At 54.9% G+C, this 189388-nt stretch carries 164 protein-coding genes, 8 tRNA genes, 3 rRNA genes, 5 pseudogenes and 1 CRISPR repeat array; of the genes and pseudogenes, 124 read left to right on the top strand and 56 right to left on the bottom strand.

The window, feature by feature from the left end; all coding sequences use genetic code 11:
- The 4 genes and pseudogenes from P3C52_RS07075 to P3C52_RS07060 all read right to left on the bottom strand — a co-directional run.
- Positions 1-687, bottom strand: a 687-nt coding sequence (locus P3C52_RS07075; RefSeq protein ID WP_275554454.1) for an exo-alpha-sialidase, incomplete at its 3' end; no start/stop codon positions are given.
- 1 nt (position 688) lies between these two features.
- Positions 689-2098: a sodium:solute symporter family protein gene (locus tag P3C52_RS07070; RefSeq protein ID WP_275554453.1), complete on the bottom strand. Its 1410-nt coding sequence runs from the start codon at positions 2096-2098 to the stop codon at positions 689-691.
- An 81-nt stretch (positions 2099-2179) separates the two neighbouring features.
- A complete protein-coding gene (locus P3C52_RS07065; protein WP_275554452.1) occupies positions 2180-3064 on the bottom strand; it encodes a dihydrodipicolinate synthase family protein in 885 nt (294 codons plus the stop codon).
- A gap of 23 nt (positions 3065-3087) precedes the next feature.
- Positions 3088-4225 (bottom strand): annotated as a pseudogene (locus P3C52_RS07060) (iron-containing alcohol dehydrogenase).
- A 209-nt stretch (positions 4226-4434) separates the two neighbouring features.
- Here P3C52_RS07060 and P3C52_RS07055 point away from each other — a divergent pair.
- Genes P3C52_RS07055 through P3C52_RS07040 form a run of 4 tightly spaced genes read left to right on the top strand, consistent with a single transcriptional unit; the run spans position 4435 to position 8362 of the window.
- Complete coding sequence (locus P3C52_RS07055; RefSeq protein WP_275554463.1) at positions 4435-5349, top strand: 2-keto-3-deoxygluconate permease 1; 915 nt, start codon at positions 4435-4437, stop codon at positions 5347-5349.
- 9 nt (positions 5350-5358) lie between these two features.
- The gene (locus tag P3C52_RS07050; protein ID WP_275554451.1) at positions 5359-6618 is read left to right on the top strand and encodes a four-carbon acid sugar kinase family protein; all 1260 of its coding nucleotides are present in this window, start codon (positions 5359-5361) and stop codon (positions 6616-6618) included.
- 16 nt (positions 6619-6634) lie between these two features.
- Positions 6635-7591, top strand: a complete 957-nt coding sequence (locus P3C52_RS07045; protein ID WP_275554462.1) for a D-threonate 4-phosphate dehydrogenase — start codon at positions 6635-6637, stop codon at positions 7589-7591.
- 6 nt (positions 7592-7597) lie between these two features.
- Positions 7598-8362, top strand: coding sequence for a DeoR/GlpR family DNA-binding transcription regulator (locus P3C52_RS07040; protein ID WP_275554450.1), 765 nt, complete (start codon positions 7598-7600; stop codon positions 8360-8362).
- A 40-nt stretch (positions 8363-8402) separates the two neighbouring features.
- Here P3C52_RS07040 and speD read toward each other — a convergent pair whose 3' ends face one another.
- From speD to P3C52_RS07025, 3 genes are all read right to left on the bottom strand, one after another.
- Positions 8403-9212: an adenosylmethionine decarboxylase gene (gene speD / locus P3C52_RS07035; protein WP_275554449.1), complete on the bottom strand. Its 810-nt coding sequence runs from the start codon at positions 9210-9212 to the stop codon at positions 8403-8405.
- A 14-nt stretch (positions 9213-9226) separates the two neighbouring features.
- Positions 9227-10093, bottom strand: a complete 867-nt coding sequence (speE, locus tag P3C52_RS07030; protein ID WP_275554448.1) for a polyamine aminopropyltransferase — start codon at positions 10091-10093, stop codon at positions 9227-9229.
- A 107-nt stretch (positions 10094-10200) separates the two neighbouring features.
- A complete protein-coding gene (locus P3C52_RS07025) occupies positions 10201-10548 on the bottom strand; it encodes a YacC family pilotin-like protein (RefSeq protein WP_275554447.1) in 348 nt (115 codons plus the stop codon).
- A 191-nt stretch (positions 10549-10739) separates the two neighbouring features.
- Between P3C52_RS07025 and cueO the strand changes: the two genes are divergently transcribed.
- On the top strand, positions 10740-12353 hold the full coding sequence (gene cueO, locus P3C52_RS07020; RefSeq protein WP_275554446.1) for a multicopper oxidase CueO: 1614 nt from the start codon (positions 10740-10742) through the stop codon (positions 12351-12353).
- A 216-nt stretch (positions 12354-12569) separates the two neighbouring features.
- Positions 12570-12721: a CRISPR direct-repeat array (repeat unit 29 nt; unit sequence AGTTCACTGCCGTACAGGCAGCTTAGAAA).
- A gap of 1126 nt (positions 12722-13847) precedes the next feature.
- Here cueO and P3C52_RS07015 read toward each other — a convergent pair.
- Positions 13848-15131 carry a cystathionine gamma-synthase family protein gene (locus P3C52_RS07015; protein WP_275554445.1) on the bottom strand — a complete coding sequence of 428 codons (1284 nt, stop codon included), beginning with the start codon at positions 15129-15131 and terminating at the stop codon, positions 13848-13850.
- A 248-nt stretch (positions 15132-15379) separates the two neighbouring features.
- Here P3C52_RS07015 and hpt point away from each other — a divergent pair, with 248 nt between their 5' ends.
- Complete coding sequence (hpt, locus tag P3C52_RS07010; protein WP_275554444.1) at positions 15380-15916, top strand: hypoxanthine phosphoribosyltransferase; 537 nt, start codon at positions 15380-15382, stop codon at positions 15914-15916.
- A 79-nt stretch (positions 15917-15995) separates the two neighbouring features.
- On the opposite strand, the gene can is transcribed toward hpt, so the two are convergent.
- Positions 15996-16658: a carbonate dehydratase gene (gene can, locus P3C52_RS07005; RefSeq protein ID WP_275554443.1), complete on the bottom strand. Its 663-nt coding sequence runs from the start codon at positions 16656-16658 to the stop codon at positions 15996-15998.
- A gap of 113 nt (positions 16659-16771) precedes the next feature.
- Here can and P3C52_RS07000 point away from each other — a divergent pair, with 113 nt between their 5' ends.
- The 5 genes from P3C52_RS07000 (at position 16772) to P3C52_RS06980 (ending at position 20383) form a co-directional block, all read left to right on the top strand.
- Positions 16772-17698 carry an ABC transporter ATP-binding protein gene (locus P3C52_RS07000; protein ID WP_275554442.1) on the top strand — a complete coding sequence of 309 codons (927 nt, stop codon included), beginning with the start codon at positions 16772-16774 and terminating at the stop codon, positions 17696-17698.
- Positions 17695-18465, top strand: coding sequence for an ABC transporter permease (locus P3C52_RS06995; RefSeq protein WP_275554441.1), 771 nt, complete (start codon positions 17695-17697; stop codon positions 18463-18465). Before P3C52_RS07000 ends, P3C52_RS06995 begins: the two co-directional genes overlap by 4 nt.
- 180 nt (positions 18466-18645) lie before the next feature.
- Positions 18646-19188 (top strand): TetR family transcriptional regulator, encoded by a 543-nt coding sequence (locus P3C52_RS06990; protein ID WP_275554440.1) that lies wholly within the window; start codon positions 18646-18648, stop codon positions 19186-19188.
- A gap of 43 nt (positions 19189-19231) precedes the next feature.
- Positions 19232-19786, top strand: coding sequence for a sugar O-acetyltransferase (locus P3C52_RS06985; RefSeq protein WP_275554439.1), 555 nt, complete (start codon positions 19232-19234; stop codon positions 19784-19786).
- Between the two features lie 24 nt (positions 19787-19810).
- Positions 19811-20383, top strand: a complete 573-nt coding sequence (locus tag P3C52_RS06980) for a DUF1349 domain-containing protein (protein WP_275554438.1) — start codon at positions 19811-19813, stop codon at positions 20381-20383.
- A gap of 94 nt (positions 20384-20477) precedes the next feature.
- Here the strand turns inward: P3C52_RS06980 and panD are convergent, their stop codons facing one another.
- The 9 genes from panD to thpR form a co-directional block, all read right to left on the bottom strand.
- Positions 20478-20858, bottom strand: a complete 381-nt coding sequence (panD, locus tag P3C52_RS06975; protein ID WP_038628123.1) for an aspartate 1-decarboxylase — start codon at positions 20856-20858, stop codon at positions 20478-20480.
- A 69-nt stretch (positions 20859-20927) separates the two neighbouring features.
- Positions 20928-21782, bottom strand: coding sequence for a pantoate--beta-alanine ligase (panC, locus tag P3C52_RS06970; protein WP_275554437.1), 855 nt, complete (start codon positions 21780-21782; stop codon positions 20928-20930).
- A 14-nt stretch (positions 21783-21796) separates the two neighbouring features.
- Positions 21797-22591, bottom strand: coding sequence for a 3-methyl-2-oxobutanoate hydroxymethyltransferase (panB, locus tag P3C52_RS06965; protein ID WP_275554436.1), 795 nt, complete (start codon positions 22589-22591; stop codon positions 21797-21799).
- A gap of 105 nt (positions 22592-22696) precedes the next feature.
- On the bottom strand, positions 22697-23176 hold the full coding sequence (folK, locus tag P3C52_RS06960) for a 2-amino-4-hydroxy-6-hydroxymethyldihydropteridine diphosphokinase (protein ID WP_275554435.1): 480 nt from the start codon (positions 23174-23176) through the stop codon (positions 22697-22699).
- On the bottom strand, positions 23173-24579 hold the full coding sequence (pcnB, locus tag P3C52_RS06955) for a polynucleotide adenylyltransferase PcnB (RefSeq protein ID WP_275554461.1): 1407 nt from the start codon (positions 24577-24579) through the stop codon (positions 23173-23175). Before pcnB ends, folK begins: the two co-directional genes overlap by 4 nt.
- Before the next feature lie 37 nt (positions 24580-24616).
- Positions 24617-25540 carry a tRNA glutamyl-Q(34) synthetase GluQRS gene (gene gluQRS / locus P3C52_RS06950; RefSeq protein ID WP_275554434.1) on the bottom strand — a complete coding sequence of 308 codons (924 nt, stop codon included), beginning with the start codon at positions 25538-25540 and terminating at the stop codon, positions 24617-24619.
- A 63-nt stretch (positions 25541-25603) separates the two neighbouring features.
- Positions 25604-26059: an RNA polymerase-binding protein DksA gene (gene dksA, locus P3C52_RS06945; protein WP_013507920.1), complete on the bottom strand. Its 456-nt coding sequence runs from the start codon at positions 26057-26059 to the stop codon at positions 25604-25606.
- A 176-nt stretch (positions 26060-26235) separates the two neighbouring features.
- Positions 26236-26940, bottom strand: a complete 705-nt coding sequence (gene sfsA / locus P3C52_RS06940) for a DNA/RNA nuclease SfsA (protein ID WP_275554433.1) — start codon at positions 26938-26940, stop codon at positions 26236-26238.
- A complete protein-coding gene (gene thpR, locus P3C52_RS06935; RefSeq protein WP_275554432.1) occupies positions 26937-27470 on the bottom strand; it encodes an RNA 2',3'-cyclic phosphodiesterase in 534 nt (177 codons plus the stop codon). The genes sfsA and thpR overlap by 4 nt, the downstream gene beginning before the upstream one ends.
- 123 nt (positions 27471-27593) lie before the next feature.
- Here thpR and hrpB point away from each other — a divergent pair, with 123 nt between their 5' ends.
- The 6 genes and pseudogenes from hrpB (at position 27594) to fhuB (ending at position 38850) form a co-directional block, all read left to right on the top strand.
- Positions 27594-30035, top strand: a complete 2442-nt coding sequence (hrpB, locus tag P3C52_RS06930) for an ATP-dependent helicase HrpB (RefSeq protein ID WP_275554431.1) — start codon at positions 27594-27596, stop codon at positions 30033-30035.
- 97 nt (positions 30036-30132) lie between these two features.
- Positions 30133-32661: pseudogene (mrcB, locus tag P3C52_RS06925) on the top strand (bifunctional glycosyl transferase/transpeptidase).
- 303 nt (positions 32662-32964) lie between these two features.
- A complete protein-coding gene (gene fhuA, locus P3C52_RS06920; protein WP_275554430.1) occupies positions 32965-35133 on the top strand; it encodes a ferrichrome porin FhuA in 2169 nt (722 codons plus the stop codon).
- A gap of 49 nt (positions 35134-35182) precedes the next feature.
- Positions 35183-35977 (top strand): Fe3+-hydroxamate ABC transporter ATP-binding protein FhuC, encoded by a 795-nt coding sequence (gene fhuC / locus P3C52_RS06915; RefSeq protein ID WP_275554429.1) that lies wholly within the window; start codon positions 35183-35185, stop codon positions 35975-35977.
- A gap of 15 nt (positions 35978-35992) precedes the next feature.
- Positions 35993-36868, top strand: coding sequence for a Fe(3+)-hydroxamate ABC transporter substrate-binding protein FhuD (gene fhuD, locus P3C52_RS06910; protein ID WP_275554428.1), 876 nt, complete (start codon positions 35993-35995; stop codon positions 36866-36868).
- Positions 36868-38850 (top strand): Fe(3+)-hydroxamate ABC transporter permease FhuB, encoded by a 1983-nt coding sequence (gene fhuB, locus P3C52_RS06905; RefSeq protein WP_275554460.1) that lies wholly within the window; start codon positions 36868-36870, stop codon positions 38848-38850. Before fhuD ends, fhuB begins: the two co-directional genes overlap by 1 nt.
- A 45-nt stretch (positions 38851-38895) precedes the next feature.
- Here fhuB and hemL read toward each other — a convergent pair whose 3' ends face one another.
- Complete coding sequence (gene hemL, locus P3C52_RS06900) at positions 38896-40176, bottom strand: glutamate-1-semialdehyde 2,1-aminomutase (RefSeq protein ID WP_275554427.1); 1281 nt, start codon at positions 40174-40176, stop codon at positions 38896-38898.
- Positions 40177-40337: 161 nt separating this feature from the next.
- Between hemL and clcA the strand changes: the two genes are divergently transcribed.
- Positions 40338-41756, top strand: a complete 1419-nt coding sequence (gene clcA, locus P3C52_RS06895; RefSeq protein ID WP_275554426.1) for a H(+)/Cl(-) exchange transporter ClcA — start codon at positions 40338-40340, stop codon at positions 41754-41756.
- Positions 41757-41834: 78 nt separating this feature from the next.
- Positions 41835-42182: an iron-sulfur cluster insertion protein ErpA gene (gene erpA, locus P3C52_RS06890; RefSeq protein ID WP_275554425.1), complete on the top strand. Its 348-nt coding sequence runs from the start codon at positions 41835-41837 to the stop codon at positions 42180-42182.
- Between the two features lie 43 nt (positions 42183-42225).
- Here the strand turns inward: erpA and P3C52_RS06885 are convergent, their stop codons facing one another.
- The 3 genes from P3C52_RS06885 to mtnN form a co-directional block, all read right to left on the bottom strand.
- A complete protein-coding gene (locus tag P3C52_RS06885; protein ID WP_275554424.1) occupies positions 42226-42480 on the bottom strand; it encodes a hypothetical protein in 255 nt (84 codons plus the stop codon).
- Positions 42481-42574: 94 nt separating this feature from the next.
- Positions 42575-43381: a vitamin B12 ABC transporter substrate-binding protein BtuF gene (gene btuF / locus P3C52_RS06880; protein ID WP_275554423.1), complete on the bottom strand. Its 807-nt coding sequence runs from the start codon at positions 43379-43381 to the stop codon at positions 42575-42577.
- Entirely contained in the window at positions 43374-44072 is a 699-nt protein-coding gene (gene mtnN, locus P3C52_RS06875; RefSeq protein WP_275554422.1) for a 5'-methylthioadenosine/S-adenosylhomocysteine nucleosidase, read from the bottom strand. The genes btuF and mtnN overlap by 8 nt, the downstream gene beginning before the upstream one ends.
- Positions 44073-44177: 105 nt before the next feature.
- On the opposite strand from mtnN, the gene dgt reads away from it, so the two are divergent.
- The 3 genes from dgt to P3C52_RS06860 all read left to right on the top strand — a co-directional run bounded on the left by dgt (position 44178) and on the right by P3C52_RS06860 (position 48676).
- Positions 44178-45668, top strand: a complete 1491-nt coding sequence (dgt, locus tag P3C52_RS06870; RefSeq protein WP_275554421.1) for a dGTPase — start codon at positions 44178-44180, stop codon at positions 45666-45668.
- Positions 45669-45818: 150 nt separating this feature from the next.
- A complete protein-coding gene (gene degP / locus P3C52_RS06865) occupies positions 45819-47243 on the top strand; it encodes a serine endoprotease DegP (RefSeq protein ID WP_275554420.1) in 1425 nt (474 codons plus the stop codon).
- A gap of 275 nt (positions 47244-47518) precedes the next feature.
- Positions 47519-48676, top strand: a complete 1158-nt coding sequence (locus P3C52_RS06860; protein ID WP_275554419.1) for a CdaR family transcriptional regulator — start codon at positions 47519-47521, stop codon at positions 48674-48676.
- A gap of 60 nt (positions 48677-48736) precedes the next feature.
- Here the strand turns inward: P3C52_RS06860 and P3C52_RS06855 are convergent, their stop codons facing one another.
- The 4 genes from P3C52_RS06855 to map form a co-directional block, all read right to left on the bottom strand.
- Positions 48737-49132 carry a DUF3461 family protein gene (locus P3C52_RS06855; RefSeq protein ID WP_275554418.1) on the bottom strand — a complete coding sequence of 132 codons (396 nt, stop codon included), beginning with the start codon at positions 49130-49132 and terminating at the stop codon, positions 48737-48739.
- Positions 49133-49490: 358 nt separating this feature from the next.
- Positions 49491-50318, bottom strand: a complete 828-nt coding sequence (gene dapD / locus P3C52_RS06850) for a 2,3,4,5-tetrahydropyridine-2,6-dicarboxylate N-succinyltransferase (protein ID WP_275554417.1) — start codon at positions 50316-50318, stop codon at positions 49491-49493.
- A 93-nt stretch (positions 50319-50411) separates the two neighbouring features.
- Positions 50412-53066, bottom strand: a complete 2655-nt coding sequence (glnD, locus tag P3C52_RS06845) for a bifunctional uridylyltransferase/uridylyl-removing protein GlnD (RefSeq protein WP_275554416.1) — start codon at positions 53064-53066, stop codon at positions 50412-50414.
- A gap of 82 nt (positions 53067-53148) precedes the next feature.
- Positions 53149-53943 (bottom strand): type I methionyl aminopeptidase, encoded by a 795-nt coding sequence (gene map / locus P3C52_RS06840; protein WP_275554415.1) that lies wholly within the window; start codon positions 53941-53943, stop codon positions 53149-53151.
- 365 nt (positions 53944-54308) lie between these two features.
- On the opposite strand from map, the gene rpsB reads away from it, so the two are divergent.
- The 21 genes and pseudogenes from rpsB (at position 54309) to P3C52_RS06735 (ending at position 78591) form a co-directional block, all read left to right on the top strand.
- Positions 54309-55034 carry a 30S ribosomal protein S2 gene (gene rpsB, locus P3C52_RS06835; protein WP_275554414.1) on the top strand — a complete coding sequence of 242 codons (726 nt, stop codon included), beginning with the start codon at positions 54309-54311 and terminating at the stop codon, positions 55032-55034.
- Between the two features lie 251 nt (positions 55035-55285).
- On the top strand, positions 55286-56137 hold the full coding sequence (gene tsf / locus P3C52_RS06830; RefSeq protein ID WP_275554413.1) for a translation elongation factor Ts: 852 nt from the start codon (positions 55286-55288) through the stop codon (positions 56135-56137).
- 153 nt (positions 56138-56290) lie between these two features.
- On the top strand, positions 56291-57016 hold the full coding sequence (pyrH, locus tag P3C52_RS06825) for a UMP kinase (protein WP_275554412.1): 726 nt from the start codon (positions 56291-56293) through the stop codon (positions 57014-57016).
- A 141-nt stretch (positions 57017-57157) separates the two neighbouring features.
- Positions 57158-57715, top strand: a complete 558-nt coding sequence (gene frr, locus P3C52_RS06820) for a ribosome recycling factor (RefSeq protein ID WP_103059952.1) — start codon at positions 57158-57160, stop codon at positions 57713-57715.
- Between the two features lie 137 nt (positions 57716-57852).
- Positions 57853-59055 carry a 1-deoxy-D-xylulose-5-phosphate reductoisomerase gene (gene ispC / locus P3C52_RS06815; protein ID WP_275554411.1) on the top strand — a complete coding sequence of 401 codons (1203 nt, stop codon included), beginning with the start codon at positions 57853-57855 and terminating at the stop codon, positions 59053-59055.
- A 188-nt stretch (positions 59056-59243) separates the two neighbouring features.
- Positions 59244-59996, top strand: a complete 753-nt coding sequence (gene ispU / locus P3C52_RS06810; RefSeq protein ID WP_275554410.1) for a (2E,6E)-farnesyl-diphosphate-specific ditrans,polycis-undecaprenyl-diphosphate synthase — start codon at positions 59244-59246, stop codon at positions 59994-59996.
- Positions 59997-60014: 18 nt separating this feature from the next.
- Positions 60015-60870, top strand: a pseudogene (gene cdsA / locus P3C52_RS06805) (phosphatidate cytidylyltransferase).
- Positions 60871-60882: 12 nt separating this feature from the next.
- The gene (rseP, locus tag P3C52_RS06800; RefSeq protein ID WP_275554409.1) at positions 60883-62223 is read left to right on the top strand and encodes a sigma E protease regulator RseP; all 1341 of its coding nucleotides are present in this window, start codon (positions 60883-60885) and stop codon (positions 62221-62223) included.
- A 52-nt stretch (positions 62224-62275) separates the two neighbouring features.
- The gene (bamA, locus tag P3C52_RS06795) at positions 62276-64681 is read left to right on the top strand and encodes an outer membrane protein assembly factor BamA (protein ID WP_275554408.1); all 2406 of its coding nucleotides are present in this window, start codon (positions 62276-62278) and stop codon (positions 64679-64681) included.
- Between the two features lie 127 nt (positions 64682-64808).
- A complete protein-coding gene (gene skp, locus P3C52_RS06790) occupies positions 64809-65306 on the top strand; it encodes a molecular chaperone Skp (RefSeq protein ID WP_275554407.1) in 498 nt (165 codons plus the stop codon).
- 3 nt (positions 65307-65309) lie between these two features.
- Positions 65310-66335 (top strand): UDP-3-O-(3-hydroxymyristoyl)glucosamine N-acyltransferase, encoded by a 1026-nt coding sequence (gene lpxD, locus P3C52_RS06785; protein ID WP_275554406.1) that lies wholly within the window; start codon positions 65310-65312, stop codon positions 66333-66335.
- 156 nt (positions 66336-66491) lie between these two features.
- The gene (gene fabZ / locus P3C52_RS06780) at positions 66492-66947 is read left to right on the top strand and encodes a 3-hydroxyacyl-ACP dehydratase FabZ (RefSeq protein ID WP_038628041.1); all 456 of its coding nucleotides are present in this window, start codon (positions 66492-66494) and stop codon (positions 66945-66947) included.
- Positions 66948-66950: 3 nt separating this feature from the next.
- The gene (gene lpxA, locus P3C52_RS06775) at positions 66951-67739 is read left to right on the top strand and encodes an acyl-ACP--UDP-N-acetylglucosamine O-acyltransferase (RefSeq protein ID WP_275554405.1); all 789 of its coding nucleotides are present in this window, start codon (positions 66951-66953) and stop codon (positions 67737-67739) included.
- Positions 67740-67742: 3 nt separating this feature from the next.
- Complete coding sequence (gene lpxB, locus P3C52_RS06770; protein ID WP_275554404.1) at positions 67743-68891, top strand: lipid-A-disaccharide synthase; 1149 nt, start codon at positions 67743-67745, stop codon at positions 68889-68891.
- On the top strand, positions 68884-69507 hold the full coding sequence (rnhB, locus tag P3C52_RS06765; protein WP_275554403.1) for a ribonuclease HII: 624 nt from the start codon (positions 68884-68886) through the stop codon (positions 69505-69507). Before lpxB ends, rnhB begins: the two co-directional genes overlap by 8 nt.
- A gap of 31 nt (positions 69508-69538) precedes the next feature.
- Positions 69539-73021, top strand: coding sequence for a DNA polymerase III subunit alpha (dnaE, locus tag P3C52_RS06760; protein ID WP_275554402.1), 3483 nt, complete (start codon positions 69539-69541; stop codon positions 73019-73021).
- A gap of 12 nt (positions 73022-73033) precedes the next feature.
- Complete coding sequence (gene accA, locus P3C52_RS06755; protein WP_275554401.1) at positions 73034-73993, top strand: acetyl-CoA carboxylase carboxyl transferase subunit alpha; 960 nt, start codon at positions 73034-73036, stop codon at positions 73991-73993.
- A gap of 273 nt (positions 73994-74266) precedes the next feature.
- A complete protein-coding gene (locus P3C52_RS06750) occupies positions 74267-76426 on the top strand; it encodes a lysine decarboxylase LdcC (RefSeq protein WP_275554400.1) in 2160 nt (719 codons plus the stop codon).
- A gap of 76 nt (positions 76427-76502) precedes the next feature.
- Positions 76503-76892 (top strand): VOC family protein, encoded by a 390-nt coding sequence (locus P3C52_RS06745; protein WP_275554399.1) that lies wholly within the window; start codon positions 76503-76505, stop codon positions 76890-76892.
- Between the two features lie 78 nt (positions 76893-76970).
- Positions 76971-78281, top strand: coding sequence for a tRNA lysidine(34) synthetase TilS (tilS, locus tag P3C52_RS06740; RefSeq protein WP_275554398.1), 1311 nt, complete (start codon positions 76971-76973; stop codon positions 78279-78281).
- Between the two features lies 1 nt (position 78282).
- On the top strand, positions 78283-78591 hold the full coding sequence (locus P3C52_RS06735; protein WP_275554397.1) for a cytochrome c: 309 nt from the start codon (positions 78283-78285) through the stop codon (positions 78589-78591).
- Between the two features lie 31 nt (positions 78592-78622).
- Here P3C52_RS06735 and rof read toward each other — a convergent pair whose 3' ends face one another.
- Together rof and P3C52_RS06725 are read right to left on the bottom strand one after the other, a co-directional pair.
- Entirely contained in the window at positions 78623-78886 is a 264-nt protein-coding gene (rof, locus tag P3C52_RS06730; RefSeq protein ID WP_275554396.1) for a Rho-binding antiterminator, read from the bottom strand.
- Positions 78873-79073 carry a YaeP family protein gene (locus tag P3C52_RS06725; RefSeq protein WP_275554459.1) on the bottom strand — a complete coding sequence of 67 codons (201 nt, stop codon included), beginning with the start codon at positions 79071-79073 and terminating at the stop codon, positions 78873-78875. The genes rof and P3C52_RS06725 overlap by 14 nt, the downstream gene beginning before the upstream one ends.
- Before the next feature lie 196 nt (positions 79074-79269).
- Between P3C52_RS06725 and arfB the strand changes: the two genes are divergently transcribed.
- Positions 79270-79680: an alternative ribosome rescue aminoacyl-tRNA hydrolase ArfB gene (arfB, locus tag P3C52_RS06720; protein WP_275554395.1), complete on the top strand. Its 411-nt coding sequence runs from the start codon at positions 79270-79272 to the stop codon at positions 79678-79680.
- A gap of 48 nt (positions 79681-79728) precedes the next feature.
- On the opposite strand, the gene proS is transcribed toward arfB, so the two are convergent.
- The 6 genes from proS to metN all read right to left on the bottom strand — a co-directional run bounded on the left by proS (position 79729) and on the right by metN (position 85395).
- A complete protein-coding gene (proS, locus tag P3C52_RS06715) occupies positions 79729-81450 on the bottom strand; it encodes a proline--tRNA ligase (RefSeq protein ID WP_275554394.1) in 1722 nt (573 codons plus the stop codon).
- Positions 81451-81555: 105 nt separating this feature from the next.
- Positions 81556-82263 (bottom strand): tRNA (N6-threonylcarbamoyladenosine(37)-N6)-methyltransferase TrmO, encoded by a 708-nt coding sequence (gene tsaA, locus P3C52_RS06710; RefSeq protein WP_275554393.1) that lies wholly within the window; start codon positions 82261-82263, stop codon positions 81556-81558.
- Complete coding sequence (rcsF, locus tag P3C52_RS06705) at positions 82260-82664, bottom strand: Rcs stress response system protein RcsF (protein WP_275554392.1); 405 nt, start codon at positions 82662-82664, stop codon at positions 82260-82262. The genes tsaA and rcsF overlap by 4 nt, the downstream gene beginning before the upstream one ends.
- Before the next feature lie 205 nt (positions 82665-82869).
- Positions 82870-83685: a MetQ/NlpA family lipoprotein gene (locus P3C52_RS06700; protein WP_275554391.1), complete on the bottom strand. Its 816-nt coding sequence runs from the start codon at positions 83683-83685 to the stop codon at positions 82870-82872.
- 32 nt (positions 83686-83717) lie between these two features.
- Positions 83718-84371: a methionine ABC transporter permease MetI gene (locus P3C52_RS06695; protein ID WP_275554390.1), complete on the bottom strand. Its 654-nt coding sequence runs from the start codon at positions 84369-84371 to the stop codon at positions 83718-83720.
- The gene (gene metN, locus P3C52_RS06690) at positions 84364-85395 is read right to left on the bottom strand and encodes a methionine ABC transporter ATP-binding protein MetN (RefSeq protein ID WP_275554389.1); all 1032 of its coding nucleotides are present in this window, start codon (positions 85393-85395) and stop codon (positions 84364-84366) included. The genes P3C52_RS06695 and metN overlap by 8 nt, the downstream gene beginning before the upstream one ends.
- A gap of 194 nt (positions 85396-85589) precedes the next feature.
- On the opposite strand from metN, the gene gmhB reads away from it, so the two are divergent.
- The 8 genes from gmhB to P3C52_RS06650 all read left to right on the top strand — a co-directional run bounded on the left by gmhB (position 85590) and on the right by P3C52_RS06650 (position 91930).
- Positions 85590-86150, top strand: a complete 561-nt coding sequence (gene gmhB, locus P3C52_RS06685; protein ID WP_275554388.1) for a D-glycero-beta-D-manno-heptose 1,7-bisphosphate 7-phosphatase — start codon at positions 85590-85592, stop codon at positions 86148-86150.
- Positions 86151-86529: 379 nt separating this feature from the next.
- Positions 86530-88071 (top strand): 16S ribosomal RNA (locus P3C52_RS06680).
- A gap of 71 nt (positions 88072-88142) precedes the next feature.
- Positions 88143-88219: transfer RNA gene (locus P3C52_RS06675), tRNA-Ile, on the top strand.
- 113 nt (positions 88220-88332) lie between these two features.
- Positions 88333-88408 (top strand) — tRNA-Ala (locus tag P3C52_RS06670).
- Between the two features lie 177 nt (positions 88409-88585).
- Positions 88586-91488 (top strand): 23S ribosomal RNA (locus P3C52_RS06665).
- Between the two features lie 92 nt (positions 91489-91580).
- A 5S ribosomal RNA gene (gene rrf / locus P3C52_RS06660) occupies positions 91581-91696 on the top strand.
- The 16S, 23S and 5S rRNA genes sit together here with 4 tRNA genes alongside, the layout of an rRNA operon.
- Positions 91697-91769: 73 nt before the next feature.
- A tRNA-Asp gene (locus P3C52_RS06655) sits at positions 91770-91846 on the top strand.
- A gap of 8 nt (positions 91847-91854) precedes the next feature.
- Positions 91855-91930, top strand: a tRNA-Trp gene (locus P3C52_RS06650).
- 131 nt (positions 91931-92061) lie between these two features.
- Here the strand turns inward: P3C52_RS06650 and hdfR are convergent.
- The gene (gene hdfR, locus P3C52_RS06645; RefSeq protein ID WP_275554387.1) at positions 92062-92889 is read right to left on the bottom strand and encodes an HTH-type transcriptional regulator HdfR; all 828 of its coding nucleotides are present in this window, start codon (positions 92887-92889) and stop codon (positions 92062-92064) included.
- 121 nt (positions 92890-93010) lie between these two features.
- Between hdfR and P3C52_RS06640 the strand changes: the two genes are divergently transcribed.
- Positions 93011-93349: a DUF413 domain-containing protein gene (locus P3C52_RS06640; RefSeq protein ID WP_275554386.1), complete on the top strand. Its 339-nt coding sequence runs from the start codon at positions 93011-93013 to the stop codon at positions 93347-93349.
- Between the two features lie 61 nt (positions 93350-93410).
- On the opposite strand, the gene P3C52_RS06635 is transcribed toward P3C52_RS06640, so the two are convergent.
- The gene (locus tag P3C52_RS06635) at positions 93411-94931 is read right to left on the bottom strand and encodes a YifB family Mg chelatase-like AAA ATPase (protein WP_275554385.1); all 1521 of its coding nucleotides are present in this window, start codon (positions 94929-94931) and stop codon (positions 93411-93413) included.
- Positions 94932-95269: 338 nt separating this feature from the next.
- On the opposite strand from P3C52_RS06635, the gene ilvL reads away from it, so the two are divergent.
- The 6 genes from ilvL to ilvA all read left to right on the top strand — a co-directional run bounded on the left by ilvL (position 95270) and on the right by ilvA (position 101825).
- Positions 95270-95368: an ilv operon leader peptide gene (gene ilvL / locus P3C52_RS06630; RefSeq protein ID WP_071883719.1), complete on the top strand. Its 99-nt coding sequence runs from the start codon at positions 95270-95272 to the stop codon at positions 95366-95368.
- A gap of 149 nt (positions 95369-95517) precedes the next feature.
- Positions 95518-97164, top strand: a complete 1647-nt coding sequence (gene ilvG / locus P3C52_RS06625; protein WP_275554384.1) for an acetolactate synthase 2 catalytic subunit — start codon at positions 95518-95520, stop codon at positions 97162-97164.
- A complete protein-coding gene (gene ilvM / locus P3C52_RS06620; RefSeq protein ID WP_275554383.1) occupies positions 97161-97418 on the top strand; it encodes an acetolactate synthase 2 small subunit in 258 nt (85 codons plus the stop codon). Before ilvG ends, ilvM begins: the two co-directional genes overlap by 4 nt.
- Positions 97419-97436: 18 nt before the next feature.
- On the top strand, positions 97437-98366 hold the full coding sequence (gene ilvE / locus P3C52_RS06615) for a branched-chain-amino-acid transaminase (RefSeq protein WP_275554382.1): 930 nt from the start codon (positions 97437-97439) through the stop codon (positions 98364-98366).
- Positions 98367-98427: 61 nt separating this feature from the next.
- Positions 98428-100278 (top strand): dihydroxy-acid dehydratase, encoded by a 1851-nt coding sequence (gene ilvD / locus P3C52_RS06610; protein ID WP_275554381.1) that lies wholly within the window; start codon positions 98428-98430, stop codon positions 100276-100278.
- Positions 100279-100280: 2 nt separating this feature from the next.
- On the top strand, positions 100281-101825 hold the full coding sequence (ilvA, locus tag P3C52_RS06605; protein WP_275554380.1) for a threonine ammonia-lyase, biosynthetic: 1545 nt from the start codon (positions 100281-100283) through the stop codon (positions 101823-101825).
- Here the strand turns inward: ilvA and ilvY are convergent, their stop codons facing one another.
- Positions 101826-102707: an HTH-type transcriptional activator IlvY gene (gene ilvY / locus P3C52_RS06600; RefSeq protein ID WP_275554379.1), complete on the bottom strand. Its 882-nt coding sequence runs from the start codon at positions 102705-102707 to the stop codon at positions 101826-101828.
- Between the two features lie 163 nt (positions 102708-102870).
- On the opposite strand from ilvY, the gene ilvC reads away from it, so the two are divergent.
- Positions 102871-104346 (top strand): ketol-acid reductoisomerase, encoded by a 1476-nt coding sequence (ilvC, locus tag P3C52_RS06595; RefSeq protein ID WP_275554378.1) that lies wholly within the window; start codon positions 102871-102873, stop codon positions 104344-104346.
- A gap of 188 nt (positions 104347-104534) precedes the next feature.
- On the opposite strand, the gene ppiC is transcribed toward ilvC, so the two are convergent.
- Positions 104535-104816 (bottom strand): peptidylprolyl isomerase PpiC, encoded by a 282-nt coding sequence (gene ppiC, locus P3C52_RS06590; RefSeq protein ID WP_038628993.1) that lies wholly within the window; start codon positions 104814-104816, stop codon positions 104535-104537.
- A gap of 83 nt (positions 104817-104899) precedes the next feature.
- On the opposite strand from ppiC, the gene rep reads away from it, so the two are divergent.
- A complete protein-coding gene (gene rep, locus P3C52_RS06585; protein WP_275554377.1) occupies positions 104900-106924 on the top strand; it encodes a DNA helicase Rep in 2025 nt (674 codons plus the stop codon).
- Positions 106925-106963: 39 nt separating this feature from the next.
- Here the strand turns inward: rep and gppA are convergent, their stop codons facing one another.
- Both gppA and rhlB read right to left on the bottom strand, forming a co-directional pair.
- Complete coding sequence (gppA, locus tag P3C52_RS06580) at positions 106964-108448, bottom strand: guanosine-5'-triphosphate,3'-diphosphate diphosphatase (RefSeq protein ID WP_275554376.1); 1485 nt, start codon at positions 108446-108448, stop codon at positions 106964-106966.
- A 7-nt stretch (positions 108449-108455) separates the two neighbouring features.
- Positions 108456-109748, bottom strand: a complete 1293-nt coding sequence (gene rhlB, locus P3C52_RS06575) for an ATP-dependent RNA helicase RhlB (RefSeq protein ID WP_275554375.1) — start codon at positions 109746-109748, stop codon at positions 108456-108458.
- Between the two features lie 117 nt (positions 109749-109865).
- On the opposite strand from rhlB, the gene trxA reads away from it, so the two are divergent.
- The 18 genes from trxA to P3C52_RS06485 all read left to right on the top strand — a co-directional run bounded on the left by trxA (position 109866) and on the right by P3C52_RS06485 (position 125529).
- Complete coding sequence (trxA, locus tag P3C52_RS06570; protein WP_275554374.1) at positions 109866-110198, top strand: thioredoxin TrxA; 333 nt, start codon at positions 109866-109868, stop codon at positions 110196-110198.
- Between the two features lie 335 nt (positions 110199-110533).
- Positions 110534-111793 carry a transcription termination factor Rho gene (gene rho / locus P3C52_RS06565; protein ID WP_275554373.1) on the top strand — a complete coding sequence of 420 codons (1260 nt, stop codon included), beginning with the start codon at positions 110534-110536 and terminating at the stop codon, positions 111791-111793.
- A gap of 291 nt (positions 111794-112084) precedes the next feature.
- A complete protein-coding gene (gene wecA, locus P3C52_RS06560; RefSeq protein ID WP_275554458.1) occupies positions 112085-113167 on the top strand; it encodes a UDP-N-acetylglucosamine--undecaprenyl-phosphate N-acetylglucosaminephosphotransferase in 1083 nt (360 codons plus the stop codon).
- Positions 113168-113194: 27 nt separating this feature from the next.
- Positions 113195-114226, top strand: a complete 1032-nt coding sequence (gene wzzE, locus P3C52_RS06555; RefSeq protein WP_275554372.1) for an ECA polysaccharide chain length modulation protein — start codon at positions 113195-113197, stop codon at positions 114224-114226.
- 57 nt (positions 114227-114283) lie between these two features.
- Positions 114284-115414 (top strand): UDP-N-acetylglucosamine 2-epimerase (non-hydrolyzing), encoded by a 1131-nt coding sequence (gene wecB, locus P3C52_RS06550; RefSeq protein WP_275554371.1) that lies wholly within the window; start codon positions 114284-114286, stop codon positions 115412-115414.
- Positions 115411-116670, top strand: coding sequence for a UDP-N-acetyl-D-mannosamine dehydrogenase (gene wecC, locus P3C52_RS06545; protein WP_275554370.1), 1260 nt, complete (start codon positions 115411-115413; stop codon positions 116668-116670). Before wecB ends, wecC begins: the two co-directional genes overlap by 4 nt.
- On the top strand, positions 116667-117737 hold the full coding sequence (gene rffG, locus P3C52_RS06540; RefSeq protein WP_275554369.1) for a dTDP-glucose 4,6-dehydratase: 1071 nt from the start codon (positions 116667-116669) through the stop codon (positions 117735-117737). The genes wecC and rffG overlap by 4 nt, the downstream gene beginning before the upstream one ends.
- Positions 117738-117748: 11 nt before the next feature.
- Positions 117749-118630 (top strand): glucose-1-phosphate thymidylyltransferase RfbA, encoded by an 882-nt coding sequence (gene rfbA / locus P3C52_RS06535; protein WP_275554368.1) that lies wholly within the window; start codon positions 117749-117751, stop codon positions 118628-118630.
- A complete protein-coding gene (gene rffC, locus P3C52_RS06530; protein ID WP_275554367.1) occupies positions 118608-119300 on the top strand; it encodes a dTDP-4-amino-4,6-dideoxy-D-galactose acyltransferase in 693 nt (230 codons plus the stop codon). The genes rfbA and rffC overlap by 23 nt, the downstream gene beginning before the upstream one ends.
- 4 nt (positions 119301-119304) lie before the next feature.
- Positions 119305-120435: a dTDP-4-amino-4,6-dideoxygalactose transaminase gene (rffA, locus tag P3C52_RS06525; protein WP_275554366.1), complete on the top strand. Its 1131-nt coding sequence runs from the start codon at positions 119305-119307 to the stop codon at positions 120433-120435.
- A gap of 1 nt (position 120436) precedes the next feature.
- Positions 120437-121687 (top strand): lipid III flippase WzxE, encoded by a 1251-nt coding sequence (gene wzxE / locus P3C52_RS06520; protein ID WP_275554365.1) that lies wholly within the window; start codon positions 120437-120439, stop codon positions 121685-121687.
- On the top strand, positions 121684-122757 hold the full coding sequence (locus P3C52_RS06515) for a TDP-N-acetylfucosamine:lipid II N-acetylfucosaminyltransferase (RefSeq protein ID WP_275554364.1): 1074 nt from the start codon (positions 121684-121686) through the stop codon (positions 122755-122757). The genes wzxE and P3C52_RS06515 overlap by 4 nt, the downstream gene beginning before the upstream one ends.
- A complete protein-coding gene (gene wzyE, locus P3C52_RS06510) occupies positions 122754-124118 on the top strand; it encodes an ECA oligosaccharide polymerase (protein WP_275554363.1) in 1365 nt (454 codons plus the stop codon). The genes P3C52_RS06515 and wzyE overlap by 4 nt, the downstream gene beginning before the upstream one ends.
- A gap of 1 nt (position 124119) precedes the next feature.
- Positions 124120-124848 (top strand): lipopolysaccharide N-acetylmannosaminouronosyltransferase, encoded by a 729-nt coding sequence (gene wecG, locus P3C52_RS06505; protein WP_275554362.1) that lies wholly within the window; start codon positions 124120-124122, stop codon positions 124846-124848.
- A gap of 252 nt (positions 124849-125100) precedes the next feature.
- Positions 125101-125177, top strand: a tRNA-Arg gene (locus P3C52_RS06500).
- A gap of 59 nt (positions 125178-125236) precedes the next feature.
- Positions 125237-125312, top strand: a tRNA-His gene (locus P3C52_RS06495).
- A gap of 16 nt (positions 125313-125328) precedes the next feature.
- Positions 125329-125415 (top strand) — tRNA-Leu (locus P3C52_RS06490).
- A gap of 37 nt (positions 125416-125452) precedes the next feature.
- A tRNA-Pro gene (locus P3C52_RS06485) sits at positions 125453-125529 on the top strand.
- Between the two features lie 37 nt (positions 125530-125566).
- Here the strand turns inward: P3C52_RS06485 and P3C52_RS06480 are convergent.
- The 5 genes from P3C52_RS06480 to hemC all read right to left on the bottom strand — a co-directional run bounded on the left by P3C52_RS06480 (position 125567) and on the right by hemC (position 130570).
- Positions 125567-125698, bottom strand: coding sequence for a hypothetical protein (locus tag P3C52_RS06480; protein WP_275554361.1), 132 nt, complete (start codon positions 125696-125698; stop codon positions 125567-125569).
- Positions 125699-126538: 840 nt separating this feature from the next.
- The gene (gene hemY, locus P3C52_RS06475; protein ID WP_275554360.1) at positions 126539-127729 is read right to left on the bottom strand and encodes a protoheme IX biogenesis protein HemY; all 1191 of its coding nucleotides are present in this window, start codon (positions 127727-127729) and stop codon (positions 126539-126541) included.
- Positions 127730-127731: 2 nt separating this feature from the next.
- Positions 127732-128868, bottom strand: a complete 1137-nt coding sequence (hemX, locus tag P3C52_RS06470; RefSeq protein WP_275554359.1) for a uroporphyrinogen-III C-methyltransferase — start codon at positions 128866-128868, stop codon at positions 127732-127734.
- Positions 128869-128891: 23 nt separating this feature from the next.
- Entirely contained in the window at positions 128892-129632 is a 741-nt protein-coding gene (hemD, locus tag P3C52_RS06465; protein ID WP_275554358.1) for a uroporphyrinogen-III synthase, read from the bottom strand.
- Positions 129629-130570 carry a hydroxymethylbilane synthase gene (hemC, locus tag P3C52_RS06460; protein WP_275554357.1) on the bottom strand — a complete coding sequence of 314 codons (942 nt, stop codon included), beginning with the start codon at positions 130568-130570 and terminating at the stop codon, positions 129629-129631. The genes hemD and hemC overlap by 4 nt, the downstream gene beginning before the upstream one ends.
- A 289-nt stretch (positions 130571-130859) precedes the next feature.
- Here hemC and P3C52_RS06455 point away from each other — a divergent pair, with 289 nt between their 5' ends.
- The 6 genes from P3C52_RS06455 to P3C52_RS06430 all read left to right on the top strand — a co-directional run bounded on the left by P3C52_RS06455 (position 130860) and on the right by P3C52_RS06430 (position 136850).
- Positions 130860-133418: a class I adenylate cyclase gene (locus P3C52_RS06455; protein ID WP_275554356.1), complete on the top strand. Its 2559-nt coding sequence runs from the start codon at positions 130860-130862 to the stop codon at positions 133416-133418.
- Between the two features lie 183 nt (positions 133419-133601).
- Positions 133602-134282 carry a hypothetical protein gene (locus P3C52_RS06450; protein WP_275554355.1) on the top strand — a complete coding sequence of 227 codons (681 nt, stop codon included), beginning with the start codon at positions 133602-133604 and terminating at the stop codon, positions 134280-134282.
- 100 nt (positions 134283-134382) lie between these two features.
- Positions 134383-134706 (top strand): hypothetical protein, encoded by a 324-nt coding sequence (locus P3C52_RS06445; RefSeq protein ID WP_275554354.1) that lies wholly within the window; start codon positions 134383-134385, stop codon positions 134704-134706.
- A 95-nt stretch (positions 134707-134801) separates the two neighbouring features.
- Positions 134802-135221 carry a hypothetical protein gene (locus P3C52_RS06440; protein WP_275554353.1) on the top strand — a complete coding sequence of 140 codons (420 nt, stop codon included), beginning with the start codon at positions 134802-134804 and terminating at the stop codon, positions 135219-135221.
- Positions 135222-135529: 308 nt separating this feature from the next.
- The gene (locus tag P3C52_RS06435) at positions 135530-136633 is read left to right on the top strand and encodes a DUF6883 domain-containing protein (RefSeq protein WP_275554352.1); all 1104 of its coding nucleotides are present in this window, start codon (positions 135530-135532) and stop codon (positions 136631-136633) included.
- A gap of 10 nt (positions 136634-136643) precedes the next feature.
- A complete protein-coding gene (locus P3C52_RS06430) occupies positions 136644-136850 on the top strand; it encodes a DUF4926 domain-containing protein (protein ID WP_275554351.1) in 207 nt (68 codons plus the stop codon).
- A 95-nt stretch (positions 136851-136945) separates the two neighbouring features.
- Here the strand turns inward: P3C52_RS06430 and cyaY are convergent, their stop codons facing one another.
- The gene (gene cyaY, locus P3C52_RS06425) at positions 136946-137266 is read right to left on the bottom strand and encodes an iron donor protein CyaY (protein ID WP_275554350.1); all 321 of its coding nucleotides are present in this window, start codon (positions 137264-137266) and stop codon (positions 136946-136948) included.
- Positions 137267-137433: 167 nt separating this feature from the next.
- On the opposite strand from cyaY, the gene P3C52_RS06420 reads away from it, so the two are divergent.
- The 8 genes from P3C52_RS06420 to P3C52_RS06385 all read left to right on the top strand — a co-directional run bounded on the left by P3C52_RS06420 (position 137434) and on the right by P3C52_RS06385 (position 145521).
- A complete protein-coding gene (locus P3C52_RS06420; protein ID WP_275554349.1) occupies positions 137434-137646 on the top strand; it encodes a lipoprotein in 213 nt (70 codons plus the stop codon).
- A gap of 29 nt (positions 137647-137675) precedes the next feature.
- A complete protein-coding gene (dapF, locus tag P3C52_RS06415; RefSeq protein WP_275554457.1) occupies positions 137676-138500 on the top strand; it encodes a diaminopimelate epimerase in 825 nt (274 codons plus the stop codon).
- Positions 138497-139198 carry a DUF484 domain-containing protein gene (locus P3C52_RS06410; RefSeq protein ID WP_275554348.1) on the top strand — a complete coding sequence of 234 codons (702 nt, stop codon included), beginning with the start codon at positions 138497-138499 and terminating at the stop codon, positions 139196-139198. The genes dapF and P3C52_RS06410 overlap by 4 nt, the downstream gene beginning before the upstream one ends.
- Positions 139195-140103, top strand: coding sequence for a tyrosine recombinase XerC (xerC, locus tag P3C52_RS06405; protein ID WP_275554347.1), 909 nt, complete (start codon positions 139195-139197; stop codon positions 140101-140103). Before P3C52_RS06410 ends, xerC begins: the two co-directional genes overlap by 4 nt.
- On the top strand, positions 140103-140819 hold the full coding sequence (gene yigB / locus P3C52_RS06400; protein ID WP_275554346.1) for a 5-amino-6-(5-phospho-D-ribitylamino)uracil phosphatase YigB: 717 nt from the start codon (positions 140103-140105) through the stop codon (positions 140817-140819). Before xerC ends, yigB begins: the two co-directional genes overlap by 1 nt.
- Before the next feature lie 58 nt (positions 140820-140877).
- A complete protein-coding gene (gene uvrD / locus P3C52_RS06395) occupies positions 140878-143040 on the top strand; it encodes a DNA helicase II (protein WP_275554456.1) in 2163 nt (720 codons plus the stop codon).
- 383 nt (positions 143041-143423) lie between these two features.
- Positions 143424-144377 (top strand): magnesium/cobalt transporter CorA, encoded by a 954-nt coding sequence (gene corA / locus P3C52_RS06390; protein WP_275554345.1) that lies wholly within the window; start codon positions 143424-143426, stop codon positions 144375-144377.
- Between the two features lie 97 nt (positions 144378-144474).
- On the top strand, positions 144475-145521 hold the full coding sequence (locus P3C52_RS06385; protein WP_275554344.1) for an AbrB family transcriptional regulator: 1047 nt from the start codon (positions 144475-144477) through the stop codon (positions 145519-145521).
- On the opposite strand, the gene rarD is transcribed toward P3C52_RS06385, so the two are convergent.
- Complete coding sequence (gene rarD, locus P3C52_RS06380) at positions 145501-146400, bottom strand: EamA family transporter RarD (protein ID WP_275554343.1); 900 nt, start codon at positions 146398-146400, stop codon at positions 145501-145503. The two genes, P3C52_RS06385 and rarD, sit on opposite strands and share 21 nt — an antisense overlap.
- A 58-nt stretch (positions 146401-146458) precedes the next feature.
- Entirely contained in the window at positions 146459-146929 is a 471-nt protein-coding gene (locus tag P3C52_RS06375) for a thioesterase family protein (protein WP_275554342.1), read from the bottom strand.
- Positions 146930-147118: 189 nt separating this feature from the next.
- Between P3C52_RS06375 and pldA the strand changes: the two genes are divergently transcribed.
- The 3 genes from pldA (at position 147119) to rhtC (ending at position 150686) form a co-directional block, all read left to right on the top strand.
- Entirely contained in the window at positions 147119-147997 is an 879-nt protein-coding gene (gene pldA, locus P3C52_RS06370; protein WP_275554341.1) for a phospholipase A, read from the top strand.
- Positions 147998-148091: 94 nt separating this feature from the next.
- Positions 148092-149918 (top strand): ATP-dependent DNA helicase RecQ, encoded by a 1827-nt coding sequence (gene recQ / locus P3C52_RS06365; RefSeq protein ID WP_275554340.1) that lies wholly within the window; start codon positions 148092-148094, stop codon positions 149916-149918.
- A gap of 138 nt (positions 149919-150056) precedes the next feature.
- Positions 150057-150686, top strand: a complete 630-nt coding sequence (rhtC, locus tag P3C52_RS06360) for a threonine export protein RhtC (protein ID WP_275554339.1) — start codon at positions 150057-150059, stop codon at positions 150684-150686.
- Positions 150687-150923: 237 nt separating this feature from the next.
- On the opposite strand, the gene rhtB is transcribed toward rhtC, so the two are convergent.
- Complete coding sequence (rhtB, locus tag P3C52_RS06355; RefSeq protein WP_275554338.1) at positions 150924-151547, bottom strand: homoserine/homoserine lactone efflux protein; 624 nt, start codon at positions 151545-151547, stop codon at positions 150924-150926.
- Between the two features lie 100 nt (positions 151548-151647).
- Between rhtB and pldB the strand changes: the two genes are divergently transcribed.
- The 11 genes and pseudogenes from pldB to P3C52_RS06300 all read left to right on the top strand — a co-directional run bounded on the left by pldB (position 151648) and on the right by P3C52_RS06300 (position 161499).
- Positions 151648-152640 carry a lysophospholipase L2 gene (gene pldB / locus P3C52_RS06350; RefSeq protein WP_275554337.1) on the top strand — a complete coding sequence of 331 codons (993 nt, stop codon included), beginning with the start codon at positions 151648-151650 and terminating at the stop codon, positions 152638-152640.
- A 48-nt stretch (positions 152641-152688) separates the two neighbouring features.
- Positions 152689-153489 (top strand): sugar/pyridoxal phosphate phosphatase YigL, encoded by an 801-nt coding sequence (yigL, locus tag P3C52_RS06345; RefSeq protein WP_275554336.1) that lies wholly within the window; start codon positions 152689-152691, stop codon positions 153487-153489.
- 273 nt (positions 153490-153762) lie between these two features.
- Positions 153763-155064 (top strand): annotated as a pseudogene (locus P3C52_RS06340) (ShlB/FhaC/HecB family hemolysin secretion/activation protein); the annotation flags it as partial.
- A gap of 111 nt (positions 155065-155175) precedes the next feature.
- Positions 155176-155832, top strand: coding sequence for a filamentous hemagglutinin N-terminal domain-containing protein (locus P3C52_RS06335; protein ID WP_275554335.1), 657 nt, complete (start codon positions 155176-155178; stop codon positions 155830-155832).
- A gap of 124 nt (positions 155833-155956) precedes the next feature.
- A complete protein-coding gene (locus P3C52_RS06330) occupies positions 155957-157735 on the top strand; it encodes a VENN motif pre-toxin domain-containing protein (protein WP_275554334.1) in 1779 nt (592 codons plus the stop codon).
- Between the two features lie 12 nt (positions 157736-157747).
- A complete protein-coding gene (locus P3C52_RS06325; RefSeq protein WP_275554333.1) occupies positions 157748-158119 on the top strand; it encodes a hypothetical protein in 372 nt (123 codons plus the stop codon).
- 101 nt (positions 158120-158220) lie between these two features.
- Entirely contained in the window at positions 158221-158997 is a 777-nt protein-coding gene (locus tag P3C52_RS06320) for a hypothetical protein (RefSeq protein ID WP_275554332.1), read from the top strand.
- Positions 158997-159227, top strand: coding sequence for a hypothetical protein (locus P3C52_RS06315; RefSeq protein ID WP_275554331.1), 231 nt, complete (start codon positions 158997-158999; stop codon positions 159225-159227). The genes P3C52_RS06320 and P3C52_RS06315 overlap by 1 nt, the downstream gene beginning before the upstream one ends.
- A 140-nt stretch (positions 159228-159367) precedes the next feature.
- Positions 159368-160084, top strand: a complete 717-nt coding sequence (locus tag P3C52_RS06310) for a DNA/RNA non-specific endonuclease (RefSeq protein WP_275554455.1) — start codon at positions 159368-159370, stop codon at positions 160082-160084.
- Positions 160085-160112: 28 nt separating this feature from the next.
- Positions 160113-160810 (top strand): IS1 family transposase gene (locus tag P3C52_RS06305; RefSeq protein ID WP_094106546.1). Its coding sequence is split into 2 segments (ribosomal slippage): positions 160113-160362 and positions 160362-160810, totalling 699 coding nucleotides; the frame shifts between segments, so codons are not numbered across the junction.
- A 122-nt stretch (positions 160811-160932) separates the two neighbouring features.
- Entirely contained in the window at positions 160933-161499 is a 567-nt protein-coding gene (locus P3C52_RS06300; protein WP_275554330.1) for an Ail/Lom family outer membrane beta-barrel protein, read from the top strand.
- 68 nt (positions 161500-161567) lie between these two features.
- Here the strand turns inward: P3C52_RS06300 and glpQ are convergent, their stop codons facing one another.
- Complete coding sequence (glpQ, locus tag P3C52_RS06295) at positions 161568-162623, bottom strand: glycerophosphodiester phosphodiesterase (RefSeq protein WP_275554329.1); 1056 nt, start codon at positions 162621-162623, stop codon at positions 161568-161570.
- The gene (gene glpT / locus P3C52_RS06290) at positions 162620-163975 is read right to left on the bottom strand and encodes a glycerol-3-phosphate transporter (RefSeq protein ID WP_275554328.1); all 1356 of its coding nucleotides are present in this window, start codon (positions 163973-163975) and stop codon (positions 162620-162622) included. The genes glpQ and glpT overlap by 4 nt, the downstream gene beginning before the upstream one ends.
- A gap of 373 nt (positions 163976-164348) precedes the next feature.
- Between glpT and P3C52_RS06285 the strand changes: the two genes are divergently transcribed.
- On the top strand, positions 164349-165194 hold the full coding sequence (locus P3C52_RS06285) for a carboxylate/amino acid/amine transporter (RefSeq protein ID WP_275554327.1): 846 nt from the start codon (positions 164349-164351) through the stop codon (positions 165192-165194).
- Positions 165195-165702: 508 nt separating this feature from the next.
- Here the strand turns inward: P3C52_RS06285 and metR are convergent.
- The gene (gene metR, locus P3C52_RS06280; RefSeq protein ID WP_275554326.1) at positions 165703-166626 is read right to left on the bottom strand and encodes an HTH-type transcriptional regulator MetR; all 924 of its coding nucleotides are present in this window, start codon (positions 166624-166626) and stop codon (positions 165703-165705) included.
- 234 nt (positions 166627-166860) lie between these two features.
- On the opposite strand from metR, the gene metE reads away from it, so the two are divergent.
- Positions 166861-169131, top strand: coding sequence for a 5-methyltetrahydropteroyltriglutamate--homocysteine S-methyltransferase (gene metE, locus P3C52_RS06275; protein WP_275554325.1), 2271 nt, complete (start codon positions 166861-166863; stop codon positions 169129-169131).
- Between the two features lie 53 nt (positions 169132-169184).
- Here metE and P3C52_RS06270 read toward each other — a convergent pair whose 3' ends face one another.
- Positions 169185-170021: a dienelactone hydrolase family protein gene (locus P3C52_RS06270; RefSeq protein WP_275554324.1), complete on the bottom strand. Its 837-nt coding sequence runs from the start codon at positions 170019-170021 to the stop codon at positions 169185-169187.
- Between the two features lie 278 nt (positions 170022-170299).
- Between P3C52_RS06270 and udp the strand changes: the two genes are divergently transcribed.
- The 9 genes and pseudogenes from udp to tatD all read left to right on the top strand — a co-directional run bounded on the left by udp (position 170300) and on the right by tatD (position 178373).
- Positions 170300-171064, top strand: a complete 765-nt coding sequence (udp, locus tag P3C52_RS06265; protein ID WP_275554323.1) for a uridine phosphorylase — start codon at positions 170300-170302, stop codon at positions 171062-171064.
- A 146-nt stretch (positions 171065-171210) separates the two neighbouring features.
- Positions 171211-172752, top strand: a complete 1542-nt coding sequence (rmuC, locus tag P3C52_RS06260) for a DNA recombination protein RmuC (RefSeq protein ID WP_275554322.1) — start codon at positions 171211-171213, stop codon at positions 172750-172752.
- 79 nt (positions 172753-172831) lie between these two features.
- A complete protein-coding gene (gene ubiE / locus P3C52_RS06255; protein WP_275554321.1) occupies positions 172832-173587 on the top strand; it encodes a bifunctional demethylmenaquinone methyltransferase/2-methoxy-6-polyprenyl-1,4-benzoquinol methylase UbiE in 756 nt (251 codons plus the stop codon).
- Positions 173588-173599: 12 nt separating this feature from the next.
- Positions 173600-174205 carry an SCP2 domain-containing protein gene (locus tag P3C52_RS06250; protein ID WP_275554320.1) on the top strand — a complete coding sequence of 202 codons (606 nt, stop codon included), beginning with the start codon at positions 173600-173602 and terminating at the stop codon, positions 174203-174205.
- A pseudogene (ubiB, locus tag P3C52_RS06245) lies at positions 174202-175836 on the top strand (ubiquinone biosynthesis regulatory protein kinase UbiB). Before P3C52_RS06250 ends, ubiB begins: the two are co-directional and overlap by 4 nt.
- A 124-nt stretch (positions 175837-175960) precedes the next feature.
- On the top strand, positions 175961-176212 hold the full coding sequence (gene tatA / locus P3C52_RS06240; protein ID WP_275554319.1) for a Sec-independent protein translocase subunit TatA: 252 nt from the start codon (positions 175961-175963) through the stop codon (positions 176210-176212).
- A gap of 3 nt (positions 176213-176215) precedes the next feature.
- Positions 176216-176764, top strand: coding sequence for a Sec-independent protein translocase protein TatB (gene tatB / locus P3C52_RS06235; protein WP_275554318.1), 549 nt, complete (start codon positions 176216-176218; stop codon positions 176762-176764).
- Positions 176754-177512: a Sec-independent protein translocase subunit TatC gene (gene tatC, locus P3C52_RS06230; RefSeq protein ID WP_275554317.1), complete on the top strand. Its 759-nt coding sequence runs from the start codon at positions 176754-176756 to the stop codon at positions 177510-177512. Before tatB ends, tatC begins: the two co-directional genes overlap by 11 nt.
- A gap of 81 nt (positions 177513-177593) precedes the next feature.
- Positions 177594-178373 (top strand): 3'-5' ssDNA/RNA exonuclease TatD, encoded by a 780-nt coding sequence (tatD, locus tag P3C52_RS06225; RefSeq protein WP_275554316.1) that lies wholly within the window; start codon positions 177594-177596, stop codon positions 178371-178373.
- A 25-nt stretch (positions 178374-178398) separates the two neighbouring features.
- Here the strand turns inward: tatD and rfaH are convergent, their stop codons facing one another.
- Positions 178399-178887 (bottom strand): transcription/translation regulatory transformer protein RfaH, encoded by a 489-nt coding sequence (rfaH, locus tag P3C52_RS06220; RefSeq protein ID WP_275554315.1) that lies wholly within the window; start codon positions 178885-178887, stop codon positions 178399-178401.
- 345 nt (positions 178888-179232) lie between these two features.
- On the opposite strand from rfaH, the gene ubiD reads away from it, so the two are divergent.
- Both ubiD and fre read left to right on the top strand, forming a co-directional pair.
- Positions 179233-180717, top strand: a complete 1485-nt coding sequence (gene ubiD / locus P3C52_RS06215) for a 4-hydroxy-3-polyprenylbenzoate decarboxylase (protein ID WP_275554314.1) — start codon at positions 179233-179235, stop codon at positions 180715-180717.
- Positions 180718-180748: 31 nt separating this feature from the next.
- Positions 180749-181450 (top strand): NAD(P)H-flavin reductase, encoded by a 702-nt coding sequence (fre, locus tag P3C52_RS06210; RefSeq protein ID WP_275554313.1) that lies wholly within the window; start codon positions 180749-180751, stop codon positions 181448-181450.
- Between the two features lie 99 nt (positions 181451-181549).
- Here fre and fadA read toward each other — a convergent pair whose 3' ends face one another.
- Positions 181550-182713, bottom strand: coding sequence for an acetyl-CoA C-acyltransferase FadA (gene fadA / locus P3C52_RS06205; protein ID WP_275554312.1), 1164 nt, complete (start codon positions 182711-182713; stop codon positions 181550-181552).
- Positions 182714-182724: 11 nt separating this feature from the next.
- The gene (gene fadB / locus P3C52_RS06200) at positions 182725-184911 is read right to left on the bottom strand and encodes a fatty acid oxidation complex subunit alpha FadB (RefSeq protein WP_275554311.1); all 2187 of its coding nucleotides are present in this window, start codon (positions 184909-184911) and stop codon (positions 182725-182727) included.
- A 186-nt stretch (positions 184912-185097) separates the two neighbouring features.
- On the opposite strand from fadB, the gene pepQ reads away from it, so the two are divergent.
- From pepQ to hemG, 4 genes are read left to right on the top strand one after another with little or no spacing between them, the layout of a single operon-like run.
- Positions 185098-186429, top strand: a complete 1332-nt coding sequence (pepQ, locus tag P3C52_RS06195) for a Xaa-Pro dipeptidase (protein WP_275554310.1) — start codon at positions 185098-185100, stop codon at positions 186427-186429.
- Positions 186429-187046: an IMPACT family protein gene (locus tag P3C52_RS06190; RefSeq protein WP_275554309.1), complete on the top strand. Its 618-nt coding sequence runs from the start codon at positions 186429-186431 to the stop codon at positions 187044-187046. Before pepQ ends, P3C52_RS06190 begins: the two co-directional genes overlap by 1 nt.
- 24 nt (positions 187047-187070) lie before the next feature.
- Entirely contained in the window at positions 187071-188522 is a 1452-nt protein-coding gene (gene trkH / locus P3C52_RS06185) for a Trk system potassium transporter TrkH (RefSeq protein ID WP_275554308.1), read from the top strand.
- A 15-nt stretch (positions 188523-188537) separates the two neighbouring features.
- Entirely contained in the window at positions 188538-189074 is a 537-nt protein-coding gene (gene hemG, locus P3C52_RS06180; RefSeq protein ID WP_275554307.1) for a menaquinone-dependent protoporphyrinogen IX dehydrogenase, read from the top strand.
- Positions 189075-189388: the final 314 nt, after the last annotated feature.

Here is a 189388-nt window from a genome sequence, read left to right as displayed (position 1 = left end):
ACAACGGCCTGAGCTGGCAGGATGTTCCGGTGCCCGACAGCACCGGCTGCGATAGAGCGCCAGCAGCGTGCCATCCTTCAGGAGCGTAATATTCATATGTACGCAGCCGGTGCTGTCGGGCACCGGAACATCCTGCCAGCTCAGGCCGTTGTCGCGTGACACCTTTACCGCGCTGATATCATTATTGCCGACCCATTTTTCACCGGGCTGTGTCTGGCAATAGAACACCGGCAGCAGCCACTCGCCGCTCGGCAGCACCACGATGGGCTGGCGGATAAAGGTGCCGGGTTTATCTAACAGCGTCTTAATCTCGCCCCAGCTTTCGCCCATATCATGTGACTGGCGATAGCGCACAATCGCCGTATCCTGATTGTCTGATTTCTGCGCCGTCCACAGCAGCCACAGTACATTATCCGGCGCCAGAAACAGCACCGGGTTTTGCTCGGAGCGGCTGGGATCGTCGGAAAGTTTTTGAGCTGCCGACCATTGACGGCTGCCGTTACTCAGTCGCGAGCAGTAGACAGAAATATCGGCAATACCTTCCTGCGTGCCGCCAAACCAGACGCAGAGCAGATCGCCGTTCGGCAGCGGCAGCAGATTAGCGGCATGATTCTGCGGGCAGGGAGATGGCAGCATTGCCGTCTCGATCTCGTCGTTTAAAGAAAGGGTTAGGGTTGTTTGCGTCATCTCAGGCTCCACTTTTCTGCATATTGGTTTTTGTCACTGGCCGTTTTTGTGGGATCAAATGATCCAGCGCCATAATCACCGCTGGCGTAATCAGGGCGATATACATATTGTTGATGCCGAACGGATCGCCCAGCAGATACCAAATCGAGGTCACGACGCAGGCACCGATCAGTCCGGCATTAGCGCCGCGCGCGCTTTTGAAAAAGGGCAGATAGAAAGCCATCATCGCAACCACGGAAATCGAAAGGCGAATGGCGCGGGTAAAGAATGAGAGCTTCAGGACTTCCGGCACGAACAGCACGAAAATCAGCGGCAGGAAGCCGATCGCCAGCGACAGCCAGCGCGTCATTTTAAATTCGCGCTCCGGAGTCGGATTTCGCATCGGCACATAGAAATCTTTTACAATCAGCGAGGCGATAGCCAACGCAACGGTACTGACGCTGACAAAGATCGAGGCGACCAGCGATGTCGTGACCAGACCCGCCAGCCATGGGCTCATATCCTGCAGAAAAACCGGCAGCGCGTAGAGGCTGTTGATATTGGGATGCAGGAACTTCGCCGCGACGCCGATAATCGCGATGGCGATAGCAATCGGCAGGCAGAACAGAAAAGCGACCCAGGTGGCGCGTTTCGCCGAGGCGGCGTCTTTGGTGGAGGAGATCGCCTGAATCACAAACTGGGTGCAGAAGATAGAACCGATGGTACCGATCAGCCAGGCGACAATGGTACTGGCGCCGATGTGTCCGTCCCAGGTCCAGTAAAAGTCCGGCATCTGCTGCACCATTGGCGAAATGCCACCGCTCATATGCAGCGCCACGCCCAGAATCACCAGAATGCCGAAATATTTCATGCCGCTGTGCAGCAGCGTCACCCAGGCCATGCCTTTCATGCCGCCAAAAGCGAAATAGAAGGTGCTGACGATGGCGGTAATAAAGGCGGCGACTGGCAGATTGACCTTCAGCACGGTAGAAATGGCCGCCGCGCCGCTGACATAGTTGCCCACGTTTACCAGCAGCAGCGCGTAAATCATAATAATGGAGATAATATTTTTAGTTGAATTGCCGTACTTCTCGGCAATGGCGCCGGAAATGGTGATTTTGCCGGTGTTATAAATGCGCTTCACCAGCAGCAGGCCGAACAGCGGAAAGCCGATCGCCGCGCCAATCACCGACCATGAGGCGGCGAAGCCATCCTCAAAGGCGGCCTGCGCGGTGCCGATAGTGGATTTCGCGCCGATATATTCCGACATCAGCATTACGCCGACGATAAAGGCCGGCATCGCGCGCGAGCCTTCCATAAAATCGCCGGAGCTTTTGCTTCGCAGCCGCCAGGTCATCCAGGTAGTAAACAGGATATAGGCGACCACGATTCCAATAATGATCAGCGTATCTACAGCAGTAAATTCTTTCATTATGGCCTCTCTCAGACGTAATAATCCCTGGGGCCGTATGGCCCCTTTTTTTAACGTAATCAGGCAGAAATAGTGTTTTAGTTATTGCAGGTATTGATTCACGATCTGGCGGATGCGCTGCTCGTCGTCGGCGCTGAAGCGCACCGCGTAGCGGCTTTCGCCCACATCGTGACCCATCAGCGCCAGCGCCTTTTTCACCGTGGCGGGCGAGAAAGCGACGCTGTAAAGATCGGTTCGTAGCCCGGTGACGTTTTCCTGCGCCAGTCGCGATGCCTCAATATCGCGTAGCTGGTAAGCGCGCCAGATAGCGTTAATTTCCTGCGGCGCGACATTCGCCAACCCGGAAATACACGCCGTACAGCCGTCAACGAAGCCCTGATGAATCAACGAGTCCGGCCCGTTCAGCACGGCGAAGTTGTCCATGTCCCGCGTTGCCTGCAGAAAACCGCTCAGGCTGTCATAGCTGCCCGCGCTGTCTTTAATGCCGATAATATTGGGATGCGCCGCCAGCGTGCGCACCGTCTCCGGCTGGAGCGTATTGCCGGTGCGCGCCGGAATGTTGTAGAGAAACAACGGAACCTCCAGCGCATCCGCCACCGTGCGGTAATGCCAGATCAGCTCCTCCTGTTTAAGCGGCACAAACCAGGGCGTAATTACCGAGACCGCGTCCACGCCAAGTTGCGCCACCTGCTTGCCCAGCCGGATAGTTTCCCGGGTGGAGATCTCGCCGATATGCGCCACTACCGGCGCGCGGTCTGCCGTTTCATCGAGGCAGGTTTCAATCACCGCCAGCTTTTCCTGCTCGTTCAGTACAAAAAACTCGCCGTTGGTGCCGCCGCAAAAAATACCGTTGCCCGCCTGGAGCTGACGGCGCACCTGCTGACGCTGGGCCGTCGGGTTAAATGCGCCCTGAGTGTCAAAAGTGGTGACAATCGCGGTAAGTACGCCTTCAATTTTCTGCTTCATAACTACCTCGTAATAGGTTCCGATCAGGCCGGAAAGAGCGTTTGATAAATATCCCGGACCATGTCGGCGTTAACCTTAGTGGGCACGTTTTTAATCAGGCGCTGAACGTCCAGCGCCGATTCCACCAACTGCGGCAACTGATCGGCGGCAATGCCCAGCTCATTCAGGCTGGCGGGCAATTTCAGGCGCTGTACCAGCGCGGCGAAATAGTCCACCAGCGCGTGAGATTTTTCTTCTTCGCTTAAGGCAGGGTTGGTGTCGGGCAGCAGGTCATAGGCCTGGGCAAATTTGCTGACTGCCGCCGGACGTATCGCACGCATACAGGGCGCCAACAGAATGGCGTTAGCTACCCCGTGCGGCAGGTGATATTTGCCACCCAGCGGATAGGAAAGGGCATGAACCAAATGGGTTCCGGCATGGGCGATGGCCGCGCCGCCGTAATAAGAGGCCCACAGCATATCGAGGCGCGCACAGAGGTTTTGCGGTTCGGCGACGCTGGTTTCCAGACTGGCGAACAGCTTTTTCAGGCCAATCAGCGCATAGTTATCGCTGACCGGATTGGCCACCGTCGCGGTAAAACATTCAATCAGGTGACACAGCGTGTCAATGCCGGTTGACGAGGCGATATGCGACGGCATGCTGGTGGTTAGTTCCGGTATCAGCGCCACGTAATCCGGCAGCATCGCCGGCGAGATAATGCCGACCTTGGTCTCCTTTTCCGGGATCGCCAGAATCGCGTTTGGCGTTGCCTCGAACCGGTTCCGGCCGTTGTCGGGATTAGCAGGGAGGGCAGGCGCGCCGTGGGTTTTTCCCCGGCCAGCAGCGCATCAAGCGTCGGCGCCGCAGCGCGACACAGTACCGACAGCAGTTTCGCCACATCCAGCACGCTGCCTCCGCCGATGCCAATCACCATCTCTATCTGGCGTCCACCCGGCTTTCCAGTTGAGTCATGACGTCGTGCTGGCTCGGCTCCGGCGGCACATCGTCCAGCACGATCAGCGTTTCAGCCTGTGTACGCAGTTGGTCAACCAGCGCCGTGACGGCGGGAATGGCGATAACATTCTTATCGGTTACCAGCAGCAGGCTGCGCCGGTTCTGAATGACATAACCAATGTCATTGAGCGCCTGAAAGCCGCTGAGAAGGGTGCTGTTGATATTCATAAGGTTTGCCTTTTCCCCTTGTTACGCCGGAAAAGCGGAAGCAGTTGATTGAACTTGATCATTTTCTCAGTGCGGTCACCTTCTCGCCGCCCCCGTTTTATAGGACATATCGCTTTTGATTAATTTGAGGTTGCTCATATTTAATCAATTGTGATTGAATATAATCAATCGACGTAAAACGGAGGGGACGTGATGAGAATCAAACAGGAATAGAAAAAATACCTGGCGGCATGATGGTGCTGCCGCTGGCGCTGGGCGCGACGCTGAATACCTTCTTTCCGCAGGCGCTACAGATAGGCGGCTTTACCTCCGCGCTGTTTAAAGATGGCGCGGCGGCGTTGATCGGCGCGTTTCTGCTCTGCATGGGCGCCGGCATCAGCGTGAAGGCGGCGCCGCGCGCGCTGTTGCAGGGCGGCGCCATTACCCTGACCAAGCTGCTGGTGGCCGTGGCGCTGGGGCTGGGCGTTCAGCTTCTGTGCGGCCCTGACGGCATCTGGGGATTAAGCGGCTTGGCGATTATTTCCGCCATGAGTAACTCTAACGGCGGGCTGTATGCCGCGCTGGCCGGCGAGTTCGGCGATGAGCGCGACGTAGGCGCCATCTCTGTCCTGTCGCTGAATGACGGCCCGTTTTTCACCATGATCGCCCTGGGCGCCGCCGGCATGGCGAACATTCCGCTGATGGCGCTGGTCGCCATCCTGATCCCGCTGATAGTCGGCATGTTGCTGGGCAATCTGGACAGCGAAATGCGCGCTTTCCTGACCCGTGGCGGCCCGTTGCTGATCCCTTTCTTCGCCTTTGCGCTGGGCGCCGGCATCCATCTGGAGATGCTGTTACAGGGCGGCGTGGCGGGCATCGGTCTGGGCGTTATCACCACGCTGATTGGCGGTTTCTTTACTATTCGCGTCGATAGGCTGGTCGGCGGCACGGGCATTGCCGGCGCCGCCGCCGCCAGTACCGCCGGCAATGCGGTAGCGACGCCGCTCGCTATCGCGCAGGCCGATCCGTCACTGGCCGGGGTGGCTTCAGCCGCCGCGCCGCTTATCGCCGCGTCGGTGATCACCACGGCGATCCTCACCCCGCTGTTAACTTCCTGGGTTGCAAAGCGCAACGCAGCGAATTAAGGAGACGTTATGAAAATGGTTGTCATCGCCGATGACTTTACCGGCGCCAACGATACCGGCGTTCAGTTGGCGAAAAAAGGCGCGCACACCGAAGTGATGCTTTCAGCGCAGCAGCCGCCGTCGCGCCGCGCCGATGTGCTGGTGATCAACACCGAAAGCCGCGCGCTTGATGCGGCGGCGGCGGCGCAGGCGGTACAGGAGGCGCTGGCGCCGTGGCGTCAGAAAGATTTGCTGATCTACAAGAAAATCGACTCCACCTTTCGCGGCAATATCGGCGCGGAAATCGAGGCGGCGCTGCTGGCCAGCGGCAGAGATCTGGCGCTGGTCGCCGCCGCCATTCCCGGCGCGGGCCGCACCACCTTACACGGCGAATGCCTGGTGGATCAGACGCCGCTGGCGCAAACCGAATACGCCAGCGATCCGCGCACGCCGATTGTCGCGTCGCGTATTCAACAGATTGTGGCGCAGCAGAGCCGGCTGCCGGTAACCGAAATCCCGCTGGCGACGGTGCGCGGCGGCGCGTTGTCCGCGCAGTTGCGCCGCTGCCGGCAGCAGACGCCCGTTATTGTGGTGATCGACGCGCTTACCGAAGGGGATCTGGCCGTGATTGCCGAAGCGGCGCTGGCGCTGGAGGCGCCTCCGCTACTGGTCGGCGCCGCCGGGCTCGCTGCCGCGCTGCCTGCCAGCGCCTGCGTTGCCGCGCGGCAGAGCCTGCCGGTGCTGACCATCGCCGGCTCAATGAGCGAGGCGACGCGGCGTCAGGTTGAGCTGGCGCTGCGCAACCGGCGCGCGCAGGCGGTGGAGGCGGATGCGGCGCAGTTGCTGCGCGACGAGGCATCTGTCGACCTGCTGGCAAAGCAGGCGAGCGCGCTGCTCGCCGACGGGCGTCACTGCATTGTACGCACCAGCCGCAGCATGGACGATCGCCGCCAGGTCGATGCGCTGTGTCAGCAATTTCAGTGCAGCCGCGCGGAACTGGGCGAACGGCTGAGCCGGCGCCTCGGCGAACTGACGCTGGCGATTACCGAACGCGCGCGTATCGGCGGGCTGTTTCTTACCGGCGGCGATACCGCTATCGCGGTGGCGCAGGCGCTGGGCGCGCAGGGCTACCGCATTCAGCAGGAGGCGGCGCCCTGTATTCCCTGCGGCTGCTTTATCAACAGCGATCTTGATGATTTGCCGGTGATTACCAAAGCCGGCGGTTTTGGTTCTGAGAACGCGCTTTGCGACGCGCTTTCGTTTATTGAGGAGATGTACTGTGACCACTAAGACCATTGCCGTAACCATGGGCGATCCGGCGGGAATTGGCCCGGAGATCATTATTAAAGCGCTGACGGAAGGGGAGTTAAACGGCGCGCCGGCAATTGTGGTGGGGTGTCTTGAGACCTTCAGGCGCATTATGGCGCAGAGCCAGTTGCCAGCGGTTGCGCTGCGCAGCATTGAGACGGCGTCCCAGGCGCGCTTTGCGCCGGGAACCATTAACGTGCTGGATGAGCCGCTGGCCGATCCGCAGGCACTAGTACCGGGCAAAGTGCAGGCACAGGCGGGCGATCTCGCTTATCGCTGCGTGAAGCGCGCTGCCGAACTGGCGCTGGCGGGTGAGGTTCATGCCATTGCCACCGCGCCGCTGAATAAAGAGGCGCTGCACGCTGCGGGCCATCTCTATCCGGGTCATACCGAGCTGCTGGCACAGCTGACCAACAGTAAAGATTACGCCATGGTGTTGTTTACCGACCGGCTGAAAGTGATCCACGTGACGACGCATATCGCGCTGCGTAAATTTCTCGATACCCTGAATCAGCCGCGCGTAGAAACGGTGATCGGCATGGCGGATACCTTCCTGCGGCGCGTTGGCAATACGCATCCGCGTATTGCGGTGGCTGGCGTTAATCCACACGCTGGCGAGAATGGCCTGTTCGGCGATGAAGAAATTACTATCGTTGGTCCGGCGATCAAAGCGATGCAGGCGAAAGGTATCGACGCTTACGGCCCTTGTCCGCCCGATACCGTTTATCTGCAATGTTATGAAGGCCAGTACGATATGGTGGTCGCGATGTATCACGATCAGGGCCATATTCCACTTAAGCTGCTGGGCTTTTATGACGGGGTCAATATTACGGCGGGCCTGCCGTTTATTCGCACTTCGGCAGACCACGGCACCGCCTTTGATATTGCCTGGACAGGTAAAGCGAAGTCTGAGAGCATGGCCGTCTCGATTCAACTTGCGATGCAACTTGCATAGGGAAAGATGAAAGGACAAAGTCGCCTCGACCAGATTATGGATTACCTGAAGGGCCATAATCTGGTTACTGTTGATCAACTGGTGACGGCCATCTCCGCCTCGCCCGCCACTATCCGCCGCGATCTGATCAAGCTGGATCGTGAAGGGGTAATCAGCCGGACGCATGGCGGCGTAACGTTAAACCGTTTTATTCCTGAACAGCCCACGACTTCAGAAAAGATCCAGCGCAACCTGGTAGAGAAGCAGGCAATCGCCCGTGAAGCCGCTGCGTTGGTTAAAGCTGGTGATGCGGTGGTGCTGGATGCGGGCACTACCATGCTGGAGCTGGCGCGTCAGCTTACCCATCTGCCGCTGCGGGTGATCACCGCCGATCTGCATATTGCGCTGTTTCTTTCCGGCTTTCGGCAAATTGAAGTGACGATTATCGGCGGGCGTATTGATGATTCCAGCCAGTCGTGCATTGGTGAACATGGTCGTCGCCTGTTGCGCACGATTCATCCTGATATCGCTTTTGTCAGCTGTAACTCCTGGAGCCTGGAAAAGGGGATTACGACGCCAACGGAAGAGAAAGCGGGGCTGAAGCAGGATCTGCTGATTAATGCGCGTCGGCGCGTATTGCTGGCTGATAGCAGCAAATATGGTTCCTGGTCGCTCTTTTGCGTGACGCCTTTACAGGCGCTGACGGAGGTCATTACCGATGGCAGGCTTAGTGAAGAAGCGCAGGCGCAGCTAAGAGAACAGCATTTTCAACTGATGCTGGCCAACCCCTGAACGAAACGGGGCGGTAAATCCGCCCCGGCAAAGCAACGCTTTACTGCGTTTTCAGGCCAATTCCAGGAATATTGCGGCCATAGTAGATTTCACGCATTTCCTTCCACAACAGATCGGTAATCCGCTTATGTTCCTGCGGACTCAGATCTTCCGGTCGGGTGTTAAACAGGTAATGTTTGAGATCGAACTCTTTCAGCAACATCTTGGTATGAAAGATGTTTTCCTGATAAACGTTCACATCGACCATGTCATACATCGCCTTCATATCTTCCGACATAAAGTTTTGTATTGAGTTGATCTCATGATCGATAAAGTGCTTCACGCCGTTTACATCACGGGTAAAACCGCGCACGCGATAATCGACGGTAACGATGTCAGATTCCAGCTGATGGATTAGATAGTTAAGCGCCTTCAGCGGTGAAATAACGCCGCAGGTGGAGACTTCAATATCGGCGCGGAAGGTGCAGAGCCCGCCTTCGGGATGACTTTCCGGGTAGGTATGGACGCAAATATGACTTTTATCGAGGTGGGCGACCACCGAACCCGGCAGCGGGCCTGGATGCTCCGAATTATCGATATCTTTCGGATCGATCGGCTCTTCGCTGACCAGAATGGTGACGCTGGCGCCCTGCGGTTCATAATCCTGACGCGCAATATTCAGCACGTTGGCACCGATAATCGAGCAGGTCTCGGTCAGGATTTCAGTCAGGCGGTTGGCATTATATTGCTCATCGATATAGGCAATATAGCCGTCGCGCTCGGCCTCACTGTTCGCATAGCAAATGTCGTAGATACAAAAACTCAGGCTTTTCGTCAGGTTGTTGAAGCCATGTAGTTTCAGCTTTTGCAATTTAGTTCACCCCCTTATAAATGCCCGGTTGACAGCGCATTCATCAGATATTGCGGCAGAGCGAAGCTGCCCGTATGGATTGCCGGATTGTAGTAACGGCAGTTAAGGCCTGCGGACGCAAAACGCGCCTGCAATGTCGCGACGTCAAGCTGACGCAGCGCCGGATTATCACTGGCCCAGGCAAAAGTCATAATGCCGCCGTAATAGGTCGGAATCGCCGCCTGATAAAAACTGACATCGCTAAAATAATGGCCCAGCTTGCGATGACTGGTGACCGCTTCGTCCTGTTGCAGGAAGCAGACGCCATTCTGTGCCACAAAGATGCCATTTTCATTAAGGCAGCGTTTACAGCCTGCGTAGAACTCGGAGGTAAACAGGCTTTCGCCCGGTCCCACCGGATCGGTGCAGTCGGAAATGATCACATCGAACTTTTCGCTGGTCTGCGTGACGAAATTAACGCCATCGTCAATTACCAGACGGAAGCGCGGATCGTCATAGGCGCCAGCGCTGTGGTTCGGCAGATACTGACGGCAAAATTCGACCACGCCTGCGTCGATTTCTACCATTGTGATCTGCTCAAGCCCGGCGTGACGGCTCACTTCACGCAGCATGCCGCCGTCGCCGCCACCGATGATTAACACCTTTTTGGCGTTGCCGTGGGCGAGCAGCGGAACATGGGTCAGCATTTCGTGATAGATGAACTCATCGCGCTCGGTGGTTTGCACCACGCCATCCAGCGCCATGACGCGACCGAAGGCCGCATTTTCGAAGATAATCAGATCCTGATGCTCGGTTTTTTCCCGGTAGAGAACCTTATCTACCGTAAAATATTGTCCGAAGCCGGCATGAAGCGTTTCATACCAAATTTCATTTTGGGCCATGGTGGGGCTCTCCTCAGAATAGCCATGAAAATTGGGCGGCACATCATAGCTAACTCTGCCGGGGGTTGCACGGTCAAATTAGCAGCAGGAGAGCGCAGGGCGGGAGATTATTTTACGTAAGCCAGCAGGCTGAGTGAATCACGCGCCAGCGACTTACATTTTTTATCGTTCGAAACAGCAATTCCGCTTAGATCACGATAGCTCTCTTCACCTAATACTTTCATGTTGTAGCTGGCGTAGTTGCTTAAATCCCAACGGTTTTGCTGGGCGAAAAACACCAACGCCTTGCGAATCTGGGCATCAGGCAGATCCTGATAGCCGCAATCATTTTTCAGATAGACAAATACCGCGGTTAAATCCGCCAGGTCTTCCGCTTCCGACTCGCTAAGCGCGAAGCTGGTGGAGGAGAAGCCAAGAAGCCCCGACAGCAGCAGGACTTTGATGCCTTTCTTCATAATCATTCTCTAAAAATTGCAATCATCTGACGTTAGCACAGTTATCAATGGGCTTCAGGCCATTTTTACGCTTTGTTGCCGTTTGTGCTAAAAACCGGTTGATTCTGTGGTGCGCGCTCAGGCACATGACTTGACTTTGCCGTTGGGGCAGGGTTTAGGATAACGCCCCCATTGCGATAAAGGATGCCGTTATGCAGCGCCGTGACTTTCTTAAATTGACCGCCGCGTTAAGCGCGGCGGGACTGTTGCCCTTCTGGAATAGCCGGGCGCTGGCGGCCGGTCGTCCGGCGCTGCCGATCCCCGATTTGTTGACGCCAGATATTCATGGCGCGGTGCGTTTGATTGCTCAGCCGGGCGTTAGCCACTGGAACGGCAAGGCGGTAAACAGTTGGGGATATAACGGTGCGCTGCTCGGTCCGGCGATTGAGATGACGCGCGGGAAAACGCTACGCGTACAGATTGATAATCGTCTGCCGCAGGCGACCACGGTTCACTGGCACGGTCTGGAAGTGCCGGGCGAGGTGGACGGCGGCCCGCAGGCGGAGATCGCGCCTGGTGCCCGGCGCACCGTCGGCATTACGCCCGATCAGCCTGCGGCGACCTGCTGGTTCCATCCACATCAGCATGGTAAAACCGGCTATCAGGTGGCGCAGGGGCTGGCTGGCCTGGTGATCTTGCGCGACGAGGCGTCAGAGAAGCTGCTGCTGCCGAAGCAGTGGGGCGTAGATGATATTCCGGTCATTTTGCAGGATAAGCAGCTGACGCCGGACGGCAGCAAAATTGATTATCAACTGGACGTTATGCGCGCCGCAGTAGGCTGGTTTGGCGATTTAATGCTGACCAACGGCGTGCCTTATCCGCAGCAGGCGGTGCCGCGCGGTTGGCTGCGTTTGCGGCTGTTAAATGGCTGCAATGCGCGTTCACTGAATCTGGCCGCCAGCGATGGCCGACCGCTGTATGTGATCGCCAGCGATGGCGGCCTGCTGTCCGAGCCGGTAAAAGTCGAGACGCTGCTGATGCTGCCTGGCGAACGTTTTGAGGTGTTGGTGAATACTGGCGACGGCAAAGCGTTTGATCTGTTAACGCTGCCGGTAAATCAGATGGGCATGACGCTGGCACCGTTTGATGCGCCGTTGCCGCTGCTGCATATTTTGCCGCTGCGGGTGATGGCCAGCGGCACGCTGCCGGATAAGCTGGTGGATCTACCGCCGCTGCCCGCCAGTGACAATCTGCCGACGCGCTGGCTTCAACTGATGATGGATCCAGAGCTGGATCGGTTAGGAATGCTGGCGCTGCAACAGCGTTATGGCAAACAGGCGATGGCCGGACATGCCATGCCGCAGGGCACAGGCGGGCATGCGCAACATTTGGATACAGCACAAGATCACGCGATGGCGGAGATGCCACATCAGAACCATGCAGGCGCAACGATGTCGCCGCAGGCTGCTGCCGGTTACGATTTCCATAAAGGAAATAAAATCAACGGCATGGCGTTTGATATGAATAAGCCGATGTTTGCGGTGAAGCAGGGGCAGCTGGAGAAGTGGACAATTTCCGGCGAAGGCGATGCGATGCTGCATCCATTCCATATTCACGGTACACAGTTTCGCATTCTTTCTGAAAACGGTAAGCCGCCAGCGCCGCATCGGCAGGGCTGGAAGGATACGGTTCATGTAGAAGGCTGGCGCAGCGAAGTACTGGTGCGCTTTAACCATAAAGCCAGTGCGCAGCAAGCGTATATGGCGCACTGTCATCTGCTGGAACATGAAGATACCGGGATGATGTTGGGCTTTACCGTCGAATAGCGGCTACCGGTTTGCTGACGCTTGCTCGCTATATAAGGCCCGCTTAGTAAAGAGAAAATAAGCGGGCTGCAATAGCTAAAGCGGTAAAACCCTTTTTTCAGTTGTCGTTATAAGTTATTGATTTATCGATATGGAAAAGAGGGCCGGTAAAAAAGGGTTTTGAAGCATAGTTCAGGTAAAAGGTTTTACGTCCAATAAGTTAGCCTTTATTATCTACAGTTCACTGCCGTACAGGCAGCTTAGAAACCTGGAGTTCTGGAGGCTATAGCCATAATCTTAGTTCACTGCCGTACAGGCAGCTTAGAAAGGATTCGTTTTTGTGGGCATAGAGCCAGGCTAGTTCACTGCCGTACAGGCAGCTTAGAAAGATCACGCGCACTTGATCATGGAACTGATCGCGGTTTACTGCCGCACTGGCAGGTAAAGACAACCTAATCTGTATAGCCTGGGCGATAAGTCAGTTAAATTTTAATAAGACGTGTTATCAATATAATCAAACAAATTAATTATGGATTTATCTAACATAAAATATTATTTATTATTCTGCCAATCTAATTTTTTGCTTTTAAGATTCTCTTAATTATAACTGTTCATTTAACGGCGTGGCTATATTTATCGTAAAGCTAAAAATGCTGTGTTTTGAAGGCTTATATTAGCGAATCCACTATTTTTATAAAGTCACTTTGCTGGTGATAACAATAGAATGAATTGCGCTCAATAATAATGGCGAGTAGTATTGCTGCGGGTGCTTGAGGCTTTCTGCCTTAAGCATAACAAAGGCAGAAAGAGAAAAGCCCCAAGTGACTATAAAACAACTTGAGGCCCATCTTTATGCTTCGACAACATAAAGGTAGCCTCTTACGTGCCGAAAGGCAAGGAGAAGCAACCATGAAGCAGCAAAAGGCGATCCTGATCGCCGCCATCATTTTTAAAAGCCTTTGCATTACCGACAGCAATATTCATAACGGAATGACTATCATGGCGCCTTCAATAACGGTATAAATAAAACTTGCGCTAATTAAACCGTCTGGTTACCTCTGTAATGAAATCATAATTAAAGAAGTGATTTTAATGAGCAGAAAAAAAGGAATGCCTTTTTAATCTCTTATCTGTTGTCTTACTATATTGTTTTGCACAACTCTCTCCACCTTGCGGCGCCCTGCCAGCGAGGCATTGATATTTTCTCAGCATTATTAATCTTCTTTGGCGTAAAAAAAGCCTGTTATTTATTAGTAGATTTTTACCATTGGTATAAAGGTAATAATGAAAATATTAAAGGGGGAATAAATTAAAAAATATAATTTATGAATCAGTGATTTTATCAGGTAATAGCAAGGGCTACGTCTGAAACGTAGCCCTTTAATCGTTAAAAAATTGTTTATAGCCTGAAAGATTCATTTCTGCATTTCTGCATTTCTGCATTTCTGCATTTCTGCATTTCTGCATTTCTGCATTTCTGCATTTCTGCATTTCTGCATTTCTGCATTTCTGCGCTTATGCTTTTTCCAGCGCCAGCCGTAAATCCTCAATCAGATCATCGCTGTTCTCAATACCGATCGATAAACGGATTGTCGCTTCGCCAATACCGATTCGTTGTCGCACTTCCGCAGGCACGCCGGAATGCGTTGTGCTGGCCGGATGGCTGGCAAGCGATTCGGTTCCACCCAGGCTTACCGCCAGCTTAAATAGCTGGAGCATATTCAGGAAACGGAACGCTGCTTCCTGTCCGCCGCGAATATCAAACGAAAAAGTGGAGCCAGCGCCGCTGCTCTGCGCCTGAAAGGTTTTACCGGCGGCGGAAGCAGTATCAAGAAACGACAAATAGTGCAGCTTCTCAAGCTTCGGATGATCACGTAAAAAAGTCGCGACCGCTTCGGCGTTACTGTTGGCCTTTTCCATACGCAGCGACAGCGTCTCCAGCGAACGGCCCAGCATCCAGCTGGAATGCGGATCGAGCTGCGTGCCAATCGCGCTACGCAGGGCGCGCACCTGGTTCATTAATGCCTTGCTGCCCATTGCCGCGCCGGCAATCAGATCAGAATGTCCGCCTACATATTTCGTCAGGGAGTAAAGCGAAATATCGGCGCCGTGTTCCAGCGGGCGTTGAAACAGCGGGCCGAGCAGCGTGTTATCGCAGGCAATAATCGGGCGATGCCCTTGCTGTTCGCCAATTTGCTCCGCCACGCGGCGGATCAGCGCAATGTCTACCAGGCTGTTGGTCGGATTGGCGGGCGTTTCAATTAAAATCAGCGCCACACGTCCGCTCGCCGCTGCGCGGCTGGCCGCTTCCTGCACCTTCGCTTCATCAAGCCCGTCGCTAAAGCCAATCGCCGTTACGTCAAGGTTATGAAAGGTTTTGCTCAGCAGCGTTTCTGTGCCGCCGTATAGCGGCTGCGAATGTAAAATCACGTCGCCCGGACGCACAAAGGTCAGCAGCGTAGTTGAAATCGCCGACATCCCGGAGGAGAACAGCACGCTGCTTTCCGCGCGCTCATAGACGGCCAGCCGATCCTCAACGATTTCACTGTTGGGATGATTAAAGCGGGAATAGACCAGCCCGCCGGCGCGACCTTCTGGCGGCTCGCGCCGACCAGAAACATAATCAAAAAAGTCGCGACCATCTTCGGCGCTGTTAAATACAAAGGTGGAGGTTAAAAATACCGGCGGCTTAACGGCGCCTTCTGATAACGCGGGATCGTAACCGTAGTTAAGCATCTGCGTTTCCGGCTGCAGCGCGCGATTGCCGACATGGGTTTTTTTACTTGAAGTAGCGCTCATTATTTCTCCTGGCGAAAAGCCATCTGGCACTAATGAATTGAGCTTACGCTACCATAGTGATCCAGACGCTGATAAATGACTTAACGTTCTAACTTTAAAACTAAATGCATGATTAAATACGGAATAATGGACGTTTAGCAGTCCATATGTCTGGTTGGTGCATAACGCGGCGGCAGTGATGCCAGGATATTTAGCGGGCAAAATGTGGTAGACTTCGCTGCTTTCGACAGATGACGAAGCCTGAAGCTATGAAACACACCGTAGAAGTTATGATCTCCGAAGTGGAGATTCGCAATCGTATCGCCGAACTGGGTCAGCAAATCACCGAGCATTACCGCGACAGCGGTAGCGATATGGTGTTGGTCGGCCTGCTGCGCGGCTCTTTTATGTTTATGGCCGATCTGTGCCGTACCATTAACGTCTCCCACGAAGTCGATTTTATGACCGCTTCCAGCTATGGCAGCGGCATGTCCAGCACGCGCGATGTAAAAATCCTGAAAGATCTTGATGAAGACATTCGCGGTAAAGATGTGCTGATCGTGGAAGATATTATCGACTCCGGTAATACGCTGAGCAAAGTGCGGGAAATTCTGCGCCTGCGCGAGCCGAAATCGCTGGCGATCTGTACGCTGCTGGATAAGCCGTCACGCCGCGAAGTACAGGTGAATGTGGAATATGTCGGTTTCTCTATTCCTGATGAGTTCGTTGTCGGCTACGGCATTGACTATGCACAGCGCTATCGTCATCTGCCTTACATCGGCAAAGTGGTAATGCTGGAAGAGTAATTTGCGCGATTGTGCTGCCTGCGACAGCACAATCGATTAAAGATCGCCGTTACGGGAAAGGCTATGATGCCGCCGCTGATTAGCGATGGCCTTCAGGGTGATTAAGCAGGTTAGCAATACCGTGACGGTAACGCTGTTCAAGCAGCTCACGGTTGGTAGCGGTGACTTCCAGGTCGCGCAGGCAGCCATCATGGATGCCGTAAACCCAGCCGTGAATCATGACTTTCTGTCCGCGTTTCCATGCTGATTGCAGAATGGTCGAGTGGCCCAGGTTATAGACCTGCTCCATAACGTTGATTTCACAAAGCTTATCAAAGCGTTTCTCCGGCGGCAGTTCGCCGAGTAACGAGCTATGCTTGTACCACAAATCACGGATATGCAGCAGCCAGTTGTTGATCAGGCCCAGTTCCGGGTTTTCCACCGCCGCCTGTACGCCGCCGCATCCGTAGTGTCCACAAATGATGATATGTTCCACCTCCAGCACTTCTACCGCGTATTGCACCACGGAAAGGCAGTTGAGGTCGGTATGGATCACCAGGTTCGCTACGTTACGGTGAACAAACAGTTCGCCAGGCTCAAGGCCGGTCAGACGCTCAGCCGGAACGCGGCTGTCGGAGCAGCCAATCCACAGGAAGCGCGGTTTTTGCGCCAGTGCAAGGCGCTCAAAAAAGCCGGGATCTTCTTTAACCAGCAGTTTGGACCATTCACGGTTGTTGCTGATGAGTCTTTCGATTTCTTTCATAATGGTTATCAGTCTGTAACAAGCAGGAATTCGTTGCCGTACTATAGGATAAGATCTGGCAATTTTAAACGGTAAAAAATAACAGCTAACAAAACAGGGTAAGCAACTTCGCTATGACGTATGCACTGGAACTTGAAAAGCTCACCAAGACCTATCCCGGCGGCGTGCAAGCGCTAAAAGGGATCGATCTATCGGTAGAGGCGGGCGATTTTTACGCTTTGCTGGGGCCGAACGGCGCAGGCAAATCAACCACCATCGGCATTATCAGTTCGCTGGTTAACAAAAGCGACGGCCGGGTTCGCGTCTTTGGTTATGACCTGCAAAAAGATGTGGTCAACGCCAAGCGCCAGCTGGGGCTGGTACCGCAGGAATTTAACTTTAACCCCTTTGAAACCGTATTACAGATTGTGGTTAATCAGGCAGGCTATTACGGCGTTGAACGGCGCGAGGCGATGCAGCGCGCGGAAAAATATCTTACCCAGCTCGACTTGTGGAACAAGCGCAACGAGCGGGCGCGCATGCTCTCCGGCGGTATGAAGCGCCGTCTGATGATTGCACGTGCGCTGATGCACGAACCGAAGCTGCTGATCCTTGATGAGCCGACCGCAGGCGTCGATATTGAACTGCGTCGCTCCATGTGGACCTTCCTGAAAGAGCTGAATGCGCAGGGCACCACCATCATTCTTACCACGCACTATCTGGAAGAAGCGGAGATGCTCTGCCGCAATATCGGCATTATTCAAAGCGGCGAGCTGGTGGAAAACACCTCGATGAAAGGGTTGTTGTCAAAGCTGAAGTCGGAAACCTTTATTCTCGATCTGGCGGCGAAAAGTCCGCTGCCGAAGCTGGAAGGTTTTCAGTACCGGCTGCTGGATACCTCGACGCTGGAAGTTGAGGTGATGCGCGAGCAGGGGCTGAACAGCGTCTTTAGCCAACTCAGCGCGCAGGGCGTGCAGGTTCTCAGTATGCGTAATAAGGCGAATCGCCTGGAAGAGCTGTTTGTTAGTCTGGTGCAGGGAAAAACGGGAGGTCGCGCATGACGCATTTATACTGGGTTGCGCTAAAAAGCATTTGGGCCAAAGAGATTAACCGTTTCGCCCGCATCTGGATCCAGACGCTGGTGCCGCCGGTAATCACCATGACGCTCTATTTTATTATTTTCGGCAACCTGATCGGCTCGCGCATCGGCGACATGCATGGCTTCAGCTATATGCAATTTATCGTGCCGGGCCTGATTATGATGGCGGTGATCACCAACGCCTATGCCAATGTCGCTTCCTCTTTCTTTAGCGCCAAATTCCAGCGCAATATTGAAGAGCTGCTGGTGGCGCCGGTGCCGACCCATATCGTTATCGCTGGCTACGTCGGTGGTGGCGTGGCGCGCGGGATTTGCGTAGGGATTCTGGTTACGGCGGTCTCGCTGTGTTTTGTGCCGTTCCATGTGCATTCCTGGCTGATGGTGGCGGTAACGCTGCTGCTGACGGCGATTATGTTTTCACTGGCGGGCCTGCTGAACGCGGTTTTCGCGCGTACTTTTGACGACATCAGCCTGATTCCAACCTTTGTGCTGACGCCGTTAACCTATCTCGGCGGCGTCTTTTATTCGCTGACGCTGCTGCCGCCGTTCTGGCAGGCGGTATCGAAGCTGAATCCGGTGGTCTATATGATCAGCGGCTTCCGCTACGGCTTCCTCGGCATTAACGACGTGCCGCTGGTGTTTACGCTCTCGGTGCTTATCGCCTTTATCGTGGTGTTTTATATTCTTGCCTGGATGCTGATCCAGCGTGGGCGCGGCTTGCGCACCTGATTAACCTCAGGCTGTCAGCCCCTTATCGCCTCTATCCCGTTAACGCGCTCTCTGGAGCGCGTTTTTTTTTGCCTCTTCTTCAGCAGAAAGCTGCAATAAGCCTCGCAATTTGAAATAGTACATTTGTACAATTTCACCCTTTATGCCAGGCTGTCAGCAATGAAAAATAAAGGCGAACACATGGCAGAGAGAAGCTGGCGTCAGGATCCGCTGCGGCGCGAACGCATCGCGGAAGCCGCCCTGGAAGTGATTGTAAAATATGGTGTTGCCGGCACCACCTATCGCAAAGTCGCGGCGCAAGCTGCCGTGCCGCTTGGCGCGGTCAGTTACTATTTCACCAGCCTGGACGCGCTGCTTTTTGCCGCGTTTAACCAGCTTTCACTGCACATTTCCGATCGCTTTTCGGCGCTTATTGCGCAGGCCGACACGCAGCAGGAAGCGATCGACGCGGTGGTGGCGATTATTTTCGGCAATGCCACCTCATCGTCGCGCACTTTATTGCTGAGCTATGAGCTTTACGCATTCGCCAGCCGTCATCCGCCGTTGCAACCGGTGATGCTGGAATGGATGACGCGCAGCCGCAGCGCGCTGGAGCGCCATTTTTCTCCGGCGGCGGCGGTAGCCATCGATGCGTTTATTGAAGGCATGATGATCCATCGTTCAGTGATGCCGGTGGCGCCTGAACAGGTAGCGAATGCCATCCGACAGCTGGCCAGTCTGTAATACCCGCCTGGCTGGCCTCGCAATCTGGTGAAATGGAGGGAAGATGACGGAAGCAGAAAAAGCGTTGGCAGGGCTGCTCTACGATGCCAATTACGATCCGGCGCTTATCGCCGAGCGCGGCGAAGTGAAATATCGGCTGCAAATCTATAACAACACCGATCCGCGCGAGTTAGCGCAGCGGGAGACGCAAATCAAAGCGCTGCTGGGGAAAACCGGCAAACAAATTTTGATTGAACAGCCGTTCTACTGCGACTACGGGCGCAACATTGAAGTTGGCGAAAACTTTTACGCCAACGTCAATCTGGTGATCCTCGACTGCGGTAAGGTCACGATCGGCGATAACGTGTTTATCGCGCCCTGCGTTGGCATCCATACTGCCGGGCATCCGCTGGACGTGAAGCAACGTAATCAGGGGCTGGAATATGCGCGTCCGGTCACTATCGGCAATAACGTCTGGATTGGCGCGGGCGTGCAAATATTGCCTGGCGTCTCCATCGGCGACAACAGCGTCATCGGCGCCGGCAGCGTGGTAACAAAAAGCGTGCCGGAGAATGTGGTGGCGGCGGGTAATCCGTGCCGGATATTAAAGACGCTTTAACCACTCTTATCAAAGAGGTGCGCTATGTCGCCGTTTCACTGGATTAACCCGCCCGCCATCTGGCGCGAAGCAAATCAACAGCTCTCCGTGGTCACTGACCAGGGCACCGATTTCTGGCGCGAAACCTGGTACGGCTTTACCCGCTTCAGCGGTCACTTTTATGGCCGCGAGACAGAAGGGGACTTTACCTTTCAGGCGCGTATTCGCGCCAATTTCCATACGCTGTACGATCAGGCGGGCATCATGCTGCTGGCCGATGAACAGCACTGGCTCAAGGCGGGGATTGAATATAACGACGGTCAGCCCGCTATCGGCAGCGTACTGACGCAGGGCGGCTCCGACTGGGCCACCGGCCCGTTTAACGGCGACGCGCGCGATTTCTGGATGCGCCTGACCCGACGCGGCGATGCGCTGCGGCTGCAATACTCGGCCGACGGCGAGACCTGGCCGCTGCTGCGCCTGTGCCGCTTCGTCGCGGCGCAACCCTGTCGGGTCGGCGTCATGTGCTGCACGCCAGAGCGCGCCGGACTGGAGGTTAACTTCAGCGAAATAAGCCTGACGCCGCCGAATGGCAAGGCGCTGCATGATTTAAGTTAACGGCGCAAAGCGAAGGGAAAGCGTATCAAGCGACAAGGGAACCGCGGCGGGCCTGGAGCAAAAAGCGGCGGGACAAGGCTGTCCCGCCAGAAAATCAGGCTACCTGTACCGGTACGGCTTTTGCCAGGCGTTTCATCTGATTATCACCTTCGAAATAGGCGACTTTTGGCTGCCACTGTCGCGCTTCTTCATCCGGCATCTGCACATAGGAACAGATAATCAAAATATCGCCTTCGCAGGCGCAGCGGGCGGCTGCGCCGTTGACGGAGATAATTTTCGAACCGCGTTCAGCCGCAATGGCGTAGGTCGAAAAACGCTGACCGTTGGTGACGTTATAAATATCGATCGCCTCGTACTGAAGAATGCCGGAAGCGTCGAGGAAGTCCTGGTCGATGGCGCAGGAACCTTCGTAATGCAAGTCAGCCTGAGTAACCTTCACCCGATGCAGCTTGCCTTGCAGCATAGTGCGTACCATATCTTTGTTACCTTGTTCTGCAACGACTCAAAAGATGAGCGACAGTATTCATGGATCGCTGACGCTTGTCTACTGGGTCAAATCAACCGTCTGATTATCGATCAGGCGGGCTTTTCCCAGCCAGGCGGCCATCAAAATAACTGCTTGTTTACTTTCCACATTTAGCGGCAGCAACGTTTCGGCATCGCAAATAGCCAGGCCGTCGGGCGTTAATCCTTTATCGCGCAGCTCCGCTTCGGCGCTTTCGATAATCTCTTCCACGTGACGCTCGCCGTTGGCCAGCTTATCGGCCATTACTTTCATTACCTGGCTCAGCCCTGGCGCCAGTTTGCGCTCCTCGGCGGTCAGATAGCCGTTGCGCGAGCTGAGCGCCAGGCCATCTTTCGCGCGCACCGTCGGCACGCCGACAATATCGATGTCGTAACCCATATCGGCGACCATCTTGCGGATCAGCGCTAACTGCTGATAATCCTTTTCGCCAAAGCAGGCGAGATCGGGCTGCACCAGGTTAAACAGTTTGCTGACGATGGTGGAGACGCCGCGGAAATGGCCGGGACGGCTGGCGCCTTCCAGCAGCGACGAGAGACCGGGCACTTCCACAAAGGTCTGCGTATCCAGACCTTGCGGATAAACGTCGGCAGGCGCTGGCGCAAAGACCAAATCGACGCTGCGGCGATTCAGTTTCTCGCAATCTTCCTGTAGCGTGCGTGGATAGCGCGCCAGATCGTCGGCGCGGTCGAACTGCATCGGGTTAACGAAGATGCTGACCACCACAATATCGGCGCGCTCGCGGGCTTCATCCACCAGCGTCATATGACCTTCATGCAGGTTGCCCATGGTCGGCACCAGCGCGATACGTTTACCTTCCTGACGCCAGCGCCGGATTTCACGGCGCAGCATCGGCAGCGTTTCGATAATCAACACGGACTTTCTCCTGTTCACTGGAAACTATGCTCGGCGGCGGGGTAGCTTGCCTCTTCCACTTCCTGAATATACTGGCGCACGGCGGCACGAATATCACCGGTTTCGGCAAGGAAATTTTTGGCAAATTTAGGAATATGGCCGCCGGTAATGCCAAAGGCGTCGTGCATTACCAGAATCTGACCGTCGGTGACGTTGCCCGCGCCGATGCCGATAACCGGAATGTTCAGCGCTTCGGTAACGCGCTGTGCCAGTGCGACCGGCACGCACTCCAAAACCATCAACTGCGCGCCGGCGGCTTCCAGCGCCAGCGCGTCGGCAAGCAGGCGCTCGGCGCTGTCGCTGTCGCGCCCTTGTACTTTATAGCCGCCAAAAATATTAACCGACTGCGGCGTTAAGCCCAGATGGCCGCAAACCGGCACGGCGCGCTCGGTCAGCATGCGCACGGTTTCCACCAGCCAGGCGCCGCCTTCCAGCTTCACCATATTGGCGCCCGCGCGCATCAGCTGGCCCGCACTATCGAACGTCTGCTGCGGCGTGGCGTAACTCATAAACGGCAGATCGGCGAGCAGCAGGGAATGCGGCGCGCCGCGGCGAACCGCTGCGGTGTGGTAAGCGATATCCTCTACCGTGACCGGCAGCGTAGATTCATGGCCCTGAACCGTCATACCCAGCGAATCGCCCACCAGCATCACCTGAATGCCTTCGTCGGCAAACAGACGGGCAAAGCTAAAGTCATAGGCGGTAATCGAGGCGAATTTTTTCCCTGCCTGCTTCAACTGACGCAGGTGCGAAATGGTAGTAGGCTTCATGGCGTTCTCAACGTCTGATTTCTGGTTGGCGCAGTGTAAATGATCGGGACGTTCAGAGAAATGGCTTATCGCAGCGGCAGCATTCTGAGAAGAACGCCGCCGGATTTACCAGGGAAGAATAGCGCTGCAGTCAAGCTGGCGGGCAATATCAGCGAGATAGCGGCCATCGGGCAACCGGGCCTGTGGCGCGAGTTCCAGCAGTGGCACCAGCATAAAGGCGCGGTTCAGCATATCGTAATGGGGCACCGTCAGGCGTGCGGTGTTCAGCACCTGTTCGCCGAACAGCATAATATCCAGATCCAGCGTGCGCGGTCCCCAGCGTTCCGCTTTGCGCACGCGCCCCTGTTCCAGCTCAATACGTTGGGTATGATCGAGCAGCGCCTCCGGCGTCAGCTGCGTATCCAGCGCGACGGCGGCGTTAAGATAATCGGGCTGATCGGGCGGGCCGTAAGGCGGCGTACGATAAAAAGAGGAAACCGCCACCCGCTGCGTTTGCGGAATGGCGTTAAGCGCATCAAGCGCATTACGCACCTGATGCAGCGGATCGGCCAGATTACTACCTAAGGCAAGGTAAACGCGGTTCATGCGTTGCTGCTGTTCTCACGACGCGGCGCGGCCGGGCGCTTGCGCGGACGACGCTGACGGCGCCGCGGCGCCGGATCGTCGCCAAGATTTCTCAGCATATGATTCTGCTGCGGCGGCGCGGCGGCCTGGAATTCGCCCCACCAGTTCGCCAGACGCTGCAGCTCTGGGTTGTTTTCCACTTCGGCGCGCAGCGCCAGCAGATCGTAAGCGGCGCGGAATTTTGGATGCTCCATCAGCTTAAGCGCCCGCTTGCCGTGACGACGCGACATGCGCAACTGTAGCTGCCAGATATCGCGCACCAGCGTGGTGATGCGTTTCGGAATCGCCAGCGAACGGCAGGCTTCATCCAGTACGTCATTCATCGCCAGCGCGAATGCGTCGTAGTAGGCGAGGCCGCTTTCCTGCGCGATACGCTGCGCATTCTCCAGTTGCGGATACCAGAACATCGCAGCGAACAGGAAGGCCGGATTGACCCGCATCTGATTATGAATGCGGGTATCGGTATTTTTCAGCACTTGCGCCAGCATCCGTTCCATCTGGCTGTCGCTGTGTTCGGTAAAGCCACGACTCAGGATCGGGAACAGCGGCTGGAACAGCTGGTATTCGCGCAGTAACAAATAGGTTTTGTAACCGTAGCCCGCCTGCAGCAGCTTCAGCGCTTCCTCAAACAGGCGCGCCGGGGGAATATCGTTTAACAACGTGGCGAGGCGCGGGATCGGCTCTGCGGTGGTTTCCGCAATGGTCATATCCAGCTTGGCGGCAAAGCGCACCACACGCAGCATCCTGACCGGATCTTCGCGATAGCGCGTTTCAGGATCGCCGATCAGGCGGATAATGCCCTGCTGCAAATCCTGCAGGCCGCCGACGTAATCGCGTACGGTAAAATCGGCGACGCTGTAATAGAGGCTGTTGATGGTGAGATCGCGGCGCTGGGCGTCATCTTCGATGGTGCCGAAAATGTTGTCGCGCAGCAGCATGCCGTTCTGGCCGCGCTGGGCGTTAGCATCTTCTTCTGCCTGATGGTGCCCACGAAACGTGGCGACTTCGATCACTTCCGGGCCGAACATCACATGAGCCAGACGGAAACGACGGCCAACCAGACGGCAGTTGCGGAACAACTTACGCATCTGTTCCGGCGTTGCGTTGGTGGTCACATCAAAATCTTTCGGCGCTTTACCCAGCAGCAGGTCACGGACACCACCGCCCACCAGATAAGCCTCATAGCCTGCTTTATTCAGGCGATAAAGGACTTTAAGGGCGTTTTCGCTAATGTCTTTGCGCGAGATGTTGTGACTTTCACGAGGGATGACGGTCATCTGCACGTCGTCTTCCTCAACCTCTGCCGGCACCGCGTCTTCACGACTCAGAACTTTACGGCAAAAATTAGCTACTCGGGTAAAAATAGGACACCTCGATAATGACGATAATTCGGTGGTAAAATCAGCGGCTAATCATAGCCTGTTGCGAACCATTTGAGAATGGTGTTGTCGTTTCAATGGCTGCCAGCGCGTTATCGCGCGGCATTTTTGCCAAATCCCACTCGGCAACGGCCTGCGCTAACAGCTCTGTTGTAGTGATATCCTGCCAGTTTTCCGGCGTGCTTTGCCCCAGAAAACGCAGCGCCTGTATCAGCACTGGACGCGGATCGCCGTTCGGCAGCGCGGGCGCATGATTCTGCTTTGAGAGCTTATTGCCGTCGTGGTTAAGCACCAGCGGCAGATGCAGGTAGGCGGGTTCTTGCCAGCCCAGCTGGCGCCAGAGCGCGATTTGGCGCACCGTCGGCGCGATCAAATCCGCGCCGCGCACAATTTCCGTTACGCCCTGAAAGTGATCGTCAACCACCACCGCCAGGTTATAGGCAAACAGCCCGTCGCGGCGATGGATAATAAAATCCTCTTCCGCCAGCGCTTTATCAACGCGCACGTCGCCGCGCAAAAGATCGTGAAACTGATACACCGGTTCGCGCTGACGCAGACGCAGCGCCGCCTGCTGCGGCCCCAGATGCAAATCGCGACAGTGGCCATCATAAAAACCGCCAAGCTGCTGGATTCGGCTGCGGGTACAGGTGCAGTAATAGCTTTGCCGATGCTCGCGCAGCCAGGCCAGCGCTTCGCGGTAGGCTTCATGACGCTGCGACTGCCACAGCACATCGCCGTCCCAATAGAGGCCGTAATGTTCCAGCTGAGACAGAATGGTATTGGCAGCGCCGGGAACTTCACGCGGCGGATCGATATCTTCGATGCGCACCAGCCAGCGGCCGCCCTGCGCGCGGGCATGCAGCCAGCTGCCAAGCGCGGCAATTAGCGAGCCGAAGTGAAGTTCACCAGAAGGGGAGGGAGCAAAACGTCCGATACAGGGAGACATAACCGCTTTCACGCAATAACAGCGGGACGGGAAGAACCCGCGCCCGCTGCATGTCACGTGCCGTTAGCCGGCCATCTGTTTTTCGCGGATTTCCGCCAGCGTTTTACAATCGATGCAAAGATCGGCGGTTGGACGCGCTTCAAGGCGACGGATACCGATTTCAACGCCACAGGATTCACAGTAGCCGAAATCGTCGTCTTCTACCTTTTTCAGGGTCTTCTCGATCTTTTTGATCAGTTTACGCTCGCGATCGCGGTTACGCAGTTCAAGGCTGAACTCTTCTTCCTGGGCGGCACGGTCGACCGGATCCGGGAAGTTCGCTGCTTCGTCCTGCATATGAGATACCGTACGATCTACTTCATCCCTGAGTTGATTACGCCACGCTTCGAGAATCTTCCTGAAGTGCGACAGCTGGGCTTCGTTCATATACTCTTCGCCCGGCTTCTCCTGGTACGGCTCCACCCCAGCGATGGCGAGAATACTCAGGGACGATGTTTTACGGTTTTGCCCTTCTTGCATGTTGTTTCTCCTGGATAACACGCACTATCGATCCCCAGTGGGGAAAAAAACAGGCCGCTATAAATAACAGAAGCAGTCAAGGTTGGCAATTATTCCTGAACATGCCTTGACAAGCCTGTGAGGAACAGCGTATTTAGCGCGACGCTACTTTCTATCACAGCAAATCGCACTAAATATTACAACGCCAGGTTTATCTGCTGATTCAGCCACATGCCTGCCGGTGATAACTGCGCCTTATAACAGAGGATTTCCACCCCGCTCTGTTGTGCCTGTGCCAGTTGTTCTGCGTAACGTGCGTCGATATGACGCGCGGGGGAAACGTCCTCAATCCCCGAGTGCAAAACAGTAAATAACATAACCGCGCGTTCGCCCCGTTGAGCGATGCTGGCCAGTTCGCGCAGGTGCTTTTGGCCGCGCACGGTCACCGCATCCGGAAAGTACCCTTTACCCTGCTGTAACAGCGTTACGGATTTCACTTCAATATAGCACTCAGGCCTGTTATGCGCCTGAAGCAGAAAATCGATACGGCTACGTTCTGCACCGTATTTCACTTCAGCACGCAGATTCTCGTAACCAGATAATTCCGTAATCGCATTGACCGCCAGCGCCTCGCGCACCAGCTGGTTCGCGCGCAGGGTATTAACGCAGATGATATGACCATCCTGCGTCTCGGTGAGTTCCCAGCTGTGGGGATATTTGCGCGTCAGGCTGGCGGAAGTGGAGTACCAGACGGTATCACCAGGCGTAGCGCAACCGGTCATCGCGCCGGTATTGGCGCAGTGCAGGGTAAAGGTCTCGCCATCCGGCGTTACCACATCGGCCAGAAAGCGTTTGTAGCGGCTTATCAGGCGCGCCGGACGCAGCGCTGGTTCAAATTTCATTCATTCTCCTGTAGCGGCCAGCTTTGCAGCGCGCGATAGCGGGTTCGTCCCTGCGTAAATACCGACTGATATAAAGAAAAATGGTCGACGGTAAATTGCCAGTGAAAATTGCGCGGCGGCAGGGCAACCGGACGGGTGGCGTTACGCAGCAGCGTGATATGCGGATGGAACGGCTGCGGGCTTTGATAACAGCCGCTGCGCGCTGCCTGAGATCGCAGCATCTCCGCCAGCTGCAGCAGACCGCGCGGTGCCTGACGACAGCCGAGCCAGACCACGCCGGGACGCGGCCAGTGGCCTGCGTCGTCCAGGTCGAGCGTGAACGGGCGCTGACGAATACGTCCGGCCAGCCGCTGTAGCCCCTGCGCCTTCTCATCGCTGATTTCGCCCAGGAATGCCAGCGTAATATGCAGGCTGGCGGCGACAACCGGACGGCCAGCATCTTCAGGAAACTGTTCGGCGCGCCAGCGGACCAGCTGCTGTTGTAAGGACGCCGGGAGTCCGATGCCGAAAAAAAGACGGCCTGCGCTCATAAATTGCCTCCGGTAAACCGTGTCCGGTACAGATAAGGAGCGGTCAAAACGCGCTCCGGTAAACAACATCGGGGAATGCTACAATGCGCACCATTATAAAACCAATGCTGGACGGAGTTTCGTTTGAGTGAGTTACCGGTAAGCGCCGTGCTGCCTGAAGTGCTGGCGGCGTTAAAACAGGCGCCGCAGGTCTTACTGGCCGCCCCGACAGGAGCAGGGAAATCGACCTGGCTGCCGCTGCAATTGTTACGTCAGGGCGCTATTGTCGGACGCATCATTATGCTGGAGCCACGCCGCCTGGCGGCGCGCAACGTCGCGCAACGTCTGGCTGAGCAGCTCGGCGAAGAGCCGGGCGCGACGGTCGGCTATCGTATGCGCGGCGAGAGCCGCGTCGGGCCGACAACCCGGCTGGAAGTGGTGACCGAAGGGATTTTGACGCGCATGCTGCAGCAGGATCCAATGCTGGACGGCGTCGGGCTGGTGATCCTCGATGAATTTCACGAGCGTAGCTTACAGGCGGATCTGGCGCTGGCGCTGCTGCTGGATGTGCAGCAGGGGCTGCGTGACGATCTGCGCCTGCTGATCATGTCCGCCACGCTGGACAATGCGCGCTTAAGCGCGCGTCTGCCCAACGCGCCGCTGATTGTCTCGGAAGGGCGCAGTTTTCCGGTCGAGCGCCGTTACGCCAGCCTGCCAGCCCAGCTTCGCTTTGATGAGGCGGTAGCGCGGGAAGTGGCGCAGCTGCTGCGCGACGAGAGCGGATCGCTGCTGCTGTTTCTGCCCGGCGTGGCTGAAATTGAGCGGGTAAAAAATCAGCTGGCACAGCGCGTCGGTGACGATGTTGAACTCTGTCCCTTGTACGGCGCTCTGCCGCTGGCGGCGCAGCGGCGTGCCATTTTGCCGGCGCCGGCGGGCAAGCGGAAAGTGGTGCTGGCGACCAATATTGCCGAAACCAGTTTAACCATCGACGGCATCCGTCTGGTGGTGGATAGCGCGCTGGAACGTTCGGCGCGTTTCGATGCGCGCAGCGGCATTACGCGGCTGCAAACCCAGCGCATCAGCCAGGCGTCGATGACGCAGCGCGCCGGACGCGCCGGTCGTTTGTCGCCCGGCATCTGCCTGCATTTAATCAGTCGTGAACAGGCGGAACGCGCCGCCGCTCAGGGCGAACCGGAAATTTTGCAAAGCGATCTGAGCGCGCTGTGGCTCGAGCTGCTGCAGTGGGGCTGCCAGGATGCGGCGCAGCTGACGTGGATCGACGCGCCGCCCGCGCCCGCGCTGCTGGCGGCGCAAAAGCTGCTGCGCACATTAGGCGCGATTGGCGAAAACGGCCAGCTGACCAGTAAAGGACGCATGATGGCGAAACTGGGCAGCGAGCCGCGCCTGGCCGCGCTGCTCACCGCCGCCGAAGATGCGCAGGCGCAGGCAACCGCCGCCCGGCTGGTGGCCATGCTGGAGGAACCGCCGCGGCAGGGCAGCCGTAACCTGCTCGATCATCTGTTTACGGCGCATGCCGGCTGGCAACAGCGCTCGCGTCAGCTGCTAAAGCGCCTGAACAGCCAGGGCGGACAGCCCGACGGTGCGCTGGCACCGATGCTGTTAGCGCAGGCTTTTCCCGATCGTCTGGCGCGGCGGCGCGGCGAAAGCGGGCGCTACCAGCTGGCTGGCGGCCCCGGCGCGATGCTCGATCACGATGATGGCCTGACGCGTCATGAGTGGCTGATCGCGCCGCTGCTGTTACAGGGCGATGCGCAGGCTGAAGCGCGTATTTTGCTGGCGCTGCCGGTAGAGATTATGGCGCTGCAGCGCGATTGTCCGGCGCTGGTACGCAGCGAAACCGATATTGAATGGGATGAGGTGAAAGGCACGCTGCGCGCCTGGCAGCGCGATAAAATCGGCGTGCTGGCGCTGAAATCGCAGCCGCTGGCGAAGCCGGATACTGAAGTGCTGCATCCGGCAATGCTGCGCTGGATCCGGGAAAAAGGGCTGGCGGTGCTAAACTGGACGCCGGAGGCGCAGCAGCTGCGTCTGCGTCTTCAGTGCGCCGCGCAGTGGCTGCCGGAAGAAAAATGGCCGGTGATGGATGATGACGCGCTGCTTGCCACGCTGGAGAGCTGGCTGTTGCCGGAAATGAATGGCGTGCGCGATATGAGAGGGCTGCGTCAAATCAGCCTTGTCAGCGCATTATTACATTTGCTGACATGGTCACAGCGTCAGCGGCTGGATAGTGCGTTACCAACTCACTACACTGTGCCGACCGGCAGCCGACTGCCGATTCGTTACGATAGTGAAAAGCCGCCCGCGCTGGCGGTACGTCTGCAAGAGATGTTCGGCGAGGCGCAAAACCCAGCCATTGCGGAAGGGCGCGTGGCGCTGGTGCTGGAGCTGTTATCGCCCGCGCAGCGACCGTTGCAGATTACGCGCGATCTGGCGGCGTTTTGGCAGGGTGCATATCCGCAAGTGCAAAAAGAGATGAAAGGGCGTTATCCAAAACATGCCTGGCCTGATGACCCGGCCAACGCCTTACCGACGCGCCGTACCAAAAAGTATGCGCCGCCGCAGTAAGCAACGCTGCTTTCAGAGGGTTCTGCTTTTCGAATTGATGCAGTAAGAACAGAGTAACCGGCCTTGTGAACGGGCCATCCCTGGAGAAATGAAACGAATGTCTGGGAACGATCGCGAACCTATCGGGCGCAAAGGGAAACAGCCTAAACCGCCACGTCAAACCGGTGGACAGGGACGCCGCAGGGAAGAATATAACGACGAACAGAATGATGATTACTAGGAGGAAAGACCGGTGCCACGTAAAGGAAAAGGGCGGCCGCCGCGCAGCAAAAAAAGAAAATGGCTGGGATGGCTAATTAAGCTATTTATTGTCGGCGTGGTGGTAATGGCCGCCTACGGCGTTTACCTCGATTCAGAAATCCGCAGCCGCATCGACGGCAAAGTCTGGCAGCTGCCCGCGGCGGTTTATGGTCGTATGGTCAACCTTGAGCCGGGCATGGCCTATAACAAAAAAGAGATGATCGCGCTGCTGGAAGGCACGCAGTACCGCCAGGTTACGCGCATGACGCGTCCGGGCGAGTTTACCGTGCAGGCGAACAGCATCGAAATGATCCGGCGTCCGTTTGATTTTCCCGACAGTAAAGAAGGGCAGATTCGCGCACGTCTGACTTTTAGTGACGGCACGCTGAATGAAATCAAAAACCTCGATAACGGACGTGATTTCGGCTTCTTCCGTCTCGATCCGCGTCTGATCACTATGCTGCAGTCGCCTAACGGCGAGCAGCGCCTGTTTGTGCCGCGCGCCGGTTTCCCCGATCTGCTGGTTGATACACTGATCGCCACCGAAGACCGCCATTTTTACGAGCATGATGGCATCAGTTTTTACTCCATTGGCCGCGCTTTCCTGGCGAACCTGACCGCCGGTCGTGCGGTGCAGGGCGGCAGTACGCTGACGCAACAGCTGGTGAAAAACCTGTTCCTCACCAACAAGCGCTCACTGTGGCGTAAAGCTAATGAAGCCTATATGGCGCTGATTATGGATGCGCGCTACAGCAAAGATCGCATCCTGGAGCTTTATCTGAACGAGGTTTACCTCGGTCAGGCGGGCAACGATCAGATCCGTGGCTTCCCGCTGGCGAGTCTCTATTACTTTGGTCGTCCGGTGGAAGAGCTGAGCCTCGATCAGCAGGCGCTGCTGGTCGGCATGGTAAAAGGCGCGTCGCTCTATAACCCGTGGCGTAATCCGAAGCTGGCACTGGAGCGCCGCAACCTGGTATTGCGCCTGTTGCAGCAGCAAAAAGTTATCGATCAGGAGCTGTATGACATGCTGAGCGCCCGACCGCTCGGCGTGCAGCCGAAAGGCGGCGTCATTACGCCGCAGCCAGCCTTTATGCAGATGGTGCGTGGCGAGCTGCAGGCGAAGATGGGCGATAAAATCAAAGATCTTTCCGGCGTGAAGATCTTCACCACGCTCGATCCGGTTTCGCAGGACGCGGCGGAAAAGGCGGTGGAAGAGGGTATTCCAACGCTGAAAAAACAGCGTGGCCTGAAAGATCTGGAAACCGCGATGGTGATTGTCGACCGCTTCAGCGGTGAAGTACGTGCCATGGTCGGCGGTGCCGATCCGCAGTTTGCCGGTTACAACCGCGCAATGCAGGCGCGCCGCTCTATCGGCTCGCTGGCCAAGCCCGCCACTTACCTGACGGCGCTGTCGCAGCCGGATACCTATCGCCTGAATACCTGGATTGCCGATGAGCCGATTGCGCTTAAGCAGCCGAACGGCCAGGTCTGGAAACCGCAGAACGACGATCATCGCTTTAGCGGAAAAGTGATGCTGGTGGATGCGCTGACCAACTCAATGAACGTGCCAACGGTAAACCTGGGCATGACGCTGGGGCTGGATAACGTGGTAAACACCTGGGTTAAGCTGGGCCTGCCGAAAGATCAGCTGCATCCGGTGCCTGCGATGCTGCTGGGCGCGCTGAACCTGACGCCGATTGAAGTGGCGCAGGCGTTCCAGTCGATCGCCAGCGGCGGTAACCGCGCACCGCTTTCCGCCGTGCGTTCGGTGATTGCGGAAGATGGCAGCGTGCTGTATCAGAGCTTCCCGCAGGCGGAACGTGTCGAGCCGGCGCAGGCGGCCTACCTGACGCTCTATACCATGCAGCAGGTGGCGGCGCGCGGTACGGCGCGGGCGCTGGGCGCGAAATATCCTAATGCGCATCTGGCGGGTAAGACCGGTACCACCAACAATCAGGTCGATAGCTGGTTTGCCGGTGTGGATGGCAAAGAGGTCGCCATTACCTGGGTTGGCCGCGATAACAACCAGCCGACGAAGCTGTACGGTTCATCCGGCGCGATGCAGCTCTATCGCCGCTATCTGGAGAACCAGTCGCCGATGCCGCTGATGCTGACGCCGCCGGAAGATATTGCCTCGATGGCGGTTGATTCAGCCGGTAACTTTGTTTGCGACGGCAGCAGCGGCTGGCGTACGCTGCCGGTCTGGACCACCGATGCCAACGCGCTGTGCCAGCAGCAGATGCAACAGCAGCAAATGCAGCAACAGCAGATGCAGCAGCAGATGGAGCAACAGCAACAGCAGCAGGCTCCCCAGCAGCAACAGCAACAGAAGCAGGAAAGCGACGGCGTTGCCGGTTGGATCAAAGATATGTTCGGTGGTAATTAAGGAAATTACCGAACGGCAGACAAAAACGGGCGCATCTGGATGCGCCCGTTTTTTGATCTGACTCATAGCACGCTTCTTCCCGCTCTAAAGCTCGCCCGCGCTCTGCGTCCAGGCCCTGATTACCGCTTGCAGATCTCAGTTTGTTTCGCATATTATCCACCCACAACAATAAGCATACGAATAATTATCGTTTGCATTTCATTTTCATCGTCTTTCCCGTTTTCCACTCAGAGAAAAATCATGGCTAATGCGCGTAGTAAAATTCTTGCTGGGTCTGCTTCGGCGGGCTTATTAAAACGACCTATGGCAGTGCTGGTGGCCTTAACGCTGGCAGGCGGCGGTTCTGCCTTTGCCGCCGAGCAAACGCTGGTGGTGGATGGCACCGTTGATGCTCCGCAGGAAAGCGCCTGGGGCCCGGCGCCGACGATTGCCGCTAAGCACAGCGCAACCGGCACTAAAACCGATACGCCTCTCGAAAAGAACCCGCAGTCCGTTTCCGTGGTGACGCGCCAGGAGATGGATATTCATCAGCCGGCATCGGTAAAAGAAGCGCTGGGCTATACGCCGGGCGTGACAGTTTCCAGCCGCGGGGCGTCCAACACCTATGATTTCGTTATTATTCGCGGCTTCTCAGGCGTGGGTCTGAACCAGAACAACTATCTGGACGGCCTGAAGATGCAGGGCGACTTCTATAATGACGCGGTCATCGATCCCTATATGCTGGAGCGCGTTGAGCTGATGCGCGGCCCGACGTCGGTGCTGTACGGTAAGAGCAACCCCGGCGGGATCATTTCGATGGTCAGCAAACGTCCAACCACCGAAACGCTGCGTGAAGTCCAGTTTAAAATGGGCACCGACAGCCTGTTCCAGACCGGCTTTGACTTTAGCGATGCGCTGGATGACAACGGTGAATTTTCTTATCGTCTGACCGGTATTGCACGCTCGGGCAATGAACAGCAGACCAACGCGGAACAGCAACGCTACGCCATCGCGCCTTCTTTCAGCTGGCGTCCTGATGATAAAACGAATTTTACCTTCCTCTCTTATTTCCAGAACGAACCGGAAACCGGTTATTACGGCTGGCTGCCGAAAGAGGGAACGGTGCAGCCGCTGCCAAACGGCGGTCATCTGCCAACCAGCTTTAACGAAGGCGCCAGCAACAATACCTATTCGCGCAACCAGAAAATGGTCGGTTATAGCTTTGAGCATGGCTTTAACGACACCTTTACCGTGCGTCAGAACCTGCGTTTCTCTGAAATGAAAACCGCGCAGAAAAGCGCTTACGGTACCGGGCTGTGTAACAACAGCATGAATGGTTTCAACGTCTACTGTCAGTCGCTTTCTGCTGCCGAACGGAGCCATTATCTGGGACGCGGCACAATTGTCGATCACGAGCGTTTGCAGAACTTCAGCGTTGATACGCAACTGCAAAGTAAATTTGCGACCGGCGACGTGAACCACACGCTGTTAACCGGCGTGGACTTTATGCGTATGCGCAACGACATCAGCGCGTTGTACGGTAATGCGCCATCGCTCGATCTGAATAATCTGCCATCCATGACCGACGTTGATTTCGGTGAAGCCGTGCCTTACCAGATGAATGAGAGTCGGCAGACTGGTATTTACGTTCAGGATCAGGCGGAATGGGATAAGTGGGTCTTTACCTTCGGTGGACGCTACGACTGGTCTAAGCAGGCGACCACCGTACGCAGCGACAACGGCTACATTGCACGTAACGACCATCAGTTCACCTGGCGCGGCGGCATAAACTATCTGTTTGATAACGGCATCAGCCCGTACTTCAGCTACAGCCAGTCTTTCGAACCGAACGCTTTCAGCCTCTACAGCACGCCGCGTGTAGCCTATGCGCCTTCGAAAGGCGAGCAGTATGAAGCGGGCGTGAAATATGTGCCGAAAGATATGCCGGTGGTGCTTACCGGTGCGGTGTATCAGTTAACCAAAACGCATAACCTGATGGCCGACCCAAATAACGCGCTTAATCAGGTTCCGGCCGGGGAAATTCGCTCCCGCGGTGTCGAGCTGGAAGCGAAAGCCGCGGTGAATGCCAACATTAACCTGACCGCCTCTTACACTTATACCGATGCGGAGTACACCAAAGACACCACCATGAAAGGCAACACGCCTGTGCAGGTGCCAAAACATATGGCTTCCCTGTGGGGCGACTACACCTTTAACGACGGCCCGTTAAGCGGCCTGACGCTGGGCACCGGCGGCCGCTTTATCGGTTCCAGCTACGGCGATCCGGCCAATACCTTTAAGGTCGGCAGCGCGGCCGTTATGGACGCAGTAGTAAAATACGATCTGACGCGCTTTAATATGCCGGGTTCCAGCATTGCGGTTAATGTGAATAACCTGCTGGATCGCGAATATGTTGCCAGCTGTTTTGAAACCTACGGCTGTTTCTGGGGCGCTGAACGTCAGGTGGTTGCTACCGCGACATTCCGCTTCTAAATCCATCCGGGCGCGGCTTCGGCTGCGCCCGCCACCGTTGAAGATACTCATGTCACATCAGCTGTCACAGGAAACCACCTTCACGCTTGATCAAGTCAGTTTTCACGTGCCCGGACGTACCCTGCTGCATCCTCTTTCTCTGACGTTCCCCGCTGGAAAGGTCACCGGCCTCATCGGCCATAACGGCTCCGGCAAATCCACACTGCTGAAAATGTTAGGTCGCCATCAGCCAGCCAGCGCAGGCCGCGTGCTGCTGAACGATAAACCAATCGGGGAATGGAACAGCAAAGCCTTTGCGCGCCAGGTGGCCTATCTGCCGCAGCAATTACCGGCGGCGGAAGGCATGACGGTGCGCGAGCTGGTGGCGGTAGGACGCTATCCCTGGCACGGCGCGCTGGGCCGCTATGGCGAAGAAGATCGCGCACGCGTTGAAGAGGCGATCGCGCTGGTCGGGCTGAAACCTTTTGCTCAGCGGCTGGTGGACAGCCTGTCCGGCGGCGAGCGTCAGCGCGCCTGGCTGGCGATGCTGGTGGCGCAAAACAGCCGCTGTCTGCTGCTGGATGAGCCGACCTCGGCGCTGGATATCGCCCATCAGGTCGACGTGCTGGCGCTGATCCAGCGTCTCAGTCAACAGCGCGGACTGACGGTGATTGCCGTGCTGCACGATATCAATATGGCGGCGCGCTATTGTGATTCGCTGGTGGCGCTGCGCGCAGGTGAAATGATCGCCCAGGGCTCGCCCGCAGAAATTATGCGCAGCGACGTGCTGGAGCGCATATATAACATTCCCATGGGCATTCTGCCGCATCCGCAGGGCGGCGCGCCGGTCAGCTTTGTTTACTAAGACAAGGATGTGATGATGTTGCCGATTACACGTCGCCGCCTGCTTGCTGCCATGGCGCTCTCTCCGCTGCTCTGGCAGCAAAGCCTGCGCGCCGGGACGCTGGATGCACAGCGTATTGTCGCGCTGGAATGGCTGCCGATTGAATTAATGATGGCGCTGGACGTGGTGCCGATGGGCGCCGCCGAGCTGTTTAACTACCGTGACTGGGTCGGCAAGCCGGAATTGCCCGCCAGCGTCATTGATGTCGGACTGCGTACCGAACCCAACCTTGAGCTGTTAACGCAGCTGAAACCCTCTCTGATTCTTTACTCCAGCGGTTACGGCCCGTCGCCAACGGTTTTGTCGCGCATTGCGCCCAGCCAGGGCTTCGCTTTTAACAACGGCGACGGCAAACCGCTGACGGCGGCAGGCGTATCGCTGATGCAGCTGGCGCAGCGCATCGGCAAAGTGCCGCAGGCGCAGGCGCACCTTCAGATGTTTGATGATTTTATCGCTGATATGCGCGCCCGCTTAGCGCCGCGCGCCGCGCGGCCGCTGCTGGTGATGTCGCTGATCGATAACCGGCACGCCATTGTGTTCGGCAAAGGCAGTCTGTTTCTGGAAGTGATGGAGCGTCTCGGCCTGCAAAATGCCTGGCAGGGCGAAACGAATTTCTGGGGCAGTGCGGTGATCGGTATTGAGCGGCTGGCGACCATTCACCATGCGGATGCTATCTGCCTGAGTCACGGCGACGAGACGCTGATGCAGCAGATCGCCGCGACCGAACTCTGGCAATCGCTGCCTTTTGTGCGCGCCCGGCGTTTTACCCGCGTGCCGACCGTCTGGTTTTATGGCGCGACACTGTCGGCCATGGAATTTTGCCGCATTCTCGCCAGCGTACAGGAGGCATGATGCACAGGCGTATCGCTTTTCCGGTTACGCTTATCAGCGCGCTGTTGCTCTGCGCGCTGGCGCTAACCGGCCTCAATTTTTCCCATCATCTGCCGCAGGCGCAATGGCTGAACGCCCTGTGGCAGCCGGATCGCAATAATATCGATCAGATGGTGTTTCACTTTAGCCTGCTGCCGCGCCTGACGGTGGCGCTGCTGGCTGGCGCCGGACTCGGTCTGGTTGGTGTGCTGTTCCAGCAGGTGTTGCGTAATCCGCTGGCGGAGCCGACCACGCTGGGCGTGGCGAGCGGCGCTCAACTCGGTATTACGGTGGCGACGCTCTGGGCGCTACCGGGCGGTTTACTGACACAGCAGATCGCCGCGATGACGGGCGCGGTCTTGATTGGCCTGCTGGTTTTCGGCATCGCCTGGGGTAAACGCCTTTCGCCGGTCACGCTGATCCTCGCCGGACTGGTGATGAGCCTCTACTGCGGTGCGGTTAACCAGATCTTCGCTATCTTCAATCACGATCAGTTACAGAACCTGTTTTTGTGGAGTACCGGCTCGCTGAGTCAGCAGGACTGGAGCAACGTCACCTTTTTGCTGCCGCGTCTGCTTTTGGGATTCGTGCTGGCGCTGCTGTTGCGCAGGCCGTTGACTGTGCTGGGGCTGGATGACGGCGTGGCGAAAAACCTCGGTATGGCGCTGTCGCTGGTGCGGCTGGCGGCGCTGGGGCTGGCTATCATTCTGAGCGGGATGCTGGTTAACGCGGTCGGCATTGTCGCCTTTATCGCGCTTTTCTCGCCGCTGATGGCGAAGCTGCTTGGCGCGCGCCGTCTGGTAAGCCGAATGCTGCTGGCGCCGTTGCTGGGCGCGCTGCTGCTCTGGCTGGCGGATCAGTGCGTCATCTGGCTGACCGACTACTGGCGCGAAGTCTCTACCGGCACCTTAACTGCGCTGGTCGGCGCGCCGATTCTGCTGTGGCTGCTGCCACGGCTGCGTACCGGCGCGGTGCCGCCGCCGCTCAGCCAGGGCGACCACGTTCCCGCTGAGCGCCAGCATGTGCTGCTGTGGGTGCTGGCGGCGCTGGGCGTGCTGTTGCTGTTGGCGGTCACCGCGCTCTCTTTAGGGCGCGATGCGCACGGCTGGCTGTGGGCGAGCGGCGATCTCTGGCACCAGCTACAGCCCTGGCGCGCGCCGCGCATGACGGCGGCGCTGGCGGCGGGCGTCATGCTTGGCGTAGCGGGCAGTTTAATCCAGCGCTTAACCGGCAACCCGATGGCCAGCCCCGAAGTGCTGGGCATCAGCTCCGGCGCGGCCTGTGGCGTGGTCCTGATGCTGTTTCTGGTGCCGGGCGATGCCTTTGTCTGGCTGCTGCCTGCTGGCAGCCTGGGCGCGGCGGTGACGCTGCTGCTGATTATGCTGGTCTCCGGGCGCGGCGGCTTCTCGCCGGAACGGATGCTGTTGGCGGGTATGGCGTTCAGCACCGCGTTCACCACCTTACTGGCGATGCTGCTGGCCAGCGGCGATCCGCGCATGGCGCAGCTGCTGAGCTGGGTATCCGGCTCGACCTACGGTGTTGATGCGCCGCAGGCGCTGCGTACCGCGCTGGTCGCCGTGGTGTTGGTGGCTATCGCGCCGCTGGCCAGCCGCTGGCTAACCATTTTGCCGCTGGGCGGCGCCACGGCGCGCTCCATCGGCCTGGCGCTGACGCCGGTCCGCCTCACTCTGCTACTACTGGCCGCCGCGCTGACCGCCGCCGCGACGTTGACGATAGGGCCGCTGAGCTTTATTGGCCTGATGGCGCCGCATATGGCGCGTATGCTGGGATTCCGGCGCGCGCTGCCGCAGCTGGCGGTCTCGGCGCTGCTGGGCGGCGGTCTGATGATTGTCGCCGACTGGTGCGGCAGAATGGCGGCGTTTCCGAACCAGATCCCGGCAGGGCTGCTGGCAACCTTTATCGGCGCGCCTTACTTCGTCTGGCTGCTGCGCAGGGTGAAATAAAAACGGGCGCCTCAGGGCGCCCGTTCATTAGGTTAACGACGCTGATTACAGGCGCGCAAAGCAGCGGCGCGCCGCATCGACGGTGCGTTGAATATCTTCCGCACTGTGCGCCAGCGACATAAAGCCCGCCTCAAACGCCGACGGCGCCAGGTAAACGCCTTCTTCCAGCATCAGATGGAAGAAGTGCTTAAAGCGCTCGGTATCGCAGCGCGTCACGTCGTCATAACAGGTGACTTCCGCCGCATCGGTAAAGAACAGGCCAAACATCCCGCCGACGTGGTTGACCACCAACGGAATATTTTCCGCCTGCGCCGCGGCGCGTAAACCCTGCGCCAGCTGCGTGGTCAGTTCGGTCAGCATGGCATGGGTGCCCGGCTGGGCGATTTGCGTCAGGCAGGCGTAACCGGCCGCCATCGCGATCGGGTTGCCGGAAAGCGTGCCCGCCTGATAGACCGGGCCGGTTGGCGCCAGCGCTTCCATCACATCGCGACGGCCGCCAAAGGCACCGACCGGCATGCCGCCGCCGATGATTTTGCCCAGGCAGGTGAGATCCGGCGTTACGCCGTAATGCGCCTGCGCGCCGCCCAGCGCCACGCGGAAGCCGGTCATTACCTCATCGATAATTAGCAGTGCGTTGAACTCGTCGCACAACGCGCGCAGGCCCGGCAGGAAGTCCGGCTGCGGCGGAATGCAGTTCATATTGCCCGCGACCGGTTCAACGATAATGCAGGCGATTTCATGAGGATATTGTTCGAACGCGGCGCGCACTGACGCCAGATCGTTATAGGTGCAGGTCAGCGTGTGCTTCGCGAAGTCCGCCGGAACGCCGGGCGAGTTCGGCTGTCCCAGCGTCAGCGCGCCGGAGCCCGCTTTCACCAACAGGCAGTCGGCGTGTCCGTGGTAGCAGCCTTCAAACTTGATGATTTTGTCGCGACCGGTGAATCCGCGCGCCAGACGAATGGCGCTCATGGTCGCTTCGGTGCCGGAGTTCACCATGCGCACCATTTCCATCGACGGCACCAGATCGCAGACCAGCTCCGCCATTTTCACTTCCATTTCGGTCGGCGCGCCGAAGCTCAGGCCGCGCTCCGCCGCCTCGATTACCGCGCTGCGGATCGCCGGATGGTTGTGGCCCAGCACCATCGGCCCCCAGGAACCGACATAATCGATATAGGCTTTGCCGTCAGCATCGTACAGCCAGGCGCCATCGGCCCGCTCAATAAACAAGGGGACGCCGCCGACGCCGGTAAAAGCGCGTACCGGCGAGTTCACGCCGCCGGGAATGGAACGCTGCGCCTGGTGATACAGGTTTTCGGACTTACTCATGAATCGGCTCCTGAATTGGGGAAAAACCTCTGCATTCTACGGGAACTTAGGGGCGCGTTGAAAGGCGCGCACGATGATAGTTACGCCGTACGGCAATTTTTGCCCCTGCGTGCGGTGCGGCGTATCATACGCAACTTCATTAACTTTCCGATGTGAGCGTTATGAACCAATCTCCCACTTCCACAGAGCAACTGCATGTGGTGCCTCTGCGTCGTACCGATTTTCTACGAATGCTGCTGCGACGCGATAAAACGCCGGTAGCGATTTTGATTGTTGCCGGGATTGTCGGCACGCTGGCCGGACTGGTTGGCGTCGCCTTTGAAAAAGCGGTTACGGCGGTACAGGCCTGGCGCGTAGGCGTGGTCGCCAGCACCGGCGATCACCTGTGGCTGGCGTTTCCGCTGGCTTTTTTACTGTCCACCGCGCTGGCGACCGTTGGCTACTGGCTGGTACGCCGCTTCGCGCCGGAGGCGGGCGGTTCCGGTATTCCTGAAATTGAAGGGGCACTGGAAGAGCTGCGTCCGGTGCGCTGGTGGCGTGTCATTCCGGTGAAATTTTTTGGCGGCATGGGCACGCTCGGCGCAGGCATGGTGCTGGGCAGGGAAGGGCCGACCGTCCAGCTGGGCGGCAACGTCGGGCGCATGGTGCTGGATCTGTTTCGCATGCGCAGCGCCGAAGCGCGCCACTCGCTGCTGGCGACCGGCGCTGCCGCTGGCCTCTCCGCCGCCTTTAACGCGCCGCTGGCCGGCATCCTGTTTATTATCGAAGAGATGCGCTTGCAGTTTCGCTACAGCCTGATTTCGATAAAGGCGGTATTTATCGGCGTGATTATGTCGAGCGTGGTGTTCCGGTATTTTAACGGGGAACATGCGGTGATCGCCGTGGGCAAGCTTGCCGGGGCGCCGATAAATACGCTGTGGCTCTATCTGCTGTTGGGGATGTTGTTTGGCGTGGTGGGCGTGCTGTTTAATCGCCTGATTTTTATCACTCAGGACTTTTTTCAGCGGCTGCACGGCGGCGTGATGAAAAAAGCGCTGATTATCGGCGCGCTGCTCGGCGGGCTGTGCGGCATTCTGGCGGTAATCGAACCGGAGGCGGCGGGCGGCGGGTTTAGCCTGATTCCTGTCGCCGCAGCGGGACATTACACCGTCGGCATGCTGCTGTTTATTTTTATCGCGCGCGTAATAACTACGCTGCTGTGCTTTGGCTCAGGCGCGCCGGGCGGCATCTTTGCTCCGATGCTGGCGCTCGGCACGCTGTTAGGCACCGCTTTCGGCATGGCCAGCGCTGCGCTGCTGCCTTCGCTAACTCTCGAGCCCGGCACGTTCGCCATCGCCGGAATGGGCGCGCTGTTTGCCGCCTCGGTGCGCGCGCCGTTAACCGGCATCGTATTGGTGCTGGAGATGACCGATAACTATCAGCTGATTTTGCCGATGATTATTACCTGTCTCGGCGCCACGCTGTTGGCGCAGTTCCTCGGCGGTAAGCCGCTCTACTCCTCGCTGCTGGCGCGCACGCTGGCGAAACAGCAGGCGCAGGATGAGACGCAAAAGGCACAGAGTGCGAGGGCGAATACTTGATTGCTGTACCAGGCTATTAGATAATATTGACAAGCGCGGCTATTTCTGGCCACACCTGTTTAATTGCGGAGTGTTTCAATGAGTGATGATGTAGCAGCACTGCCGCTGCAATTTACCGAGGCGGCAGCCAGTAAGGTGAAAACCCTGATCGCTGATGAGGATAATCCCGATCTGAAACTGCGGGTTTATATTACCGGCGGCGGTTGCAGTGGTTTCCAGTACGGTTTCACCTTCGATGATAAAATCAACGACGGCGATATGACCATTGAAAAATCAGGCGTTTCGCTGGTGGTCGATCCGATGAGCCTGCAATATCTGGTCGGCGGCGCGGTAGATTATACCGAAGGGCTGGAAGGCTCACGTTTTATCGTCACTAACCCGAACGCAAAAACCACCTGCGGCTGCGGCTCCTCTTTCAGCATCTGATAGTTGAACGTGCTTTACGTCCGGTAAAGCACGTTAATTTCACCTACCATTCCACCGTGATCAAACGCGTTTCCTGTTTGAGCGTCGCCTCTTGCTCCAGTGTCGATAACGTTACTTTCGGTTCTGTAGAAGGCTGCTGTGCGCAGCTAATAGCGGGCGAGCTGTGCGACGTTACGGATTCTCCGTCAACCTGGCATTGCTTATAAATAGTCAGCCTGACGTCTATGCTGCCGGAGATCGTGGCGGCGCAGGTCGTTCCCGCCATTAATAGCCCGCAGGCTAAAATAATGGCTTTCATGATCTTTCCCGGTGTAAAAAGCGCAAAGCGCGCTAAAAAATGACAAAGCGATTGTCGGTCGTACAATAAATCATCGGCAGAAGCGCGTGGATCTTTACTCAGCGTGCGAAGAATTAAGCGCCCGGCACAGTTTTTCCGCCGCCAGAATGCTGCGCGGGCCGGGGCGGCTCAGCCAGTCTTCTGGAATAGCGATCACTGTCGCCTTTAACTGCGGCTGCCAAAAATGCACAACCTGTGCGGCGGATTTGCTGTCGCCAGGCACCACAATCACTTCTGGATGGCGTGCCAGCACCTGCTCGCGGCTGACCTGCGGCCAGGGCGCGGCGCTGTTCGCAAAAATATTGTCGCCGCCGCACAGCGTCAGCAGCTGATTTTGTAAGGTTGCGCGCGAGGCGGTAAACAATGGCTGAAGGCCAAATTGCAGAAAGACGTTGTGACGGGGTTTGCCGGCATATTGCTTTCGCAGCGCGTCAAAGCGCGCCGCCAGCGCATCTGCCGCATGATGCGCCCGCTGGGGATCGGGGCTCCACTGCGCCAGCTGATGCAGCGAGGCAATGATGTTTTCAATCGACGCGGGATCCAGCCAGAGAACCTGAATGCCCAACGCCTGTAGCTGATCGACCTGCCGCTGCGGCGAGCCGCCACGCCACGCCAGCACCAAATCAGGTTTGAGCGCCAGAATGCGCTCCACCTTCATTCCCTGCCAGTTCGCCACCTGCTCCAGCTGTTTTGCTTCAGGCGGGTAATCTGACCAGGCGCTGACCGCCACCGGCGTAATGCCGGCGGCGAAAGCGAGTTCGGTTAAATGGGGGGCCAGCGTAATAACACGCGGTGCGGCTGCCGCCAGTGTCAGGCTGGAAAACAGCCACAGCGCCAGCAGCACCGACCAACGTTTAGCCATGCGCCAGCTGGCCGAGCAGGGTTTCCACCAACAGTGAGGACTGCTTAGCCGCAACGCTGAGGAACTCGTCAAAGCTCAGGTGCGATTCCTGATCCGCTACGTCGGAAATCGCGCGAATCACTACAAATGGCGTGGCGAACTGATGACAAACGTGACCGATAGCGGTGGCTTCCATTTCTACAGCAATCGCCTGTGGGAAGGTGGTGCGAATACGCGCCAGCGGCTCGGCGCCGTTGATAAAGGCGTCGCCGCTGACCACCAGGCCGCGCACCGCATGCAGGTTCAGCTGACTAATGCAGCGCTCGGCGGCGGTAATCAGTTTGTCGTCAGCCGGGAACGCAGCCGGGCAGCCTGCCATCTGGCCTGGCTCATAGCCAAACGCGGTAACGTCGGCATCGTGGTAGCGCACTTCGTCGGAGACCACAATATCGCCCACTTTCAGTGAAGCCGCGAGGCCACCTGCCGAACCGGTGTTAATAATAAAATCGGGGCGGCAGCGTTCCAGCAGCAGCGCGGTGCCCATCGCAGCAGAAACTTTACCGATGCCCGATTTCAGCAACGCGACTTCGACGCCATTCAGGGTGCCGGTATAAATTTCGCAGCCTGCAATAGAAAGGGTCTGACGGTTTTCGATTTTATCGCGCAGCAGTGTGACTTCCTGCTCCATTGCGCCAATAATGCCTGCTTTCATAGAGTTGCTCGCTAAGTAATTAAAGTGGAATTCCGCGTTTAAAGTGTTGCATAGTCTATCACAAGCCCGCAGCGAGGTGTTTTCAGGCAGAAACAAGGGGAAACGATGGAGAAGATTAATTTTCGGCAGCGAATCAGCTTTCAGCGGCCGTGGAACAGTCGGGAAGCACCGCAGGGCGAATATGCCATCACCCGCCATTTTGAAAGCGATCGCGGACGGATTATTAATTCCGCCGCCATTCGTCGTCTGCAACAGAAAACCCAGGTTTTTCCGCTGGAGCGCAACGCCGCCGTGCGCTCACGCCTGACCCATTCGCTGGAAGTGCAGCAAACCGGACGTTATATCGCGAAAGAGATCCTGGAAACGCTGAAAACCCGCGGCGGTCTGGAACAGTATGGTTTACAAGAGCTGTCCGGCGCCTTTGAAAGCCTGGTTGAGATGGCCTGCCTGCTTCACGATGTGGGGAATCCGCCTTTCGGTCACTTTGGCGAAGCCGCCATTAATGACTGGTTTGATGACTGTTTGCCCGCCGAGCTGGTGGACCCACTGGTTGCCGGCGTAGAGGGCGATGCGCAGCGCGCTGATTTCTATCGACTGAATGCGATGATCCGCCAGGACCTTTGCCATTTTGAGGGCAACGCGCAGGCGATTCGTCTGGTACACACGCTGCTGCAATTAAATCTGACCTATTGTCAGGTCGCCTGTATCCTGAAATATACCGCGCCCGCCTGGTGGCAGGGCGAAAAGCCCACGCAGTTCACCACATTAATGAAAAAACCGGGCTTTTATCTCTCTGAGCAACAATATATTGCCGATCTGCGGGCGGCTACGCAGCTGCAGGAGCATCACCGTTTTCCGTTAACCTGGATCATGGAAGCGGCAGATGACATTTCTTACTGTATCGCCGACCTTGATGACGCCGTGGAAAAGGCGATTTTTAACGTTGATACGCTCTATGGCTATCTGGAGAAGCTGTGGGGGCCGGTGCGCCCCGGCGACGCCTTTAGCCGCACCATCGGCTACGCCTGGCGCGAGGCGAACGGTAAAAAGATTCGCGGCCGAAGCGATCAGTTTTTTATGTCGCTGCGTGTCAGCGTCCAAAATGTGCTGGTCAGCCACGCCGTTAATCGTTTTATTGATAATCTCAGCGCGATATTTAACGGCGACTTTAATCATGCCTTGCTGGAGGATGAAGGCGAAGAGGGAAGGTTGCTGGCATTATTTAAAACCGTAGCGCGTCGCCATGTATTTAATCATTCGGAAGTTGAACAGCTGGAATTACAGGGTTATCGGGTAATAAAAGGGCTGCTGGATATTTATCAGCCGCTGCTAGAGCTTAATTATGAAGCCTTTACCACACTGATGACCGAAGATTATCTCGCCGGACATCCTATCGAAACCCGCTTATTTCATAAGCTTTCCGGCAAGCATCGACGTGCTTATCAGCAGCATATGCGTACGGTTAAAATCGAGCATAAATACCAGCGGCTGTTATGGGAGCGTTATTATCGTGCCCGTTTGATTCAGGACTATATTAGTGGAATGACCGATCTTTATGCGTGGGATGAATACCGGCGTTTAATGGCGGTTGAATAATGAGGATATAAAAGAAGTTTTGTAAAGATGAAGAATATTTTTTTACTTTTGCCAAAAAGTTACTGATGAACTTTGCGGTAAAAATTTAATCTCATCCAACACGGCCATAGTGAATGGTCAGCTTCATTGATCCAATACGAGTACAGACGAATGAAAAAAACAGCTCTTGTATTAAGCGCGTTGGCCCTTAGCCTGGGAATGGCAATGAGCCCAACGTACGTTATGGCGGCTGAAACAGCCTCCTCTTCTACTCAGCAATTACCCAGCCTGGCGCCGATGCTGGAAAAAGTGATGCCTTCGGTGGTCAGCATTAATGTTGAAGGCAGCACCACGGCAAAAACGCCGCGCCTGCCGCCGCAATTCCAACAGTTCTTTGGCGATAATTCACCGTTCTGTCAGGATGGATCACCTTTCCAGAATTCGCCAATGTGTCAGGGCGCCGCCCCTAATGGCGCTGCGCCACAGCAGAAATTCCGCGCGTTGGGTTCCGGCGTGGTGATCAATGCGGAAAAAGGTTATGTCGTTACCAATAACCATGTGGTTGATAACGCCACCAAAATCCAAGTACAGCTTAGCGATGGCCGTCGTTATGACGCCAAAGTTATTGGTAAAGATCCGCGCTCTGATATTGCGCTGATTCAGTTACAGGATTTTAAAAACCTGACCGCCATTAAAATTGCCGATTCCGACAGTTTGCGCGTTGGTGATTATACCGTCGCCATCGGCAACCCGTATGGTCTGGGCGAAACCGTGACCTCCGGCATCGTTTCCGCGCTGGGCCGCAGCGGGCTGAACGTGGAAAACTACGAAAACTTTATTCAGACTGACGCAGCGATTAACCGTGGTAACTCTGGCGGCGCGCTGGTGAACCTGAACGGCGAGCTGATCGGGATTAATACCGCGATCCTGGCACCGGATGGCGGCAATATCGGCATCGGCTTTGCAATCCCCAGCAATATGGTGAAAAACCTGACCGCGCAGATGGTGGAATATGGCCAGGTGAAACGTGGCGAGCTGGGCATTATGGGCACCGAGCTGAATTCCGAACTGGCGAAAGCGATGAAGGTGGACGCGCAGCGCGGCGCGTTTGTCAGCCAGGTAATGCCAAAATCGTCCGCCGCTAAAGCGGGCATCAAGGCGGGCGACGTAATCACCTCACTGAATAAGAAACAAATTTCCAGCTTTGCCGCCCTGCGTGCTGAAGTCGGATCGCTACCGGTCGGCACCAAGCTGGAGCTGGGCCTGCTGCGCGACGGCAAACCGATGACGGTAACGGTGGAGTTACAGCAAAGCTCTCAGGATAAGGTTGATTCTTCTACCATCTATACCGGTATTGAAGGCGCCGGATTGAGCAATGCGGTCGTTAACGGTCAGAAAGGCGTGCGCGTGGATAGCGTGAAGCCTGGCAGCGCCGCGGCACGTATCGGCCTGAAAAAAGACGATTTGATTCTGGGCGTTAACCAGCAGCCGGTTACTAACCTGGGCGAGCTGCGTAAAATCCTGGATACTAAACCTTCCGTACTGGCGCTGAATATTAAGCGCGGCGACAGCAGCATTTATCTGCTAATGCAGTAAAGCGTTACGCATAAAACGATGTAAGTTTAGCGGCCCGGCAGCCATGTTGCCGGGCCGTTTTTTTATGAGCTTTGATGATGGAAGCCGATGAGCAACGATCGCGTCGCGCTCCAGGGAAATTGCTATCCGCTGTTTGCTTATTCATCTTGTTGCTGAGTTGCTTTGTGATTCCTGCCGCAAATTTACCAGACGAGACGGTGCTTTGTGCAATTGCACAATGCTTCGTTTAGGGGACCGACGTATGCTGCTTTATCGTGCCGGAACAGGAGTAAATCATGGCTAACTATCACCTTGATGCGCGTTTGGCTCAGGATATCGTGGCGCGTACCATGAAAATTATCGACAGCAATGTCAATGTGATGGATGCGCGTGGCCGGATTATCGGCAGCGGCGATCGCGAACGCATTGGTGAACTGCACGAAGGTGCGCTGTTGGCGCTATCGCAGGCGCGCGTAGTGGATATTGACGAAGCCGTGGCGCGTCATCTGCACGGCGTCCGGCCAGGTATAAATTTACCGCTGCGTATTGCCGGTGACATTGTTGGCGTTATCGGGCTTACCGGCGATCCCGTTTCACTGCGGCAGTATGGCGAGCTGGTCTGCATGACGGCGGAAATGATGCTGGAGCAGGCGCGGCTGTTGCATATGCTGGCACAGGATAGCCGTCTGCGTGAAGAGCTGGTGCTGAACCTGATTCGCAGCGAGACCTTGTCGCCAGCGCTAATGGAATGGGCGCAGCGGTTAGGCATCGATCTGAATCAGCCGCGCGTGGTGGCGGTGGTTGAAGTGGACAGCGGGCAGCTGGGCGTCGACAGTGCGATGGCCGAGCTTCAGCAGCTACAGACGCTGTTAACCACGCCGGAGCGCGATAATCTGATCGCTATCGTCTCGCTGACGGAAATGGTGGTGCTGAAGCCAGCGCTCAATGCGCATGGTCGTTACGATCAGGATGAGCATCGTCGGCGCGTTGAACTGCTGTTAGGACGAATGAAAGAGAGCGGGCATCTGCGTATTCGCATTGCGCTGGGGAATTATTTTACCGGTGCGGGTAGTATTGCGCGTTCTTACCGTACGGCGCGTACCACCATGAGCGTAGGCAAACAGCGGATGCCGGATCAGCGCAGCTTTTTTTATCAGGATCTGGTACTGCCCGTGCTGTTGGATAGTCTGCGCGGCGGCTGGCAGGCTAATGAGCTGTCGCGTCCGCTGGCGAAGCTCAAGGCGATGGATAATAACGGGCTGCTGCGGCGTACGCTGATTGCCTGGTTCAGTAATAATGTGCAGCCTTCGGCAACGGCGCGGGCGCTGTTTATTCATCGGAATACGCTGGAGTACCGACTGAATCGTATTTCTGAGCTAACGGGGCTTAATCTGAGTCATTTTGACGATCGGCTGCTGCTGTATGTAGCGCTGCAGCTGGATGAGCAGCCTTAAGAGAATACGCCGCATCGCGGCGTATTTAAGGGGAATAAAACGTTCCGGCGCGTTGTCCGCTTATGAGCGGCTGTTGCGCGTCAGCTTATCCAGATCGGATTCAATTTCAGCGATTTTGTTGGAAACCACGCTTTCCAGATGACGCAGGTCGTCAAGGATTTTGCGTTTCAAATCGATCTCGACCTGATCGCGCTTGCAGATCTGATCCAGTTCATCAATTACATAGCGCAGGTTCGGGCTGATCTCCTGCACTTCCTTATAGCCCTGGCCAAGGCTGTCGGCCACCACGGTTTTACGCTGACGCGGATATTTGAACTTGACGCTTTTGGCAAAAAACTCGCCTTTGTCTTTACGGAAGTAAATTTTCAGAATGTCATTATTCGCTTCCTGACGCAGACTGTAGCGATCGATCTCTTCCGGGTTGGAAATGCCCAGGCTTTTTAAATTGTCATACATGGCGATGTTTCCTGTGAACGAGAAATTAGGGCGCTGCAACACCTTATTTCGACCCTGACGCTGTATGGGCATCCTGCTGAAACAGCAGAAAGGGCCTGTCATCACTGTAGACATAAACGACGACTTTCGGGACATTGCGCCGCAGAAATGGCTGACGGGAATTATCGCCTGCATAAAAAATAAACGCACCATTAATTTGCGCAGGCGCTAAAACCGGCAAATCATGGAAAAGCAGAAGCAGAAGCAGAAGCAGAAGCAGAAGCAGAAGCAGAAGCAGAAGCAGAAGCAGAAGCAGAAGCAGAAGCAGAAGCAGAAGCAGGTTTTGCCCTGCCGGAATGGCAGGGCAGGGCGTCAGGCATTATTCATCAATGGTGCGCAGCAGCTCATTGATGCCAACCTTGCCGCGGGTTTTCGCATCAACTTTCTTCACGATAACCGCGCAGTAGAGGCTGTAAGCGCCATCTTTTGACGGCAGGTTACCGGAAACCACGACAGAACCCGCCGGAACGCGACCGTAATGAATTTCGCCGGTTTCACGGTCGTAAATCTTGGTGCTTTGACCAATATAAACGCCCATGGAAATTACCGAACCTTCTTCCACAATCACGCCTTCCACGATTTCAGAACGCGCACCGATAAAGCAGTTGTCTTCGATGATAGTTGGGTTCGCCTGGAGCGGCTCCAGTACGCCGCCGATGCCAACGCCGCCGGACAGGTGGACGTTTTTACCGATTTGGGCGCAGGAACCGACGGTTGCCCAGGTATCGACCATCGAACCTTCATCAACCCAGGCGCCGATATTCACATAAGAAGGCATCAGAACGGTATTGCGGGCGATAAACGCACCCTGACGAACTGCCGCTGGCGGCACCACGCGGAAACCCTCTTTCTTAAAGCGCGCTTCATCATAAGCGGCAAATTTCATCGGCACTTTGTCGTAAAAACGGCTTTCTGCGCCTTCGATTACCTGATTGTCATTGATACGAAAAGAGAGCAGAACCGCTTTTTTCAGCCACTGGTGCGTAACCCACTGACCATCAATCTTTTCGGCTACGCGCAGGGCGCCGCTGTCCAGCAGAGAAATAACCTGCTCAACCGCTTCGCGAGTGGCGGCATCAACGCTGGCAGGCGTAATATCGGCACGGCGCTCAAACGCGCTCTCAATGACACTCTGTAACTGTTGCATTTGCATTTTCATCCTGGTTTATCGTCTTCACCGTCGGGCAACGTCGCTGCTGTCCCGATACGCTGGTGAACGACGGTGTTAAAAAAATCGGAGTCACACTTTATCGTTTGGATCCAGGGCCTCTGTCAACCGTTGTTGCAGCTTCTGCCGCAATTTGGCATTCAGCGCCCGGCGCTCGTCATCCGCAAGGATGAACAGATCTTCGACCCGTTCGCCGATGGTGCTGATGCGCGCGCCGTGTAACGAAATGCCCAAATCGGCAAAGACTTCACCTACCTGCGCCAGCAGACCGGGACGGTCGAGCGCAATCAGCTCCAGCCAGGTACGCCGCTCATTAAAAGAGGGCAGAAAGCGCACTTCCGTATCGACGTTAAAGTGTTTGAGTTTGGCTGACTGACGGCGCGTGCGCGGCGGCGTCCAGCTGGTTTGCGTAATCGCCTGGTTCAGCGCCTGAATAATCATCTGATGCCGATCCGGCGACAGCGGACTGCCGTCCGGCTCCAGCACGATAAAGGTATCCATCGCCATGCCGTCACGGCTGGTAAAGATCTGCGCGTCATGAACGCTAAGATTACGACGATCCAGCTCGCCCGCCACGGCGGCAAACAGATAAGGCCGATCAGGGCTCCAGATAAAAATCTCCGTGCCGCCGCGCGTGGCCTGCGGGCTGACCAGCACCAGCGGCTGGGTCAGATCGTGGTTCATCAGATGACGGGCGTGCCAGGCGAGCTGATTGGGCGTATGACGCAGAAAATAGTCGGCGCGGCAACGGCTCCAGATCTGATGCAGCGCCTCTTCATTAATATTATCCATCCGCAACAGCGCCAGCGCCTGCAGGCGATGATGGCGTACGCGTTCGCGCAGGTCAGGGGAGTTCTCCATTCCGCGCCGCAGCTGTTTCTCTGTGGCGAAGAAAAGCTCGCGTAACAGACTCTGTTTCCAGCTGTTCCATAAGGTTTCGTTGGTGGCGCAAATATCTGCCACCGTCAGGCAAACCAGATAACGCAGACGGTTTTCATTCTGCATCACCTCGGCAAACTGCTGGATTACGGTGGGATCCTGGATATCGCGACGCTGAGCGGTCACCGACATCAGCAGGTGGTAGCGCACCAGCCAGGCGACCAGCTGCGCCTCGCGCGAGTTCAGACCGTGCAGCTCGGCAAAGTCCAGCACATCCTGCGCGCCCAGAATCGAGTGGTCGCCGCCGCGCCCTTTGGCGATATCATGAAACAGCGCCGCCAGCAGCAGCAGCTCCGGGTGAGGCAGGCGCGGCCACAGCTCTACGCAGAGCGGATGACGCGGGCGCGTCTCCTCACTGGCGAAGCTCTCCAGCTTTTGTAAAACGCGAATCGTATGTTCATCCACCGTATAGGCATGAAACAGATCGAACTGCATCTGGCCGACAATTTTGCTCCACTGCGGCATATAAGCGGACAGCACGCTGTGGCGATGCATCGGCACCAGCGCCCGGCTAACGGCGCCCGGATGGCGCAAAATAGCGCGAAAATAGCGTCTCGCTTCCGGCAGGGTGCAGAGCGGCTGCTTTAATGTCCGGCGTGCGTGACGTAGCTGGCGCAGCGTGGAGGAGTAAATACCTTTGATGTTTTCATTACGCACCATGACCCAAAACATGCGCATAATCGCTTCTGGCTGGCGGCTAAATAGCGCATCATCACGTAAGTCGATCAGGCTGCCGCGCAGCTGGAAATCGTCATCAAGCGGCTGCGGTCTTTCGGTAACGTCCAGCGCCAGGATCGCGTCGTCAAACAGCTGGAGCAGCATCTGGTTGAGTTCGCCGATGCGCCGGGTAACGCGGAAGAAGTCTTTCATCATCTGCTCGACCGGTTCGTTACCTTCACCCTGATAATTCAGGCGTTGCGCGACCGTTAGCTGTCGATCGAACAGCAGACGATTATCGTAGCGCGGTAAAGTAAGATGCAGGGCGAAACGGATGCGCCAGAGAAATTCCTGACATTCGTTAAGTTCATTGCGTTCCGCCTCGGTGAGAAAGCCGAAGCCCACCATTTCATCCAGCGAGGTGGCGCCAAAGTGGCGGCGCGCCACCCACAGCAGCGTATGAATATCGCGCAGGCCGCCGGGGCTGCTTTTAATATCGGGCTCCAGATTATAGCTGGTGCCGTGATAGCGCTGATGGCGCTCCTGCTGTTCGCTGATTTTGGCCGCGTAAAAACGCGCGGAGGGCCAGAAGCCATCGCTGAAAATATGTTTTTGCAGTTCAAGGAACAGCGCGACGTCGCCAACCAGCATACGCGATTCAATCAGGTTGGTGGCAACAGTCAAATCGGAAAGCCCTTCCAGCAGGCACTCTTCCAGCGTGCGCACGCTGTGGCCGACCTCCAGCTTAAGATCCCAAAGTAGCGTCAGCAGTTCGCTGGCCTGCTGTGCGGCCCGATCGTCCAGCGGTTTGCGGCTAAGGATAAGCAGATCAATATCGGAAAGCGGATGCAGCTCGCCGCGCCCGTAGCCGCCGACCGCCACCAGCGCGATCTCGCTATGCGCTTCAAAACCGTAAAAGCGCCACAGACGCCGCAGCAAACCGTCAATAAACAGCGTGCGGGCATCGATCAGCGCTTCGACATCTTCTCCGGCGTCAAAGGCCGCGGCAAGGCATTGCTGGAAACGATCGAGACGCTGCTTTAACGGCTCTCGCGTCAGCTCGGTATCGTCCCAGCCTGCCGCTGAATCGACTAGGCCATTAATTACTTCATCGGTCACGCCATTGCTCATTGAGAAGTTGCTCCGCTTTCGCCATAAAAAAAGCCGACGGCGAGTCGGCTTTCGTTACATTTCGTCAGGCAGGAAGTAGCCCTCAGGCTTCGTTTACCAGCACTGCCGGAATGGTGTCATCTTTACGCAAGGTGAGAATTTCACAGCCGTTGTCGGTCACCACAATAGTATGCTCATACTGCGCGGACAAGCTGCGATCTTTGGTTTTTACCGTCCAGCCATCTTTCATGCTGCGGATGTGATAATCACCAGCGTTTACCATCGGTTCAATGGTAAAGGTCATGCCTGCCTGCAGCACCACGCCGCCGTCGTCCGCATCATAATGCAGCACCTGCGGCTCTTCATGGAAGCCTTTGCCGATGCCGTGTCCGCAATATTCACGTACCACGGAGAAGTCCTGCGCTTCGACAAACTTCTGAATTTCGCGGCCCAGAGTACGCAGGCGGATGCCCGGCTTCACCAGGCGCAGCGCCAGATAAAGGCTTTCCTGTGTAATGCGGCACAGGCGCTCGCCCTGAATGGTCGGTTTGCCGACGATGTACATTTTCGACGTGTCACCGTGATACTCATCTTTAATGACCGTGACGTCGATATTGACGATGTCGCCATCTTTTAGCAGTTTGTCGTCGCTGGGAATGCCGTGACACACCACATCATTGACCGAAATGCAGACCGATTTCGGAAAACCGTGGTAGCCGAGGCTGGCGGAGACGGCGTGCTGTGTATTAACGATATAGTCGTTGCAAATGCGATCGAGTTCGCCGGTGGAGACGCCCGGCTTCACATAAGGTTCGATCATCTCCAGCACCTCGGCGGCCAGACGTCCCGCCACGCGCATTTTTTCGATTTCTTCAGGGGTTTTAATTGAAATTGCCATGAATTTTATCCGCAGTTGTCGTCATTTTCGACAATAATAGAGCAAGTGGTGCCATGTTAGCAGGTCAGCCAGTGGGCTGCCACTGAGCGTTAACCAACGGCTGGCGGTTATTGTAATCATTACGGAAAGTGAGCAGCGGCATTAAATGCGCTGAGAAACGACGCGAACTATTATTGGCGTCAAATAGTGCTTTATGGTATAAAGCGCGCCGACGATTCCATGTAAGGCCGAAAGCCCTGCTGGAATCGCATAAATCTCCCGTGTAAATAACACACACATATCGGCACATGCGCCGGGGTGCCTTTCGAGGTCGGTCGCATGGGATATGTGGAGGCCCAACCCCAACTTTATCTACAGAGGTAATCATGGCAACTGTTTCCATGCGCGACATGCTCAAGGCTGGTGTTCACTTCGGTCACCAGACCCGTTACTGGAACCCGAAAATGAAGCCGTTCATCTTCGGTGCGCGTAACAAAGTTCACATCATCAACCTTGAGAAAACGGTACCGATGTTCAACGACGCTCTGGCGGAACTGAACAAAATCGCTTCCCGTAAAGGTAAGATCCTGTTTGTCGGTACTAAGCGCGCTGCCAGCGAAGCAATCAAAGAGTCTGCTCTGAGCTGCGACCAGTTCTTCGTAAACCACCGCTGGCTGGGTGGTATGCTGACTAACTGGAAAACTGTTCGTCAGTCCATCAAGCGTCTGAAAGATCTGGAAACTCAGTCTCAGGACGGCACTTTCGACAAACTGACCAAGAAAGAGGCGCTGATGCGCACTCGTGAACTGGCTAAGCTGGAAAACAGCCTGGGCGGTATCAAAGACATGGGCGGTCTGCCGGATGCACTGTTTGTGATCGATGCTGACCACGAACACATCGCAATCAAAGAAGCAAACAACCTGGGTATCCCGGTATTTGCTATCGTTGATACCAACTCCGATCCGGATGGCGTTGATTTCGTTATCCCGGGTAACGACGATGCGATCCGTGCTGTAAGCCTGTACCTGACTGCTGTAGCGACCACCATCCGTGAAGGCCGTTCTCAGGATCTGGCTGAGCAGGCAGAAGAAGCTTCTTTAGAGAACGCTTAATAAGGTTTGCTCTGTACAGAGCCCTTATCATTCAGATGTGATCTGTAAGGGGCCGCTTGTGGCCCCTTTATTTTTTTAACCGCAGCCGGTCAGGCGGTGCCGAATCTGGCTGCGAAGCACTCCTGCGAACAGGGCTGTGGGTCCGCTGAAGGTTAAGCGGGCAAGCAGGCTGGTCGCCCTGGCAAAGCCGTGGCGGCTGTTTCCCGCACCAGCGGGAGAACCGCAGGCAACAGACAACTGAGGAAGAGAGAATGGCTGATATTACCGCTGCTCTGGTAAAAGAACTGCGCGAGCGTACTGGCGCTGGCATGATGGAATGTAAAAAAGCGCTGGTTGAAGCGAATGGCGACATCGAGCTGGCGATTGACAACATGCGTAAGTCTGGTCAGGCGAAAGCAGCGAAGAAATCTGGTCGCGTTGCTGCTGAAGGTGTGATCCTGGCTGAAGTTGCTGGCAACACCGGCGTGATCGTTGAGCTGAACTGCGAAACTGACTTCGTTGCTAAAGATGCTGGCTTCCTGGCATTTGGTAAAGAAGTTATCGCTGCCGCGACCGCTGAGCGTATCGCTGACATCGACGTGCTGAAAGCGAAATTCGAAGATCAGCGTACTGCGCTGGTGGCGAAAATCGGTGAAAACATCAACATCCGTCGTGTTGCTATCCTGGAAGGCGACGTGATTGGTTCTTACCTGCACGGCGCACGTATCGGCGTTCTGGTTTCTGCTACCGGCGCTGACGAAGAGCTGGTTAAGCACGTTGCGATGCACGTTGCGGCGAGCAAGCCTGAATACGTGAAACCGGAAGACGTACCGGCTGACGTGGTTGAGCGCGAGCATCAGATCCAGCTGGACATCGCTATGCAGTCTGGCAAACCGCGCGAAATCGCGGAGAAAATGGTTCAGGGTCGTATGAACAAGTTCACCGGTGAAGTTTCTCTGACCGGTCAGCAGTTCGTGATGGATCCGAGCAAAACCGTTGGTCAGCTGCTGAAAGAGAAAAACGCTGACGTGGTTAACTTCATCCGCTTCGAAGTGGGCGAAGGCATTGAGAAAGTTGAAAGCGACTTCGCTGCAGAAGTTGCGGCCATGTCCAAGCAGTCTTAATGGTCCCAAAAGAACCGCCAATCGGCGGTTCTTTTTTGTCTGAGATCTTCAGCATTTTTCAGTCTCATCCCAATAGCAATCCTTACCCGCTAAGCGGATGATAGATCGGATTTAACTCCTCATTTTCATGATAGCTTCCAGGAAAAAATGACCATGGCTACCAATGCAAAACCTGTTTATCAACGTATCCTGCTAAAACTCAGTGGCGAAGCGCTGCAGGGCGCCGAAGGTTTCGGCATCGACGCAAGCGTACTCGATCGCATGGCTCAGGAAATTAAAGAGCTGGTAGAGCTGGGTATTCAGGTTGGCGTCGTTATTGGTGGGGGTAACCTGTTCCGCGGCGCCGGTCTGGCCCAGGCGGGCATGAACCGCGTTGTCGGCGACCATATGGGCATGCTGGCGACCGTCATGAACGGCCTGGCGATGCGTGATGCGCTGCACCGCGCCTATGTGAACGCGCGTTTGATGTCTGCTATCCCGCTTAACGGTGTGTGCGACAACTACAGCTGGGCGGAAGCCATCAGCCTGCTGCGCAATAATCGCGTGGTTATTTTCTCCGCCGGTACCGGCAATCCATTCTTTACCACGGACTCCGCCGCCTGCCTGCGCGGTATCGACATTGAAGCTGACGTGGTGCTGAAAGCGACCAAAGTTGACGGCGTTTATTCTGCCGATCCGGTGAAAACGCCAGATGCCACGCTGTACGATCAGCTATCCTATCAGGAAGTGCTGGAGCGTGAGCTGAAAGTGATGGATTTGGCGGCCTTTACCCTGGCGCGCGATCATCAGCTGCCGATTCGTGTTTTCAATATGAATAAGCCGGGCGCGCTGCGTCGTGTCGTGATGGGTGAAAAAGAAGGCACCCTGATTACGCATTAATATCCGTCACGGCGTAAAATAAGGTATATTCTGTTGGCGCGGCGTAAACAGGCGGCGCGCACCGTTCAGGATTATCGACGAATTTTACCGTTTCCTGACACGCTCGCTGTGGCAGGTCAAACAGAATCCAAGGGTTACAACGTGATTAACGACATCAAAAAAGATGCCGACACGCGCATGGAAAAATGCGTTGAGGCGTTCAAAAATAACATCGGCAAAGTACGCACTGGCCGCGCATCACCAGCGCTTCTCGACGGTATCGTAGTAGAATATTACGGTACGCCGACTCCGCTGCGCCAGCTGGCCAACGTTACCGTCGAAGACTCACGCACGCTGAAGATCAACGTTTTTGACCGCTCCCTGAGTCAGGCCGTTGAAAAAGCGATTATGTCATCCGATCTCGGCCTCAACCCGAGTTCAGCTGGCACAGATATTCGCGTGCCGCTGCCTGCGCTGACGGAAGAACGTCGTAAAGACCTGATCAAGGTTGTGCGCGGCGAAGCCGAGCAGGGTCGCGTTTCCGTGCGTAACGTGCGTCGCGACGCCAACGACAAAATCAAAGCGCTGCTGAAAGATAAAGCGATCGGCGAAGATGAAGAGCGCCGCGCGCAGGATGAAATCCAGAAAATGACCGACGCGTATATCAAGAAAGTTGATGCCGCGCTGGCTGAAAAAGAAACGGAGCTGATGGACTTCTGATTCCATCCGGCCTCTGTAAAACGCCGTCCGCAGCGTAGTGTTACGCTGTTTGACGGCGTTTTGCTTTGTCACACATTGTTGGCGCACTGGCGCATTCTCTGTAGCGCCGTGTCCAAATTCCCACACAGAGCGGCCTCATGAAGCAATTAACCATTCTCGGCTCCACCGGTTCGATTGGCACTAATACGCTGGCGGTGGTGCAGGCAAATCCCCATCTGTACGCGGTAAAAGCACTGGTTGCAGGCTTTAACGTCGAGTTAATGGCCGAGCAGTGTCTGCGTTTCCGTCCGGCGTTTGCCGCCATGGCGGATGATGTCAGTGCTGGCCTGCTGCGCCAGCGTTTAAGCGCGCTGGGCGTTAATACCGAGGTCATGGCCGGAGAAGAGGCTGCCTGTCAGCTGGCCGCGCTGGATGACGTTGATCAGGTTATGGCGGCGATAGTCGGCGCGGCGGGCCTGTTGCCGACGCTTTCAGCCATTCGCGCCGGTAAAACGGTACTGCTGGCAAATAAAGAATCGCTTGTCACGTGCGGCCGTTTATTTATGGAGGCGGTAAGCGCCAGCGGCGCGCGATTGCTGCCCGTCGATAGCGAGCATAATGCGATTTTTCAGAGTTTGCCTGCTTCCATCCAGCAACAGTTAGGATACGCTAACCTGCAGGAAAACGGCATTGAGTCGATTATCCTTACGGGATCAGGTGGACCGTTTCGTGACACGCCGCTCTCTGCCCTGGCAACGGTTACGCCGGAGCAGGCCTGCGCGCATCCGAACTGGTCGATGGGGCGAAAAATCTCCGTTGACTCCGCCACTATGATGAATAAAGGCCTGGAATACATTGAAGCCCGCTGGCTGTTTAATGCGACCGATGCGCAGATGGAAGTGATTTTGCATCCGCAGTCGGTTATTCACTCTATGGTGCGTTACCGCGATGGCAGCGTACTGGCACAGCTGGGTTCCCCCGATATGCGGACGCCGATCGCGCATACGATGGCCTGGCCGCAGCGTGTAGAAGCTGGCGTAACGCCGCTCGATTTCACCCGCATGAAGGCGTTAACCTTCGCCGAACCCGATTTTAATCGTTATCCCTGCCTGAAGCTGGCAATGGAAGCGTGTGAACAGGGGCAGGCGGCAACCACCGCGCTTAATGCGGCAAATGAAATTGCGGTTGCAGCGTTTTTGAACGCGCAGATTCGCTTTACCGATATTGCCGCGCTTAATGCCGCAGTATTGGCATCGCTTCATCATGCCGAACCAGAGAGCGTGGAAGCGGTACTGGCCATTGATAGCGAGTCGCGACGTGCCGCGCAGGCGCTGTTGCCGCGTTTCGCCAAAGCCGGTTAATTCACGGATTTGCGTGGTCGCTATTTGTGAGCCTGGGATGAAACTGGTATAGTCCCCGGCTCCCGTTTCGCATTTACACACAGCCAAAGCGGTGAACAGAGCCGTGGTCGTCACGGCTTTTTTACAGCCGCACGGGAAATGTATTCAGAAGCCGCTGTATTTCTGATGAAAGGAAATGAATACGCGTTATGTCGTCCGAAACTCAAATAACAACCGATGACCAGCAGCGGACAGGCCCGCGCCATGTGGCCATCATCATGGATGGCAACGGCCGCTGGGCGAAAAATCAGGGTAAACTCCGTGTTTCTGGTCATAAAGCGGGAGTGAAATCGGTGCGTCGCGCCGTAAGCTTTGCCGTTAGTCATAAACTGGAAGCACTCACGCTTTATGCCTTTAGTAGCGAGAACTGGTCCCGTCCGGCGCAGGAAGTGGTGGCGCTGATGGAGCTGTTTGTCTGGGCGCTGGATAGCGAAGTAAAAAGCCTGCACAAACACAATGTTCGGTTAAGAATTATTGGCGATATTAGCCGTTTTAATTCACGCTTACAGGAGCGCATTCGTCGCGCTGAGGAACTTACTCAACAAAATAATGGATTAACTCTCAACATTGCCGCGAATTATGGCGGCCGTTGGGATATTATTCACGGCGTAAAAAAGATAGCCGAGCAGGTGCAGGAAGGATTGCTCCGTCCTGACCAGATCGAAGAAACTACGCTGTCCGGATTTCTCTGTATGCACGATTTGGCACCGGTGGATCTGGTAATAAGGACCGGGGGAGAGCATCGCATCAGTAACTTCCTGCTGTGGCAAATCGCCTATGCGGAATTTTATTTTACCGATGTTCTCTGGCCTGATTTTGACGAACAAGTTTTTGAAGGTGCAATGAATGCTTTCTCACATCGTGAGCGTCGATTTGGCGGCGCAGCACCTGGCGGCGCCTGAGCGCCCTGGGGGTAACCTTTGCTGAAGTCACGTCTGATTACAGCGTTCATTTTGATCCCTCTGGTGATCGCTGCGCTTTTCTGGTTACCGCCATCTGGATTCGCGATTACCACGCTGGTGGTATGTATGCTGGCCGCCTGGGAATGGGGTCAGTTCGCTGGCTTTACCTCCCGTCTTCAACGCATCTGGCTGGCCGTGTTTTGCGGCCTGCTGCTTGCCGTTATGCTGTTTACGCTTCCGCCTTATCAACATGCCATTCAGTTACCGCAAATCGGCGGATCGCTTTGGGCTGCACTGACATGGTGGATCGTCGCCTTGCTGCTGGTGCTGTTCTATCCGGGCTCTGCTGGCTTCTGGCGCCATTCGCGCGTGCTGCGGTTATTCTTCGGCGTATTAACTATCGTGCCTTTTTTCTGCGGCATGGTTGCGCTGCGCCAGTATCACTATGAGAGCGATCACTTCGCCGGCGCCTGGTGGCTGCTGTATGTGATGATTCTGGTCTGGGGCGCGGATTCCGGCGCCTATATGTTTGGTCGCCTGTTCGGCAAACATAAGCTGGCGCCGAAGGTTTCTCCGGGTAAAACCTGGGAAGGTTTTTTCGGCGGTTTGCTTACTTCAGCTATCATCGCCTGGCTGTTCGGCCTGTGGGCACCGCTGAGCGTAACGCCGAGCGTACTGCTGGTTTGCTCGGTAAGCTGCGCTCGCTTCCGTACTCGGCGATCTTACTGAAAGCATGTTCAAACGTGAAGCCGGAATTAAAGACAGCGGAAACCTGATCCCCGGCCACGGCGGCATTCTCGATCGTATCGATAGCCTGACTGCTGCGGTACCGGTTTTCGCCTGTCTGCTGCTGCTGGTGTTCAGGACGCTGTAAGGACAAGACGTTATGCTGAGCTTTATCTGGAGTCTTGCTGCCTTTATCGTTGCGCTGGGCGTACTGATTACTGTTCATGAGTTTGGTCATTTTTGGGTAGCGCGTCGCTGCGGCATTAAAGTAGAGCGTTTTTCCGTGGGATTTGGTAAAGCGCTCTGGCGCCGTCGCGATCGGCTTGGCACCGAATATGTTATCGCGCTTATTCCGCTTGGCGGCTACGTCAAAATGCTGGATGAACGCGTTGAAAGCGTGCCGCCGGAGCTGCGTCATCAATCCTTCAACAACAAAACGGTATGGCAACGCGCCGCGGTGATTGCCGCCGGTCCGATTGCTAATTTCCTGTTTGCTATCTTTGCTTACTGGCTGGTCTTTATTCACGGCGTCCCTGGCGTGCGTCCGGTGACGGGCGAAATCCTGAACGGCTCGGTGGCTGCAGAGGCGCAAATTTTGCCCGGTATGGAACTTAAAGCCGTTGACGGTATCGAAACGCCTGACTGGGATGCTGTGCGTATGGCGCTGGTGGGGAAAATCGGCGATGCCGAAGTGACCTTAAGTCTGGCGCCGTTTGGCTCATCGCAGCGGGTGGAAAAACGGGTCGATCTGCGTAACTGGCATTTCGAACCGGATAAGCAAGATCCGGTTGTCGCATTAGGTATTGAACCGCGTGGCCCTGAGATTGAAACGGTTCTGGCGCAGGTGCAGGCAAATTCGCCCGCCAGCGCGGCAGGTTTGCAAGCAGGTGACAGGATCGTTAAAGTCGATGGTCAGCCGCTGGCAGACTGGCGAGGTTTTGTTAACCTTGTGCGGGAAAGTCCGAATAAGGCGATTGCCGTGGATGTTGAACGCCAGGGTGAGACCGTCAGCCTGACGCTGACGCCAGCCGCAAAAGGGACTGAAGGATTTGCCGGCGTCGTACCGCGCGTGCTGCCGCTGCCGGAAGAGTATAAAACGGTACGCCAGTATGGTCCGTTCGCTGCAATTGGCGAGGCCGGGGAGAAAACCTGGCAGTTAATGAAGCTGACGGTTGGCATGCTTGGCAAACTGGTCACCGGCGATGTTAAGCTGAACAATCTGAGCGGGCCGATTTCTATCGCGCAAGGCGCCGGGATGTCAGCGGAATACGGGATGATTTATTATCTGATGTTTCTCGCACTTATTAGCGTAAACCTCGGTATTATTAATCTCTTCCCGTTACCGGTATTAGATGGTGGGCATCTGCTTTTCCTGGCGATTGAAAAAATCAAAGGGAAACCGGTGTCTGAGCGAGTTCAGGACTTCAGTTATCGCATCGGCTCAATTTTGCTGGTGCTGTTAATGGGGCTTGCACTATTCAATGATTTCTCTCGCCTGTGATGACCGGAACGTTGTCCAGGCTGGGACGTGTTAGGAAGAACGCATAACAACGATGGCGATGAAAAAGTTGCTCATAGCGTCGCTGCTGTTTAGCAGCGCCACCGTTTACGGTGCAGACGGGTTCGTAGTGAAGGACATCCATTTCGAAGGACTTCAGCGAGTTGCTGTCGGTGCGGCTCTGCTCAGCATGCCGGTACGTGTCGGTGATATGGTAGATGATGAAGATATCAGTAATACCATTCGCGCCCTGTTTGCTACCGGAAACTTCGAAGATGTTCAGATTCTGCGCGACGGCACCACGCTGATCGTTCAGGTGAAAGAGCGTCCCACCATTGCCAGCATCACTTTCTCCGGTAATAAAGCGGTGAAAGATGACATGCTTAAACAGAATCTTGAAGCCTCCGGCGTGCGCGTCGGCGAAGCGCTGGATCGCACCACCATCTCCAGCATCGAAAAAGGGCTGGAAGATTTCTACTACAGCGTCGGTAAATATAGCGCCAGCGTTAAAGCTGTAGTTACGCCGTTGCCGCGCAACCGCGTCGATCTGAAGCTGGTCTTCACCGAAGGCGTTTCTGCCAAGATTCAGCAGATCAACGTAGTAGGTAACAAAGCCTTTAGCTCCGATGAGCTGATCTCGCGCTTCCAGCTGCGTGATGAAGTGCCGTGGTGGAACCTGGTCGGCGATCGCAAATATCAGAAACAGAAACTGGCGGGCGATTTGGAAACGCTGCGCAGCTTCTATCTCGATCGCGGCTACGCGCGTTTCAATATCGATTCCACCCAGGTCAGCCTGACGCCGGATAAAAAAGGTATCTATATCACCATCAACATTAACGAAGGCGAGCAATATAAGCTTTCTGGCGTGGTGGTGAATGGCAGCATGGCCGGGCATTCCGCTGAGATTGAAAGTCTGGCGAAGGTTGAACCGGGCGAGCTGTATAACGGCACTAAAGTCACCAAAATGGAAGACAACATCAAACAGCTGTTGGGCCGTTATGGTTACGCTTATCCGCGCGTGGTAACGCAGCCGGAAATCAACGATGCCGATAAGACGGTTAAACTGCATGTGAATGTCGATGCCGGTAACCGTTACTACGTACGTAAAGTCCGTTTTGAAGGTAACGATACTTCAAAAGATTCCGTCCTGCGCCGTGAAATGCGTCAGATGGAAGGCGCCTGGCTGGGCAGCAATCTGGTTGAGCAGGGTAAAGAGCGTCTGAACCGTACCGGCTATTTCGAGACGGTAGATGTCGATACGCAACGCGTACCAGGCACGCCGGATCAGGTAGATGTCGTTTATAAGGTGAAAGAGCGTAATACCGGTACCTTTAACTTTGGTATTGGTTACGGCACCGAGAGCGGCGTAAGTTTCCAGGTCGGCGTAACCCAAGATAACTGGCTGGGTACCGGTAATACCGTTGGCATCAGCGGCACCAAAAACGACTATCAGACCTACGCGGAATTCTCGCTGACCGATCCGTACTTCACCGTTGACGGCGTCAGCCTCGGTGGTCGTATTTTCTATAACGACTTTAAAGCAGATGACGCTGACCTTTCTGACTATACCAACAAGAGTTATGGTCTGGACGGCACGCTGGGCTTCCCGGTTAATGAAAATAACACGCTGCGCGTCGGCCTTGGCTATGTGCATAACGACCTGTCGAATATGCAGCCGCAGGTGGCCATGTGGCGTTATCTGGAGTCGGTTGGTCAGCATCCGGATATTTCAGGTAAAAGTGAATATTCTGCGGATGATTTCACCTTCAACTATGGCTGGACGTATAACAACCTGGACCGTGGTTTCTTCCCCACTGCCGGTAACCGTACCAATCTGAACGGTAAAGTGACTATTCCGGGCTCAGACAATAGCTTCTATAAAGTCACGCTGGATACCCAGCAGTATATGCCGATTAACGACGATCATACCTGGGTTCTGTTAGGTCGTGGTCGCGTAGGTTATGGCGATGGTCTGAGTGGCAAAGAGCTGCCGTTCTATGAGAACTTCTATGCCGGCGGCTCCAGTACGGTACGCGGCTTCCGCTCCAATAACATTGGTCCGAAAGCGGCTTACCTGAATGACGATTCTTCTACCTGTTCCGGTAGCCAGAATCTGTGTAAATCGGATGATGCGGTGGGCGGTAACGCCATGGCCGTGGCCAGCCTTGAGCTGATCACCCCAACGCCGTTTATCAGCGAGAAATATTCCAACTCGGTGCGCACCTCGCTGTTTGTCGATGCCGGTACCGTTTGGGATACCAATTGGGAAAATACGGCAGACTCGCGCGCTGCAGGCATTCCTGACTACAGCGATCCGGGCAACATTCGTATTTCCAGCGGTATTGCGCTGCAGTGGATGTCGCCTCTGGGTCCGCTGGTCTTCTCGTATGCCCAGCCGGTTAAGAAATATGATGGAGATAAAGCGGAGCAGTTCCAGTTTAATATTGGTAAAACCTGGTAATGTCCGCTTCAGGGAAGCATAGCTGTTAAGTATCGCACTGTTCGTTGGCCCGTAAGCTTCGCCTGCGGGCCGATGTTGCAGGCAAAACTGTGTCTTTGACACAAACGTTGATGGTAAGGAGTTAATAGTGAAAAAGTTGTTGTGTGCCGCAGGTCTGGGTCTCGCTTTAGCGGTTTCCGCAGGCGCTCAGGCTGCTGATAAAATTGCCGTGGTAAACGTGTCCAGCATTTTCCAACAGTTACCGCAACGTGCCTCTGTTGCGAAGCAGCTGGAAAATGAATTTAAAGGCCGCGCTACCGAGTTGCAGAGCCAGGAACGCGATCTGCAGGCAAAAATGCAGCGCCTGCAACGTGATGGCTCGACCATGAAGGCCAGCGAACGTAGCCGCATGGAAAAAGACATCATGTCTCAGCGCGAAGCGTTCTCTTCAAAAGCGCAGGCTTTTGAGCAGGACAACCGCCGTCGCCAGATGGAAGAACGTAATAAACTGCTGAGCCGTATCCAGGACGCAGTGAAAAAAGTTGCTGATAACGATGGCTACGATGTGGTTATCGATGCTAACGCGGTAGCTTACGCTTCTAATGCGAAAGACATCACGGCTGACGTTCTGAAACAGGTTAAATAATCAATGTCCTCAATTCGACTGGCTGATTTAGCCCAGCAGTTGGATGCAGAATTGCACGGAGATGGCGATATCGCCATCTCCGGCATTGCTTCTATGCAATCCGCCCAAAATGGTCAAATCACTTTTCTTGCCAACAGCCGCTACCGTGAGCAGCTCGCCGAATGCCAGGCATCTGCCGTGGTGCTGACGGAAGCCGATCTGTCGTGGTGCCATAGCGCCGCGCTGGTGGTGAAAAACCCTTACCTGACCTACGCGCGTATGGCGCAGCTGCTTGATACCACGCCGCAACCCGCGCAAAACATCGCGCCGAGCGCGGTCATTGATGCCAGCGCTACGCTGGGCAGCAACGTTTCTGTTGGCGCGAATGCCGTTATTGAGTCGGGCGTGGTGCTTGGCGATAATGTCGTGATCGGCGCTGGCTGCTTCGTAGGTAAAAACACGCACATCGGTGCCGGAACGCGCCTGTGGGCCAACGTAACGGTTTACCATGAAATTCGTATTGGTCAGCAGTGTCTGATTCAGTCCGGCACGGTCATCGGCGCTGATGGTTTTGGTTATGCCAACGATCGTGGCAACTGGGTGAAAATTCCCCAGCTTGGCTCGGTGATTATTGGCGATCGCGTTGAAATCGGCGCCTGTACCACCATCGATCGCGGTGCGCTGGATAACACTCAGATTGGTAATGGTGTTATCATTGATAACCAGTGCCAGATTGCACATAACGTAGTGATTGGCGACAATACGGCCGTTGCTGGCGGTGTGATCATGGCGGGTAGCCTGAAAATCGGTCGTTACTGTATGATCGGTGGCGCCAGCGTTATTAACGGACACATGGAAATCTGTGACAAAGTGACCGTTACCGGAATGGGAATGGTGATGCGTCCCATCACGGAACCTGGGGTATACTCTTCGGGCATTCCGTTGCAACCAAATAAAACCTGGCGTAAAACCGCAGCGCTGGTGATGAATATCGATGAAATGAGCAAGCGCTTAAAAGCCATCGAGCGTAAAGTCGGCAAAGACGACTAAACGCGCATCCCATCTCTGTCCGGCTTTCATAAATAAAACATGCTAAGCAGGGAAGCCAGGCGCCACATAAACGAATTTGCGGCCTGCCGACGATCGTCCGATCGGTGCAGGCCGTGTTATTGATGCCATCAGAATTTTTAGGACAGGAAGAGTATTTTGACTACTGAAACTCATACTCTGAATATTGAAGAGATTTTAGAACTGCTGCCGCACCGTTATCCGTTTTTACTGGTCGATCGTGTCCTGGAGTTCGAAGAACACAAATATCTGCGAGCGGTAAAAAACGTCTCGGTTAACGAACCGTTTTTCCAGGGACATTTCCCTGGTAAACCGATTTTCCCGGGCGTACTGATTCTGGAAGCGATGGCGCAGGCCACGGGTATTCTGGCGTTTAAAAGCGTGGGCAAACTTGAGCCGGGCGAGCTTTACTATTTTGCCGGGATTGATGAAGCGCGCTTCAAGCGTCCGGTTGTACCGGGCGACCAGATGATTATGGAAGTAACCTTCGAGAAAACGCGTCGTGGTTTGACGCGCTTTAAGGGCGTTGCTACCGTAGACGGCAAGATTGTCTGTGAAGCGACCATGATGTGTGCCCGTAGCCGGGAGGCATAATACGTGATTGATGCAACCGCCGTAATTCATCCTAGTTCCATCGTCGAAGAGGGCGCCATCATTGGTGCCCGTGTCAACATCGGCCCATTCTGTTACATCGGCGCGAATGTTGAAATCGGTGAAGGTACCGTTCTGAAATCCCATGTGGTAGTGAACGGTCATACCCGCATCGGTAAAGACAACATTATTACCCAGTTTGCCTCGATCGGTGAGGTAAACCAGGACCTGAAATATGCTGGTGAGCCGACCCGCGTTGAGATTGGCGATCGTAACAGCATCCGCGAAAGCGTGACTATTCACCGTGGTACGGTGCAGGGCGGCGGCGTAACCCGCATCGGCAGCGATAACCTGCTGATGGTTAACGCGCATATCGCCCATGACTGTATTATTGGCAATCGCTGTATTTTTGCTAATAACGCGACGCTGGGCGGCCATGTCACGGTGGATGATTTTGCCATTATCGGCGGCATGACGGCGGTTCATCAGTTTTGCATCATCGGCGCGCACGTGATGGTGGGCGGCTGTTCCGGCGTGGCGCAGGATGTGCCGCCTTACGTTATCGCGCAGGGTAACCACGCGACGCCGTTCGGCATCAATATCGAAGGCCTGAAACGTCGCGGCTTCAGTAAAGAAGCGCTACACGCGATCCGTAATGCCTACAAACTGTTATACCGCAGTGGCAAAACGCTGGATGAAGTGAAGCCGGAAATCGAAGCGCTGGCGCAGCAGCATGCTGAAGTTAAGCCGTTTTATGATTTCTTTGCCCGCTCAACGCGAGGTCTGATTCGTTAACTCATGGCTGCTCGTCCCTTAACGATTGCCCTTGTCGCCGGAGAAACCTCCGGCGATATTCTTGGTGCCGGTTTAATTCGTGCGCTCAAAGCCAAACACCCTGACGCCCGCTTCGTCGGCGTGGCGGGCCCGCGTATGCTGGCGGAAGGTTGCGAAAGCTGGTACGACATGGAAGAGCTGGCGGTGATGGGCATCGTTGAGGTGCTGGAGCGCCTGCCGCGCCTGTTAAAAATCCGTCGCGATTTAACCCGCCGTTTCACTGAACTTAAGCCCGATGTCTTTGTTGGCATTGATGCGCCCGATTTTAATATCACTTTGGAAGGCCGTCTGAAGCAGAGCGGGATCCGCACTATTCATTACGTCAGTCCGTCGGTCTGGGCGTGGCGACAAAAGCGCGTATTTAAAATTGGCCGCGCGACCGATCTGGTGCTGGCCTTCCTGCCGTTTGAAAAAGCTTTTTACGATCGCTTTGATGTTCCCTGTCGTTTTATTGGACATACTATGGCGGACGCCATGCCGCTCCAGCCTGATAAGGCGGCGGCGCGGCGTGAACTTGGCATCGCTGAAGAGGCGCTGTGCCTTGCGCTGTTGCCCGGTTCGCGTTCGGCCGAAGTGGAAATGCTTAGTGCTGATTTTCTGAAAACGGCCCAGCGACTGCGCGAGAAATGGCCGCAGCTGGAAATTGTCGTACCGCTGGTTAACGCTAAACGGCGCGAACAGTTTGAACAGATCAAAGCGGCGACGGCGCCGGAGCTGCCGGTACATCTGCTGGATGGCAAAGGGCGCGAGGCGATGATCGCCAGCGATGCGGCGTTGCTTGCCTCCGGCACGGCGGCGCTGGAATGTATGCTGGCGAAATGTCCGATGGTGGTCGGCTATCGCATGAAGCCCTTTACCTTCTGGCTGGCGCAGCGGCTGGTCAAAACCCAATACGTGTCGCTGCCCAATTTACTGGCCGGACGTGAACTGGTGCCTGAACTGTTACAGGACGACTGCCAGCCCGATCGGCTGGCTGCCGCGCTGGAACCGTTGCTGGCACAGGGCGCAACGCGCGAACGTCTGCTGGCAACCTTTACTGAATTACACCAGCAAATTCGCTGGAATGCCGATGAACAAGCGGCGCAGGCCGTACTGGAGTTGGCGAATGGCTGAATTTATTTATCCCAACGCGCGTTTAATCGCGGGCGTTGATGAAGTCGGACGCGGGCCGCTGGTCGGCGCGGTGGTGACGGCGGCGGTGATCCTCGATCCTGCGCGTCCCATCGTAGGTCTGGCGGATTCTAAAAAGCTGAGCGAAAAACGTCGGCTGGCCTTGTTTGATGAAATCCGCGAGAAAGCGCTGGCCTGGAGTCTGGGGCGCGCCGAGCCGGAAGAGATAGATCAACTGAATATTCTGCACGCCACTATGCTGGCGATGCAACGCGCGGTGGCAGGCCTGGCCATTGCGCCTGATTATGTGCTGATTGACGGCAACCGTTGCCCGGCGCTGCCAATGCCGTCGATGGCGGTCGTAAAAGGCGACAGCCTGGTCGCGGAAATCAGCGCCGCGTCGATTATCGCGAAAGTCACGCGTGACCGCGAAATGGCGGAGCTGGATGCGGTTTTTCCGCAATACGGCTTTGCGCAGCATAAAGGTTATCCCACCGCGCAACATCTGGCGATGTTGACAGAGCATGGCGCCACGCCGCACCATCGTCGTAGTTTTGCGCCGGTGCGCAATGCGCTACTGGACCTCGAAGTCAGTCTCACCACTGAACGCGCGCGCTAAGCGCGTTTTCAGCTGCTAACCGGAAAGAAAGATGGCCGAACCACGTTTTATTCATCTGCGTATCCACAGCGATTATTCAATGATCGATGGACTGGCGAAGACCGGCCCGCTGGTGAAAAAAGCGGCGGCGCTTGGGATGCCCGCCATGGCGATTACCGACTTTACTAACCTGTGCGGGTTGGTGAAGTTTTACGGTACGGCGCATGGCGCAGGCATTAAGCCGATTATTGGCGCCGATTTTTTGGTCGCCAGCGAGCTGATGGGCGATGAGCTGACACAGATCACCGTGCTGGCGATGAATAACACCGGTTACCAGAATCTGACGCTGCTTATTTCCCGCGCCTATCAGCGCGGTTACGGCCCGGAAGGCCCGACTATCGATCGCGACTGGCTGGCTGACCTGCAGGAAGGGCTGATTCTGCTCTCCGGCGGACGGCGCGGCGACGTGGGACGCAGCCTGCTGCGCGGTAATCAGGCGCTGGTCGCCCAGTGTCTTGCCTTTTATCAGCAGCACTTCCCCGATCGCTACTATCTGGAGCTGATTCGCACCGGTCGCCCGGACGAAGAGAGCTATCTGCATGCCGCCGTCGAACTGGCGATTGCCGAAGGCATTCCTGTGGTCGCCACTAACGAAGTCTGCTTTATTAATGAGGACGACTTCGACGCCCATGAAATCCGCGTCGCCATTCATGACGGCTACACGCTGGACGATCCTAAACGCCCGCGCAACTACAGCCCGCAGCAGTATATGCGCAGCGCTGAAGAGATGTGCGAACTGTTTTCCGATATCCCGGAAGCGCTGGAAAACAGCGTAGAGATCGCCCGTCGCTGTAACGTTACCGTGCGCCTTGGCGAATATTTCCTGCCGCAGTTCCCGACCGGCACGATGACCACCGAAGACTTCCTGGTGAAACGCTCGCGCGAAGGTCTGGAAGAACGCCTTGAGTTTCTCTTTCCCGATCCTGAGGTTCGGGCGCAGAAGCGACCAGAATATGATGAACGTCTGGAAATTGAGCTTAACGTTATCAACCAGATGGGTTTTCCCGGCTACTTTCTGATCGTAATGGAATTTATCCAGTGGTCGAAGGACAACGGCATTCCGGTTGGTCCGGGCCGTGGTTCAGGGGCCGGTTCGCTGGTGGCCTACGCGCTAAAAATCACCGATCTCGATCCGCTGGAATTTGACCTGCTGTTTGAACGCTTTCTGAACCCGGAACGTGTTTCCATGCCCGACTTCGACGTCGATTTCTGTATGGAAAAGCGCGACCAGGTGATTGAACACGTTGCCGATATGTACGGACGTGATGCGGTTTCTCAGATCATCACTTTCGGCACCATGGCGGCGAAAGCGGTTATCCGCGATGTAGGCCGCGTGCTGGGCCATCCGTACGGTTTCGTCGATCGTATCTCCAAGCTGGTGCCGCCCGATCCGGGCATGACGCTGGAAAAAGCCTTTGCCGCCGAGCCGCAGCTGCCGGAAATCTATGAGGCGGATGAAGAGGTCAGGGCGCTGATTGATATGGCGCGCAAGCTGGAAGGCGTCACGCGTAACGCTGGCAAGCACGCCGGTGGGGTGGTGATCGCGCCGACGAAAATTACCGATTTCGCTCCGCTTTACTGTGATGAACACGGTAATCATCCAGTCACCCAATTTGATAAAAACGACGTGGAATATGCCGGGCTGGTGAAGTTTGACTTCCTCGGCCTGCGTACGCTGACAATTATCAACTGGGCGCTGGAGATGATTAACGCGCGCCGGGCGAAACAGGGCGAACCACCAATCGATATTGCCGCGATCCCGCTGGAAGATAAAAAAAGTTTTGATATGCTGCAGCGCGCGGAAACCACGGCGGTGTTCCAGCTTGAATCGCGCGGTATGAAAGATCTGATCAAGCGTCTGAAGCCGGACTGCTTTGAAGATATGATCGCGCTGGTAGCGCTGTTCCGTCCTGGTCCGCTGCAGTCGGGCATGGTGGATAACTTTATCGACCGTAAGCACGGTCGTGAAGCGATCTCCTATCCTGATATTCAGTGGCAGCATGAGTCGCTGAAGCCGGTACTGGAGCCGACCTACGGCATTATCCTGTATCAGGAACAGGTGATGCAGATTGCCCAGGTGCTGGCGGGCTATACGCTCGGCGGCGCAGATATGCTGCGTCGCGCCATGGGTAAGAAAAAGCCGGAAGAGATGGCCAAGCAGCGCTCGGTGTTTAAAGAGGGCGCGGAAAGCATGGGCATCGACGGCGAGCTGTCGATGAAAATCTTCGACCTGGTGGAAAAATTCGCCGGTTACGGCTTCAATAAATCACACTCCGCCGCTTATGCGCTGGTTTCTTACCAGACGCTGTGGCTGAAAGCGCACTATCCGGCCGAGTTTATGGCGGCGGTAATGACCGCCGATATGGACAACACCGAGAAAGTGGTCGGCCTGGTGGATGAGTGCTGGCGCATGGGGCTGAAAGTGCTGCCGCCGGATATTAACTCCGGCCTCTATCAGTTCCACGTTAACGACGACGGTGAGATCGTTTATGGCATCGGTGCGATCAAAGGCGTCGGCGAAGGCCCGATCGAAGCGATCATTGAAGCGCGTAATAAAGATGGCTATTTCCGCGAGTTGTTCGATCTTTGCGCGCGCACCGATCCGAAAAAGATCAACCGTCGGGTGATGGAAAAACTGATTATGTCCGGCGCGTTCGATCGCCTTGGGCCGCACCGCGCCGCGCTGATGAATGCGCTGGGCGATGCCCTGAAGGCGGCGGATCAGCATGCGAAAGCGGAAGCGATTGGCCAGGCGGATATGTTTGGCGTGCTGGCGGAAGAGCCGGAGCAGGTAGAGCAGTCCTACGCCAGTATTACGCCGTGGCCGGAGCAGGTCCAGCTGGATGGCGAGCGTGAAACGCTGGGGCTCTATCTGACCGGCCATCCGATTAATCAGTATCTGAAAGAAATTGAACGCTACGTCGGCGGCGTGCGCCTGAAAGACATGCACCCGACCGAGCGCGGTAAAATTACGACCGCAGCCGGTTTGGTGGTGGCGGCCCGCGTAATGGTCACTAAACGCGGTAACCGTATTGGCATCTGCACCCTGGACGATCGTTCCGGTCGTCTGGAAGTGATGTTGTTCACAGATGCGCTTGATAAATACCAGCATTTGCTGGAAAAAGACCGTATCCTGATCGTCAGCGGACAGGTCAGCTTTGATGACTTTAGCGGCGGCCTTAAAATGACCACTCGCGAAATTATGGATATTGACGAAGCGCGTGAAAAATACGCGCGCGGACTTGCTATCTCGCTGACGGACAGGCAAATTGATGACCAGCTTTTAAACCGTCTCCGTCAGTCTCTGGAACCCCATCGTTCGGGGACAATTCCGGTACATCTCTACTATCAGAGAGCGGATGCGCGGGCTAAGTTGCGTTTCGGCGCAGCCTGGCGCGTATCTCCCTGCGATCGTTTGCTGAATGACCTGCGATCGCTGATAGGATCGGAGCAGGTGGAACTGGAGTTTGACTAAAACAGGAACATTATGAGTCTTAATTACCTGGATTTTGAACAGCCAATTGCAGAACTGGAGGCGAAAATCGACTCCCTTAAGTCGGTTGGCCGTCAGGATGAAAAACACGATATTAATCTGGATGAAGAAATTCAGCGCCTGCGCGAAAAAAGCGTGGAGCTGACCCGTAAAATCTTCTCGGATTTGGGCGCATGGCAGATTGCGCAGCTGGCGCGTCATCCGCTGCGTCCTTACACGCTGGACTATGTCCGTAACGTGTTTACTGACTTTGATGAACTGGCTGGCGACCGCGCCTATGCGGACGATAAAGCGATTGTCGGTGGTATTGCGCGTCTGGACGGGCGCCCGGTTATGATCATCGGCCATCAGAAAGGCCGTGAAACCAAAGAGAAAATTCGCCGTAACTTCGGGATGCCGGCACCGGAAGGTTATCGCAAAGCGCTGCGCCTGATGGAGATGGCCGAGCGTTTCAAAATGCCGATTATTACCTTTATCGATACGCCGGGTGCTTATCCGGGCGTGGGCGCGGAAGAGCGCGGTCAGTCTGAGGCTATTGCACGCAACCTGCGTGAAATGTCCGGCCTGAAAGTCCCGGTCATCTGCACCGTTATCGGTGAAGGCGGATCCGGCGGCGCGCTGGCGATCGGCGTCGGCGATAAGGTCAATATGCTGCAGTACAGCACCTATTCGGTGATTTCACCGGAAGGCTGCGCCTCTATTCTGTGGAAAAGCGCAGACAAAGCGCCGCTGGCGGCGGAAGCGATGGGCATTATTGCACCGCGTCTGAAAGAGCTTGAGCTGATTGATTCTATCGTACCGGAACCGCTGGGCGGCGCGCATCGCGATCCGCAGGCCATCGCTGCTTCGCTGAAAGCGCAGCTGCTGGCTGACCTGGCCGATCTGGACGTGCTGAATACGGAAGAGTTGCTCAATCGTCGTTATCAACGTCTGATGAGCTACGGCTACGCCTGATTCTTTTCGGGCGATAAGAAGGCGGCCTCTGGCCGCCTTTTTTACGTTTGCGACAAGACGATTTTTCGCAATAATCAGCGAGATGTACGCCAGCAAGCAGGGCGCGGAAAGAGGCCTCGCCTCCGGCGTACTAATGCGCCAACCGAAACCGTTCACGATCGCAGTTAAGTTTCACTGTACCTGTCCAGACCTGCTATCCGGCGGGTCTGTTCCAACCCCGCCGACGCTATCCGCTATGCTTATTCTTTATCGCTCATCACCAGGAGGTGCGAATTGAATATTATTGCGATAATGGGACCGCATAACGCTTTTTATAAAGACGAACCGATCCGTCAGCTGCATCAGGCATTAATCAGTCAGGGCTTTGACCTGATCTATCCAAAAGACGCCAACGACTTAGTTAAGCTTATTGAGCATAATCCGCGTATTTGCGGGGTGATTTTTGACTGGGATGAATACAGTCTCGATTTATGCAGCGAAATCAATCAGCTTAATGAATACTTGCCGCTCTACGCCTTTATTAACACCCATTCAACCATGGACATCAGCATCAATGAGATGCGCATGGCGCTGTGGTTCTTTGAGTATGCGCTTGGCGTAGAAGAAGATATTGCGCAGCGTATCCGGCAATACACTGATGAATATATCGACAACATCACGCCGCCATTAACCAGAGCGCTGTTTACCTATGTGAAGGAAGGAAAATATACCTTCTGCACGCCCGGCCATATGGCGGGCACGGCTTTCCAGAAAAGCCCGGTTGGCACGCTGTTTTATGATTTTTATGGGCCAAACACCCTTAAGGCCGACACCTCGATTTCGGTAACGGAACTCGGTTCGCTGCTTGACCATACCGGCCCGCACCTGGAGGCAGAGGAGTATATTGCCCGAACTTTTGGCGCTGAGCAGAGCTATATGGTGACCAACGGCACCTCAACTTCCAATAAAATCGTCGGTATGTACGCCGCAGCGGCGGGCAGTACGGTACTTATCGACCGCAACTGCCATAAATCGCTGACGCATCTGTTGATGATGAGCGATATCGTGCCGATCTGGTTAAAGCCGACGCGCAATGCGCTGGGCATTCTCGGCGGCATTCCCAAGCGTGAGTTTACCCGCGAAAGCATTGCGCTAAAGGTGGCGCAAACGGAACACGCTGGCTGGCCGGTCCATGCGGTGATCACCAACTCAACCTATGATGGCCTGCTATATAACACCCGCTATATCAAAGAAACGCTGGATGTCCCTTCGATTCATTTTGATTCCGCGTGGGTGCCCTATACCAATTTTCATCCCATCTATGCCGGTAAAAGCGGTATGAGCGGTGAGCGCACGCCCGGCAAAGTTATTTATGAAACGCAGTCAACGCATAAACTGCTGGCAGCCTTCTCACAGGCTTCGCTGATTCACATTAAAGGCGACTACGACGAACAGACCTTTAATGAAGCCTATATGATGCACACCACCACGTCGCCCAACTATTCTATTGTCGCTTCGATCGAGACGGCGGCGGCGATGCTACGCGGCAATCCTGGACGACGGCTGATTAACCGTTCCGTTGAGCGCGCGCTGCATTTCCGTCGGGAAATACAGCGTCTGCGCGAAGAGTCCGATAGCTGGTTTTTCGATATCTGGCAGCCGGACGGCATTGATGAAGCGGAATGCTGGCCGATTCAGCCGGGCGAAGAGGACTGGCACGGCTTTATCGATGCGGATCGCGATCATATGTATCTCGATCCGATCAAGGTCACCATCTTAACGCCGGGCATGAGCGAGCAGGGCGAAATGGCGGAAGAAGGGATCCCGGCGGCGCTGGTGGCGAAGTTTCTCGATGAGCGCGGGATTGTGGTCGAGAAAACCGGGCCCTATAACCTGCTGTTCCTGTTCAGTATCGGCATTGATAAAACCCGTGCGATGGGGCTGCTGCGCGGCCTGCTGGATTTCAAACGCGCTTACGATCTTAATCTGCGCGTTAAAAATATCCTGCCGGATCTCTACGCTGAAGATCCCGATTTCTATCGCAACATGCGTATCCAGACGCTGGCGCAGGGCATCCATCAGCTGATCCGCCAGCACGATCTGCCGCGCCTGATGCTGAAAGCGTTTGATGTTCTGCCGGAAATGAAAATGACGCCGCATCGGGCATTTCAGCTGCAGGTAAAAGGGCAGGTGGAAACGGTCGAGATTGATCAGATGATCGGACGCGTGTCGGCCAATATGATTCTGCCTTATCCGCCGGGTGTGCCGTTGGTGATGCCGGGTGAGATGATTACCGAGTCCAGCCGACCTGTTCTCGATTTCCTGCTGATGCTGTGTGCGATTGGCCGACATTATCCCGGTTTCGAAACTGATATTCATGGCGCCAAACTCACCGAGGATGGACGTTATCTGGTGCGTGTCCTCAAACAGGAAGAGCCCGTTTCCGAGCGGTAAATTACAGATTTTACCGTCTTGCCTCAGCAGCCTCGAATGCGTAGGGTGCTGCGGTAAGTGTTAACAGGGAGAAATTATGCTGGGTATTAAACAGGTTCATCATATTGCGATTATCGCCAGCGATTACGAGCGGAGTAAGACGTTTTACTGCGATATTCTCGGCTTTACGCTGCAGCAGGAAATTTATCGACAAGAACGTGACTCCTGGAAAGGGGATCTGGCGTTAAACGGACAGTATCTGATTGAACTGTTCTCTTTTCCAACGCCGCCGGCTCGCGTCAGCCATCCGGAAGCGTGCGGTTTGCGTCACCTGGCGTTTTCAGTGGATGACATCGATCGCGCCTGCGAGTTTCTGCGCGAAAAGGGCGTAACCTGCGAGCCGGTGCGCATTGATTCGCTGACGGGCAAGCGTTTCACCTTCTTCAACGATCCTGATAATCTGCCGCTTGAACTGTACCAGGCGTAAATTTGCCGCCTGCAGGTTATCGGGAGTAACATAGCCGTTTTGCGAATCCTGTTCTTATTTCCTGAAACGGCTTTTTTCATGACGCAGCTTGCACAACTTGAACAGCAGCTGGCCGGTGAACAGCGCCTGCTGGTGGCATTCAGCGGCGGGCTGGATTCTACGGTACTTCTGCATCAGCTGACGCTTTTGCGTCAGCAACATCCTCAGCTACAGCTGCGCGCTATACATATTCATCATGGACTCAGTCCACATGCCGATCGTTGGGCGGAACACTGCCGTGCCCTTTGCGACGCGTGGCGGGTGGCGCTGGAGATTGTAGCCATCAAGGTCGATGGCCGTGACGAGGGGATTGAAGGTGCGGCGCGCGCCGGACGTTATCAGGCGTTTCGGCAACATCTGCAGCCTGGCGAGGCGTTGGTGACGGCGCAGCATCTTGACGACCAGAGCGAAACCTTGCTGCTGGCATTAAAACGCGGCAGCGGGCCCGCCGGGCTGGCCGCCATGCCGACCAGCCTGATGCTGGGCGAACATCGCCTGTTGCGGCCGCTGCTCTCCTGCCGTCGCGCGGCGCTGGAACGCTGGGCGAGGGAACATCAGCTGCGCTGGATTGAGGATGAGAGCAATCAGGATATTCGCTATGACCGCAACTTTCTGCGTCAACGGGTATTGCCGCTGCTGAACGATCGCTGGCCGCACTTTGCCGATGCCGTCGCCCGTAGTGCGGCGCTGTGCGGTGAACAGGAGCAACTGCTGGATGAACTGCTGGCGGAATCACTCTCGCTGTTGATGCAGCCAGACGGCGCCTTGCGTATCGACAGCTTTCCCGGCATGAGCGAAGCCCGGCGCGCGGCGCTGCTGCGGCGCTGGATTGCGGCCTGCGGTGGAAAAATGCCATCGCGCGATGCGCTTAATCGTCTGTGGCAGGAAGTTATTTGCGCCAGAGAAGATGCCGCGCCGCGGTTACAGCTGGGGGATCATGAAGTGCGCCGTTATCGTCAGGCGCTTTACTGGCTGCCGCTGAGGCCATCGGTTCGTGAACAGGTGCTGGACTGGCCCGATCCCGCTCAGATACTTTATCTGCCGCACGGATTAGGACGGCTGGTACGGGCGCAGAGCGGGACGGAAATACGTCCGCCTCATGCAGATGAGCGCGTAACGGTGCGCTTTCAGGCGCACGGCAGCGTGGCCATCGTCGGACGCAACGGGCATCGGCCTGTTAAAAAACTCTGGCAGGAATTTGGCGTACCGCCCTGGCGTCGTGAAAGCACGCCGATGATTTTTTATAATGAAACGCTGGTAGCGGCGCTGGAGACTTTTGTCTGTCGTGAAGGTTGCGCCGCCGCGGGAAATGCCTGGCGTATCGCCTGGCATCGTGAAAGGGAGAAGTAAAATGAAAGTCCTGTTGATGCTAATGCTGGCATCTTTTATGACGCCTGCGCTGGCAGCGGGCAATGCCGAAGCGGGCCAGCAAAAAGCCGCCGCCTGTAACGCCTGCCACGGCGCGACGGGCAAAGCCTCCGTAACGCTTTATCCTAACCTTGCCGGGCAAAATGCTGATTATCTGCAGCATGCGCTTCAGGCTTATAAAAAAGGCGAGCGCAGCGGCGGACAGGCTGAGGTAATGAAAGCGTTTGTTAGCGGCTTAAGCGATGAGGATATGGCGGATTTGGCAGCGTATTATCAGGGGCTAAAGCCCTGACGGCAAAGGGCGGGCAAGCCCGCCCGGCAGGTTAATCTGATTCGCTAACGACAACGGTACCCAGTTCCGGGTGGCTAAAGCTGGCGATATGGTCAAGACGCAGCTCGCGGACATCGCCCGCCAGGTCAACAACCAAATACTCTACGTTTTTACGTGTAATCATATCCTGGGCTTTCGCCTTAAGCTGCTCGCCGTTTTTCAGTTCAAGAACCAGCGACCACTTTTTTTGGCAGGCGAGTTCCAGACTATCGTAATCGTCGCAATTGATCGGTTTATAGGCTTCATTCGTCAACATAGTCGCTCACCAATAAGTTTGCAGCAGCATAAGCCGCCTGTTCCCTGACGGAAGAGTCTAGCGCCGGGTTAGCCGCTATCTCGTTCAGTGTTTTTAACGCGCAACCTATGGCGTCGGGCACGTATCCCAGTTCGCCGCCGCCGATTTCGGCGTACTTCTGACGAACTAAATCACAATATTTCTGCACATGCACCTCCTTCCAGAGCATAAATCTCTGACTCCAGCGACTATAACATAGCCCTTTGCGGGAAATCAGCCGTCGACAGCGTTTTATCCGAAGACAATAATGGGTGACCAGGCCACACTCTACGCTATTGGCAATGGCAGACAGGCAACCCATATCAATGAATGCCCCGGAGATGGGTGATTAACGGTAAACTTTTATGATTGTACTTTCACGTAACGTAACCATCAGCGATGCGGAGCTGGAGATCAGTGCCATCCGTGCGCAGGGCGCTGGCGGCCAGCACGTTAACAAAAGCTCGACGGCGATTCATCTACGCTTCGATATTCGCGCGTCGTCGCTGCCCGATTTCTATAAAGAGCGGCTGCTGAGCGCCAGCCATCATCTGATCACTGCGGATGGTATGGTGATTATCAAGTCGCAGGAATATCGTAGTCAGGAGATGAATCGCGAGGCAGCGCTAAAGCGGCTGGAGAACCTGATCCGGGAATTAACAGTGGTGGAAAAACCCCGCCGCGCTACGCGTCCTACGCTGGCGTCAAAACGGCGCAGACTGGAAGGAAAAGCACAGCGCAGCACCACCAAAGCGCTACGAGGCAAAGTATTGTAGCCAATAAAAAAGCCACCCTACGGGTGGCTTTATCAGTTTTGCAACGGCTTAGCCCTGAATTGCGTCGACCAGGAAATCCACAATCTGATCGCGTTTGATCATCTGCTTCTCACCGGCACGACGCGCTTTATATTCGATTTCGTCGTTGTCCAGGTTGCGATCGCCCAGCACGATGGTATGAGGAATACCGATCAGTTCCATATCGGCAAACATCACGCCCGGACGCTCTTTACGGTCATCCAGCAGCACTTCAATGCCTTTAGCGCGCAGCGTAGCGTACAGCTCTTCCGCCAGCTCTTTCACGCGGAAAGATTTGTGCATATTCATCGGCAGGATTGCGACCTGGAACGGGGCCAGCGCCGCAGGCCAGACGATTCCGCGCTCGTCATGGTTCTGTTCAATAGCGGCCGCCACAACGCGCGTAATGCCGATACCGTAACAGCCCATGGTTAATGTCTGGTTACGGCCATCTTCGCCCTGAACCGCGGCTTTCATCGCTTCAGAATATTTGGTGCCCAGCTGGAAAATATGACCGACCTCGATACCACGCTTAATCAGCAGCGTACCTTTGCCATCCGGGCTCGGATCGCCTTCTACTACATTACGCAGGTCGGCAACCTGCAACGGCTCAGCCAGATCGCGGCCCCAGTTAATGCCGGTAAAGTGTTTACCGTCAATATTGGCGCCAGCGCTGAAGTCGCTCATTTTCGCCACGGTACGATCGGCAATCACTGGCAGCGGCAAACCAACCGGACCCAGTGAACCTGGACCTGCACCTACGGCGGCGCGAATCTCTTCTTCCGTAGCGAAGACCAGCGGCGCCGCGACAATATCAACTTTTTCCGCTTTGATTTCGTTCAGCTCATGATCGCCGCGCACCAGCAGCGCAACCAGCTGGTGGCCGCTCTCTTCGCTCGCTTTCACAATCAGCGTTTTAACGGTTTTATCAACCGGTAGATTAAACTGGCTCACCAGCTCGGCGATGGTTTTGGCGTTCGGCGTATCGATCTGCACTAGCGGCTGCGAAGGAGCAGGGCGCTCACCAGCCGGCGCAACGGCCTCCGCCAGCTCGATATTGGCGGCGTAATCGGATTCGGTAGAGAAAACGATGTCATCTTCGCCGCTCTGCGCCAGTACCTGGAACTCATGGGAGGCGCTGCCGCCGATAGAACCGGTATCCGCCTGTACCGGACGGAAATCGAGGCCCATGCGGCTAAAGCTTTGGCTGTAGGCGCGATACATCGCTTCGTAGGTTTCCTGTAAGGATTCCTGTGAAGTATGGAAAGAGTAAGCATCTTTCATAATAAATTCGCGTGAACGCATCACGCCGAAACGCGGGCGTACTTCATCACGGAATTTAGTCTGGATCTGGAACAGATTCAGCGGTAACTGTTTATAAGAACTCAGCTCATTGCGCACCAGATCGGTGATCACCTCTTCATGCGTTGGGCCCAGCACGAAAGGACGATCGCCACGGTCAACCAGACGCAGCAGTTCCGGGCCATACTGCTCCCAGCGACCGCTCTCCTGCCACAGATCGGCGGGCTGCACGACCGGCATAGAGATTTCAATCGCGCCGGCGTTAGTCATCTCTTCACGTACGATGTTTTCAACTTTTTTGAGTACGCGTAAGCCCGTCGGCAGCCAGGTATAAAGACCTGAAGCCAGTTTACGAATCATCCCGGCACGCAGCATCAGCTGGTGGCTGATGACTTCGGCATCGGAGGGCGTCTCCTTAAGCGTGGAGAGCAGATATTGAGTAGTACGCATCTGTAAGATTCCAGTTTGGACGGAAAATAGTCAAAGGATGACCTGAAAATACTGGCGGCTAGTGTACCAGCGTGTGATGCACCTCAAAAGAGAGGGGAGAACAAATTAGCGCGGATCGAGCGCCAGCACTTCGGTGCCTTCAGCGGTAACGCGCCAGCGCACGTTAAAATCCAGTAGCCAGACGGCGTATTCGCGCTCCGGCTCCTCGCCTTTGCGGTAGGCCGGACGCGGATCCTGCGCCAGCACCTGGCTGATAAATCGCGCCAGCTGCGGATAACGCTGCTGATGGCGTGCCAGCTGTTGCTGCGCCAGTTCAGAAAAGCGTACCGGCATCTCGGCCGCCGGCGCGTTTTGCGCAAAACCGGCGCGCGCCTGCGGGATCGCTTCGGCAAACGGCAAGTAGGGCTTAATATCCACGATCGGCGTGCCGTCAACCAGATCAAGGCTGCCCAGATCCAGAATCACCTGGCCTTTTTCACAGCGAATGGTTTTCAGCTCAACCAGCGACATGCCGATGGGATTCGGGCGAAAAGTCGAGCGGGTCGCGAAAACGCCCATACGCGCATTGCCGCCGAGCCGTGGCGGACGCACGGTGGGACGCCAGCCGCCATCCATGGTTTGATGAAACACAAACAGCAGCCAGAGATGGCTGAAGGCATCCAGACCACGTACCGCTTCCTGCTGATTATAAGGAGGAAGCAAATGTAGCTCGCCGCCGCCATCCTCAATCAGACCGGGCTGGCGTGGCACGGCAAACTTCTCTTTCCAGGGGGATTTGATGACGCCAATCTGTGCGAAGGAAAAGTGATTCATTTACCGGATACTTTTAACGCGGTGCCCTGGCAGATAGCCTGGCGATAGCAACCTTTGCTTTCATTAACGATTTCACATTTATGCAGCAGTACCGCGTTGGCTTTCATATAAGAAGCGCGGATCTGCATACGTTTACGGGCCGTGTTGATATTCGGCGGGGAATCCTGTCGATTGGTCTGGCAATCTTCGCCGGATACTTCGCCTAAATCGCGGAAAGGATTACTCAACAGCTCAGTCGTATCGGTGTAGAGCTTAACCGGCGTTGGGCGTACGGCGGGACGAGGGTGCGATTCGGTATTGGTCGGCCTGGTTTCGGGCGCGGTAATCGGCTTATAAGGTTTATGCAGTAAAGAGCATCCTGTCAGCGAAAGCGCCAACAAACAAAGCGGTAACGCGCGCATTAAACTATCCTCGTTTGTCAAAAGTGGCGTTATTGAAGCAAGCAATCCGTGAAATGACAAGTTGTGATAACTTTTGCTGAACAATAAAAGGCGGCCCGACTGGCTGTCCGGTAAGCAAGAGTTGCTTATTGCCGGTGAGCCAGCGGGCCGCCCTGGAGTGATGCATTACTACATTTCCACAGCGGCTGAATTAGCCGTGCCGGGATTACCAGCCTTTAACCGCACCGCCGTTAAAGATTTTATTCGCGGCTTCCGCAACTTCATCAGACTGATAAGCCTGAACGAATTTCTTCACATTTTCCGCATCTTTATTGTCTTCGCGTGCCACGATAATGTTGACGTAAGGCGAGTCTTTATCTTCGACAAAGATGCCGTCTTTCGCTGGCGTCATGCCAATCTGGCTGGCATAGGTCGTATTGATTACCGCCAGTGCGATCTGATCGTCATCCAGAGAACGCGGAAGCTGCGGCGCTTCCAGTTCAACAATTTTCAGTTTCTTCGGGTTATCGATAATATCCAGCGAGGTCGGCAGCAGACCAACGCCATCTTTCAGTTTGATAAGACCCACTTTTTGCAGCAGCAGCAGCGAGCGACCGAGATTAGTCGGATCGTTAGGAATAGCGACCTGAGCGCCTTCCTGCAGTTCGTCCAGCGATTTGATCTTTTTCGAATAACCGGCAATCGGGTAAACGAAAGTATTGCCGACGGCAACCAGCTTATAGCCGCGATCTTTAACCTGTCCGTCCAGGTAAGGCTGATGCTGGAAGGCGTTAACGTCGATATCGCCCTTACTTAACGCTTCGTTAGGCAGCACGTAATCGTTAAAGGTGACCAGTTCAACGTCGAGGCCATATTTATCTTTCGCGACTTTCTGCGCCACTTCAGCAACCTGCTGCTCAGCGCCGACAATCACACCGACTTTGATATGGTTCGGATCTTTCTCTTCCTGACCACATCCTGCCAGCGCCATAGCGCCCAGCAGCGCTCCCACAGCGGCAATCTTTTTAAACGTAAAAGACATATCCCTTCCTTAATCGAGAGTATTGATGTTGCTTATTTATGTGTGACAGCTCGAACGATGCGGTCACCACAGAACTGAATGAGATAGACCAGCACAACCAGCAGAACCAGAACGGTGTTCATTACCGTGGCGTTATAGCCAATGTAACCGTACTGATAGCCAATTTGTCCCAGACCGCCAGCGCCAACGGCACCGCCCATGGCGGAATAGCCAACCAGCGTAATCAACGTAATAGTGGCCGCATTTACTAAACCGGGCAAGGCTTCCGGCAGCAGAACCTTACGGATGATCTGCATTGGCGTGGCGCCCATCGCGCGGGAGGCTTCAATCAGTCCGCCAGGCAGCTCCAGCAGGGCGTTTTCCACCATACGCGCAATAAAAGGCGCCGCGCCAACGGTTAACGGCACGATGGCCGCCTGCAAACCGATTGAGGTACCTACAATGGCGCGAGTAAACGGGATCATCCAGACCAGCAGAATAATAAAGGGAATCGAGCGGAAAATATTAACCAGCGCCGACAGTACCCGATAAAGCGTGCTATTCGCTATGATCTGGCCGGGACGCGTAATATAAAGCAGCACGCCGACCGGCAGGCCCAGCACAAAACCGAAAAAGCCAGAGACAAAGGTCATTATCAGCGTTTCCCAAATGCCGCGGCCAAGTAACCACATCATTGCTTCAGACATAACCTAATACCTCTACTTTTACATGGTGCTGCTGCAAATACTCAATTGCGTTTTTGGTTTCTTGATTGTCGCCGTGCATTTCCGCCAGCATAATGCCGAACTTAACGCCGCCAGCGTAATCCATCTGGGCGCTGATAATATTATTGTTGACGTTGAAGCGACGTGCCGTTTCGGACAGCAGCGGGGCATCAACAGACTGACCGGTAAATTCCAGCCGTAACAGCGGAACGCTGTTGGCTGTCGGCTGCGCCGATAAACGCTGCTGGTAATCGTCAGGAATATCCAAATGCAGCGTGGACTGAATAAACTGCTGCGCCAGAGGCGTTTTAGGATGAGAAAAGACTTCGCTGACGCTGTCTTTTTCAATCAGCTGGCCATTGCTGATCACCGCAACCTGATCGCAAATGCGCTTCACCACGTCCATTTCATGCGTAATCAGCAGAATGGTAATGCCCAGGCGGCGGTTAATATCTTTCAGCAGTTCCAGAATGGCACGCGTCGTGGCAGGATCGAGCGCGCTGGTGGCTTCGTCGCACAGCAGCACTTTCGGGTTGCTGGCCAGTGCGCGGGCAATGGCGACGCGCTGCTTTTGTCCGCCGGAAAGGTTGGCGGGCCAGGCATCATGTTTATCACCTAAACCGACTAAATCGAGCAGCTCGCTCACGCGCGCTTTAATCGCGGCGCGCGGCATATTGTCCAGCTCAAGCGGTAAGGCAACGTTGCCAAAAACGGTGCGGGAGTTAAGCAGATTAAAATGCTGAAAAATCATGCCGATTTGACGACGTGCCAGCGTCAGCTGACCTGCTGACAGCGCCGTCAGCTCTTGCCCGTCAACCAGCACGCTGCCGGAGGTCGGGCGCTCCAGCAGGTTGACGCAACGAATCAACGTACTTTTACCGGCGCCTGAAGCACCGATTACGCCATAAATTTGCCCGGCAGGTACGTGCAGGCTTACGTCAGACAACGCGGTAATGGTACGCGCTCCCTGCTTAAAGACTTTTGTAATATTGGAAAGTTTTATCATTGATTTATTAGTTATCTGTTGCGATGAAATTGTCCGTGGTGTGTATCTCTTTTACCTGTACAAGCCGGCAAAATTTGAAATGGATGTTAAGGCATCCAGACGTCTAAATCAATCGGAGAGATTCAATCTGCCATTCTCTCTTTTATTACAATCATGCGATACTGCCCGACAAATATGGCAGCAGGAGTAACTACGTGACGGCTAAGGTTCCGGCGATTTTTCTCGATCGCGATGGTACGGTGAATGTGGATCATGGCTATGTCCATGAGATTGATGATTTTCAGTTTATTGACGGCGTCATTGAGGCGATGCAGGAACTGAAAAAAATGGGCTATGCGCTGGTGCTGGTAACGAATCAGTCCGGTATTGCGCGCGGCATGTTTAGCGAAGATCAGTTTATGCAACTCACCGAGTGGATGGACTGGTCGCTGGCTGACAGAGAAGTGGATCTGGATGGCATCTATTATTGCCCGCATCATCCAGAGGCGGCGGTAGAAGCGTATCGCCAGACGTGCGAATGCCGGAAGCCGCAGCCGGGTATGCTGCTCAGCGCGATGAAACACCTGAATATCGATATGGCTGCTTCTTATATGGTTGGCGATAAGATTGATGATGTGCTGGCGGGTAAAGCGGCAGGCGTCGGTACGACAGTCCTGGTTCGTAGCGGTAAAGCGGTAACGGAAGAAGGCGAAAAAGCAGCTGATTGGGTGCTGGATAGCCTCGCAGAGCTGCCGAAACGGATAAAACAGCGTTAAAAACAGGCGTTCTGCGCGAAATTTCGACGAACAGCAAAAAAGTTGAAATTAGCACTTGTCAGGCCGGAAGAACTCCCTATAATGCGCCTCCATCGACACGGCACAACGGCTTACGCCACGCGGTGTTGAGCGGTTCAGCGAAGTCTGAATCGCCGGAGAAAAACTTCTGAAAAAAGAGGTTGACTCTGAAAGAGGAAAGCGTAATATACGCCACCTCGCGACAACGGCACGAAGCGCCGGTCGCACCGCTCTTTAACAATTTATCAGACAATCTGTGTGGGCACTCACGGACGGGATACGCAAAAAAATCTTGCAGTATCAAGTCTTGAAGAGTGAACACGTAATTCATTACGACGTTTTTCTTTTAGCATCAGACTTTTAATTGAAGAGTTTGATCATGGCTCAGATTGAACGCTGGCGGCAGGCCTAACACATGCAAGTCGAACGGTAACAGGAGGCAGCTTGCTGCTTCGCTGACGAGTGGCGGACGGGTGAGTAATGTCTGGGGATCTGCCCGATGGAGGGGGATAACCACTGGAAACGGTGGCTAATACCGCATAACGTCGCAAGACCAAAGTGGGGGACCTTCGGGCCTCACACCATCGGATGAACCCAGATGGGATTAGCTAGTAGGTGGGGTAACGGCTCACCTAGGCGACGATCCCTAGCTGGTCTGAGAGGATGACCAGCCACACTGGAACTGAGACACGGTCCAGACTCCTACGGGAGGCAGCAGTGGGGAATATTGCACAATGGGCGCAAGCCTGATGCAGCCATGCCGCGTGTATGAAGAAGGCCTTCGGGTTGTAAAGTACTTTCAGCGGGGAGGAAGGGATGGAGCTTAATACGCTCTGTCATTGACGTTACCCGCAGAAGAAGCACCGGCTAACTCCGTGCCAGCAGCCGCGGTAATACGGAGGGTGCAAGCGTTAATCGGAATTACTGGGCGTAAAGCGCACGCAGGCGGTCTGTCAAGTCGGATGTGAAATCCCCGGGCTCAACCCGGGAACTGCATCCGAAACTGGCAGGCTTGAGTCTCGTAGAGGGGGGTAGAATTCCAGGTGTAGCGGTGAAATGCGTAGAGATCTGGAGGAATACCGGTGGCGAAGGCGGCCCCCTGGACGAAGACTGACGCTCAGGTGCGAAAGCGTGGGGAGCAAACAGGATTAGATACCCTGGTAGTCCACGCCGTAAACGATGTCGACTTGGAGGCTGTGAGCTTGACTCGTGGCTTCCGGAGCTAACGCGTTAAGTCGACCGCCTGGGGAGTACGGCCGCAAGGTTAAAACTCAAATGAATTGACGGGGGCCCGCACAAGCGGTGGAGCATGTGGTTTAATTCGATGCAACGCGAAGAACCTTACCTGGTCTTGACATCCACAGAACTTGCCAGAGATGGCTTGGTGCCTTCGGGAACTGTGAGACAGGTGCTGCATGGCTGTCGTCAGCTCGTGTTGTGAAATGTTGGGTTAAGTCCCGCAACGAGCGCAACCCTTATCCTTTGTTGCCAGCGGTCCGGCCGGGAACTCAAAGGAGACTGCCGGTGATAAACCGGAGGAAGGTGGGGATGACGTCAAGTCATCATGGCCCTTACGACCAGGGCTACACACGTGCTACAATGGCGCATACAAAGAGAAGCGACCTCGCGAGAGCAAGCGGACCTCATAAAGTGCGTCGTAGTCCGGATTGGAGTCTGCAACTCGACTCCATGAAGTCGGAATCGCTAGTAATCGTGGATCAGAATGCCACGGTGAATACGTTCCCGGGCCTTGTACACACCGCCCGTCACACCATGGGAGTGGGTTGCAAAAGAAGTAGGTAGCTTAACCTTCGGGAGGGCGCTTACCACTTTGTGATTCATGACTGGGGTGAAGTCGTAACAAGGTAACCGTAGGGGAACCTGCGGTTGGATCACCTCCTTACCATGCACTATCCCGCCGTGCAGTGTTCACACAGATTGTCTGATAGAAGTATTGAGCAGTAAAACCCCGGCAGGCTTGTAGCTCAGGTGGTTAGAGCGCACCCCTGATAAGGGTGAGGTCGGTGGTTCAAGTCCACTCAGGCCTACCAAATTCTTTCTCATGCTGCGTTACACGCACGGTCGTTTATCACGATAAACGTCCCGCACGTACGCCTTGCCTGAAAAAGAATTACGGTTCTTCGCGGGTTTTACGAACACATCTGGGGCTATAGCTCAGCTGGGAGAGCGCCTGCCTTGCACGCAGGAGGTCAGCGGTTCGATCCCGCTTAGCTCCACCATCAACTTCGGTTGATGAACACTCCAGAGTGCATTTGCGAATGTACTGTGAAGTTTTGCTCTTTAACAATCCGGAAACAAGCTGAAAATTGAAAACGGAACAGCTTTCGTAATGAAACTGTTCACGATTCTCTCAATACTCACGCACGCAAGCGTTGCAAGACGCCTGTGGGTTGTGAGGTTAAGCGAATAAGCGTACACGGTGGATGCCCTGGCAGTCAGAGGCGATGAAGGGCGTGCTAATCTGCGAAAAGCGCCGGTGAGGTGATATGAACCGCTATCAACCGGCGATACCCGAATGGGGAAACCCAGTGCAATCCGTTGCACTATCGTTAACTGAATACATAGGTTAACGAGGCGAACCGGGGGAACTGAAACATCTAAGTACCCCGAGGAAAAGAAATCAACCGAGATTCCCTGAGTAGCGGCGAGCGAACGGGGAACAGCCCAGAGCCTGCATCAGCAGGTGCGTCAGTGGAAGCGTCTGGAAAGGCGCACGGTACAGGGTGACAGTCCCGTACACGAAGACGTACCTGTTGTGAGCTCGATGAGTAGGGCGGGACACGTGGTATCCTGTCTGAATATGGGGGGACCATCCTCCAAGGCTAAATACTCCTGACTGACCGATAGTGAACCAGTACCGTGAGGGAAAGGCGAAAAGAACCCCGGCGAGGGGAGTGAAAAAGAACCTGAAACCGTGTACGTACAAGCAGTGGGAGCCTCTTTATGGGGTGACTGCGTACCTTTTGTATAATGGGTCAGCGACTTATATTCTGTAGCAAGGTTAACCGTATAGGGGAGCCGAAGGGAAACCGAGTCTTAACCGGGCGCTAAGTTGCAGGGTATAGACCCGAAACCCGGTGATCTAGCCATGGGCAGGTTGAAGGTTGGGTAACACTAACTGGAGGACCGAACCGACTAATGTTGAAAAATTAGCGGATGACCTGTGGCTGGGGGTGAAAGGCCAATCAAACCGGGAGATAGCTGGTTCTCCCCGAAAGCTATTTAGGTAGCGCCTCGTGAATTCATCTCCGGGGGTAGAGCACTGTTTCGGCTAGGGGGCCATCCCGGCTTACCAACCCGATGCAAACTGCGAATACCGGAGAATGTTATCACGGGAGACACACGGCGGGTGCTAACGTCCGTCGTGAAGAGGGAAACAACCCAGACCGCCAGCTAAGGTCCCAAAGTCATGGTTAAGTGGGAAACGATGTGGGAAGGCCCAGACAGCCAGGATGTTGGCTTAGAAGCAGCCATCATTTAAAGAAAGCGTAATAGCTCACTGGTCGAGTCGGCCTGCGCGGAAGATGTAACGGGGCTAAACCATGCACCGAAGCTGCGGCAGCAACACTGTGTGTTGTTGGGTAGGGGAGCGTTCTGTAAGCCGTTGAAGGTGTGCTGTGAGGCATGCTGGAGGTATCAGAAGTGCGAATGCTGACATAAGTAACGATAAAGCGGGTGAAAAGCCCGCTCGCCGGAAGACCAAGGGTTCCTGTCCAACGTTAATCGGGGCAGGGTGAGTCGACCCCTAAGGCGAGGCCGAAAGGCGTAGTCGATGGGAAACGGGTTAATATTCCCGTACTCGGTGTTACTGCGAAGGGGGGACGGAGAAGGCTATGTTGGCCGGGCGACGGTTGTCCCGGTTTAAGCGTGTAGGCTGACTTTCCAGGCAAATCCGGAAAGTTAAGGCTGAGGCGTGATGACGAGGCACCACGGTGCTGAAGCAACAAATGCCCTGCTTCCAGGAAAAGCCTCTAAGCTCCAGGTAACAACGAATCGTACCCCAAACCGACACAGGTGGTCAGGTAGAGAATACCAAGGCGCTTGAGAGAACTCGGGTGAAGGAACTAGGCAAAATGGTGCCGTAACTTCGGGAGAAGGCACGCTGGCACGTAGGTGGAGGGACTTGCTCCCCGAGCCGAAGCCAGTCGAAGATACCAGCTGGCTGCAACTGTTTATTAAAAACACAGCACTGTGCAAACACGAAAGTGGACGTATACGGTGTGACGCCTGCCCGGTGCCGGAAGGTTAATTGATGGGGTTATCGCAAGAGAAGCTCCTGATCGAAGCCCCGGTAAACGGCGGCCGTAACTATAACGGTCCTAAGGTAGCGAAATTCCTTGTCGGGTAAGTTCCGACCTGCACGAATGGCGTAATGATGGCCAGGCTGTCTCCACCCGAGACTCAGTGAAATTGAACTCGCTGTGAAGATGCAGTGTACCCGCGGCAAGACGGAAAGACCCCGTGAACCTTTACTACAGCTTGACACTGAACATTGAGCCTTGATGTGCAGGATAGGTGGGAGGCTGAGAAGTGTGGACGCCAGTTCGCACGGAGCCATCCTTGAAATACCACCCTTTAATGTTTGATGTTCTAACCTGGCGCCGTGAACCGGCGTGGGGACAGTGTCTGGTGGGTAGTTTGACTGGGGCGGTCTCCTCCCAAAGCGTAACGGAGGAGTACGAAGGTCAGCTAATCACGGTCGGACATCGTGAGGTTAGTGCAATGGCATAAGCTGGCTTGACTGCGAGAGTGACGGTTCGAGCAGGTGCGAAAGCAGGTCATAGTGATCCGGTGGTTCTGAATGGAAGGGCCATCGCTCAACGGATAAAAGGTACTCCGGGGATAACAGGCTGATACCGCCCAAGAGTTCATATCGACGGCGGTGTTTGGCACCTCGATGTCGGCTCATCACATCCTGGGGCTGAAGTAGGTCCCAAGGGTATGGCTGTTCGCCATTTAAAGTGGTACGCGAGCTGGGTTTAGAACGTCGTGAGACAGTTCGGTCCCTATCTGCCGTGGGCGCTGGAAGACTGAGAGGGGTTGCTCCTAGTACGAGAGGACCGGAGTGAACGCACCGCTGGTGTTCGGGTTGTCATGCCAATGGCACTGCCCGGTAGCTACGTGCGGAAGAGATAAGTGCTGAAAGCATCTAAGCACGAAACTTGCCTCGAGATGAGTCTTCCCTGAGACCCTGAGTCTCCTGAAGGGACGTTGAAGACGACGACGTTGATAGGCCGGGTGTGTAAGCGCAGCGATGCGTTGAGCTAACCGGTACTAATGACCCGTGAGGCTTAACCTTACAACGCCACAGGCGTTTTGGGACTGAGAGCTTCAGCTTGTTGACGGATGTATCCCGCGCGGCCGGAAGGCGGCGGGGGAAAACAGAATTTGCCTGGCGGCGAGAGCGCGGTGGTCCCACCTGACCCCATGCCGAACTCAGAAGTGAAACGCCGCAGCGCCGATGGTAGTGTGGGGCCTCCCCATGCGAGAGTAGGGAACTGCCAGGCATCAAATTAAGGTCATACCTGAAAAGGTAGCGCCGGTTATCAGCGAGACCCCGCTGGTAATGCAGTATTCGGTGGTGCGGTAGTTCAGTCGGTTAGAATACCGGCCTGTCACGCCGGGGGTCGCGGGTTCGAGTCCCGTCCGCACCGCCACTCTATTTAGGGGCGTAGTTCAATTGGTAGAGCACCGGTCTCCAAAACCGGGTGTTGGGGGTTCGAGTCCCTCCGCCCCTGCCAGATAAAAAAATCCTTTGCTAATGCAAAGGATTTTTTTTGCCTTAAATTTTCTTCTTATCCTCTGTGATACAGGATGAGTGGAGAAGCGCCTCTCATCCTTCCTGCTTACTCTTCCATTTTTTAAAAGCACGTTACGCTTGAACCAGCACTGGAAATTTTAGCAGCTGACGGATATGTGTTTGCTGATCGCTATTCTGTAACCAAACGGCATATAAAGGCCTGACGGCTACGGGCGTATCGGGAATAACGGTCAGATCGGGATAAAGTTGCATCCAGCTGTCGGGTAAAAATGCGCAAGCGCCGGTTGTATGCAGTAACTGTCTGGTTAAATGGGCTGACGTGGTCGTAAGGACTGGCACATCGTCCGCTCCAGCCAGATAGCTCTCATGCTGATGAAAATCGGCGCCCCATTCCAGTTTGATATAGTCATATTTTTCTCTTTTCTCACTTTTTCGCGAGCGAAACAGCGTTAACGAAATATGTCCAATTTGCTGGCTGGTTAATTCATCCATTTTTGGCGCTTCCGTGGTGATCAATAAATCAAGCTGCCGCTCATGTAGTTGTTTAACCAACAGGTGACGTTGAGCGACGCGTGCCTCCAGATGCAGGCTTTCACGGTTTTCATACAGAGTTTGCAGCCAAGGTGTTAAATAGGCTTCCCAAAGAGAAGCGCTGGCACCAATCGACAACTCATGATGCTGTTGGGTATGGGCTACCTCTTTTTTAGCCATCATCCAGGTACTCATCAGGCTTTCAGCATAAGGAAGCAAGCGCTCGCCTGCAGCGGTAAGCCGAATATTATTACGATGACGAGTAAACAGATTAACGCCCAGCTGATTTTCCAGCTGTCTGATGCGGAAACTAACTGCCGATTGCGTAAGGTAGAGGGCTTCTGCCGCACGTCCAAAATGACGCGTTCTGCTCACTTCAAGAAAAGTCTTTAGTAATTCCGTATCCACAGCCCACTCCCAAAAAATATTTGTCGTAATGATTTAAATGTTTTGTTTTACACTCTGTCAAGCCTAACTAATACTCCGCGCCATAAATCGCACGGCCATAGAAGAGTTAGGAGCGTGTAAAATGGCGGATAGCTTCGCAACAAATAATCGTTTTTTTGATAACAAACACTACCCGCGTGGGTTTTCGCGTCATGGTGACTTCACCATTAAAGAAGCACAGCTTCTTGAAAGGCACGGTTACGCGTTTAATGAGCTTGATCTGTCCAGACGTGAGCCTGTGACAGAAGAAGAGCGTCAGTTTATAGAAGTATGTCGTGGTTTACGTGAACCACAAACTGAAGCCGAGCGCGTATGGAGTAAATACATGACGCGTATTAAGCGTCCGAAGCGCTTCCATACCCTTTCTGGTGGTAAACCACAGATGGAAGGCGTTGAAGACTATAGTGATTCAGAAGATTAAGCAAAAAACTTCTCAGGGCATTATATTCATCCGGTTTTAAAATGGGGCTACGGCCCCATTTTTACTCCAGACTTTTATGCAAATGCGCCATCATACGATCCATCCCCCGATAGCTTAATGCTTCCAATAAATGAGAACGTTTAAGCACTTCCTCCTCAGCCAGATCGGCGATAGTACGAGAAACCTTAAGCAGACGTTGCCACGCTCTGACTGATAGCCCCAGCGTAACCAATATAGACTCCAGCCACTCAGCATCCTCTTTTTGCAACTCACACCATTTCTGCACCTCGGCGTTCGTCATTTGTGCATTCACTTTGCCTTGGCGGGCCAGCTGATATTTACGCGCTTTTAATACGCGCTCACGAACTTGCTCGCTGCTTTCAGTCTCTCGCTGAGGCTGACTTAGCATACCTGTCGGCAGCAGAGGGATTTCTAAGGAGAGATCGAAACGATCGAGGAATGGACCAGAAAGACGACTGAGATAGCGCAGCGTTTGCTGTGGCGAACTACGATTGTGTTTACCCTGATAATGGCCTGTTGGGCTGGGATTCATGGCTGCTACCAGCTGAAATCTTGCAGGCCACGTGACCTTGGCGCGCGCGCGGGAAATTGTGATTTCGCCGCTTTCTAACGGCTCGCGCAATGAATCCAGCGTTTTCCTGCTAAATTCTGGCAGCTCATCCAAAAACAGTACGCCATTATGCGCTAATGTGATTTCGCCTGGCTGAGGAATCGCGCCGCCGCCAATAAGCGCATATAGCGTTGAGCTGTGATGAGGAAGACGGAATGGACGCTTACGCCACTGCTTATGAACACCGCCGCTATTGATGATACTGGCAATGGTAGCGCACTCCAGCGCTTCGCTATCAGTAAGAGGAGGTAACAGACCGGTAAGGCGCATCGCCAGCATAGTTTTTCCTGTTCCCGGTGGGCCAATAAGCAGCAGATTATGTCCGCCGGCAGCGGCAACTTCCAATGCGCGCTTTCCCTGCTGTTGACCAATAATATCGCTAAGATCTTCGGCTATTTCTTCTTTATCTCTCTCTTCTGCTCGCCCTGGTGAAAGCGTGTGTTGCTGTAAAAGAAAAGCACATATCTCCGTCAGGCTATCTGCAACCAGTGATTCTTTCTGGTCGACTAACCCAACATCTGTCGCGTTCTCAGCAGGTAAAATTAACCGCCTTCCTGCTTCCTTTGCAGCTATGGCAGCCGGTATGGCTCCCTGTATGCCTCTCAATGCTCCGCTTAGCGCCAACTCCCCTAAGAATTCATATTGGGCCATCTGTACGTCAGGCAACTGTTCTGAAGCGGCAAGAATGGCAATCGCAATAGGTAAGTCAAATCGTCCGCCCTCTTTAGGCAAATCAGCAGGGGCTAAATTAACCGTTACTCGCTTTGCTGGGAAAGTGAAACCACTGTTAATGATGGCGCTACGAACTCTGTCGCGCGCTTCTTTTACTGTCTTTTCAGGTAATCCAACCAGCGAAAGACCGGGCAAACCACTGCTTATATGGACTTCGACCATAACCAATGGCGCTTTAACACCAAGAGCGGCGCGCGTGGCAATACGGGATAAAGACATGCTCCCTCCTTGTACGATGTCGAAAGGAGTATGCGTAACCCTTAACGTCGATGCGATCCTCTTTAAAAAACGTTGAGCGTCATCCCGAAAAAATTCAAATTTTTTGCATTACCGTTACAAGCTGTACGGAAGCGCGATCGATTTAATACGGCCGTTATTCATTGCGACACGTTCGTAATGAATAACTTTCAATAAACTTTATATTTTGAAAAATAAGCCTTTTTATATAAGTGAATATTCCGCTCATAAAATTAAGTGATGAAAAAGGTTGTCGGGCAGTATCTATCTGTGATACCTCTTTAGGCATTACTTCGAATAAGTGAAATTCTGAACAGCATATGAAAGCCCTTCTACGAGTGATTAGCCTAGTCGTGATTAGCGTGGTGGTGATTATTATCACACCGTGCGGGGCTGCGCTCGGAGGAAGAAAGGCTTAAAAATCAAGCCTGAAACCAAAAGAACCCCCGCACCGAAAGGTCCGGGGGTTTTTTTATGGTCAGGCATCGGGATAGTCAATAAGAGAGGAACAAACAATGCACAGTAGCATAAAATGCTGTTGTTCCCCGGAAAACACAGGGGAATAACGATGACAGGGGCTCAGTGGGTGGTTCAGGCGTTACATGCGCAAGGGGTTGAAACCGTATTCGGTTATCCAGGCGGCGCGATTATGCCAGTTTATGATGCGCTGTATGACGGAGGCGTCGAACATCTACTGTGTCGTCATGAGCAAGGTGCTGCCATGGCCGCGATTGGATATGCTCGCGCCACTGGTAAGGTTGGCGTCTGTATTGCCACCTCCGGGCCCGGTGCAACCAATCTGATCACCGGTTTGGCAGATGCATTGATGGATTCTGTTCCGGTTGTCGCTATTACCGGACAGGTTGCTTCCCCGCTTATTGGCACCGATGCATTTCAGGAAATTGATGTACTGGGACTGTCTCTGGCCTGTACGAAACACAGTTTTTTGGTTGAGTCGCTGGAAACGCTGCCGGAAATTATGGCTGAAGCTTTTGCTATCGCCCAATCTGGCCGCCCTGGTCCGGTACTGGTTGATATTCCTAAAAATATTCAGGTCGCCAGCGGTGATCTGACGCCGCATTTACTGCCGGTAGCCGAAATTGCTGAACATCCTCATCAAGAGCTGCAGCAGGCGCGCGCGCTGATAGCCCAGGCGAAAAAGCCCATTTTATACGTAGGCGGTGGCGTAGGGATTGCGCAAGCTGTTCCAGCGCTACGTGACTTTATCCAACAAACCGGTATTCCAGCCGTCGCGACATTAAAAGGTTTGGGTGCGCCGAACGCCAGCGATCCCTGTTACCTGGGCATGTTAGGCATGCATGGAACAAAGGCTGCTAACCTGGCGGTGCAGCAGTGCGATTTACTGATTGCCGTTGGCGCCCGCTTTGATGACCGCGTAACCGGTAAGCTGGATACATTTGCACCTCATGCCAGCGTTATCCATATGGATATTGATCCTGCCGAACTGAACAAACTACGCCGCGCACATGTTGGCTTACAAGGTGATTTCAATGTGCTGTTACCTGAGCTGGCACAGGCTTGTCAGATCGCCGAGTGGCGTGCCGAAGTTATGGATCTGAAAGCGACGCATAGCTGGCGTTACGATCACCCGGGCGACGCTATTTACGCGCCTCTGTTTTTACGTCAGTTGTCAGAGCGCAAAGCGGCCTCCGCCGTCGTCACGACCGATGTTGGGCAACATCAGATGTGGACCGCCCAGCATATGACATTCAGCGCGCCGGAAAATTTCATTACTTCAAGCGGATTGGGAACCATGGGTTTTGGCCTGCCGGCAGCGGTTGGCGCGCAGGTTGCCCGTCCTGAAGACACCGTAATCTGCGTTTCCGGCGATGGCTCTTTCATGATGAATGTTCAGGAGCTGGGCACCATTAAACGCAAACGGCTGCCGATCAAAATCGTTCTGATGGATAACCAGCGCCTGGGCATGGTACGTCAGTGGCAGCAGCTCTTTTTTTCCGAACGCTACAGTGAAACCAACCTGTCCGATAACCCCGATTTCCTGACGCTGGCCAGCGCTTTTGATATTCCTGGCCAACGTATCACCCGTAAAGATCAGGTCGACGCCGCATTAGATGCTCTGCTGAACAGTGAAGGTCCTTATTTGCTGCATGTGGCTATTGATGAGCATGAAAACGTCTGGCCTCTGGTGCCGCCCGGTGCCAGTAACGCAAATATGATGGAGAAAACCGTATGAATCAGCACCAGTTATCTATCGAAGCGCGCTTTCGGCCTGAAGTTCTGGAGCGCATCCTGCGCGTCGTTCGTCATCGTGGTTTTCAGGTTTGCGCCATGAATATGGCCAGCGTTGCCAACGCCGGAAACATTAATATTGAAATGACCGTTGCCAGCCAGCGCTCAGTCGATTTACTGTCAACACAGCTGAGCAAACTGATGGATGTCGCTTGCGTCCAGATCCAACAACAGACAACACAACAAATCCGCGCATAGTCGCGAAAGGAAATAAGAATGAGTACGAAGAAAGCAGACTTTATCTGGTTCAACGGCGAGATGGTGAAATGGGAAGAGGCAAAAGTCAGCGTGATGTCTCATGCCCTGCATTACGGCACGTCAGTTTTCGAAGGCGTCCGCTGCTACGACTCGCATAAAGGACCCGTTGTCTTCCGTCATCGTGAACATATGCAGCGCCTGCACGACTCTGCCAAAATTTATCGTTTCCCGCTGAAACATAGCGTGGATGAGCTGATGGCAGCCTGCCGTGAAGTGCTGCGCGTGAACAAGCTGCAAAGCGCTTATATTCGTCCTCTGGCTTTTGTTGGCGATGTCGGCCTGGGCGTCAACCCGCCGGAAGGCTACAGTACTGACGTCATTATTGCCGCTTTCCCGTGGGGAGCTTACCTGGGCGCGGAAGCGCTGGAGCAGGGCATTGATGCGATGGTTTCTTCGTGGAATCGCGTGGCGCCGAACACCATTCCTACCGCCGCGAAAGCGGGCGGCAACTACCTTTCCTCACTGCTGGTCGGCAGCGAAGCGCGCCGTCATGGCTATCAGGAAGGCATTGCGCTGGATACCAACGGTTATATCTCCGAAGGCGCCGGTGAAAACCTGTTTGAAGTGAAAGACGGCATTCTGTTTACGCCGCCGTTTACCTCTTCCGCACTGCCGGGCATTACTCGCGATGCCATTATCAAGCTGGCCAAAGATGCCGGAATCGAAGTGCGCGAGCAGGTGCTGTCACGTGAGTCGCTCTATCTGGCCGATGAGGTCTTTATGTCTGGTACCGCGGCTGAAATCACACCGGTACGCAGCGTAGACGGTATCAAAGTGGGCGAAGGCAAATGCGGCCCGGTAACCAAGCGTATCCAGCAGGCATTCTTTGGCCTGTTCACCGGCGAAACTGAAGATAAATGGGGCTGGCTGGATCCGGTAAACCCATAAACAACTTATTTTGCGGGTCTTAAACAGGCCCGCTTATTTACCAGACTGGAGTAAACAGAGCATGCCTAAGTACCGTTCCGCCACTACCACTCACGGCCGCAATATGGCCGGCGCCCGCGCACTCTGGCGCGCCACGGGAATGACCGACGCCGATTTCGGCAAACCGATTATCGCCGTCGTTAACTCCTTCACTCAGTTCGTGCCGGGCCACGTTCATCTGCGCGACCTTGGCAAACTGGTCGCCGAGCAGATCGAAGCGGCAGGCGGTGTGGCGAAAGAGTTCAATACCATCGCGGTAGACGACGGTATTGCGATGGGCCACGGCGGCATGCTCTATTCACTGCCGTCGCGTGAGCTGATCGCCGACTCGGTAGAATATATGGTTAATGCCCACTGCGCTGATGCAATGGTGTGCATTTCCAACTGCGATAAGATCACGCCGGGAATGATGATGGCCGCGCTGCGCCTGAATATTCCGGCGATTTTTGTTTCCGGCGGGCCGATGGAAGCGGGTAAAACCAAACTGTCCGATAAAATTATCAAGCTCGATCTGGTTGATGCCATGATTCAGGGCGCTAACCCCAACGTTAGCGATGCAGAGAGCGATCAAATCGAACGTTCTGCCTGTCCAACCTGCGGCTCCTGTTCCGGGATGTTTACCGCTAACTCTATGAACTGCCTGACCGAAGCGCTGGGACTGTCTCAACCGGGGAACGGTTCGTTGCTGGCTACCCACGCCGATCGCAAAGAATTATTCGTTAACGCTGGCAAACGTATCGTCAGCCTGGCGAAGCGTTATTACGAGCAGGATGATGAAACTGCGCTGCCGCGTAATATCGCCAACAAAGCCGCCTTTGAAAATGCGATGACGCTCGATATTGCGATGGGCGGCTCCACCAATACCGTTCTGCACCTGCTGGCAGCAGCGCAGGAAGGCGAAGTTGATTTCAATATTTCTGACATTGATCGCCTGTCACGTAAGGTGCCGCATTTATGCAAAGTGGCGCCCAGCACGCAGAAATATCACATGGAAGATGTTCACCGCGCAGGCGGCGTAATCGGCATCCTTGGCGAGCTGGATCGTGCCGGATTGCTTAATACCAACGTGCATAACGTACTGGGCACCACGCTGCGCGATACGCTGGATAACTACGACATCATGCTGACGCAGGATGAGGCGGTGAAGAAGATGTTCCGCGCCGGCCCGGCGGGCATTCGTACTACCCAGGCTTTCTCGCAAGAATGCCGTTGGGATACGCTGGATGACGATCGTCAGGAAGGCTGTATCCGCTCACGCGAATACGCTTACAGTCAGGACGGCGGGCTGGCAGTACTTTACGGCAACATGGCGGAAGATGGCTGCATCGTCAAAACGGCTGGCGTAGATAAAGAGATCCTGACCTTCCGCGGCCCGGCGAAAGTTTATGAAAGCCAGGATGATGCGGTCGAGGCGATTCTTGGCGGCAAAGTTGTGGCGGGCGACGTGGTGGTAATTCGCTACGAAGGGCCGAAAGGCGGGCCGGGCATGCAGGAAATGCTCTATCCAACCACGTATCTGAAATCGATGGGGCTGGGTAAAAGCTGTGCGTTGATTACCGACGGTCGTTTCTCCGGAGGCACCTCTGGCCTGTCCATCGGACACGTATCACCCGAAGCGGCCAGTGGCGGAACCATCGCACTGGTGCGCGATGGCGATATGATTGAAATTGATATTCCGAGCCGTGGGATCAAGCTGGCAGTGCCGGACAATGAACTGCATGCGCGTCGTGAACAGGAAGAAGCGCGCGGCGAAGCGGCCTGGACGCCGCATTCGCGCCAGCGTCTGGTTTCACTTGCCCTGCGCGCCTATGCATCACTGGCAACCAGCGCGGATAAAGGCGCGGTACGTGATAAATCGAAGCTGGGAGGCTAAGGATGGCTGAGTCTCAACCGTTACCGGACGCACCCTGCGGCGCTGAATATCTGCGCGCCGTGCTGCGTGCGCCCGTTTATGAAGTGGCGCAGGTAACGCCGTTACAAAAGATGGAGAAGCTCTCTGCGCGCCTCGGTAATACCATTCTGGTTAAGCGTGAAGATCGTCAACCGGTCCACAGTTTTAAACTGCGCGGCGCTTACGCGATGATTGCTGGGTTAGATGAAGAGCAAAAGGCGCGCGGCGTGGTCACTGCCTCGGCGGGAAACCATGCGCAGGGCGTGGCGCTTTCTGCCAGTAAACTGGGCATTAAGTCGCTGATTGTCATGCCGGTGACGACGGCAGAGATTAAAGTTGAAGCGGTGCGTGCGTTCGGCGGTGAGGCTTATCTGTACGGCGCCAATTTTGACGAGGCGAAAGCGAAAGCGATCGAGCTATCAGAGCAGCAGGGCTATACCTTTGTGCCGCCATTCGATCATCCGGCGGTGATTGCCGGTCAGGGAACGTTGGGCATGGAGCTGCTCCAGCAGGATGCGCATCTCGATCGTATTTTTGTGCCAGTGGGTGGCGGCGGTCTGGCGGCGGGCGTCGCGGTTTTGATTAAGCAGCTGATGCCGCAGATTAAGGTCATTGCGGTAGAAGCCGCTGAATCGGCCTGTTTAAAAGCGGCGCTGGATGCCGGAGAACCGGTAGATCTGCCGCGCGTTGGGCTGTTTGCCGAAGGCGTAGCAGTAAGGCGCATCGGCAGCGAGACTTTTCGCCTGTGCCAGGAGTGGCTTGACGATATTGTCACCGTTGACAGCGATGCTATCTGTGCAGCAATGAAAGATCTGTTTGAGGATGTGCGCGCCGTTGCTGAACCATCAGGCGCATTAGCGCTGGCTGGCATGAAAAAATATATCCAGCAGCATAATCTTCAGGGCGAAAGGCTGGCGCATATTCTCTCCGGCGCCAACGTTAACTTTCACGGGCTGCGCTACGTTTCAGAGCGTTGTGAGCTGGGCGAACAGCGTGAGGCATTGTTGGCCGTGACGATTCCTGAACAGCAGGGCAGCTTCCTGAAATTCTGCCAGACGCTGGGCGGCCGGGCGGTAACGGAATTTAACTATCGTTACGCCGATGCCAGCGACGCCTGCATTTTTGTCGGCGTGCGTCTGACACGCGGTCGTGAAGAGCGCCGGGAAATCATCGATGAGTTACTTTCCGGCGGCTATCAGGTCGTTGATTTATCCGATGATGAAATGGCGAAACTCCATGTGCGTTACATGGTCGGCGGTCGTCCCTCTAAGCCGCTGCGCGAACGTCTGTTTAGTTTTGAATTCCCGGAGGCGCCCGGTGCGCTGCTGAAGTTTTTGCAAACGCTGGGCACGCACTGGAATATTTCACTATTTCACTATCGCAGCCACGGCACCGACTACGGTCGGGTGCTGGCGGCCTTTGAGCTGAGCGAAAACGAGCCGCGCTTTGAAGAACATCTCACGGCTTTGGGTTATGACTTTCACGATGAAAGCCAGAACCCGGCGTTTCGTTTTTTCCTGGCGGGTTAATTACAACAGCTGCCAGAAGGCTTTAATCAGCGGCTCGCCGAGCCGCTTTTTCTGAACGCAAACGCCCAGTTCAAACGGGGCGACAGAATCAATATCGTCCAGCACCAGTACCCGATTACGCACCGGTTCCGGGCTGTTTTCCAGCACCACGTCAGGCAACAGGGCGATGCCACAGCCCAGCGCTACCATCGAAACAATAGCTTCATGGCCGGAAACGGTCGCATAAATCAGCGGATTGGCGATACGCAGGCGGCGAAACCAAAGATCGATGCGGCGTCGTGCCGGGCCTTGTTCCGGCAGGATAAACGGAATCTGCGTCCAGTCTGGATCGGCCTGTGTTGCCTGATGGCGTACCGGGCAAGGTAAAGCTGGCGCGATTAACACCAGCGGAATGTGACCCAGCGGCGTGAAATCGATGCTGGCGGGCAGCGTTTCAGGACGGCCGGAAATTGCCAGATCGGCCTCGCCGGTTTGTACTTTTTCAACGGCGTCGGCGGCATCGCCGGTAGTCAGCTTAATTTCTACCTGCGGATGTTCGGCGCGAAAGCGATCCAGTATCGGCGGCAAATGGCTGTAGGCGGCCGTAACGGAACAGAACAGTTTCAGCTCTCCGCTGAGCGAAGGGCCATGCTGGTCAATGGCGTGACGCAGCTGCTGATATTGCAGCAGCGTCTGCTGTGCGAACTGACGTAGCTGTTCACCTGCTTCGGTGAGCGTCACAGTACGATTGTCGCGTAGGAACAGGCTTTGACCGAGATCCTCTTCAAGCCGCTGAATCTGGCGAGAAAGTGTCGAAGGCGAAACGTGCATGGCGCGGGCCGTACGGCCAAAATGACGGCTCTCCGTCAGATGTAAAAACAGCTTCAGGTCTCGTAAATCCATGCGATTCAGGCCTCATTTTTACGTTGCAGTTATTGCAATGCGATGTTGTTAATATATCAATTTAAGCAACGGATTTCCTGTCATATGATGGGGCTATAGAAAGCGAGGCAAAGCGTACTCGCGCAAAAAATAACGGCAAACACAACCTCAAAACGGAGTACCCATGGCTAACTATTTCAACACTTTGAACCTGCGTCAGCAGCTGGCGCAATTAGGTAAATGTCGCTTCATGGCGCGTGATGAATTTGCTGATGAAGCAAGCTACCTGAAAGGGAAAAAAGTCGTCATCGTTGGCTGTGGCGCCCAGGGTCTGAACCAGGGTCTTAACATGCGTGATTCTGGTCTTGATGTTTCCTACGCGCTGCGTGCGGAAGCCATTGCTGAAAAGCGCGCTTCCTGGCGCAAGGCGACTGAGAACGGCTTTAAAGTCGGTACCTATGAAGAACTGATCCCGCAGGCCGATCTGGTGGTTAACCTGACGCCGGACAAACAGCACTCGGCGGTGGTTCAGGCGGTTCAGCCGTTAATGAAAGATGGCGCTGCGCTGGGTTATTCTCACGGCTTTAACATCGTTGAGGTCGGCGAGCAGATCCGTAAAGACATTACCGTTGTGATGGTTGCGCCGAAATGTCCGGGTACTGAAGTTCGTGAAGAGTATAAACGTGGTTTTGGCGTGCCGACGCTGATTGCCGTTCACCCGGAAAACGATCCGAAAGGCGAAGGTATGGCTATTGCTAAAGCCTGGGCCGCGGCAACCGGCGGTCATCGCGCGGGCGTGCTGGAATCTTCTTTCGTTGCCGAAGTGAAATCTGACCTGATGGGCGAGCAGACCATTCTCTGCGGTATGTTGCAGGCGGGTTCACTGCTTTGCTACGACAAGCTGGTGGCTGACGGCACCGATCCCGCTTACGCAGGTAAACTGCTGCAATATGGCTGGGAAACCATTACCGAATCGCTGAAGCATGGCGGCATTACGCTGATGATGGATCGTCTGTCCAATCCGGCGAAGCTTCGTGCCTTCGCACTCGCTGAACAGCTGAAAACCATTATGGCGCCGCTGTTCCAGAAACATATGGATGACATCATTTCCGGCGAATTCTCTTCCGGCATGATGGCTGACTGGGCAAACGACGATAAAAAACTGCTGACCTGGCGCGAAGAGACCGGTGCGACCGCATTTGAAAACTCGCCGCAGTATGAAGGCAAAATTTCCGAGCAGGAATATTACGATCGTGGTGTGCTGATGGTCGCGATGGTTAAAGCGGGCGTTGAGCTGGCATTCGAAACCATGGTTGATTCCGGCATTATTGAAGAGTCCGCCTATTACGAGTCGCTGCATGAGCTGCCGCTGATCGCTAACACTATTGCTCGTAAGCGTCTGTATGAAATGAACGTTGTTATTTCTGATACCGCTGAGTATGGCAACTACCTGTTTGCTAATGCTGCCGTACCGTTGCTGAAAAAGTTTATGACCACCCTGCAGGCAGGCGATTTAGGCAAAGAAGCGGCACCAGCAGCCGTGGATAACGCCCAGCTGCGCGATGTGAATGAAGCGGTGCGTAATCATCCGATCGAAGCTGTTGGACGTAAACTGCGTGGCTATATGACTGATATGAAAGGGATTAGCGTCGCGGGCTGATTTCCGGCCTCTTTCGGCTTGCCAATGCGTTAACTGCGCCCCAGCTACATAGCTACTGATGTTGCTGGGGTCGCAAGCATTTGCCACATTCGACAAGTCGAAAACGACTGCGAAATTCTTTACTAAGCAGAATTGCCAGGCGAAACGCCAGCAGAAAAAAACCGGTGTTGAAGACACCGGTTTTTTTATTAATTGCGGTATAGCACCTTGATAATGTGATAGCCAAACTGGGTATGCAAAGGCCCGTAAGGCGTTAGCAGCGGGCAGGAGAAGACCACTTTATCAAAAGCAGGCACCATCGCCCCTTTTTTAAACTCGCCTAAGTGTCCGCCTTTGCGCCCGCTCGGACAGGTTGAATGTTTCTTCGCCAGTTTTTCAAAGTCGGCGCCTTTCTCCAGCTGTGCCAGAAGCTCCTGAGCCAGTTTCTCTTCTTTTACAAGGATATGCATTGCCGCTGCGGTTTTTGCCATGATCGTGCCTTGAGTCGTATGGATGCAGCTGGATATACTACCACGCTGTTAGTTAACCCTCCTTCTTTTCACTGAGTACTTCTATGCGTCTGAATCCCAGCCAACAACAAGCCGTCGAATTTGTCACCGGCCCTTGCCTGGTGCTGGCGGGCGCGGGTTCCGGCAAGACGCGCGTCATTACCAATAAAATTGCCCATCTGATTCGTGAATGTGGGTATCAGGCGCGTCATATCGCTGCTGTTACCTTTACCAACAAAGCCTCGCGTGAAATGAAAGAGCGCGTGGCGCAAACGCTGGGGCGCAAAGAGGCGCGCGGCCTGATGATCTCCACCTTTCACACGCTGGGGCTGGAAATTATTAAGCGCGAATATGCCGCGCTGGGCATGAAGTCCAACTTTTCCCTGTTTGACGATCAGGATCAGCTGGCGCTGCTGAAAGATTTAACCGAGCAGTGGCTCGAAAATGATAAAAACCTGCTGCAACAGCTTATCTCGACGATCTCTAACTGGAAAAACGATCTGGTCGATCCGGCCCATGCTCAGGAGCGGGCACAGTCGGAGCGCGATCGTATTTTTGCTCACTGTTACGCGCTGTACGATCGGCATCTGAAGTCCTGCAATGTGCTGGATTTTGATGATTTGATTCTGTTGCCTACGCTGCTGTTGCAGCGCAATCAGGAAGTGCGCGAACGCTGGCAGCAGCGTATCCGCTATTTGCTGGTAGATGAGTATCAGGACACCAACACCAGCCAGTATGAGCTGGTAAAGCTGCTGGTGGGCGCACGGGCGCGTTTCACTGTGGTAGGTGATGACGATCAGTCTATCTATTCCTGGCGTGGCGCAAGGCCGCAAAACCTGGTGCTGTTGAAAGAGGATTTTCCCGCGCTGCAGGTGATTAAGCTGGAGCAGAACTATCGTTCTACCGAGCGGATTCTGAAAGCGGCGAATATCCTCATTGCCAACAATCCGCACGTGTTCGAGAAACGCCTGTTTTCCCAGCTAGGCTATGGGGCAGAGCTAAAGGTGCTGACGGCGAATCATGAGGATCATGAGGCGGAACGCGTTACCGGCGAGCTGATCGCCCATCACTTTATTAATAAAACGCAGTATAAAGATTACGCCATTCTCTATCGCGGCAATCATCAATCGCGCGTGTTTGAAAAAATGCTGATGCAGAACCGGATTCCATACCGTATTTCAGGCGGAACCTCGTTCTTTTCGCGTCCCGAAATTAAGGATCTGCTGGCTTATCTGCGGGTATTAACCAATGCGGACGACGACAGCGCCTTTTTGCGTATCATTAATACGCCGCGCCGTGAGATCGGTCCGGCAACGCTGCAAAAGCTGGGTGAATGGGCGAACCAGCGTAATAAAAGTCTCTTTAGCGCCAGCTTCGATTTAGGACTGGGCCAGACGCTCACCGGCCGCAGCCTGGAAAACTTACAGCGTTTTACCGGCTGGCTGCAGGAGATTGCCCAGCTGGCAGAGCGCGAGCCGATTAATGCGGTGCGCGATCTGATTCGCGGCATTGATTATGAAAGCTGGCTGTTTGAAACCTCTGCCAGTCCGAAAGCAGCTGAAATGCGCATGAAAAACGTCAATACGCTGTTTCAGTGGATGACGGAAATGCTCGAAGGCAGCGATATTGACGAGCCGATGACCTTAACGCAAGTGGTTACGCGCTTTACGCTGCGCGACATGATGGAGCGCGGCGAAAGTGATGAAGAGTTGGATCAGGTTCAGCTAATGACGCTGCATGCCTCGAAAGGGCTGGAGTTCCCTTATGTTTATCTGGTCGGCATGGAAGAGGGGCTGTTGCCGCATCAAAGCAGCATCGATGAAGATAATATTGAGGAAGAACGCCGTCTGGCTTACGTCGGTATTACCCGCGCGCAAAAAGAACTCACCTTTACGCTGTGCCGTGAACGTCGGCAATATGGCGAGACAGTACGTCCGCAACCAAGCCGCTTTTTGCTGGAGCTGCCGCAGGACGATTTACAATGGGAAACCGAGCGTAAAGTGGTTAGCGCCGAAGAGCGCATGAAAACCGGGCAGAGCAGGGTTGCTGGCCTGCGTGCCATGCTGGATAAAGCAAAGAAAGGGGCCTGAGAAGGCTGGGCTGCGTCGATAACGATGCAGCCCCACAAACTAAACGACCGAAAGCGGCCAGTGAACATAGGATTGCCAGCGGCTTTCCTGTTCCAGCATCTCTGCACGCAGCGGGTGCGCCTGCAACCAGCCCGGCGGCAGCACAACCTGTAGCGCTTCATCATCGCTATGCAGACGTACCGCGGGTAACGTATCGTCGCGGCGTCGGCTGGCGAAAATAACCGCCAGGCGCAGCAATCGACACATCCGCTCCGCCATTCGCGGTTGTACCGCGTTTTGCTGATTCAATAGCGCTAAATCGATGCCGTTACTCTGGTTTTGCAGCAGCGTCGCCAGCAGCTTTTTCTGGGCGGGCGTAAAGCCAGGCAGATCCAGATGACGTACCAGATAGGCGGCATGCTGAGAGGCAAGCCGGAAATCGACGCTCAGGCCGATTTCATGGATCAGACAGGCGCTTTCCAGCAGTTCGCGGCAGTAGTTATCGAGTTTCCAGTGCGGACTCACCTGGCGGGCAAAGCTGGCCGCCAGCTGGCGTACGCGCTCTGCCTGCTCGACATCAATAATAAAACGACGCTGGATATTATGGATGGTTCGGCTGCGAATATCGCGGTCGACCGGATAGTGCAGCATGCCGTAAAGCAGGCCTTCGCGTAGGGCGCCGCCTGCCAGCGTCATGCTGTCGATATTCAGTTCTTCAAAGATAGCGATCAGAATCGATAGCCCGCTGGGGAAAACCAGCGCACGCTCCAGCGTCAGGCCTTCAATCTCCAGTTCTTCCAGCTTGCCGCACTGAATGGCGCGCTGTTTTAACTGCTGAAGTTTGCTGAGCGTAATACGCTCGTCCATGCCCTGCGCCACCATGATTTCCTGCAGCGCCTGCACGGTGCCTGAAGCGCCTACGCAAATCTGCCAGCCCTCGGCACGCAGCCGTTCGGCGACAGGCTGGATAATGGTTCGGGCTGCCTGTTCCGCTCGATCAAAGTTCGCCTTACCTAAATGCCGATCGCCAAAATAGCGCTCCAGCCAGGTCACGCAGCCCATCGACAGGCTAAATAATGCGGTCGCCTGGGCGCCGTCACCGGTCACCAGCTCGGTGCTGCCGCCGCCGATGTCCACCACCAGACGCTTATCTGAACCGCCAGTAGTATGCGCCACGCCCTGATAAATCAGGCGCGCTTCCTCTTCGCCGCTAATCACATTGACCGGACAGCCCAGCACCTTTTCTGCCTGACTAAGGAAGCGGTCGGCGTTGACGGCCAGCCGCAGCGTGGCGGTCGCCACTACGCGGATTTGATCGGTGGGAATATCCTGTAGCTGCTCTGAAAAAAGCTTAAGACACGCTAAACCGCGTTCCATCGCTTCGTCAGAAAGTTCGCCAGCGCTGTTGAGGCCAGCGGCGAGCCGCACTTTACGCTTGATGCGCGCGACAGTCTGGATATTCCCAGCCACCTCGCGCACCACTAACATATGAAAGCTGTTAGAACCTAAATCAATTGCAGCATAAAGCGACGACGCGCTGAACATGGTGTGATTAACCCGAACGTTTACGATTATTATTACGCGGCGCGCCGCTGCGACGATTATTGCCTGCTGCACGACGAGGGCCGCTGCCTGGACGATTACGCGTCAGGCGTTTCGGCGGCGGCAGGTCTGTCATCAGCGCGTCGCTGTTGTACTTGCTCACCGGAATGCCATGTCCGATATACTCTTCGATAGCGGGCAGGTTCAGCGCATACTCTTCACAGGCCAGGCTGATGGAGTGGCCGCTGGCGCCAGCGCGTCCGGTACGACCAATCCGGTGTACGTAATCTTCGCAGTCGTCAGGCAGATCGTAGTTAAAGACGTGGGTAACCGCTGGGATATGCAGACCGCGCGCTGCGACATCGGTCGCAACCAGAATGTCCACGTCGCCGCGGGTAAAATCTTCCAGAATACGCAGGCGTTTTTTCTGCGCTACGTCGCCGGTCAACAAGCCGACACGATGGCCGTCCGCCGCCAGATGGCCCCAGATGTCTTCACAGCGATGCTTGGTATTGGCGAAAATGATGGCGCGATCCGGCCACTCTTCTTCAATCAGCGTTTGCAGCAGGCGCATCTTTTCTTCATTAGAAGGGTAGAACAGCTCCTCCTTAATGCGGTGGCCCGTTTTCTGATCCGGCTCGATTTCAATATGCTCGACGTTGTTCATATGCTCAAACGCCAACTCGCGGACGCGATAAGAAAGCGTAGCGGAGAACAGCATGCTTAAACGCTGATTAGCGGCAGGCATCCGGCGGAACAGCCAACGAATATCTTTAATAAAGCCGAGATCGAACATGCGATCGGCTTCATCCAGCACCACGACCTGAATAGCGCCGAGATTAATATGGTTTTGTTTGGCGTAATCGATCAGACGGCCGGTAGTACCCACCAGAATGTCGACGCCTTTTTCCAGCACTTTTAGCTGTTTATCGTAACCGTCGCCGCCGTAAGCCAGGCCAATCTTCAGCCCGGTCGTTTCAGCCAGCGGTTCGGCGTCAGCATGAATTTGTACGGCCAGTTCACGGGTCGGTGCCATAATCAGCGCGCGCGGCTGATTAATCTGGCGGCCTTCGGCTGCCGGGTGAGAAAGCAAATAATGGAACGTTGACGTCAGAAACGCCATCGTTTTGCCGGTTCCGGTTTGCGCCTGACCTGCGACATCGCGCCCTTCTAATGTAAGGGGTAATGCTAACGCCTGGATCGGCGTACAATTATGGAAGCCTTTCTTTTCAAGGGCTTCGATAACCTGTGGGTGCAGGGCGAAGTCGGAAAACTTCTGTTCGGTTAAGTGTGTTTTGCTCATAGTGTGGTAGAATATCAGCTTACTATTGCTTTACGAAAGCGTATCCGGTGAAATAAAGTCAACCTACGTTGGCAGATTTTACGCCAACCAGCCAGGCATAATCTTGTGGAGTAAGACATGAGCAGCGATAAAATCGTTCATCTAACCGACAAAAGCTTTGAAACCGACGTGCTGAATGCCGAAGGTTTGACGCTGGTGGACTTCTGGGCAGAATGGTGTGGTCCGTGCAAAATGATCGCCCCGATCCTCGACGAAGTAGCAGAAGAGTATGACGGTAAGCTGACCATTGCCAAACTGAATATCGATGAGAACCCGGAAACGGCGCCGAAATACGGTATTCGCGGCATCCCAACGCTGCTGCTGTTTAAGAATGGTGAAGTCGCAGCCACTAAAGTTGGTGCGCTGTCTAAAGGCCAGCTCAAAGAGTTCCTGAACGCGAACCTGGGCTGATTCATTGCGGGCTCTGGCGGTCGAGTAATTTTTTCCAGACCGCTAGACGCCCAGCATGAAGCATGCTAAGTTAAATCTACTGCATTACGAACTTACCTGTAGTTTGTTTCCCTTGTTGAACGCTGGCTTTTTCTTCACAGTGCATCAACAATCTGACGGTTAGCATCAATTTCCGGTATCTGTTTTCAACCGTCTCCTCGTTTTCAGATCGGCATTCACGCATAAGATCATCGAGCAGACACGAAAACGGCGCCATTAACGGGCATGGACCTTCTTTGCCATACCATTCACGACAACCTTTTCGAGATATACCCCGAGTTTAAGAACCCACCATTATGAATCTTACCGAACTAAAAAATACGCCGGTTTCAGAGCTGATTACTCTCGGCGAGAACATGGGGCTGGAAAACCTGGCGCGCATGCGCAAACAGGACATCATTTTCGCTATCCTCAAACAACACGCGAAAAGCGGAGAGGATATTTTCGGTGATGGCGTACTGGAGATATTGCAGGACGGATTTGGTTTCCTCCGCTCCGCAGACAGCTCCTACCTCGCCGGTCCCGACGACATCTATGTTTCTCCCAGCCAAATCCGCCGTTTTAACCTTCGCACTGGTGACCCCATTTCAGGCAAAATTCGTCCGCCGAAAGAGGGCGAGCGTTACTTTGCGCTGTTGAAGGTTAATGAGGTCAACTACGACAAACCGGAAAATGCGCGCAGTAAGATTCTGTTTGAAAACCTGACGCCGCTGCATGCCAACTCTCGTCTGCGCATGGAGCGCGGTAACGGCTCCACAGAAGATCTGACTGCTCGCGTACTGGATCTGGCTTCGCCGATCGGTCGCGGCCAGCGCGGTCTGATTGTTGCGCCGCCGAAAGCCGGTAAAACCATGCTACTGCAAAACATTGCGCAGAGCATCGCTTACAACCATCCTGACTGCGTGCTGATGGTGCTGCTGATTGACGAACGTCCGGAAGAAGTAACCGAGATGCAGCGTCTGGTGAAGGGCGAAGTGGTCGCTTCTACCTTTGACGAACCGGCTTCCCGTCACGTTCAGGTTGCTGAAATGGTGATCGAAAAGGCCAAGCGTCTGGTTGAGCATAAAAAGGATGTCATCATTCTGCTCGACTCCATCACCCGTCTGGCGCGCGCCTACAACACCGTAGTACCGGCTTCCGGTAAAGTTCTGACCGGTGGTGTGGATGCCAACGCCCTGCATCGTCCGAAGCGTTTCTTCGGTGCGGCGCGTAACGTGGAAGAGGGCGGCAGCCTGACCATCATCGCGACCGCGCTGGTTGATACCGGTTCGAAAATGGACGAAGTGATTTACGAAGAGTTTAAAGGCACCGGTAACATGGAGCTGCATCTCGCACGTAAAATCGCGGAAAAACGTGTCTTCCCGGCGATCGACTACAACCGCTCCGGTACGCGTAAAGAAGAGCTGCTCACTTCTCAGGAAGAGCTGCAAAAAATGTGGATCCTGCGCAAAATCATTCATCCAATGGGTGAAATCGATGCAATGGAATTCCTCATTAACAAGTTGGCAATGACCAAGACCAACGATGAATTCTTCGACATGATGAAACGTTCGTAACTTTCTTTACCGTTGAGCAACAATGAAAGTTAAATGCTCATTACAACGGTAAGAAAACTCGGGTAACGCCACGCTCAGACGTGGCGTTTTTCATTTTGGGGCTATAGGATAAGGCGACTGTCAGGCGTCATCAGCCGCAAAGCACGTTAAAAGCGGGCATTTTTGCTTAAAGAACAAGCGGTCGAGCGGCGAAATTGTGTTATCACGACGTCAGTCAGGCTGGCAGGCATAATAATTGCTTATAGTTACCCGGTGTCTTAGCTGAGAGCTGTTAATGTGAATTTACTCACCATGAGTACCGAGCTTGGTCTAATTTTTCTGTTTTCACTGGCGTTCATTTTTTTTGCTCGTAAAGCAGCTAAAAAAGTCGGCCTGGTCGATCGACCTAACTATCGTAAACGTCATCAGGGGCTGATCCCGCTGGTCGGGGGCATTTCCGTCTATGCCGGTATCTGCTTCACGTTCGCGATTACCAATTATTATTTGCCGCATGCGACGCTTTATCTGATCTGTGCGGGCGTGCTGGTGTTAATTGGCGCGCTGGATGACCGTTTTGACATTAGTGTCAAAATTCGCGCCGTCGTACAGGCGGCGATCGCCATTGTCATGATGGTGGTCGGCAAGCTTTACCTGCTTAGCCTCGGCTATATTATTGGGCCGATGGAATTGGTCGTCGGCCCGTTTGGCTATGTGCTGACGCTGTTCGCCGTATGGGCCGCGATCAACGCCTTTAATATGGTGGACGGGATCGACGGACTGCTGGGCGGTCTCTCCTGCGTTAGCTTTGGCGCGATGGGCATCATTCTCTACTTTGACGGGCAGCACAGCCTGTCGATGTGGTGTTTCGCCATGATTGCCGCCACGCTTCCCTACATCCTGCTTAACCTTGGCGTTTTCGGTAAGCGCTACAAAGTCTTTATGGGCGATGCCGGCAGCACCTTAATCGGCTTCACCATTATCTGGATCCTGCTGGAAACCACGCAGGGCGTAACGCATCCCATTACGCCGGTGACGGCGCTGTGGCTGATCGCGATTCCGCTGATGGATATGGTCGCCATTATGTATCGCCGTCTGCGTAAAGGGATGAGTCCCTTCTCCGCCGATCGCCAGCATATTCATCATTTGATCATGCGCGCCGGTTTTACTTCACGACAGGCATTTGTGCTAATCACGCTTGCCGCTGCGCTGCTGGCTGGCGTGGGCGTGCTGGGCGAATACTTAGCCTTCATCCCTGAATGGGTAATGCTGCTGCTGTTTCTGTTCGCTTTTATCCTCTATGGCTACTGCATCAAACGCGCCTGGCGCGTAGCCCGTATGATCAAACGCTTCAAGCGTCGCCTGCGTCGCGCCAATAAGAATAAGCTTCCGGGCTAATGCCCTTTGGAAAAGGATACCCTACCTATGACCTCTGACTTCGTGGATAACGAACTGGATATTCGCGGCCTGTTTTGTACGCTGTGGCGCGGTAAACGCTGGATTATTGCTCTGGCGCTGCTGGGCATGCTGCTGGCCTGGGTGTGGTCGCTGCTGGTTAAGCAGGAGTGGAGTACGACGGCGGTAACCGATCGTCCTACCGTGAATATGATTGGTAGCTATTACTCGCAGCAGCAGTTCTTACGCAACCTTGACGTGCGCAACGGCGGCGCGGCGCTGGCGGTGCCGCAGCCTTCGGTGATGGACGATGCTTATCAAGAATTTATTATGCAGCTATCTTCATGGGATACGCGTCGCGAATTCTGGCTGCAAACTGACTACTACAAACATCGTAAAAGCGGCAACGTGCGCAAAGACGCGGCCTTGCTGGACGAAATGGTCAGCAATATTCAGTTTACCCCAGCGGATAATGCCAAGAACCAGAGCGACAGCGTCAGGCTGGTCGCGGAAACCGCAGCGGATGCCAATAACCTACTGCGGCAGTACGTGGCTTTCGCCAGCGAACGCGCGGCCCGCCATTTAAACCAGGAGCTGACCGCTGCCTGGGCGGCGCGCACCGTTCAGATGAAGGCACAGGTTAAGCGGCAGGAAACCGTCGCCAATGCGGTTTATCAGCGCCAGCGGCACAGCGTCGAACAGGCGCTGAAGATTGCGCAACAGCAGGGCATCGACCAGGTGAAAACCAGCACGCCGTCGGAACAGCTGCCTGACTCTGAGCTGTTCCTGCTTGGCCGGCCGATGCTGCAGGCCCGGCTGGAAAACCTGGAAGCCAATGGGCCGACTTACGATCTGGACTATGATCAAAATCGGGCCATGCTGGATACGTTAAATGTCGGTCCCACGCTTGATCAGAAGTTCCAGACCTATCGCTATTTGCGTACCCCGGAAGAGCCGGTCAAGCGCGATAGTCCGCGCCGGACGTTTGTGATGATTATGTGGGGCGCCATTGGCGCGCTGGTTGGCGCAGGCGTCGCGCTCATTCGCCGTCCTCGTGCCTGATACGCGCGTTGCAGGTGTCGCTGTGACTGACACGGCTAACGAACGAAGAGAAAAACAGTGAAAGTACTTACCGTTTTTGGCACGAGGCCGGAAGCTATCAAAATGGCGCCGCTGGTTCATGCGCTGGCGAACGACGCCGCATTTGATGTCCGCCTGTGTGTGACGGCCCAGCATCGCGAGATGCTCGATCAGGTTCTGCGTCTGTTTACGCTGCAGCCTGATTACGACCTGAATATCATGCGCCCGGAGCAGGGGCTGACGGAGATTACCAGCCGTATTCTGGAAGGGCTGAAAGGCGTATTTGCCGATTTTCGTCCCGATGTGGTTTTGGTGCATGGTGATACCACGACTACGCTGGCGACCAGTCTGGCCGCTTTTTATCATCGTATTCCGGTAGGCCACGTTGAAGCGGGATTACGTACCGGCGATCTCTATTCGCCCTGGCCGGAAGAGGCGAACCGTAAGCTGACCGGCCATTTGGCCACCTGGCATTTCACGCCCACCGAAAATTCCCGGCAAAACCTGCTGCGCGAAAATCTGCCGGACGGCCAGATATTCGTGACTGGCAATACGGTTATCGACGCGCTGTATTGGGTGCGCGACCGCATCCTTTCCGATCGCCAGCACTATGACAGCCTGGCGGCGCGCTATCCGTTTCTTGATGAGACGAAAAAGCTGATCCTGGTCACGGGACACCGTCGTGAAAGCTTTGGCGATGGCTTCGAGCGTATTTGTAGCGCGCTGGCAACGCTGGCGCGCCAGCATCCTGATATACAAATCGTTTATCCGGTTCACCTGAATCCTAACGTGAGCGAGCCGGTGAACCGTATTTTGAGCGGCATCGACAATATTATTCTGATTGAGCCGCAGGAATATCTGCCCTTTGTCTGGCTGATGCACCGGGCGTGGCTGATTCTTACCGACTCCGGCGGCATCCAGGAAGAAGCGCCTTCGCTCGGCAAACCGGTACTGGTGATGCGCGAAACCACTGAGCGACCAGAAGCGGTTGCAGCCGGAACGGTACGTTTAGTGGGAACCGATGAACAGAAAATCGTGGCGGAAGTCACCCATCTGCTAACTAATGAAGAAGCCTGGCAGGCGATGAGCCGCGCGCATAATCCGTATGGCGATGGCCATGCCTGCGCGCGCATTCTGCAGGCGCTAAAAAATCACAGAGTAACCCTATGAGCTTTAACACTATTTCGGTTATCGGCCTGGGCTATATTGGCCTGCCTACCGCGGCGGCATTTGCTTCACGCAGGCAAAACGTCGTTGGCATTGATATTAACGCGCGCGCGGTAGAGGCCATCAACCGCGGCGAAATTCATATCGTTGAGCCGGACCTGGACACGGTCGTCAAGCAGGCGGTTCAGGACGGTTTTCTGCGCGCCGCCACACAGCCGGTCGCAGCCGATGCCTTTCTGATTGCGGTGCCGACGCCGTTTAAAGGCGATCACCAGCCCGATATGAGCTATGTGCAGGCGGCCGCGCTGTCGTTGGCGCCGGTGCTGAAAAAGGGCGACCTGGTAATTCTGGAATCCACCTCGCCGGTGGGCGCCACAGAGCAGATGGCGCAGTGGCTGGCTGAAGCACGTCCCGATCTCGCGTTTCCGCCGCAGGCGGAGAATCCCGACATTCATATCGCCTATTGTCCTGAGCGCGTATTGCCAGGTCAGGTGATGGTAGAGTTGATAAAAAACGATCGCGTAATTGGCGGCATGACGCCAGCCTGTTCCGAACGTGCCTGCGAGCTGTATCGCATCTTCCTTGAAGGCGAATGCGTAGTAACAAACGCCCGCACCGCTGAAATGTGCAAGCTCACCGAAAACAGCTTCCGTGACGTCAATATCGCGTTTGCTAATGAACTCTCGCTAATCTGCGCTGAACAGGGCATTAACGTGTGGGAACTGATTACGCTGGCCAACCGTCATCCGCGCGTCAATATTCTCCAGCCGGGCCCGGGCGTTGGCGGTCACTGCATTGCGGTCGATCCCTGGTTTATTGTGGCGCAGAATCCTGAACTGGCGCGCCTGATCCGCACCGCGCGCGAAGTGAATGACGCCAAGCCGCACTGGGTACTGGAACAGGTAAAAGCGGCGGTTGCCGACTGTTTGACCGCGACCGGCAAGCGCGCCAGCGAGTTGACTATCGCCTGTTTTGGTCTGGCGTTTAAGCCCAATATTGACGACCTGAGAGAAAGTCCGGCAATGGAAGTGGCGCATCTGGTGGCGGGCTGGCACGCTGGCACGACCTGGGTGGTTGAGCCAAACGTAGACGCCATTCCGGCAAAGCTGGCGCATGAAGCTACGCTGGTTTCACAGGAGCAGGCGCTACAGCAGGCTGATGTGCTGGTGATGCTGGTTGATCATCATGCGTTCAAAGCCGTAAGCGGCGATCGGGTCGCGCAGCGCTGGGTTGTAGATACCAAAGGAGTATGGCGATGAAGCAATTTCTGGTTACCGGCGGCGCGGGCTTTATCGGTTCGGCGGTGGTACGTCACCTTATTCAACAGACGGAACATCGGGTTGTTGTGGTCGATAAGCTGACCTACGCCGGTAATCTTTCCTCGCTGGCGCCGGTTGCCGACAGCGATCGCTTTGCTTTTGAACAGGTTGATATTTGCGATCGCGCCGCGCTGGATCGGCTGATGGCGCAGTACCAGCCGGACTGCATTATGCACCTGGCGGCGGAAAGCCATGTTGACCGCTCCATCGACAGCTCCTGGCCATTTATCGAAACCAATATTGTCGGCACCTGGCAGATGCTGGAAGCGGCACGACATTACTGGCGCAGCCTGCCAGTCGAGCGTCAGTCAGCGTTTATTTTCCACCATATTTCTACTGATGAAGTGTTTGGCGATCTGCATGGCAGCGACGATTTCTTCACCGAAACCACGCCTTACGCCCCCAGCAGTCCTTATTCCGCCAGCAAAGCCAGCAGCGACCATCTGGTACGTGCCTGGATGCGCACCTACGGACTGCCGGTTATCGTTACCAACTGCTCCAATAACTACGGTCCGTACCATTTCCCGGAAAAACTTATTCCGCTGATGATCATCAACGCGCTGGCGGGCAAACCGCTGCCGGTATATGGCAACGGCGGACAGATCCGCGACTGGCTCTATGTTGAAGATCATGCGCGCGCGCTGGTTACCGTCGTTACCGAAGGCAAAGCCGGAGAAACCTATAACATCGGCGGCCATAACGAGCAGCGCAATATCGATGTCGTGGAAACCCTTTGCGATCTGCTGGACGAACTGGTGGCGGCGAAACCTGAAGGCGTTACGCGTTTTCGCGACCTGATTACCTTTGTCACCGATCGTCCCGGCCACGATATGCGTTACGCCATCGACGCCGGTAAAATCGAGCGAGAGCTGGGCTGGCGTCCGCAGGAAACCTTCGAAAGCGGCCTGCGAAAAACGGTGCAGTGGTATTTAGAGAATGAGAGTTGGTGGCGCAGCATTCTCGACGGCAGCTATCAGGGCGAGCGGCTTGGGCTTTCCTCACACTGAGGCAGATAACGATGAAAGGTATTATCCTGGCCGGTGGATCCGGCACGCGGCTGCACCCTATTACGCGGGGCATATCGAAGCAGCTGTTGCCCATCTATGATAAGCCAATGATTTACTATCCCCTGTCGGTATTAATGCTGGCAGGCATCCGCGAAATCCTGATTATTACCACGCCGGATGATATGCCGCATTTCCAACGGCTGCTAGGCAACGGCAGTGAGTTCGGCATTACGCTGGAATACGCTGCCCAGCCCAGCCCGGATGGACTGGCGCAGGCCTTTATTATTGGTGAAACCTTTCTGAATGGCGAACCAAGCTGCCTGGCGCTGGGTGATAATATCTGGTTCGGCCAGGGCTTTAGTCCAAAGCTCAGGAAAGTTGCGGCACGTCAACAGGGCGCAACGGTATTCGGTTATCAGGTTATGGACCCGGAGCGCTTTGGCGTGGTGGAGTTCGATGACGATTTCCGGGCGATTTCGCTGGAAGAAAAACCGACCAAGCCAAAATCCAACTGGGCAATAACCGGCCTCTACTTTTATGACAGCCAGGTGGTGGAGTTTGCTCGTCAGGTGAAGCCTTCGGCGCGCGGCGAACTGGAGATTACTTCTATTAACCAGCGTTACCTGGAACAGGGCGAACTCAATGTCGAGCTGCTGGGCCGCGGTTTTGCCTGGCTTGATACCGGCACTCATGACAGCCTGATCGAGGCCAGCACCTTTGTGCAGACGGTCGAAAAACGGCAGGGTTTTAAAATTGCCTGTCTGGAAGAGATCGCCTGGCGCAACGGCTGGCTCGACGATGACGGCCTGCGGCGCGCGGCGCAGGCGCTGCAAAAAACCGGCTACGGCCAATATCTTTTGGATATTCTTCATGCGCGTCCACGCCAGTATTAAACCCCTCGACTGGGAAAATGATTTTTTTCAAAAAAATAGCGCCCAGCTGGTATGGGATGATGCGGCTGCGCTCGATGTAGCGCGGCTCGACGATTTCGACCTGGTGCAGGCGAAAGTCGATAGCCAGCAGGCAGCACAGCTGGATGCGCTACAGCAAATCGGCTTTCGTCTGGTAGAAGGCGAAGCGGATCTGCAGCTGGCGGTTGCCACAGGCGAGCGGCAGTCGGGCATTCGCATTGCGCGCCCGGAGCATATTCCGGCGCTGCGGTCCGCTGCAGGCGCCGCTTTTGCTTACAGCCGATTCCGCGCGCCCTGGTATCAGTCGCACGACAGCGCGCGTTTTTACGCGCAGTGGATCGAAAATGCGGTACTGGGCGCTTTCGATAATCAATGTCTGATTGCTCATGATGAGCAGGGCAAGCTACAGGGCTTTGTCTCTCTGCGCGAACTGGGTGTGGGCGAAGCGCGTATCGGCCTGCTCGCTACGCTACCGACGGCGCAGGGCCAGGGTATCGGCACGCGGCTGATGCTGGCGGCGCAGGACTGGTGTCGCGCGCGACGACTGAGCCAGCTACGCGTGGCCACTCAGCTCAGCAACCTGGCCGCGATGCGGCTCTATCTTCGTTGCGGTGCCACCATCAACAGCACCGCCTACTGGCTATACAGGTAACGTCATGATTCCATTTAATGCGCCACCGGTGGTGGGAACCGAAGTTGAATATATGCAGTCGGCGATGAACAGCGGCAAGCTGTGCGGCGACGGCGGTTTTACGCGTCGCTGCCAGCAGTGGATGGAGCAGCGTTTCGGCAGCAAAAAGGTCCTGCTGACGCCTTCCTGCACCGCCTCGCTGGAGATGGCGGCGTTGCTGATCGATATTCAGCCCGGCGATGAAGTGATTATGCCGAGCTATACCTTTGTTTCTACCGCTAATGCGTTTGTACTGCGCGGCGCAAAAATTGTCTTTGTTGATGTGCGTCCCGATACGCTGAACATTGATGAAACCCGTATCGAAGCGGCGATCACTGAAAAAACGCGCGCTATCGTGCCGGTTCATTATGCGGGCGTGGCCTGCGAAATGGATGTGATTATGGCGCTGGCGGAAAAGTATAAGCTCTATGTCGTTGAAGATGCAGCGCAGGGCGTAATGTCCACCTATAAAGGCCGCGCGCTGGGCAGTATTGGACATATTGGCTGCTTCAGCTTTCATGAAACCAAAAACTACACCGCTGGCGGCGAGGGCGGCGCGACGCTGATTAATGATGGCGCGCTGGTGGAACGTGCGGAGATCATTCGCGAAAAAGGCACTAACCGCAGCCAGTTTTTCCGCGGCCAGGTGGATAAATATACCTGGCGCGATATTGGCTCCAGCTACCTGATGTCCGATTTGCAGGCGGCCTATTTATGGGCACAGTTGGAGGCGGCGACACGCATTAACCAGCAGCGCCTGCATCTGTGGCAGCGTTATTACGATGCCTTACAGCCGATTGCCGCCAGCGGTCGCATTGCGCTGCCATCCGTTCCGCCGCACTGTCAGCACAATGCGCACATGTTTTATATCAAGCTGCGCGACCAGGACGATCGGGCTGCGCTGATCAACTGGCTGAAAGAGGCCGAAATTCTGGCGGTTTTCCATTACATTCCGCTGCACAGCTCACCGGCAGGCGAGCAGTTTGGCCGTTTTGATGGCGAAGATCGTTATACCACCATCGAAAGTGAGCGCCTGCTGCGCCTGCCGCTGTTCTATAACCTGTCAGAGAATAACCAAAGCACCGTTATCAACTCTCTGCTGAGCTTCTTCTCCTGATATGTCATTAGCTAAAGCTTCGGTGTGGACGGCGGCGTCTACGCTGGTAAAAATTGTGGCCGGTTTATTGGTGGTCAAGCTGCTGGCCGTCAGCTTTGGCCCGGAAGGCGTTGGACAGGCCGGCAACTTTCGTCAGCTGATTACCGTACTGGGCGTGCTGGCGGGCGCCGGCATTTTTAACGGCGTGACCAAATATATCGCGCAGTATCAACAGCAGCCTGCGCAGTTAGCCGCTGTGACCGGTACCGCCTCCGCTATGGTGCTGGGCTTCTCCACGCTGATGGCAATCGTTTTTCTGTTGGCGGCAGCGCCCATCAGCCAGGCGTTATTTGGTCACGATCGCTATCAGCAGGTTATTCGCATCGTTGCCTTTTTACAGATGGGCATTGCCTGGGCCAATCTGGCGTTGGCGATCATGAAAGGTTTTCGCGATGCGATGGGCAATGCGCTGTCGTTGATGGTGGGCAGCGTAATCGGCGTCATCGGCTATGTTATCTGTTACTGGCTGGGCGGCTACAGCGGGGCGCTGGTTGGGCTGGCGCTGGTTCCGGCGCTGATTGCCATCCCGGCACTGCTGTTGCTGATAAAGCGCGATCATTTACCGCTGCGCGCACTGTTGCCGCGCTGGCAGGGCGAGCTGGCCCGCCAACTGGCGAAGTTTACTCTGATGGCGTTAATCACCTCCGCGACCTTGCCTGTCGCCTGGATGATGATGCGTAACCTGCTGGCGGCACGCTACAGCTGGGAAGAAGTTGGGCTGTGGCAGGGCGTGACGACCATTTCCGACGCCTGGCTACAGTTTATTACAGCCACCTTTAGCGTCTGGCTGTTGCCGACGCTGTCGCGCCTGAATTCAAAAACGGAAATCTCACGTGAAATCTTCCGCACGCTGCGCTTTGTTTTGCCTGCGGTGGCTGCGGTGGGCTTTTGCGTCTGGTTGCTGCGCGATGTGGCGATCTGGCTGCTGTTTTCCAGCCGCTTCGAGGGTATGCGCGATCTGTTTATCTGGCAGCTGGTGGGTGACGTGCTGAAAGTAGGCGCCTACGTTTTCGGTTATTTGGTGATTGCGAAAGCTTCACTGCGTTTTTATATTGCCGCCGAGCTTAGCCAGTTTATATTGCTCACCGCTTTCTCCCGCTGGTTAATTCCGCTTTCAGGCGCCACCGGCGCGGCGCAGGCGTATATGGCTACCTATATTGTCTATTTTGCGCTCTGTTTATGCGCCTTTTTGATCTATCGCCGAAGAGTATGACGACATTGATTCATGTACTGGGTTCGGATATTCCGCATCATAACCAGACGGTTCTGCGCTTTTTTAATGACGTGATGAGCGTCGTGCAGCCGAGCCATACGCCGCGTACCTTTATGGTCGTCAGTCAGGATGAGACGCTCCCGGCAGCCTGGCCTGCTTTGCAGGTGCAACGCTTCGCCAGCAAAAAAGCGCTGGCGCAGGCCGTGCTGGCGCACGCGCGCGATCGGCAAACCCGTTTCTTCCTGCATGGGCAGTTTAACCCCTGGCTGTGGCTGGCGTTGCTGAATGGCGGCCTGCGGCGCACGCAGGTTTACTGGCACGTCTGGGGCGCCGACCTGTATGAAGAGTCGCGCAGCCTGAAGTTCCGCCTGTTTTATCAGTTGCGTCGCCTGGCGCAGGGACGAGTAGCGCATCTTTTCGCCACCCGCGGCGATATTAGCCATTATCAACAGCGGCATCGGAATGTGCCTGCTTCGCTGCTCTATTTTCCGACGCGTATGCAGCAGTCGATGCCGGAACGCCAGCGGCAGGATAAAACCTTTACGCTGCTGTTGGGCAACTCCGGCGATCCCAGCAACCGCCACCTTCCTGCGCTGCAGGCTATCCGCCAGCAGTTTGGTGAAAATATCAAAATCATGGTGCCGCTCGGCTACCCGGAAAATAATCAGGCTTACGTCAGCCAGGTGAGTGCTGCGGCGCAAAGCCTGTTTCCCAACGGCCAGGCCGTACTGCTGACTGATAAAATGGCGTTTGATGATTATCTGCAACTGCTCGCCGACTGCGATTTAGGCTATTTTGTTTTTGAGCGTCAGCAGGGTATCGGCACGCTTTGCCTGTTGATGCAGGCTAATGTCCCGGTGGTGCTAAACCGGAAGAATCCGTTCTGGCAGGATATGGCGGAGCAGCAGTTGCCGGTGCTGTTTGATAATGATGCGATGAGCCTGGAGATAGTGGACCGGGCGCGTCGGCAGCTGACCAGCATGGATAAAAGCCGTATCGCCTTTTTTGATCCCGCTTTTGTCAGCGGCTGGCAACAGGCGTTAACGCTGGCTGAAGGAGAATCGCTATGAGCCTTGCACAGTTTGGCGGCCTGCTGCTGGTCTGGCTGGTGTCGCTGGGCTTTATTCTGACGCTGACGTGGCGCGAGTTCCGCCGGGTGCGCTTTAACTTCAACGTCTTTTTCTCGCTGCTATTTTTACTGACCTTCTATTTCGGCTTCCCGTTGACCTGCCTGCTGGTTTTCCGCTTTGATGTCGCCGTGGTGCCGCCAGAATACCTGCTGGAAGCGCTGCTCGCCGCCAGCAGCTTTTACGCTATCTATTATGTGAGCTATAAAACGCGTCTGCGGGCGCGTCGACCAGATAACGAACGCGGCCTGTTTACGGTGAACAGGGTTGAGGCGCATCTGATCTGGGGCATTCTGGCGCTGCTGGCGCTGGTTACCGTGGCGATCTTCTTTCTCCATAACGGCTTCCTGCTGTTCCGCCTGCATGCCTATCGGGATATTTTTTCCAGCGAGGTATCCGGCGTAGCGCTTAAACGCTTCTTCTACTTCTTTATTCCGGCGATGTTGGTGGTCTATTTCCTGAAACCAGGACGACGTGCCTGGCTTTTTTTCCTTGCCAGCACCGTAGGCTTTGGCTTGCTGACCTACGCTATCGTCGGCGGCACGCGCGCCAATATTATTATCGCCTTTGCCCTGTTTCTGTTTATCGGCATTATTCGCGGCTGGATCACGCTGTGGATGCTGGCGGCGGCCGGTGCGTTTGGGATCGTCGGGATGTTCTGGCTGGCGCTACGGCGCTATAACCTGGACGTCAGCGGCGCAGAGGCGATTTACACCTTTCTTTATCTGACGCGCGATACTTTTTCGCCCTGGGAAAATCTGGCGTTGCTGCTGCAAAACTACGACAACATTCACTTCCAGGGACTGGCACCGATTGTCCGGGATTTTTATGTTTTCATTCCCAGCTGGCTGTGGCCCGGTCGCCCTTCGCTGGTGTTGAATAGCGCGAACTACTTCACCTGGGAAGTGCTGGATAATCATTCAGGGCTGGCGATTTCGCCTACCTTACTGGGATCGCTGGTGGTAATGGGTGGCGCAGCCTTTATACCGCTTGGTGCGGTAGCGGTTGGGCTGATTATTAAATGGTTTGACTGGATCTATGAACGCGGCAAACAGCATTCGAACCGCTATAAGTCCGCCATTTTACAAAGCTTCTGTTTTGGCGCGGTGTTCAACATGATTGTGCTGGCGCGTGAAGGGCTGGATGCATTTGTCAGCCGCGTGGTTTTTTTCTGTTTAATTTTCGGCGCCTGCGTACTGCTCGCTAAGCTGCTGTTCTGGCTGCTGGACAGCGCCGGTTTAATTCGGGCGCGTCGGGGCAGGGCCTTAACGTCGGCAACGCCGGAAAGATGTGAGGATTATTAATATGGATGTGCCCCAGTACCGGATTCGCGGCATCGATCTGCACGCTTTTTCCGGGATGTCGGAATGTCTCGACTACCTCTGCCCGAACGGCCGCGCGCGTAGCGGTACGCTGGTCGCAATTAATGCGGAAAAAGTGCTGGCTTATGAGGAGAATCCGGCGCTGCATCAGCTGATTGATGCGGCAGAAATTAAATATCCTGACGGCATCAGCATTGTTCGCGCTATCCGTAAAAAGTATCCCAACGCGCAGGTCACGCGTATCGCCGGCGCCGATCTCTGGGAAGCGCTGATGGCGCGCGCGGGTCAGATGAACATCCCGGTATTTTTAATCGGCGGCAAACCGCAGGTCATGGAAGAAACGGTAGCGAAGCTGCGTCAACAGTGGCAGGTCAATATCGTCGGTACGCAGCATGGCTACTTTAACGCTGATGAGAGCGAAGCGCTGTTTCAGCGCGTGGCAGCCAGCGGAGCGCAGATTGTGACGGTGGCGATGGGATCGCCGAAGCAGGAGTTATTGATGCAGGCGTGCAAACAGGTCTGTCCGCAGGCGCTCTATATGGGCGTCGGCGGCACTTACGATGTGTTTACCGGACATGTAAAGCGTGCGCCGCTTATCTGGCAGCGCCTGGGGCTGGAATGGCTTTATCGCTTGTTAAGCCAGCCCAGCCGTCTGCGCCGACAGCTACGGCTGATAAAATTTTTGGGCTATTACTATCGCGGCCAGCTGTAAAGCCGATATCGGCGCTTGTAATTTCGCGGTCGACTGCAAAAGCTGACCGCGATGTATCACTGTTGTAGCTTGCTCATCAGCTACATTTTTCTGAGTAAAGCGCTAAACGGATGGTTTTTATCCGCTTGTCGGGCGAAAATGGCGTTTGTTTAGACGGAATGCACAAAGCGTAATCAAACGCGTTTTTTTCTTAAAAAAGCACTGGACAGCTACGGTGCAAATCCGTAGTATCCCCATCCGCAACGGCGCTACGCGCCCGTAGCTCAGCTGGATAGAGCGCTGCCCTCCGGAGGCAGAGGTCTCAGGTTCGAATCCTGTCGGGCGCGCCATTAATTGGACGCAAGAGCTGCGGTGGTAACATTTACCGCGTTAGTAGTAAGAAGTAATGGTGGCTATAGCTCAGTTGGTAGAGCCCTGGATTGTGATTCCAGTTGTCGTGGGTTCGAGTCCCATTAGCCACCCCAACTTTTGCTGGAACATGCGAAGGTGGCGGAATTGGTAGACGCGCTAGCTTCAGGTGTTAGTGTCTTAACGGACGTGAGGGTTCAAGTCCCTCTCTTCGCACCAGGAAAAAGAAAGAGTAAGTAAGATAAGAGCATTATGTCGGCGAGTAGCGCAGCTTGGTAGCGCAACTGGTTTGGGACCAGTGGGTCGGAGGTTCGAATCCTCTCTCGCCGACCATCTTATTAACCTGCGTATGCAGGTTTTTTTGTATCTGTTATTCTGCTTCTGCTTCTGCTTCTGCTTCTGCTTCTGCTTCTGCTTCTGCTTCTGCTTCTGCTTCTGCTTCTGCTTCTGCTTCTGCTTCTGCTTCTGCTTCTGCTTCTTCCTCATATCCTTCGGTCGCCAAAACGTTTTTTGCTGCTGTTCTCTCAATGTTTGCTGTAGTTATCCATTGGCTTCTGTATCTCGTTTCATTATTTCTGCCATATTCTGTGTAAAGTCAGATTAACTCTCCATGGTTCTTGCGCTTCGCTTAGAGTTTGTCTCAAGCTGGAGACATTTATATCAATGATAAATATAGGATTTCCGCCAGGGGGTTTAGCCTGTCTCAAGTTAGCGACAAAGAGAATCAGTATTGTTGCCGGGCAGCGACAAGCGCTAACACGACGAAATGGTGCTGCGGGTGATTATCTATTAAATCCAATAAGATAAAAAATTAATTTCAGAATAAGCGCAGCCTGGCACAGCTTGTGCAATAATATACGCGTAGATGCTCATTCCACCTCTTATGTTCGCTTCGGCCTCATAAACTCAGGAATGATGCAGAGCCAAATTAGGGTACCTGTTGTCCAGCCAGCCAATATCGTTCGCTTTATTGGAGTTTAAGGGCACTACGTTGAGTCGGGTACCAATCCGGTTGTCTTACCGACCTGATCTTTGCACCTGCCCACTTTAGGCAGGTGTTTTTTTATCTGCGCCTGGTAAAAATGAGCTGTTGCACGGGATCTGAGCCATATTAGCCAGCAAACTTCCAGGCAAAAACAGCGATCAATGTTGAAAGCGACGATCCCAGATATCAAAATTTTACAGCCCACAGCCCACAGCCCACAGCCCACAGCCCACAGCCCACAGCCCACAGCCCACAGCCCACAGCCCACAGTTTTATAATCTCAAACTTAACTGCTGAATCTTGTTAAATGACAGGCACAAAAAAGCCGGGTCGCCCCGGCTTCTTGCATTGCTTGTATTAGCGATTATTTTTGAGCGTCAGCAATAAGCCTTCCCGACGCATCTGCGCAGCCTCTTCAGGATGATGCAGACGATCCAGCGCATCCGCCAGCCAGGCATAATCAAAGCCGTCTGGCCGCTGTTTCAGCGCTTCCCGGAAAGCATCGCAAGCCTGTTGCCATTCGCCATGCTTCATCAACAGTTGCCCCAGCGTGCTGTAAAGCAGAGGCGTCGCGCCATGCTGCTTAATCTGCTGACGCAGCGCTTTTTCCAGTTGCTCTGGATTACCGGTTTTCAGGCGCGGCATCAGCAGAATCAGGCGTTCATCATATTGACGTTTCAGGCCATCCAGCACGATCTCCTGCGCGGTATCATGATCGTCACAGGCAATCAAATGATCTGCCATTGCGACCTGAAGCGCAGTCTCATGACGGGTTTTACGGTTAAGGCTTTGCCACCAGCGTTTCAGACCTTCGCTACCTTGCTCCGCCATCGCCTGGTTCATCAGGCCCAACCACGCCTGCTGACGCAACGCTTTAATCTGCTCTTCATTAGCAACCTGCGCTTTTTCCATCGCGGGCAGAATATCGAGCAGGGCACCCCAGCCTCCGGTACGAACATAAGCCTGTTCCGCCAGGCGCAGCACTTCTGGATGGCGCGGCGCAACTTCCAGCAGACGGTCAATACCGTGCCGGGCGGCGTGATCTTCATTACGCGCCAGCTGAATACGCACGCGGGTAATTTCTACCGGAATGGGATCGTTATGGGCCAGCTCTGAGGCGCGTTCCAGATGCTGATTAGCGCGCATTTCATCGCCGCGTTGCTGCGCCGCTTCTGCCGCCAGCAGATAATTGACCACCGGCTGTTCAGCATGGTCGGCATTGCGCGACAGCAGCTTTTCCACCTGACGATAATCGCCCTCCGCCAGCTTCACCAGTGCCTGATGCGTTTGACGGCGGGCGCGATTACGTTTACGCCCAGTAAACCAGCCGCGCGTTTTGGCGCCGGTACGGAACAGACGGCGCAGCAGCCACTCAACGGCAAGAATAACCAGCAACGATATGATCAGGATAATGGCCAGACCGGTGACGCTGGTCTCGATATTCCAGTTATCGGTCTGGATCAGCACATAACCCTGATGGCCCGCAATCATCGGGCCAATCACGATACCAGCGATAAGTAACAGGAACAGTACAAAGACTTTTAGCATTGTTACTCTCCCTGCTGCGGCTGTGCCGGTTCAGCGGGCTGCGCCAGCAGGTTACGCACCCGCGTTTGCATCAGCTTATCGAGCAGCGGCTGGCTTTCCAGCGCCTCCGGGATCTCCATTGAAACATTTTGCTGGCTCAGATCGTCAAGCTGCGCCAGGAATGATTTGGTGCTGGCATCGCTGGTATCAAACCAGGCACGAACCCAGGTCGAGACGGTATCTACCGACTGACGATAGATCTCGTCCTGATGGCGCGGCACCGCCTGTGCGGCGATCAGCAGGCGTGAACGAATATTCTCGCGCAGGTAGACATCTTGATTCGGTGCCAGCAGTGGCTCGGCGGTATTGTCGCGGCGGCGGATGGTAATAAAGTCATCCATAAAGTTATGCCAGCTTTTGACCAGGTTCTGACGCCATTCGCGCAGCGAAGAGGTAAGTTCATTACTGTCGGCGTCCATCGGCGCATTATCGCTATCGTTGTCTGCCAGACGCAGATTATCGACACCATTAGAGAGCTGATTTAGCTTCAGGATAATACCGTCATAGTCAACCTGGCTAATCGCCGCCAGATTGCTGATATCCTGGGTAATCGCCCGACGCACCGGCACCAGGCTGGGATCGTTCATGTCCGCCAGGCTGGCGTCGGCGCTTTTCAGCAGCGCTGCCGCCGTGGTGACATCCTGATCGCTCCACAGCTTGCGTCCCGCCAGTTTTACCAGATAATCCGCCTGCGCCAGCAGCCAGGTACGCGCATCGTTGCCCGAAATGGTGGCCACTTTTTCATTTAACTGATTCAGCTGGTTGCTCAGCGCCGCCTGCTGTTCGCGCACGGTTTGCAGTTCGCTGCTCTGCGTAGCGATCTGCTGTTTTAGTTGCTCTTTTTCGCGCTCGCTTTGCTGCTGTAGCGCGTTGAGCTGTTCACTTAGCGTCTGGCTGACCTGAGCCTGTTGCTGCGCCTGATGATGCGCATTTACCCACAGCCCGGCGCCAATCGCTAGCGCAATCACAATCGCCAGCGCGCTCAGCGCAGTGCCGGCCTGGCCTGATTTACGTGCAGGCTTTTTTGTCGGCGGCGTCCTGGTTTCTACCGCAGGCGTAGTCTCTTCAACCATGGCGGAGGAATCTTTTTGTTCCGTCATTGTGGCACATCCCATTTTCAAGTTTATTGTAACGCGCGCAGCAGCGCGTCGTTATCAGCACCATCAGCTACCGTAATACGTTTCCAGCCAAGTTCCCTGGCCAGGGTAGCCAAACGTTCGCTGACGACAATAAGTCGACAGCCCAGCAGCCAATCCTCACGATCGATCGCAGGAAAAAGCTGATGAAGTTGTTGCAGCATCTCGCCGCTGGTGATCACCAGCGTATCAATGCCGCGGTCGCGCCAGCGTTTTCCTTCGCTGGGGCCATGATAAAATTTTTCACAACGCTGGTAGCATTCAAGGAAACGCACTTCGGCTCCGCGCTTCGTCAGCGTGACGCCCAGCAGCTCGCGGCCGCCGTTGCCGCGCAGGATAAGCGCTTTTTTTCCTTTCAACCGACGTAGCGCGGGCAATTGCAGCAGCATTTCACTGGTTTCGCCCTCTTGCGGCCAGGCGACATTCAGCCCGCTCGCGCGATGCAAAGCGAGAGCGGTGGTACGCCCTATAGCATAATAGTCCAGCGTAGCGGGCCAGGGTAAACTCGCCTGGCGCATAAGCGGCTGCGCGTATTCAACAGCGTGCTGGGAAAGGGCGAAAACCAGATCGCCTGGGGCCAGTGCCGCCAGTGCCTGAGGCAGTTGCGCCAGCTCGCGGCCAGGCGTGAATTCTATTAAAGGAAAGCTCCAGGCGGTGTGGCCCAGCGCACACAGGCGCGTCACCAGCTCATCGCCTGCGGGAGAAGGGCGGGTGACGAGGATGCTCATACGGGAGGGTTCCCCTGATAAACGTCGCGCAGAATTTCGCGGGCGCCGTTATTCAATAATTCATCGGCCAGTGAAATGCCCAGCTGTTCCGCCTGGCTGCGTGGGCCGCGACGCTCACCGCGAACCATCGTTTTGCCATCAGGGGAACCGACCAGGCCGCGCAGCCAAATATTATCGCCTTCAAGCAGCGCATAGCTGCCGATAGGCACCTGACAGCCGCCTTCCAGCCGCGTATTCATCGCGCGCTCCGCTTTTACCCGCGTGGCGGTATCGTCATCATTTAACGCCGCCAGCAGCATAATGGTTTGTTCATCGTCGAGACGGCATTCAATCCCCACGGCACCCTGGCCAACGGCCGGTAAGGAAACCTCAGCGGGAATGGCATAGCGGATGCGATCCTGCAAGCCCAGGCGCTTAAGCCCGGCCGCGGCGAGAATAATGGCGTCATATTCGCCGGCATCCAGTTTCGACAGGCGCGTACCAACATTGCCGCGCAGCGAGCGAATCTCCAGATCGGGGCGCAGCTCGGCCAGCTGACACTGACGACGCAGGCTGGATGTGCCGACGACAGCGCCCTGCGGTAAGGCATCCAGCGTAGCGTAGTGATTAGAGACGAAGGCATCCAGCGGATCGTCACGTTCGCAAATGGTCACCAGCCCCAGACCCTCCGGGAAAGCAACCGGCACATCTTTCATCGAATGCACTGCGATGTCGGCACGGTTTTCAAGCATCGCCAGCTCAAGTTCTTTGACGAATAACCCTTTACCGCCCACTTTCGCCAGCGGCGTATCGAGGATAATATCGCCGCGCGTCACCATCGGCACCAGTTCTACCCGCAGCCCTGGATGACAGGCCATCAGGCGCTGCTGAACATATTGTGCCTGCCATAACGCCAGCGGGCTCTGCCGGGTGGCAATTCTTAAAATTTTATCTAACATGCTTGATACCGTTTTGATCGTTCACTGATTATCCTATCATTGATACAGGAAGGCTGTCAGTTTCCACGATTTTTGAACGGGAAAGGAAAGCGCAAAAGGGACAGGACAGATCGATCGGTGGATAAAGCGTGCTAAACTGTTAAGTAGCGCAACTTTCTTTACGGTCAATCTGCCAGGTGTTAGATTGATCACGTTTCCAGCAGTAATCTGCCCGAAAATTTCTTAAATGAAGCGGCAGATCCCGGAAACAGGGTTATTTATAAGCACTGGGACAATCAGGCGAAACGTCTTGTACCTCTACATTGAGACACTGAAACAGAGACTGGATGCCATTAACCAGTTGCGTGTCGATCGCGCACTGGCTGCAATGGGCCCTGCTTTCCAGCAGGTATACGGTCTGCTGCCAACCCTATTACATCATCATCATCCTTTGATGCCGGGCTACCTTGAAGGTAACGTTCCATTCGGCGTCAGCTTTTACACGTCTGATGAAAATCAACAGCGCTACCTGAATGATATCGAACGTAAATCAGGCCAGCCAATTGCCCTACCGCCCAAAGGGGAGATGCCGATCACCGGCCTCTATTCTATGGGCAGTACCTCTTCCGTTGGGCAGAACAGCACCTCCGATTTAGATATTTGGGTTTGCCACCAGTCATGGCTGGATAGCGACGAACGTCTGGCGCTCCAGAAAAAATGCCAGCTGCTGCAGAAATGGTGCGCGGCGATGGGCGTTGAGGTGAGCTTCTTCCTGATTGATGAAAACCGCTTTCGCCATAATGAAAGCGGCAGCCTCGGCGGCGAAGACTGCGGCTCAACGCAGCATATCCTGCTGCTGGATGAGTTTTACCGTACCGCTGTGCGCATGGCGGGCAAGCGTATTCTGTGGAATATGGTGCCGGGCGAAGAAGAAGAGCATTACGATGATTATGTGATGTCGCTCTATGCGCAGGGCGTGCTGACGCCGAATGAATGGCTCGATTTGGGCGGGCTGAGTACGCTCTCCGCCGAAGAGTATTTTGGCGCCAGCCTGTGGCAGCTCTATAAAAGTATCGATTCGCCCTACAAGGCGGTATTGAAAACGCTGCTGCTGGAAGCCTATTCCTGGGAATATCCGCAAACGCGCCTGCTGGCGATGGATAGTAAACAGCGTCTGCATGATGGCGAAATCGTTTCCTTCGGCCTTGATCCCTACTGCATGATGCTGGAGCGCGTAACGCATTATCTTACCAGCATCGACGATCACGCCCGGCTCGATCTGGTGCGCCGCTGCTTCTATCTGAAAGTCTGTGAAAAACTGTCGCAGGAAAGTAGTCCGCATCGTTCCGGCTGGCGCCGCGAAATTCTGGCGCAGCTGGTCAGCGAGTGGGGCTGGGATGAAGCGCGTCTTGCCATTCTCGACAGCCGTGCCGACTGGAAAATCGAGCGCGTGCGCGAAGCGCACAATGAACTGCTGGATGCGATGATGCAGAGCTATCGCAACCTGATCCGTTTCGCGCGCCGCAACAACTTAAGCGTCAGCGCCAGTCCGCAAGATATTGGCGTGCTGACGCGCAAACTGTATGCCGCCTTTGAAGCGCTGCCTGGCAAGGTGACGCTGGTTAACCCGCAGATTTCCCCGGATCTCTCCGAAACGCATCTGACCTTTATTCACGTGCCCGCCGGGCGCGCGAACCGGTCAGGCTGGTATCTTTATAACCAGGCGCCGGATATGAACTCCATCATCAGCCATCAGCCGCTGGAATATAACCGCTATCTGAACAAGCTGGTGGCCTGGGCCTGGTTCAACGGGTTGCTGACGGATAAAACCCGGCTGCATATTAAAGGCAACGAGACCTGCGATCTGGCGCGCCTGCAGGAACTGGTCGCGGACGTTTCGCACCATTTCCCGCTGCGGCTGCCAGCGCCGACGGCGAAAGCGCTCTATAGTCCGTGCGAAATCCGGCATCTGGCGCTGATCGTGAACCTGGAATATGACCCAACGGCGGCGTTCCGCAATCAGGTGGTTCATTTCGATTTCCGTAAGCTGGATGTCTTCAGTTTCGGCCAGCAACAGCAATGTCTGATCGGCAGTATCGATCTGCTCTATCGCAACTCATGGAATGAAGTACGTACGCTGCACTTCAACGGCGAACCGGCGATGCTGGAAGCGTTAAAAACCATTCTCGGCAAAATGCACCAGGACGCCGCGCCGCCCGATGCGGTTGAAGTGTTCTGTTACAGCCAGCATCTGCGTGGCCTGATCCGCACGCGCGTTCAGCAGCTGGTCTCCGAGTGCATTGAGCTGCGGCTTTCCAGCACGCGCCAGGATCCGGGCCGCTTTAAGGCGCTGCGGGTTGCCGGACAAACCTGGGGCCTGTTCTTTGAGCGTCTGGGCGTTTCGGTACAGAAGCTGGAAAACGCGGTGGAATTTTACGGCGCCATCTCCAACAACAAGCTGCACGGGCTCTCTATCAAAGTGGAGACTGAACAGGTGCAGCTGCCGCCGGTGGTCAATGGCTATGCCAGCGAAGGGATTATTCAGTTCTTCTTTGAAGACACGAATAACGACAGCGGCTTTAACATCTATATTCTGGATGAAACCAACCGCATTGAGGTTTATCACCATTGCGAAGGCAGCAAAGAGGAGCTGGTGCGCGATGTCAGCCGTTTCTACTCCTCGTCGCACGACCGTTTTACCTACGGTTCCAGCTTCGTTAACTTTAACCTGCCGCAGTTCTACCAGATTGTAAAAGTAGACGATCGCACGCAGGTCATTCCGTTTCGTAGTCAGACGCTGACCCAGCTGTGCGCCAATCTGCCGGACAGCAACAGCAACGATTATCCGCAGCGCTTTCAGATGTACTAAGCCTGCGGGATCCGCCGTCTTTACCTTTCTTTTCCATGAAACTGCTTCGGCGTCGGTTTTTAACCGGCCCACCTGTATTTCATCTGTCTTTCGAGACAGGTCTTACGCGCACTGATACGCGCCTGCTTTATTTTGCCTGAGGCGGCGGACGCTTTTCCGCCATAGCAATCAGCAGGGGCGGCAATGAGCAAACGGGAAGAGATTATTGATCCCTGGGCATCGGGGAAAAAAGACCGCGGCCTGATTTATTCAGAAGTGTTGGGCTGGATAGATTTAGGCCATGCGCGCGGGGATGATATAACAAATTGTCTTGAACAAATGCAAAGAGGCGAGGTCAGCGGGCAGCCTTACTATCTGGTTGAGTATCAACAAACTATGCAAAAGTTGCGGTTTAGTACCGGTCGCTGCTCGCGTTGGAATATCAAACGAGGGCGTTCATTATCGGAAAGACACAGCATTACGCTGGCGCTGATGATGGAAACGGCGATTGCGTTTGAAAACTGGCAGTCGATGCCCTTTTTTAGCTGGTACACTGACAGCGGCTTTAGCGCTGAGGATCTGGTTTCCGATCTGCTGGGGTTTTATAAAGTTGTGCGACCGCAAAACTACTGGCCGTGGCTGAAAATAGTCAGCAAAGAGGCGGCGCTCAGGCGCTGGGATTACTATGGCGCGCTGGGCAGTTTTAAAAACAGGGGTTTTATTCCGCTGCTGTTCCCGGACCCGGCTGATAAACACATTCCTCATGTTCCTTATAAAGGCAGGTTGCCGAATTTTATGATGTCGATTGATCCGTTTACCCGGTTTGATTCTGATATTGTCCGGCGTATCGATGCCGGAGTGCAGGTGACAGCTAAATGGGAGTAGACATCGAATGAAATGGATCTGGCGAATATTGGGGCTGCTATTTTTTATCGTTGCCGTCGTTTTTTTTATTGAAGAAAAATGGATAAACGACGCAGAGCGGATGTCCGGTTTCAAACAAAGCGAGTGGGGCCCCTATCACTTTTTCGTCGATGAAGATATTAAAAATGCGCCGCGTATTTCGGCTGATTACTACTTTCGTTTTCGCAGGCTGGACGGCCCTTCGCCTGAAATCAGCGGTATTGTGTATCTTGACGCAACGGAAACGGCCGCGCTGGAGAGCTATCTGACTACTCTGGGTTACCATTATGTCACCACCGATGAGTACGGAGACCGCTGGGAAAAAGAAGACTGGCCGATTCCTGAGTTTTATCTCTGGCAGGATAAAGAAAGACGTATGATCTTTTTAACAAAATATACTTTATAGGGCAAAGCTCTACAGCCGATTTATTGTCCGTCGTATTGATGTCGGAGCGCAGATTATTGTCGGATGTGAAAGTTAACGAAAAAATGAAATGATTCATGCGGACGCTGGGGATAACAGTGGTGATGTTTATCGCCCTGGTTTTAGCCGATTGTAAAATGATGGGCATAGCAGAAAAAAGCGCCGGTTTTAAACAGAGCGACTGGTGGCTTTATTACTCTTTCGTTGATAAAGAGATCAAAAATGCGCCGCGTACTTCGGATGATTATTACTTTCTCTTTGGGATGATGGATGGTCCTTCTCCAGAAATGAGCGCTATTGTCTTTAATAGCGCAACGGAAACAGCCGCGTTAGAAAACTATCTGACGGCTTTAGGATATCATTATGTCTCTGATGGTGAGTGGGGCGGGCATTGGGAAAGAGAGGATACGCTGAAAACTAAATTTTATATACGGCAAAGCAAAGAGCAGCAGGCCATTCAGTTAACGAAATATACTTTCCAGAATAAAGCCCCATAGGGGCTTTGCATGCAGCCTGGCTTTTGGCAAACATCAGCCTGACACTCAACTAAATGCCGGACAGCAACAGCAACGATTATCCGCAGCGCTTTCAGATGTACTAAGCCTGCGGGCTCTGCTTTTATCCCTCTTCTCCATAAACCTACTGCGATCTTTAAGCGATCTCTGTGCCTTTCGGAACAGATCGCTTTACTCCCGTTTTCTGGTGTCCCCACCATGGGGTATTAGGCTTTTTTTGCGTCAACGATTGAGTAATAAGCAAAAAAGCAGAATATCCATGCAGAACATATGGATGAAAAGGACGTCTGATGCTCAGGCTCTACACGCTGTGGGAACTGGAACGGGAGCTGTCTCCCGAAGATTTCCAGTACATACTGACACCGGAAGCTGCTCTGGAAAAAGCGACTGTAAGTTATGACCTGGACTACAGAAACTACATATACCCGCCGTTAGGTGAAGTTCCCAGAAAACTGAGCATTCCGAAAGACAAGCCTTACACAAGGGCAGACCGTACAGTCTACGATCCGGTTTATGACGATCTGGAAATGAACCTGATGGAAGGCTGGATAATTGGCCTGGACACAGACGAATACTGGGATGACACCGTAAACCCTTTTCATATCGATGCTGACAGCAAGCTCATTTTTGATAACGTGGATCCCTTTTGTTGGGTTGTCAGTGATTTCCAAAGAGCATTTCAGAGAGCAATCAATAACCAGAACGGCAGAAAACCCGCGCCAACCGAGAGATTTCGCCCTTCCGGTGAGCCAGTACAGCACGCTCAGGCAGCCAAAACGATTAACAGTAAAGCTGCCGGGAGACTGCTGGCGGCAGGCGGTATTTACAACGGCAACATTGAGGGATTCCGTCAGACCGCACAGCAGCTGGGCGGCGATGCGCCAGCGGGCTACGATCAGGTTATGGATAACAAGGGATTGCTGATTACCGCCGCATCAGTAGCCGCCGGGCTGACGATGGGAAGAGTTAACGTTACTGGAGAACTGAAAGAATTATCGTCATTAAGCAAAATCCCAACCTTTGAATCTCCTGCTTTAAAGGGGTTTACCTCAGCGTCAGGGACATTACTCAATGCCGAACACGCCGTGGTGGATTACAGAAAACTATCCACTTACTCTTTAGATGCTACCCACCCAATCGGAGGGCATAAGGCCAGAGTATTCCAGTCGGCGCTGGGTTATAGCCCGACAAATATAGACGTGTTAGCGGGTAGAGTCCAAAAGGGCATATTAACCGCCCCAGCTAAAGTTTTGGACGCAAACCAACACGGACAGCGAATGGCCGTCGACATGCCGCTATTAGGCGCTAACGGTAAGACCGTGATAGTGCGCAGCGGTTGGATATATGAACCTGATGCCGTCGTTCCACGTATGACGACGATTTTTGTTAAGTGAGATACAGACCATGAGAAGAGAAGAGTTTGAAGTGGTTGTGTTAGCGGAAGATTTGCCGGATGAAGGGTTAACTAAAGGCATGGTGGGTGCCATCGTATTCATACATGAAAAACCCAATCTGGCCTATATGGTTGAATTTGTTGATGATAAAGGGCGAACTGTTGCGATGCCTGATCTTTTACCTGAGCAAATAACGGATTATATCCCGCCAGAATAATTGCGGGAGATGCGATTTACCATCACGCCGTTATAGCGCAAAGCCCCACAGGCGCTTTGCGTTTCACTCGCTTCAGGAAAAGCGCGGTTTGACAGTTAACGAAACGCCATCTTTTCACCCGACTGCGCGCTACAGGCATCCGCCAGCAGCTGCCAAAACTCGGCGCCGCTGCGATTGCAGATCCACTGGCCGTTTTGGTAATCGAAATGGTAACCACCGCCTTTGGTCGCCAGCCAAATCTGATGCAGCGGCTCCTGACGATTGATAATAATTTTGCTGCCGTTTTCAAAACTCAGCGTCATGATCCCGGCCTGGGTTTCATAATCGATATCGCTGTCGCCATCGTAGGCGTCGAGTTGCTCTTCCAGCCTTAACATCAGGCTGTCAGCCAACTGGTGAAATTCACTGTCTTTCATAGGATGTCCTTTATGTTTTGGCTGAGTATAACGCGAAGGAAGCCTTTGCAACATCCTCCGATAAGAGTGAGATCCCGCACACCAGGTTACCTTTTCCTGTTGCTTTTCCAGGATCAACTGCGATGATAAGCAACCAGGAAAACGCATCAATCATAAGCAGGAATACTATGAATAAAACCCTTTGTCGGCTGGCAATCATGCTGGCGCTGACCAGCCTGGCGGGTTGCGGACTAAAAGGACCGCTCTATTTTCCGCCGCAGGATAAGCCGAAACAGAGTTCGCCGCAGGAGACTACGCCTGCTTCCACGGCAACCCAGCCGGAAGGTCAACAAGACAGCATTCTGGCCAGCCCGGATGCGGACAGTCACGTGACGCAATAATTATGATGGCCCAGCCGGCGGAGCAGAAAATGCAGTTCTCTAAAATGCACGGTCTCGGCAATGACTTTATGGTTGTTGATGCCGTTACGCAAAACGTCTATTTCTCGCCGGAGCTGATCCGCCGCCTGGCGGATCGTCATCTGGGCGTAGGTTTCGATCAGCTGTTGATCGTCGAGCCGCCTTACGATCCCGATCTCGATTTTCATTATCGTATCTTTAACGCTGACGGCAGCGAAGTGGCGCAGTGCGGCAACGGCGCGCGCTGCTTTGCCCGCTTTGTGCGCCTGAAAGGTCTGACCAACAAAAGCGATATTCGCGTCAGCACGCAGACCGGACGTATGGTGTTAAGCGTCACCAGCGATGAGCAGGTGCGCGTGAATATGGGCGAACCTAATTTTGAACCGCAGCAGGTGCCGTTTCGCGCCAACAAGGCGGAAAACCTCTATCTGCTGCGCGTTGCCGAGCAAACCCTGATGTTTGGCGTGGTCTCTATGGGCAACCCTCACTGCGTTATTCAGGTAGCGAATATCAAAACCGCCGCGGTTGAAACCCTGGGCCCGCTGCTGGAGAGCCATGAGCGTTTCCCGGAGCGGGTTAACGTCGGCTTTATGGAAGTGGTGAATCCGGAACATATTCGCCTGCGCGTTTATGAGCGCGGGGCCGGAGAAACACAGGCATGCGGTAGCGGCGCCTGCGCGGCGGTCGCCAGCGGTATCCAGCAGGGTTTGCTGGCGGAAAAAGTTCGCGTCGATTTACCAGGTGGCGCGCTGCATATCGCCTGGAAAGGGCCGGGACATCCGCTCTTTATGACCGGCCCGGCTACGCACGTTTATGATGGATTTATTCATTTATGAAAAATGTCGGAGAGACAGCCAGCGCGCTGATGCTGGACGACGAAGCAGTATGTGATTATCTGCGGCACAACCCAGATTTTTTTATTCGTAACGCCCGCCAGGTAGAACAGATGGCGGTGCCGCATCCGGTACGCGGCACGGTATCGCTGGTGGAATGGCATATGGCGCGCCAGCGCAACCATATCCAGCAGCTGGAAGATGAAATTACCCAACTGATGGAGCAGGCGTCCGCTAATCATCAACTATTTGATCGCCTGCTGAATCTTCAGGGCCATCTCGCCTCTGCGCCGTCGCTCCAGGAGATGCTTAATCGTCTGCAGCGCTGGGCGCGCGATTTAGGTCTGGCCGGTGCCGATGTACGGCTGTTCAGCGATCGCTGGCAGCTCGGCGCGCCGTCCAGCTTTACCCAACTGGCGCTGTCGCGTCAGGCTTTTGAGCCGGTACGCATTCAGCGGCTGGGCAAAGAGCAACACTATCTCGGCAGCCTTAACGGCCCGGAACTGTTGCTTCTGTTGCCGCAGGCGCGGTCGGTCGGGTCGGTGGCGATGTCGCTGTTCGGTGAGCGCGGCGAACTGGGCATACTGATGTTCAGCAGCCGCGATACGCATCACTATCAGCCCGGACAGGGTACGCTGCTGCTGCATTATCTGGCGCTGATGCTGCCGGAACTGCTAAACCGTTGGGTGGCGCGCGCATGAGTGACATCATGCCGCTACAGGCCGCCGTCGAGGGCTTTCTGCGTTATCTGAAAGTCGAGCGTCAGCTTAGCCCGTTAACGCATGAAAACTATGGGCGTCAGCTGGCGGTGCTGATGGAGCAGGCCAGCGAGATGAAAATCAGCGACTGGGCGCAGCTGGAGCCGGCGCATGTGCGTTCGCTGGCGGCCAAAGGCCGCCGCGCCGGTTTGCAGCCCGCCAGCCTGGCGCTGCGGCTCTCGGCACTGCGCAGTTTTTTAGACTGGCTGGTCAGCCAGGGCGCGCTGAAGGCGAATCCGGCGAAAGGTATCGCCACGCCGCGCGCGCCGCGTCACCTGCCGAAAAATATCGATGTCGATGAGGTTAACCAGCTGCTGGCAATCGACGAGCGCGATCCGCTGGCGGTGCGCGACCGCACGATGATGGAAGTGATGTACGGCGCCGGGCTGCGTCTTTCCGAACTGGTCGGTATCGATTTGCGCCACCTCGATTTAGAAGCGGGCGAAGTCTGGGTAACCGGCAAAGGCAGTAAAGAGCGCCGTCTGCCCATCGGTCGCACGGCGGTTGAGTGGATCGAGAAGTGGCTGGCGCTGCGCGAACTTTATGCGCCAGAGAGCGACGCGCTGTTTATCTCGAAAGAGGGCAAGCGTATTTCAGTGCGCAATGTGCAAAAACGCTTTGCCGAATGGGGCGTTAAGCAGGGCGTTAGCAGCCACGTTCATCCCCATAAACTGCGCCACTCTTTTGCCACCCATATGCTGGAATCGAGCGGCGATCTGCGCGCGGTGCAGGAGCTGCTGGGCCATGCCAGTCTTTCGACCACGCAAATCTATACCCACCTCGACTTCCAGCACCTGGCATCGGTGTATGATGGGGCGCATCCGCGCGCCAAACGAGGAAAATCCTGATGTATTTTTATCGTCGGCTGAAGCCGATCAAAGCGATCACCTTCGATCTGGATGACACGCTGTATGACAACCATCCGGTGATCCGCAAAACCACGGCGGAATCTCATCGTTTTTTACAGTCTTATCATCCCGATCTGCACGATTTCTCGGTAGAAGCTTACCAGCAGTTGCGCGACCGCCTGCTGGCGCAGGAACCGGACATTTACCACGACGTGACCGAATGGCGCCGCCGCACCGTAGAGCAGGCGATGCTGGAAGTTGGCCTTTCGCCTGCTGAAGCACAGGAAGGAGCGGAGAAGGTGATGGCCGTATTCGCCCACTGGCGCAGCCAGGTGACCGTAGCGCCGGAAACGCATGTGGCGCTGGCGGCGCTGGCGGAGCGGGTGCCGCTGGTGGCGATCACCAACGGCAACGCCGAACCGCATCTGTTCGGCCTCGACAGCTATTTCCAGTTTGTGCTGCGTGCGGGCCCGCACGGACGCGCAAAGCCGTACCAGGATATGTATCATCTGGCGGCACAGCGGTTAGATCTGCCGCTGGAAAATATTCTGCATGTAGGCGACGATCTGACGACCGACGTGGCTGGCGCGCTACGCTGCGGCATGCAGGCCTGCTGGATTAACCTGCGTGAGGGTAACCTGATGCAGATTGACGATGCGCGGCTGCTGCCGCACGTGGAAATTACGCAGTTGGCATCGCTGACTGCGCTGATATAATCTTCTGTACAAATATCCAGTAACCTTACTGGATAGTTTCTCCTGAATGACGGTGCTTATGGACGTTTCTGACCTGCTTGACAGCCTGAATGATAAACAGCGCGAGGCCGTAGCGGCTCCCCGCAATAACCTGCTGGTGTTGGCGGGCGCGGGCAGCGGTAAGACGCGCGTGCTGGTGCATCGCATCGCCTGGCTGCTGACGGTAGAGAACTGCTCGCCTTATTCGATTATGGCGGTCACCTTTACCAACAAAGCGGCGGCGGAGATGCGCCATCGTATTGAACAGCTGATCGGCACCAGTCAGGGCGGCATGTGGATTGGCACCTTCCACGGGCTGGCGCATCGCCTGTTGCGCGCCCATCACCTGGATGCGCGCCTGCCGCAGGACTTTCAGATTCTCGACAGCGAAGATCAGCTGCGTCTGCTGAAGCGCCTGATCAAGGCGATGAATCTCGATGAGAAGCAGTGGCCGCCGCGTCAGGCGATGTGGTACATCAACGGCAAAAAAGATGAAGGTCTGCGACCGCAGCACATTGAAAGCTACGGCAATCCGGTTGAGCAAACCTGGCTGCGTATATATCAAGCCTATCAGGAGTCCTGCGACCGCGCCGGACTGGTCGATTTTGCCGAGCTGCTGCTACGCGCCCATGAGCTGTGGCTGAATAAACCGCACATTCTTAACCATTATCGCGAACGCTTCACCAACATCATGGTGGATGAGTTCCAGGACACCAACAATATTCAGTACGCCTGGATTCGGCTGCTGGCTGGCGACAGCAGCCGGGTAATGATCGTGGGTGACGATGACCAGTCGATTTACGGCTGGCGCGGCGCGCAGGTGGAAAATATCCAGCGCTTCCTGAACGATTTTCGCGGCGCGGAAACTATTCGTCTGGAGCAAAACTATCGCTCCACCAATAACATTCTGAAGGCGGCCAACGCCCTGATCGCCAATAACAACGGGCGTCTGGGGAAAGAGCTGTGGACCGATGGCAGCGACGGCGAGCCGATTTCTCTCTACTGCGCCTTTAACGAGCTGGATGAAGCGCGCTTTGTCGTCAACCGTATTAAGGTCTGGCAGGAGAACGGCGGCGCACTTAGCGACTGCGCCATTCTCTATCGCAGCAACGCCCAGTCGCGCGTGCTGGAAGAGGCGCTGCTGCAGGCCAGCATGCCATATCGTATTTATGGCGGCATGCGCTTCTTCGAGCGTCAGGAAATCAAAGATGCGCTGGCCTATCTGCGCCTGATCGCCAACCGCAATGATGACGCCGCCTTTGAGCGCGTGGTAAATACGCCAACGCGCGGCATCGGCGATCGCACGCTGGATGTGGTGCGTCAGGCCTCGCGCGATCGTCAGCTGACGCTGTGGCAGGCCAGCCGTGAGTTGTTGCAGGAGCGGGCGCTGGCCGGACGCGCCGCTGCGGCGCTGCAACGCTTTACCGAACTGGTGGATTCGCTGGCGCAGGAAACCGCAGAGCTGCCGCTGCATATCCAAACCGACCGGGTGATCAAAGATTCCGGCCTCTGGCTGATGTACGAACAGGAAAAAGGCGAGAAAGGCCAGGCGCGTATCGAAAACTTAGAAGAGCTGGTGAACGCCACGCGTCAGTACAGCTATCAGGACGAAGACGAAGATCTGATGCCGTTGCAGGCGTTCCTTTCGCATGCGGCGCTGGAGGCGGGCGAAGGTCAGGCCGATAAATGGCAGGATGCCGCCCAGCTGATGACCATGCACGCCGCCAAAGGTCTGGAGTTCAGCCAGGTCTTTATCGTCGGCATGGAAGAGGGGATGTTCCCCAGCCAGATGGCGCTGGATGAAGGCGGCAGGCTGGAAGAGGAGCGCCGTCTCGCCTATGTCGGCGTCACGCGTGCGATGAAAAAGCTGACATTGACCTATGCGGAAACGCGCCGTCTGTACGGAAAAGAGGTTTACCATCGGCCGTCGCGCTTTATCGGCGAACTGCCGGAGGAGTGCGTGGATGAAGTGCGCCTGCGCGCCAGCATCAGCCGTCCGGTCAGCCATCAGCGGATGGGCACGCCGGTAGCGCAAAACGACAGCGGTTTTACGCTGGGCCAGCGTGTACGCCACGCCAAATTTGGCGAGGGCACCATTATCAATTTGGAAGGCAGCGGCGATCACAGCCGTCTACAGGTGGCATTCCAGGGGCAGGGAATTAAGTGGCTGGTCGCCGCCTATGCGCGGCTGGAAGCGGTCTGAGTGGTACCCTAAAAGTCATGTTGTCTCGCCCGGACCGCAGCAGGCCGGGCGGGGTTTTATCCTCTTTTTAGTTACCGTTCTCATCGATAAAAAGCGCGACAGCGACAGCGTCCTGCTTCGCTTGACGCCTTTTTCGTCTCAGCGTAACATGCGCGCACCATCACCCTAAGAGGACTTTCGCCTTGGACGCTCCCAGTCGATGCTGGCTCATCCACCTTATCAACAGGTACAACCCCTAAGGCCATCCTCTTATGCTGATAGCCTTTGTGGTTGTCAGCGACCGCATTTCCCGTCGCATGAGTTAGCGTTTACTACTGACTGAAATTTAAGTCTCCGTGTTCCGGCGTATTGTCCCGTTTGAATGACTCATTGGGAGTACTGCTATGCTGAGCGCTTTTAAACTGGATCACAGCCGCCTTACACGTCTGGAGCTGGAAGATACGCCGGAAGATTTGGTCTCTTCAGTTTGGGTCGATTTAATCGAACCTGAAGAAGCAGAACGCAATCGCGTGCAAAACGAACTGGGCCAAAGCCTGGCGACGCGTCCAGAGCTGGAGGATATCGAGGCGTCCGCGCGTTTCTTTGAAGACGAAGATGGCCTGCATATCCACTCCTTCTTTTTCTATGAAGATGCCAAAGACCACGCCGGTAACGCCACCGTTGCGTTTACCATACGCGAAGGCCGCCTTTACACGCTGCGCGAGCGCGAGCTGCCGGCGTTTCGTCTTTACCGTATGCGCGCGCGCAGCCAGACGCTGATTGACGGCAACGCTTATGAGCTGCTGCTGGATCTGTTCGAAACCAAAATCGAACAGCTGGCAGATGAAATCGAAAACATCTACAGCGATCTGGAAAAGCTGAGCCGGGTCATTATGGAAGGGAAGCAGGGCGATGAGTTCGATCAGGCGCTCTCTACGCTGGCGGAGCTGGAGGATATTGGCTGGAAAGTGCGTTTGTGCCTGATGGATACTCAGCGTGCGCTCAATTTCCTGGTGCGTAAGGCGCGCCTGCCGAACAACCAGCTGGAGCAGGCGCGGGAAATCCTGCGCGATATTGAATCCCTGCTGCCGCACAATGAATCGCTGTTCCAGAAGGTTAACTTCCTGATGCAGGCGGCGATGGGCTTTATCAATATCGAGCAGAACCGCATCATTAAAATTTTCTCGGTGGTATCGGTGGTGTTCCTGCCGCCCACGCTGGTGGCGTCCAGCTACGGGATGAACTTTGAATTTATGCCGGAGCTGAAATGGAGCTTTGGTTATCCTGCCGCCATCGGCCTGATGATCCTGGCCGGACTGGCGCCCTACCTCTACTTCAAGCGCAAAAACTGGCTGTAACGCACGCGGGCCGGAATGAGATTCCGGCTTCCCGCCGCTGGCATTCGCGGCGGGTTGTGCGTAACCTTATATTTTTCAAATCTAATCCTCACCCTCTATGGAAAAACGCTCGCGTACGCAGCAGTGGGCCATACTTCTCGGCGTCTCGCTGCTGTTGGGTTTTGTTCTGCAATATTTTCACGTGCCGGCTGCCCTGCTGCTGGGGCCGATGATTGTCGGCGTGGTGATGGGCCTGATGGGCGCCACGTTACGCATTGATAAGCGACTGTTTATCCTCTGCCAGGCGGTGCTGGGCTGCATGATTGCGCAAAGCCTCTCGCCCTCGGTTATCGATCCGCTAATTGCCGACTGGCCAATTGTGCTGGCGGTGCTGCTGATGACGATGGCGGCCAGCGGCCTGTCCGGCTTTCTGCTGGTGCGCTACAGCGATCTGCCGGGGCCGACCGGCGCGTGGGGATCGTCGCCCGGCGGCGCGTCGGCAATGGTGGCGATGGCTGCCGATTACGGCGCCGATGCGCGGCTGGTGGCCTTTATGCAATATCTGCGCGTGCTGTTTGTGGCGACTGCCGCGGCGATGGTGGCGCGCATTGGCTTAGGCGATGAGGCGCAAAGCGCAGCGCCGCAGGTGTGGTTTCCGGCGCTCGATATGCGTTTTGTCATTACGCTGGGGATTATGTTGCTGGGCGCCTGGCTTGGACAGCGCTTTCGCATTCCCGCTGGCGCATTGCTGATTCCGGCGCTGGCTGGTGCGGTCCTGCAAAGCAGCGGAACGGTGGAGCTACAGGTGCCGGAGTGGCTGCTTGCCGCCGCCTACGCCTTAATCGGCTGGACGGTCGGATTACGCTTTACGCGGCCGATATTCCGGCTGGCGTTGCGCACCTTGCCGCAGATGCTGGCGTCAATTATTGGGCTGATGCTGCTGTGCGGGGGCATGGCGTGGATACTGACCAAACTGCTGGATGTTGATCTGCTGACGGCCTACCTGGCAACCAGCCCTGGCGGGCTGGATACCGTGGCAATTATCGCGGCGGGGAGCCGCGTCGACATTGCGTTTGTGATGGCGCTGCAAACGCTGCGCCTGTTTACTATTTTGCTAACCGGCCCGGCGATGGCGCGCTTTATCTCACGCTTTGCGCGCGCCTGAGCGGCGCAGCGTATAAAGGGCGTCAACGATAAACAACGCCAGCGCCAGCCAGATAAAGCCGAAGGTGATCGCTTTATCGGGCGTCATCGTCTCGCCATAAAACAGCACCGCCAGCAGGAACATCAGCGTTGGCCCCAGATACTGGAAAAAACCCAGCGTTGAAAGGCGCAGGCGCGTCGCCGCTGCGGTGAACAGCATCAGTGGAATGGTGGTAACAATTCCGGCGGCGATCAGCAGCAGGTTGAGCGAAGTTGCATTATTGCTGAGATGGCTGGTCGCGCTGTCGGCGATGCCAAACAGATAAATCGACGCCAGCGGAAACAGCCACAGTGTTTCAATCAACATGCCGCTCTGCGCATCTACTGCGATTTTCTTCCGCGTCAGCCCATACAGCGAGAAGCTCAGCGCCAGGCCCAGCGCGATAATCGGCAGCGAACCAAATTTCCACAGCTGCACCAGCACGCCGCAGGCCGCCAGCGCGACCGCCAGCCATTGCATGCGTCGAAAGCGCTCGCCAAGAAACAGCATACCTATAACGACGTTAAGCAGCGGGTTAATAAAGTAACCCAGGCTCGCTTCCAGCATATGATGGTTATTCACCGCCCAGATAAACAGCAGCCAGTTGCCGCCGACCAGCGTGGCGGAGACCGCCAGCAGCAGTACCTTTTTCGGCTGATGGATTACCGTTTTGACCCGCTGCCAGCTACGGCTGACGGAGATTAGAATCAACATAAACAGCGCAGACCAAATCACGCGGTGCGTCATAATCTCGCCCGGCGCGACCTGCTGAATCAGTTTGAAATAGGCCGGCGCGATGCCCCAGATAAAATAGGCGCCCAGCGCGCAGAAAATGCCCTGGCGCGTTTGTTGTGTATCCATCACCGTATTCCCAATTAAAAGGCGGCAGTGTAAAGGAAAATCAGCCGCAAGGGTAAAATTAACCCACCAGATAGGTTGCGGTAGCGCTGGCGATATGCACGCCCGCATCGTTGTGTAACTCCACGCGCGCAACGGAAATTTTATTCCCGGCGCGCAGCAGGCTGCTGGACGCAATAAAATGCTCGCCGCGTCCGGGCCGCAGATAATCCACTCGTAAATCAATGGTTCCCATCCGCGACAGGCGCTGCCGCAACTCCTGCTCGGTAATATGTTCCTGCCGCGTCAGCGAACTGCTGACGCAAACCAGGCCAGCTGCCACGTCCAGCACCGACGCGATTACGCCGCCGTGCAAAATCTGCTGCGCCGCATTGCCGACCAACATGGTTTTATTGGTAAAGCGCAGCTCGGCATAGTCGCCCTCCAGCCGTTTTAGCTCCAGGCCTAATGCCTGATTAAAAGGCATGTGATAAACAAATATCTCGCCGATCAGCTCGCGCGCCGCCGCCGGATTTAACTGAGTCACTGACATAAAAGGATTTTCCTGAGCCTGAATCACACGGGCAGGCATGTTAACAAATTGTGTATTTTATGCTGGCAGGAATGTGCTTTCCACTTTCAGAAAACAGCGCTGATTTCATCTGGTAATTGTGTGTAGAATGGCCTGTTTTTTTATTTAATGGCCTTTTGAATGGCACTCAGCGCTTCACCGGAGAATACTATGCGTATGCTAAGAGGATTAGTTGCAGCGGCTCTGTTATTGCCCGCTTTTGCGCAGGCTAACGAAGCCACTATCAGGGATGTTCATGATGCGCCAGCGGTACGCGGCAGTATCATCGCTAACTTACTGGAAAAGCACGATAACCCGTTCGTCCTTTATCCCTATGAAAGCAACTATCTGCTTTATACGCTGACCAGCGATCTCAATAAAGAAGCGATCGAATCTTATAACTGGTCTGATAATGCGAAAAAGGATGAGGTAAAATTCCAGATTAGCCTGGCGTTTCCTTTATGGCGCGGCATTGCCGGTGATAACTCAGTGCTGGGCGTGTCTTATACGCAGCGTTCCTGGTGGCAGCTTTCTAACCGTGGCGAATCGTCGCCGTTCCGTGAAACCAACTACGAACCACAAATTTTTCTCGGATGGGCTACGGATTACTCCTTTGCTGGTTGGACGCTGCGTGATGTGGAACTGGGCTTAAATCACCAGTCGAATGGCCGCTCCGATCCGACCTCGCGCAGCTGGAACCGCGTTTATGCGCGTTTAATGGCGCAAAACGGCAACTTTATGGCGGAAATCAAGCCCTGGTTCCGTTTGTCGGAAAGCGAAAGCAGCGACGATAACCCTGACATTACGAAATACATGGGTTACTATCGCGCAAAATTAGGTTACCAGGCGGGCAACAGCATTTTCAGCATTCAGGGCAACTATAACTGGAATACCGGTTACGGCGGCGCGGAGCTGGGCTGGAGCTATCCGATTACCGAACATGTACGCTTTTATACCCAGGTATTTAGCGGCTACGGTGAATCGTTAATCGACTATAACCATCGCCAGACGCGCGTTGGCGTGGGCGTAACCTTAAACGATCTGTTCTGACTCAGGCCCGTTGGGGCTTGCCACACAGCAACACTCTCTTCGGGCGGTTCGCCGCCCGTCAAAATAGCTTAATGCAGTGCAATACGGGGAAGACGTGTCTACGGCGGCAGTAATCAATCACGAAACGCTGGCTGAACAGGTATTACGCGATACCTTCGGCTACCAGCAGTTTCGCCCCGGTCAGCAAACCATCATTCAGGCGTCGCTGAGCGGCCGGGATTGTCTGGTGGTGATGCCCACCGGCGGCGGAAAATCGCTCTGTTATCAAATTCCGGCGCTGGTGCGCGACGGCCTGACGCTCGTCGTCTCGCCGCTGATCTCGCTGATGAAGGATCAGGTTGATCAGCTGCTGGCGAACGGCGTGGCGGCGGCGTGCCTTAACTCCTCGCAAACGCGTGAAGAGCAGCAGGCCGTGATGGCGGGATGCCGCAGCGGTGAGGTGCGTTTGCTCTATATCGCACCGGAACGCCTGATGATGGATAACTTCCTCGACAGCCTGACGCACTGGAACCCGGCGATGCTGGCGGTGGATGAGGCGCACTGTATTTCGCAGTGGGGTCACGACTTCCGGCCGGAATATGGCGCACTGGGCCAGCTGCGCCAGCGTTTCCCGACATTGCCGGTGATGGCGTTAACCGCTACCGCCGATGAAACCACGCGTAACGATATTGTTCGCCTGCTCCAGCTTGACGATCCGCTGATTCAGATCAGCAGCTTTGACCGGCCTAATATCCGCTACATGCTGGTGGAAAAGTTTAAGCCGACCGAACAGCTGCTGCGTTATGTCCAGGATCAGCGCGGCAAAAGCGGCATTATTTACTGCAACAGCCGCGCCAAGGTGGAAGACACCGCTGCGCGCCTGCAAAGCCGCGGCCTGAGCGTCGGCGCCTATCATGCCGGCATGGATAACGCGCATCGCGCGCAGGTGCAGGAAGCCTTCCAGCGCGACGATCTGCAAATCGTGGTCGCTACCGTCGCCTTTGGTATGGGTATCAACAAACCCAACGTGCGCTTTGTGGTGCATTTCGATATTCCACGCAATATTGAATCCTATTACCAGGAAACAGGCCGCGCCGGGCGCGACGGTCTTCCTGCCGAAGCGATGCTGCTTTACGATCCGGCAGATATGGCCTGGCTGCGGCGTTGCCTGGAAGAGAAAGCGCCCGGCCCGCTGCAGGATATTGAACGTCACAAGCTCAATGCGATGGGCGCTTTTGCCGAAGCGCAAACCTGTCGTCGTCTGGTTCTGCTGAACTATTTCGGCGAAGGCCGCCAGCAGCCGTGCGGCAACTGCGATATTTGCCTCGATCCGCCCCGGCGCTACGATGGTCTGGTTGAGGCGCAAAAAGCATTATCAACCATTTATCGCGTTGGCCAACGCTTTGGCATGGGCTACGTGGTGGAAGTGCTGCGCGGCGCCAGCAACCAGCGCATCCGCGATCAGGGTCATGACAAACTGCCGGTTTACGGCATTGGTCGTGAGCAAAGCCATGAGCATTGGGTCAGCGTGCTGCGCCAGTTGATTCATCTGGGGCTGGTGACGCAAAACATTACGCTGCACTCGGCGCTGCAGCTGACCGAAGCGGCAAGGCCGATTCTGCGCGGCGAAGCGCCGTTGATGCTCGCCGTACCGCGTTTGATTACCGCCAAACCGAAATATAACAACCAGAAAAGCTACGGCGGCAACTACGATCGTAAACTGTTCGCGAAACTGCGTAAGCTGCGCAAAGCCATTGCCGACGAAGAGAATATTCCACCTTACGTGGTGTTTAACGATGCCACGCTGATTGAAATGGCAGAGCAAATGCCGCTCACTGCCTCGGACATGCTCAGCGTCAACGGCGTCGGTCATCGTAAGCTGGAGCGTTTTGGCAAGCCTTTTCTGGTAATGATTCGCGAGCATGTGGACGGCGAAGAGTAACGCGCAGAGGCGTCTTTGCAACATGAAATAATCGCCACAGATAACAGGTGAACCGAAAAGAATTTAGCGCAATAATCATCTTTTCTGCGGGATAGCCGAAAAGGCCGTCCCGTTTACTTTTTCGGCAAGGATATTGTTATGCTCGCGCTTTTTCTCACCGTTGCTGTGGTGCATTTAGTTGCGCTGATGAGCCCCGGCCCCGACTTCTTTTTTGTTTCGCAAACGGCTGCCAGCCGCTCCCGTAAAGAGGCGATGCTGGGCGTACTGGGTATTACGCTGGGCGTCATGGTGTGGGCTGGCGTCGCGCTGATGGGATTGCATCTGATTCTGCAAAAGATGGCCTGGCTACATGAAGTGATTATGGTTTGCGGCGGGCTCTATCTCACCTGGCTGGGTTGGCAGCTCATGCGATCTGCGCGTCAGCAGCATCGTCAACCAGCCGGAGAAAATGCCGAAGCGAATGTCGAGCTGGCAAAAAAAGGACACAGCTTCCTGAAAGGCCTGTTAACCAATCTTTCCAATCCTAAAGCAGTCATCTATTTCGGCAGCGTCTTTTCACTGTTTGTCGGCGATGACGTATCCGCCGGCGCGCGCTGGGGTCTGTTCGTACTGATCCTCTGCGAAACTTTTGCCTGGTTTACGCTGGTGGCTGCTGTGTTTGCGCTGCCATGGGTGCGCCGTAAGTATCAGCGCATGGCGAAATGGATCGACGGCATGGCGGGGGTGCTGTTCGCCGGCTTCGGCATCCATCTGATCCTCTCCCGTTGAGTGCGGCCTGATTTACTTGCCATTTGCTGACCGGGCAGTACTCGCTTCCTCACGTATTATATACGCCCAGGCGCTGCGCGCTGGCCGTGAGCGAACAGGTACGGCCTGGTTTACTTGCCATTATGCTGAACGGAAGCAGACCACCAAACTATCTGCCGCTGAGCGGAAGTAGATCGCTGAACCCTCTGCCGCTGACCGGAACCAAACCACCAAACGCCCGGCCGCCACAAAATCTTCCTACGCCATCCGCCTTGCCGAAGCCAACAGCGCGCCAACGGCAACAAACAGCCCGCCAAACACACGATTCAACAGCTTCATCTGATGCGGGCCTTTAATCCAGACGCCTATCCGCCGCGCCAGCATGGCATAACCAATCATTACGATGATATCGACCACCACCGTTGTCACGCCCAGCACCAGATACTGCACAGCCTGGGGATGATGCGGAATAATAAATTGCGGAAACAGCGCGGCGAGAAAAACAATGCTCTTGGGATTGGTCAAATTCACCAGCAGGGCGCGCTGAAACAAATGCCGACGCGGCATAGCGCGCGACACCGCATCCAGATTAATCGCGCCGGCTGCGCGCCACTGCTGAATACCCAGCCAAACCAAATAGGCCGCGCCCGCCCACTTTAAAACCTCAAATGCCAACAGCGAACGGGAAAACAACGCGCCCAGTCCAATGCCGACCAAAACAATATGCGTACTCAATCCCACCTGTAGGCCGACGATCGACGCTGCGGCGCCCCGATAACCGTGGCTAATACTGGTACTCATAGTATTTATCGCCCCGGAACCGGGCGACAGGCTAAGGATCACGGTGGTTAACAGATAAGTCAGCCACCATTCGATAGTCATGGGTAACGCTCCCTGATTGCGCAGAATTGTGCCACAATACGCCATTGCCAGCGGTTGCGCTATGGTCGTATTTTGCCGGGCGTATAAAGGGAGTCGAGCCATGACCAGTCATAAAAAAAACTGGCCAACACGCGAACAGGCATTTGCTGCTTTCGCCACCGGGCCGCTACTTGATTTCTGGCGACAGCGCGAAGAACAAGAATTTATCGGCGTGGAAAACGTGCCGATCCGCTATGTGCGCTTCACATCCCCGCAACACGACAAAGGCATATTGATCGTACCGGGACGCATTGAAAGCTACGTTAAATATCCCGAACTGGCTTACGATCTCTGGCACTGCGGCTATGACATCATCATTGTCGATCATCGCGGACAAGGGCGTTCCGGGCGGCTGCTAAAAGATGCCCATCGCGGCCACGTTGTCCACTTCGATCACTATGTCGATGATTTAGAAACGCTCTGCCTGAAGGAACTGATTGCCGGTCATTATCAAAAGCGCTATGCGCTGGCACACTCCATGGGCGGCGCCATTCTGACGCTACTGCTGGCGCGCAATCCTGCCGCGTTTAACGCTGCCGTACTGGCTTCGCCGATGTTCGGCATCTATCTGCCGATGCCCGCCTGGATGGCGCATCGCATTCTCGACTGGGCGGAAAAACGTCCGGCGATACGCGATGGTTATGCGTTGGGAACCGGCAAATGGCGGGCACGTCCGTTCAGCCTGAATGAACTAACGCACAGCCGCGAACGCTATAAGCGTAACCTGCGTTTTTATGCTGACGATCCGGCGATACGGGTTGGCGGGCCGACCTATCATTGGGTGCGAGAAGGTATTCAGGCTGGCCAAAATATAGTGGGCAAGGCGGCGGACATCACCACGCCGCTGCTGCTGCTACAGGCCGGTGACGACAAAGTGGTGGATAACCGCGCGCAGGATCTTTTCTGTGCTGCGATGCAGGCCGCGGGTCATCCATGTGATGGCGGCAAGCCCCGAATAATTACAGGCGCGCGTCACGAGATCCTGTTTGAAAAAGACGCCATGCGCGCCGAAGCGTTACATGCCATCGTCGATTTTTATGCGCGGCATGAATAAATTGCACTACTCAGAACCTTACAACTCTCTTCGAAACCAGAGGTTTTCATGTATCACGTTGTTGCTTCCGATCTGGATGGCACCCTGCTTTCCCCGGATCATCGTTTAACGCCTTATACTAAAGAAACGCTTCGACTGCTGACCGCGCGCGGCGTACATTTTGTTTTCGCCACCGGTCGTCATCATGTTGATGTGTCGCAGATGCGTGATAGCCTGGAAATCGAAGCTTATATGATCACCTCTAACGGCGCGCGCGTGCATAACACCTCCGGCGAGCTGATCTTCAGCCATAACCTTGATGAAGATATTGCCCACGATCTCTACGCGTTAAAGTATGACGATGCCGACATCCTCACGCACGTCTATCGCGATGATGAATGGTTTCTGAACCGCCATCGCCCGGAAGAAGAACGCTATTTCCGGGAATCTGTCTTTACTTACCAGGTTTATGAGCCGGGCCTGCTGCCTACCGACGGCATCAGCAAAGTCTTTTTTACCTGCGACGAGTCGGAAAAACTGGTGCCGCTGGAAGAAGCGATCCTGGCGCGCTGGGGCGATCGGGTTAACGTGTGTTTCTCTTTGCCCACCTGCCTGGAAGTGATGGCGGGCGGCGTCTCTAAAGGCCATGCGCTGGAAGAGGTTTCGAAACTGCTCGGCTACTCGCTGGAAACCTCTATTGCCTTTGGCGACGGCATGAATGATGTGGAAATGCTGACGCTGGCCGGGAAAGGCTACATTATGCAAAATGCGCATCAGCGCCTGAAAGATCTGCTGCCGGAACTGGACGTGATTGGTTCAAACGCGGAAGATGCGGTCTCCCGCAAGCTACGCGAGCTGTTCCTTGCCTAAGCGCTAACGCAGGCGGCTCCTCAGCCGCCCGCTTCTCTTCTCCAGCCCGCCTTTTTAGGCCTGCCCTGTGGTTCAATTAATTCTTCTGCAACTTTATTTTTCCTGTGAGAAAACGCGCATTTTTCACCAAATCAAGATTGTTACGCTGTATAAAAAATAGTTAATATCGAGCCGCTTGTACGGGACGTACAGCTTTTATCGATGCGTTAAATGACAGGGAACGTCATGAAAATCTTTTCTTTTTTGCCGCGGTCAGGGCGGCAATGGCTGCCAATGGCAGTAATCTTTAGCGCTTTTCCAACGGCAGCGGCCCTGTCGGACCAGCAGTTTATCCACCAGCAGCAGCGCCAGCAGGTGCTGGAAGAGCAACTTACTCCGCCTGTTCCCGATATACGTTTATCTCCTCCGGTGGCAACTAACGGGCAGATTACTTTTCCGACCGAAAGCCCCTGCTTCACCATTCACGACGTGACGCTGAAAGGACAGGACGCGCTGCCGCACTGGTTGCCTTTGCAAAAACTGGCGAATCAGGCAGCAGGGCAATGCCTCGGTAGCCGGGGAATTAACCTGCTAATGAGTACCCTGCAAAACCGAATCATCTCCCACGGCTGGACTACCACCCGCGTCCTGGCGCCCGCGCAGGATTTAAAAAGTGGCCATCTGCGGCTGACCGTTCTGCCTGGTAAAATTCGCCACGTGGTGATGACGCCAGACAGCAGCCGCTGGTTTTGGTCGTATAGCGCATTTCCCGCCCACGACGGCAATCTGCTTGATTTACGTGATATTGAGCAGGGACTGGAAAATCTGCAACGCCTGCCGACCGTGCAGGCGGAGATGGAAATCGTCCCGGCTGAGCAGCCGGGCGAGAGCGATATTATTATTTCCCGCCAACAGCGAAAATTCTGGCGGCTTGGCCTGTCACTGGATGATTCCGGCACCGCCGCCACCGGACGCTACCAGGGTGGGTTGACGCTCTCCCTGGATAATCCGCTGGCGCTAAGCGATCTGTTCTGGTTTTCGATAACCCACGATTTACAACCTGGGCGAGAGAAGAGCAACCAGAACCTCAGCGCCTCCTGGTCCGTGCCGGTTGGCTGGTGGTCACTCTCGTTGACCGGCAGCGATTATCACTATCATCAGACGGTAGCGGGCCTGACGGAAGATTACCGCTATAGCGGTAAAAGCCAGAATCTGAGCGCCCAGCTCAGCCGGGTGCTGCACCGCAGCAGCGCGCAAAAAACCACGCTGACGTATGACGTGCAAACCCGTATAACCCGCAACTATATCAACGATACCGAAGTTGAAGTGCAGCGTCGCCATGTCTCCTCATGGAAGGCGGGCCTTCAGCATCGCCACTATATCGGCCCGGCGACGCTGGATGCGGGGATCAGCTATCAGCGCGGTACCCGCTGGTTTGGCGCGCAGCCCGCGCCGGAAGAGCCATTTGATGAAGGTACGGCTCTGAGCCGCATTCTGCGTACTGATGCCCGCCTGAGCCTGCCGTTTGCTCTGGCTGGGGAAAATTTCCGCTATGACGTGGCCTGGCAACGCCAGACCAGTACGACACCGTTATCCGTCAGTGGAAACGGGCGCATCCGTTAAGCGTAGCTATTCCGCAATGCTAATCCTTGTGCGTTTTGTAATATCCGGCTGATTAAAAAAAGAAAAGATAAAAGGAATTTATCTATGAACAGGCTTCTGTACCGCATTGTATTTAATAAAGCTCGTGGCATGTTGATAGTGGTGGCCGATATCGCGCGAGCCTGTTCTGGCGGCTCTGCCTCTTCCGGCATCGGACATAACCATCGTCGCCTGATCTGCCGTCTCAGCACAATTAGCCTTAGCTTCTGGCTGGCAAGCGGAGCGGTTCAGACGGCGCAGGCCACCATTGTGGCCGATAAATCCGCACCGGGTAAGCAGCAACCCACAGTGATCGCCAGCGCCAACGGTACACCGCAGGTCAATATCCAGACCCCATCCGCTGGCGGAGTCTCACGCAATACCTACAGCCGCTTTGACGTCGATAAGAAGGGCGTCATCCTCAATAACTCCCGTAAGAACACCGCTACCCAGTTGGGTGGGATGGTCAGCGCCAACCCGTGGTTAGCGAAGGGCGAGGCCAAAATCATTCTTAACGAGGTGAACGCCCGCGATCCAAGTCGCCTGAATGGTTATATCGAAGTTGCCGGGCAGAAGGCGCAGGTGGTTATCGCCAGCCCGTCCGGCATTACCTGTAACGGCTGCGGCTTTATTAACGCCGGTCGCGCAACGCTGACCACCGGGACGGCGCAGATGCAGAACGGCAATCTGACCGGCTATCGCCTCGACGGCGACGGCGGATAAAAACAAACTCAATACCGGCACGCTGGGCTGGAGCGATATCCGTAACGAGGCGGAATATCAGGCTGAACACCAGGGCGTGGGCGTCAGCAGCGGGGGCAGCATCGGCAGCCAGTTCGCGGGGAACATGGCGAACGGCCTGCTGGCGGGCGTTAACCGTTCGGACAGCGCCAGCTCGACGACACATGCGGCGGTGAGTGAGGGTACGCTCATCGTGCGTGATAAAGAGAACCAGACGCAGGACGTGGCGGGTCTGAGCCGGGACGCGGAGAATGCGAACCAGACGCTGAGTCCGATATTTGATAAGGAGAAGGAGCAGCAGCGGCTGAGGGAGGCGCAGCTGATAGCGGAAATCGGTTCGCAGGCGATGGATATTGCGTCGACACAGGGGAAAATCATAGCGGCGCAAAAGGCACAGGAGAAGTTGTCCGGAGCGACGCAGGATGACCGTGATAAGGCGCTGGCGGCGCTGAAGGCGAAAGACCCGACAAAAAATTACAGTGACGATGACATCACAAATGAGGTTTACAGTAACTTCTATAACCAGGCGTACCGGGAAAGCGGTTTTGGTACGGGGGGCAAGGTACAGCAGGCCATCCAGGCGGCGACGGTGGCGGTGCAGGGTCTGGCGGGTGGAAACCTGGCGCAGGCGGTGAGCGGTGCGGCAGCGCCGTATCTGGCAGAGCAGATACATAAGCTGACGGAAGGCAACGCGGAAGCAAAAGCGATGGCGCATGCGGTGGTGGGTGCGGTCACTTCATACGCAGCCGGAAACAGCGCGCTGGCGGGAGCGGCGGGCGCGGTAAGCGGTGAGCTGATGGCCGGGCTGATAATGAATCAGCTGTATCCGGGTAAGGAAGTCAGCGAGCTGACGGAACCGGAGAAACAGACGATAAGCGCGCTGGGCACGCTGGCGGCGGGGCTGGCAGGGGGCCTGGCAGGGGACAGCACCGGTAATGCCGTGGCAGGTGCGCAGGCAGGAAAGAACGCGGTTGAGAATAACTATCTGAGCGTGTCTGAGAAGACGGAGCTTGAGCTGGCGAAGCAGAAACTCCAGAACAGCAAAGATCCGGCAGAGCGAGAGAAAGCGCAGCAGAAAATCAATGAACTGCATGAAAAGGATATCACCAGCGATAAGGAAGTGATCGATGCATGTGGCAATGGCAATGCTGGAAGTGCGGCTTGTGCGAGTGCAAGACTGAAGGTTATCGCGGCGAAAGGCGAATACGAAAACACCGGTAACTACAACTCAAAAGCCAGCCAGCAGTACGCAGATGCTTACGGACAGATAGTGAACCTGCTGAATATCACCAGCGTTGATGCGCAGAATCAGCAGCAAATCCAGGATGCAATGATCAACTTCTTTATGGTAACGAAAGGTGTTGACTATGCTACAGCGAAAGGTTACGCCGAGCTGAAGCAGGGGGCAGATATTATTGTTGCTTCGGTAACACCAGTGTTAGGTTCGGCAGCAGCAAAACAGCTTAGTAAAGTTGTCGATGCTAATCTTAAGGTCGTGGCAAAAGGTAATGTTGACGGGACTAAATTTACTGATACAAATCAGGGAGCAAGACCTTCGAACTTGGCAGATGTAAATAAACCAACACTGATTGACGGACGTATCCAGGCTAAAATAGATAAGCAAAATAAGCCTCTTCCCAATGGAAATATGGCTACAGCTCATGCGGAGGTCGGGGTTATCCAGCAAGCTTTTGAAAAGGGTATGTCTCAAGGGCGTGAGATGACTATGAGTGTATCTAAAGAACCTGTTTGTGGTTATTGTCGTGGTGATATAGCCGCTATGGCCGATAAAGCGGGACTGAAATCTTTAACAATTTATGAAGAAGCTACAGGCTCTGTTCTTTACTGGCAGCCTGGAATGAAATCTCTCAAGATTAGGGATTAAATGAATTTTAAAATGAGTTGGACGTTAGATGGAAATGGCGGGAATAAACAGATCTCAAGCTGGAATGATGTGTTAAATCAGTTGGAACGGCTTCAGGGAAAAGAAGGATCTCTTACGCTTGATATGTTGACCAATGTGGACACTGGTGCGGAAATGCTACAAGTCAGAACGGAAAAAGGTTATTACCTAATAACATTAGGTGAAATCTGTGAAGATGAATATCAAGTAAGAACATACTGGAATTCTTTTATCTCTGATGCCGAAATAATGTTACTTGGTGATCGTTGGTCTGAACGGCAGCTTACAAAAAACTTTGATCTTGTCGTCAGGATCTTTAAAGAATTTTTCGATACCGGCAACGTCTCAACGGATCTGCTAAATTAATATATGAATCCTAACCCTTTCTTGTTAGGATTTTACTTTATACACAGTCAGTTACCGTTCTGTCTCTGAGGCTTACTTATCGTCTCGATCAAATCAGTGACTTGGCGCTGCTTGCGGGCGGAAAAAGCGCGTCGGGACCAAAAAACCGTGGCGCTGAACGGCACCGGGAAAAATCGGCTGTAACTGACGGAAATCGCAAGGAAAAAACGGTTCCGGCGGCTGGCTTCACAACTGAAGAAGTTGTTGTTGAGAATAATGCGCTGGGTGCAATGGCTGGTTCAGATCTTGGGTTCTGGCTGGGTAAAACACCGGATGCGACGACAGAAGATAAAGCGAAACTGGCTGGTGATATAGCAAAGGGTAATGCAATTGTCTCAGCAGAACTCGCCGGAACCGTGGGGCCGGGAGTATTACCGAAAGGTGCGCAAATTACAGCGGTAATAGGTGGTGGCGCTAATACTATTATTCAGTATGTGGTAAATGGTGAAGTAAATTATACCGATGCGCTGATAGCCAGTTGGGTTGGCGCGGCCACATCGAATACCGGACTGTTAGGAACAGTCGGCTGGAATGCAGCTGGAGGCGCAACTTCAAACTATATTAAAGGGGATGATCCTTTATCTGGGGCAATCATAAGTGGTGGCTCTGCTGGCATAGGATATGGCTTAGGCCAGGTAGCAAAAGGGCCTCTTAACAAAGTAATGAACCCTAATTGGAAAAAGTGGGAGTGGGTTGATATGGGGATGGGGATGAGTAAACCAATGCCTTTAGACCCGCGCCCTGCCGTGATAGGAAATATTATCTCCTCTGGTTCAACGGAAGGTATTGGTCAGGAAGGACCTAAAGCTGTTAGCTCTCCAAAAGAAGGGGAGAAATAATGCGCAACCTTCTCAGATTAATTACCACCATATTGTTTGTCATAATAATCGTCACCGTTGGTATTTTTATTAGTCGAGTTTTATTCAAGCTTATTGAAATCAGGAGCTTTAACATACCTTTCATTGACATATTAAAGGTCAGTCTTAAAGCAGGTGTGGCAGGAGGATTAGTAGGTGGGGTAGGCGTTTATCTTATTCCTTATTTTGCTAAAAAAATGCCCAAGCGATAATATAGAAATAGTTTAATCCCGGCCTTCGCGCCGGTATTGTAGTTGAGAATAACTTCCTGCACGCTGAACAGATTGACGATTTTGCGGCGAAGGCCAAAGGCTGTGAAGCCCGTGGCGACTGCGGAAAAGTCGTGAAAGAAATGGAAGAGCTGAGCCTGAAGCAGCAGCAGGAAATGATCGCAGTCTGTGCCACCAGTCCGGCCGCCTGTAAGGAGAAATACGGCGATATTCCTGCTAACGGAATGCTGGTACGTGAAGCGATAGATCGTGTGCTGGGTGATGATGTGCCATCAAAAATGAAGAATGATATGTCTTCATTACTGGCGCAGCAACTTGAGGCGGAAGGCGTTGTATCCAGTACCGGGTTTGCGAATGAGCTTAAAAACCGATACGGGATAGACGGTCAGCAGGCTGATATATTGGCGGCGGCGGCGTTAGGTGCGGTTACCGGTGGAATGAGCAAAGGCGGTAAACCGGAAGCTGGTAAAAATATTGTTATTGTGGACTCAGGCAAGAAAGGTGCCTGGAACAAAGCACTGAATAAGCCGGAACCGAATACGGTTTATAAGGTGGATGGTGATAAGACATTCCAGACTGATGCTCAAGGTCGAACGAGTCTTGCTGAAGGTACTTTGTCATGGTCGAAAAATGACAGGAATATTTACCAGCAGTGCAAAGCTGGTAAATGTGGTAATCCTGGAGATGAAGGTGGCCACTTAATTGCCAGTATTTTTAATGGGCCGGGTGAAAAACTTAATCTTGTTCCTATGGATGGTAACCTTAACAAAGGTGTCTGGAAGCAGATGGAAAACACTTGGGCTAACGCTTTGGGTAATGCTGCCAACTTACTGATTTAGTGTATGATGGTGATTTTAAGGTGCTTGCGTGGCTTCCATTTCCATCAGATGTCCTTCCTGCTCCGCTACTGAAGGCGTGGTGCGTAACGGCAAAAGCACTGCCGGACATCAGCGCTATCTCTGCTCTCATTGCCGTAAAACATGGCAACTACAGTTCACTTACACCGCCTCTCAGCCCGGTACGCACCAGAAAATCATTGATATGGCCATGAATGGCGTCGGATGTCGCGCCAGTGCACGCATTATGGGCGTTGGCCTCAACACGGTTTTACGTCACTTAAAAAACTCAGGCCGCAGTCGGTAACCTCGCGCATACAACCGGGCAGTGATGTGATTGTCTGCGCTGAAATGGACGAACAGTGGGGCTACGTCGGTGCTAAATCACGTCAGCGCTGGCTGTTTTACGCGTATGACAGGATACGGAGGACGGTTGTGGCGCACGTCTTCGGTGAACGCACTCTGGCCACACTGGAGCGTCTTCTGAGCCTGCTGTCGGCCTTTGAGGTCGTGGTATGGATGACGGATGGCTGGCCGCTGTACGAATCACGCCTGAAGGGAAAGCTGCACGTTATCAGCAAGCGTTACACTCAGCGCATTGAGCGACATAACCTGAATCTGAGACAACATCTGGCAAGGCTGGGACGGAAGTCACTGTCGTTCTCAAAATCGGTGGAGCTGCATGACAAGGTCATCGGGCATTATCTGAACATAAAACACTATCAGTAAGTTGGAGTCATTACCAATTTTAACTTTATTAATACTGTCACGCACTCTAATTTATTAAGGCGTCGGTTAATACTAAATATTCTTCTGCTTGCGCCTTCTTTAAAACAATCAAGGAAGAAAACATGAAAAAAACGGCTCTCTCTCTTTTTATCTTTTCTTTAATGCCTGCTCTCAGCCAGGCGGATACGCAAACCGTCTCCCTGGGCTGGGCCCATTCGAAAATGAGTTCGCTTGATAGCCTTAACGGTGTCAATCTAAAATATCGTTATGAAACAGACTCTCCGCTAAGCCTGATAGGATCGTTCACGTGGTTAAGTGGCGATAAAAAGCTTGTTAGTTATGCAAGCAGGGAGCGTATAGAAAATAAAGCTGAGGTCAAATCTTACAGCCTGATGGCAGGCCCGGCATGGCGGGTAAATGAATATATCAGCTTCTATGGGCTGCTTGGGTTGAATTACGTTAAAGCAGATGTTCGCTCTCACTGGTTTAACTGGGAAGGCCAGTTTGTCGAGCGAGGCTACCTGACGGAAAATCATAAAAAAACAGCTTTCGCTTATGGCGCCGGTATTCAGCTGAATCCGCTAGAAAATGTTGCGGTGGATATAGGTTACGAAGGCTCTACCTTTGAAATGGCAGGAAAAGATTATCATCTTAACGGGTTTAATATTGCTGTAGGCTATCGCTTTTAAAGCGGCTTAGTTAAATCAATGTCTCGTTATGCGGCCAGGGCGGTTTTCAATACCGCCCTGGCTTTTCATTACTGACGTTCTAAAAAGTGAACCGCTTTATCAGGAAAATCGGTAAACAAACCTTCCACCTGCGCTTTATTATATAACGCGTCAAAAAGCTGGTTTATATCCGTTGCATAAGGCGGCAATTGGTCAGCACGCACCGTATAAGGATGAATTTGCAAATGACTGGCATGCGCTTCCTGAGCTAAAGGCGTCAGGCGAATATCGCCGGGCTTTGAGTCAGCGCTGAAAAGCTCATGGTAATCCGGGCCGATGCCATCGACATACTTCGCCAGCTCCTGCATCGCACCTGGCTTAAACATCCAGTCGTAACTGTAATTTATCCATTTTCCCTGTTGTAGCTCCTGAGTTTCATGGGAGTCAGTCTCGGTAATAAGCTGCACCAGCCGCAAATCCATCCCCATTTTCGGTTCCAGTTCCGTTTTAATGCGCTTCAGCTCGTTAAAATCGAAACATTGCAGCCAGACATTGTCCTGCCTGCCGCTGTATCCGTACTGCTTCAGCACCTGCAACACCTTACTGGCGATGTCTTTGCCTTCCTGATGATGAAACCAGGGGGCCTTAATTTCGGTATAAATCCCGATGTTTTTACCGGTTGAGTGATTTAACCCCTGAATAAACTCAATTTCTTCCTCAAAAGTATGAATACGGAAAGTGGATTTTCCACCAGGGAAGCGATCGGGCCAGGTTTGTACCTTCTTGCCATCCCTGAGCGTAAAGCCTTCCGTAAAGTTCAGGCTGCGAATTTCATCCAGCGTGAAATCAATCGCATAAAAGCGCCCATCTTTACGGGCGCGCTGAGGAAAGCGTTCGGCGACGTCGGTCACACGATCGAGATAGTGATCGTGTAAAACCACCAGCCGATCGTCCTTCGTCATCACCAAATCTTGTTCGAGAAAATCGGCGCCCTGCGCATAAGCCATCGCTTTGGCGGGCAGCGTATGTTCAGGAAGGTAGCCGCTGGCTCCGCGATGGGCGATGACCAGTTTGTCATGAGTCTGCGCACTAACGCCGCAGGCGCCGCTCAGCAGCAGCGCTGCCAGTAACAGTTTTAGGTTCATTTTGCGCCCTCTCGCTGCATCTGCTGTTTATGCTTGTTTTCACTCAACATGGTCAGCAGCAGCAGGATCACCGCCAATACGCAGCCGCCAATCATAATCATGAAACCGCCATCCCAGCCGAAAAAGTCAACGGTATAGCCGACAATCGCGCTGGCCGCCACCGAGCCGCCGAGGTAACCAAACAGGCCGGTAAAGCCCGCCGCGGTTCCGGCTGCTTTTTTCGGCGCCAGCTCCAGCGCATGCAGCCCAATCAACATAACCGGTCCGTAAATCAGGAAGCCAATTACGATCATGCAGGCCATATCCACGCCGGGATTGCCTACCGGATTAAGCCAGTAAATGACGGTGGCGATAGTAACCAGCACCATAAAGAACACGCCGGTTGCGCCACGGTTGCCTTTAAAGACTTTATCTGACATCCAGCCGCACAGCAGAGTGCCGGGAATGCCTGCGTACTCATACAAGAAGTAAGCCCAGGATGATTTATCCAGCGCGAAATGCTTCACCTCTTTCAGGTAGGTAGGCGACCAATCCAGAATGCCGTAGCGCAGCAGATAAACGAAAACGTTGGCCAGCGCGATATACCACAACAGTTTGTTGGGCAGGATGTACTGCATAAAAATCTGTTTGGCCGTCAGCTCTTGCTCATGTTGGGCGTTGTAATCGGGCGGGTAGTCATTTTTGTACTCTTCGATCGGCGGCAGGCCGCATGATTGCGGTGTATCGCGCATGAGCGCGAAGGCAATCAACGCAACGATAATGGCGCCGAAGGCGGGCATATAAAGCGCCGCTTTCCAGTCATTAAACCAGGCCATACCAAGCAAAAAGAGCAGGGGGGGAATGCCGCCGCCAACGTTATGCGCACAGTTCCAGACGGAAACAATGCCGCCGCGCTCCTTCTGCGACCACCAGTGAACCATCGTTCGTCCGCACGGCGGCCAGCCCATTCCCTGAAACCAGCCGCAAAGAAACAGCAGCGCAAACATCACCATAATGCTGGAGGTTGCCCAGGGAACGAAGCCCATAAACAGCATGACAGCGGCAGCCAGAATCAACCCGGCAGGCAGGAAAAACCGCGGGTTAGAGCGATCGGATACCGAGCCCATAATAAATTTAGAAAAGCCGTAGGCGATGGAAATGCCGGACAGCGCAAAACCGAGATCGCCGCGTGAAAAGCCCTGTTCCACCAGATAAGGCATCGCCAGCGCAAAGTTTTTACGCACCAGATAGTAGGCGGCATAGCCAAAAAAGATGCCGAAAAAAATCTGCCAGCGTAGACGACGGTAAAGAGGATCGGTGCGATCCGCCGCGACGCGCGGTTGATGAGGTGCTGGCTTAAAAATGCTAAGCATAAAAAATCTCCAAAGGCGCAGAATGGGTTTAAACACCCGAAAAATGAGCGAAATAGAACTTCTTGCATGAAAATGTTCTATTTCGCGCAAAGGATAGGGGCAGAAGGGGATGACGACTGTGAGGAAGGGCGCAAATGTTACAGTTTTATGACAAGATGTTGTAAAGCGGCTCACAAAAATCGCTTTCAGGAAAACGCGTATCGCTAAAAATCGTTCATTTTCCAAGATAAACAGGCCGTTTCGCTTTCGCGCATAGACATGTTAATTAGCGGGATGGATTGGGTCTAAAGTGAACAGATGTAAACCAGAAAGTCGCTAAGCTTTCCGCGCATTCCGCTACAATAGCGCCCTGTTTAACTATCGGATGCGTAATGTGGCGCTACTCATTATTACTACCATTCTCTGGGCTTTTTCATTCAGCCTGATTGGTGTTTATCTGGCGGGGCAGGTGGATAGCGTCTTTTCGGTGCTGGTGCGTCTGGCGCTGGCGGCGTTGGTGTTCCTGCCTTTCCTGCGTTGGCGCGGCTATCGTGCCTCGACCCTGCTGCTTTACATGCTGGTCGGCATGATGCAGCTGGGCATAATGTATCTGCTGAGCTTTGAGGCTTATCTCTATCTGAGCGTACCGGAGTTTTTACTGTTTACCGTTATGACGCCGCTGTACGTCACGCTGATCTACGATTTGCTGAGCCGGCGCGGCGTGCGTATCGGCTATCTGTTCAGTGCGCTGCTGGCGGTATTAGGTGCCGCTATCATCCGTTACGACCAGCTGAGCGATCATTTCTGGATTGGGCTGATCCTCGTGCAGCTGGCTAATATCTGTTTCGCTATCGGTATGGTGGGCTATAAGCGCCTGCAGGAAACGCGTCCGATGCCGCAGCACACCGCTTTTTCCTGGTTTTATATCGGGGCGGTATTAATTGCCATAATTGCCTGGTTCCTTTGGGGGAATCCGCAAAAATTACCGACAACCCATCTGCAATGGGGAATTTTAATGTGGCTCGGAATTGTCGCTTCCGGCCTGGGATATTTTATGTGGAATTATGGCGCAACGCAGGTCGATGCCGGTACGTTGGGTATTATGAATAATATGCATGTTCCGGCGGGGTTGTTAGTTAATTTAGCAATTTGGCAAGAGCAACCTGACTGGCCGCCTTTTATTATTGGTGGCGGATTAATTATTGCCTCGTTGTGGATTCATCGCCGCTGGGTTCGCTAATAAAAAAAGTACCGCTATCAATAATGATAGCGGTACCCATCATTTTAATTAGCCGACAACGTTGGTGCGAATGGCGTCAAGAAAATTAGAAAAAGTTGTTTCAATAGCCAGACCCAGACGGCTACAAAAATCCTGACCTGCCTGCTGTGCGGTTTCTGCTTCTTAGCCCAAATTAAAAAGTTTATTCAGGACGGTGACGGCATTAGAAAACAGGTCGCCGTAAGATTGAGATAAAAATCCTGCGCTTTACCGGCGCCGCTTACTGCCTGAATTTCAGTGGTTGATAATACTTTCATAATTAATCCCTCATGATTGATATTTCCATATTGGGGAAATATTTCCCCCAAGGGAGTTATGCTTTTTACCGATGTAGGATCAATTAATTAAGAATCAGGGTTTAATTAATTATTCCGTTAATAGAAAAACGCACAGGGCATTATTTTTTGAAGAGGTGACCTGCAAAAAATAATACTTATAGGGCGATATTTATTTTCGCCCAGAATACTTATTAGCTTACCGGTAATACGCTGTGTGATGCATCACGCACAAAGGGTAAATGCTGGCAGGCGTGCTGACGCGCAGAACGGATAAAGGCGTCAATAACTGGCTGGCGCTGCTCGCCATCCCTGACCGCCGCGTACAGACGGCTCCATAAACCGGTTCCCAGCGTTTTAGTGGTAATCAAACCCTGACGCTCGAAGTTCTCTACCACCCAGTGCGGCAGCGCGGCGATACCCATGTGCGCCGCGACCATCTGTACCAGCAGCAGCGTGTTATCCACGCTTTTCAGAGCCGGGCTCACGCCCGCAGGCTGTAAAAAGTGACGCCAGATATCCAGACGCTGCCGTTGTACCGGATAGATCATCAGCACTTCCTGGGCCAGATCTTCCGGCGCGATATGGGCGATTTTCGCCAGCGGATGATCCGGTGCCAGCACCAGACGAACTTCAAAATCGAACATCGGCGAATAGTGCAGCCCGCTGCGCGGCAAAATGTCTGATGTCAGCACCACATCCAGTTCGCCCTGCTGTAGCGCGGGCTGCGGATCGAAGGTCACGCCTGATTTGAAATCCATCATGACCTGCGGCCAGCTTTGGCGGAAGGTATCCAGCGCTGGCGTCAGCCACTGAATACAGCTGTGGCATTCAATGGCGATGCGCAGCGTAGCCTGATGCGGCTCATGGCAGGCTTGAAGCGCCTGCTGAATTTGCGGCAATACCTGCTCCGCCAGCTGTAACAGAATTTCTCCCTGCGGCGTAAAGCGCAGCGGCTGACTCTTGCGTACAAACAGGCGGAAACCGAGCCGTTGCTCCAGATCGCTGAATTGATGGGATAACGCTGACTGGGTTTGATGAAGCTGTGCCGCCGCTGCAGCCAGGGAACCGGTATTCCTGAGAGCCTGTAGCGTTCGCAGGTGCCTGATTTCGATCATGAGAGTCCTTCACATCGACAATGAACAAATTGCGCTTGAGGAATATACAGTACCTGCAGATTATAGCGGTGTAAACATCTGGACGGCTAAACATCCTGATCGGCCCGTCATTTTACGTTTGGGCAGGGTTCGCAAGCCATCCGACTGCGCTGCGTACCGGTTGTGTTGCGCTGGCCGTACCTAAACTGACTGCGCCGATACCGCTAAATTAATACGCTTTTATGGAGAAACAGCATGACCATTTTGAATCATACGCTCGGCTTCCCTCGTGTCGGTCTGCGTCGCGAATTGAAAAAAGCGCAGGAAAGCTACTGGGCTGGCAACAGCAGCCAGCAGGATCTGCTGGAAGTTGGTCGCGAACTGCGTGCGCGTCACTGGCAGCAGCAAAAAGAGGCGGGCGTGGACATTGTGCCGGTCGGTGACTTTGCCTGGTACGATCATGTGCTGACCACCAGCCTGCTGCTGGGTAACGTGCCGGCGCGTCATCAGAATGCGGATGGTTCCGTCGATCTGGATACGCTGTTCCGTATCGGCCGTGGTCGTGCGCCAACCGGCGAGCCTGCCGCCGCCGCCGAGATGACCAAATGGTTTAACACTAACTATCACTACATGGTGCCGGAATTCACTAAAGGTCAGCAGTTTCGCCTGAGCTGGACGCAACTACTGGATGAAGTGGACGAAGCGCTGGCGTTGGGCCATAAAGTGAAGCCGGTACTGCTGGGACCGGTAACTTATTTGTGGTTAGGAAAAGTGAAGGGCGAACCGTTCGATCGTCTGTCGCTGCTGCAGGATATTCTGCCGGTTTACCAGCAGGTGCTGGCCGAGCTGGCGAAGCGCGACATCGAATGGGTGCAGATTGATGAGCCGGCGCTGGTGCTGGAACTGCCGCAGGCGTGGCTGGATGCGTTCAAACCCGCTTATGAGGCGCTTCAGGGCCACAGCAAACTGCTGCTGACCACCTATTTCGACAGCATCGGCCAGAATATTGACGTTATTCAGGCGCTGCCGGTACAGGGCCTGCATGTCGATCTGGTTCATGGTAAAGATGACATCGCCAGCCTGAACGCGAAAGTACCCGCCGCCTGGCTGCTTTCTCTCGGCGTAATTAATGGTCGTAACGTCTGGCGCGCTGACCTCAGCAGCTGGTTTGAACGCCTGCAGCCGCTGGTCAGCCAGCGCCAGCAGCTATGGATCGGCTCTTCCTGTTCGCTGCTGCACAGCCCGATCGATCTTAACAGCGAAACCCGCCTGGATGAGGAAGTAAAAAGCTGGTTCTCCTTTGCGTTGCAAAAATGTGGCGAGCTGGCGCTGCTCAGCAAGGCGCTGAATAACAATGACGCTGCCTCGCTGGAAGCCTGGAGTGCGCCGATCCGCGCGCGTCGCCACTCTTCTCGCGTGCATAACGCGGCGGTAGCGCAACGTCTGGCCGCCATTGCTGCCAAAGATACCGAACGTCAGAGCAGCTATGCCGAACGCGCTAAAGCGCAGCGTCAGCGTTTTCAGCTGCCTGCCTGGCCGACAACCACCATCGGCTCGTTCCCGCAAACCACTGAAATTCGCGGCCTGCGCCTTGATTTCAAACAGGGGCGTCTGGATGGTAATCATTACCGCACCGGCATCGCAGAACATATCAAGCAGGCGATTGTCGAGCAGGAACGTTTAGGTCTGGATGTGCTGGTGCATGGTGAAGCCGAGCGTAACGACATGGTGGAATACTTTGGTGAACACCTGGATGGCTTTGTCTTTACGCAAAATGGCTGGGTACAGAGCTACGGCTCCCGCTGCGTGAAGCCGCCGGTCATTATTGGCGACGTCAGCCGCCCGGAACCGATTACCGTTGAATGGGCGAAATATGCCCAGTCGCTGACCAGCAAGCCGGTAAAAGGCATGCTGACCGGCCCGGTTACCATTCTCTGCTGGTCGTTCCCGCGTGAAGACGTTTCCCGCGAAACCATCGCCAAACAGATTGCGCTGGCGTTACGTGACGAGGTGGAAGATTTGGAGAAAGCGGGCATCGGCATTATTCAGATTGATGAACCGGCGCTGCGCGAAGGCTTGCCGTTGCGTAAGTCCGACTGGGCGGCCTATCTGACCTGGGCGGTGGATGCTTTCCGCCTTAACGCTGCGGTAGCGCAGGATGATACGCAGATCCACACCCATATGTGTTACTGCGAGTTTAACGACATTATGGATTCCATTGCTGCGCTGGACGCCGATGTGATTACTATCGAAACCTCGCGCTCCGATATGGAACTGCTGGAATCCTTTGAGGAGTTTGAGTATCCAAACGAAATCGGTCCAGGCGTGTATGACATTCACTCGCCGAACGTGCCTGACGTTGAATGGATGGAAGCGCTGCTACGCAAAGCGGCACAGCGTATTCCGGTTGAGCGCCTGTGGGTTAACCCGGACTGCGGTCTGAAAACGCGCGGCTGGACGGAAACGCGCCTGGCGCTGGCGAACATGGTGCAGGCCGCGCAGAAGCTGCGTGCGGAAAGCCGCTGATTTAGCCTCTGTGTGTGGTGTTATATTGGGGCGCCCGGCGCCCCTTTTTTATTTCAGCTGGCCGGCTTGACGCCGTATTGATGAAACCAGGCCAGCATGCGCTGCCAGCCATCTTTGGCTGACGCTTCGTGATAGCTCGGACGATAATCGGCATTAAAGGCGTGGCCAGCCTCTGGGTAAACGATAATTTCCGCCGTGGCGTTTGCAGCATGTAACGCCTGGCGCATCGTTTCCACGCTCTCCAGCGGAATACCGTCATCTTTCGCGCCGTACAGACCCAGCACCGGCGCATTCAGATCGACCGCAATATCGACCGGATGCTTCGGCTGCTTCATGGTTTTCTCACCGACCAGTTTACCATACCAGGCGACGCCCGCTTTCAGCTGCGGATTGTGTGCGGCATACAGCCAGACGATCCGGCCGCCCCAGCAAAAACCGGTAATCGCCATATTGCGCATATCGCCGCCGTGTTTCGCCGCCCAGTTGGCGACGTGATCGAGATCCGCCAGCACCTGCGCATCGGGCACTTTGCTGACCAGCTCGGAAAACAGCTGTTTAATATCGCTGTATTCACTCGGATCGCCCTGACGGAAATAGAGTTCCGGCGCAACCGCCAGATAACCTTCCGCCGCCAGCCGACGACAAATATCACGAATATGTTCGTGAACGCCAAAAATTTCCTGCACGACCAGCACTACCGGCAGCGGGCCGTCAGCTTCTTTTGGGCGCGCAAACCAGGCGGGCATATTTTCGCCCTGGGTATTGATAGTGGTTTCGCCGCCCTGAATCGCGTCATTGTGCGTAATAATGGTGGTTGAAGCCGTGGGCGATACCGCAGTAGCGAAGCCGCGATTACGCTCTTTCTGAGCCAGATTGTCTTCGGTTTTCATTGTTCTCTCCGTGCTGCTATTAGCGCAATCCGGTAACTATAGCCAAAATCAGCCAAAGGCTCCGGCCTGCATGTCTGCCTTCTCTTTAACATTCTGCTGGATAAATACGCACCGCAAGTTGTAGCAAATAAGTAAGGCAGAGTGATTTAATGTGACATTTATCACGTTGTTTTTTCTAAAAAATGTAAGTTTCATTTTCATGGGTGATTAATCTCACATATTTATGGCGGCATTTGCCGTAGAGTTGTGTCATTCAGCGAATTTTCTCAGGAGGGGTTATGGCCCAGTCAGATGTGTTTCATTTAGGACTTACCAAAGCGGATCTACAGGGTGCCACGCTGGCGATCGTGCCGGGCGACCCGGAACGCGTAAAAAAAATCGCGGCGCTGATGGATAACCCGCAGCATCTTGCTTCACATCGTGAATTCACCAGCTGGCGCGCCGAGCTGGATGGCAAAGCGGTGATTGTGTGTTCTACCGGCATCGGCGGTCCGTCAACCTCGATCGCGGTTGAAGAGCTGGCCCAGCTGGGCATTCGTACCTTCCTGCGCGTTGGCACGACCGGCGCGATTCAGCCGAATATTAATGTCGGTGATGTGCTGGTCACGACTGCGGCGGTACGTCTGGACGGCGCCAGCCTGCACTTTGCGCCGATGGAATTCCCTGCCGTTGCCGATTTCGCCTGTACCACCGCGCTGGTGGAGGCAGCGAAAGCCTCCGGCAATACGCCGCATGTCGGCGTTACCGCCTCTTCCGATACCTTCTATCCCGGCCAGGAACGCTACGACACCTTCTCTGGCCGTGTCGTCAGCCGTTTCCAGGGTTCGATGAAAGAGTGGCAGCAGATGGGCGTGCTGAACTATGAAATGGAGTCCGCCACACTGCTGACCATGTGCGCCAGTCAGGGACTGCGCGCCGGTATGGTGGCTGGTGTTATCGTCAACCGTACCCAGAAAGAGATCCCGGACGCGGCCACCATGAAACAGACCGAAAGCAATGCGGTCGCCATTGTGGTGGATGCAGCGCGCCGCCTGCTGGCGTAATGTTCAGCGCCGGGCCGTTCTACGTTCCGGCGCAGGACGCTGGTATCCTGATCGGGGCTGGCCTGCGCCAGCCTCTTTTTTTGTCTGGACATTCATACAGTGCGCCTCTACCTTTGCTCTGTTTGCAGTGGTAAGGAGAGGAAGCGGTGGATAATCAGCTGATTATTGGCGTCAGTTTTGCGCTGGCTGGTGGCCTGGTGGGCTGGCTGTTTGCCCATTTTCGTGCGCTACAGCAGCAGGCCGCACAGGAAACGGAGCGACGCCTGCTGGAACAGGCGCTGGCGCAGGCGCAACAGCAGGAAGCTCATCTGCAACAGCAACGGCAGGCTGAACAGCAGCAGCTGCAGCTGCGGGAAAAAGAGCTGCGTCAGCTGCACGGCGCGCTGACCGCCGCGCAGGAAAAACTCCAGCATTTCGACTACTGGCGTAATGAGTGCGAACAGCTCAGCCGCGAACTGCGTAATCAGCTGGAAGTGAACAGCGCGCAGGAAGCGGAGCTGCGCGAGGTAACCATCCGCCTCGAAGAAACTCGCCTGGCCGCCGAAGAGAAACAGCGTCTGCTGACCAACAGCGAACAGCGTCTCAGCGCGCAGTTTGAAAACCTCGCCAACCGTATTTTTGAACAGAGCGGCCGCCGCGTCGATGAGCAGAACCGTCAAAGCCTGAACGGGCTGATTGCGCCGTTGCGCGAGCAGCTGGACGGCTTTTGTCGCCAGGTGCAGGAAAGCTTTGGCCAGGAAGCGCGCGAACGCCATACGCTGGCCCACGAAATCCGTAATCTGCAGCAGCTGAATGCGCAAATGGCGCAGGAGGCAATTAACCTCACCAAAGCGCTGAAAGGCGACAATAAAACCCAGGGCAACTGGGGGGAAGTAGTGCTGACCCGCGTGCTGGAAGCCTCCGGCTTACGCGAAGGCCATGAGTATGAAACCCAGGTCAATATTCAGGTTGATGCGCAAAGCCGTATGCAGCCCGATGTCATTGTGCGTCTGCCGCAGGGCAAGGATGTGGTGATCGACGCCAAAATGACGCTGGTGGCCTATGAACGCTATTTCAACGCCGACGATCAAGTGCTGCGCGAGCAGGCGATCGGCGAACATATTTCCGCTATTCGCGGCCATATTCGTCTGCTGAGCCGTAAAGATTATCAACAATTACCCGGTTTACGTTCGCTCGACTATGTGTTGATGTTTATCCCGATCGAACCGGCCTTTTTGCTGGCGATCGATCGCCAGCCGGAGCTGATTAGCGAGGCGCTTCAGCACAATATTATGTTGGTCAGCCCGACAACGCTGCTGGTGGCGCTGCGTACCATCAATAATCTCTGGCGCTATGAACATCAGAGCCGCAACGCGCAGCGGATTGCCGATCGCGCGGCGCGGCTGTACGACAAAATGCGGCTGTTTGTCGATGATATGTCCTGCATCGGTCAGCATCTCGACCGCGCGCAGGAAAGCTATAATCAGGCGATGAAAAAACTGGCGGAAGGGCGGGGCAACCTGATCGCCCAGAGCGAAAGCTTCCGCCATTTAGGGGTAGAAGTTAAGCGCAGTATTAATCCACGTCTGGTGGAACAGGCGATGCCGGAAGCCCAGCGACTGGAAGACGATGAGCCAGAAAATGACCAGGCGGAAAGCGCGCCGGAACAGGGCGCCGTGGCCTGGCACGACAGTATTCGGCAGCGATGAATAACGCCGGGCTAACGTGCCTGACTACGGGTACTCTGTTACACTGCAAAGATATTTGATTGTGGAGCAGGTGAAGCAGATGGCAGATGAATCCAGGGAAACGACACACTTCGGCTTTCGTACCGTAGCCAAAGATGAAAAAGCGGACATGGTAGCGGGCGTATTTCATTCCGTTGCCGCCAAATACGATCTAATGAACGATTTGATGTCGATGGGCATCCATCGCATCTGGAAGCGTTTTACCATCGATTGCAGCGGCGTGCGCCGTGGCCAGCGCGTATTGGATCTGGCGGGCGGAACCGGCGATCTGACGGCGAAATTTTCGCGTCTGGTAGGAGAAACTGGCCAGGTTGTGCTGGCAGACATCAATAGCTCCATGCTGAAAATGGGCCGCGAAAAGCTGCGCAACAGCGGCGTTATCGGCAACGTTAACTATGTGCAGGCAAATGCCGAAGCGCTGCCTTTCCCGGATAACTATTTCGACTGCATCACCATCTCTTTCGGCCTGCGTAACGTGACGGAAAAAGAGAAGGCGCTGGCCTCGATGTTCCGCGTGCTGAAGCCGGGCGGTCGTCTGCTGGTGCTGGAATTTTCCAAACCGGTACTGGAACCCCTGAGCAAAGTGTACGACGCTTATTCATTCCATGTGTTGCCGCGTATCGGCGAGCTGGTGGCGAAAGATGCCGAAAGCTATCGTTATCTGGCTGAATCGATCCGTATGCACCCCGATCAGGAGACGTTAAAGTCGATGATGATGGATGCCGGTTTCGAAAACACTTCGTATCACAACCTGACGGGCGGAATTGTCGCTCTGCACCGCGGGTTCAAGTTTTAAGCAGGAAAGCGAATGACGTTAACCCCGCTGTTAACCGCCGGTCTGGAGACCGCACTGAATCGAATTCTTTATCGCGATCGCGGCCTGAAAGCGGCCCGTCAGCGACTGAACGGCAAAGTTTTACAGCTCCGCTTACAGGAGCTGTCTCAGCCGATCACGCTGGTATTCAGCGAACATCAGGTGGATGTGCTGGGCGAATGGCAGGATCGCTGCGACTGTACGGTGATTACGCGTCTGTCGCTGCTGCCAAAGCTGCGCGATCGCCAACAGCTGACCGGCATGATCCGCAGCGGCGAGCTGGAAGTCGAAGGCGATCTGCAGGTGGTGCAGCAGTTTTCCGCGCTGATCGATATGGCGGAACTCGATCCGGCTGAATATCTGGCGCCCTGGACAGGCGATATCGTGGCGCAGGGCATCAGCAACGTCGCCCGGCGCGGGCTGCAATTTTTGCGCGGCGATTTCCAGCGTAAACAGCGCTACCTGAGCGAAACGCTGACCGAAGAGTGGCGCGTGGCGCCCGGCGCGCTGGAGATGGCCTGGTACGGCGAGGAAATTGAGGCGCTGGAGCGCCAGGCCAGCCAACTGGAACAACGTCTGCAACAGCTGGAGGCGAAATGACGCCTGGAGAAATTCGCCGCCTCTATTTCATTATCAAAGTCTTTCTGAGCTACGGACTCGATGAACTGATTCCGCGCCTGCGTATCACTTTGCCGATTCGCCTGTGGCGTCGCGGCATCTTCTGGCTGCCGAATCGCCATAAAGATCTGGAACTGGGCGTGCGCTTGCGTATGGCGCTGGAAGAGCTGGGGCCGGTCTGGATCAAATTCGGCCAGATGATGTCTACCCGCCGCGATCTCTTTCCGCCGCTGATCGCCGATCAACTGGCGATCCTGCAAGATCGCGTGGCGCCTTTTGACGGCAAGCTGGCTAAAGAGCAGATTGAGAAATCACTGGGCGGCCCGCTTGAGGCCTGGTTTGATGATTTTGATATTACGCCGCTGGCTTCTGCCTCTATCGCGCAGGTGCATACCGCCACGCTGAAAGAGAACGGCAAAGCAGTAGTCATCAAGGTGATTCGCCCCGATATCCTGCCGGTTATTAAAGCGGATATGCGACTGATTTACCGTTTTGCCCGCTGGCTGCCGCGCGGTGCCGGAAAGCCGTCGGCTGCGTCCGGTTGAAGTGGTGGCGGATTACGAAAGACGCTGCTCGATGAGCTAAATTTGCTGCGCGAGGCGGCAAACTCCATTCAGCTGCGCCGTAATTTTGACAACAGCAAGTTGCTCTACGTGCCGGAAGTCTATTCCGATTACTGTAGCGAATCGATGCTGGTGATGGAGCGCATCTACGGTATTCCCATTAATGACGTGGTGGCGCTGGAGCAGCATGGCGTCAATATGCGGCTGCTGGCCGAGCGCGGCGTTCAGGTCTTTTTCACCCAGGTCTTCCGCGACAGCTTTTTCCATGCCGATATGCACCCTGGCAACATTTTTGTCAGCTATGAACATCCGCACGATCCGCTCTATATCGGCATCGACTGCGGTATTGTTGGCTCGCTGAATAAAGCCGATAAGCGCTATCTGGCGGAAAACTTTATCGCTTTCTTTAACCGGGACTACCGCAAAGTAGCCGAGCTGCATGTGGATTCCGGTTGGGTTCCCGCGAATACCAATGTGGAAGATTTCGAATTTGCTATTCGCACCGTCTGCGAGCCGATTTTTGAAAAGCCGCTGGCGGAGATCTCATTTGGTCACGTGCTGTTGAACCTGTTCAATACTGCGCGCCGCTTCAATATGGAAGTGCAGCCGCAGCTGGTACTGCTGCAAAAAACGCTGCTTTATATTGAAGGCGTCGGGCGTCAGCTCTATCCGCAGTTGGACCTGTGGAAAACGGCGAAACCCTTCCTGGAAGACTGGATTAAGGACCAGGTCGGCATCCCAGCCATTATCCGTTCGGTTAAAGAGAAAGCGCCATTCTGGGCCGAGCGTCTGCCGGAATTGCCCGATCTCTTTTATGACAGCATGCGTCAGCACAAGCGCCTGCAATACAGCGTTGACCGCCTGGCAAATGAACTCAGCGTACAGCGCGAGAAACAGCATCAGTCGCGCTATCTGTTTGGCATCGGTACGACATTGCTGTTAGGCGGCATCGCGCTGTTGATCGCCCGGCCAGCAATGGAAGTGTTGCCGACGGTAATGATTGTCGCTGGCGTGCTGGCCTGGCTTATCGGCTGGCGTCGTTCGGGCTAATTGTCAGGAAAGGTAAAATCCCGTTTTGTGGCTGGGGCGGTGGGCTTACGCATCGTCACCGGCCCATAAGCTGGGGTATACTGGCTCTCCACCGTTTCTTACACTTTTTATCAGAGGCATACTCATGGGCGGTATCAGCATTTGGCAGTTACTTATCATTGCCGTGATCGTGGTTCTTCTCTTCGGCACCAATAAATTACGCAACCTTGGCTCCGATTTAGGTTCATCGATCAAAGGCTTCAAAAAAGCGATGGGCGATGATGATAAAGAGACAAACAAACAGCAGGATGCCGAGTTTGACGCGCGTCCGCTGACGGATAAGCAGGCGAACACGGCCAGCAAAGAAGAGACTAAAAAAGATAAAGAGCAGGTGTAAAACGTGTTCGACATAGGTTTTAGCGAACTGGTCTTGGTCTTTGTCATCGGCCTGGTGGTGCTGGGCCCGCATCGTTTGCCCATTGCCGTAAAAACGGTGGTTGGCTGGATCCGCGCTATGCGCTCACTGGCGGCAAACGTGCAAAACGAGCTGGCGCAGGAGTTAAAGCTACAGGAGCTGCAGGAAAGCCTGAAAAAAGTGGAGCAGGCCAGCAAAGATTCTCTTACCCCGGAACTGAAAGAGTCGATGGAAGAGCTGCGTAAATCCGCAGAATCGATGCGTCGTTCTTATTTGGGTGAGAATGAGCAGGCCGATGATGAAGCGCATACCATTCATAACCCGCTGATTAAAGATCCGCACGATGAGCATACCGGCGCAACGCCGGCCAGTGCCGACCATCAGGCCAGCGCGCCAGCGCAGAAACCGCTGGCTAATAACGCGGTTCAGCAGCCTATTGTTAATAATGCCGCTGCGCCCTCAAAGTCCGTCGCAGATGACTTACCTGCTGTTTCCCCCTCTCAACCAACGATGAATGATAAACATGGCCGTTGAAGATACCCAACCGCTGATCAGCCATCTGATCGAGCTACGCAAGCGGCTGCTTAACTGCATTATCGCGGTGCTGGTCATTTTTCTGGCGCTGGCCTGGTTCTCGAATGATATCTACCAGCTGGTTGCCGAGCCGCTAATCAAACAGTTGCCGACCGGCTCCAGTATGATCGCGACCGACGTGGCTTCGCCGTTTCTAACGCCGATCAAGCTCACCATTATTGTTTCTGTGTTCCTGGCGGTTCCGGTCATCCTCTATCAGATCTGGGCTTTTGTGGCGCCCGCGCTGTATCGCCACGAACGCCGTCTGGGTATGCCGCTGCTTTTCTCCAGTACGCTGCTGTTTTATATCGGCGTCGCCTTTGCTTACTTTGTGGTTTTCCCGATGGCGTTTGGCTTTTTCGCCAAAACCGCGCCGCAGGGCGTCACCATGGCGACTGACATCGCCAGCTATCTTGATTTCGTGATGACGTTGTTTATGGCTTTTGGCGTCGCCTTCGAAGTGCCGGTAGCTATCGTACTGCTGTGCTGGACTGGCGTTACCACGCCAGAGATGTTGCGCCAGAAACGTCCTTATATGCTGGTTGGCGCCTTTGTGGTCGGCATGCTGTTAACCCCGCCAGATGTTTTTTCGCAAACTTTGCTCGCTATTCCGATGTACTGCCTGTTTGAGGTTGGCGTATTCTGTTCGCGCTTCTATGTTGGCAAAGGGCGTCAGGATCATGAAGAAGAGCAAGAAGCTGACTCCTGACGTTTAGCGCAGGGCCCGCTACAGCGGGGAAAATTCATCGCTAACCGCCCGTCAGGGCGGTTAATTTTTTCAGGACATACCATGTTTGATATCGGTGTAAACCTGACCAGTACGCAGTTTGCGAAAGATCGCGAACAGGTGGTAAGGCGCGCGCGCGAGGCCGGCCTTACCGGCATGCTGATTACCGGCACTAACGCGCTGGAAAGCCAGCAGGCGCAAAGCCTGGCGCAGCGTCATCCTGATTTCTGCTGGTCAACGGCAGGCATCCATCCTCATCATGCCAGCGAGTGGTCAGCGGATACCGCCGCGACGCTGCGTCGGCTGGCGGAAAGCCCGCAGGTCGTAGCCATCGGCGAATGCGGCCTTGATTTTAACCGTAACTTCTCCGCACATAATCAGCAGGAATACGCCTTCGATGCGCAGCTGGCGCTGGCCGCCGAACTGCAAATGCCGGTCTTTCTGCACTGCCGGGACGCCCATGAACGTTTTATTGCCGTACTGAAACCCTGGCTCGACCAGCTTCCGGGTGCGGTGGTGCATTGTTTTACCGGTACGGCTGAAGAGCTGGCGGAGTGTCTGGCTCTGGGATTATCGGTGGGTATTACCGGCTGGGTCTGCGATGAGCGACGCGGGATGGCGTTACGTGAGCTGTTGCCGCAGATTCCAGCGGAGCGGCTGCTGCTGGAAACGGATGCGCCTTATCTGCTGCCGCGCGATATGCGTCCGCGTCCTACGTCACGCCGTAATGAACCCTGTTTCCTGCCGCACATTGTGCAGCAGGTCGCGCTGTGGCGCGGAGAGGAAGTTGGCCAGCTGGCACAGCAAACTGATGCCAACAGCCGACGCCTGTTTCGTCTGTAAACAGTGAGACCGCTGCGCTAACGCGTCAGGCCTTGCGAAACGCGCTGTTTTCTACGCTTTGCTTAACCTGCTTATTGAGCAGGTTAAGCAGCAGCATGGAACGGGCTTCGCCGTCCGGCTCGGTGAAAATCGCTTCCAGACCTTCCAGCGCGCCTTTGGTGATCACTACTTTATCGCCCGGACAGGGCGTATCAGGATCGACCATTTTCTCTGGCGTATTGGTGCGTAACGCATCAATCACATCCGGCGGCACATTTGCTGGCTGGGCGCCGAAGCGGACAAAGTGACTGACGCCGCGCGTGGCACTAATGGTAGTGGTATGAATCGCTTCGGGATCGAATTCAATAAACAGATAGTTGGGGAACAGCGGCTCTTCTACCGTGGTTCGTTTACCGCGCACAATTTTTTCCATAGCAATCATCGGGCTAAGGCAATTTACCGCCTGCCGCTCCAGATGCTCTTTAGCGCGTAATAACTGACCACGTTTACAGTAAAGAAGATACCAGGATTCCATAATGTCACTTTCCAATTATTGAAGGCTAAGAATAGCAAAACTGCTATCAGAGAGATAGCGACATCACGCCGCGTCAGGGCCATTCTGAGGCAGGTTTTGTCGGGGCGATTTGCCCGCCCGGAAAGTAAAAATAGTCGTTATAAATACCTGGTTGGCACAAATTGTAGAATTGAAAATTGACGAATGCCGCGTCCGTGGTTCAGACTCGCAGCGCAACTTTTTAATAACAAAGTCAGGTACGGTGCGGGATCTGCTCAGCAGGCGGTAACGTATCGACACAAACCTCAGCATATCCGTTGAATCCTCCTTATAATGGCCGATTCTGCGGCCTGAATAATGAATCTGATGAAATACCACGATTTACGCGAGTTCCTTACGCTGCTTGAACAGCGTGGCGAGTTAAAACGTATCACGCTGGAGGTCGATCCTGTTCTGGAGATGACCGAGATCGCCGATCGTACCTTGCGTGCTGGCGGCCCGGCGTTACTGTTTGAAAACCCGAAAGGTTATGACATGCCGGTACTGTGCAACCTGTTTGGCACGCCGAAGCGCGTGGCGCTGGGCATGGGACAGGAAGAGGTCAGCGCGCTGCGCGAAGTCGGCAAGCTGCTGGCGTTTCTGAAAGAGCCGGAGCCGCCGAAAGGGTTTCGCGATCTGTTCGATAAAATGCCGCAGTTTAAGCAAGTGTTGAACATGCCAACCAAACGGCTGCGCAATGCGCCCTGTCAGGAACAGGTGTGGCAGGGTGATGAGGTCGATTTGTCACGCATTCCGGTTATGCAGTGCTGGCCGGAAGATGCCGCGCCGCTGATCACCTGGGGCTTAACGGTGACGCGCGGGCCGCATAAAGAGCGTCAGAACCTTGGCATCTATCGTCAGCAGGTCATTGGCAAAAATCGCCTGATTATGCGCTGGCTTTCCCATCGCGGCGGCGCGCTCGATTTTCAGGAGTGGAGCAAAGCCCATCCGGGCGAACGTTTCCCGGTGGCGGTAGCGCTGGGCGCCGATCCCGCGACCATTCTCGGCGCGGTGACGCCGGTGCCGGATACGCTCTCGGAATATGCTTTCGCCGGTCTGCTGCGCGGAACCAAATCAGAAGTGGTGAAATGCCTCTCTAACGATCTGGAAGTGCCAGCCAGTGCCGAAATCGTGCTGGAAGGCTATATCGAGCCGGGCGACATGGCGCCGGAAGGGCCGTACGGCGATCACACCGGCTATTACAATGAAGTGGATAACTTTCCGGTCTTCACCGTCACCCATATTACGCAACGCCGTAATGCCATCTATCATTCAACTTATACCGGTCGTCCGCCCGATGAGCCTGCAGTGCTGGGCGTGGCGCTGAATGAAGTGCTGGTGCCGATTCTGATTAAGCAGTTCCCGGAGATCGTCGATTTTTATCTGCCGCCGGAAGGGTGTTCGTATCGGCTGGCGGTCGTCACCATGAAGAAGCAGTACGCCGGACATGCCAAGCGCGTGATGATGGGCGTCTGGTCCTTCCTGCGTCAGTTTATGTACACCAAGTTTGTTATTGTCTGCGATGACGATGTAAACGCGCGCGACTGGAATGATGTGATTTGGGCGATTACTACGCGCATGGATCCGGCGCGTGATACGGTGCTGATCGAGAATACGCCGATCGACTATCTTGACTTCGCCTCTCCGGTTTCTGGCTTGGGTTCGAAAATGGGGCTGGATGCGACCAATAAATGGCCGGGCGAAACGCAGCGCGAATGGGGCCGTCCAATAGTGAAGGATCCGGCGGTAACGGCGCGGGTCGATGCTATCTGGGATCGGCTGGGAATTTTTAACGATTTGCCGCCACGCTAGTGGCGCAATGACGACCCGACAGAGGGAACGCATGACAACGTTAAGCTGTAAAGTGACCTCGGTAGAGGCAATTACCGATACCGTTTATCGGGTACGGCTAGTGCCGGAAGCGGATTTCAACTTCCGTGCCGGGCAGTATTTGATGGTCGTAATGGATGAACGTGATAAGCGTCCGTTTTCCCTGGCTTCGACGCCGATGGAAAAAGACATTATCGAACTGCACATCGGCGCTTCTGAACTCAACCTGTACGCGATGGCGGTAATGGAACGCATCCAGCAGCAGCGCGAAATTGTGGTCGACATTCCGCATGGTGATGCCTGGTTACGTGAAGATAGCCAGCGTCCTATGATCTTGATTGCTGGCGGCACCGGATTTTCCTATGCGCGTTCTATCCTGCTGACCGCGCTGGCGCAGCAGCCGGATCGCGATATCGCTATCTACTGGGGCGGCCGTGAAAGCCATCATCTGTACGATCTGGAAGAGCTGAATGCGCTGGCGGTGCGTCATCCTAATCTGAAGGTGGTGCCGGTTGTCGAGCAGACCGATGCGCAATGGCAAGGGCGCAGCGGCACCGTACTGACGGCGGTCATGCAGGATTTCGGCACGCTGGCCGGGCATGACATTTATATTGCCGGACGTTTTGAAATGGCGAAAATCGCCCGTGAACGTTTTTGTGCCGAGCGCGGCGCGCAGGAAGCGCAGATTTTCGGCGACGCCTTCGCCTTTATCTGATGTAGCTTTCCGGCGATCCTCATCCCATTACGGGATGGCAGCGTTGCCATCCCGCTAATAAAAACCCACCCCTGACAGGCGGGAAAAACCACAGGTATATCAGACGCGTTCAAATACGGTCGCGATGCCCTGACCGAGACCGATGCACATGGTCGCCAGACCAAACTGCGCATCACGGCGCTCCATCAGGTTGAGCAAGGTGGTACTGATGCGCGCGCCGGAACAGCCCAACGGATGGCCGAGCGCAATGGCGCCGCCGTTCAGGTTAACCTTTTCATCCATCCGATCCAGCAAGCCTAAATCCTTAATGCAGGGCAGAGTTTGTGCGGCGAAGGCCTCATTCAGCTCAAACAGGTCAATATCGCTAACGCTCAGTCCCGCTCGCTTCAACGCCAGTTTGGATGCAGGCACCGGCCCGTAGCCCATAATCGATGGATCGCAGCCCACCACCGCCATCGCTTTAATGCGCGCGCGCGCTTTCAGGCCCAGCTCACGAGCGCGTGATTCACTCATCACTAACATGGCGGCGGCGCCGTCCGACAGTGCCGACGAGGTGCCTGCGGTTACCGTGCCGTTAACCGGATCGAACGCTGGCTTGAGCGTCGCCAGGCCCGCCGCGCTGGTATCGCTGCGAATAACCTCATCAAAATCGTAGCGTTTCAGCACGCCGTCGGCATCATGACCGCTGGTGGCGACAATTTCATTGCGGAAATGGCCTGCCTGCGTGGCGGCCCAGGCGCGCTGATGAGAACGGGCGGCAAAGGCATCCTGCATTTCACGACTAATCTGGTGCATACGCGCCAGCATTTCCGCCGTCAGCCCCATCATGCCTGCGGCTTTAGCGACGGTGCGGCCCATGCCGGGATGAAAATCGACACCGTGATTCATTGGCACATGACCCATATGTTCCACGCCGCCGATCAGGCAGGCATGCGCGTCGCCCACCATAATGGCGCGCGCAGCATCATGCAGCGCCTGCATGGAAGAACCACACAGCCGGTTGACGGTGGTTGCCGGGACGCTGTGCGGGATCTCCGCCAGCAGCGCGGCGTTACGGGCAATATTAAAACCCTGCTCCAGCGTTTGTTGGACGCAGCCCCAGTAAATATCATCCAGCGCCGTCGGTTCTAACGCGGGATTGCGGCTGAGCAGGCTGCGCATCAGATGGGCAGAAAGATCTTCTGCGCGCACCTGGCGAAATGCGCCACCTTTCGAGCGGCCCATTGGCGTGCGGATGGCATCAACAATAACGACATTTTCCATTCTTTCGCTCCTCACGCCGTTGCCAGCGCGGCCTCATTAATCGGTTCGGCTGGCGGATACCAGCTTTCATTACGCTGCGCTTTTGCCGTCAGTAATTGCGGAAGTGCATACAGCGGGCCAAGTTCCGCGTACTGCTGCGCCAGGCTGATGAAAGCGGCATTGCCCACGGTATCGAGATAGCGGAACGCGCCGCCGTGGAACGGAGGGAAGCCGAGGCCATACACCAGCGCCATATCCGCTTCTGCTGGAGAGGCGATCACCTGTTCTTCCAGGCAGCGCACCACTTCGTTAATCATCGGAATCATCATGCGGACGATAATCTCTTCATCAGTGAAAACCCGCTTCGGCGTGCTGACACTGTGCAGCAATGCATCGGTTTCCGCGTCAGCCACCTTTTTACTCTTACCTTTTTTATCCGTTTCCCACGCATAAAAGCCGCGCTGATTTTTCTGACCAAAGCGCTGGGCTTCAAACAGCACATCAATAGCGTCGCGGTAATCCTTTTTCATGCGCGTCGGGAAACCGTCAGCCATCACGCTTTGTGCGTGGTGAGCGGTATCAATGCCTACCACATCTAACAAAGTGGCCGGGCCCATCGGCCAGCCGAACTGTTTCTCCATCACCTTGTCGATCTGGCGGAAGTCGGCGCCGTCGCGCAACAGCAGGCTGAAACCGGCAAAATAGGGGAACAGTACCCGGTTAACGAAAAAGCCCGGACAGTCGTTGACCACGATCGGCGTTTTGCCCATTTTGCTGGCCCAGGCGACGACCTTCGCCAGCGTGGCGTCCGACGTTTTCTCGCCGCGGATCACTTCAACCAGCGGCATACGATGTACCGGATTGAAGAAGTGCATGCCGCAGAAGTTTTCCGGTCGTTTTAATGCCTGCGCCAGCTGGCTGACGGGAATGGTCGAGGTGTTAGTCGCAATAATGGTCTCTTCGCCAACCAGCGCTTCGGTTTCCGCCAGCACTTTGGCTTTAACCTGCGGATTTTCTACCACGGCTTCGACCACAATATCGGCGCGTTCAAAGCCGCTAAAGGAGAGGGTGGGCTGAATGGTAGAGATAATACTGGTGAGCTGTAGCGCGTCGATTTTGCCGCGTTCCAGCTGTTTATTGAGCAATTTGCCCGCCTCGCTCATGCCGAGCTTCAGCGATTTTTCGCTGATGTCCTTCATGATGACCGGAACGCCTTTAGACGCGGACTGGTAAGCGATGCCGCCGCCCATAATGCCAGCGCCCAGCACCGCGGCCTGCTGCGGCAGCGTCTGGCCTTGCGCCAGCTTTTTCGCTTTGCCTTTAACATACTGATCGTTCAGAAAGATGCCGACCAGCGCGCGCGCTTCTTTCGACTGCGCCAGCGGAACGAAGGCGTTGGTTTCCAGCTTCAGTGCCTCGTCACGGCCCAGACCGGCGGCGGCTTCGATCGTTTTTACCGCCATCATCGGCGCCGGATAATGTTTACCGGCGGTTTGCTGCACCACGCTTTTCGCAATGGTAAAGCTCATCGCCGCTTCAATCAGGCTCAGCTTAAGCGGCTGTAGTTTCGGCTGGCGGCGCTGCTGCCAGAATGCAGGATCGTCAATGGCCATTTTAAGCATGGCGATAGCGCCGGTGCGCAGCTGCTCCGCCGGCACAACGGCATCCACCAGGCCGAGCGCCAGCGCGCTTTTGCTATCGACATCCTTTCCGGCTGCGATAATCTCCAGTGCGCTGTCGGCACCCAACAAACGCGGCAGCCGTACCGAGCCGCCAAATCCTGGCATGATCCCCAGTTTGGTTTCCGGCAGGCCGATGCGTGCATCTGGCGTAGCGATACGAAAATCGGTCGCCAGTACGCATTCGCAGCCGCCGCCCAGCGCATAGCCGTTTATTGCGGAAATAGTCGGAACCGGCAGATCTTCCAGGCGGTTGAAAATGCTGTTAGCAAACGTCAGCCAGTGCGCCAGCTTTTCCGATGGCGCCGTAAACAGTGATAAGAATTCGGTAATATCCGCACCGACAATAAAGGCCGGTTTAGGGGAGCTGAGCAGAACGCCTTTCAGCGCCGTCTGTTTTTCCAACACCGCAATGGCTTCGCCCAGGCTGGCTACGGTCTGCGTATCCAGCTTATTGACTGAACCGGGCGCGTCGAAAATCAGTTCGGCGATGCCATCATCCAGCCAGTTCAGGGAAAGTGTGTTGCCTTGGTAGAGCATGTCCGTCTCCTGAAACCGCGTTTAGGGGATCTGGTCGTACCAGATGATCGGAGTGTGGGAGGGTTGTTAATTATTTGCAAACAGATCTTTGCTCATTTGCAAACAAGATCACAGGCGGCGGCGGCACGGCATCCCCAGGCGCGCTGTGGTAAGATGCACCCAATTTTGCGAATAGGGAGTATGGAAATGAATACGATGGCTACGTTGTACAAAGATCATATCGCTACCCTTCAGCAGCGCACGCAGCAAGTGCTGGCGCGCTTCAAACTCGATGCCATGCTGATTCATTCCGGCGAGCTGCTGACGGTGTTTCTTGACGATCACACTTACCCGTTTAAGGTGAACCCCCAGTTTAAAGCCTGGGTACCGGTCACGCAGGTGCCGAATTGCTGGCTGTGGGTAGATGGCGTTAACAAGCCTAAGCTGTGGTTTTATTCGCCGGTGGATTACTGGCACAACGTTGAACCGTTGCCGCACAGTTTCTGGACCGATGAGGTCGAGGTTGTGGCCCTGAAAAACGCAGATGACATTGGCGCTTTATTGCCGCAGCTGCGTCAGAACGTCGCTTATATCGGCCCGGTGCCGCAGCGCGCCATGCAGCTGGATATTCACGCCGACCATATCAATCCGCAGGGTGTAATTGATTTCCTGCACTATCATCGCTCTTATAAAACCGACTATGAACTGGCCTGTATGCGCGAAGCGCAAAAGCTGGCAGTGGCCGGTCATCTGGCAGCGAAAGAAGCCTTTCTTTCCGGCATGAGCGAGTTCGATATTAATCTGGCCTATCTGACCGCGACTGGTCATCGTGACACCGACGTGCCTTATGGCAATATCATCGCCCTGAATGAACACGCCGCGGTACTGCATTACACCAAACTCGATCACCAGGCACCGGCGAAGCGTCGCAGCTTCCTGATCGATGCAGGTGCGGAATATAACGGCTATGCGGCCGATCTGACGCGCACGCACGCCGCCCAGAGCGATTCATTGTTTGCCCAGATTCTGCAAGAGATGAATCAGCATGAGCTGGCGCTGATTGATACGTTGAAAGCGGGCGTGCGCTATAGCGATTATCATCTGCAGATGCATCAGCGTATCGCCGGTATGCTGCTGAAGTTCGATCTGGTACGCGGGATCAGCGAAGAAGCGATGGTAGCGGAAAATCTTACCGGCCCGTTTATGCCGCATGGCCTGGGACATCCGCTTGGGCTACAGGTGCATGACGTTGCAGGCTTTATGCAGGACGATCGCGGTACGCATCTGGCGGCGCCTCAGCAATATCCTTTCCTGCGCTGTACGCGCGTGCTTGAGCCGCGCATGGTACTCACCATTGAGCCGGGCTTCTATATTATTGAATCGCTTCTTGCTTCCTGGCGAGAAGGGAAATACAGCCAACACTTTAACTGGCAGGCGATTGATGCCTTGCAGCCTTATGGCGGTATTCGCATCGAGGACAACGTGGTGATTTATGCCAACCGCGTTGAGAACATGACGCGCGATCTACATTTGGCCTGATGAACGCTTATGATATTCCCGCTGAGCCGTTGAGTATCAGCGAAGAAACGATCAAAAAAAGCCGTTTTATCACGCTGCTGGCGCATACCGAAGGCGTGGAGGCGGCGCGGGCGTTTGTCCAGCGGGTTAAAGCTGAACATCCGACCGCCCGTCATCATTGTTGGGCCTGGGTCGCCGGCAGCCCTGATGATTCGCAACAGCTGGGCTTTTCGGATGATGGCGAGCCTTCCGGTACGGCGGGCAAGCCCATGCTGGCGCAGCTGATGGGCAGTCAGGTTGGTGAGATTACCGCTGTAGTGGTGCGTTACTACGGCGGCATCATGCTCGGCACCGGCGGGCTGGTGAAGGCTTATGGCGGCGGCGTGCAGCAGGCGCTGAAGCAGCTAGCACGCAAACAAAAAATACCGATGCGCCAATTTCAGCTACGCTGCGATTATGCCCAGCTCAATGATGTGGAGCGCCTGGTTCAGCGTTTTGAAGGAGAACTGCTTAAGACGGAATTTTTGGATGTTGTCTCGCTAACTTTGGCATTGCCCCATGCGCAGGTCGCCGGGTTTATGCAGAATTTAACGGACATTAGCCGTGGAGCTTTAACGCTCGAACCGGTAACCCCCTAATTTTTATCTTAAGGAAACGGCAGAATGCATTTTCGTGCCATTACCCGAATCGTCGGGCTACTGGTCATTCTGTTCTCTGGAACAATGATCGTGCCCGGTTTAGTGGCGTTGATTTATCGTGATGGCGCAGGGCGCGCATTCAGTCAGACATTTATTATGGCTTTGCTGATTGGCGCCGTACTGTGGTGGCCTAACCGCAAGCAGAAAAATGATCTGAAGCCGCGCGAAGGCTTTTTGATTGTGGTGTTGTTCTGGACGGTGCTGGGCAGCGTCGGGGCAATGCCCTTTATTTTTGCCGAGCATCCTAACCTTTCCGTAACCGATGCCTTTTTTGAATCCTTTTCCGGGCTAACCACCACCGGCGCGACCACGCTGGTGGGACTGGATTCTCTACCAAAGGCGATTCTATTTTACCGGCAGATGCTGCAATGGCTGGGCGGCATGGGAATCATTGTGCTGGCCGTTGCGATTCTGCCGATTCTTGGCGTCGGGGGGATGCAGCTCTACCGGGCGGAAATGCCCGGCCCGCTGAAAGATAACAAAATGCGGCCCCGCATCGCCGAAACTGCTAAAACGCTCTGGCTGATCTACGTTCTGTTAACGGTCGCCTGTGCGGTAGCGCTATGGCTGGCGGGTATGCCAATGTTTGATGCCATTGGTCATAGCTTTTCAACTATCGCTATCGGCGGCTTTTCTACCCATGATGCCAGCGTCGGCTATTTTAACAGTCCGACCATTAACACTATCATCGCTATTTTTCTGCTGATTTCCGGCTGTAACTATGGCCTGCATTTCTCACTGCTGAGCGGACGCAATCTGCGCGTTTACTGGCGCGATCCAGAGTTTCGCATGTTTATCGGCGTGCAGTTTACGCTGGTGGTGATCTGCACCCTGGTGCTGTGGTTTCACAACGTTTACGCCAGCGGCTTGCAAACGCTGAATCAGGCATTTTTCCAGGTGGTATCGATGGCAACCACGGCGGGCTTTACTACCGACAGTATTGCGCGTTGGCCGTTATTCTTACCGGTACTGCTGCTCTGTTCCGCCTTTATTGGCGGTTGCGCCGGATCCACCGGCGGCGGCCTGAAGGTCATCCGTATATTGCTGCTTTTTAAGCAAGGCTCGCGTGAACTGAAACGGTTGGTGCATCCCAATGCGGTCTACACCATCAAGCTGGGGAACCGTGCTTTGCCGGAACGCATTCTGGAAGCGGTATGGGGCTTCTTCTCCGCTTATGCATTAGTGTTTCTGCTCAGCATGCTGGCCATCATCGCAACCGGCGTTGACGATTTTTCTGCATTTGCTGCCGTTGCCGCTACGCTAAATAACCTTGGCCCAGGATTAGGCGTAGTCGCGGATAACTTCACCTCAATGAATGATGTCGCAAAATGGATTTTAATTTCGACCATGCTTTTTGGTCGTCTGGAAGTCTTCACTTTACTGGTGTTGTTTACTCCTACCTTTTGGCGCGAGTAAAACAAGGAGAGAGAAATGAAAGCGTTGATTTTGTTTTCCAGCCGTGACGGACAAACGCGGGATATTGCTGCTTATATTGCTAATACGCTCAAAGCACATCAGGAATGTGATGTGATGAATATCCTGCACGCCCAACAAATCGACTGGGCGCAGTACGATCGCGTGCTGATCGGCGCATCAATTCGCTACGGACATTTTCAACCGGCCGTAGCGCGCTTTGTGAAAAAGCATCTGGCGGAGCTACAACAGCGCGTTAGCGGTTTCTTTTCAGTAAACCTGACGGCGCGGAAACCGGAAAAGCGCACGCCCCAGACCAATGCCTATACGCGGAAATTCTTATTGCAGTCGCCCTGGCAGCCGGACAGCTGCGCGGTGTTCGCCGGGGCATTGCGCTATCCGCGCTATGGCTGGTTCGATCGCGTCATGATTCAATTTATTATGCGTATGACCGGCGGCGAGACCGATGCGCGTAAGGAAGTTGAGTATACCGACTGGCAACAGGTAGAACGTTTCGCTAAAGAATTCGCTCAAATGAGCAGCAAATCGCGCTAAAAAAAGCCGGCTTGCCGAAAAATAAACCTAACGATCATTTTTTTGAAATAAACACTTGTCAGGCCGGAAGAACTCCCTATAATGCGCCTCCATCGACACGGCACAGCGGCTTACGCCACGCGGTGTTGAGCGGTTCAGTAGTTCTGAATCGCCGGAGAAAAACTTCTGAAAAAGAGGTTGACTCTGGAAGAGGAAAGCGTAATATACGCCACCTCGCGACAACGGCACGAAGCGCCGGTCGCACCGCTCTTTAACAATTTATCAGACAATCTGTGTGGGCACTCACGGACGGGATACGCAAAAAAAATCTTGCA

The organism is Mixta sp. Marseille-Q2659 (assembly GCF_940807255.1).
In the GTDB taxonomy this organism is placed as follows: domain Bacteria; phylum Pseudomonadota; class Gammaproteobacteria; order Enterobacterales; family Enterobacteriaceae; genus Mixta.
The sequence above is the reverse complement of the archived record's forward strand: the minus strand, read 5'-3'. Positions and strand labels throughout refer to the sequence as shown.

Excerpts from the sequence above, each read along its gene's own strand:
- P3C52_RS07070 (WP_275554453.1), bottom strand. The coding sequence starts at position 2,098 with ATGAAAGAATTTACTGCTGTAGATACGCTGATCATTATTGGAATCGTG.
- P3C52_RS07065 (WP_275554452.1), bottom strand. The coding sequence starts at position 3,064 with ATGAAGCAGAAAATTGAAGGCGTACTTACCGCGATTGTCACCACTTTT.
- P3C52_RS07050 (WP_275554451.1), top strand. The coding sequence starts at position 5,359 with ATGAAAATGGTTGTCATCGCCGATGACTTTACCGGCGCCAACGATACC.
- P3C52_RS07045 (WP_275554462.1), top strand. The coding sequence starts at position 6,635 with ATGGGCGATCCGGCGGGAATTGGCCCGGAGATCATTATTAAAGCGCTG.
- P3C52_RS07040 (WP_275554450.1), top strand. The coding sequence starts at position 7,598 with ATGAAAGGACAAAGTCGCCTCGACCAGATTATGGATTACCTGAAGGGC.
- speE (WP_275554448.1), bottom strand. The coding sequence starts at position 10,093 with ATGGCCCAAAATGAAATTTGGTATGAAACGCTTCATGCCGGCTTCGGA.
- P3C52_RS07025 (WP_275554447.1), bottom strand. The coding sequence starts at position 10,548 with ATGAAGAAAGGCATCAAAGTCCTGCTGCTGTCGGGGCTTCTTGGCTTC.
- cueO (WP_275554446.1), top strand. The coding sequence starts at position 10,740 with ATGCAGCGCCGTGACTTTCTTAAATTGACCGCCGCGTTAAGCGCGGCG.
- P3C52_RS07015 (WP_275554445.1), bottom strand. The coding sequence starts at position 15,131 with ATGAGCGCTACTTCAAGTAAAAAAACCCATGTCGGCAATCGCGCGCTG.
- hpt (WP_275554444.1), top strand. The coding sequence starts at position 15,380 with ATGAAACACACCGTAGAAGTTATGATCTCCGAAGTGGAGATTCGCAAT.
- can (WP_275554443.1), bottom strand. The coding sequence starts at position 16,658 with ATGAAAGAAATCGAAAGACTCATCAGCAACAACCGTGAATGGTCCAAA.
- P3C52_RS07000 (WP_275554442.1), top strand. The coding sequence starts at position 16,772 with ATGACGTATGCACTGGAACTTGAAAAGCTCACCAAGACCTATCCCGGC.
- P3C52_RS06995 (WP_275554441.1), top strand. The coding sequence starts at position 17,695 with ATGACGCATTTATACTGGGTTGCGCTAAAAAGCATTTGGGCCAAAGAG.
- P3C52_RS06990 (WP_275554440.1), top strand. The coding sequence starts at position 18,646 with ATGGCAGAGAGAAGCTGGCGTCAGGATCCGCTGCGGCGCGAACGCATC.
- P3C52_RS06985 (WP_275554439.1), top strand. The coding sequence starts at position 19,232 with ATGACGGAAGCAGAAAAAGCGTTGGCAGGGCTGCTCTACGATGCCAAT.
- P3C52_RS06980 (WP_275554438.1), top strand. The coding sequence starts at position 19,811 with ATGTCGCCGTTTCACTGGATTAACCCGCCCGCCATCTGGCGCGAAGCA.
- panD (WP_038628123.1), bottom strand. The coding sequence starts at position 20,858 with ATGGTACGCACTATGCTGCAAGGCAAGCTGCATCGGGTGAAGGTTACT.
- panB (WP_275554436.1), bottom strand. The coding sequence starts at position 22,591 with ATGAAGCCTACTACCATTTCGCACCTGCGTCAGTTGAAGCAGGCAGGG.
- folK (WP_275554435.1), bottom strand. The coding sequence starts at position 23,176 with ATGAACCGCGTTTACCTTGCCTTAGGTAGTAATCTGGCCGATCCGCTG.
- gluQRS (WP_275554434.1), bottom strand. The coding sequence starts at position 25,540 with ATGTCTCCCTGTATCGGACGTTTTGCTCCCTCCCCTTCTGGTGAACTT.
- dksA (WP_013507920.1), bottom strand. The coding sequence starts at position 26,059 with ATGCAAGAAGGGCAAAACCGTAAAACATCGTCCCTGAGTATTCTCGCC.
- sfsA (WP_275554433.1), bottom strand. The coding sequence starts at position 26,940 with ATGAAATTTGAACCAGCGCTGCGTCCGGCGCGCCTGATAAGCCGCTAC.
- thpR (WP_275554432.1), bottom strand. The coding sequence starts at position 27,470 with ATGAGCGCAGGCCGTCTTTTTTTCGGCATCGGACTCCCGGCGTCCTTA.
- fhuA (WP_275554430.1), top strand. The coding sequence starts at position 32,965 with ATGGCAGTGCTGGTGGCCTTAACGCTGGCAGGCGGCGGTTCTGCCTTT.
- fhuC (WP_275554429.1), top strand. The coding sequence starts at position 35,183 with ATGTCACATCAGCTGTCACAGGAAACCACCTTCACGCTTGATCAAGTC.
- fhuD (WP_275554428.1), top strand. The coding sequence starts at position 35,993 with ATGTTGCCGATTACACGTCGCCGCCTGCTTGCTGCCATGGCGCTCTCT.
- fhuB (WP_275554460.1), top strand. The coding sequence starts at position 36,868 with ATGCACAGGCGTATCGCTTTTCCGGTTACGCTTATCAGCGCGCTGTTG.
- hemL (WP_275554427.1), bottom strand. The coding sequence starts at position 40,176 with ATGAGTAAGTCCGAAAACCTGTATCACCAGGCGCAGCGTTCCATTCCC.
- clcA (WP_275554426.1), top strand. The coding sequence starts at position 40,338 with ATGAACCAATCTCCCACTTCCACAGAGCAACTGCATGTGGTGCCTCTG.
- erpA (WP_275554425.1), top strand. The coding sequence starts at position 41,835 with ATGAGTGATGATGTAGCAGCACTGCCGCTGCAATTTACCGAGGCGGCA.
- P3C52_RS06885 (WP_275554424.1), bottom strand. The coding sequence starts at position 42,480 with ATGAAAGCCATTATTTTAGCCTGCGGGCTATTAATGGCGGGAACGACC.
- btuF (WP_275554423.1), bottom strand. The coding sequence starts at position 43,381 with ATGGCTAAACGTTGGTCGGTGCTGCTGGCGCTGTGGCTGTTTTCCAGC.
- mtnN (WP_275554422.1), bottom strand. The coding sequence starts at position 44,072 with ATGAAAGCAGGCATTATTGGCGCAATGGAGCAGGAAGTCACACTGCTG.
- dgt (WP_275554421.1), top strand. The coding sequence starts at position 44,178 with ATGGAGAAGATTAATTTTCGGCAGCGAATCAGCTTTCAGCGGCCGTGG.
- degP (WP_275554420.1), top strand. The coding sequence starts at position 45,819 with ATGAAAAAAACAGCTCTTGTATTAAGCGCGTTGGCCCTTAGCCTGGGA.
- P3C52_RS06860 (WP_275554419.1), top strand. The coding sequence starts at position 47,519 with ATGGCTAACTATCACCTTGATGCGCGTTTGGCTCAGGATATCGTGGCG.
- P3C52_RS06855 (WP_275554418.1), bottom strand. The coding sequence starts at position 49,132 with ATGTATGACAATTTAAAAAGCCTGGGCATTTCCAACCCGGAAGAGATC.
- dapD (WP_275554417.1), bottom strand. The coding sequence starts at position 50,318 with ATGCAACAGTTACAGAGTGTCATTGAGAGCGCGTTTGAGCGCCGTGCC.
- glnD (WP_275554416.1), bottom strand. The coding sequence starts at position 53,066 with ATGAGCAATGGCGTGACCGATGAAGTAATTAATGGCCTAGTCGATTCA.
- map (WP_275554415.1), bottom strand. The coding sequence starts at position 53,943 with ATGGCAATTTCAATTAAAACCCCTGAAGAAATCGAAAAAATGCGCGTG.
- rpsB (WP_275554414.1), top strand. The coding sequence starts at position 54,309 with ATGGCAACTGTTTCCATGCGCGACATGCTCAAGGCTGGTGTTCACTTC.
- tsf (WP_275554413.1), top strand. The coding sequence starts at position 55,286 with ATGGCTGATATTACCGCTGCTCTGGTAAAAGAACTGCGCGAGCGTACT.
- pyrH (WP_275554412.1), top strand. The coding sequence starts at position 56,291 with ATGGCTACCAATGCAAAACCTGTTTATCAACGTATCCTGCTAAAACTC.
- ispC (WP_275554411.1), top strand. The coding sequence starts at position 57,853 with ATGAAGCAATTAACCATTCTCGGCTCCACCGGTTCGATTGGCACTAAT.
- ispU (WP_275554410.1), top strand. The coding sequence starts at position 59,244 with ATGTCGTCCGAAACTCAAATAACAACCGATGACCAGCAGCGGACAGGC.
- rseP (WP_275554409.1), top strand. The coding sequence starts at position 60,883 with ATGCTGAGCTTTATCTGGAGTCTTGCTGCCTTTATCGTTGCGCTGGGC.
- bamA (WP_275554408.1), top strand. The coding sequence starts at position 62,276 with ATGGCGATGAAAAAGTTGCTCATAGCGTCGCTGCTGTTTAGCAGCGCC.
- lpxD (WP_275554406.1), top strand. The coding sequence starts at position 65,310 with ATGTCCTCAATTCGACTGGCTGATTTAGCCCAGCAGTTGGATGCAGAA.
- lpxB (WP_275554404.1), top strand. The coding sequence starts at position 67,743 with ATGGCTGCTCGTCCCTTAACGATTGCCCTTGTCGCCGGAGAAACCTCC.
- rnhB (WP_275554403.1), top strand. The coding sequence starts at position 68,884 with ATGGCTGAATTTATTTATCCCAACGCGCGTTTAATCGCGGGCGTTGAT.
- dnaE (WP_275554402.1), top strand. The coding sequence starts at position 69,539 with ATGGCCGAACCACGTTTTATTCATCTGCGTATCCACAGCGATTATTCA.
- accA (WP_275554401.1), top strand. The coding sequence starts at position 73,034 with ATGAGTCTTAATTACCTGGATTTTGAACAGCCAATTGCAGAACTGGAG.
- P3C52_RS06745 (WP_275554399.1), top strand. The coding sequence starts at position 76,503 with ATGCTGGGTATTAAACAGGTTCATCATATTGCGATTATCGCCAGCGAT.
- tilS (WP_275554398.1), top strand. The coding sequence starts at position 76,971 with ATGACGCAGCTTGCACAACTTGAACAGCAGCTGGCCGGTGAACAGCGC.
- P3C52_RS06735 (WP_275554397.1), top strand. The coding sequence starts at position 78,283 with ATGAAAGTCCTGTTGATGCTAATGCTGGCATCTTTTATGACGCCTGCG.
- rof (WP_275554396.1), bottom strand. The coding sequence starts at position 78,886 with ATGTTGACGAATGAAGCCTATAAACCGATCAATTGCGACGATTACGAT.
- arfB (WP_275554395.1), top strand. The coding sequence starts at position 79,270 with ATGATTGTACTTTCACGTAACGTAACCATCAGCGATGCGGAGCTGGAG.
- proS (WP_275554394.1), bottom strand. The coding sequence starts at position 81,450 with ATGCGTACTACTCAATATCTGCTCTCCACGCTTAAGGAGACGCCCTCC.
- tsaA (WP_275554393.1), bottom strand. The coding sequence starts at position 82,263 with ATGAATCACTTTTCCTTCGCACAGATTGGCGTCATCAAATCCCCCTGG.
- rcsF (WP_275554392.1), bottom strand. The coding sequence starts at position 82,664 with ATGCGCGCGTTACCGCTTTGTTTGTTGGCGCTTTCGCTGACAGGATGC.
- P3C52_RS06700 (WP_275554391.1), bottom strand. The coding sequence starts at position 83,685 with ATGTCTTTTACGTTTAAAAAGATTGCCGCTGTGGGAGCGCTGCTGGGC.
- P3C52_RS06695 (WP_275554390.1), bottom strand. The coding sequence starts at position 84,371 with ATGTCTGAAGCAATGATGTGGTTACTTGGCCGCGGCATTTGGGAAACG.
- metN (WP_275554389.1), bottom strand. The coding sequence starts at position 85,395 with ATGATAAAACTTTCCAATATTACAAAAGTCTTTAAGCAGGGAGCGCGT.
- P3C52_RS06640 (WP_275554386.1), top strand. The coding sequence starts at position 93,011 with ATGGCGGATAGCTTCGCAACAAATAATCGTTTTTTTGATAACAAACAC.
- P3C52_RS06635 (WP_275554385.1), bottom strand. The coding sequence starts at position 94,931 with ATGTCTTTATCCCGTATTGCCACGCGCGCCGCTCTTGGTGTTAAAGCG.
- ilvL (WP_071883719.1), top strand. The coding sequence starts at position 95,270 with ATGAAAGCCCTTCTACGAGTGATTAGCCTAGTCGTGATTAGCGTGGTG.
- ilvG (WP_275554384.1), top strand. The coding sequence starts at position 95,518 with ATGACAGGGGCTCAGTGGGTGGTTCAGGCGTTACATGCGCAAGGGGTT.
- ilvM (WP_275554383.1), top strand. The coding sequence starts at position 97,161 with ATGAATCAGCACCAGTTATCTATCGAAGCGCGCTTTCGGCCTGAAGTT.
- ilvE (WP_275554382.1), top strand. The coding sequence starts at position 97,437 with ATGAGTACGAAGAAAGCAGACTTTATCTGGTTCAACGGCGAGATGGTG.
- ilvD (WP_275554381.1), top strand. The coding sequence starts at position 98,428 with ATGCCTAAGTACCGTTCCGCCACTACCACTCACGGCCGCAATATGGCC.
- ilvA (WP_275554380.1), top strand. The coding sequence starts at position 100,281 with ATGGCTGAGTCTCAACCGTTACCGGACGCACCCTGCGGCGCTGAATAT.
- ilvY (WP_275554379.1), bottom strand. The coding sequence starts at position 102,707 with ATGGATTTACGAGACCTGAAGCTGTTTTTACATCTGACGGAGAGCCGT.
- ilvC (WP_275554378.1), top strand. The coding sequence starts at position 102,871 with ATGGCTAACTATTTCAACACTTTGAACCTGCGTCAGCAGCTGGCGCAA.
- ppiC (WP_038628993.1), bottom strand. The coding sequence starts at position 104,816 with ATGGCAAAAACCGCAGCGGCAATGCATATCCTTGTAAAAGAAGAGAAA.
- rep (WP_275554377.1), top strand. The coding sequence starts at position 104,900 with ATGCGTCTGAATCCCAGCCAACAACAAGCCGTCGAATTTGTCACCGGC.
- gppA (WP_275554376.1), bottom strand. The coding sequence starts at position 108,448 with ATGTTCAGCGCGTCGTCGCTTTATGCTGCAATTGATTTAGGTTCTAAC.
- rhlB (WP_275554375.1), bottom strand. The coding sequence starts at position 109,748 with ATGAGCAAAACACACTTAACCGAACAGAAGTTTTCCGACTTCGCCCTG.
- trxA (WP_275554374.1), top strand. The coding sequence starts at position 109,866 with ATGAGCAGCGATAAAATCGTTCATCTAACCGACAAAAGCTTTGAAACC.
- rho (WP_275554373.1), top strand. The coding sequence starts at position 110,534 with ATGAATCTTACCGAACTAAAAAATACGCCGGTTTCAGAGCTGATTACT.
- wecA (WP_275554458.1), top strand. The coding sequence starts at position 112,085 with ATGAGTACCGAGCTTGGTCTAATTTTTCTGTTTTCACTGGCGTTCATT.
- wzzE (WP_275554372.1), top strand. The coding sequence starts at position 113,195 with ATGACCTCTGACTTCGTGGATAACGAACTGGATATTCGCGGCCTGTTT.
- wecC (WP_275554370.1), top strand. The coding sequence starts at position 115,411 with ATGAGCTTTAACACTATTTCGGTTATCGGCCTGGGCTATATTGGCCTG.
- rffG (WP_275554369.1), top strand. The coding sequence starts at position 116,667 with ATGAAGCAATTTCTGGTTACCGGCGGCGCGGGCTTTATCGGTTCGGCG.
- rfbA (WP_275554368.1), top strand. The coding sequence starts at position 117,749 with ATGAAAGGTATTATCCTGGCCGGTGGATCCGGCACGCGGCTGCACCCT.
- rffC (WP_275554367.1), top strand. The coding sequence starts at position 118,608 with ATGCGCGTCCACGCCAGTATTAAACCCCTCGACTGGGAAAATGATTTT.
- rffA (WP_275554366.1), top strand. The coding sequence starts at position 119,305 with ATGATTCCATTTAATGCGCCACCGGTGGTGGGAACCGAAGTTGAATAT.
- wzxE (WP_275554365.1), top strand. The coding sequence starts at position 120,437 with ATGTCATTAGCTAAAGCTTCGGTGTGGACGGCGGCGTCTACGCTGGTA.
- P3C52_RS06515 (WP_275554364.1), top strand. The coding sequence starts at position 121,684 with ATGACGACATTGATTCATGTACTGGGTTCGGATATTCCGCATCATAAC.
- wzyE (WP_275554363.1), top strand. The coding sequence starts at position 122,754 with ATGAGCCTTGCACAGTTTGGCGGCCTGCTGCTGGTCTGGCTGGTGTCG.
- wecG (WP_275554362.1), top strand. The coding sequence starts at position 124,120 with ATGGATGTGCCCCAGTACCGGATTCGCGGCATCGATCTGCACGCTTTT.
- hemY (WP_275554360.1), bottom strand. The coding sequence starts at position 127,729 with ATGCTAAAAGTCTTTGTACTGTTCCTGTTACTTATCGCTGGTATCGTG.
- hemX (WP_275554359.1), bottom strand. The coding sequence starts at position 128,868 with ATGACGGAACAAAAAGATTCCTCCGCCATGGTTGAAGAGACTACGCCT.
- hemD (WP_275554358.1), bottom strand. The coding sequence starts at position 129,632 with ATGAGCATCCTCGTCACCCGCCCTTCTCCCGCAGGCGATGAGCTGGTG.
- hemC (WP_275554357.1), bottom strand. The coding sequence starts at position 130,570 with ATGTTAGATAAAATTTTAAGAATTGCCACCCGGCAGAGCCCGCTGGCG.
- P3C52_RS06450 (WP_275554355.1), top strand. The coding sequence starts at position 133,602 with ATGAGCAAACGGGAAGAGATTATTGATCCCTGGGCATCGGGGAAAAAA.
- P3C52_RS06445 (WP_275554354.1), top strand. The coding sequence starts at position 134,383 with ATGTCCGGTTTCAAACAAAGCGAGTGGGGCCCCTATCACTTTTTCGTC.
- P3C52_RS06440 (WP_275554353.1), top strand. The coding sequence starts at position 134,802 with ATGCGGACGCTGGGGATAACAGTGGTGATGTTTATCGCCCTGGTTTTA.
- P3C52_RS06435 (WP_275554352.1), top strand. The coding sequence starts at position 135,530 with ATGCTCAGGCTCTACACGCTGTGGGAACTGGAACGGGAGCTGTCTCCC.
- P3C52_RS06430 (WP_275554351.1), top strand. The coding sequence starts at position 136,644 with ATGAGAAGAGAAGAGTTTGAAGTGGTTGTGTTAGCGGAAGATTTGCCG.
- cyaY (WP_275554350.1), bottom strand. The coding sequence starts at position 137,266 with ATGAAAGACAGTGAATTTCACCAGTTGGCTGACAGCCTGATGTTAAGG.
- P3C52_RS06420 (WP_275554349.1), top strand. The coding sequence starts at position 137,434 with ATGAATAAAACCCTTTGTCGGCTGGCAATCATGCTGGCGCTGACCAGC.
- dapF (WP_275554457.1), top strand. The coding sequence starts at position 137,676 with ATGCAGTTCTCTAAAATGCACGGTCTCGGCAATGACTTTATGGTTGTT.
- P3C52_RS06410 (WP_275554348.1), top strand. The coding sequence starts at position 138,497 with ATGAAAAATGTCGGAGAGACAGCCAGCGCGCTGATGCTGGACGACGAA.
- xerC (WP_275554347.1), top strand. The coding sequence starts at position 139,195 with ATGAGTGACATCATGCCGCTACAGGCCGCCGTCGAGGGCTTTCTGCGT.
- yigB (WP_275554346.1), top strand. The coding sequence starts at position 140,103 with ATGTATTTTTATCGTCGGCTGAAGCCGATCAAAGCGATCACCTTCGAT.
- uvrD (WP_275554456.1), top strand. The coding sequence starts at position 140,878 with ATGGACGTTTCTGACCTGCTTGACAGCCTGAATGATAAACAGCGCGAG.
- corA (WP_275554345.1), top strand. The coding sequence starts at position 143,424 with ATGCTGAGCGCTTTTAAACTGGATCACAGCCGCCTTACACGTCTGGAG.
- P3C52_RS06385 (WP_275554344.1), top strand. The coding sequence starts at position 144,475 with ATGGAAAAACGCTCGCGTACGCAGCAGTGGGCCATACTTCTCGGCGTC.
- rarD (WP_275554343.1), bottom strand. The coding sequence starts at position 146,400 with ATGGATACACAACAAACGCGCCAGGGCATTTTCTGCGCGCTGGGCGCC.
- P3C52_RS06375 (WP_275554342.1), bottom strand. The coding sequence starts at position 146,929 with ATGTCAGTGACTCAGTTAAATCCGGCGGCGGCGCGCGAGCTGATCGGC.
- pldA (WP_275554341.1), top strand. The coding sequence starts at position 147,119 with ATGCGTATGCTAAGAGGATTAGTTGCAGCGGCTCTGTTATTGCCCGCT.
- rhtC (WP_275554339.1), top strand. The coding sequence starts at position 150,057 with ATGCTCGCGCTTTTTCTCACCGTTGCTGTGGTGCATTTAGTTGCGCTG.
- rhtB (WP_275554338.1), bottom strand. The coding sequence starts at position 151,547 with ATGACTATCGAATGGTGGCTGACTTATCTGTTAACCACCGTGATCCTT.
- pldB (WP_275554337.1), top strand. The coding sequence starts at position 151,648 with ATGACCAGTCATAAAAAAAACTGGCCAACACGCGAACAGGCATTTGCT.
- yigL (WP_275554336.1), top strand. The coding sequence starts at position 152,689 with ATGTATCACGTTGTTGCTTCCGATCTGGATGGCACCCTGCTTTCCCCG.
- P3C52_RS06335 (WP_275554335.1), top strand. The coding sequence starts at position 155,176 with ATGAACAGGCTTCTGTACCGCATTGTATTTAATAAAGCTCGTGGCATG.
- P3C52_RS06330 (WP_275554334.1), top strand. The coding sequence starts at position 155,957 with ATGGCGAACGGCCTGCTGGCGGGCGTTAACCGTTCGGACAGCGCCAGC.
- P3C52_RS06325 (WP_275554333.1), top strand. The coding sequence starts at position 157,748 with ATGAGTTGGACGTTAGATGGAAATGGCGGGAATAAACAGATCTCAAGC.
- P3C52_RS06315 (WP_275554331.1), top strand. The coding sequence starts at position 158,997 with ATGCGCAACCTTCTCAGATTAATTACCACCATATTGTTTGTCATAATA.
- P3C52_RS06310 (WP_275554455.1), top strand. The coding sequence starts at position 159,368 with ATGGAAGAGCTGAGCCTGAAGCAGCAGCAGGAAATGATCGCAGTCTGT.
- P3C52_RS06300 (WP_275554330.1), top strand. The coding sequence starts at position 160,933 with ATGAAAAAAACGGCTCTCTCTCTTTTTATCTTTTCTTTAATGCCTGCT.
- glpQ (WP_275554329.1), bottom strand. The coding sequence starts at position 162,623 with ATGAACCTAAAACTGTTACTGGCAGCGCTGCTGCTGAGCGGCGCCTGC.
- glpT (WP_275554328.1), bottom strand. The coding sequence starts at position 163,975 with ATGCTTAGCATTTTTAAGCCAGCACCTCATCAACCGCGCGTCGCGGCG.
- metR (WP_275554326.1), bottom strand. The coding sequence starts at position 166,626 with ATGATCGAAATCAGGCACCTGCGAACGCTACAGGCTCTCAGGAATACC.
- metE (WP_275554325.1), top strand. The coding sequence starts at position 166,861 with ATGACCATTTTGAATCATACGCTCGGCTTCCCTCGTGTCGGTCTGCGT.
- P3C52_RS06270 (WP_275554324.1), bottom strand. The coding sequence starts at position 170,021 with ATGAAAACCGAAGACAATCTGGCTCAGAAAGAGCGTAATCGCGGCTTC.
- udp (WP_275554323.1), top strand. The coding sequence starts at position 170,300 with ATGGCCCAGTCAGATGTGTTTCATTTAGGACTTACCAAAGCGGATCTA.
- ubiE (WP_275554321.1), top strand. The coding sequence starts at position 172,832 with ATGGCAGATGAATCCAGGGAAACGACACACTTCGGCTTTCGTACCGTA.
- P3C52_RS06250 (WP_275554320.1), top strand. The coding sequence starts at position 173,600 with ATGACGTTAACCCCGCTGTTAACCGCCGGTCTGGAGACCGCACTGAAT.
- tatA (WP_275554319.1), top strand. The coding sequence starts at position 175,961 with ATGGGCGGTATCAGCATTTGGCAGTTACTTATCATTGCCGTGATCGTG.
- tatC (WP_275554317.1), top strand. The coding sequence starts at position 176,754 with ATGGCCGTTGAAGATACCCAACCGCTGATCAGCCATCTGATCGAGCTA.
- tatD (WP_275554316.1), top strand. The coding sequence starts at position 177,594 with ATGTTTGATATCGGTGTAAACCTGACCAGTACGCAGTTTGCGAAAGAT.
- rfaH (WP_275554315.1), bottom strand. The coding sequence starts at position 178,887 with ATGGAATCCTGGTATCTTCTTTACTGTAAACGTGGTCAGTTATTACGC.
- ubiD (WP_275554314.1), top strand. The coding sequence starts at position 179,233 with ATGAAATACCACGATTTACGCGAGTTCCTTACGCTGCTTGAACAGCGT.
- fre (WP_275554313.1), top strand. The coding sequence starts at position 180,749 with ATGACAACGTTAAGCTGTAAAGTGACCTCGGTAGAGGCAATTACCGAT.
- fadA (WP_275554312.1), bottom strand. The coding sequence starts at position 182,713 with ATGGAAAATGTCGTTATTGTTGATGCCATCCGCACGCCAATGGGCCGC.
- fadB (WP_275554311.1), bottom strand. The coding sequence starts at position 184,911 with ATGCTCTACCAAGGCAACACACTTTCCCTGAACTGGCTGGATGATGGC.
- pepQ (WP_275554310.1), top strand. The coding sequence starts at position 185,098 with ATGAATACGATGGCTACGTTGTACAAAGATCATATCGCTACCCTTCAG.
- P3C52_RS06190 (WP_275554309.1), top strand. The coding sequence starts at position 186,429 with ATGAACGCTTATGATATTCCCGCTGAGCCGTTGAGTATCAGCGAAGAA.
- trkH (WP_275554308.1), top strand. The coding sequence starts at position 187,071 with ATGCATTTTCGTGCCATTACCCGAATCGTCGGGCTACTGGTCATTCTG.
- hemG (WP_275554307.1), top strand. The coding sequence starts at position 188,538 with ATGAAAGCGTTGATTTTGTTTTCCAGCCGTGACGGACAAACGCGGGAT.